This window comes from Myxococcus faecalis, assembly GCF_050039385.1.
Taxonomy (GTDB): domain Bacteria; phylum Myxococcota; class Myxococcia; order Myxococcales; family Myxococcaceae; genus Myxococcus; species Myxococcus fulvus.
On the sequence record NZ_CP144336.1, the window covers coordinates 8,814,307 to 9,044,992 of the forward strand.

At 69.9% G+C, this 230,686-nt stretch carries 140 protein-coding genes, 1 tRNA gene, 2 pseudogenes and 1 riboswitch (1 of these 144 cut by a window edge); of the genes and pseudogenes, 80 read left to right on the top strand and 63 right to left on the bottom strand.

The window, feature by feature from the left end:
* Positions 1-129: 129 nt before the first annotated feature.
* Entirely contained in the window at positions 130-498 is a 369-nt protein-coding gene (locus tag VZQ01_RS35710) for a TIGR02266 family protein (protein ID WP_223751622.1), read from the top strand.
* A gap of 57 nt (positions 499-555) precedes the next feature.
* Here VZQ01_RS35710 and VZQ01_RS35715 read toward each other — a convergent pair whose 3' ends face one another.
* The 4 genes from VZQ01_RS35715 to VZQ01_RS35730 all read right to left on the bottom strand — a co-directional run bounded on the left by VZQ01_RS35715 (position 556) and on the right by VZQ01_RS35730 (position 4,477).
* Positions 556-957 carry a GNAT family N-acetyltransferase gene (locus tag VZQ01_RS35715; RefSeq protein WP_223785344.1) on the bottom strand — a complete coding sequence of 134 codons (402 nt, stop codon included), beginning with the start codon at positions 955-957 and terminating at the stop codon, positions 556-558.
* 200 nt (positions 958-1,157) lie between these two features.
* Positions 1,158-2,216, bottom strand: coding sequence for an alpha-ketoacid dehydrogenase subunit beta (locus VZQ01_RS35720; protein WP_141325735.1), 1,059 nt, complete (start codon positions 2,214-2,216; stop codon positions 1,158-1,160).
* A gap of 3 nt (positions 2,217-2,219) precedes the next feature.
* Positions 2,220-3,227, bottom strand: coding sequence for a thiamine pyrophosphate-dependent dehydrogenase E1 component subunit alpha (locus tag VZQ01_RS35725; protein ID WP_141325736.1), 1,008 nt, complete (start codon positions 3,225-3,227; stop codon positions 2,220-2,222).
* 122 nt (positions 3,228-3,349) lie between these two features.
* A complete protein-coding gene (locus VZQ01_RS35730) occupies positions 3,350-4,477 on the bottom strand; it encodes a metalloprotease (RefSeq protein WP_267700407.1) in 1,128 nt (375 codons plus the stop codon).
* 244 nt (positions 4,478-4,721) lie between these two features.
* Here VZQ01_RS35730 and VZQ01_RS35735 point away from each other — a divergent pair, with 244 nt between their 5' ends.
* The 13 genes from VZQ01_RS35735 (at position 4,722) to VZQ01_RS35795 (ending at position 26,121) form a co-directional block, all read left to right on the top strand.
* The gene (locus VZQ01_RS35735) at positions 4,722-6,512 is read left to right on the top strand and encodes a PP2C family protein-serine/threonine phosphatase (protein WP_223785342.1); all 1,791 of its coding nucleotides are present in this window, start codon (positions 4,722-4,724) and stop codon (positions 6,510-6,512) included.
* Between the two features lie 18 nt (positions 6,513-6,530).
* The gene (locus VZQ01_RS35740) at positions 6,531-9,050 is read left to right on the top strand and encodes a tetratricopeptide repeat protein (RefSeq protein ID WP_426745881.1); all 2,520 of its coding nucleotides are present in this window, start codon (positions 6,531-6,533) and stop codon (positions 9,048-9,050) included.
* Positions 9,047-9,964, top strand: a complete 918-nt coding sequence (locus VZQ01_RS35745) for a PhnD/SsuA/transferrin family substrate-binding protein (RefSeq protein WP_141325740.1) — start codon at positions 9,047-9,049, stop codon at positions 9,962-9,964. Before VZQ01_RS35740 ends, VZQ01_RS35745 begins: the two co-directional genes overlap by 4 nt.
* A gap of 222 nt (positions 9,965-10,186) precedes the next feature.
* Positions 10,187-12,835: a TonB-dependent receptor plug domain-containing protein gene (locus VZQ01_RS35750; protein ID WP_426745882.1), complete on the top strand. Its 2,649-nt coding sequence runs from the start codon at positions 10,187-10,189 to the stop codon at positions 12,833-12,835.
* 9 nt (positions 12,836-12,844) lie between these two features.
* The gene (locus VZQ01_RS35755) at positions 12,845-13,714 is read left to right on the top strand and encodes a hypothetical protein (protein WP_223751629.1); all 870 of its coding nucleotides are present in this window, start codon (positions 12,845-12,847) and stop codon (positions 13,712-13,714) included.
* Positions 13,707-16,913 (top strand): serine/threonine-protein kinase, encoded by a 3,207-nt coding sequence (locus VZQ01_RS35760; protein WP_426745883.1) that lies wholly within the window; start codon positions 13,707-13,709, stop codon positions 16,911-16,913. Before VZQ01_RS35755 ends, VZQ01_RS35760 begins: the two co-directional genes overlap by 8 nt.
* A gap of 72 nt (positions 16,914-16,985) precedes the next feature.
* A complete protein-coding gene (locus tag VZQ01_RS35765) occupies positions 16,986-19,310 on the top strand; it encodes a lantibiotic dehydratase (protein ID WP_426745884.1) in 2,325 nt (774 codons plus the stop codon).
* Complete coding sequence (locus tag VZQ01_RS35770; protein WP_426745885.1) at positions 19,307-20,941, top strand: hypothetical protein; 1,635 nt, start codon at positions 19,307-19,309, stop codon at positions 20,939-20,941. The genes VZQ01_RS35765 and VZQ01_RS35770 overlap by 4 nt, the downstream gene beginning before the upstream one ends.
* On the top strand, positions 20,938-23,238 hold the full coding sequence (locus VZQ01_RS35775; protein WP_426745886.1) for a lantibiotic dehydratase: 2,301 nt from the start codon (positions 20,938-20,940) through the stop codon (positions 23,236-23,238). Before VZQ01_RS35770 ends, VZQ01_RS35775 begins: the two co-directional genes overlap by 4 nt.
* Positions 23,239-23,300: 62 nt before the next feature.
* On the top strand, positions 23,301-23,735 hold the full coding sequence (locus VZQ01_RS35780) for a hypothetical protein (protein WP_223785335.1): 435 nt from the start codon (positions 23,301-23,303) through the stop codon (positions 23,733-23,735).
* Between the two features lie 150 nt (positions 23,736-23,885).
* Positions 23,886-24,287, top strand: a complete 402-nt coding sequence (locus VZQ01_RS35785; RefSeq protein WP_223751635.1) for a hypothetical protein — start codon at positions 23,886-23,888, stop codon at positions 24,285-24,287.
* 115 nt (positions 24,288-24,402) lie between these two features.
* A complete protein-coding gene (locus tag VZQ01_RS35790; RefSeq protein WP_426745887.1) occupies positions 24,403-25,500 on the top strand; it encodes an NAD(P)/FAD-dependent oxidoreductase in 1,098 nt (365 codons plus the stop codon).
* Between the two features lie 57 nt (positions 25,501-25,557).
* Positions 25,558-26,121 (top strand): hypothetical protein, encoded by a 564-nt coding sequence (locus VZQ01_RS35795; protein ID WP_223785333.1) that lies wholly within the window; start codon positions 25,558-25,560, stop codon positions 26,119-26,121.
* A 12-nt stretch (positions 26,122-26,133) separates the two neighbouring features.
* Here the strand turns inward: VZQ01_RS35795 and VZQ01_RS35800 are convergent, their stop codons facing one another.
* The gene (locus VZQ01_RS35800) at positions 26,134-27,930 is read right to left on the bottom strand and encodes a tetratricopeptide repeat protein (RefSeq protein ID WP_223751638.1); all 1,797 of its coding nucleotides are present in this window, start codon (positions 27,928-27,930) and stop codon (positions 26,134-26,136) included.
* Positions 27,931-28,147: 217 nt separating this feature from the next.
* Positions 28,148-29,362, bottom strand: a complete 1,215-nt coding sequence (locus VZQ01_RS35805; RefSeq protein WP_426745888.1) for a benzoate/H(+) symporter BenE family transporter — start codon at positions 29,360-29,362, stop codon at positions 28,148-28,150.
* A gap of 383 nt (positions 29,363-29,745) precedes the next feature.
* On the opposite strand from VZQ01_RS35805, the gene VZQ01_RS35810 reads away from it, so the two are divergent.
* Positions 29,746-30,801 carry a hypothetical protein gene (locus VZQ01_RS35810; protein ID WP_426745889.1) on the top strand — a complete coding sequence of 352 codons (1,056 nt, stop codon included), beginning with the start codon at positions 29,746-29,748 and terminating at the stop codon, positions 30,799-30,801.
* A 9-nt stretch (positions 30,802-30,810) separates the two neighbouring features.
* Here VZQ01_RS35810 and VZQ01_RS35815 read toward each other — a convergent pair whose 3' ends face one another.
* Complete coding sequence (locus VZQ01_RS35815) at positions 30,811-32,388, bottom strand: glycosyltransferase family 2 protein (protein ID WP_426745890.1); 1,578 nt, start codon at positions 32,386-32,388, stop codon at positions 30,811-30,813.
* 223 nt (positions 32,389-32,611) lie between these two features.
* On the opposite strand from VZQ01_RS35815, the gene VZQ01_RS35820 reads away from it, so the two are divergent.
* Positions 32,612-38,299, top strand: coding sequence for an AAA family ATPase (locus tag VZQ01_RS35820; protein ID WP_426745891.1), 5,688 nt, complete (start codon positions 32,612-32,614; stop codon positions 38,297-38,299).
* Positions 38,300-38,304: 5 nt separating this feature from the next.
* Here the strand turns inward: VZQ01_RS35820 and VZQ01_RS35825 are convergent, their stop codons facing one another.
* Entirely contained in the window at positions 38,305-38,610 is a 306-nt protein-coding gene (locus tag VZQ01_RS35825) for a hypothetical protein (RefSeq protein ID WP_141324330.1), read from the bottom strand.
* Between the two features lie 257 nt (positions 38,611-38,867).
* Here VZQ01_RS35825 and VZQ01_RS35830 point away from each other — a divergent pair, with 257 nt between their 5' ends.
* The 3 genes from VZQ01_RS35830 (at position 38,868) to VZQ01_RS35840 (ending at position 44,248) form a co-directional block, all read left to right on the top strand.
* On the top strand, positions 38,868-39,419 hold the full coding sequence (locus tag VZQ01_RS35830) for an SLOG cluster 4 domain-containing protein (protein ID WP_223785327.1): 552 nt from the start codon (positions 38,868-38,870) through the stop codon (positions 39,417-39,419).
* 133 nt (positions 39,420-39,552) lie between these two features.
* The gene (locus VZQ01_RS35835; RefSeq protein WP_046714650.1) at positions 39,553-39,954 is read left to right on the top strand and encodes a hypothetical protein; all 402 of its coding nucleotides are present in this window, start codon (positions 39,553-39,555) and stop codon (positions 39,952-39,954) included.
* A gap of 10 nt (positions 39,955-39,964) precedes the next feature.
* Positions 39,965-44,248 carry an AAA family ATPase gene (locus VZQ01_RS35840; protein ID WP_426745892.1) on the top strand — a complete coding sequence of 1,428 codons (4,284 nt, stop codon included), beginning with the start codon at positions 39,965-39,967 and terminating at the stop codon, positions 44,246-44,248.
* Here the strand turns inward: VZQ01_RS35840 and VZQ01_RS35845 are convergent.
* On the bottom strand, positions 44,233-45,648 hold the full coding sequence (locus VZQ01_RS35845) for a B12-binding domain-containing radical SAM protein (protein WP_223785325.1): 1,416 nt from the start codon (positions 45,646-45,648) through the stop codon (positions 44,233-44,235). The genes VZQ01_RS35840 and VZQ01_RS35845 overlap by 16 nt on opposite strands.
* A gap of 662 nt (positions 45,649-46,310) precedes the next feature.
* On the opposite strand from VZQ01_RS35845, the gene VZQ01_RS35850 reads away from it, so the two are divergent.
* Positions 46,311-46,691, top strand: a complete 381-nt coding sequence (locus VZQ01_RS35850; RefSeq protein ID WP_248546087.1) for a hypothetical protein — start codon at positions 46,311-46,313, stop codon at positions 46,689-46,691.
* 40 nt (positions 46,692-46,731) lie between these two features.
* On the opposite strand, the gene VZQ01_RS35855 is transcribed toward VZQ01_RS35850, so the two are convergent.
* Both VZQ01_RS35855 and VZQ01_RS35860 read right to left on the bottom strand, forming a co-directional pair.
* Positions 46,732-47,487: a DUF5953 family protein gene (locus VZQ01_RS35855; RefSeq protein ID WP_248546086.1), complete on the bottom strand. Its 756-nt coding sequence runs from the start codon at positions 47,485-47,487 to the stop codon at positions 46,732-46,734.
* Entirely contained in the window at positions 47,484-48,395 is a 912-nt protein-coding gene (locus tag VZQ01_RS35860) for a DUF6310 domain-containing protein (RefSeq protein ID WP_426745893.1), read from the bottom strand. The genes VZQ01_RS35855 and VZQ01_RS35860 overlap by 4 nt, the downstream gene beginning before the upstream one ends.
* Before the next feature lie 531 nt (positions 48,396-48,926).
* Here VZQ01_RS35860 and VZQ01_RS35865 point away from each other — a divergent pair.
* Positions 48,927-49,463 (top strand): YceI family protein, encoded by a 537-nt coding sequence (locus VZQ01_RS35865; protein ID WP_426745894.1) that lies wholly within the window; start codon positions 48,927-48,929, stop codon positions 49,461-49,463.
* Positions 49,464-49,466: 3 nt separating this feature from the next.
* On the opposite strand, the gene VZQ01_RS35870 is transcribed toward VZQ01_RS35865, so the two are convergent.
* Positions 49,467-50,480 (bottom strand): endonuclease/exonuclease/phosphatase family protein, encoded by a 1,014-nt coding sequence (locus VZQ01_RS35870; RefSeq protein WP_248546084.1) that lies wholly within the window; start codon positions 50,478-50,480, stop codon positions 49,467-49,469.
* 247 nt (positions 50,481-50,727) lie between these two features.
* On the opposite strand from VZQ01_RS35870, the gene VZQ01_RS35875 reads away from it, so the two are divergent.
* Complete coding sequence (locus tag VZQ01_RS35875; RefSeq protein ID WP_223751647.1) at positions 50,728-50,868, top strand: hypothetical protein; 141 nt, start codon at positions 50,728-50,730, stop codon at positions 50,866-50,868.
* Positions 50,869-50,881: 13 nt separating this feature from the next.
* Here VZQ01_RS35875 and VZQ01_RS35880 read toward each other — a convergent pair whose 3' ends face one another.
* Both VZQ01_RS35880 and VZQ01_RS35885 read right to left on the bottom strand, forming a co-directional pair.
* Complete coding sequence (locus tag VZQ01_RS35880) at positions 50,882-51,775, bottom strand: sulfotransferase domain-containing protein (protein WP_426745895.1); 894 nt, start codon at positions 51,773-51,775, stop codon at positions 50,882-50,884.
* Positions 51,776-51,861: 86 nt separating this feature from the next.
* Complete coding sequence (locus VZQ01_RS35885) at positions 51,862-52,158, bottom strand: hypothetical protein (protein WP_426745896.1); 297 nt, start codon at positions 52,156-52,158, stop codon at positions 51,862-51,864.
* Between the two features lie 197 nt (positions 52,159-52,355).
* Here VZQ01_RS35885 and VZQ01_RS35890 point away from each other — a divergent pair, with 197 nt between their 5' ends.
* The 4 genes from VZQ01_RS35890 to eno are packed head-to-tail and all read left to right on the top strand — an operon-like array spanning position 52,356 to position 59,127.
* Positions 52,356-53,792, top strand: a complete 1,437-nt coding sequence (locus VZQ01_RS35890) for a DUF3375 domain-containing protein (RefSeq protein ID WP_426745897.1) — start codon at positions 52,356-52,358, stop codon at positions 53,790-53,792.
* Positions 53,789-54,403, top strand: a complete 615-nt coding sequence (locus VZQ01_RS35895; RefSeq protein ID WP_223785321.1) for a DUF4194 domain-containing protein — start codon at positions 53,789-53,791, stop codon at positions 54,401-54,403. The genes VZQ01_RS35890 and VZQ01_RS35895 overlap by 4 nt, the downstream gene beginning before the upstream one ends.
* Positions 54,400-57,783, top strand: a complete 3,384-nt coding sequence (locus VZQ01_RS35900) for an ATP-binding protein (protein ID WP_426745898.1) — start codon at positions 54,400-54,402, stop codon at positions 57,781-57,783. The genes VZQ01_RS35895 and VZQ01_RS35900 overlap by 4 nt, the downstream gene beginning before the upstream one ends.
* Positions 57,784-57,843: 60 nt before the next feature.
* The gene (gene eno, locus VZQ01_RS35905) at positions 57,844-59,127 is read left to right on the top strand and encodes a phosphopyruvate hydratase (protein ID WP_426745899.1); all 1,284 of its coding nucleotides are present in this window, start codon (positions 57,844-57,846) and stop codon (positions 59,125-59,127) included.
* Positions 59,128-59,182: 55 nt separating this feature from the next.
* Here eno and VZQ01_RS35910 read toward each other — a convergent pair whose 3' ends face one another.
* Positions 59,183-60,214, bottom strand: a complete 1,032-nt coding sequence (locus tag VZQ01_RS35910) for a hypothetical protein (RefSeq protein WP_223785319.1) — start codon at positions 60,212-60,214, stop codon at positions 59,183-59,185.
* A 185-nt stretch (positions 60,215-60,399) separates the two neighbouring features.
* On the opposite strand from VZQ01_RS35910, the gene VZQ01_RS35915 reads away from it, so the two are divergent.
* From VZQ01_RS35915 to VZQ01_RS35930, 4 genes are all read left to right on the top strand, one after another.
* On the top strand, positions 60,400-61,500 hold the full coding sequence (locus VZQ01_RS35915; protein ID WP_426745900.1) for an ornithine cyclodeaminase family protein: 1,101 nt from the start codon (positions 60,400-60,402) through the stop codon (positions 61,498-61,500).
* Entirely contained in the window at positions 61,500-71,849 is a 10,350-nt protein-coding gene (locus VZQ01_RS35920) for a non-ribosomal peptide synthetase (RefSeq protein WP_426745901.1), read from the top strand. Before VZQ01_RS35915 ends, VZQ01_RS35920 begins: the two co-directional genes overlap by 1 nt.
* 133 nt (positions 71,850-71,982) lie before the next feature.
* Complete coding sequence (gene lysW / locus VZQ01_RS35925; protein ID WP_046714639.1) at positions 71,983-72,180, top strand: lysine biosynthesis protein LysW; 198 nt, start codon at positions 71,983-71,985, stop codon at positions 72,178-72,180.
* Positions 72,181-72,193: 13 nt separating this feature from the next.
* Positions 72,194-73,057, top strand: a complete 864-nt coding sequence (locus VZQ01_RS35930) for a family 3 encapsulin nanocompartment shell protein (RefSeq protein WP_426745902.1) — start codon at positions 72,194-72,196, stop codon at positions 73,055-73,057.
* Positions 73,058-73,107: 50 nt separating this feature from the next.
* On the opposite strand, the gene VZQ01_RS35935 is transcribed toward VZQ01_RS35930, so the two are convergent.
* From VZQ01_RS35935 to VZQ01_RS35945, 3 genes are all read right to left on the bottom strand, one after another.
* A complete protein-coding gene (locus VZQ01_RS35935) occupies positions 73,108-74,076 on the bottom strand; it encodes an SAM-dependent methyltransferase (RefSeq protein ID WP_141328624.1) in 969 nt (322 codons plus the stop codon).
* Between the two features lie 724 nt (positions 74,077-74,800).
* The gene (locus VZQ01_RS35940; RefSeq protein ID WP_426745903.1) at positions 74,801-75,103 is read right to left on the bottom strand and encodes a hypothetical protein; all 303 of its coding nucleotides are present in this window, start codon (positions 75,101-75,103) and stop codon (positions 74,801-74,803) included.
* Between the two features lie 87 nt (positions 75,104-75,190).
* Positions 75,191-76,018 (bottom strand): hypothetical protein, encoded by an 828-nt coding sequence (locus VZQ01_RS35945; RefSeq protein WP_426745904.1) that lies wholly within the window; start codon positions 76,016-76,018, stop codon positions 75,191-75,193.
* A 290-nt stretch (positions 76,019-76,308) separates the two neighbouring features.
* On the opposite strand from VZQ01_RS35945, the gene roxA reads away from it, so the two are divergent.
* Positions 76,309-78,330, top strand: a complete 2,022-nt coding sequence (gene roxA, locus VZQ01_RS35950; protein ID WP_426745905.1) for a rubber dioxygenase RoxA — start codon at positions 76,309-76,311, stop codon at positions 78,328-78,330.
* 102 nt (positions 78,331-78,432) lie between these two features.
* On the opposite strand, the gene VZQ01_RS35955 is transcribed toward roxA, so the two are convergent.
* Genes VZQ01_RS35955 through VZQ01_RS35995 form a run of 9 tightly spaced genes read right to left on the bottom strand, consistent with a single transcriptional unit; the run spans position 78,433 to position 89,918 of the window.
* Positions 78,433-79,839 carry an aldehyde dehydrogenase family protein gene (locus tag VZQ01_RS35955; protein WP_426745906.1) on the bottom strand — a complete coding sequence of 469 codons (1,407 nt, stop codon included), beginning with the start codon at positions 79,837-79,839 and terminating at the stop codon, positions 78,433-78,435.
* 30 nt (positions 79,840-79,869) lie between these two features.
* Complete coding sequence (locus VZQ01_RS35960; protein ID WP_426745907.1) at positions 79,870-82,047, bottom strand: 3-hydroxyacyl-CoA dehydrogenase NAD-binding domain-containing protein; 2,178 nt, start codon at positions 82,045-82,047, stop codon at positions 79,870-79,872.
* 43 nt (positions 82,048-82,090) lie between these two features.
* A complete protein-coding gene (locus VZQ01_RS35965; RefSeq protein WP_141328618.1) occupies positions 82,091-83,302 on the bottom strand; it encodes an acetyl-CoA C-acetyltransferase in 1,212 nt (403 codons plus the stop codon).
* A gap of 34 nt (positions 83,303-83,336) precedes the next feature.
* Positions 83,337-84,485, bottom strand: coding sequence for an acyl-CoA dehydrogenase family protein (locus VZQ01_RS35970; protein ID WP_223752168.1), 1,149 nt, complete (start codon positions 84,483-84,485; stop codon positions 83,337-83,339).
* 30 nt (positions 84,486-84,515) lie between these two features.
* Complete coding sequence (locus tag VZQ01_RS35975) at positions 84,516-85,661, bottom strand: acyl-CoA dehydrogenase family protein (protein WP_426745908.1); 1,146 nt, start codon at positions 85,659-85,661, stop codon at positions 84,516-84,518.
* Between the two features lie 11 nt (positions 85,662-85,672).
* Positions 85,673-87,511, bottom strand: coding sequence for an AMP-dependent synthetase/ligase (locus tag VZQ01_RS35980; RefSeq protein ID WP_426745909.1), 1,839 nt, complete (start codon positions 87,509-87,511; stop codon positions 85,673-85,675).
* A 57-nt stretch (positions 87,512-87,568) separates the two neighbouring features.
* The gene (locus VZQ01_RS35985) at positions 87,569-88,396 is read right to left on the bottom strand and encodes an SDR family oxidoreductase (protein ID WP_426745910.1); all 828 of its coding nucleotides are present in this window, start codon (positions 88,394-88,396) and stop codon (positions 87,569-87,571) included.
* Entirely contained in the window at positions 88,396-89,079 is a 684-nt protein-coding gene (locus VZQ01_RS35990) for a TetR/AcrR family transcriptional regulator (RefSeq protein ID WP_223785590.1), read from the bottom strand. The genes VZQ01_RS35985 and VZQ01_RS35990 overlap by 1 nt, the downstream gene beginning before the upstream one ends.
* Complete coding sequence (locus VZQ01_RS35995) at positions 89,076-89,918, bottom strand: enoyl-CoA hydratase-related protein (protein WP_223752163.1); 843 nt, start codon at positions 89,916-89,918, stop codon at positions 89,076-89,078. Before VZQ01_RS35995 ends, VZQ01_RS35990 begins: the two co-directional genes overlap by 4 nt.
* Before the next feature lie 340 nt (positions 89,919-90,258).
* On the opposite strand from VZQ01_RS35995, the gene VZQ01_RS36000 reads away from it, so the two are divergent.
* Positions 90,259-90,564: a hypothetical protein gene (locus VZQ01_RS36000; protein WP_223785592.1), complete on the top strand. Its 306-nt coding sequence runs from the start codon at positions 90,259-90,261 to the stop codon at positions 90,562-90,564.
* Positions 90,565-90,626: 62 nt separating this feature from the next.
* Positions 90,627-90,941: a hypothetical protein gene (locus VZQ01_RS36005; RefSeq protein WP_223785593.1), complete on the top strand. Its 315-nt coding sequence runs from the start codon at positions 90,627-90,629 to the stop codon at positions 90,939-90,941.
* Between the two features lie 79 nt (positions 90,942-91,020).
* On the opposite strand, the gene VZQ01_RS36010 is transcribed toward VZQ01_RS36005, so the two are convergent.
* Positions 91,021-91,425 carry a peptidase inhibitor family I36 protein gene (locus VZQ01_RS36010; RefSeq protein ID WP_223785594.1) on the bottom strand — a complete coding sequence of 135 codons (405 nt, stop codon included), beginning with the start codon at positions 91,423-91,425 and terminating at the stop codon, positions 91,021-91,023.
* A gap of 195 nt (positions 91,426-91,620) precedes the next feature.
* On the opposite strand from VZQ01_RS36010, the gene VZQ01_RS36015 reads away from it, so the two are divergent.
* Positions 91,621-92,433 (top strand): M57 family metalloprotease, encoded by an 813-nt coding sequence (locus VZQ01_RS36015; protein WP_223785595.1) that lies wholly within the window; start codon positions 91,621-91,623, stop codon positions 92,431-92,433.
* A gap of 72 nt (positions 92,434-92,505) precedes the next feature.
* On the opposite strand, the gene VZQ01_RS36020 is transcribed toward VZQ01_RS36015, so the two are convergent.
* Together VZQ01_RS36020 and VZQ01_RS36025 are read right to left on the bottom strand one after the other, a co-directional pair.
* Positions 92,506-93,096 (bottom strand): hypothetical protein, encoded by a 591-nt coding sequence (locus tag VZQ01_RS36020; RefSeq protein ID WP_426745911.1) that lies wholly within the window; start codon positions 93,094-93,096, stop codon positions 92,506-92,508.
* Positions 93,097-93,238: 142 nt separating this feature from the next.
* Positions 93,239-94,126 carry a bifunctional 5,10-methylenetetrahydrofolate dehydrogenase/5,10-methenyltetrahydrofolate cyclohydrolase gene (locus VZQ01_RS36025; protein ID WP_426745912.1) on the bottom strand — a complete coding sequence of 296 codons (888 nt, stop codon included), beginning with the start codon at positions 94,124-94,126 and terminating at the stop codon, positions 93,239-93,241.
* A gap of 573 nt (positions 94,127-94,699) precedes the next feature.
* On the opposite strand from VZQ01_RS36025, the gene VZQ01_RS36030 reads away from it, so the two are divergent.
* Positions 94,700-95,368: a hypothetical protein gene (locus VZQ01_RS36030; protein ID WP_426745913.1), complete on the top strand. Its 669-nt coding sequence runs from the start codon at positions 94,700-94,702 to the stop codon at positions 95,366-95,368.
* Between the two features lie 52 nt (positions 95,369-95,420).
* Here VZQ01_RS36030 and VZQ01_RS36035 read toward each other — a convergent pair whose 3' ends face one another.
* From VZQ01_RS36035 to VZQ01_RS36065, 7 genes are all read right to left on the bottom strand, one after another.
* Positions 95,421-96,584: an alkaline phosphatase PhoX gene (locus VZQ01_RS36035; RefSeq protein ID WP_426745914.1), complete on the bottom strand. Its 1,164-nt coding sequence runs from the start codon at positions 96,582-96,584 to the stop codon at positions 95,421-95,423.
* 125 nt (positions 96,585-96,709) lie between these two features.
* Positions 96,710-97,549 (bottom strand): methyltransferase domain-containing protein, encoded by an 840-nt coding sequence (locus tag VZQ01_RS36040; RefSeq protein WP_426745915.1) that lies wholly within the window; start codon positions 97,547-97,549, stop codon positions 96,710-96,712.
* A gap of 32 nt (positions 97,550-97,581) precedes the next feature.
* Positions 97,582-99,519 carry an ATP-binding protein gene (locus VZQ01_RS36045; protein WP_223785601.1) on the bottom strand — a complete coding sequence of 646 codons (1,938 nt, stop codon included), beginning with the start codon at positions 99,517-99,519 and terminating at the stop codon, positions 97,582-97,584.
* Between the two features lie 667 nt (positions 99,520-100,186).
* Entirely contained in the window at positions 100,187-101,380 is a 1,194-nt protein-coding gene (locus tag VZQ01_RS36050; RefSeq protein ID WP_426745916.1) for a hypothetical protein, read from the bottom strand.
* Positions 101,381-101,383: 3 nt separating this feature from the next.
* Positions 101,384-102,109: an ImmA/IrrE family metallo-endopeptidase gene (locus VZQ01_RS36055; protein ID WP_267700439.1), complete on the bottom strand. Its 726-nt coding sequence runs from the start codon at positions 102,107-102,109 to the stop codon at positions 101,384-101,386.
* Positions 102,109-102,417, bottom strand: a complete 309-nt coding sequence (locus tag VZQ01_RS36060; protein WP_267700440.1) for a hypothetical protein — start codon at positions 102,415-102,417, stop codon at positions 102,109-102,111. The genes VZQ01_RS36055 and VZQ01_RS36060 overlap by 1 nt, the downstream gene beginning before the upstream one ends.
* A 46-nt stretch (positions 102,418-102,463) precedes the next feature.
* Positions 102,464-103,066 (bottom strand): RNA polymerase sigma factor, encoded by a 603-nt coding sequence (locus tag VZQ01_RS36065; RefSeq protein WP_267700441.1) that lies wholly within the window; start codon positions 103,064-103,066, stop codon positions 102,464-102,466.
* Positions 103,067-103,328: 262 nt separating this feature from the next.
* Here VZQ01_RS36065 and VZQ01_RS36070 point away from each other — a divergent pair, with 262 nt between their 5' ends.
* Together VZQ01_RS36070 and VZQ01_RS36075 are read left to right on the top strand one after the other, a co-directional pair.
* A complete protein-coding gene (locus VZQ01_RS36070) occupies positions 103,329-104,135 on the top strand; it encodes a GNAT family N-acyltransferase (RefSeq protein ID WP_408889973.1) in 807 nt (268 codons plus the stop codon).
* Positions 104,136-104,229: 94 nt separating this feature from the next.
* A complete protein-coding gene (locus tag VZQ01_RS36075) occupies positions 104,230-105,831 on the top strand; it encodes a DUF6119 family protein (RefSeq protein WP_426745917.1) in 1,602 nt (533 codons plus the stop codon).
* 67 nt (positions 105,832-105,898) lie between these two features.
* Here the strand turns inward: VZQ01_RS36075 and VZQ01_RS36080 are convergent, their stop codons facing one another.
* Both VZQ01_RS36080 and VZQ01_RS36085 read right to left on the bottom strand, forming a co-directional pair.
* Positions 105,899-106,240, bottom strand: coding sequence for a hypothetical protein (locus tag VZQ01_RS36080; protein WP_426745918.1), 342 nt, complete (start codon positions 106,238-106,240; stop codon positions 105,899-105,901).
* A gap of 471 nt (positions 106,241-106,711) precedes the next feature.
* Positions 106,712-107,035 (bottom strand): hypothetical protein, encoded by a 324-nt coding sequence (locus VZQ01_RS36085; protein WP_408889976.1) that lies wholly within the window; start codon positions 107,033-107,035, stop codon positions 106,712-106,714.
* 531 nt (positions 107,036-107,566) lie between these two features.
* On the opposite strand from VZQ01_RS36085, the gene VZQ01_RS36090 reads away from it, so the two are divergent.
* The 10 genes from VZQ01_RS36090 (at position 107,567) to VZQ01_RS36135 (ending at position 159,937) form a co-directional block, all read left to right on the top strand.
* Positions 107,567-108,232, top strand: coding sequence for a peptidylprolyl isomerase (locus VZQ01_RS36090; RefSeq protein WP_426745919.1), 666 nt, complete (start codon positions 107,567-107,569; stop codon positions 108,230-108,232).
* Positions 108,233-108,267: 35 nt separating this feature from the next.
* Positions 108,268-140,346: an IPT/TIG domain-containing protein gene (locus VZQ01_RS36095; protein ID WP_426745920.1), complete on the top strand. Its 32,079-nt coding sequence runs from the start codon at positions 108,268-108,270 to the stop codon at positions 140,344-140,346.
* The gene (locus VZQ01_RS36100) at positions 140,343-141,287 is read left to right on the top strand and encodes a peptidylprolyl isomerase (protein WP_426745921.1); all 945 of its coding nucleotides are present in this window, start codon (positions 140,343-140,345) and stop codon (positions 141,285-141,287) included. Before VZQ01_RS36095 ends, VZQ01_RS36100 begins: the two co-directional genes overlap by 4 nt.
* On the top strand, positions 141,284-156,187 hold the full coding sequence (locus VZQ01_RS36105) for an RHS repeat-associated core domain-containing protein (protein WP_426745922.1): 14,904 nt from the start codon (positions 141,284-141,286) through the stop codon (positions 156,185-156,187). The genes VZQ01_RS36100 and VZQ01_RS36105 overlap by 4 nt, the downstream gene beginning before the upstream one ends.
* Positions 156,188-156,206: 19 nt before the next feature.
* Positions 156,207-156,989, top strand: a complete 783-nt coding sequence (locus VZQ01_RS36110; RefSeq protein ID WP_426745923.1) for a NusA N-terminal domain-containing protein — start codon at positions 156,207-156,209, stop codon at positions 156,987-156,989.
* Between the two features lie 231 nt (positions 156,990-157,220).
* A complete protein-coding gene (locus VZQ01_RS36115; protein WP_426745924.1) occupies positions 157,221-157,682 on the top strand; it encodes a hypothetical protein in 462 nt (153 codons plus the stop codon).
* A gap of 37 nt (positions 157,683-157,719) precedes the next feature.
* Positions 157,720-158,106: a hypothetical protein gene (locus VZQ01_RS36120; RefSeq protein ID WP_426745925.1), complete on the top strand. Its 387-nt coding sequence runs from the start codon at positions 157,720-157,722 to the stop codon at positions 158,104-158,106.
* A gap of 275 nt (positions 158,107-158,381) precedes the next feature.
* Complete coding sequence (locus VZQ01_RS36125; protein WP_426745926.1) at positions 158,382-158,873, top strand: hypothetical protein; 492 nt, start codon at positions 158,382-158,384, stop codon at positions 158,871-158,873.
* Positions 158,874-158,876: 3 nt separating this feature from the next.
* Entirely contained in the window at positions 158,877-159,128 is a 252-nt protein-coding gene (locus VZQ01_RS36130; protein WP_426745927.1) for a hypothetical protein, read from the top strand.
* A 311-nt stretch (positions 159,129-159,439) separates the two neighbouring features.
* A complete protein-coding gene (locus VZQ01_RS36135) occupies positions 159,440-159,937 on the top strand; it encodes an SUKH-3 domain-containing protein (RefSeq protein WP_426745928.1) in 498 nt (165 codons plus the stop codon).
* Between the two features lie 18 nt (positions 159,938-159,955).
* Here VZQ01_RS36135 and VZQ01_RS36140 read toward each other — a convergent pair.
* The 4 genes and pseudogenes from VZQ01_RS36140 to VZQ01_RS36155 all read right to left on the bottom strand — a co-directional run.
* A pseudogene (locus VZQ01_RS36140) lies at positions 159,956-160,288 on the bottom strand (transposase); the annotation flags it as partial.
* 263 nt (positions 160,289-160,551) lie between these two features.
* Positions 160,552-161,907, bottom strand: coding sequence for a Kelch repeat-containing protein (locus VZQ01_RS36145; protein ID WP_426745929.1), 1,356 nt, complete (start codon positions 161,905-161,907; stop codon positions 160,552-160,554).
* Between the two features lie 627 nt (positions 161,908-162,534).
* A tRNA-Sec gene (locus VZQ01_RS36150) sits at positions 162,535-162,633 on the bottom strand.
* A gap of 33 nt (positions 162,634-162,666) precedes the next feature.
* Entirely contained in the window at positions 162,667-163,305 is a 639-nt protein-coding gene (locus VZQ01_RS36155; RefSeq protein ID WP_426745930.1) for a TetR/AcrR family transcriptional regulator, read from the bottom strand.
* Between the two features lie 105 nt (positions 163,306-163,410).
* Between VZQ01_RS36155 and VZQ01_RS36160 the strand changes: the two genes are divergently transcribed.
* Complete coding sequence (locus VZQ01_RS36160; protein ID WP_426745931.1) at positions 163,411-164,415, top strand: SDR family oxidoreductase; 1,005 nt, start codon at positions 163,411-163,413, stop codon at positions 164,413-164,415.
* Here VZQ01_RS36160 and VZQ01_RS36165 read toward each other — a convergent pair.
* Positions 164,369-165,442 carry a metallopeptidase family protein gene (locus tag VZQ01_RS36165; protein ID WP_426745932.1) on the bottom strand — a complete coding sequence of 358 codons (1,074 nt, stop codon included), beginning with the start codon at positions 165,440-165,442 and terminating at the stop codon, positions 164,369-164,371. The two genes, VZQ01_RS36160 and VZQ01_RS36165, sit on opposite strands and share 47 nt — an antisense overlap.
* 90 nt (positions 165,443-165,532) lie before the next feature.
* Between VZQ01_RS36165 and VZQ01_RS36170 the strand changes: the two genes are divergently transcribed.
* Positions 165,533-165,889, top strand: a complete 357-nt coding sequence (locus VZQ01_RS36170; protein ID WP_074955215.1) for a response regulator — start codon at positions 165,533-165,535, stop codon at positions 165,887-165,889.
* A gap of 168 nt (positions 165,890-166,057) precedes the next feature.
* A complete protein-coding gene (groL, locus tag VZQ01_RS36175; RefSeq protein WP_223785617.1) occupies positions 166,058-167,701 on the top strand; it encodes a chaperonin GroEL in 1,644 nt (547 codons plus the stop codon).
* 216 nt (positions 167,702-167,917) lie between these two features.
* Here the strand turns inward: groL and sinM are convergent, their stop codons facing one another.
* Together sinM and sinK are read right to left on the bottom strand one after the other, a co-directional pair.
* On the bottom strand, positions 167,918-169,096 hold the full coding sequence (gene sinM, locus VZQ01_RS36180; RefSeq protein WP_426745933.1) for a signal integration modulator SinM: 1,179 nt from the start codon (positions 169,094-169,096) through the stop codon (positions 167,918-167,920).
* Positions 169,093-170,604, bottom strand: coding sequence for a hybrid histidine protein kinase/response regulator SinK (sinK, locus tag VZQ01_RS36185; protein ID WP_426745934.1), 1,512 nt, complete (start codon positions 170,602-170,604; stop codon positions 169,093-169,095). Before sinK ends, sinM begins: the two co-directional genes overlap by 4 nt.
* A 153-nt stretch (positions 170,605-170,757) precedes the next feature.
* Between sinK and VZQ01_RS36190 the strand changes: the two genes are divergently transcribed.
* Positions 170,758-171,153 (top strand): demethoxyubiquinone hydroxylase family protein, encoded by a 396-nt coding sequence (locus VZQ01_RS36190; protein ID WP_046714599.1) that lies wholly within the window; start codon positions 170,758-170,760, stop codon positions 171,151-171,153.
* Between the two features lie 14 nt (positions 171,154-171,167).
* On the opposite strand, the gene VZQ01_RS36195 is transcribed toward VZQ01_RS36190, so the two are convergent.
* Entirely contained in the window at positions 171,168-172,544 is a 1,377-nt protein-coding gene (locus tag VZQ01_RS36195; RefSeq protein WP_426745935.1) for a GGDEF domain-containing response regulator, read from the bottom strand.
* Positions 172,545-172,594: 50 nt separating this feature from the next.
* Here VZQ01_RS36195 and VZQ01_RS36200 point away from each other — a divergent pair, with 50 nt between their 5' ends.
* The 4 genes from VZQ01_RS36200 (at position 172,595) to nadC (ending at position 179,538) form a co-directional block, all read left to right on the top strand.
* Entirely contained in the window at positions 172,595-173,410 is an 816-nt protein-coding gene (locus tag VZQ01_RS36200; protein ID WP_141323844.1) for a chemotaxis protein CheW, read from the top strand.
* Between the two features lie 117 nt (positions 173,411-173,527).
* Positions 173,528-174,811, top strand: coding sequence for a response regulator (locus VZQ01_RS36205; RefSeq protein ID WP_426745936.1), 1,284 nt, complete (start codon positions 173,528-173,530; stop codon positions 174,809-174,811).
* 63 nt (positions 174,812-174,874) lie between these two features.
* The gene (locus VZQ01_RS36210) at positions 174,875-178,645 is read left to right on the top strand and encodes a valine--tRNA ligase (protein ID WP_426745937.1); all 3,771 of its coding nucleotides are present in this window, start codon (positions 174,875-174,877) and stop codon (positions 178,643-178,645) included.
* A gap of 11 nt (positions 178,646-178,656) precedes the next feature.
* Positions 178,657-179,538, top strand: coding sequence for a carboxylating nicotinate-nucleotide diphosphorylase (gene nadC, locus VZQ01_RS36215; protein WP_174816738.1), 882 nt, complete (start codon positions 178,657-178,659; stop codon positions 179,536-179,538).
* A gap of 3 nt (positions 179,539-179,541) precedes the next feature.
* Here the strand turns inward: nadC and VZQ01_RS36220 are convergent, their stop codons facing one another.
* Entirely contained in the window at positions 179,542-180,246 is a 705-nt protein-coding gene (locus tag VZQ01_RS36220) for a helix-turn-helix transcriptional regulator (protein WP_223752027.1), read from the bottom strand.
* A 104-nt stretch (positions 180,247-180,350) separates the two neighbouring features.
* Here VZQ01_RS36220 and VZQ01_RS36225 point away from each other — a divergent pair, with 104 nt between their 5' ends.
* Both VZQ01_RS36225 and VZQ01_RS36230 read left to right on the top strand, forming a co-directional pair.
* A complete protein-coding gene (locus VZQ01_RS36225) occupies positions 180,351-181,112 on the top strand; it encodes an alpha/beta fold hydrolase (RefSeq protein WP_426745938.1) in 762 nt (253 codons plus the stop codon).
* A gap of 151 nt (positions 181,113-181,263) precedes the next feature.
* On the top strand, positions 181,264-181,734 hold the full coding sequence (locus VZQ01_RS36230) for a hypothetical protein (protein WP_141323839.1): 471 nt from the start codon (positions 181,264-181,266) through the stop codon (positions 181,732-181,734).
* On the opposite strand, the gene VZQ01_RS36235 is transcribed toward VZQ01_RS36230, so the two are convergent.
* From VZQ01_RS36235 to VZQ01_RS36245, 3 genes are all read right to left on the bottom strand, one after another.
* Positions 181,731-182,387, bottom strand: coding sequence for an IS630 family transposase (locus VZQ01_RS36235; RefSeq protein ID WP_223786110.1), 657 nt, complete (start codon positions 182,385-182,387; stop codon positions 181,731-181,733). The two genes, VZQ01_RS36230 and VZQ01_RS36235, sit on opposite strands and share 4 nt — an antisense overlap.
* A complete protein-coding gene (locus tag VZQ01_RS36240; RefSeq protein ID WP_426744686.1) occupies positions 182,309-182,713 on the bottom strand; it encodes a helix-turn-helix domain-containing protein in 405 nt (134 codons plus the stop codon). The genes VZQ01_RS36235 and VZQ01_RS36240 overlap by 79 nt, the downstream gene beginning before the upstream one ends.
* Before the next feature lie 188 nt (positions 182,714-182,901).
* Complete coding sequence (locus VZQ01_RS36245) at positions 182,902-184,518, bottom strand: alkaline phosphatase family protein (RefSeq protein WP_223785623.1); 1,617 nt, start codon at positions 184,516-184,518, stop codon at positions 182,902-182,904.
* Between the two features lie 100 nt (positions 184,519-184,618).
* Here VZQ01_RS36245 and VZQ01_RS36250 point away from each other — a divergent pair, with 100 nt between their 5' ends.
* The 4 genes from VZQ01_RS36250 (at position 184,619) to VZQ01_RS36265 (ending at position 187,031) form a co-directional block, all read left to right on the top strand.
* A complete protein-coding gene (locus tag VZQ01_RS36250; RefSeq protein WP_223752019.1) occupies positions 184,619-185,029 on the top strand; it encodes an acyl-CoA thioesterase in 411 nt (136 codons plus the stop codon).
* A 13-nt stretch (positions 185,030-185,042) separates the two neighbouring features.
* Positions 185,043-186,011 (top strand): class II fructose-bisphosphatase, encoded by a 969-nt coding sequence (gene glpX, locus VZQ01_RS36255; RefSeq protein WP_223752018.1) that lies wholly within the window; start codon positions 185,043-185,045, stop codon positions 186,009-186,011.
* A gap of 33 nt (positions 186,012-186,044) precedes the next feature.
* On the top strand, positions 186,045-186,470 hold the full coding sequence (locus VZQ01_RS36260; RefSeq protein ID WP_223752017.1) for a type II toxin-antitoxin system RatA family toxin: 426 nt from the start codon (positions 186,045-186,047) through the stop codon (positions 186,468-186,470).
* A gap of 384 nt (positions 186,471-186,854) precedes the next feature.
* Positions 186,855-187,031: a hypothetical protein gene (locus tag VZQ01_RS36265; RefSeq protein WP_194869062.1), complete on the top strand. Its 177-nt coding sequence runs from the start codon at positions 186,855-186,857 to the stop codon at positions 187,029-187,031.
* A gap of 119 nt (positions 187,032-187,150) precedes the next feature.
* Here VZQ01_RS36265 and VZQ01_RS36270 read toward each other — a convergent pair whose 3' ends face one another.
* Positions 187,151-188,218 carry an ADP-ribosylglycohydrolase family protein gene (locus tag VZQ01_RS36270; RefSeq protein WP_426745939.1) on the bottom strand — a complete coding sequence of 356 codons (1,068 nt, stop codon included), beginning with the start codon at positions 188,216-188,218 and terminating at the stop codon, positions 187,151-187,153.
* Positions 188,219-188,297: 79 nt separating this feature from the next.
* On the opposite strand from VZQ01_RS36270, the gene surE reads away from it, so the two are divergent.
* From surE to VZQ01_RS36290, 4 genes are all read left to right on the top strand, one after another.
* Positions 188,298-189,080 carry a 5'/3'-nucleotidase SurE gene (gene surE, locus VZQ01_RS36275; protein WP_223752015.1) on the top strand — a complete coding sequence of 261 codons (783 nt, stop codon included), beginning with the start codon at positions 188,298-188,300 and terminating at the stop codon, positions 189,078-189,080.
* A 2-nt stretch (positions 189,081-189,082) separates the two neighbouring features.
* Positions 189,083-190,039: a peptidoglycan DD-metalloendopeptidase family protein gene (locus VZQ01_RS36280; RefSeq protein WP_223752014.1), complete on the top strand. Its 957-nt coding sequence runs from the start codon at positions 189,083-189,085 to the stop codon at positions 190,037-190,039.
* Between the two features lie 124 nt (positions 190,040-190,163).
* On the top strand, positions 190,164-191,288 hold the full coding sequence (locus VZQ01_RS36285; RefSeq protein ID WP_223752013.1) for a hypothetical protein: 1,125 nt from the start codon (positions 190,164-190,166) through the stop codon (positions 191,286-191,288).
* A 15-nt stretch (positions 191,289-191,303) separates the two neighbouring features.
* Positions 191,304-192,443, top strand: a complete 1,140-nt coding sequence (locus VZQ01_RS36290) for a tetratricopeptide repeat protein (protein ID WP_426745940.1) — start codon at positions 191,304-191,306, stop codon at positions 192,441-192,443.
* 37 nt (positions 192,444-192,480) lie between these two features.
* Here the strand turns inward: VZQ01_RS36290 and lexA are convergent, their stop codons facing one another.
* Complete coding sequence (gene lexA / locus VZQ01_RS36295; protein WP_046714584.1) at positions 192,481-193,146, bottom strand: transcriptional repressor LexA; 666 nt, start codon at positions 193,144-193,146, stop codon at positions 192,481-192,483.
* Positions 193,147-193,344: 198 nt separating this feature from the next.
* Between lexA and VZQ01_RS36300 the strand changes: the two genes are divergently transcribed.
* From VZQ01_RS36300 to VZQ01_RS36330, 7 genes are all read left to right on the top strand, one after another.
* On the top strand, positions 193,345-196,671 hold the full coding sequence (locus tag VZQ01_RS36300; RefSeq protein ID WP_248546046.1) for a response regulator: 3,327 nt from the start codon (positions 193,345-193,347) through the stop codon (positions 196,669-196,671).
* Positions 196,668-198,515 carry a sensor histidine kinase gene (locus tag VZQ01_RS36305; protein WP_223752010.1) on the top strand — a complete coding sequence of 616 codons (1,848 nt, stop codon included), beginning with the start codon at positions 196,668-196,670 and terminating at the stop codon, positions 198,513-198,515. Before VZQ01_RS36300 ends, VZQ01_RS36305 begins: the two co-directional genes overlap by 4 nt.
* Before the next feature lie 36 nt (positions 198,516-198,551).
* Positions 198,552-199,520 (top strand): FecR domain-containing protein, encoded by a 969-nt coding sequence (locus tag VZQ01_RS36310; protein WP_223752009.1) that lies wholly within the window; start codon positions 198,552-198,554, stop codon positions 199,518-199,520.
* Between the two features lie 75 nt (positions 199,521-199,595).
* A riboswitch (cyclic di-GMP riboswitch) is annotated at positions 199,596-199,676 on the top strand.
* 93 nt (positions 199,677-199,769) lie between these two features.
* Complete coding sequence (locus VZQ01_RS36315; RefSeq protein ID WP_426745941.1) at positions 199,770-201,443, top strand: TolB family protein; 1,674 nt, start codon at positions 199,770-199,772, stop codon at positions 201,441-201,443.
* A gap of 52 nt (positions 201,444-201,495) precedes the next feature.
* A complete protein-coding gene (locus VZQ01_RS36320) occupies positions 201,496-203,394 on the top strand; it encodes a hypothetical protein (protein WP_426745942.1) in 1,899 nt (632 codons plus the stop codon).
* Between the two features lie 68 nt (positions 203,395-203,462).
* Positions 203,463-207,002 (top strand): flagellar motor protein, encoded by a 3,540-nt coding sequence (locus tag VZQ01_RS36325; protein WP_426749014.1) that lies wholly within the window; start codon positions 203,463-203,465, stop codon positions 207,000-207,002.
* 9 nt (positions 207,003-207,011) lie between these two features.
* The gene (locus VZQ01_RS36330) at positions 207,012-210,074 is read left to right on the top strand and encodes a hypothetical protein (RefSeq protein ID WP_426745943.1); all 3,063 of its coding nucleotides are present in this window, start codon (positions 207,012-207,014) and stop codon (positions 210,072-210,074) included.
* Between the two features lie 9 nt (positions 210,075-210,083).
* Here the strand turns inward: VZQ01_RS36330 and VZQ01_RS36335 are convergent, their stop codons facing one another.
* Entirely contained in the window at positions 210,084-211,487 is a 1,404-nt protein-coding gene (locus VZQ01_RS36335) for a DUF4388 domain-containing protein (RefSeq protein WP_426749015.1), read from the bottom strand.
* Positions 211,488-211,500: 13 nt separating this feature from the next.
* Here VZQ01_RS36335 and VZQ01_RS36340 point away from each other — a divergent pair, with 13 nt between their 5' ends.
* The 3 genes from VZQ01_RS36340 (at position 211,501) to VZQ01_RS36350 (ending at position 215,348) form a co-directional block, all read left to right on the top strand.
* Complete coding sequence (locus VZQ01_RS36340; RefSeq protein ID WP_141323825.1) at positions 211,501-211,887, top strand: VOC family protein; 387 nt, start codon at positions 211,501-211,503, stop codon at positions 211,885-211,887.
* 54 nt (positions 211,888-211,941) lie between these two features.
* Positions 211,942-213,342 (top strand): GspE/PulE/PilB domain-containing protein, encoded by a 1,401-nt coding sequence (locus tag VZQ01_RS36345; RefSeq protein WP_426745944.1) that lies wholly within the window; start codon positions 211,942-211,944, stop codon positions 213,340-213,342.
* A 113-nt stretch (positions 213,343-213,455) separates the two neighbouring features.
* Positions 213,456-215,348, top strand: a complete 1,893-nt coding sequence (locus VZQ01_RS36350) for an ATP-binding response regulator (RefSeq protein WP_426745945.1) — start codon at positions 213,456-213,458, stop codon at positions 215,346-215,348.
* Between the two features lie 87 nt (positions 215,349-215,435).
* On the opposite strand, the gene VZQ01_RS36355 is transcribed toward VZQ01_RS36350, so the two are convergent.
* A complete protein-coding gene (locus VZQ01_RS36355) occupies positions 215,436-217,538 on the bottom strand; it encodes a protein kinase domain-containing protein (protein WP_426745946.1) in 2,103 nt (700 codons plus the stop codon).
* Positions 217,539-217,616: 78 nt separating this feature from the next.
* Complete coding sequence (locus VZQ01_RS36360) at positions 217,617-218,969, bottom strand: trypsin-like peptidase domain-containing protein (RefSeq protein ID WP_223752002.1); 1,353 nt, start codon at positions 218,967-218,969, stop codon at positions 217,617-217,619.
* A gap of 243 nt (positions 218,970-219,212) precedes the next feature.
* Here VZQ01_RS36360 and VZQ01_RS36365 point away from each other — a divergent pair, with 243 nt between their 5' ends.
* Complete coding sequence (locus VZQ01_RS36365) at positions 219,213-219,827, top strand: response regulator (RefSeq protein ID WP_223752001.1); 615 nt, start codon at positions 219,213-219,215, stop codon at positions 219,825-219,827.
* Between the two features lie 3 nt (positions 219,828-219,830).
* On the opposite strand, the gene VZQ01_RS36370 is transcribed toward VZQ01_RS36365, so the two are convergent.
* The 5 genes and pseudogenes from VZQ01_RS36370 to VZQ01_RS36390 form a co-directional block, all read right to left on the bottom strand.
* Positions 219,831-220,868, bottom strand: coding sequence for an agmatinase family protein (locus tag VZQ01_RS36370; RefSeq protein ID WP_426745947.1), 1,038 nt, complete (start codon positions 220,866-220,868; stop codon positions 219,831-219,833).
* A 43-nt stretch (positions 220,869-220,911) separates the two neighbouring features.
* Positions 220,912-221,436, bottom strand: coding sequence for a hypothetical protein (locus VZQ01_RS36375; protein WP_426749047.1), 525 nt, complete (start codon positions 221,434-221,436; stop codon positions 220,912-220,914).
* Between the two features lie 75 nt (positions 221,437-221,511).
* Positions 221,512-222,282 (bottom strand): annotated as a pseudogene (locus VZQ01_RS36380) (DUF4215 domain-containing protein); the annotation flags it as partial.
* 141 nt (positions 222,283-222,423) lie between these two features.
* Positions 222,424-223,446, bottom strand: a complete 1,023-nt coding sequence (locus VZQ01_RS36385; RefSeq protein WP_223785635.1) for a tetratricopeptide repeat protein — start codon at positions 223,444-223,446, stop codon at positions 222,424-222,426.
* A gap of 13 nt (positions 223,447-223,459) precedes the next feature.
* Entirely contained in the window at positions 223,460-226,291 is a 2,832-nt protein-coding gene (locus VZQ01_RS36390) for a serine/threonine-protein kinase (RefSeq protein ID WP_426745948.1), read from the bottom strand.
* Positions 226,292-226,743: 452 nt separating this feature from the next.
* On the opposite strand from VZQ01_RS36390, the gene VZQ01_RS36395 reads away from it, so the two are divergent.
* Entirely contained in the window at positions 226,744-227,277 is a 534-nt protein-coding gene (locus tag VZQ01_RS36395; protein ID WP_426745949.1) for a hypothetical protein, read from the top strand.
* Here VZQ01_RS36395 and VZQ01_RS36400 read toward each other — a convergent pair.
* Positions 227,274-228,263, bottom strand: a complete 990-nt coding sequence (locus VZQ01_RS36400; protein WP_426745950.1) for an NAD(P)H-quinone oxidoreductase — start codon at positions 228,261-228,263, stop codon at positions 227,274-227,276. The genes VZQ01_RS36395 and VZQ01_RS36400 overlap by 4 nt on opposite strands.
* A gap of 85 nt (positions 228,264-228,348) precedes the next feature.
* Between VZQ01_RS36400 and VZQ01_RS36405 the strand changes: the two genes are divergently transcribed.
* From VZQ01_RS36405 to VZQ01_RS36415, 3 genes are read left to right on the top strand one after another with little or no spacing between them, the layout of a single operon-like run.
* Entirely contained in the window at positions 228,349-228,558 is a 210-nt protein-coding gene (locus VZQ01_RS36405) for a DNA gyrase inhibitor YacG (protein ID WP_141333120.1), read from the top strand.
* The gene (locus VZQ01_RS36410) at positions 228,555-229,286 is read left to right on the top strand and encodes a tyrosine-protein phosphatase (RefSeq protein WP_223785638.1); all 732 of its coding nucleotides are present in this window, start codon (positions 228,555-228,557) and stop codon (positions 229,284-229,286) included. Before VZQ01_RS36405 ends, VZQ01_RS36410 begins: the two co-directional genes overlap by 4 nt.
* Before the next feature lie 17 nt (positions 229,287-229,303).
* The gene (locus tag VZQ01_RS36415) at positions 229,304-230,368 is read left to right on the top strand and encodes a lysylphosphatidylglycerol synthase transmembrane domain-containing protein (RefSeq protein ID WP_223751995.1); all 1,065 of its coding nucleotides are present in this window, start codon (positions 229,304-229,306) and stop codon (positions 230,366-230,368) included.
* A 7-nt stretch (positions 230,369-230,375) separates the two neighbouring features.
* Here VZQ01_RS36415 and VZQ01_RS36420 read toward each other — a convergent pair whose 3' ends face one another.
* A protein-coding gene (locus tag VZQ01_RS36420) for a hypothetical protein (RefSeq protein WP_267700489.1) crosses the window boundary here: on the bottom strand, positions 230,376-230,686 show its 3' portion. 142 nt of this gene lie beyond the right edge of the window; 311 of the gene's 453 nt are visible here — the last part of the coding sequence; its start codon lies beyond the right edge, outside the window — the gene reads right to left on this strand; it ends in the stop codon at positions 230,376-230,378.

Sequence of the window (230,686 nt, forward strand, 5' to 3'; positions counted from 1 at the left end):
AGCCTGGAAAGCAGCGGACACTTGCTGGATGACCGATGCCCAAGGGGTGGCTCGGCGCGTCAGTATCCCGTCGGTCCTCGGGAAGGCATTAGGTCGCCAGCGGCGGACGGCTGGGGGTAGCGGGTGCACATGACTAGCAAGGCGGCGGAAGCAGAGATGTCATCGGGAGACCCAGCCGCGTACGCGAACCGGCGCACGGACGAGCGCGTCGCCGCCAAGTTCGCGGTTCGCTTCACCCAGGCCGAGGACGCGGCCAGGGCGCTGCGCGTGTTCTCCATCAACGTGTCCGCGGGTGGCCTGTGCCTGCGCACGCGCAAGGCCTACGACGTGGGCGCCCAGGTGCGGCTGTCCATGGACATCGCGGGCGAGCAGTTCGACCTCACCGGCGTCATCGCGTGGGTGCGTGACGAGCAGGAGGCCATCGGCGTGCGCTTCACGGACGTGAGCGACGACGACCGCGTCCGGCTGCACAACGTGGTGGAGCGCATCAAGCGCTGACGTCACCGTGCGCCTCGGCCCCGGAAGAAACCCGGGGCGCGAGGGACGGGCGGCACGTCAGCGGCCCTTCTCCGTCTCCAGGTGGCGGAACACGCCCGCGTCGACCTCGGAGAAGCCGCACGCCGTATAGAAGCTGCGCACCTCCGGCGTGGTCGTTATCGGCGAGACCAGCTGGAGCTGGCGCGCGCTGAGCACCTTGCAGCGCTCCAAAATCTGCTTGATGAGCGCGCGGCCCACGCCCCGGCGGCGCCACGACTCGGTCACCACCAGCTCGTCGATGGTGCCCACGCGCCCGCGCAGCCGCAGCTGCGGCCGGTGGGAGAAGGAGAGCATGCCCACGGGTTTGTCCTGCGGGTCTCCGGCCACGAAGATTTCAATCTCCGGATGGCTCACCACCCAGTGGACTGTCTGCTGGTCCGTTCCCTGGGGGTAGCCCAGCTCGCGAAGCAACAAGGCCATGGCCTCGGCGTCGCCGCGACGGGCTCGGCGGATGCGGAAGGCGGGGGCTTCTGCGCCCGCGGGGCTGACGGTCCGGACGATTGGCTGTGACAAGGCAGTTGGCAGTCTAACGAAAGGGCCGCCGCTCCTCCAAAGAGGAACGGCGGCCCGGGACTTTTCCCGTGGGCGGACAGCCCACACGGGGGCACTGGGTACGATGCCTAGGGCTGCTCGCCGGCGAGCGAGCGCAAGGCGTCGGTGATGTCGTTCTGCTGGGGCACGGAGGCCATCTCCAGCGTGTCGGCCAGGCCGATGCCGGGGATGAACTTGCCCGCCAGCAGCCGGGGCGGCGCGAGCAGGGAGTAGAAGAGCTCCTCCACCGTGCGTCGCACCAGGTGCTCGCCGAAGTTCGTCACCTCGGTGTCCTCGTTGACGAAGAGCACGCGGCCCGTCTTCTGGACGGAGGCCTTGATCATCTCCCAGTCGTAGGGCCACAGCGAGCGCAGGTCGATGACCTCCACGCTGATGCCCTCGTCGGCGAGCAGCGCGGCGGCGCGCGCGCACAGGGGCAGGGTGCGGCCGTAGCTGACCACCGTCACCTGCGAGCCCTCGCGCACCAGCTTCCCCTTGCCGATGGGGATGGCGAACGCCTCCAGCCCCTCGGGCCACGCGGGCTTCCACTGGCTGCGGTCACCCAGGGGCGCGTCGATGGCCTTGGACAGCGCGCGGTCATCGTCCGGCTCGCCGGGGATGCGCTCCTCGCCCTTGACGCGCAAGAGCGCCTTGGGCTCCAGGAACATGACCGGGTTCTGCTCCTTGCACGCGGAGATGAGCAGGCCGTACGCGTCCAGCGGCGTGGAGGGCATCACCACCTTCCACCCGGCGATGTGGGTCATCGTCGCGTCGAAGGAATGCGAGTGGTAGATGGACCCGCGGATGCCGCTGCCCACCGGCGTGCGCACCACCATGGGCAGGTTCCAGTCACCGTTGCTGGACCAGCAGGTGTTGCCCGCCAGCTTCAACAGGTCGATGGTGTTGTAGACGTAGTCGCAGAACTGGATTTCGGCGACGGGGCGGCCGCCGCCCATCGCGATGCCCATGGCCGCGCCGATGATGCCGCGCTCGTCCAGAGGCGAGTTCCACGTCGTCTTCAGGCCCTGCGTGCAGGTGAAGACGCCGCCCAGCGGGGCGCCGACGTCCTCCCCGAAGATGTCCGTCACGCCCAGGTTCTCCTCGGCGTAGTGGAGGGCCATGCGAATGGCCTGTGCCATGTTGGCCATGGGTTACTTGTCCTCCGCGAAGATGTGCTTCCAGATGGTCTCGGGGCCCGGCAGCGGCTCGTCCCGGGCGATGCGGGCGGCGGCGGCCATGTCCTCGGTGTAGCGGTTGCGCAGCTCGTCCATCTGCTGGCGCGTCAGCACGCCGTCCTGCTCCAGGCGCGCCTCGAAGTTCTTCAGGCAGTCCACCTCTTCGGAGACGTAGTTGGCGCCGGACGCGGACGAGTGTCCGTACAGGCGCGACACGTTCGCCTCCAGGAGGAAGGGCTTGCGCTCCTTGCGCACGTACTCCATGGCCTCCTTCAGCTCCTGGTAGGCCTCCACGGGGTCGTTGCCGTTGATGGTCTTCGAGCGGATGCCGAACGCCTTGCCGCGCTCGCTCACGCGGGGCTCGCCGTGCTGGCCTTCCGCCGACGTGGAGATGCCCCACTTGTTGTTGGTGACGATGATGAGGATGGGCAGCGGGTTGGCGGGACGGCTGCTCCACACCAGGCAGGAGGCGAAGTCACCCTCGGCCGTGCCGGCGTCGCCGCCGGTGACGATGGTGATGCCGTCGCCGCCCACGCGCTTCTGCACCATGGCCGTGCCCGGCGCGATGGCGTACTGCACCTCGATGGGCGAGCTGACGGGGGCCACGTTGTACTTGCGCAGCGAGAAGTGGCCCGCGAAGTTGCGGCCGCCGGAGTACGGGTCCGACGCCGTGTTCTTCATCTGCCGGAGGGCGCCGATGGGCTCCTCGCCCAGCGCCAGCAGCGTGCCGGACTGACGGTAGTGGGCGTGGAGGTAGTCGTACTCGGGGCCCTGGCCCTTCTTCATCAGCAGGCCGAGCGGGACGTTGAACGCCTCCTCGCCGGGACCGCCAATCCAGAAGTACCCATGGCCCTGCTTGTACATCTGGATGAGGCGCTCCTCGAGGACGCGCGTTTTGACCATGAGGTCGTGGATGCGGACCAGCAGCTCCTTGTCCAGCTGGAGCGGCGCGGACGATTCTTTGATGAGTCGGGGTCGAGACACGCGCGGGCTTCCTCTATCTGGAGGGGACGCCCCTATAACCCGGATGCGCCCCCATTTCTCAAGCGAGAGATGCCGCGTCGGCTTCCCACCACCCGGCCGGGCCCGGTGGCGCGGCGCGGCAATCAGCCTCGCTCATCCGACTTAGGAGCCCGGCCACGTCGCAGGGCCGTGACGCGGTCCGTTAGCGTGGCGTGGCCCAGGACGTGGGCCCGCGCGTCGACGGCGGCCAGCGTCTCGTCGGAGACCAGCGGCGCTTGGGGGCCTGAGAGCAGCGACTCCAGCTCCGCGGTGCGTCCGGCCTCCAACAGGGCGAGGGCCAGCGCGTGGGCCGCGCGTGGCGAGGGCTCGCGGGTGAAGGACTCCTGGAGGGGCCGCACCGCGAGGTCCGCCAGGCCGCTGTCGAGCAGGAGCTGGCCCACGCTGCCCGCGTCGTGGGGGACGTCCTCGTCGCTGGCCACCGTGCGCGGGGAGGCGCGCGCGTGCTCGGGGCCCGGCTCGGGTGTCTTGGCCGCGGCGGGCTTGCGTCCCAATAGCGCGTCGAGCGGGATGGCGCCCTCGGTCGAGCCTTCGCGCGCCAGGGGACGGCGGGGTGGGGTGATGGGCTTCAGGCGTGCCTCGCGCTGGCGCTGGAGCAGCCTGCGCCCGTTGCTGAACCCCAGCATCAGGGCGAGCACGCCCATCCAGACGGTGCGCGTGACGATGGCGCCCACCACCAGCGCCACCGCGGTGAGGACGCCGAGGACCTGGAGCCCCCGCTCGTGTCGATAGCCGGCGCGGTGGCGCACGAGCGAGGCGACGAAGTCCCCGCCATCCAGGGGGCGCACCGGCAGCAGGTTGAAGAGCCCCCAGCCCGCGTTCGCCCACAGGAGCTGTTGGAGCAGCGCCCCGCCCAGGCCCGGCTGCCCTCCCGGCGAGGCGAGGTCCGAGGCCCACCACGCCAGCCCGCCCACCAGGAGGCTCGCGGCGGGCCCGGCGAGGCTCACCCACGCGGACTGGCGGTGCGTGAGCCGGTCCGAGCCCCGGGTGGTGCCGCCCAGCTCATGGAGCGTGATGTTCGCCGGGGAGCCGAAGCGGCGCAGCGCCCAGGCGTGGGCCAGCTCGTGGAGGAGCACGGACACGAAGACCACCGGCAGCCACATCGCCAGACGGCCGGGCTCCGCGGCGAAGTCCCAGCCCGTCGCCAGCGCGGTGAGGAAGAAGAGCGGCTGGAGATGAACGGGCGTTCGCGCCACGTGGAAGAGCGGCTTCATGCTCCCGCGAGCCTAACCGGGCCCGCGCGTGGACGCCGGGTGAAGGGCCCCGCCCGACACTCACCGGACGTGAAGTGTCCTCGCTGAATAGGATGTGGGCCACACCCGTCAAGGCACGTCGCGCCGCGTGGTGGCGGAGACGTGTCGTGGGGGGCAGGACCTCGCGAAGCAGGAGAAGTGCGCTAGAGTCGCGACTCTTTTTCGCTCCCGCCGCGCCTCGGGCGTGGCCCTTCCGGGTGTGTCCTTGTCCAGCACGAACACGCGTCTGAACCCCGCGCCGGAGTCCGGTACGTCCCCTGGCACGTCTGCGGGAGCCGCCCCACCACCGGCCGAGAGGACAGGCACCCGGGAGCTGACGGGCTCTCGCGAGTCCACCGCCACGCGCCTGACCTCCAACGTGGGCCTGCCCCACGCCGAGCAGACGGGCACGCTCATCGCGCCGCTGGAGGCGGGGGAGCTGCCCAACGTCGCCGCCATCCGCGGGCCCCGGCTGGATCAGATCCTCCTGCTCACCACCACGGCGCTCGTCGTGGTCATCGTGGGCCTGCTGGCGGCGCTGTCGGTGGCCTCCACCCAGTCCCAGTTCGAGGAGACCGCGCGCCGCTCCACCGAGCGCATCCAGGAGCAGGCCCGCGAGCTGGGGCGCACGGTGGGGCAGACGCTGGCGCTCACCTCCGTCACCAACCTGCGCGACAACAACTACGCCTTCCTGGAGGGCGTGGCCGGCTCCATCGTCACCACCAACCCCAACATCCTCCGCGTCCAGATTCTCGACCCGGAGGGCGTGGTGATGGCGGACAGCGAGCCGAAGGCCGCGGGCGCGGCCGAGTCCGATGCGCCCACCGGCCGCGTCGCCGAGCAGCGCCTGGTGCAGGCCTTCTACCGCGACCAGCCGGTGTACGAGATTCAAGAGCCCATCGACTACGGCTCCAGCAGCGGCAAGGGGCTGGTGGTCATCAGCTACTCGCTGCGCGCGCTCCAGGTGCAGTTGGAGGAGCTGGAGCGGGACAAGCGCGAAACGGTGCGCGCGAACACGGTGCGCATGCTGGGCCTGGGCCTGGGGTTCGTGGTGCTCGCGGGCGTGGTGGCCGCGTTCCAGAGCCGTCGCATCACCCGCCCGCTGGGCATGCTCACGAACAAGGTGATGCAGCTGGCCGCCGGTGATTTGGGCGCGCGCACGCAGGCGGCGCGGGGCGCGGGGCGCGAGGTGCGCACGCTGGGCGTGGTGTTCAACCACATGGCCGAGCGCATCAAGGTGCTGCTCGACGACGTGCGCGCCAAGGCGCAGCTGGAGCGCGAGGTGTCGCTGGCGCGCACCGTCCAGGAGACGCTCCTGCCCGGCCGCGACGCGGTGCAGGTGGGCGCGCTGCGCATCGCGGGCCTCGTCGTCACCGCGGACGCGTGCGGCGGCGACTGGTGGTTCCGCGCGGCGCTGGACGAGCAGCGCGTGGTCATCGGCATCGGCGACGTGACGGGCCACGGCCTGTCGACCTCGCTGGTCGCCACCAGCGCCACCAGCGGCTTCGCCTCCGCGATGACGCTGCGCGAGCCCTCGGAGGTCAACGCGCGGATGCTCATCACCGCGCTCAACGTGACGCTGGCCAACGTGGGCCGCGGCGAGCACCAGATGTCCAGCGCCCTGGCCGTCATCGACGTGTCCACCGGCGTCATCGACTACGCGGCCGGCGCGCACCCCAGCCCCCTCGTCTTCAACCGCCACAGCGGTCAGGTGGCCTCGCTGCCCGCGCGCGGTCCGCTGCTGGGCGCGTCCGTGACGTCGCAGTTCACCTCGCGCGACGGCCAGCTCCGCCCCGGCGACATCGTCGTCTGGTACACCGACGGCCTCACCGAGGCGCGCGACGGCGGGGGGCGCATGTACGGCACCCAGCGCCTGGCCGCCGCGGTGCAGGCCAATGCCCACCTGTCCGCGGAGGCGCTGCGTGAAGCGCTGCTCGCGGACGCCCGTGCCCACAGCGCGGGACAGCCGCAGCGCGACGACATCACCGTCGTCGTCGCCGAGTTCAGCCCCGCCTGACCCCTGGACGACTCCCGCATGCGCCGCACACCCCACACCCCCAAGCGACGTCTCGTCCCCGCGCTCGCGCTCCTGGCCTCGCTGGCCAGTCCTCCCGTCCTGGCGCAGTACCGCGCGCCCCCCATGTCCGAGTCGCAGCGGCTGGTGAAGGAGGGCGAGCAGGCCCAGGTCTCCGCCAGCGCCGCGAGCGCCTCCGGTGACAAGAAGGAGGCCGAGGAGAAGTACAGGAAGGCCCTGGGCCTCTTCGAGAAGGCCCTGGCCGCCGAGCCCACCTCCATCACCGCCGCCGCGGGCGTGGGCTCCGCCGCCAACGCGCTGCAGGATTGGGCGCGCACCGTGGAGCGCGTGTCCGCCGTGCACACGGCGAACCCGTCCGAGCTGACGCTCGCGTATCCGCTGGGCGTGGCCCTCTTCAAGCTGCGCCGCTTCCCGGAGGCGGTGCCGATGCTGGAGAAGGTGGCCCAGGCCGACCAGGCCGAGCACCTCATCGTCCACTACTACCTGGCCAGCTACTACCTCTACGCCCAGCAGGGCGACGCGGCGGTGACGCGGCTGCAGCGCTACCTGTCGCTGCGCCCCGCGAAGCTGTCCGGCAACGACTTCCAGATCCACGAGCTGCTCGGCCGCGCGCACGTGCTGCGCAGGGACACCGTGGCCGCTCGCGCGTCCTTCACCCAGGCCCAGGCCGGGCGGCCCGAGTCGCCCACGGTGCAGTTGGGGCTCGCGAGCGTGCTGGAACTGGATGGCAAGGGGGTGGAGGCGCGCACGCTGCTGGAGGGCGTGGCCACGCGCTTCCCGCAGGCCGCCGAGCCGAGGGAGAAGCTCGCGCGGCTGTACCTGTCCGCCGGTGATTTGACGCGCGCGGAGTCGGAGGCGGTGGCGGTGGTGAAGCTGGGCGCGACGCCCGCGGCCTACCTGCTGCTCGGTGACGTGCGGCTCGCGCGCAAGCAGGCCCCGGCCGCCGAGGAGGCCTACCGCAAGGTGCTGGAGCTGCAGCCCGGCCTGGTGCTGGGACAGATGGCGGTGGGCAAGGCGCTGCAGGCGCAGGGTCGTCACGAGGAGGCCATCCAGTTCCTGGAGGCCGCGGTGCGCTCGGGCGCGAGCAGCGTGGACCTGTGGGCCTCGCTCGGCTCCGTCAACCGCCGCGCCGGCCGCTTCCAGCGCGCGGTGGAGGTGCACCGCCGCGTGGTGGAGATGGCGCCCCGGCAGGCCCTGGGATGGATGCTGCTGGGCGCGGACCACTTCGCCACCGGCCAGTGGGACCAGGCCATCGAGGACTACGGCAACGCGCTCCAGGTGGAGCCCCAGCACGCGGGAGCCAAGCAGTGGCTGGCGCGCGCGCTGGCCCATCGCGCGAGAGATCGCAGCGGTGCAGGTCGGGCCGACGACGCGGTGCGGGATTTGCGCCGAGCCTTCGACCTGGACCGCAGCGCGGTCATGGCCCGCCGGCTGACGGCGGCGCTGTTGGAGACGCGCACGTACGCGGATGCGCGCAAGGTGATGGAGCAGGGCGCCACGCTGCCTGGCGCGACGTGGAGGGACCAGCTCCTGTTGGGCTATGCGCGGCTGGGCGCGGGTGACGCGCAGGCGGCGCTGGAGGCGTTCAACCTCGCCGGCAAGCAGACGGAGGAGCCCGACCAGCAGGCCGAGGCGTCCGTGGGCGCCGCGCTGGCGGAGGTCGAGCTGGGGCAGGTGGACGCCGCCGTGCAGCGGCTCACCGAGGTGGGCCCGTCGCGAGATGCCGCGAGCGTGGCCCAGGCCAACCTGCCGCGCGTGCTGGTGCGTCGCGCGCTCGCCCGGCTGGAGGCGGGAGATGCGGAGGGCGCGGACCGCGACCTCGACGCGGTGGACAAGCTGGGCACCGGCAAGCGGGGAGACCTCGCGAAGCTGGCCCTCTTCGCCCGGGGCCTGACGCGCGCGGAGGCCGGTCGTCACGCCGAGGCCGCCGCCGCGCTGAAGAAGGCGCTCACCCCCGCGCAGCCCTGGGCCTGGCCCAACACGCGCGCGCTGGCGGACGCCTTCGTGCTCTACAAGAAGGGGCAGGTGGCCGCCGCCCGCAAGCAGCTCACCGCCGCGGCCAAGAAGCCCATGCCGGGGCAGCCCAAGTGGATTGCGTCCATGACGGGCGCGCTCCACCGGCGCGAGGCCTCGCTGGCCTACGCCTCCGGCAACATGAAGCTCGCCGAGAAGGCCCTCAAGGCCGCGCTCGCCACCGAGCCCGAGGACGCGCTCGTCCAGCACAACCTGGCCTGCGTCGACTGGCGCAAGGGCAAGACGTCCGACGCGCTGAGCACCTGGCGGAGGCTGGAGTCGACCGTGTCCGTGGCCTCGCTCAACCTGGGCATCGACGCCCAGGAGCGTCGCCGTGAGCCGGCCGAGGCCGTGGACGCCTGGCGCCGCTACCTCGCCTCCGGCACCGGGCCTCGCATGGCCCAGGTGCGCGAGTGGAAGGACCGACTGCAGAGCCTGCACGGCCTCGCCGAGCCCGCGGGCAGCGTCCCGTCCAACGGCCCCGCCGTGGTGGAGGAGACCCCATGAAGACGCCGCGTTTCCCGTGGGCCATCCTCGCGCTGGCCTTCCTCGTCGCATCCCCCGCCGTCGCCGCGGCCCCCAAGAAGGCCACCGTGGGCGTCTTCCTCGCCACCACCTTGAGTGATGGTCAGGAGCGCTTCCAGTACGCGGAGGCCCTGGCCGCCAAGCTCACCGAGGTCCTGGACCGCCCCGTCGCCGCCAAGAGCTTCGGCCGCTACGAGGACTTCGCGCGCGCCATGGCGGACGGCCTGGTCGACTTCGCCGTGGTGGAGGGCTGGGCCGCCGTGCAGCTGGGCTCGCGCGCCACGCCCCTGGCCTGGGCCTCGCGCCCGGGGGAGTCCCAGCAGCGCTGGGCCATCGTCTCCACCCACAAGGGCGCGGTGAAGGACCTCGCCGGCAAGCGCCTGGCCCTGGTGAAGGGTGCCGGCCCCGCCGACCCCAAGTTCGTCACCCACGCGGTGCTCGGCGGCGACTTGGACGCACAGCGCCATTTCAAGCTGTCGCCCGTGCCCAACGTGGAGTCCGCGCTGAAGATGCTCGAGGCCAAGGGCGCCGAGGCCGCGCTCGTCCCCGTGTCCCATGTCCCCAAGGACAAGGACCTGCGGGTGCTCTTCCGCAGCGCCCGGCTCCCCGGCGCCGTGCTGGTGGACCTGCGCAACCACAAGGAGGCCCTGGAGCAGGCCCTGCCCACCGTGGGCGCCGTGGCGCCGTTCGAGCCCTTCGCGCGCATCCAGGGCAAGGACTTCGAGGACTTCCGACGTCTCGTCACCCAGGGCCCCCCGCGCCGCCAGCCCGTCTTCGCCGACGTGGCGGACACGCGCGTGGACGCCGAGGTCTTCGTCCGCGCCGAGGCGCTGGGGCCCTCGCTGCCGTCCTTCACCAGCGACCTCGCCGTCTCCGCCGAGCAGCCCGACGACTGATTTCACGCAACCTTGGACGCTACAGCCCGAAACACTCTTGAGTTTCCAGGGAATGAGAATCACCGGCTTGGCCCGGCGGGGTCTCTGGGGTAGCTTGTTTTTCGACGGCGCGAGCGTGCAGGTGAGCGAATTCGTCCAACAGACCGATTGCCCTGGCGCCGCGCCCGCCAACCGGGGCGTACAGGACCGCGGGGGCTCCTCCCATCCGCGGATGAGAGAACGATGCACTCGATTGTGTGTGGTGATCCGCTGCCAGGCGCGGTGCGTGCTCACGTGAAGCGCCGGGGCCTTCGCGCCTTCTTCACGGTGTCGGCCGTCCTCTGCGCGCTGGCCGTGGCCCACCCGACGGTGGCCCAGGCGCAGCAGAGCGACGCGGCCTCCGAGTCGCAGCCCAAGGTGAAGCGCAAGAAGCGCGTGGCGAACGGGACGAAGCCCGCCGCCACGACGACGAAGACGCCCGCCACCAAGCCTCCGCGCGCGACGGCGAAGAAGCCGCCCAAGACGCGCAAGCCTCCTCGTGGCACCGAGGCCGCGCCCGCCGACGCGGAGATCCCCGTGCTGGGCGGTGGCCTGGAGGACGAGCCCACCCCGACGACGGAGTCCGTGACGGCCGAGCCCCCCGTGCCCGTCGCCCCCGCCCCCACGGTGGAGTCGCATCCCCCCGCGCCGCTGCCCACGGCTCCCGTGGCGAGCCCCGGCGCGCAGCCCGGCCCCAGCATCGCGGATCCGCTCCTCTCGACGCCCGCCTCCACGCCGGGCCACGGCGCCGTGCTGCCCGCGACCAAGACCCCGCCTCCCGCGCCCGTCGCCACAGACAACGTCCCCATCAGCGCGCCCTTCGCCGAGCCCACCCTGGACCGGGCCATGCCGCCCCCGTCGGGCCTGGCCGGGCTGGATCCCCTGGGCGGCGCCGACCCGCTCGAGGAGTCCGTCAACCGCGTGCTCAGCGAGGCGGTGGTGACCACGGCCGGCAAGCGCAACCAGCGCATCGCGGACGTGCCGCTGACGGTGTCGTGGATTCCGGCCGAGGAGCTGGAGGGCACCGGCCAGTTCACGCTGTGCGAGGCCATCCAGTACTTCCCCGGCATGGAGTGCCGCCGGGGCTCCATGCGCAAGGCGGCGGTGAGCGCGCGCGGCCTGGGCTCCAACTACCTGTCCAACCGCCTGCTGCTCCTGAAGGACGGCCGCCCGCTGACGGACCCGTGGACGGGCCAGTTCTACGCGGACGAGACGACGCCCCTGGTCAACCTGAAGCAGGTGGAGGTCATCCGGGGCCCGGGCTCCTCGCTGTACGGCTCCAACGCCTTCAGCGGCGTCATCAACATCATCGAGCGGCAGCCCGCGGACCTCATCGCCCCGGGACGCAGCGTGGGCGCGGAGGCGCGCGTGCTCGCCGGCCAGGACCAGACGTGGCGGCTGCACGGCAACGTGGCCGGGCGCGGTGGCCCGGTGGAGGCGCTGCTCGGCTACTACGGCTTCGGCTCGGACGGCCCGCAGCTCTTCAATGATCCGGCCACGGGCCTGGTGGACCGCAACCAGGACTCGATGGTGCACCAGGTCAACGGCAAGGTGCGCGTGGGCCCGCTGGCGCTGGACGCGGACTTCACCGACGCGACCATCGGCCGTCCGGGCGGCTCGCACACCGGGATTTCGACGGTGGGCAACTGCGGCCGCTGCCACTACACGCCGAACGACGAGGAGTCCGTCCAGAACCTCAACGCCTCCGCGCAGGTGGACCAGCAGGTGACGGACAGCCTGCGCCTGTTCGGTCAGGTGTACGGCTTCTTCAAGCGCCGCGACGTGGTGATGGAGAACGCCTTCGGTGGCGACCCCACGCGCGCGCTGGGCAAGCGCCGGCGGCTGGGCGGCGAGGCGCGCGCCTTGTACTCGGCGGGCCCGGTGTCCGTGACGTTCGGCGGCGACGTGAAGTTCGACCAGGTCAACGTGCCCAACGTGCTGCCCGAGCTCACGATGGACGACACGAAGCAGACCATCATCGGCGGCTTCGTGGACGCGGAGTACCGCCCGCTGGAGCGCGTGGTGCTCAGCGCGGGCGCCCGCTATGACCGCTACCAGATTCCCGAGCGCGTCTGGCGCGAGCGCACGGACCAGATCTCGCCGCGCGCCAGCGTCGTCTTCCACGCGGTGCCGGAGCTGCTCACGCTGCGCACCAACTACGGCCGCGCCTTCCGCGCGCCCACGCTGGCGGAGCTCGCCATCAACCAGCAGATGTACGCCTCCACGCTGGTGGGCAACGCGGGCCTGCGGGCGGAGACGCTCGACACCTTCGAGGCCTCGGTGGACTTCTGGCCCTTCGAGCGGCGGGTGCGCCTGACGGGGACGGGCTTCTACAACGTGGCCAAGAACTTCATCAATCAGCAGCTCGTGTTCGGCTCGGTGTCGCAGTTCCGGAACATGGGTGACGCGCGCATCGCCGGCGCGGAGCTGGAGGCGGCCGCGCAGATTCCGTCCATCAACTCGTCCTTCGACGTGGCCTACCAGTTCCTCGACGCCAAGAACGTGCCCTTCGACGGCGGGGCCCGCACGCCGCTGGACTACGCGCCCACCCACCGCATCTACGCGCGCGGCCGCACCAACATCGGCAAGGTGGCCTTCGTGGAGCTCTACGCCCTCTTCGTGGGCTCGCGCTTCGACCCGGGCTTCCAGGTGGACGAGGCCACGGGCCTGCCCAGCTCCCGCGTGGAGCTGCCCAGCTACCTCACCGCCAGCGCGCGGGTGGGCTTCAACGTCTACGACGGCATCTCCGTGTCGTTCCTGGGATCCAACCTCTTCAACGCCGCCTACGAGGAGTCTCACGGCTTCCCCGTCGCGCCCCAGTCCTTCTTCAGTGAAGTCAAGGTACGCTACTAGGCACCTCGTTTGAGTACCGCACCCCACCTGGAGGCCAGTGGCCTCCTGCTGATTGCAGATGCTTCCCTGCCCGCGGCCGCGCTCGAGCAGGTGGTGCCTCTGCTGACGCAGGGTGGGGTGGGGGCCTCCGCGGAGACGTCCCCGTCGACGGGCTCGCGCGGCCTCCTGCTGTTCGACGGGGTGCTCAAGCCCGAGCACGCGCAGTGGCTGCGGCGCGAGCCTCCGGCGTTGCTGCTGGCCACGCGCGAGCGCGACGGCGGCCCGTCCATGTGGGAGGCGCTCCTGGTGGGCGCGGTCCTCAAGCCGTCCGGGACATTGCTGCCCGAGCGCGCGGAGGTGACGCGCCATCCGCTGCGCCGCGTGGCGGACATCCACGAGGCGGCCACGGCGGCCGCGGCGGCGGTGGGCGCGGCCGAGGGCAGCCGGGTGGCCGCGGGGCTGGTGGCGGACGTGGTGCATGAGATCTCCGCCAACGCGCTGCTGGATGCGCCGGTGGACGCCAAGGGCGAGCCCCGCTACGCGCACCGCCGCACCGAGGTGCGCGAGGTGGCGCCGGAGGACGCCTGCGAGCTGGTGTTCGCGGTGGAGGACGGCCGGATGTGGCTGGAGGTGGCGGACCGCTTCGGCGGGCTGCGGCCGGGGCCGTTCGCCCGGGCGCTGGACGGGTGGGGCCAGAAGGTGAAGGTGGATGCGTCCGGGGGCGGAGCGGGCCTCGGGTTGCGCCGCATCCTCGAGCATTGCGACACGGTGGCCGCGCGGGTGTGCGTCGGCCGCGAGTCTCGCGTCGTGTGCGTGGTGGACCTGGGAGACGCGCGCCGCCGCGCGACCCAGCCCAAGTCACTGCTTTTCTGTTCGCATGAGGTCAGGGCCGGTGGATAGCCAGGGTTCCAACGCCATCATCAGCCGGCTCCGTGTGGGTACCATCACCCACGTCCGGATCGCCGGCGTCATCGACGAGACCTTCCCCCTGACGTCGACCAGCCCGGAGCTCAGCGGGCTGCTGGTCGTCGACCTGGGGAGGGTGGAGCGCATCAGCTCCTTCGGCGTGCGTCGGTGGATCGAGTTCGCCGCCAAGCTGCCCCCGGGCGCGCTGGGGCTCTACGTCGTCCACGCTCCGCCCGTCGTGGTGGACCAGCTCAACATGGTGGAGGGCTTCGCGGGGGTCGCCCGCGTGCTCTCCATGCTGGCGCCGTACACGTGCCGCACCTGCAACGAAGACCGGATGCGGGTGGTGAACCTGGTCGACGAGGCGCAGGTCATCGCCGAGGAGCGCGCGCCCGAGCACGCCTGCCCCGTCTGCTCCAACCCGCTGGAGTTCGCGGACCTGCCGGACGAGTTCTTCGACTACGCGCGCCGCCAGCAGTTCGGCACCGTGGACCCGGTGGTGATGCGCTACCTGCGCGCCAGCATGCCGAAGGAGCAGCCGGACCTTCCGCAGCACCTGAAGATCGTCCAGGACGACATCACCTTCATCTCGCTGGCGAGCACGCTCAAGGGCGACCTCAACGTGCGCCGGCTCGCCTCGGGCCTGGAGGGGCGCGTCGCGTTCGACTTCAGCCACGTGAGCAAGGTGGAGCCGGAGGCCTTGCCCAAGCTGGAGCAGGTGCTGGACACCGCCGCGCAGGGCGCGCAGGTTGTGCTCTGCCGGCTGCCTCCGCCGGCGCTGGCCGTGCTGGCGCGCTCGGCCAAGCTGCTGCCCGCGAAGCTCGCCACGCTGTGGCTGCCGTGTGAGTGCCGCAGCTGCGGACAGGTGAGCCACCAGCGCATCCAGGCCAGCGCGTACCTGGCGCAGTTGCGCACGCAGCAGACGGGCCTGTCCAACGAGTGCCCCATCTGCGGCGGCGCCGCGCAGGTGCCGCACATGCCCCAGCTGCAGGGGTTCCTGGCGCGGATGCAGCTGACGGACCGGCCGCTCGAGGACATCGAGGTGCTGGAGCCGCGCGCGCTCAGCCAGTACCTGTTCGGGTCCACCAACATCGACCCGCAGGCGAACAAGGGCTCGCCCACCGACATCTCCAACTCGCTGGGCAGCACCAAGCTGAACGTCATCCGCCGGCTGGGGCAGGGCGGCATGGCGGAGGTCTTCCTCGCCAAGCAGGTCGGCGTGAAGGGCTTCGAGAAGTTCGTGGTGATGAAGAAGATCCTCCCGCAGTTCGCGCAGAACCCCGAGTTCGTGGACATGCTCTTCGCGGAGGCGCGCGCCAACGCGCGGCTGACGCATCCCAACGTCGTGCAGACCTTCGACGTGGGCGTGTCCGACGGGGTGGCGTACATCCTGATGGAGTACGTGCGCGGGCCGGACCTGAAGCGGCTGGTGAACGAGCTGCGCCGCAAGGGGCTGGCGCTGCCCCTGGAGCACGCGCTGCGAATCGTGGCGGAGGTGGCCGCGGGCCTGCACTACGCGCACGCGTACGTGGACCCGGCGGGCATTCCGCACCCGGTGGTGCACCGCGACGTCAGCCCGCACAACGTGCTCATCTCGCTGGACGGCGCCATCAAGCTCAGCGACTTCGGCATCGCCAAGGTGGCGGGCGAGGAGCACACGCAGGCGGGCGTGCTGAAGGGGAAGATTTCGTACATCTCCCCGGAGGCCGCGTCCGGGCGCACGCTGGACGCGCGCAACGACGTGTTCGCGCTGGGCGTGGTGCTCTTCGAACTGCTCACCGGACAGCTGCCGTTCCGCAGGGACCACGACGCGGCCACGCTCAACGCCATCGTGCGCGAGCCGGCGCCGGTGCCCTCGCAGCTGCGGCCCAACATCCCGCAGGACGTCTCCGACCTCATCCTCCGCGCGCTGGTGAAGGACCCGGCGCGTCGCACGGCGTCCGCCGCGGCGATGCGCGAGGAGATTGAAGCGGTGATGGCGCACCACCGCCTGAACTCGTCTCCGGCGGCGGTGGCGCAGTTCTTCAAGGACACGCTCGGGGACCGGCTGGTGGAGTACGCGCCTTCGTCCGCGACGGGGACGGGCAGCCATCCGCGCCCGGTTCCCTCCGGGAGCGGCACGGGCAGCGGCGACATGGCCGCGCCGGTGGACGGCAAGACGCCGAGGCCGGGGACGGGCAGTGGCCCGAAGCCGACGGCCTCCACCAGTGGGAGCATCCCCCGCGTGCCGGGGACGGGCAGCGGCAACGTGTCCGCGCCCCCCGTGCCCGGGACTCCGCCGCGTCCGTCTCCCATGGCCGCGCCGCCTCCGCGTCCCGCGCCGGTCGCCGCGCGTCCCGCGACGCCGCCTCCCGTGGCGCCCGTGCGTCCTCCTCCGCCTCCCGTCGCGCCCGAGCTGCCGATGCTCCCGGACCTGGACGCGGGGGACAGGACGGAGGTGGTGGTGCTCCAGCCGGGGGTAACTCCTCCCGCGGCGCCTCCGCGTCCCGTGGCGCCCGCGCCCAGGCCCTCGCAGCCGGGACACACCGCGGTGCCCACGCCGCAGCGTCCGTCGTCCGTGGGGATTCCCGCGGCGAACGTGGCGCCCAGGCCGGCTCCTTCGCCCCGTCCCTCCACGACGGCGCATCCGGTCCCGGTCGCGCCTCCCCGCGTCGAGCCCGAGGTCGAGGCCGATGGGGAGGAGCCCTCGAATGCCTCCACGTGGAAGTGGGCGGCCATCGGTGGTGGAGCGCTCCTGGTCATCGCGGTGGTGGCGCTGGTGATGCTGCGCGGCTCCGGCTCCGTGTTCGTGAACCTGTCGGAGGGCGAGCACGTGTTCGTCGGCGGTGTGCGGGTGGAGCCCGGCACGAAGACGCTCGCGGTGCCGTCCACCGGCTCGCTGCTCATCTCCACGGCGGTGGATGGCAAGCTGCGCCGGTTCGGCACGACGACGCAGCGCGAGGACATCGACGTGCGCACGCTGGCGGACGCCACGCCGCAGTCCGGGACGCGTGGGGCGCTGAGCGTGGCGACCAGCTCGCCGGGGTGTGAGGTGAAGGTGGATGGCGCGGTGCTGCCCCACCGCACGCCGGTGACGAAGTCCTCCATCGAGGCGGGCAGGGAGCTGGAGGTGGTGGTGAACTGCGCGGGGAGCGAGAGCACGCGGTGGGTGCTCGCGGTGCCTGGGCAGGAGATTGTCGTGACGGCTCGCTAAAGTCGCAGTGGCTGGCCTCGGGACCGGGCGCCTCTTGTGGGGCGTCCCTCGAGGTTGAAGGGCATGTGATCCATGAAGGGCTGGACCCTCTTCCCCCACCTCGTCGTTCGCGCGACAGGCTTCCCGTTCGACTGGCTGGAGCGGCTGGGGTGTCCGGAGTCGGCGCGATGGGCGCGCGCGCTCGAGGCGGAGCGGCGCGCCTTGGACGCGCTGCGTGCCCAGGGCCCGCGCGTGCACCGTCCTCCCCGGGAGCTGCTCTCCGCGCTCAAGGCGGGCCGCCCCGTCGATACAGAGGGGCTGGAGGCCCCCGAGCGCTTCGCGGAGTGGAACACCCGCGCCCGCGCGGCACAGGAGGCGGAGGCCGCCCTCGCGTCGGCGCTGGAGCGTGAGCTGCCGGCGGTGGAGACGCAGATGGAGGCGCTGTGCCAGGAGCCGCGCTTCCTGGAGGCGGTGGCCAGCTCCAGTCCTCCCGTGGCCAGGGACCTGCTCGCCAAGCGCGAGGGCTCGCGGCTGCGCAGGCAGGTGGCGAGCTACCTCCAGCGGCTGTGCGCGAAGAACGAGACGATGGGCTTCTTCGGCCCCATCAACTACGGCCGGGTGGATGCTCAGGCGCCCACGGGCGTGACGCTGCGCTGGTCCGGGCCCGAGACGCTGGTGGGGCGCAACACCTTCGCGGCGTCGTGGCTGGTGCAGGGGCTGGTGCGCGCGATCGCCTTCGACCCGGACATCGCCTCGTGGATGGTGCCGCGACGCAAGGCCTTCGCGGAGATGCCCGCGCGCAAGGCGGGGCCGACGCCGGAGAGCGCGGAGGAGCTGCTGCCGCGAATCGTGGAGCTGGCGGATGGGACGCGCACGCTGGCGGCGCTCGCGTCCTCACTCGGCGTGGCGCCCGGCATGGCGCGCGAGGCGCTGCGGCTCGGCTGTGACAAGGCGCTGCTCACGCATCAGCTCGAGGTCCCGTCCGCCGTGCATCACCCGGTGGACGACCTGGCCCAGCGGGTCGCCGCGCTGCCGGGCGCGGGCGCGCGTCGTCACGTCGAGGGGCTGAGCACGCTGCTGGAGCTGATGGGGCGCTACGGGGCGGCCGACGCGAGCGGGAAGATGGCGCTCCAGGACGCCTTCGCGCGCAAGGCGAAGGAGCTGTGGGGCGTGGCGCCACCGATGGAGCGCGGCCCCGCGTCCGAGTCCCACAACTTCTACCAGGACCGTCTCCCGCTGCGGGAGGAGTGCGGCGGAGACCTGCGGCTGGAGGTCGGCGGTGAGCGCGCGCGGGAGCTGGGCGCGCGCCTGGAGCCGGCGCTGGCGTGGATGGCGGAGGCGGCGTGGCGCACGCGTGACGCGGCCCGTGAGGCGGTGGCTCGCAAGGTGGGCTCGCGCACGGTGCCCTTCTGGAAGGTGGCGGCCGCCGCCGCGGACCTGCCCGTGCCGCTGGACACGACGGTGGCGGAGCTGCTCGCGAAGTCCATTCCCGACGCGGCCGCCCGGTCCGTCGAGCTGGGCGCGGTGGAGCGCCCCTCGTGGGACACTGGGAGGACCCTGCCACTCGTCACCTCCGTGGACCTGCTGGTGGGCGCCACGGACGTGGAGGCGTGGGGCCGGGGCGAGTACACGCTGGTGATGGGAGACATCCACGACACCGCGCTCGTGTGGGGCTGGGCGCTCCAGTTCCATCCGTCGCGCGCGAAGGTGGAGAGCGAGATGGTGCGCGCGCTCGGGGCGCTGTCTCGCTCCGTGCCGTTGGTGACCGTGTTGCCGTCGCGGCGCACGGGGTTGTTGCCCTCCGAGTTCCCGGGGCCGGTGGTGGAGCTGGGCGGCGTGAGCTCCCATGCCTCCGCGTGGCGAATCCCCCTGGATGACCTGTTCGTCGAGAGCGATGGCAAGAGCGCGCGGCTGGTGTCGAAGCGGCTGGGCTCCGAGGTCTGCCTCTACAACGGTGAGCTGGAGAGCGCGGTGCACACGGCGTTCTCGCTGCCTCGCATCCGCCCCTTGAAGGTGTCCCTGGGAGAGCACACGCCCCGAGTGACGCTCGGTGGCGTGGTGGTGCAGCGCGAGCAGTGGAAGCTGGACGCGGCGGCGTGTGAGGCGCTGCTGGCGTGCAAGGACGACCGCGCGAGGCTGCGTGTCGCCGCGGGCCTGTGGGACGCGCGGGGGCTTCCTCCGTGTGTCTTCGCGAAGTTCAAGGGCGAGCGCAAGCCGGTGCTGGTGGATGTGCGCAGTCCGCCGCTGCTGCGCGTCTTCCTCAACCTGCTGGAGCAGAAGGAGGAGGTCCTCCTCTCGGAGATGCTGCCCGGGCCGGAGCAGCTCTGGCTGCGAGGGCCCTCGGGCCGCCACACGGTGGAGCTGCGCTGCACGCTGATGTCGGGGTCTCCCTCCGTCTCGCGGGAGGAGGAGCGATGAAGTGGCTGGTGCTGCCTCCACACCGGGACGTGACGCTCGTGCCCGAGGTCCCGGAGGGGTGGCACCTGTTGGACCTGGCGAGGGACTTCACCCGTCGGGTCTTCTCCGCCGGGTCCGTGGAAGCGGCGTGTCTGACGCGCGAGTCGTCGCCACCGTCGGCCCAGACGATGCGCGAGCTGCTCCTGCTGCGGGCCGCGCAGGGCCTGCGTGAACGAGGCGCTCTGTCGGAGCTGCGCGCGCTGGGCGCGGTGCTGACGGCCATCTCCGGCTCGCCGCACGGTGTGCACCTGCGGCTCGATGACGTGGAGCTGGAGTCCGGGACGACGGAGCGGAGCGCGGACGTGCAGCGCGTGTCGGGGATGCCCTCGCCGTTCTCGGATGACGTGGCGGCGGTGCTCGCTCGGTTCGAGGATGCGCGGTGCGTTCGTCTGTGGCTGGAGCGAGACCTCCAGCTCCCGGCCGCCGTGTCCCTGGCGCAGGCGTGCCCGGCGCACGTGGCCCTGGAGGTCGCGGGGCCCTTTGCCTCGACGCATCGCAAGGTGCTGGCGCGGATGCCTGCCTTCCGGCGGGCCACGTTCCCGGAGCAGGTCCCCGCGTTGCGTTGGCGTGTGCGCCCGCTGTCCGGCGACACGAGCGTCGAGGACCTCGTGTGGATCTCCGATGGGCTCGGGCTGGAGGTCCTGGCTCCGTCTCCGTGGGGTGATGACCAGGACTGGGCGGTGATGGAGCCCGACAGCGCGAGGCCGGAGTCCGGACCCGAGCAGGGTTGGCTCGGTCGGTGCTCGTTGGACGACGTGCGCGCGTACACAGGGGGCGCGCGGTGGGCGGGGCATGTCTCGCTCGGCTCGCTCCTGGCCGCGGACGCGCTCGTGGAGAGCGGCTGTCATACGGTGGTGGTGGGGTTCTGCGGCCTCGCGAGCGGTCGCGTGGTCGACCCCGACCACGGCTTCATCCCGGTGGAGCTCCTGGTCCAGGGCTACCAACGACTGAAGGCCGCGGGCGTGCGCGTCGTCGCGGAGTGGTGGGTCGGCGCGCCGGGTGTGGACGAGGCGGCGCTGGACGCCACGCTGGCCGCGCTGGAGGGCTCACGCTTCTTCGACCACCTCGCCGGCGTGCGCCCGTTCCATGCGTCGGTGGAGCGCATCGCGCGGGTCCGCAACCCGGCGCGCTGGTGGGGACAGCCCGGAGACGCTCCGGCGGACCGCGATCTGTCGCGCAGTCGCCCCGTCGAGAGGCCAGGCACGATTCCCAGTGCGCGTCTGCCCGGGGTCCTCACGTCGCTGGCGAGCCGGCTGATGACTCGGGCTCCGCTCAGCCCAGGCCGTGTCGCGGCGGCCTTCCTGCTCGCACCGCCAGGCCTCGAGGGCGCCACGCACGTCCGTCTGGACGTGGACTGCGCGGTGGTGCACCTGCCCGCCACGCTCGAAGGGGCGCCGAAGCCTTCCTGGTACGCGGCGAACCTGCGCACGGGTGGGGTGGTCGCGATGGATGCGCGCCTCGCGCCGGTGCTGGCCCGATTGACCGCGCCCACCGACGTGGCGACCGCGTTGCCCCAGGTGCCGGAAGCGCAGCGCGCGAAGCTGGTGGAGATGTTGGTGACGAAGTCCATCCTGGAGAGGACGCACGGATGAGCGGACGCTGGACCTTGGGCGAGGTGTTCGTGCTCCGTCATGCCGGCTTCCCCTTCGACTGGCTGGAGTCGCTCGGGTTCTCCACCGCGCTGGTGGACGAAGCGAACCGATGGCTCGCGGATGAGCAGGCACTCCTGCATGCGCTGAGCGCGGAGGGCAGCCCCGTCAAGGCTCCCGTCCTCCGGGCGCTGCTCGAGAACGACACGGCGCCGCGTTGGGCGCCCGCGGGCTCGGAGCGCTTCGCCGCGCTGTCGCGCCTGCGCGCCGCGTACAAGTCCCTCCAGGAGCGCCATGCCCAGGAGCGCTCGGAGCTGCGCTCGAGGCTGCGCGAGCGCGCGGCGGAGCCCTCCATCCAGGAGGCGGTGTTCCTCTCCAGCCCCGCGATGTTCGACAACGTCTGGGCGCGCTACCTGCGCGGCGGTGAGCGCAGGGACACGTCCGACGGGCGCCGGGTGGAGCGACAGGTCTACACGTACCTCCAGCGCTTCTGCGCCAAGAACGAGACCACGAGCTTCTTCGGTCCCATCTCCTACGGCGAGCGCACGGACGAAGACGGGTTCGACGTGCGCACCGTCGGGAGCGGTGACACGAGCCGACGCACGTTCTTCTCCTTCTGGGCGGTGACGGAGCTGGCGCGCGCGGTGGGCCGTGAGCGCACGCTGCGGCCCCATCTCCCGTTGCGCCTCAACCCGCTCTTCACGGTGTCCCCCGGCCGCGCCGCCTGCGAGGTGTTGAAGCTGGAGGTGCCGCTCTCCGAGAGCGCCGAACGCCTGCTGTCCGTGCTCCGCGAGCATCCGACCCCCGCCGCCGCCGCGAAGGTGCTGGGCATCGCGGTGGAGGACGCCGAGCGCGCCGCGCTACCCCTGGTGAAGGGTGCGCTGCTGCTCTGGGGACTGCCATTCCGCCCCAACGACTTCGCGACCTTCGAGAGCGTGCGGGACGCCGTCGCCGCGCTGCCCGAGCTGGAGGCGCGCTCGCGTTGGTTGGAGCGCCTGGACACGCTGTCGCGACTGAAGGCCGAGTTCCAGGTCGCGGACCTGACCCGCCGCAAGGTGCTGCTCCTCGAACTGGAGGCGTGCTTCACGGAGGCCACCGGCAAGCCAGCCCGACGCGGTGACGGTCAGGTGTACGCGGACCGGCTCATCCTCTACGAGGAGGCCAGCTCTCCGTTCCGTCTGCGCTTCGGCCGCCGCTTCACCGAGGAGCTCGAATCCGCGCTGAGCGGCCCGCTCGAGCTCTCGGCCGCCTATGGCGAGCGCGTCCAGCAGGGCTTCCGCGAGCAGGTGCGCGAGGCACTCGGCACGGACGAGCGTCCGGTGGACCTGCTCGACTACGCGGTGCGACTGCGCCCGGACCAGGTGACGGGCAGCCGCTTCTCACCGGTGCCCCCGGTGCTGCTGGACGAGTCACCCGAGCGCGCGCGCACGTTGCCGGTGGACTTCCTCGGCACGTCCACGCCGGGAGGCCGCTACGCGTTGCCGGATGTCTGCCTCGCCGCGAAGGGGGCCGGCGCGGGCTTCGAGGTGATGCTCGCGCGAGTGCATCACCACCTGCTCCTGCGAAGCTGGCTGAGCGCGTTCTTCCCGTCGAAGGAGCGCTACTCGGCGGTGGCTTCGCGCTGGTTGGAGTCGGACCCGTCCGCGCGCGGACTCGTGGGCCTGTCCATCCGCCGTCGCAACAAGGGCTTCTATGTCTTCCCGGGCCGGCGGCTCGTCTACTCGGTGTCGGACGTGCTGGACGTCGAGGACGGCGCGCTCACGCCGGGCGACGTGAAGGTCCTGCCCACGTCCAAGGGCCCCGTGCTCGTGGACGGGAAGGGTGAGCGGCTGCACCTGTACCTGCCGCTGGATGACTTCTCTTCCTACCCGCCCTTCGCCGCGCTGGCGCATCCCCAGGTGCTCCATGCGCCGCTGCGCACGCGGGGACAACACCTGCCTCGGCTGAGCATCGGCGGCGCGGTGTACCAGCGCGAGCGCTGGGAGTTGTCCTCCGAGCACCTCGCGCGTCCCTCGGGCTTCGAGCTGTTCCTCGCCGTGCAGCGTGAGCGCCAGGCGCGCGGCTGGCCTCGCTTCGTGTTCATGCGCAGCACGAAGGAGCGCAAGCCCTACCTCATCGACACCGCGAGCCCGTTCGCGTTGGACCTGCTCTCGCACCTGGCCCGCGAGGCCGAGCGGCTCTCCGTGGAGGAGATGTACCCGGCCCCCGAGCAGCTCTGGCTCCGGGACGAGCGGGGCCGCTACACCTGTGAGCTGCGCATGCAGTTCACCCGCTGGAGCGAAGGCGCCTCGCCGCTTTGACATCCGAGCCGCGTCCGCGAACAGAATGCGCCCGAGGTTCAGCGCACCACCCTGGAGAGGTCATGGCTGGAGAGAACACCGTCGTTCCGGAGCCCCGGAAGCTCAAGCGCCCCGTGGAGGAGATTCGCGCGGAGCTGCTCGCGGACGCTGACGTGAAGGAGCAGGCGCGGATGCTCCAGATTCCGGTGGAGGCCTACGTCGAGAAGATCATCGGCTACAAGCTGCACCCCGAAAAGCCGATGCCGCTGGAGATCACCCTCGACCACGAGCTCAAGGCCAAGGACCCCAAGGCCGCCACCGTCGAGGAGATCCAGGGCCACCTCGACAAGCTCATCAGCGGCGAGGTCATCATCAGCCGCGCCCAGCAGCGCGACGGCTTCAGCTCCGACAAGGGCGATGAGCGCTACAAGGCCGCGCTGGCCTCGGACGCGGTCCTCACCGGCGCCCCCGAGTCCCGGGGCGCCCCGACCCCACCTCGCGACCCGAAGAAGGGCTGAGCCCCGCAACCACTCGGAATCACTGGGCCTGACGGGGCTCTCCCGGATTTGTTCCGGATCCACGGAACTTTGTGGGCGCCCGTCCGATAACTCCACTGTCAGGCTTACTTTCGGCGGACGCTGCGCGACGCCGGCACGCGAGAGGCAATCATGGGGCTCTTCAAGAACGTTCTCGGCAAGGCGCTGGACATCCTCAAGCCGGCGCTCACGGCCATCAACCCGGCCCTGGGCATCGCGGCGGGCTTCGTCAGCGGGCTGATGAAGGGCGAGAACCCGCTCCAGGCGGGCCTGGGCGCGGCCATGGACCTCTTCCCCGGCGCGAGCGTGGCGAAGAACCTGCTCAACAAGTTCCCGGGCAGCAACTTCCTCGAGGGCATGGGAGGCAACAGCCTCGTGAGCGGTCTGCTCGACAAGATGGGCGGCAAGAACCAGATCACCGACCTGCTCTCGGACGTGATGAAGGCGAACGAGAAGGGCGGCCTGTCGGAGCAGAGCCTGCGCAACGCGGCAGAGCTGTTCGCCAAGCGCATGGCCGAGGCGACGCCGTCCTGATTCGGGCTTCCATTCAGTAGCCCTCCCCCCCCGGGCGCCGTCCCCTCGATACAGGGGCGGCGCCCTTCGTGTATTCAGGGAGCGACATCTCGCTGCACACCGGTGGGTCTGACGGATGGGTTTCAGCTCGGAGGTCCTGATTCTCGGCGCGGGCGTGGTGGGGCTGTCGGCCGCGCGGCGGCTGGCCGCGCTCGGCGCGCGCGTGACGGTGTTGGACGCGGTGGACCCGGGAGGCCGGGGCTCTCGCGCGGCGGCGGGTGTGGCGATTCCCTCCGTGCGCCTCCACGACGACGCGGACATGCTGGCCTTCGCGCGCGGCGGCAGGGATGCGCTGGTGGCCGAGCTGGACTCGCTCCCCGAGGGCGCGCTGCTCCGCCGCGGACAGGGCATCCTCCGCATCGCCGCCGATACCAAGGGCCGCGACGCGCTCGCCGAGCGGGCCGGGAAACATCCCGAGGAGCTGGGCACGTGGGTGGACGCCGCGCGCCTGGTGGAGCTGGAGCCCGCGCTGGAGGGAACGCCGCTGTTGGGGGCCTTCGAGTCGTCGCGTGGCCACATGGTGGACACGGAGGGCTACGTCAACGCGCTGCTGAACGCTGCGGCTCGCGCGGGTGTTCGACTGCGGCTCGGTGAGTCGGCGCGCGCGGTGGAGGAGACCTCCGACGCCGTGGTGCTGCGCACGGACCGCGAGACGCTGCGCGCGGACCAGCTCCTCGTGAGCGCGGGGCCGTGGTCCTCGACACTCGCGGGCCTGCCTCCGCTGCCGCTCAAGCCGGTGCGAGGGCAGATGATGGTGGTGCACCAGCCAGGGCTCTGCCTGTCGCGGGTCGTGTCCGGGCCGACGTACCTGGCGCCGTGGCGCGCGGGCGAGCTGGTGGTGGGGGCCACGGAGGAGGACGTCGGCTTCGTGGAGAACGTGACGCCCACGGGCCTCCTTCACCTGAGCGCCACGGTGGCGAAGCTGGCGCCGCGTCTGCGCGAGGCTCGCTTCGTGCGGGCCTGGGCCGGGCTGCGCGCGGTGACGCCGGATGGTCGTCCGTACCTGGGGCGCTACCCGAACACGCGGCGCACGTTCGTGGCCACGGGGTTGGGCGGGCAGGGGATTCTCACCGGCGCCCACGCGGCGGCGCTGGTGGTGGAGCAGGTGGCGTCGGGGCGCGAGGCGCCGTTCCCGCCTGCCCGGGCCCTGGGGCCGGGCGAGGGACGCGGCTGACATCTTTGCTGGGAAACACCGTCTCTGGGCCGGAATGCAGTGGGTGGGGAATCCGACATGCGTGACGAAGTGTCTCGAGGAAAGACGTACCTGCGCGTCCCGTTGCTGTTGGTGACGGCCGTGCTCTCCATGGGCAGCGGCATGGGCAACCCGGGCTGCGACAGCGGGGATGACGACGTCGACGTCATCGCGCCCGAGGAGTGTGAGTCCGGCTGCGCCATCAGCGGCGCCTACGTGTTCCGCTTCCAGGACACCACGCCGTTCAGCGCTGACTGCGGTCAGGTGGGCGTGTCGTTGCCGGAGGGTGAGCGGGTCGTCGTCGTCCAGAACGGACGCGAGGTGGACATCAAGGGCACGCTGGGAGAGGTCTCGCTCACGGGCTCGCACTACGAGACGAGCGAAGGCAAACACCTCGTGCTGAGGGCGGTGGTGGAGCTGCGTCGCCGCGAGGGCCCTCCCACCGAGCTGCTCTATCTCATCGAAGGCGTGTTCGCCGAACCCCCCGAGCGCCTCGATGCACCGGCCTCCTTCTCCGGGACGTTCAATGCCAGCCACGTGAAGACGATGGATGGCGACCCGGAGTGCCGCGTGGTGCGCCGCTTCACGGCGACGCGCCAGTGACGCGTCGGTGTCTCAGTAGAGGCTGACCGAGTCGAAAGGCCGGTTCAGCTTCGTGCGAGGGCGGGGCAGCAGCGCGTGCACCGCCTTCGCGTCCGACCTCGTGAGGGCGTCCACCAGGGCCTGGGTCTCCTTGGGCCAGGTGGTGCTGGCCCGGGCGCAGCGCAGGGCCTCGGACCAATCCTCGCGTCCCGCCGCGAGCGACAGCCCCGCCAGGCTCTCCGCCGCCTTCAGGGGCTCGCCAATCTCGCGGGCGTGCTGCTCGGCGCGGGCGAACCACTCCACCGCCTGCTCCATGCGTCCGTCGTCCAGGAACAGGCGGCCCAGCTCCGCCGCGATGACCTGACGGTGGAACGAGTCGCGCAGGGCCTCCGCGCTGGCATAGGCCTGCTGGAAGTGGTCCACGGCCTCGTCACGCTGGCCCGCCGCGAACTCCAGGCCCGCGAGTCGGTAGCGGTGGTGCTTGGAGAAGTTGACGCCCCAGCGCTCGCTGATGCCCTCGAAGCGCCGCCACGTGCCGATGGCGTCCGCGAACTGCCGCGCGGATTCCTGCAGGTAGCTGGCATTGGAGATGAGGTTGATCTTCAGGTGCGTGGCGCTCGCGTCGTGCAAATCACCCACGCAGCGCATGGCGAGCTTCTCCTCCACCAGCGCCTTGTCGAGCTTGCGCTCCTGGAACCAGGTCAGCGCGCACACGTTGCGCAGCCAGCCCTCCTGGAGCGCGCGGTCCGGCGCGGTGGAGCGGCCGAGCTCCGCGAGCCCCGCCTCCACCTCCGCGCGGGCATTGGGGAGCTGTCCGAAGCGCTTGGTGAGCGTCAACGCGCGGAACATGTGCAGCCGCGCGCGCAGCTCGGGAGGCAGTCGGCACTCGAGCCCGCGGCCGAACGCGGCCATGGCCTCGTCGTGCGAGCCGGTGAAGACATGCACCACGCCCATGCACCGGTGGAGCAGGGCCTTCAGCTCGTCCTCGTCGCCCAGGCTCGCGCGGTCGATTTCGATGGCCGGCGTGGTGAAGCCCGTATCGAGCGCCTCCCAGGCCTGGACCACGCGCCCGGGGAAGTTCGGCTCGGACGTGGACTCGAGCAGCGACAGGCCGTGCTCGGCGGCGAGCAGCGCGCCCTCGTAGTTCGTGGTGAAGAAGCAGCTGCGGATGGCGAGGATGGCCGCGGCGACGCGCGCCTCGCGCGACTCCGACTCGTCCACCACGAGCCGCAGGTAGCGGCCCTCCAGGTCCACCGCGGGCTCCAGCTCGCGCGAGGACACGGGGCCCGGGCCGGAGGCGTGGGGGACGCGCATGCGGTCGCACAGCGAGTCGAGATAGGCCTGCCGGCGGGACTCGAAGGCGGCGGCGCCATGGGGACGTCGCATCCGCCAGCCGGTGAGCAGGAGGGTGCCGTCCAGGCCCTCCAGCCGGGCCCACTCGGCGGCGCGCATGACGGCGCGCAGGCTGACCAGGTCACACTCGCCCGCGCCATGGAGTACGAGCGGGCGGCCGCTGGCGCGCAGCGTCTCCACGAGGGTCCGCGCGGCCACGGTGAGAATCCAGAACGTCTGTTCGGATTCACGGTGGAGCCGTCGCTCGGACGGGGACAGCGCCAGGTCCTCGAGCGCGGGGACGCCCTGCGTCGTGCCCGGGAACAGCCGGTTCCACTCGGAGGGGTGGGCGGCGGCGATGGCGCGGTGGACGTCGGGGGCCGCGTCCTCACAGGCCTTGAGGACCTTGCGCAGGCCGCCGAAGGCGGTGGGCAGCGCCACGCCGACGTCGACTTCGATGGCGCGGGAGGGGAGGGCGGAGGGGACTCCCTGTTCCACGGACACTGCGAAGGCAAGACCAGGTCGGGCGCTCACGCTGGGGGGGGGCCTCGAGAGGGGGACGACTGCGGACGACTCGAGGCGTACTTTCACATTCTCCAAGCAACCGAGCAATCCGGGGTCCCCGTAATTCACCCGGGGCGGAACGACCAGGTGTCTTCAGCGATGTATCACGCGGCGCGCCATGTGTCGGGGAAGGCGGGCGCGCGGGGGATTCCTAGCGTCGCCAGTTGACGACGGTGGAGGTGGCGAGACCCAGGACCAGGGCCCAGAAGGCGGCGCCGACGCCGAACAGGGAGACATTGGACAGGGCGACCAGGAAGGTGACGACAGCACCCTCGCGATGGCGCTCGCTGCTCATGGCCGTGGACAGGCTGTTGGCGATGGTGCCGAACAGGGCCATGCCGGCGATGGCGAGGACGAGCTCGCGGGGGAAGGCGGTGAAGAGGGTGACGAAGGTCGCTCCGGCCAGGCCCGCCAGGAGGTAGAGGACGCCGGAGACGACGCCGCCGGCATAACGCTTGGAAGGGTCCTCGTGGGCTTCCTTGCCGGTGCAGATGGCGGCGGTGATGGCGGCGAGGTTGAGCGCGAAGCCGCCGAAGGGGGCGAGCACCATCGTCGCGAGGCCCGTGGTGGTGATGATGGGCGAGATGGGCGTGGCGTAGCCGGACGCGCGCAGCACCGCGACGCCGGGGACGTTCTGGGACGCCATGGTCACGATGAAGAGCGGCACGCCGACGCCGAGCAGCGCGTGCCAGGAGAACGTCGGAGCGGTGAAGACGGGCGTGGCCCAGGCGAAGTGGAGCTCGGAGAAGCGCATCAATCCCGAGGCCCAGGCCACGCACGAGCCGAGCCCGAGGACGACGAGGATGGCGTAGCGGGGCCACAGGCGCTTGCCGAGCACGTAGGCGCCCAGCATGACGGCGACGAGCAGGAGCCGTGTCTTCATGGACACGAAGACGTCCAGGCCGAAGCGGGCGAGGATTCCGGCGAGCATCGCGGCGGTGAGGGGGAGCGAGATGTGGCCGAGGGCCCGCTCGAACCAGCCGGTGACGCCGAAGAGGGTGATGAGCGCGCCGCAGAAGAGGAACACGCCGATGGCGTCGGACATCGGCAGGCCGACGAGGCTGGTGGCGAGCAGCGCCGCGCCGGGGGTGGACCACCCGGTGAGGACGGGCGCGCGGTAGCGCAGGGACAGGCCGATGGTGGTCGCGGCGATGCCGAGACCGAGGGCGCCCATCCAGGAGCTCATCTGCGCGGGCGTCGCACCCGCGGCCTCCGCGGCCTGGAAGATGAGGGCGCCCGTGCTCGAGAAGGCCACGAGCACCGTGACGAAGCCCGCGGACAGCGTGGAGCCCGTGAAGGCGGGCGCGGTTCCGCCGGTCAGCAGTTGACTGGCTTCAGCGGACGGTGTGACGGCGTGCTGTTTCATCCACTCGCCACCGTATGCCCGCGCGAGCGGTACAGAACAGGGGGCGCCGAAGCCAGTACAGAAGCCACGTCGCTGGACGTGTCTCGGATGTGAGGGTTTGATTGGGTGCCACGGGTTGGAATGTCTGGGTGAGCTGTCCTGCCTGGACCCTTGCTGGTCGCTCGTCCAGAGGAGCACGTTCACGCAATCAACAGTCAGAGGGCCCCTCGCCACCCCCACTGGTTTTTCCCGAGGCCCATTCTTACCTGCACTCACAGTCAAGTTGGATGAAGGGTGGGGCGAACGTGAAGGTGGGTAACAGAGGGCAGGGGTTCTTCGGCGTGGGGCTTCTCGTGGGCTGGATGGGATTTGCTTCCCCAGCATTGGCGGCGGAGGGGTGCGAGGTGGTCCCGGTCATCCAACCGGAAGCGCTCGCGGCCTGGAAGTACGCGACGCAGGCGACAGCGACTTACGGTTCGTGTGATTCCTCGGCGGTGGATGGTGCGGGCAACATCATCATGACCCAGATGCCCGAGAATCTCATGTCGATGGGGTTCAAGGTGTTGCGTCCCGACGGCAGCGATTTGTGGAGCGGCGGCGTCTCGAATGCGAACACCATGCAGTTGCTCGGTCAGTCGCAGGGGTTCCTGGGGCGGAGCTACCACCCGTTCGAGGACCTCTCGTGGCTGATGTTCCTCGACAATGTCAACCGGCAGGTCGCGGTCCGTTCGGAGCCGTCGACGGGGCTTCTGTGGGGCGCGGAGAACCCCGTGGGAGGCCTGCATGAAATGGGGGAGGACAAGACCGTCCGGGCCTACAGCGACGTCGGGCAGCTTCGCTGGAGCACGTCATTGGCCACGGTCCTGAGTGGCGCGCCGCACGTGGTGGGCGTGAACACGGAGGGCCACACGCTGGTGCTGTCCATCACGCAGACGTCCTCGGGGGCGGCGGAGGTGGAGGGTGTCTGGGTGGACAGCGCGGGGCAGCCTGGCGCTTCGTTCTCCGCGCTCACGCTGCCGAATCCACCACAGTACGCGCATTTCACGCTCGTGCCCCTGCTGCAGGGCGGTCTGCTGCTGAGCGCCCAGAGCTATCTCGGCAAGACGTGGGTGGCCTCCTTCGGTTCCCTGCAGACGTCGGCGGGTCCCGTCCCGGGCTGGCTTTCGAATGGGGATACGAGCCCGTTCGCGCTGCTTCCGGGGGGGAGGGGTTACCTCCGGTGGGGGACGGTGAATGAGGACCCCTCGGGTTGCCAGTTCGAGGCCCGGCTCACAGCGCCCTCCGGCGAGTCCTGCGGCACGGTGCGCCTGCCGAGCACGGGGATGGGGGATTCCTGTTTCATGGTCAGCGTGGGCCGGGACGGGACGGTCGTCGAGAGCCTGCCGTCCATCTACGTCAGTGAGAGCCACAGGCCGTATTCCATCTGCCGCGCCCGGTGGTGGCCCGCCTTGTTCCACTGAACCGGGCGGTCACGCTTCCTCGATGGCTCCCGCCCGAAAGAGGTCGAACGCCTCGCCCATCAACATCCGCACGGTGTCGGTGGGGTGGGGGAACCAGTAGGGCTGGTGGACCTGCTTCGGGGCCACATTCGCCTCGTGGATGCGCGCGACATAGAAGCTCGGGTCCTGGAGCACCTGGACCCGAGGCGTCACCGCGCCCCAGAGGAAGCGCGCGTCTTCTCCGACCTGGATGTCCGCGAACGGATTGCGCTGCCAGAACGCCTTCACGTAACACATCGTCCCGCCGGCAACCCAGGGGCGATGACCCCGGGGATAGACATACTGCCAGGACTGTCCCGTGGACGGCTGATGATAATAGACACGCGTCAGTCCATTCACATCCGCGCCTGAGTCGAGCAGGGACGTGACCTGATATCGAAGCCGCCGAGGCGCGAGCCAATCATCGTCATCCCAGTGGACGATGACCTCCGCTCGCGCCGCCTCGCAGGCGAGGTTCCGCTTCGCCCCCACGGAGTGGCGCCCCTCCAATCGCACGTACCGGATGCTCGGCAAGTCCGGTAGCAGGTCCGCGACAGGCTCGCTGCCGTCATCGACCACGATGAGCTCCTTCTCCGCCCAGTCCTGGGAAAGGAACCAGCGCACCGCCAACGGCACGAACCTCCGCCGGTTGAACGTCGGCATGATGCAGGACACCGTCGGACGCGACGTGATGACCGGTGCCCGCTGGGGCTCCTCGACAACCGGCTCCGGGGCCTCCTTCTCGGGCGGACGCTCGTAGCCACCGAACCGCGCCCGCACGTGCGCGCGCAGCGGGTCCTCCAGCCGACGTGGAATCGGGTGCGCCCAATACGCGCGAGGCGCGTCCATCGCGGCGTCGAGCTGCGCGGTCGAGTACTCGACCCGGTACTTCACCCACTCGTAGTCACACGGGCTCGTGAGGACGCGATGACCCAGGAGCGCGGCGAGCGTGGGGAACAGCACCTCCTCCGATGCCCAGATGCGCGAGCGTCGCAGGATGTCCCGGAGCTGCTCATCCCGCTCCCACAGCGCGACGAGGTCCCGAGCGGCGTCCACCGTGAACACCGTCGACGGCCAGAACGTCCAGTGGACGAACTGCGACTCCCCATTCACGAACTTCCGGAGGAACGGCCTCCACAAATCCACCTCGCGCCGAGCCTCGACCGCCGGAGCCGCCCGCGGCCCAGGTCCATGTGGCGCCTGCACATTCCCCAGGAGCCCCGCCCCGGGATTCGCCGCCAGGAAACCCCGCAGGTGCTCCGAGTACCCAGGTCGCAACCCGAGCTGGTCCGAGTCGACGATGGTCATCGCCTCGAACGGATGGCTCTCCAGCGCGAAGCGGAAACAGTCGAGCGCGAAGTCATGCAGCCATCCCCACTTCATCGGCCGCGGAGCCGGATGGACCACCGTGTTGAAGCGCTCGAAACAGAGCCCGTCGAACAGTCCCGGATGCTTCCCGCCGTTGTAGAGCAGGATGAGCGAGTCTGGGTCCAGGTGATGGAGGTTGCGCACCAGGTCCATGACGCAGTCGGGTCGCTCGTGGACCAGGCACGCGAAGATGTTCCGCATCGAGCCCCCTGCCGCGTGACGCGGCGCCGCACCGCCCATCACCTTACCCGCGGTCGCTGACGCCGCTCACTACTCGACGTGTCCACCTCCGGGGCCGTGCGAATCCGGTAGGGCGTGCGTGTGTGCTGTTGACGTCCGAGCGGGAGGAGGCCCGCCCCCCTGGACAGGTCCTCGCCCGCATCGTCCGTTACAGCTTACGAGTAGGGTCGTCGCCGAGGGGGGCATGATGCTCGAGCTGCCCGGCTTGCAAGACGCTCGGAGAATCTACCGGGGCCACCGGTATGACGTGCTCCGTGCCTGGACTCCCGACGGCGGCGCTCGGGTGCTCAAGGTCGTCCGCGAAGGCCCGCTGGCGGAGAGCAGCGCCGGAATGCTGCGCCACGAACATGTGATGCTGCGCGAGCTGTCCGACCTCGACGGGGTGGTCGACGTCATCGGCCTCGAAGAGCTGTCGGGCCACCTGGCCCTCGTCCTCGAGGATGCCGGCCCCACTGACCTCCGGGACCTGCTGCGACGAGGACCGCTCGAGGTGGACCTCTTCCTCGAACTGGCCCTGGACGTGGCGACCACCCTGGGCGCCCTGCATCGGCGGCACGTCATCCACCGTGACCTCAACCCCGCCAACCTCGTCGTGGCGGCCAGCGGTCGCCGACTGGTGATGATCGACTTCGACCTGGCCACCAGCGTGCAGGGCCTCGTGCGCAGCGCCGGTGTTCCGGGCGGCTTCGAGGGCACGCTGCGCTACATCGCCCCCGAGCAGACCGGGAGGATGGGCCGGCGCGTGGACCACCGCGCGGACCTCTATGCGCTGGGCGCGACCTTCTACGAGATGCTCACGGGCGAGGCGCCCTTCCTCTCGGCCGATGCCGCGCAGCTCGTGCATGCGCTCCTGGCACAGCCTCCCATTCCTCCCGCCGACCGGAACCCCTCGCTCCCGAGCCTCCTCTCCGACGTCGTGCTCCGCCTGCTCGCGAAGTCCCCCGAGGAGCGCTACCAGAGCGCCGAGGCCCTCGTCGCAGACCTGCGGGAAATCCAGCGACGCTGGCGCGGTCCCGGGACGCCCATCACCTTCGAGCTGGGCCGCCACGACCTCGCGCGCGAGCTGGGCCTGCCCGACAAGCTCTACGGTCGCGAGCGTGAACTGGCCCTCCTGGATGCCGCCCTGGAGCGCGCCCGCGCGGGCTCTCGCGAGTGGGTGTTGCTCGCCGGAGCCTCCGGGAGCGGCAAGTCGTCCCTGGCCAACGTCCTGCGCGAGCGCGTGGGCGCGGGCCACTTCCTCGCGGGCAGGTCTCCCGAGCTGCGAGGGCAGACGCCCTATGCGTCGCTGATGGAGGCCGTGCGCGGGCTCGTGGTGAGCGTCCTCGAGCTGCCGCCCGAAGGCGTGGAGGCGTGGCGACTGCGCCTGCAGAAGTCCCTCGGAAACCACGGGCGCATGCTCACCGAGCTCGTGCCCGAGCTGGAGCGACTCATCGGCGAACAGCCCCCCGTCGTCGCGCTGGGGCCGCGTGAGGCCGGGAGCCGCTTCCTGCGGATGCTCCAGTCCTTCCTCCGCGACCTGGCCACCGCCGAGCAGCCCCTGGTGCTCTTCCTCGACGACCTCCAGTGGGCGGACGCGGCCACGCTGGAGCTGCTCTCGCGATTGTCGACGGACTCGGAGCTGCACCACCTGCTGGTCCTCGGCGCCTGGCGTCCGGGCGAGTGGGGGCCCACGCATCCCCTGGAGCGCTGGCGGACGGCGCTCTCTGCCGTGGGGTGCTCGCCGCTCCTGCTGGAGCTGGGGCCCTTGGACCTGCCCGCGTTGACGGCGCTGTGCGCGGACGCGCTGAAGTGCGACGCGGCGCACGTCGAGCCACTCGCGAGGCTCGTGCTCGAGAAGACCGCTGGCAATCCCTTCTCCGTGGGCCACTTCCTGCGGCACCTGCATCGCACGGGGCTGCTCACGTACGACCTGGAGTCGGGGACGTGGCACTGGGAGCTGGAGCGGATCGCGCAAGCCGAGGTCACCGACAATGTCGTGGAGCTGATGCTCGACTCCATCCGTCGACTGCCGGCGTCGACGCAGCGACTGTTGACGGTGGCCGCGTGCATGCGAGGGCAGGTGGACCTGTGGTTGCTGGCGCGCGTGGTGGAGGCGCCCCTGGAGGACACGGCGGGAGCGCTCTGGAGCGCCCTGCGCGCGGGGCTCCTCGTCCCGGAGGGGCGTGGCCCTCGCTTCCCGTCCCAACAGTCGGCCAGCCTCATGTCGGTGAATCAAGCCACGTATCGCTTCGCGCATGACCGCGTCAGGCATGCCGCGTACTCACTCCTGTCCGAGGCCGAGCGGGCCGCCGTGCATCGCGCCATCGCCCGCCATCTCTGGGCCGATGCGCGGGGCACGGAGAACGAGTCGCGCGTGTGCGAGGTGGTGGACCACTACCACCTGGGCGGCGACGTGGTGCGTGACACGAACGAGCGCACGTGGCTCGCCGAGCTCAACCTGCGCGCGGGACGCAAGGTGCGCGATGCCTCCGCCTTCGAGGCGGCGCTGGCGTACTTCATGCGTGCTCGCGCCCTGCTGCCCGAGGACGCCTGGTCGACCCGGACCGAGCAGATGCTCCAGCTCCACCGGGACGCGGCCGAGTGCGCGCAGCTCACCGCAGACCGCCTGTTGTCCGAGCGCCTCATCGACGCGGCGATGGCGCACGCGCGCACGCCGCTGGAGAAGGTGGACCTCTACGTCCTGCGGATGAACGCGAGCATCTTCGCCAGGGACCACGAAGCCGCGCTCCGGCACGCGCGCGAGGGGCTCCGCTTGTTCGGCGTGGAGCTGCCGGAGGGTGATGCGACCGAGGCCTTCCGCGCGGAGCTCCCCCAGGTGGAGGCCCTGTGGAAGGACCGCTCCGAGGAGGCGCTCCTGTCCGCGCCGCGCATGGACGCGGAGTTGGAGCGCGGCTGCATGCGGCTGTTGATGAACGCGGGCATCGCGGCCTGGTTCTCGGACCCGCCGATGTTCTCGTTCATCTACACGCGCATGGTGGGCCTCACGCTGCGCCACGGCAACAGCGTGTACTCCGCCTTCGCGTACGTCTGCTTCGGCCTCGTCTTCGGCGAGTCCCGAGGCGACTACGCCGCGGGCCACCCCTTCAGCCACCTGGGCATGGAGCTGAGCCGCCGCTTCGACGAGCCGCGCGAGGAGTGCCGCGTGCTCGCCGCGTTCCTCTTCTACATGCGCCACTGGCGCGAGCCCCTGCGCTCGTCCATCCCGCTTCTGCGCCGGGGCATCTCCGCGGGGCTCGAGAGCGGTGAGCCGCAGTACGTCGCATACTTGCTGGCGAGCCTCAGCTTCACGCGCTTGCGGATGGGCGCCGAACTGGACCGCGCCCACGCGGAGAGCGAGTCGGCGCTCGCGTTCGACCAGAAGAGCGGACAGCGCGCCATGGCGGACCTCCAGCTCGCGCTGCGTCAGGCCGTGCGCTGCCTCCAGGGGCGGACCCGCGAGCGCGCGGGCTACGACGATTCGACGTTCGACACGCGCGCGTTCCTCGAGAAGGCCCAGGGGGACCCCACCATCCTCGGGCAGTTCTTCATCCTCCGGCTCCAGACGTCCTATCTGCTCGGAGACCTGTCGGGCGCGCGGGAGATGCTCCGCGCCGCCGAGCCCCACCTGCGCTTCATGCCGTCGCTCTTCACCGTCACCGAGCACGCCTTCTTCAGCGGGCTGGTGCACGCGGCGGGCAACGGCGCCCTGGCCTCACTCGACGAGCGTCGGTCCCTCGTCGAGCGCGCCTGGAGCCAGTTCCGCCACTGGTCGACGAACAGTCCGGAGAACTTCCTCCACCGCTACCTGCTGCTCTGCGCCGAGCGTGCCCGGCTCGAAGGCCACTTCACCGAGGCCGCCGAGCTCTTCGACGAGGCCATCGACCGAGCACGCGAGGACGGCCATCCCCACGACGAGGCGCTCGCGAACGTGCTCGCGGGGCGGCTGTACGGCGCGCTGGGCCGCAAGCGCGTGGCCTCGCTCTACCTGCGCGCCGCGCGGGAGGGCTTCGCCCGCTGGGGCGCCAAGGCCGTGGTGTCCGCATTGCAGGAGGAGTTCCCCGACCTCCAGGTGCAGGAGTCCGGCCTGTGGGACCAGACCGTCACGCCCACGGGCGACGACTTCCGGGGCGCGTCACTCGACCTGCTCAGCATCCTCAAGGCGGCGCAATCCCTGTCGGGCGAGGTCGCCCTGGAGCGGCTGCTCGAGAAGTTGATGGCGGTATGCCTGGAGGTGGCGGGCGCGCAGCGCGGCGCGCTGGTGTTGGACGAGCAGGGCGCGCTGGTGCTCACGGCGGTGGGCGGAGTGGGGGAGCCCCTCTCGCGGCCCCAGCTTCCCCTCGTGGGTTCGACGCTGGTGCCCGAGTCGCTCCTGGCGCACGCCTTCCGCACCGGGGACGCGGTGGTGCTCGGGGACGCCGTGCACCAGGGGCGCTTCGTGTCGGATGCCTACGTGGCGCGGCAGCGCGTGAAGTCCGCCCTGGTGGTGCCCATCCGCCGCCACGCGCGCACCATGGGCGTCCTCTATTTGGAGAACAACCTGGCCACCCACGCCTTCACCCCGGACCGGGTGCGCGTGCTCCAGTTGTTGTCCTCGCAGATGGCCATCTCGCTGGAGAACAGCCTCCTGTTCGAGGAGCGCCGGCGCGCGGAGGAGGCCGTGCGCTTCCTCGCCGAGAGCAGCGTGGTGCTGGCCGAGGCGCTGGACTTCGAAGCGACGCTGTCCCGGCTGGCGCGCCTGTGCGTGTCCTCGCTCTCCACGCTCTGCGCCATCGACGTGGTGGAGCCCTCGGGCGCCATCCGCCGGCTCTCCACCGCGCACGCCGACCCGGGACACGAGCGCATCGCTCGCGACCTGCAGTCGTTCTACACACCCGACTGGGACTCGTCCCAGCCCGCCATCGCCGTGCTGAAGAGTCGCGAGCCGCTGCTCATCCCCGTCATCACCGACGAAGTCCTGGAGCGGTTGTGCCGCGACGAGGCGCACGTCGCGCTCATCCGCGCGCTGAAGGCCCGCTCCTTCCTCGCGGTGCCGCTCATCGCCCGGGGGCGGATGCTGGGCGTCATCTCGCTCGTGTCCTCGGTGCCGGGCAAACGCTACGGGCCCCCGGACGTGGAGCTCGCGCAGGACCTGGCGCGCCGCGCGGCCATCGCCCTGGACAACGCGCGGCTGTACCACGAGTCCCAGGACGCCATCCGCCTGCGCGACGAGTTCCTCTCCATCGCCGCGCACGAGCTCTACACCCCCATCACCGCGCTCCAGCTCTCCGTGCAGGGACTCGCCCGGAGCGAGGTGCCCACGCGCGACGCCGTCCAGCGCGCCTCCAGGACGACCCAGTCGCAGACCCGGCGACTGGCGCACCTGGTCGACGAACTGCTCGATGTCTCCCGAATCCAGACGGGCCGCCTCCACCTGACGCTGGAGCCGGTGGACCTGGCCTCCGTGGTGCGCGACGTGACCGAAGGCATGCGGGACGCCATCCAGCGCTCCCGGTCGCCCATCTCCTTGAGCCTGTCCCCGGACTGCATCGGCCGATGGGACCGCGTCCGCCTGGAGCAGGTGGTGACGAACCTGTTGTCCAACGCCCTCAAGTTCGGCGCCGGCAGCCCCATCGAGGTGCGACTGGCGCACGCCGAGGGCCGCGTCCACCTGGACGTCATCGACCAGGGCATCGGCATCCCCGCCGAGCGACTGCCTCACATCTTCGGCCGCTTCGAGCGCGCCGTGTCGTCACGCGAATACGGGGGCCTGGGCCTGGGCCTCTTCATCGTCCGCGAAATCGTCGCGGCGCTCGGCGGACAGGTCCACGCACAGAGCATCCAGGGCGAGGGCGCCCGCTTCACCGTCGAGCTGCCGAGCGAGGGCCCCGTGGACCTCCGCGCCAGCAACCCCTGACACCCTCAGTCGTGCGTGCCGATGTGCTGGTCGCCGTGCCGCTCGCAGACCCAATGGAACGCGCACGAGCACGCCACCGCGCGGGCACTGGAGCAGCACCGCCCACCGAAGTGCTCGGGCAGGGGAAGGGCGTCGTCCTCCGGCGGGTCCGGCAACAACCGCGGCGCGCCACGCCCCGACTCCGCGGGGTACTCGTCACAGCACCCTCGCTCCATGCAGCGCGGGCACAGGGACAGCTCACAGTTGGCGCACCAGTCGAAGATTTCACCGGGGCCACCACGTCGCTCACATCCACCACAGGTGTCGAACACGGCCACCTCCAGGCTTGACGTGAAGCAGGTTACGGAGGGGGTCTGACAGGCCAGGGCGCCTGGGGCGCGGAGTACCCCTGGGCGCGCCGCGTCCTGCAAGCGTCATTTCGGGCTCTGTCGGAGGGTGGATCCTTCCATCGGTGAACGGCGGACGCGGACTCTGTGCCGCACTGAACGGTTGCGCCGGATGCGTGGGACGCACATGGAAGAAGCTGGGGGGCGGGCCGGTCACATCCGCGGGAAGGAGCAAACCAGTCATGAGAAAGGAACGGCGGATCATCGGCGTGTTCGGCTCGGGGCGGCAGGAGCACCTGGAGCGCGTCATTCCGTTGGCGCGGTGGATCGCCGAGGCGGGGTTCGACCTGCTCACCGGCGCGGGCAGCGGCGTCATGCGCGCGGCGGCGGACGCGTTCGTCCAGGTGGTGGGCCGGCGGGGCATCTCCATCGGCATCGTCCCCGGCACGGTGAAGGACGGCGAATACGTCCCGCGCCAGGGCTACCCCAACCCGGGCGTGGAGCTGGCCATCTACACCCACCTGCCCTTGAGCGGTGAGCAGGGGACGGATCCACTCAGCCGCAACCACATCAACGTCCTCACCCCCCACGCCCTGGTGGCCCTGCCCGGAGGCGCCGGCACCGCGGCCGAGGCCGTGCTGTGCGTCCGCTACGACAAGCCCATCATCCTCTTCGGCTCGCCCGATGAGTTCCGCCGCTTCCCCTCCGGCCTGGAGCGCACCGACTCCCTGGAGCGCGTCGCCGAGTTCCTCCGCGCCGCCGTCCTCGAGCCCGCCCGCCCTCCTGCTCCCTGAGCTTGGAAACCCAGGAATCCTCGTCTGTTTCGAGGGTGCTCGAAGCCGGGTGAAAACCGACTAGGATGGGGAGCCGGGGGCACTGCCGCTCCACGCTGAAGACCGGTTTCCGCGTCGTTCCTCGTGCGTCGACATGATCAGTGCCGAATACCCGCTGGCAAGTTGGTTCCTGGCCGTCTCGACGACGTTCTTCCTGTTGGTGTTCGCCCTGCCGCTCCTCCTGATGCCGCTGCGTTGGTCTCGCTGGTTGGGCTGGGCGCCCATGCAGGGCAACACGGACCTGACGGTGTACTTCGGCCGGTGCCTGGGCGGGGTGGCGCTGGCCATCATCCTCACGGTGATGCGCTACATCCCGGACCCGCGAAGCCAGCCGGCGCTCTTCGAGCTCATCGGCTGGGTGTGCGCGGCCATGGTGGTGGTGCACGCGTGGGGGGCGTTGAGGAAGGCGCAGCCGTTGTCGGAGACGCTGGAGACGTTCCTCTACGCCGGGGTGGGCGTGGCGGCGATGTGGATTCGCTTCAGGACGTTGGGCTGAGGGCGCCAGCATGTCGTCGGCCGACATCGACCTGGTGCTGTCCTCGCTCCGGCCCTACATCCCTGGCGCCCTGATTCGCAGGCTGGAGGACACGGAGGCGCACGCGCTGCCGCCGGTGGAGTCGGTGCGCGGCGCCATCCTGGTGCTGGACATCGCGGGCTTCACGCCCATCGTCGTGCGCCTGAGCGGTGAAGGGCCTCGCGGCATCGACGCGCTCCAGCGCCTCTTGCGCGGCTACTACACGGAGATGATCGACGTCGTGAAGGCGCACGGCGGCGACATCTACCAGTTCGCCGGTGACTCCATCCTCGCCTGCTTCGAGCCCGCCTCCGACGAGGGCGACGCGGAGGCGGTGGCGCGCGCGGCCCGGTGCGCGCTGGACGTGCAGCGAAGGCTCGCTCCTTTCTCCCGGCTGGAGCTGTTGGGGCAGCGCTTCGGTGTGTCCTCGCGCATCGGCATCGGCGTGGGCGAGTCGCACCGCATCGTCCTGGGGACGACGGGCATGTGGATGCACCCGGCGCTCGTCGGCCGGCCGCTGGAGCAGGCGGTGGCCGCCGAGAAGCGGGCCCGGGTGGGCGAGGTGCTGCTGAGCCCCGAGGCCTGGGCGCTCCTGCCGGACCTGGCGCGCGTGGGCGAGGAGTGCGACGGCGCCTACCGCCTGGAGCCCTCGGTGCCGCTGGAGGCGCGGCCTCCGCCGGTGTTCGACGCGCCGGGCGGCGAGGAGCTGGTGGGCCGCTGCGCGCTCCTGCTCCACCCGGTGCTCTTCACGCGCATCACCACTGCGCACCAGGAGCTGGGCGGTGACTTCCGCGACCTCACCTGCTTCTTCCTGCGCTTCAAGACGGACCACGGGCCGTCCGAGGTGGAGGCCTTCACCCGCGAGCTGAACGCCTTCTACGAGTACGTCCAGCGCGAGAGCGCGCACCACGGCGGCGTGCTCCTGATGACGGACTTCACGGACAAGGGCAACGTGCTCTACGTCCTGTTCGGCGCGCCCACCGCCCAGCAGAACAAGGAGGTGCTGGCCAGCCGGCTCGCGTGCAAGCTGGTGCGCGAGCGCGAGGCCTACCCCTACGTGCGCGAGCTGCAGATCGGCATCGCCACGGGGCACGCGTACTTCGGCGACATGGGCTCGCCCTGGCGCAAGGGCTACTCGGCGCTGGGAGAGGTGGTGAACCTGGCCGCGCGGCTGATGACGTACGCGGACGGGGTGGGCATCCACATCGACGCGCAGACGGAGCGCAAGCTGCAGCAGGGCGGCTTCGCCACGGAGTTCGTCGAGGACGCCACGCTCAAGGGCGTCACCCGCGCGGTGCCCATCTTCCGGCTCAAGGGCGAGGTGCGCCGCAGCCTCTTCGTGAAGGGCCGGGGCGGCATCGTCGGCCGGCGGCGCGAGCTGGGGCAGCTGCAGGCCGCGGTGGAGGAGTCGCTCCAGGGCGCGGGGCGGCTGTGCGTGGTGTCCGGCGAGGCGGGCATCGGCAAGTCGCGTCTGGGCGCCCGGGTGGTGGAGGAGGCCGAGTCGCGCGGCGCGCGCAGCCTGTACGGCATCTGCTACTCGTACGAGATGTTCACGCCCTTCTTCCCCTGGAAGGAGGTGCTCGTGCAGCTGTTCGGCCTGCACGAGGGCGATGACGTGGACGCGCAGCTGCTCCGGGTGCGGCAGGGGCTCGACAGCCTGGAGGACGTGGGGCCGGAGTGGACGCCGGTGATGGCGCACATCCTGGGTTTGAGCGTCGAGGAGGACGCGGCCACCTCGGGGCTGGACGCGCGCCACAAGAACCAGAAGGTCTTCCACATCATCTTCCAGCTCCTGGAGAAGCACGCGCGCAAGACGCCGCTCCTGCTCTTCTTCGAGGACCTGCACTGGGCCGACAACATCTCCGTCGACCTCATCGAGTACGTCGCCGCCCGGCTTGCGCCCCTGCGCGTGACGCTGCTGGTGACGATGCGGCCCGGAGAGCAGCTGCGCGCCGTGGAGCACCTGCCGTACCTGCGCAAGCTCGACGTCTCCAGCCTGGACGACGAGGACACGCGGGCGCTCTTGCGCGTGCACCTGCGCATGGAGCCGCCCGACCTCGCGCTGGAGGACCTGCTGCTCTCCAAGGTGCAGGGCAACCCGTTCTTCGCGGAGTCCATCGTCCAGGGCATGGTGGAGGGCGGCTACCTGGGGCCGGTGTCGCCGGGCGCGGCGCGCCGCGAGCTCAAGCGCGGCCTGCAGACGCTGGTGCTGCCGGACTCCATCCAGGACGTGGTGCTCGGGCGCATCGACCTGCTCAGCGAGACGGAGAAGCTGGTGGTGAAGGTCGCGTCCGTCATCGGCCGCATCTTCACGCTGGACGCCGTGGCGGCGCTGGCCCCCGGCTCGGTGCCTCGCCAGCGCATCCGCGAGGCCATCGACACGCTGACGCACCTGGGGCTCATCCTCCTGGAGGTGGAGGAGCCCTTCACGTGCATCTTCAAGCACATCGTCATCCGCGACGCCGCGTACAACACGCTGATGGTGTCCTCGCGCGAGGACCTGCACCGGCGCCTGGCGCTCTTCCTGGAGGCGCGCGCGGGGGAGAACACCGCGCCGTCCGCGGGCATCCTGGCGTTCCACTTCCTCGCCGGGAACGACGAGGTGAAGGGCCTGGAGTACACGCTGATGGCGGCGCGCGGCGCTCGCTCGCAGTACGCGAACGACGACGCCGTCCACCACTACAACAAGGCCATCGAGATCCTCGCCATCACCCAGGCGTTGGACCCGGACGAGGTGCTGCTCAAGACGCGCCGGGTGATGCAGGAGCTGGCGGAGACGCTCTTGCAGGCGGGCAACTACGCGGGCGCCATCCACATGTTCGAGCAGTGCCTGGCGGACGAGGACCAGGACCCGCGCCGCGCGGAGCTGCACCTGGGCCTGGGCCGCGCCCACCAGGAGAAGGGCGAGTCCAAGCGCGCCATCCAGGAGCTGGAGCGCGCCATGGACTTGATGGGGCGTCCCATGCCGCGCAACCTGTTCTCACTGGCGCTGCGCACGCTCCTGGCCTTCGGGCTGCACCTGCTCTACGGCCTGTTCCCCTTCCTCGCCCGGCCGCTGGGGCCTCGGCTGCCGCTGTACCTCAAGCAGCTGTCCACGCTCGTCTCGCTCATCAAGATCTACTACTTCAAGGACCTGGCGAAGCTCACGTGGGCGACCATGGTGGCCACCATCATGGCGGAGCGCTCGAAGGGGGAGCGGGGGCTGAGCCTGGCGAGCAGCTACTACGGCTCGCTGCTGTTCGGCTCGGGCTTCCTCGGGTTGTCGAAGCGCTGGTGTCAGCGGGCGCTGAGCTACGCGCGGCAGGCGAGGGACCCTTCGGCGGAGGGCATCGCGCTGTCGCGCCTGGCCACGCTGTCCATCTTCAGCAACAAGCAGGCGGAGGCCACGCAGTACGCCGAGCAGTCCATGGCGCTCTTGCGCCAGGTGCGCGACATGTGGGAGGTGCAGACGGGGCTGATGATGCTGGGCTCCAGCCAGTTCCTCGCCTCGCGCTTCGAGGGCGCGGAGGCCGCGTACGTCGAGATGGGGAAGATGGGCGAGGAGCTGCACGCGCTCATGCACCAGGGCTGGGCGCACTCGTGGGTGCCCATGTGCCGCTACCTGCGCGGCGAGGGCGAGGTGGGCGAGCTGTGCGCGGAGCTGGAGCAGGGGCTGCGCATCAGCATCGAGGTGCAGGACCTGGCCAACCAGTGCGCCAGCCTCAACCACCTGGTCAACGTGACGGTGCGCGAGCACCAGGTGGAGGAGGCGGGGCTGATGGCGGTGCGCGCGGACGAGGCGCTGTGGCGCTACCACGTGCTCGTGCCGTTCCTCCAGATTGGCCTCGTGGACGCGGCCGAGGGTGCGCTGTTCGCGCTGGAGCAGGGGGCGCAGGCGGTGCCGCGCCAGACGCTGTGGGCCATCGTCCGCCGGTGTCTGTTCAAGGCGCGGCTGCTCGCGTGGCGCTATCCGTACATGAAGGGCCCGGCCTTGCGCGTGTCGGCCCGCGCGCTGGCGCTGAAGAAGGGCGGCAAGGCGGCCGAGCCGCTGTTCCTGCGCGCCATCAAGACGCTGGAGGACACGCCGAACCGGTGGGAGACGGGCGTGGCGTACCACGACGCGGCGGTGGCGCTGCCGCACCGGCGCGCCGAGTTCCTGGCCCGGGCGCGCGCCATCTTCGAGTCCATTGGCGCGAAGGCGGAGCTGCGCCGGCTGGACCGGCTGGAGGCCGAACTGGGGATGGCGCCCGGGGTGGAGGCGTCACCCCCGGCGGGCGGGCGTCAGGTGAGCTGCTGAGGCTTCAGGCCCAGCGCCGCCATCTGCCGCGTGTCCCAGTCCTCGAGTGCGTCGAGCCCCGCGATGTAGCGCCGGGCGGGGTTCTTCAGCGGGTTGCGGATGCTGAGGATTTCGGGGCCGGAGAAGGTGATGACCTGCTTGTAGCGGGGCAGGTTGCTCAAGGTCAGCTTGGACCAGTAGTGCCTCGCGATGTTGGGCAGGCTGCCCAGCTGGCCGCAGAGCCGGTGGAAGTGCTCGATGACCTCGGAGGGGTGCAGGTTCTTCGGCCGGTGGCAGAGGGTGTAGCCGTCGTAGTCGCGGCTGACGGTGCCCGGCAGCAGGCGGTTCTCGGCCTGGAGCTCGCGGAAGAAGGGCGTCTCCGGATAGGGGCAGACGATGCCGAGGAAGGTGACGGAGAAGTAGCCCAGGTCCGAGAGGTACATGGGCAGCTTCTCCAGGTACTCGTTGGTGTCGCCGTCGGAGCCGACGATGAGGCCGAAGGACAGGAGGATTCCGGAGGAGAAGACGCGGCGGATGACGGCGTCCACTTCGGAGAGCGTGTTCTGGCCCTTGTTCATCGCCTTGATGGACTCGGGGTTGAGGGACTCCAGGCCGGTGTAGACGTAGCGGCAGCCGGCCTTGGCCATCAGCTTGACCAGCGACTCGTCCTTGAGGACGTTGAAGGTGAGGGCGCAGCCCCAGGTCTTCTTCAGGGGGATGAGCGCCTCGCACAGCTCGCGCAGGTACTTGGGGGAGCCGCCCAGGTTGTTGTCGAGGAAGATGAAGGCGTCCTTCATCAATCCCAGGTAGTTGGGGTTCCAGCGCATGCGTGTCTGGATTTCGTCGAGGACCTGGGCGACGGGGCGGTAGCGGTAGCGCTCGTGGCCGGTGAGGACGCAGAAGTTGCAGCGGAACGGGCAGCCGCGGGACGCCTCGATGCCGGGCAGGCGGACCTTGTTGTGCTCGAAGTCGATGAGCTCGTAGCGATACGGGCGGATGGCGGTGGGGCCCGAGGAGGGCAGGGCGTAGCGCTTCTGGAGCCGGCCCTGCTCGAAGTCCGCGATGAGCGCGGGGACGTTGGACTCCGGCTCGCCGGTGATGACGGCGTCGAAGTGCGCCTGTGCGTCGTCGGGGAAGTGGTTGGCGTGCCGGCCTCCCGCGACGGTGGTCATCCCGCGCTGGCGGAAGAGCGTGGAGAGCACCTTGGTGTGCTCGTAGTAGGAGTGCAGGTACGAGAAGAAGACCAGGTCCCAGTGACGGTCCATGGGGAGGTCGACCTCCTTCTCGTTGAAGATCTCCACCTCGGCATGCTCCGGGCACAGGCCGGCGATGAGCTCCGGCACGGCCGACTGCATGATGGAGGGTTCCTTGATGCGCAGACGGGTGGGGTGCGTGTACGTGGAGATGACGGCGATCCGCATGCGGGACTGTGGCTCCTGGAAGAAGCGGACGCGCGTGAGGAGCCGCCAGCCGGCGGTCGGGTCTCCCCCTCACGAGACCGTGTCTCCAGAATCCCTCCGGGAAGGCGGCTTGGCAAAATGCCAGCGGAAGTATCGCCACTCGCCTCTGGGGTCCGTTGTGACAACCCGCCGCGCGTACCGTCACGCCTTGGAATAGGTTCCCAGCGAATGGGAACATGGCTCAACGCGGCCTTCATCCAGTGCGGGGACGTGGACCGGGTGGAGCGAGAGCTCGCTCGTCTCGTGGTGGAGATGGGGCGGCGACTCGTGAGCCCGAGTCAGCGCACGCCTGACGCTCGAGATCCCATGCAGTACGGAAAAGGTGAGGAGGTTCGTCGTTGGGGGATCGCCGGCTTCCGCGGTGCCCCGGGATGGACCGCCATCCGCACGGCTCCCTGATACAGGGGAGCCGGCCGATTCTCGCACGCCTCGCAGAGCAGGTGGGCGCCCCTGCTTTCCAGTACAACATCCACGGCAGCAGCTCGGGTTTGTTGATGGAGGCAGACGCGCGTGGGCGCGTGGAGCTTTCAGGGTACGTCTCGCACGAGCCGAGCGAATTCTGGAACGGAGCTCCCCCCAGGGAGCGCCTTGAGCCGCGCTTTCGCATCATCGACCCCTCGGAGGTGGCTGCCTGGTCCGAGGCCGCCATGCCGGCGGCGCGGGTGAAGGTGATGGATTCCTCCGGAGGGAACCTCCACACGAAGGATTCCGAGCTGGTGCGATGGCTCAGCGATGTTGGCGCCGAGGTGGACTCCTCGGCGGGGTGGCCCGGCCACTATGACGTGTGGACGTTTCATCCCGCGCACGTCATCCGCAAGTTCACGGAGGTGGACGACACGAGCTTGTTCCTGGATGCGGACTGGTGTGCGGAGCCGGCGTTCAAGACGGTCTTCGGTGGTCCGAACGCCGAGCACTGCGACAACCTGTTCATGGTGCAGACGCTCCTCCCCCACGCACCCCTGCCCGTGGACGGGTTCGTGCTCTACGCGGAGTCGAAGGAGTAGGATCGGGTGCTGTATCCACGTCTCAGGAGCCTGATCGAATTCAGGGCGCCGCACGTCCTCCGATTGCCGGAAAGCGCTCGTAGGTCCACTTGAGCGAGTCCAAGTGGTCGGGATTGTCCAGGTCAAGCGGGGTATCAGTCAGTTGCACGACCCATCCGCCGGATGGAGTGCGCCGTGCTCGTGCGAGCAATTCGGAGTCACGAGTGGGGTCTGGGAATCCGATGGCCTGCGCGGCAGCCTCGGACCAGTAATTGATCCAACCGAGGTAGGAGGGAATCTCGGGGGCTCCAAGGTGCTCGAGCGACTTCAGGGCGGGCAGCCCTCGACGTGGGGACGGGGGGCCTTCCGGAGTTGGGGCCATCTGGTACGCAATGTCCACTGCGGCATCATAAGGCGTTGCTCGCCCCCAGTACGCACCCGATCCTTCCGCGATACCCTCGAGCACCGACGCTGCTGACTCCGTCACGGCCTTGTCCAGGGGCAGCTTGGCGTGAACCTCGAACTGGTCCCGACCGCCTGGGCTGAGGAGTCCTGCTCTTTCTCGCCCCCACACTGTCACAGGGGCGCTTGGCTCCCCGTTGCAGAGGAGCGGGAATCCCCCGTCCTCGCTCTGTTCAAGGAGCCATGCATCACGCTGCTCCAGAAGGATGGGCCGCCCACTCTTCGAGAGCCGCCATTCGAGGCGCAAACCGGGGAGCGCCCTCTCCAGTCCACGAACACTGTCGAGCGTGCGTCGGTCCTCGCCCATGAGCGCGGGTGCGTAGACGACGACGGCCAGGGTTTTTCGCGGAGTCATCGTCCACATCCTGTGACCACAATCTTCAGGAAGGGGTCCGCTTCCAACAGCGCGTCTTTATGCGCTTGCGTGCTCACCCCAATGAGGAAGTCATAGCCACACTTCGTCGCGGCTTTTCGTTCTTCATCCAGTTGGCGGATCTCTTTTTCGACTTCTCGCTCCTGAACGAAACTGTTGTACGTGTCGAATCGATGGGTCTTGATTTCCCACAGCTTGCGTGCGCCCACTTGCAGCGCATCGAAGCGCGCACCGCCGACGAGTACATCCATCCCGGGATAGCGGTTGGGTGGGAAGGAGTCGGCGCACTTGTCATGCGCATCATCGTCGCCCGCGTGAGGCACTGGCACAGGCTCGCAACTGGCGCGCCCTGCCGCGCTCATGGGCGGTAGGGGTGGCTGCCCATCCTTCCCTGTTGACTCAGGCTTCAGCTTGGGCCTGTTTCGTGCTGTCGCTCCCTTGGATGAAGCCTCCGTTTGTCGTGAAGGGCCTGCTTCCTCGGGATAGGTGTGGCGGAACTCGTAGGCATCCATCGCCTCTGTGATGGCGGCGGCCACTACCACCGCGCCGAGGACAATCACGGCGCCCACGACGATTTCAGGAGCCGCCAGCACGCAGAGTCCGATGCCCAGGGCCGCGGCGCCAGCGGAGGCGACCGTGCACCTTCCCGTGAGGTCATGAAGCTCGATCCGGTCATGGTCGAGGGCCTGATAGCACCGCTCCATCAAGAGGGGCCAAGGCTGGGATGCTTCGCGGACGACGCAGTGTCCCTTATCCGTCCAAGGGAGTGTCGCGGCTCGCTGGAGGTTGGCGAGCCTCGGGTTTCCCGCTCCCCGCTCATTGGGATGCGGCGTCGAGGATGCGCAGGCTGCAAGGAAGACGAAGAGTGCGATGCCAGCGCGCAGCCGCATGATTCCGACCTTTCCAACGCAGCCAGGGCACCGCCCGGCACAGAGGATGGAGTCGGAGTATGCCTGTACGTGGGCTCGCGACGAGCACCTCCGCTCTCGTTCGGCGCGCCGTGTGGGCCAGTGTGCTCCGCTGGCGTGACGAGAGAGGAGATCGGGCAGCGTCGCACGAGCGCAATTCGCCGGGGTGTCCGAGTGGACGGGCCTTGCTTGGCTTTACGGTCGCTCTTACCGCGGGACTCGCGGCAGTGGGCACGCGGCACGTCTCTCGGAGAGACACGGGCTGCTTCGCGCCTTCGGTTGCCCGGAGGTTGCTACCTTAGGACCGTTAGTAGGGCTTGGTTGCGTGTCGGACCCGTACGGCCAGACACCCCGGCGACGAAGATTCTCACCGCCTGTGCTCGTGGTGACGCGCGGTGGACGACTCCTCGGCGCGGGGCCTGACAGCGGCTGTGATTGGCGTAGGATGGCTGTGTCGGCCGTGACCCGCTCACCCGACACTCCCCCTCGATTCGCACCGACGAGCTCCCCCTCATGCCCGTGACCTCCTGGAACATCGACCCCGCACATTCCACCGTGCTCTTCATCGCCCGCCACATGGTGGTGGCGCGCGTGCACGGCCGCTTCGAGCGCATCTCCGGCTCGCTGCGCGTGGACCCCGAGCAGCCCACGCGGGGCGAGGTCGAAGTCTTCGCGGACACGGCCAGCATCTACACGGGCGCGCCGGAGCGCGACGCGCACCTGCGCTCGCCGGACTTCCTCGACGCGGAGGCCGCGCCGAAGCTCACCTTCCGCAGCACCCACGTGGAGCCCACCGGCGGCGCCAGCTTCCGCCTGTCCGGCGAGCTGTCCATCCGCAACGTCACCCAGCCCGTCGTCTTCGAGGCGCGCCACACCGCCACGTCGAAGGACCCGTGGGGCAGCACGCGCCTCATCTACACGGCGCGCGCCACCATCAACCGCTCCGACTACGGCATCCGCTGGAACAAGACGCTCGACAACGGCGGGTGGCTCGTCGGCGAGAAGGTCGACATCGAGCTCGACATCCAGGCCATCCCCGCCGCGAGCTGAGCGTCAGGGCCCCGGCATGAAGTCGGCCTTCACGGCGGCGTGGTCCGAGCCGCCGTAGCCGCTGCCGTCCCGGACCGCGCGGAACGAGCCCGGCACGTACGTGCCGGCCGCGTTGTTGGCCACGAACAGGTGGTCGATGGCCTGCTTGCGACCGGAGTAGTTGTACGTCCACGTCTGGTCGTCCGGCCGGTCCTTCGCCACGCGCTTGAGCATCCCGTCCTGCTCCAGCGCGTCGATGGGCGCCGAGCCCGGCGTGTCGTTGAGGTCCCCGCCCATCACCACCAGCGAGCGGGGCGCGCGCGCCGCCGCCTGCGTGACGATGTCCCGGGCGGCGCTGGCCTCCGCGTAACGGCGGCCCGGGTCGTCGTTCGACTTCGCCTTGAAGTGCGCCGCGAAGACGATGACCTCCTTGCCGTTCACGTCCAGGTGCACCTCCAGGAACTCGCGAGCGAAGCGTGTGGACGAGCCGTCCGGCCGCGTCAGCGCGCGGTGCCGGTGCGTGACGACCGAGGTGATGGGGAACGCGGAGAGCACCCCCACGTCCACGCTGGCCGGCTCGTGAATCTCACCCAGCACCGCGTGCGGGAACTCCGGCAGCCGCGCCTGGAGCGCGTCCAGCCCCGCCTGCGTCTCCACCTCCGCCAGCAGCACCACGTCCGCGTCCAGCAGCCCGATGGCGCCGGAGAGCCGGGCCACCTGCGCGTCGAACTCGTCGCGCGTGGGCAGCTCCTCGTACTCCGTGCCCCCACACCGACCCGAGTCGCAGACGGTGTCGAACAGGCGATGGACGTTGTACGCCGCGATGCGCACGCTGCCCTCGGGGCGGATGGCCTCCCCGTCGCCGTTGCCGCACGGCCCCGAGGGGCACTCGGCCCCCGGGAGGTCCGGAGGCGGGCGCCCGTCACAACCGAGCAGCCCGACGAACAGTCCCCACACCAGCCGCGCGCGGAGGAAGGAAGGACCCAACGCCCCGACGAACGCCAGGGGCCGTGCACCGCGAGTGGACAGGTGGGGCATGCGGCCGTGCACACTACCACCGCGCGCCCGCGCGGACGTTGTCCGTGCACGATTGCACTCGTGACGCGAGCTGCTAGTTTGCCGCGTCACGCGAGGTGTTCCAGGAAACCGCGTGCCTGCCCGGTCTCCAGGGCAGCGGGCTCACGGGGCGACTCGGCTCACGAAGCGGCGAGGGGTGGAACCGGACCTCCGCCGTGCCGACCCGGGCGCGAGGCGTCAGGTTGTGGAAGTGGAAGGAGGCGAGGACATGATCTGGGAAATCCTCATCGGCGCGGCGGTGATGACGCTCGTCACGGTGCTCTTCACGGGGCCGGGGATGTGGAGCTCCACGTGGGGCTGGAAGAACAACAAGCAGAAGGGCAAGGAGCCGTCCAAGCCGGACGTGTAGGCGACCACCCGCGTCAGGGCCCGGTGCCCCGCATGCCCAGGCGCTGACGGGCCGAATCCACCCGCGCGTCCAGCTCGGCGCGCTGCGCCTCGTCGAGCATCGCGCGTCCCTGGCCCACGCCCCCCTGGTGGATGAACGTGCCCCGCGCCAGCGCCGCGGCCCGGGGGCCCAGGTTGTCGAAGCGCTGGGTGTGCTGCTTCATGTAGGCGATGCCGCAGCGCTCCAGGATGTCGCCCATCCGGGACTCGTCGATGGGCAGCCCGCAGAAGGCGGCCACGCGCCGCACGCCCCCCTCCAGGTCCTGGACCAGGTCCTCGTAGCGCACGTGGAGCACGTTGGGGTCCGCGCGGTGCGGCCACCAGGACTCCAGATGCGTGAGCCACGGGTCATCCAGGTCCATCACCACGCGGAAGAAGCGGTTGAAGTCGAGCGGCGTGTCCTCCACCAGGTAGTGGTGGTGGTAGAGCGACTTGAGCGAGTCGGCCGCGTTGCGCGTCACGTACAGGATGCGGCTGTCCCGGGGCGGCTTGAGCTGCGAGTAGGGCAGGTGCGTCTTGATGATGCGCGGCGACGGCAGCCCGTCCAGCAGCGCCTCCGCCTTCGCGTCGCGGACCAGCTGCTCCAGGAAGGGCGAGATCTGGTTGATGTGCTCGAACTCACCGCGCCCCTGCGTGACGAGCTGGTAGACGATCATCTGCATCCACGTCGTCCCCGCCTTGGGGCTGGTGGCGATGTAGATGTCGCCCGGCCTGGGCTTGAGCCACGTGTGGCGCAGGCGCACCCAGCGCAGCCGCTCGGCGGCGCCGGCGAGCACTCCGGACAATCGGGTCAGCCCGATGATGGTCTGACGCAGCAGGAAGCGAAGCCACGGACGGCGAGGGCGCGCGGAGGGAGCGAGGGCCGACATGCGTCGGTCACTATGCCCAATCGCGCGGAGACAACCAATGCTGGAAACGCGCGGAAATCTGGAGTCTGCCCTGTCCTGGCGAAAGGCTATTCGCAGACGCCCGGACAGTCCGCGCCACCCGCGCCCGGAGTGCAGGAGTCGGTGGCGTCGTCGACGCAGCGCGCATCTTCGCCGGAGGCCACGCAGCCTCCCAGGAAGCCGCCGCAGCACTCGCGATAGCCCGCGGGGATGTCGCAACTGGACGCGTAGGATGTGCAGTCGCCCGTCGGCGAGCGCGCGAAGACGGTGCGCTCAACGCACGGCTCCCGCTTCACGTCGTCCGAACCACACGCGCCCCACAGCAGCGCGCCCAGCAGCCAGCCTGTCGTCGCGAGCTTGTTCATGGTCGCCATCCTGCCAGCCTGGCGCGCCACGTGTCCGGTGAATGCGTGGCGTCTGTCATCGCGCCGACTGCGGCCTGTGCGCGCACGTCGGTGCCCGAGTGGGCAGCCAACCAGGCAGGGCATCCAGGCGCCCTCAATCCAGCCATCCCGTGACGTCACCCGGGCATGTCAGAGGTGGGGTGTATGGATGATGCGTCATGGACTTCACGACGCTCGAGACCTTGCGTCTGAAACACCCCGGCTGGCGGTTGCTCGTCGCGGACCACGCGCCGCTCATCGTCGGCTTCCTGCACCGGGTGTTCGTCGCATCCAACGCACGCGCCATCGCCCAGCGGGAGCTGGTGCTGCGGCTGGAGGACCACCTGCACGCCCTGCGCGAGCAGCGGGGCGCGGCCGCGTTCCCGCGCTCGGCGAGCGCCTATCTCGATGAGTGGGCGGCCGACGGCACCGGCTGGCTGCGCAAGTTCTATCCACCGGAGATGGACGAGCCGCACTTCGATTTGACGCCCGCGGCGGAGCGCGCCATCCGGTGGCTCGTCCAGCTCACCGAGCAGCCCTTCGTGGGGACCGAGTCGCGGCTGCTCACCGTCTTCCACCTGCTCCAGGAGATGACCGAGGGCACCGAGGTGGACCCGAAGGCGCGGCTCGCGGAGCTGGAGAAGCGCAAGGCGGAGCTCGAGGAGGAGATAGCCCGCGTGCGCGAGGGCCATCTGGAGTTGATGGACGAGTCCGCGCTCAAGGACCGCTTCCAGCAGATGTCCGACACGGCGCGCGGCCTGATGTCCGACTTCCGCGCGCTGGAGGACGGCTTCCACGCGCTGGACCGTCGGGTGCGCGAGCGCATCGCCACGTGGGAGGGGACGCGTGGCGAGCTGTTGGAGACGGTGCTGGGGGAGCGCGACGCCATCAACGGCTCGGACCAGGGGCGCAGCTTCCGCGCGTTCTGGGACTTCCTCATGTCGCCCGAGCGCAAGGAGGCGCTCACCCGCAACCTGGAGCGGGTGCTGTCGCATCCGGCGATTCAATCCCTCCAGCCGGACGCGCGCCTGCCGCGCATCCACTTCGACTGGCTGGAGGCCGGCGAGCACACCCAGCGCACCGTGGCGCGACTGTCCGGACAGCTGCGCCGCTTCCTGGATGACCGTGTGTGGTTGGAGAACCGCCGCATCCTCCAGGTGCTGCGCGGCATCGAACGCAACGCGCTGGCGGTGCGCGCGCGGCCTCCGGGCGAGGGCTTCATGTCGTTGGAGGAGCTGGCGCCCACGCTCGAGCTCCCGCTGGAGCGGCCCTTGTATGGCCCGCCCGCCCGCGCGCGGATGGCGGACGAGGAGGTGAAGGAGGCGACCGACGACGTGCCGTCGGAGGCGCTGTTCAACCTCTCGTTCATCGACAAGGCGCGGCTGCGGCTCAACGTGCGTGAGGCGCTGCAGGCGCGCGAGCAGGTCTCGCTCGCGGAGTTGGTGCGCGAGCATCCGCTCCAGCACGGGCTGGCCGAGCTCGTCACGTACCTGAGCCTCGCGTCGGAGGACCGCAAGGCCTCGGTCGACGACGCGCGCACGCAGGACCTCTTCTGGACCGATGCGAGCGGCGCCACCCGCCGCGCCTCCCTTCCCCTGGTGCTCTTCATCCGATGATGACCCCCGCGATTCGTACCGCCGATGCCGCCGACACCCTGTCCGTCGTGCTCGTCTCGCTCCTCAAGGGCGCGGTGTACCGCGACGAGCACGCGGGGGTGTGGCAGGCCCTGCTCCAGCTCCAGCCGAAGGTGCGCGAGCAGCTGGCCGTGCTGGGCTTGAAGCTCGTGCTCGACGAGCCGGAGGGCTACGCGTTCCTGCGCCAGCGCTCGGAGTCGGAGGGCGGCGTGGAGCTGCCCCGGCTCGTGGCGAGAAGGCAGCTGGGCTACGGGCTGAGCCTGTTGCTCGCGCTGTTGCGCAAGAAGCTGGCGGACGTGGACGCGGCGGCGGGGGGCACGCGGCTGGTGCTGCGGCGCCACGAGGTGCACGAGCTGGTGCGGCTGTTCCTCCCGGAGGGCACCAACGAGGTGCGCTGGGCGGAGCGCGTGAACCAGGACCTGGAGCGCGCGGTGGGCATGGGCTTCGTGCGCCGGCTGGGCGAGGAGGAGGACACCTTCGAGGTGCGTCGCATCCTCAAGGCGTTCATCGACGCGCAGTGGTTGGAGGACTTCGAACGGCGGCTGGAGGCGTACCGCGTCCGGCTCGTCGAGGAACAAGGAGGCACGGAATGAGCACGGTGCGAACCCTCACCCAGGCGGACCTGCTGGACATCGGCGCGCCCAACGAGCGCGCGGGGTTCCGGCTCCACCGCTTCGAGGTCTACAACTGGGGCACCTTCCACCAGCACGTCTGGCATCTGGATCTGCATGGGGAGAGCGGGCTGCTCACGGGAGACATCGGCTCGGGCAAGTCGACGCTGGTGGACGGGCTGGTGACGCTCTTCGTCCCGCCGCAGAAGCTGGCCTACAACAAGGCGGCGGGCGCGGAGGCGAAGGAGCGCAACCTGCGCTCGTACGTGCGCGGCCAGTACAAGTCCGAGCGCGGCGACGCGGGGCAGGTCGCGCGGCCCGTCTACCTGCGTGACGCGCCAACGTACTCGGTGCTGCTGGCGCACTTCCACAACGAGGGCTACGGGCAGGACGTCACGCTCGTGCAGGTGATGTGGATGCGGGAGCCGGAGGGCCAGCCGGTGCGGCTCTATGTCGTGGCGGACGGGAAGCTCTCCATCGCCGAGCACTTCTCGCGCATCGGCTCGGACCTGAACGCACTGAAGAAGCGCCTCAAGTCGCTCGCGCGCGAGGTGCATGAGACCTTCCCGCCGTATCAGGCCGCGTTCCGCCGGCGCTTCGGCCTGGAGAACGAGCAGGCGCTGGACCTGTTCCTCCAGACGGTGTCGATGAAGTCGGTGGGCAACCTGACGGACTTCGTGCGCCACCACATGCTGCCGCCCTTCGACGTGGAGACGCGGCTGTCGGCGCTCATCGGCCACTTCGACGATTTGCACCGCGCGCACGAGACCGTGCTCCAGGCGAAGCGGAGGGTGAGCCGGCTGGAGCCGCTGGTGGCGGACCACGAGCGCCACGCGGTCCTGGCGCGGGAGCTCGAAGCGCTCCGGCTGTGTCGGGAGGCGCTCCGACCCTGGTTCTCCGAGCAGAAGGCGCGGCTGTTCGAGGAGCGGCTGGCCAGCGTGCGCGACGAGCGCGAGAAGCTGCGCGCGGAGGCGGAAGCGCTTCGCGAGCAGCGCGAGCGGCAGGGCACGGAGCGCGACGGGCTGCGGCAGGCCATCTCCTCCAACGGGGGAGACCGGCTGGAGACGGAGAAGGCGGAGCTGACCCAGCGGCGCCGCGAGCGGGACGAGCGCGCGCTGAAGTCGGACCGCTACGCGCGGATGGCCCAGTCGGTGGGGTTGCCCGCGGCCACGGACCTGGACCTCTTCCTGTCCAACACCCGCGCCATCCAGCTCCAGCGCGAGGCGGCGGCGCGCGAGCTGGCCGAGGTGCAGGAGTCGCGCACCGAGCTGGGCATGGAGCTGCGCGACTTGAAGAAGTCGCACGAGGCCGTGGCCGTGGAGTTGGAGTCGCTGCGTCGTCAGCGCTCGAACATCCCCGCGCGCTTCCTCCACCTGCGCGCCCGGGTGTGCTCGGACCTGGGGCTGTCCGAGGAGGCGCTCCCGTTCGCCGGTGAGCTGCTGCGCGTGCGTGACGAGGCGCGCGATTGGACGGGCGCCATCGAGCGCGTGCTGTACTCGCTGGGCACCTCGCTGCTGGTGGCGGACGCGGACCATCCCCGCGTGAGCCAGTGGGTGGAGCGCACCCACTTGAACGAGCGGCTGGTCTACTACCGCGTCCGCGAGGACGGGCTCGCGAGGCCCCAGGATCCTCGCCCCGATTCGCTCCCCGGCAAGCTGCTCATCAAGCCCGGCTCGCACATGGGCGGATGGCTCTCGGCGCAGCTCGCGCGGCAGTTCGACTACACGTGCTGCGACACGCCGGAGCAGTTCCAGCGCGCGCGCCAGGCCCTGTCCCGCTCGGGGCAGGTGAAGACGGGCGGCGAGCGACACCTGAAGGATGACCGGCGGCGCATCGATGACCGCTCGCAGTGGGTGCTCGGCTGGACGAACGACTCCAAGCGCCAGTCGCTGGAGTCGGAGGGCAAGGCCCTGGAGACGCGCCTCCAGGCGGCCTCGGCGAAGTGGGAGGCCCAGGAGCAGCGCCACGCGCGGCTGCGTCAGCGGGCCGAGCAGCTGGGGCAGCTCGCGGTGTTCGACAGCTTCCGGGAGCTGGACTGGCGCTCGGTGGCCAGCGACATCCAGCGCCGGGAGGCGCGGCTGGGCGAGCTGGAGGGCGAGTCCGACGTGCTGCGGGGCTTCGAGCGTCAGCTCGCCGCCATCGAGAAGGAGCTGGCGGCGACGGACACCGCGCTGAAGGCGGTGGAGAAGCGCCAGGGACGGCAGGAGGAGAAGGAGGAGGCGGCGCGGCGGACGCTGGCGACGTGTCAGCGCACGGCGAGCGAGACCCCCGAGTCCATCCGGGCCTGCTTCCCGCGCGTGGCCGAGCTGTGCGCGGAGGGGCAGGGCGAGCTCCTGCTGGAAGCGGAGGCGTGCGACGAGCGCGAGCGTCAGGTGCGCGAGCGGCTCCAGTCGCGCATCGACGGCGAGGCGCGCAAGCTGGAGCGGGTGCGCGACGCGCTGTTGTCCGCGATGCAGGCCTACCGCGCGGAGTTCCCGGTGGAGACGCAGGAGCTGGGCGCGAGCCTGGAGGCGGCCGGGGAGTACGTGGCGCTGCTCCACTCGCTGCGCGCGGACGACCTGCCTCGCTTCGAGGAGCGCTTCAAGCGCCTGCTCAACGAGAACACCATCCGTGAGGTGGCCAACTTCCAGGCGCAGCTGCACCGGGAGCGGCACGGCATCCGCGAGCGGGTGGACACCATCAACCGCTCGCTGAGGGCCATCGACTACAACCCGGACCGCTACATCGTCCTGGAGCTGTCGCCCACCCAGGACGCGGACATCCGCGAGTTCCAGCAGGACCTGCGCGCCTGCATCGAGGGCACGCTCGGCGGCGCGGAGGAGGACGCCTACTCCGAGCAGAAGTTCCTGGACGTCAAGCGCATCATCGAGCGCTTCCGGGGCCGTGAAGGCTCCGCGGACGCGGACGCGAAGTGGACCGGGCGCGTCACGGACGTGCGCAACTGGTTCAGCTTCTCCGCCTCCGAGCGCTGGCGCGCGGACGACCAGGAGCACGAGCACTACGCGGACTCGGGCGGCAAGTCGGGCGGACAGAAGGAGAAGCTCGCGTACACGGTGCTGGCCGCGAGCCTCGCCTACCAGTTCGGTCTGCAGTGGGGCGAGACGCGCTCGCGCTCGTTCCGCTTCGTGGTCATCGACGAGGCGTTCGGCCGGGGCTCGGACGAGTCCGCGGCGTACGGCCTGGAGCTGTTCCGCCGGCTGGACCTGCAACTGCTCATCGTGACGCCGCTGCAGAAGCTTCGCGTCATCGAGCCGTACGTGGCCAGCGTGGGCTACGTGCACAACGAGGAGGGACGTCGCTCCCGCGTGCGCAACCTCTCCATCGAGCAGTACCACGCGGAGCGCGAGGCCCGGAGCGCCTGAGGCGGACGCTCGGGGCCCTGTCTCCTTGACGCACTGGGGACCCTTCGCTACGAAGGCGCGATGACTACAATCGTCGGTGTCGTAGGCCGTGAGATAATCGACAGTCGCGGCAATCCCACTGTCGAAGTCGACGTCATCCTGGAGAACGGCATCCGCGGTCGCGCCGCCGTTCCCTCCGGCGCCTCCGTCGGTACGCACGAGGCCGTGGAGCTGCGGGATGGCGACAAGCGCCGCTACCTCGGCAAGGGCGTGCATAAGGCCGTCGCGGCGGTGAACAACGAGCTGTTCAAGGCGGTCCGCGGCCTCAACGCGGAGTCGCAGCTCGAAATCGACGAGACGATGATTGCGCTCGACGGCACGCCCAACAAGGGCAAGCTGGGGGCGAACGCCATCCTCGGCGTGTCGCTGGCCGTGGCCAAGGCCGCCGCCGCCGCGCGCGGGCTGCCGCTCTACCGCTACGTGGGCGGCGTCTCCGCCAGCCTCCTGCCCGTGCCGATGATGAACATCATCAACGGCGGCGCGCACGCGGACAACGCCATCGACTTCCAGGAGTTCATGATCATGCCCGTCGGCGCGAAGTCGCTCGCCGAGGCGGTGCGCATGGGCGCCGAGGTCTTCCACACGCTGAAGAAGGGCCTGTCGGAAGCGGGCTTCGGCACCAACGTCGGTGACGAGGGCGGCTTCGCCCCCAACCTGACGTCCGCCGAGGCCGCGCTGGACTTCATCATGAAGTCCATCGAGAAGGCCGGCTACAAGCCGAACGAGGACATCGCCCTGGCGCTCGACTGCGCCGCCAGCGAGTTCTACAAGGACGGCGTCTACGACTACGAGGGCGAGGGCAAGAAGCGCTCCGTGGAAGAGCACGTGAAGTACCTGGAGAGCCTGGTGGCGAAGTACCCCATCCTCTCCATCGAGGACGGCCTGGCCGAGGACGACATGGCCGGCTGGAAGCTGCTCACGGACCGCATCGGCTCGAAGGTTCAGATTGTCGGCGACGACCTGTTCGTCACCAACGTCAAGCGCCTGTCGGACGGCATCAAGAACGGCATCGCCAACTCGATCCTGGTGAAGGTCAACCAGATTGGCACGCTGTCGGAGGTCATGGCCGCGGTGGAGATGGCGCACAAGGCGGGCTACACGGCCGTCATGTCGCACCGCTCCGGTGAGACGGAGGACGCGACCATCGCGGACCTGGCTGTCGCCACCAACTGCGGGCAGATCAAGACCGGCTCGCTGTCGCGCGCGGACCGCACCGCCAAGTACAACCAGCTCATCCGCATCGAGCAGGAGCTGGGCAAGCAGGCCCGCTACGGCGGCCGCTCCGTGCTGCGCGTTCGCGGCTGAGCCCGACGCCAGGGGCCGCGGGGCGAAAGCCCTCGCGGCCCTCCTGGCCCGGGCCTCACGCGGCGAGCCCCAGGTTTCGCCGCACCGCCGGCTGCCTCACCTTCCAGATGAGGCTGTCGACGATGTAGTGGTGGAAGTTGAGCGTCTGCACGATGAGCAGGCTGGCCGCTGGAATCCACGACAGTCCGCGCAGGATGAACGTGTAGAGCAGCGCGGACAGCGCCACGCACACCACCAGGTACTGGAGCATCCGCCGGCTCTGGCTCAGCGTGGACAGGAAGCGGTGCTCGGGGCTGACCTGCTCCTTGAAGCGCCGGTTGTGGAACAGCCAGACGATGAGGATGTACTGGGCGTTGTGCCACACGTTGAGGCCCAGCCAGCCCGTCTCCAGGCTCGGGATGACGAAGTAGCCCACGGCGAACATGCCCGCGTGTGTGGCCAGGTAGAGCGTCTGGGCGGGGCTGCCCGCGCCCGAGCGCAGCGCCCGCGCCTGGAGCACCGCCCACGCCGCGAAGGCCACCAGCGCGCACGCCGCCGCCGCCCACGCCGCCTCCCAGGGCACCGGCAGCATCCGCACCTCCAGCTTGAGGAAGGTGGTGGAGCCCTGCGCGGAGCGGTAGAGCAGCCCCGCGAGCGGCAGCAGGTAGAGCATCCACGCGGTGGCGGGGTTCTCCGCCGCCGGCCGCTTCGAGGCGCGGTCCAGGATGCGGCTGACGCCGTAGCTCTGCCTGAGGTAGTGCCACCCCTGCCAGTAGAAGTAGATGGACATCAGCGGCCAGACGCCGCCCGCCTGGTACACCGCGAACGTCGCCGCGAAGACGAGCCCCGGCAGCACCCACAGATGGAAGCGGTGCTGACGCCGGCTCTCCGCGTCGAACCCCAGCCGCGTGAAGGTCGACACCACGTGGTGGTAGCCGAGCAGCCACACGTCCACCATCAACAGCACGGGGAACAGCGACGGCCGCGCCAGCGCCGCCAATGAGAACGCGAGCCCCAGGCCCGCCGTTCCGAGGATGAAGAAGAGGTCGAACCTGGGATTGCGAACCCAACCCCAGGACAGCGTCGCGGCGTCCGTTCGTGTGCTCACGGCTCGCGATGATAGGGCTTGTTCGTAGTTCATGTAAAACGTGCAATGTCGGCAGGTGTGGTCATGGGCAATCAGGGATGATTATTCTTCTGGGTGCGTAAAGAGATGTCGGAATGTTTTGATTGTCTTCTCAGGTGACACGGATTGATGCAGAGTGCGCGCATCTCCAGGCTGAGGGAGCGCCCGTGAAGACACTCCTCGTCACCCAGGCGGACCTGCGCAGGCTCGTGCACGAAGTGGGAATCGATGTCCTGATGGACCGGGTCATCGAGTCGGTGGAGACGGCTTTCCGAACGTTCGACCTCGCGCGCACGGAGCTGCGGCAGCGCGAGGGCTTCACGCTGCGCAACGCCCGGACAGGCGTGCTCGAGTGGATGCCGGTGATGCGGCAGGGTGAATCCATCACCATCAAAGTTGTCGGCTACAACCCGATGAATCCCAGACACTATGGGGTTCCCACCATCATCGCGACGAACAGTGTCTATGACTGTGCAACGGGCCACCTGACGGCGCTGGTGGACGGGGTGCTGGCGACGGCGCTGCGCACGGGGGCGGCGTCCGCCATCGCCAGCCGGCACCTGGCACATCCGGAGAGCCGGGTGGTGGGGCTGGTCGGCGCCGGCGCCCAGGCGGTGACCCAGCTGCATGCACTGTCGCGGTTGTTTTCCATTGAGAGGGTGCTTGTCTTTGACGTGGACCCGGTGGCGCAGCGCTCGTTCGCGGGGCGGGCGGCGTTCCTGGGATTGGATGTCCGCGCGGCGCCGTTGGAGACGGTGGAGGCGGAGGCGGACATCGTGTGCACGGTGACGTCGGTGGGCGTGGGAGAGGGGCCGGTGTTGGAGGACGGGTGGCTCAAGCCGTGGGTGCACGTCAACGCGGTGGGCTCGGACCTGCCGGGGAAGCTGGAGCTGCCGCGCTCGCTGCTCGAGCGCAGCCTGGTGTGTCCGGACTTCCTGCCGCAGGCGCTGGTGGAAGGAGAGTGTCAGCAGCTGCGGCCCGAGCAGATTGGCCCGGGCATCATCGAGGTCGTCCAGCATCCCGAGCGCTTCGGGGAGTGGCGGGAGCGGTCCACGGTGTTCGACTCCACGGGGTTCTCGTTGGAGGACGAGGCGGTGACGGGCGTGCTCATCGAGCTGGCGCGACGCCACGGCTTGGGGCTGGACGTGGAGCTGGAGTGCCTGGCCGGTGACGCGATGAATCCGTACGACCTGCTCTTGCCGGAGCCTCAGGGGCAGCCCGGGCAGGGGGCGCCAGAGGGGCCTCGGCCCACGATTCGAGTGGCGTGATGACGCGGAGCGCGCCGTCCATCGCCACGAAGCCGGAGCGGACGAGCCGTCGGCCTCCGCTGACGCACCAGCCGCATGGCGGCGTGGCGGAGCAGTCCTTCGCGCAGCAGCGGCTGTGGTTCCTCTCGCAGCTCGACGCGGGCGGAACGTCCTACAACGCGCCCTTCGCGGTGCGGCTCACGGGCCGGCTGGACGTGGGAGCGCTGGAGGGCGCGCTGCGTGACGTGGTGCGAAGGCACGAGTCACTGAGGACGACCTTCGGCGAGGTGGATGGGAAGCCGGTGCAGCGGATCCACGACGAGGTGGAGCTGTGGCTGGAGGTGGAGGAGGTGGCGGCCGCGGACGTGCTTCCAAGGGTGGAGGAGGAGGCCCGGCGTCCGTTCGACCTGGAGCGAGGGCCGCTGCTGAGGGCGAAGGTGTTGAGGGTGGGGGAAGAGGAGCACGTGCTGGTGTGGGTGGTGCATCACATCGTGTTCGATGGGTGGTCGGTGGGGTTGCTGGAGAAGGAGGTGGGAGAGGGGTACGGGGCGAGGGTGAGGGGTGAGGCGGTGGAGGCCGCGCGACTGGAGGTGCAGTACGCGGACTACGCGAGATGGCAGCGGGAGTGGCTGAAGGGGGAGGTGCTGGAGAAGCAGCTGGGGTGGTGGAAGGAGCAGCTGGCGGGAGCGCCGCTGGTGTTGGAGCTGCCCACCGACAGACCGCGTCCCGCCGTGCAGACCTATCCGGGCGCCCTGAAGTGGATGCCGCCCCTGCCGGCCCTGGAAGAGAGGCTGCGGGAGCTGAGCCGGAAGGAAGGGGTGACGCTGTACATGACGCTGCTGGCGGCGTTCCAGGTGCTGCTGGCGCGTCACAGCGGGCAGCGGGACATCGTCGTGGGCTCGCCCTTCGCGGGGCGCGGGCAGCGTGAGCTGGAGGGCGTGGTCGGGTTCTTCGCCAACATGCTGGCCCTGAGGGCCCAGGTCGAGGACGTCCCGTTCCAGAAGCTGCTGCGTCAGGTCCGCAAGACGTGCCTGGAGGCCTTCGCAAGGCAGGACGTGCCCCTCGAACAGCTGGTCGAGGCGCTGCAGCTGGAGCGGGACCCGAGCCGCTCGCCGCTCTTCCAGGTGGCCTTCGTGCTCCAGGGAGAGCCGTCCGCGGCGCTCAGCCTGCCGGGGCTCGTCGCGACGGACGTCCCGCTGGAGCCGGGCGTCTCCAAGTTCGACCTCACGCTGTTCGCGCGCGAGACGAGCCGCGGGCTGGTGACGTACTGGGAGTACAACACGGACCTCTTCGACGAGGAGACGGTGACGCGACTGGCGGAGCGCTACGTCGCGTTGCTGGAGGCGGTGGTGGAGCGCCCCTCGTCGAGCGTCTTCGAGCTCCCGCTCGTGAGCGCGGCCGAGCGTGGGCTGCTCCTGACGGAGTGGAACGCGACGCGGACGGAGTATCCGCGCGACGCGAGCATCCCCGCGCTGTTCGAGGCACAGGTGTCCCGCACTCCGGACGCCGTCGCGGTGGAGTTCGAGGGCGAGCGCCTGACGTACGCGGAGCTGAACCGGCGCGCCAATCAGCTCGCGCACCACCTGTGTCGACTGGGGATCGAGCCCGGGAGTCGGGTGGGGCTCTTCGCGCGACGCTCGTTGGAGATGGTGGTGGCGACGCTCGGCATCCTCAAGGCCGGGGCCGCGTACGTTCCATTGGACCCGTCGTATCCGGACGAGCGGCTGTCCTTCATGTGTGAGGACTCGGAGCTCGCGGCCTTGCTGGCACCGGACGCGGCCTGTCCGTGGCTCGTCTCGGGTCCGGTGAAGCTCGTTCCCTTGGAGCCCTCGGGGGCGGCGTTCGCTCACGAGCCCGAGGTCGACCTGGCGTTGCCCTTGCCGCCGGAGTCGCTCGCCTACGTCATGTACACCTCCGGCTCGACGGGGCGGCCGAAGGGCGTCTGCGTTCCGCACCGCGCGGTGGTGAGGTTGGTGAAGGGGAGCCGCTTCGCGGAGCTGGGACCGGAGGAGGTCTTCCTCCAGCTCGCGCCCATCTCGTTCGATGCCGCGACGCTGGAGCTGTGGGGGCCGCTGCTCAATGGCGCGAGGCTGGTGGTCTTCGCGCCGAGGACACCCTCGGTGGAGGAGCTGGAGGCGGGGCTGGCGCGAAGTGGCGTCACCACGCTGTGGCTGACCTCCGCGCTGTTCGAGCAGGTGATGGCCACGCGTCCCGAGGCGCTGTCCGGGGTGCGTCAGCTCCTCACGGGCGGCGACGTGGTGTCGCCCTCCGCCGTTCGCGCGCGTCTGGCGCGAGGGGGAGTCGTCATCAACGGGTATGGGCCCACGGAGAACACCACGTTCACCACGTGCCATCCGTTGACGGCGGGCTCGCGGGTGGACGGCGCCGTGCCGATTGGTCGACCCATCTCGAACACCCAGGTCCATGTGGTGGACGCGGCGATGTCGCTCGTCCCCGTGGGTGTCTGGGGCGAGCTGTATACGGGCGGCGATGGGCTGGCGTGGGGATACCTCCGTCGTCCGGAGCTGACCGCCGAGCGGTTCGTCCCGAATCCGTTCAGCGCGGAGCCCGGGGCGCGGCTGTACCGCACGGGAGACCGGGCGCGGTGGCGGCGGGATGGGACGCTCGAGTTCGCGGGGCGGTTGGACGGACAGGTGAAGCTGCGCGGCTTCCGCATCGAGTCGGGCGAGGTGGAGGCCGTGCTCGCGAGCCACCCGGACGTGCGCGAGGTGGCGGTGGTGGCGCGCGAGGATGGCCCCGGAGGACGGTGGCTCGTCGCGTACTGTGTTCCCTCGGAGGGGGCGCTCCCGAAGTCCCAGGAGCTGCGCGCGTGGGTGCGTGCGCGGCTGCCCGAGTACATGGTGCCCTCGGCCATCGTCATGTTGCCGGGCCTGCCGCTCACGCCGAACGGGAAGCTCGACCGGAGGGCGCTGCCTTCCCCCGGGGTCGAGGGCTCGCGGCGTGAGTACGTGGCGCCTCGCACGGCGATGGAGCAGGTGGTGGCGGAGGTCCTGGCCCCGCTGCTGGGCCTGGCGCGGATGGGCGTGGAGGACGACTTCTTCGAGCTGGGCGGACACTCGTTACTGGCCACGAGGGCCATGTCGCGGCTGCGCGAAGTGGTGGGACGTGAGCTGCCCGTGCGCGTCCTGTTCGAGTCTTCGACGGTGTCCCGGCTCGCGGAGCGGTTGGAGGAGGACCACGAAGCCCAGCGCAGTCCCCTCACGCACCAGCCGCACGGTGGCGTGGTGCCGCAGTCCTTCGCGCAGCAGCGACTGTGGCTCACGTCACAGCTCGACACGGGAGGCATCTCCTACAACGTCCCGTTCGCCCGACGACTCACAGGCCGGCTGGATGTGAGGGCGTTGGAGGGGGCGTTCCGTGACGTGGTGCGAAGGCACGAGTCCCTGAGGACGACCTTCGGTGAGGTGGACGGGAAGCCGGTGCAGCGGATCCACGAGGACGTGGAGCTGTCGCTGACGGTGGAGTCGGTGTCCGCGGCGGAGGTGCTGCCGAAGGTGGAGGAGGAGGCTCGGCGACCGTTCGACCTGGAGCGAGGGCCGCTGCTGAGGGCGAAGGTGCTGAGGGTGGGGGATGAAGAGCACGTGCTGGTGTGGGTGGTGCATCACATCGTGTTCGACGGGTGGTCGGTGGGGTTGCTGGAGAAGGAGGTGGGAGAGGGGTACGGGGCGAGGGTGAGAGGGGAGGCGGTGGAGGCCGCGAGACTGGAGGTGCAGTACGCGGACTACGCGAGATGGCAGCGGGAGTGGCTGAAGGGGGAGGTGCTGGAGAAGCAGCTGGGGTGGTGGAAGGAGCAGCTGGCGGGAGCGCCGCCGGTGTTGGAGCTGCCCACCGACAGGCCGCGTCCCGCGGTGCGCACCTATCGCGGTGCACTCAAGCGCGTGACGCTCTCGCACGGTCTGGAAGAGAGGCTGCGGGAGCTGAGCCGGAAGGAAGGGGTGACGCTGTACATGACGCTGCTGGCGGCGTTCCAGGTGCTGCTGGGGCGCTACAGCGGGCAGGGCGACGTGGTGGTGGGGACGCCGATATCGGGGAGGAACTGGAGGCAGGTGGAGGAGCTGGTCGGCTTCTTCGTGAACACGTTGGTGGTGAGGGTGGAGACGGGAGGTGCGAGCTTCAGGGAGCTGCTGGGGAGGGTGAGGGGGGGGTGCCTGGGGGCGTTCGCGCACCAGGACGTGCCCTTCGAGCAGTTGGTGGACGCGCTGCAGCCGAGCCGGGATTTGAGCCGCTCACCGCTCTTCCAGGTCATGTTCGTCATGCCCGGCCAGCTGGCGCCCCTGGCGCTCGAAGGAGTCACGTCGGAGGAGCTCGACTTCGAGCCGGGCGTGTCGAAGTTCGACCTCACGCTGTTCGCGTGGGAGACGCCGCGCGGGCTGGTGACGTTCTGGGAATACAACACGGACCTGTTCGACGAAGAGACGGTGTCGCGGATGGCGGGCCACTACGGACGCTTGCTCGACGCGGTGGTGGCGTCCTCGGAGCAGCCCATCTCCTCGCTCCCGTTGCTCGATGCGACGGAGCGTCGGCACCTGCTGGTGGAGTGGGGCGCGCGTCGCGACGCGACCTATGTGCCGGGCCTGATGCACCAATGGGTGGAGGCCCAGGTGGCGCGGACGCCTCACGCGGAGGCGGTGACGGACGGGACGCGCTCGCTGACGTACGCGGAGCTGGACGCCCGCGCGAACCAGCTCGCGAATCACCTGGTGGCGTTGGGGGTGCCGCCCAACGGCTCGGTGGGGCTGTGCCTGGACCGGAGCAGCCTCGAGATGCCCGTGGCGGTGCTGGCCACCCTCAAGGCCGGAGCGGCCTTCCTGCCCCTGGACCCGACGTGGCCCACCGAGCGACTGCGGCTGATGTTGGAGGACACGGAGGCGCCGGTGGTGGTGGCGCAGGCGCACCTGGCCTCCGCGCTGCCCTCGGGGACGTCGGCGCGCGTGCTGCGCCTGGAGGACGAGGCCGCCGCCATCTCGCGCCGCCCCACGAGTGCGCCTTGCGTGGACCTCTCCGTGGAGACGAACTGCTACTTCGTCTACACGTCCGGGAGCACGGGGCGACCGAAGGGCATCGTCATGTCCCACCGCGCGGTGGGCAACATGCTCTGGTGGTTGCTGAAGCGGACGGTGAAGCCGGACGCGACGACGCTCCAGTTCGCCTCGCTCAACTTCGACGTCTCCTTCCAGGAGATGTTCGGCACCTGGTGTCTGGGTGGCCGCGTCCTGCTCATCACCCCGGCGCTGCGACAGGACCCTGGCGCGATGCTCCGGTACATGGTGCGTCACCAGGTCGAGCGGCTCTACCTCCCCTTCGTCGCGCTCCAGGCGGTCTGCGACGCCGCTGCGTCCGAGGAGGTGCTGCCTCCCTTGACGGAGGTGGTGACGGCGGGAGAGCAGCTCCAGGTGACGCCCGCGCTCGTGGCCTTCTTCGAGCGGCTCCCGGGATGCGTGCTGGAGAACCAGTACGGGCCCTCGGAGGCGCATGTCGTCACCGCGTGGCGGGCCTCGGGACCTCCTTCCTCGTGGCCCGCGCTTCCGCCGGTGGGCGTGCCCATCACCAACGTGCGCCTGTACGTGTTGGACGCGAACGGCGAGCCCTGCCCCATCGGTGTCCCGGGTGAAGTGGGCGTCGCGGGCGCGAGTCTGGCGCACGGCTACCATGGCCGCCCCGATTTGACCGCGGACCGGTTCCTCCCGGACACGCTCGAGGGCACGTCGGGTGAGCGCTACTACCGCACGGGAGACCGGGCGCGGTGGATGGCGGACGGGAACCTGGAGTTCCTCGGGCGCCTGGATGGACAGGTGAAGCTGCGGGGCTTCCGCATCGAGCTGGGCGAGGTGGAGGTGGTGCTGCGAGCCCTGCCCGGTGTGCGGGACGCGGTGGCGGTGGTGCGCGAGGACGTGCCGGGAGACCGGCGCCTGGTGGGCTACGTCGTGTTCCAGGACGGACACACGCTGACCCCGGCGGAGCTGCGCGCGCACCTGCAGGCGAAGGTGCCCGAGTACATGGTGCCCTCTGCCTTCGTCGCGCTCCCCGCGTTGCCGATTGCCCCGACGGGGAAGGTGGACCGCAAGGCGTTGCCGGTGCCGCGCGTGGAGGAGTCACGCGGTGGCGACGTGGCGCCACGCACGGCGATGGAGCGGGTCGTCGCGGAGGTGTTCGGTCCGCTGCTCGGCTTGGAGCGCGTGGGCGTGGAGGCACACTTCTTCGAGCTGGGTGGGCACTCGCTGCTCGCGACCCAGGCGGTGTCCCGCTTGAAGGACGTGGTGGGGCGAGACCTCCCCGTCCGTGTGCTCTTCGAATCGCCCACGGTGGCGCAGCTCGCCGAGCACCTGGAGGATGTCCTCGAGGAAGCGAGGGGTGCACCTCCGCCCGCGCTGACCTGGAGACCGCACAACGGCGTGGTGGAGCAGTCCTTCGCGCAGCAGCGACTGTGGTTCCTCTCGCAGCTCGATGCGGAGGGCTTCTCGTACAACATGCCCTTCGCGGTGCGGCTCTCGGGTCGGCTGGACGTGGGCGCGCTGGAGGGCGCGTTCCGTGACGTGGTGAGAAGGCACGAGTCCTTGCGGACGACCTTCGGTGAGGTGGACGGGAAACCGGTGCAGCGAATCCACGAGGACGTGGAGCTGTCGCTGAAGGTGGAGCCCGTGGCCGCGGCGGAAGTGCTGGAAAGGGTGGAGGAGGAAGCCCAGCGCCCGTTCGACCTGGAGAGAGGGCCGCTGCTGAGGGCGAAGGTGTTGAAGGTGGGGGATGAAGAACACGTGCTGGTGTGGGTGGTGCATCACATCGTGTTCGACGGGTGGTCGGTGGGGCTGCTGGAGAAGGAGCTGGGAGAGGGGTACGGGGCGAGGGTGCGAGGGGAGTCGGTGGAGCGCACACCGTTGGACGTGCGGTACGCGGACTACGCGAGATGGCAGCGGGAGTGGCTGAAGGGGGAGGTGCTGGAGAAGCAGCTGGGGTGGTGGAAGGCGCAGCTGGCGGGAGCGCCGCCGGTGTTGGAGCTGCCCACCGACAAGCCGCGTCCCGCGGTGCAGTCCTTCAACGGAGCGCACCTGTCGCTCCGGATTCCTCCCGAGCTGGCGGGCGCGCTGCGGGAGCTGAGCCGGAAGGAAGGGGTGACGCTGTACATGACGCTGCTGGCGGCGTTCCAGGTGCTGCTGGGGCGCTACAGCGGGCAGGGCGACGTGGTGGTGGGGACGCCGATATCGGGGAGGAACTGGAGGCAGGTGGAGGAGCTGGTCGGCTTCTTCGTGAACACGTTGGTGGTGAGGGTGGAGACGGGAGGTGCGAGCTTCAGGGAGTTGCTGAGGAGGGTGAGGAAGGCGTGTCTGGGGGCGTTCGCGCACCAGGACCTGCCCTTCGAGCAGGTGGTGGACGCGCTGCAGCCGAGCCGGGATTTGAGCCGCTCACCGCTCTTCCAGGTCATGTTCGTCATGCCGGGCCCCACGGTGCCGGTGTCGCTCCAGGGGCTCGGCGTCGAGAGCCTCGCCTTCGAGCCGGGCATGTCGAAGTTCGACCTCACGCTGTTCGTCCAGGAACAGCCCCAGTCGCTGGTGACGTCCTGGGAATACAACACGGACCTGTTCGACGAGGAGACGGTGTCGCGGATGGCGGGGCACTACCTCCGGTTGCTCCAGTCCGCGCTCGCCCAGCCCGCGCAGGACGTGGCGACGCTGCCGCTGCTCGCCGAGTCCGAGCGGCACCGGCTGCTGGTGGAGTGGAACGCCACCGAGGCGCCACTTGCCTCCGTGAGCCGGGTGAACGCGCTCTTCGAGGAGCAGGCCGAGTGCACTCCCGACGCGGTGGCGGTCCGCTTCGGGGAGCACGTGCTCACCTACGGCGAGCTGAACCAGCGCGCGAATCGACTGGCGAGACTCCTTCGCAGGGAAGGCGTGGGCCCCGATGTGCCGGTGGGGCTGTGCGTCCGTCGCTCCCTGGACCTCGCGGTCGGTGTGCTCGCCATCCTCAAGGCGGGTGGCGCCTACGTCCCGTTGGACCCGTCCTATCCGCGCGAGCGACTGGCGTGGATGCTCCGCTTCTCCAGGGCGCCGTGGTTGCTCACGCAGTCCTCCCTCGCCGACCTCGTGCCGGACGGGGCGGCACAGAGGCTGCTGCTCGACACGGAGGCGGCGCGCTTCGAGGACGAGGACCCGGAGGACCTCCCGCCACTGGCGGGGCCGGAGTCGCTCGCCTATGTCATCTACACCTCGGGTTCGACGGGAGACCCGAAGGGCGTGGCCATGCCCCATGGGCCCCTGCTCAACCTGGTGCAGTGGCAGCTCGGCGCCTCGCGCCTGCCACAGGGGCGCACGCTCCAGTTCTCCGCGCTGAGCTTCGACGTCTGCTTCCAGGAGCTGTTCTCCACCTGGGCGGCCGGCGGGGAGCTGGTGCTCATCCCCGAGGAGCTGCGGCTGGACGCACGTGCCCTGCTGGAGCACCTGGAGCAGCACGGCGTCGAGCGGCTGTTCCTCCCCTTCGTCGCGCTCCAGAACCTCGCCGAGGTGGCGGACCGGGACGGGCTGGCGCCGGGTCGACTGCGCGAAATCATCACGGCCGGAGAGCAGCTCCGAGTGACACCCGCGCTGCGGCGCTTCATCGGCCGCCTGCCGGGCTGCGTGTTGCACAACCACTACGGGCCCACGGAGTCCCACGTGGTGACGGCCCACACGTTGGAGGGCGACCCCGCGTCCTGGCCGGACCTGCCGCCCATCGGTCGTCCCATCTCGAATGCGCGTGTGCACGTGCTCGATGCGCGAGGCACTCCGGTTCCTCCGGGTGTCCCCGGCGAGCTGTATCTCGGCGGCGCGGCGCTGGCGCGCGGCTACCTCCACCGTCCGGACCTGACGATGGAGCGCTTCGTCGCGGACCCGGTGGGCCTTGCTCCAGGCTCACGGGTGTACCGGACGGGAGACTTCGCGCGCTACCTCTCCGACGGCACCCTCGAGTTCCTCGGCCGACGCGACGCACAGGTGAAGGTGCGCGGCTACCGCATCGAGCTCGCGGAGGTGGAAGCCGCGCTCGCACACCATCCCTCGGTGAAGGACTGCGTGGTGGAGGCGCGCGCGGATGGCTCGGGGCTGTCGCGGCTGGTGGCCTATGTCGTGGGCACGGACGGCGCGGAGCCCGAGTCGAGAGCCCTGCGCGCCTTCCTCCAGGAGCGGCTGCCGGACCACATGGTTCCAGGCCACTTCGTGATGTTGGACTCGCTGCCCCTGTCTCCCAGCGGCAAGGTGAATCGCCGGGCCTTGCCCACGCCGGACGCGGACGTCACCCGACGGGACACGGCGCCCCGGGTTCCTCCGAGGACCTCACTGGAGCTCCAGCTCGTCCGGGCCTGGGAGGAGACGCTCGGCGTGCACCCGGTGGGCATCCGCGATGACTTCTTCGAGCTGGGTGGCCATTCGTTGCTGGCCATGCGCCTGCTCGCGCGGATTCGTGAGCTCACGGGCCGAGCCCTCCCCGTGGCCGCGCTCTTCCAGGGCGCGACGGTGGAGCGCATCGCGGCCCTGGTATCGAGTCGCGCGCCCGCGGCCAGCTCGCCCCTGGTCCAACTGCGCGGCGGGACGAAGCGCCCCTTCTTCTGCGTCCATCCCGTGGGCGGCACCGTGCTCGCGTACGCGGAGCTCGCGCACCTGCTGGGCGCGGACCAGCCCTTCTTCGGCCTCCAGGCGCCCGGCCTCGATGGGGAGACCGCGCCGCTCGACAGCGTGGAGGCCCTGGCGGAGCGCTACCTGCACGCGATTCGCGCGGTGCAGCCACAGGGCCCCTACCTGCTCGGGGGCTGGTCCCTGGGCGGGACGCTCGCGTTCGAGATGGCCCAGCAGCTCCAGGCGCGCGGAGAGTCGGTGGACCTGCTGGTGCTCATCGACACCTATGCGCGGGCCCACGCGGAAGGAGCGGTGGACCCGTCCTGGCTCGAACCCGCGCGGTTGGGCGCGCTCTTCTTCCGGGACGTGCTGCGCTCGGCGGGAGCCTGGCTGCCGTGCTCGGAAGACGTCCTCGCGAGCCTTGCCCCCGAGGAGTCGCTGGGCGTGCTGGAGGACGCGGCGCGCCGCGCCTCGGCGCTCCCTGAAACAGGGCTCGTCGCCCTGCGCGCCGTGTTCGAGTCCAACCTCCGCGCGGCCTGGCGCTACGTGCCCAGGCCCTACCCGGGAGCGCTGGTCTCCATCGAATCCGCCGAGTCACCTCGTGCGCACGAATGGGAGCTGCTCGCCAGGGGAGGCGCGGTCGTCCACACGCTGCCCGGTGACCACTACGCGTTGCTGCGCGCCCCGGGAGTTCACACCCTCGTCACGCTCCTGCGTGACGCGCTGGAACGTTCCCACGCCCGCACACTCCCTCGGAGTGTGTCCGCGTGAGCACGTCGATACGCCGTGCCGAAATACCTGAGAAATGTGGCCTTGCTGCACTCACTTGTGTTTCAGGGCTTGTCTTGACGACTGGAATGAAGACTCACACACTGCGCCGATTCAGCAAAAGAGGAGCAAGGGCATGCATGCACTGACGAAGCAGTCGGAATCGACCGGGCAGGCCCGCTGTCCCACGTGTTCGGAGCCCATCGAGGCCGAGGGCCGCGTGCAGGGCGAGGTGTTGACGTGCTCGGGCTGTGACGGAGAGCTCGAGGTGGTCGGCCTCAATCCGCTCCGGCTCGAGGAAGCGCCCGAAGTCGAGGAGGACTGGGGCGAGTAGGCCCGGGGGCGCCATGAGCACGAACGAATCCCCGGAGCAGCCGCTCCTCTCACCCGGAAGGGCCTTCGCCCAGGCCGTCGCCACGCAGGGCGCGAAGGCCTCGGTGGAGTTCTCGCACACCATCACGGAGGCCTTCCCGGGCTTCAAGCGGCGCCCGCGCATCGCGGTGCGCGGCCTGTTCAAGGTGGTGAAGGCCGAGGGCGGCAAGGTGAAGTACTGGCACGAGACGCCGCCCCAGTCGCCGCCCACCGTGCAGGTGGAAGACGTGGGCCTGCGCCCCGAGGCCGCGTTCGAGTTCCATACGGACCTCGCGACGCTCAAGCCCACCACGGCGTGGATCCAGGTCCCGCCCGCGCTCCTGGACGACCCGGAGACGCTGGCGACGTTCATCGACTTCCGGCTGCTCGTGCGGCTGTGCACCGCGGAGAACCAGGCGCTCGCCAGAGGGCGGGGAGGGGACCGCGTGCGGGGCCTGCTGGAGACGCCGGGAATCGCTCGGCTGCCGGCGCGCTCGGACCCCGTGTCCTCGCTGCTGGCGGCGTGTGACAGGGTGGAGCAGATGGGCGGCAGCGCGGACGGCATCCTCGTCAACCCGGCGGACTACTACCGCTACTTCGTGGGCAAGGGCGGGCTGTTGTCGGACCTGACGAGCATGGGCGTGCGCATCGCCCGCGCGCGCATGGTGGACCCCGGGCAGGTCATCGTCGGGGACTTCACCGCGGCGGCCACCATCTTCGACAGCGGCCGCTCCTCCATCCGCTTCGCCACGCCGCCTCCCGGCATCTTCCCGCGCGACGGCCTGGCCGTCTGCGGAGAGATTCACGAGGCGCTCGTCGTCCACCTGCCGACGCACTTCTACGTCGCCTCGCTCGCCTGAGCCGGGGTGCCCGCCCGGAAGTCCTCCAGCGACTTCCGGGCGAGTGGGCGTCAGGGCTTCTCGGCGCTGACCACCGCGTACTCGTCGCAGTTGAACAGCGTCAGCCACTGGAGCTGCTCGAACTCCATCTGGCGGGCGCGCCGCACGTCCTCGCGCACCTTCGCCACGGTGACGCTGCCGGGCTGACGCTCCGCGGCCGTCATGCCCCGGAGCGCGGCCAGCGCGGTGTTGACGGCCGGGTAGACGTCCGACGCGATGGACTCCAGCTTCCCCTGGTGGAAGCCGGCCGCGTTCAGCTCCGTGAGATAGCGCTGCGTCGTCCAGACGTTGGCCTCCGGAAACGCAATCCGTCCGCGCCAGTACCGGTGCCGCAGCCGTCGGCGCAGGCCCGCGCCGGACTCGCGGTCCGTCTTCTGACACATGTCCGCCATCACCAGGCGCCCGCCGGGCCTGAGCACCCGGAAGGCCTCACGCAGGAAGTCGCCGCGCGTGCGGAAGTGCATCGCGGACTCCAGCGCGAAGACGACGTCGAACTCGCCGTCACCGAAGGGAATCTGGGTGGCCGAGCCCACCTCCAGCCTCACCCGGTCCTCCAGCCCCGTCAGCTTCACGCGCTCCTTGCCCACGCGGACCTGATTGGGGGTGACATTGATGCCCACGATTCGGGCGGGGCGGTACTCCTCCGCCCAGAGGATGTCCTGGTCGGCGTAGCCGAACCCGCAGTCGAGCACCACGTCCCGCTCGCCCAGTCGCGCCGTGCGCGCGAGCAGGTGGGCCATCTGCGCTTGTGCGGCTTTGAACAAATCCCCGACGCGCTCGCAGTTCGTCTCGTCCACGCGCTCCACGTCACGCCAGTAGCCCAGGTTGATCCAGAAGGGCTCCCGCCCCGTGACGACGCGAATCTCTTGCGGTCTGGGCAGGCCTGCCACCCATGCACCCGTCTCGTTCGAATAGAAACGCTCGGGGTCCGCCAGCACCGCGCTCTTGAGCTGCCTTGCGACCTGCATGACGTCGAACATCGCGAGCCTCCTTCGTGGCGGTCCTCTCATTATGACCTGGAATGCACGAATTGAGGAGCTGTCCTGGGGCGCCACCCCTCAATGTCAGGCGTGGGGACAGGTCCGCGGAGGTGGGAGGCATTGCGTCGGAGGGGGGCTTTGCGGGTCGCCGGGCATGGCACTGTGTGCGCAGGCTGGGCCCAACTCGAAGATGAGGCTGCCGTAGAGCAGGTGGACGGGCCGGAGGAACAGGATGTTGAGGAAGCCCTGTCCATGCACGCTGAGGGCGGGCGCGCCGAAGTTTGCGTCCTATCCGGGGGAGGAGTGCCGCCTCCGCAATCAAGGTCCAGGGGGAGGGGGGAATTCCATAGGAGTGCTAGCATTACCTGCCTCGATGAAGTTGGTGGAGAAGTCGTTCGAGGTCTTGTTAAGAGTCGGCGCTCCTTTGACGGCGGCACAGTCTTCTTGTCATCGGGGCGTTGATTGGCGTGGGAGCAGTCTTCCTGCCCATCGAAGTAGTGGCCCACGACGAGATTGACGAAGGTCATCGCGAAGCGTCTAGGGTGCCCACGTTCGCCAATCCACAGCCTCCACAGGTGCGCGGTCTGGAGCGTTAGCCTGGGCATGAAGGACACAGGCCTGGCAGGACTGGATTCCTTGTCAGGATGGGGTTCCGTGCATAGCGAGGGTATGCACGGAGTTTTGGCGAAGCATCCAGGAATGAAGATGATTAGCGATGCTGGATCTACGCAGCGAACGATTTGTAGTCCGCGCGGTCTCCCCAGACCGCCCAGTCTGAGACGATGCCGCAAAGGATCGATGTCAGGTTGAGACCATTGTTCCTGAACGTGTCCATGACCGCGTCTCTCAGGTCTGCAGCACCCCAGTGGTCAGGGATGAATCCCATGACGGTCGTGTTGGGGAGAAGGATGCCCATGTTGGGCGACACGACTTGGAAATTCGCGTTTCCCAAGATGTCGTAGGCGATCTTATAGTCGTTGCTAGTCTGAGACTTCAGGTCGAACGTAATGACTGCTTTCCGTGGCATGGTGTTCCTCGTTTGTGAGTGGGGCTGCTGAGATTTTGTCTGTGGTGTGATGAACGGAGGACTGGAGTGAATCTGTTGCTATGAGAGCTAGTATCGAGCTGCGTGTTCACCGACGAGAGCGCCCTTCGTCATCTTGACTTGGAGGTACTGGTCCTTGCGGTGTTCGAACGCCCCCTTCAGACTGCGGTGAATCTCCTGGGCGACATCTTGTGGATTGTAGTCACCGTCGGCTCTGCCTTGGATCGTGAGGACGTGGTTCGCGTACTGGAGTGCTCCCTCGGGATATTTCTTCTTGATGAAGTCTCGCGTGATGGCCTCGTCTTTCTGAAAGCTCTCCTGTGAGCGTATGCCGTATTTCAGAGCGAGTTCGTCATCTGGCACGATGGCGCGAGCGAGTTTGTTCTTGATGTCGACTTCGAAGAATAGACCCCATTCGTCATTTTTGGGCCTGGTCCAGGTGAAGCTGACCAGGAATATGTTGCTGGTGACTTCTTTGGCCGTCCATCCCTTGACGTTGATCTCGCCTCGCTGTTCGCTGAGGCGCGCTTGAATCATGCTGTCGAGCCGATCGGCGTCTGAACCATTCAGATAGCGAGTCAGCATGGATGCAAAGTCCTCGACACCGGTTTGTAGACTTTGCTTGGCCAAGGAGATGGCCAACTCCCCGCCAGTCAGCGGCATGGGGCGAACCCTGTGGTAACCGATGCTGATCGCGCCGAGCGCGACAATGGCGATGACTATGGAGTTGATGGAAGTTTTCGCGGCGGAGATACCAACGGATTTGATTCCCTCGGACATAGGCGCCCCTTGCAGGTCTCTGGTGACGACGGCGAATACGGTACAGTCAAGCTCAGGAGAGTTGGATTCCCTCCCGGGGGTATTGCTATTTGCCTTGTCCTCTGGCAGGGCGCGCACGCCTTGCCTCGCCCCCGAGGCAAGCCGCTGAACAGCGCAGTGTCGTAATTGAGACGCGAGCCCCTCCGCGCCTGTTCAGCACGGCGGCGCATGGTGCATTCCCGGCTCTCTGGTGCGTCAACAACACGCGCAATCTCCAATCATCTGGAACTGCGAGGGTGCAGACGGCTCAGGGCCCTTATTGGCAATTGGCAGTCGCGCGGTGACGCGCCGCGTATTGAGACGCTTCACTGACAGCCTTAAAAAGTCCCTTGTTGTCACCCTGCTAATAAGCGGAGGAGGGCCCGCTCATGCGACTGCACCGCAGTGGTTCGTTGGCTTTTTCGAGTGTCTTCGTCGCGGCCCTGGGAGTGACCCAGGCCGCGGCCGCGGAGTTGCCGTTGTTGGACAGCACCCCCTTGCGAGCACCGTTCGCGGCGGCCTGTGAGGGGAAGCCGGACTCCACGCTGCTACCCGTGGACCCGCGCACGCTCGTCGTCCCGGGCGTCAACAAGCCGGGCGCGGCGGTGCAGTTCAATGCCTTCTGGGTGGACCTGCACACTCCGCCGCCGCCGTTCATCTCCAACCTGCCGCCCAACCCCAAGACATGCGGCGAGTTCCGGGCCAGCGTCGCCCGCGGCAAGAAGAACATCGAGACGCGGGCCTACTTCCAGCCGTTCACCACGGCGTCGGCGTACTACTACATGTACACGCTGTGGGGTTACCCGCTGCGCCCGTCGGACTTCGACGAGCAGATCATCAAGCGCTTCGGCCTGGCGAAGGCCCCCTTCCGCAATCCCTATCCGTACCCCTGGGAGAACCCCAACCTCACCAACGGAGGGAGCGGGCAGCTCCCCCTCGGCATGGTCCAGGAGCGCGACGCCAACGGCCGCTGGACGGGCGCCATCGCCTCCTCCTGCTCGGGGTGCCACGACTCGAAGCTGGGGGGCGACTCGGAGTCGTCCTTCCTGTGGGGCCGCTCCAGTGACGCCATCGACGCGGGCCTCATCCAGTCCGACATGTTCCGCTCCACCGTGGTGGGCAACATCTTCCAGATCGTCCCGGTGCCCTGGAGCGTCGGGCGCGGCATGAGCGACGCCATTGGCATCGTGGACCTCTTGCCCGCGCTCTTCGACATGGATGCCATGTCGCTGGCGCCCAGCCTGCTCGAGTACTTCCCCACCCACGCGGGTGGCATGTCGCGCGCCCCCAACTGGTGGTACCGCGCCTTCAAGACGCGCCAGTTCTGGGACGGCGCGCTCACGTCCGACAACGTCCGCTCGGAGATGGCGTTCGGCATCGCCAACATCACCCGCTCCGCCCCCGAGCGTCGCGCCCTCACCGCCGAGTTCGAGGACAACGACAACTTCTTCGTCTCCCTGTCGCCGCCCACCTATCCCAAGGCCATCAACACGGCCCTGGCGGAGCAGGGCGCCATCCTCTTCCACGAGCGCGACCTGTGGGCCAACGGCGCCAACGCCAACATTCCCAAGCAGCCCGGCAACGGCTCCTGCGCGAGCTGCCACGGCGTCTACTCGCCGCGCCACGCCGCCAACCCCGCCTTCCTCCCGGACCCGCGCCTCAAGGGCATCTCCGGCGTCATCACCCCGATTGAGACCATCCGCACGGACCCGGCCCGCAAGGACCTCATGGCGGACGAGCGCAAGCGCCGCGCCTGGAACACGTCCTTCCTGGCCTACAACGACCAGCACCCGGACCACGGACCCTTCTATGACGACCCCATCACCAGCGCCCTGCGCCGCGTGCCGCGCGCCGCGTATGACCGGGGCACCGGGCCCATCTACTCGCCGGAGGGGCCGAACATCTGGATCAAGCCCTTCGGCTACATCGCCACGCCGCTCTACGGCGCCTGGGCCTCCGCGCCGTACTTCCACAACTCCAGCGTGCCCACCCTCTGGGACGTGCTCAAGCCCTCGGACCGCCCCAAGGTCTGGAAGCGTCAGCAGGTCTCCGGCAACGCGCTGGGCTCCAACGCCGGCTACGACATGAGCTTCGCCGCGTACGACTTCAACAAGCTCGGTTGGAAGGTGCAGGCCCTGGCCTGCGGAGACCGCCCGGCCAATGACCCCTTCATCCCCTGCAGCCAGGAGATGGCCACGCTCGACGTCCTGTTCGCGAACATCGCCAACACCGTCGCCAACTACAACTCGCTGGCCTACCAGTCGCCGCCGCCCATCACCCAGAAGCAGATCCGCTCGCGCATGATCTTCAACTCGCACCTGTACGGGCTCGGCAACGAGGGCCACGACTTCACCCAGTCGCTCACCGACAGCGAGCGCTGGGCCATCATCGAGTACATGAAGACGCTGTGACGACGAAGGCCTCGCGCGGGCGGGGCAGGGTGCCCGTCCGCGAGAGGCCTGGAGGAACCCGGGCCGTCGGGAGCAGCGTCCCGGCGGCCTCGTCGTGTCGGGCTACATCAGGCGCTTGAAGAGGCCCAGCTTGCCCACGTACGGCGGGTAGCGCATCGCCAGGTCCAGCAGGAAGGGCCGCTTCACCACGCTCTTCTTGTGGCTGAAGGCATCGAAGCTGGCCTGGCCGTGGTAGCCGCCCACGCCGGACTCGCCCACGCCGCCGAAGGGCAGCCCCTCCGCCGCGAAGTGCACGCACACGTCGTTGACCACCGCGCCGCCGCTGGACGTCTCCGTCAGCACCCGCTCGTTGACGGCCGCGTCCTTGGAGAAGCTGTAGAGCGCGAGCGGCTTGGGGCGCGAGCGCACGAAGCGGATGGCCTCGTCGATGCTCGGGCAGTCCACCAGCGGGAGGAGGGGACCGAAGATCTCATCCTGCATCAGCGGGCTGGACAGGGGCGCGTCGGTGATGACGGTGGGGGCGAAGAAGCGGCTGGCCGCGTCGTGCTCGCCGCCGAAGGTCACCTTGCCGTGCCCGGCCAGCGCGCGGACGCGCTCGAAGTGCCGGGGGCTGATGATGCGGCCGTAGTCGCTGCTCTGGCGCGCGTCCTGGCCGTAGAACTGGGTGACGGCCTTCTTCACCAGCTCCGTGAAGGGCGCCTTCAGCTCGGGGGGAATCAGCACGTAGTCCGGGGCGATGCACGTCTGGCCCGCGTTGAGGTACTTGCCCCAGGCGATGCGGCGCGCGGTGACCTCCAGGTCCGCGCTCCGGTCGACGATGCAGGGGCTCTTGCCGCCCAATTCCAGCACCGTGGGCGTCAGGTGCTTGGCGGCGGCCTCGGCCACCACGCGGCCCACCTGGGTGCCGCCGGTGAAGAAGATGAGGTCCCAGCGCTGCGCCAGCAACTCGCGGCTGGCGTCCGCGTCGCCCTCCACCACGGCGACGACCTCCGGGGAGAAGGCCTCACCCAGGAGCTTCGCCAGCACCGCCGACGTCGCCGGCGCCAGCTCGCTGGGCTTGAGCACCGCGGTGCACCCGGCCGCGAGCGCCCCGATGAGCGGCGCGAGGGACAGCTGATACGGGTAGTTCCACGGCGCGATGATGAGCGTCACGCCCAGCGGGTCCGAATATTGGTACGCCCGCGCCGGCTGGATGACGATGGGCGCGGAGCCCCGGCGCGGCTTCATCCACGACTTCAGGTGCTTGAGCGCACCTTTTATCTCTCCATGGATGCTGCCGACCTCCGTCAGATACGCCTCCTCGGCGCTCTTCGAGAGGTCGGCCTTGAGGGCGGCGAGGATCTCCGCCTCGTACTTGCGCACCACCCGGTCCAGGGCTTCCAGCCGCGCCCGCCGCCACTCGAGCGGGAGCGTCACGCGAGACTCGAAATAGGCGCGCTGCTTTTCGACGAGCGCCCCCGCGTCGAGCGGAGGCGGTACGGCGGCGAGGCGACTGGAGCTCTGGACCATGGACTTCTCCTTGCGAAAGGCGATGCGCGGCTACTTCAGGAGCTCACCTCGCTCCGCTTTCTGGATGAGCGACGCGGGCGGCTCGAAGTGCTTGCCGTAGCGCTTCGCCAGCTCGTTCGCGCGGGCGATGAAGCCCCTCAGGCCCGTGCCCGTGGGCCCCTCGTAGCCGTTGATGAACTGGGCCACGCCGCCCGTCCACGCCGGGAAGCCGATGCCCAGGATGGAGCCGATGTTGGCGTCCGCCGCCGAGCGCAGCACGCCCTCGTCGAAGCAGCGCACCGTGTCGATGGCCTCCGCGAACAGCATCCGGTCCTTCATGTCCTCGAAGGGGATGGTCGTGCCCGGCCTGGTGTAGTGCTTCGCCAGCCCCGACCACAGGCCCGCGCGCTTGCCGTCCACGTAGTCGTAGAAGCCCGCCCCCGTGGAGCGGCCCTTGCGCCCGTGCTGGTCGATGAGCGAGTCGACGACGGCGTAGCTGCCGTGGTCCGCCCACGGCTTGCCCTCGGCCACCGCGGCGGCCTTCGTCTCCTCGCGAATCTTGCGCGGCAGGGTCAGCGTCAGCTCGTCCATCAGCGCCAGGGGCGCCGCGGGGTAGCCCGCCTGCAGGCCCGCCTGCTCGATGGACGCCGGGGAGATGCCCTCGCCCACCATGGCGATGGCCTCGTTGAGGAACGTGCCGATGACGCGGCTGGTGAAGAAGCCGCGGCTGTCGTTGACGACGATGGGCGTCTTGCCGATCTGCACCGCGATGTCGATGGCCTTCGCCAGCGTCGCGTCGCTCGTCTTCTTGCCGGCGATGAGCTCCAACAGCGGCATCTTGTCCACGGGGGAGAAGAAGTGCATGCCCACGAAGTCCTCGGAGCGCTTCACGCCCTCGGCCAGGAGGGTGATGGGCAGCGTGGACGTGTTGGACGCCAGCACCGCGTCGGGCGCCACCACGTCCTGCACCTCCTGGAAGACCTTGTGCTTGAGCTCCACGCCCTCGAACACGGCCTCGATGACCAGGTCGCAACCCTTGAGCGCCGCGGCGTCCTGGGTGGGGGTGATGCGCGCGAGCAGCGCGTCGCCCTTCTCCTTCGTCGTCTTGCCCTTCTCCAGGGCCTTCTCCACGAGCTTCACGGAGTACTGCTTGCCCTTCTCCGCGGCGGCGACGCTCACGTCCTTGAGAACCACCTCGATGCCCGCCTTGGCGCACACGTAGGCGATGCCCGCGCCCATCATGCCGGCGCCCAGGATGCCCACCTTCTTCGCCGTGTGCTGCGGATAGCCCTTGGGCCGGCCGCCACCGGAGTTGATGTGCTGCATGTCGAAGAAGAACGCCTGAATCATGTTCTTCGCGACCTGACCCGTCGCCAGCTCCGTGAAGTAGCGCGACTCGACGGTGAACGCGGTGTCCACGTCCACCTGCGTGCTCTCCACCGCCACCGCCATGATGGCGCGGGGGGCGGGCATGTTCGCGCCCTTGAGCTGCTTGCGCAGGTTGGCGGGGAAGGCCGGCAGGTTCGCCGCGAGCCCGGGGGACGTCGGCGTGCCGCCCGGAATCTTGTAGCCCTTCTGGTCCCACGGCTGCTGCGAGCTCGGGTTCGCCTTCACCCACGCCTTGGCCGCGGGGATGAGCGCCTCCACCGAGTCCACCACCTCGTGCACCAGGCCCACCTCCTTGGCCTCCTGGGGACGGTAGCGCTGGCCCTGCAGGAGCACCTTCATCAGCGCGTCCACGATGCCCAGCATCCGCACCGTGCGCACCACGCCGCCCGCGCCGGGCAGCAGGCCCAGGGTGACCTCCGGCAGGCCAATCTGCGCGCCCTTCACGTCCGCGACGATGCGGCGGTGACAGGCGAGCGCAATCTCCAGGCCGCCGCCCAGCGCAGCGCCGTTGATGGCGGCGACCACGGGCTTGCCCAGGGTCTCCAGCGCGCGCAGCTGCGCCTTGAGCTCCTGGCCCAGCTCGAACGCCTGCTTCGCGTTCTCCTTGCGGATCTTCAACAGGTCGTTCAGGTCGCCGCCGGCGAAGAAGGTCTTCTTCGCGGAGGTGATGACGACGCCCTTGATGTCCGCCTTCTCCTTGACCAGCCGCTCCACCGTCGCGCGCATCGACTGGATGTACGCGGCGTTCATGGTGTTGGCGGACTGGTGGGGGTCATCCAGCGTCAAGGTGACGATGCCGTCGGCATCCTTGTCCCAGCGGATGGTGCTCTGCTCGCTCATGGGGTTTGCTCGAATCTTGGTCGAAAGGGGATGCGCAGAAAGGTCAGACGCGCTCGATGAGGGTGGCCACGCCCATGCCACCGCCGACGCACAGGGTGATGACGGCCCGGCGCGCCTTGCGCCGCTCCAGCTCGTCCACCATGGTGCCCAGGATCATCGCGCCCGTGGCGCCCAGCGGGTGCCCCATGGCGATGGCGCCGCCGTTGACGTTGATCTTCTCGTTCGGGATGCCCAGGTCCTTCTGGTACTTGAGCACCACGGAGGCGAAGGCCTCGTTGAGCTCGAACAGGTCGATGTCCTTCACCGACAGGCCCGTCATGTCGAGCAGCTTGCGCGTGGCGGGGATGGGGCCCGTCAGCATGATGGTCGGGTCCGAGCCGGACGTGGCCACCGCGGCGATGCGCGCGCGCGGCGTCAGCCCCAGCGACTTCCCCACCTTCTCCGAGCCGATGAGCACCAGCGCCGCGCCGTCCACGATGCCCGACGAGTTGCCCGGGGTGTGCACGTGCTCGATGCGCTCCACCATGTGGTACTTCTGCAGCGCCACCGCGTCGAAGCCGCCCATCTCACCCATGGCGGCGAACGACGGGCTCAGCTGCCCCAGCGACGCCACGGTGGTGTCCTTGCGCGGGTGCTCGTCGCGCTCCAGGACGACCAGGCCGTTCTGGTCCACCACGGGGATGACGGAGTTCTTGAAGTAGCCCTCCGCCCAGGCCTTCGCGGCGCGCGCCTGCGACTGCGCGGCGTAGGTGTCCACGTCCTCGCGGGTGAAGCCCTCCATCGTCGCGATGAGGTCCGCGGAGATGCCCTGCGGCACGAAGTACGTGTCGTAGTTGGTGGCCGGGTCCATGGCCCACGCGCCGCCGTCGGAGCCCATGGGCACGCGCGACATGCTCTCCACGCCGCCCGCGATGACCAGGTGCTCCCAGCCCGAGCGCACCTGCTGCGCGGCCATGTTCACCGCCGTCAGGCCGGAGGCACAGAAGCGGTTGAGCTGCACGCCGCCCACCGTCTCCGGCAGGCCCGCCGCCAGCACCAGCGTGCGCGCGATGTCCGCGCCCTGGTCGCCCACCGGCGACACGATGCCCAGCACGATGTCGTCGATCTGCTTTGGGTCCAGGCCGGGGTGGCGCTTCTTGAGGGCGTCCACCAGGCCGACCAGCAGGGAGATGGGCTTGATGCCGTGCAGCGCGCCCTTCTTGCCCTTGCCGCGAGGTGTACGGACGGCGTCGAAGATGAATGCTTCCTGGCTCACCGGGAGCCTCCTTGGGATTCGGTGTGGGAGTGGTCTACAGCGAACGGGCGACGAGTTCCTTCATGACCTCGTTGGCGCCGGCGAAGATGCGCATGACGCGAGTATCCGCGAACAGGTGAGCGATGGGGTATTCCTTCATGTACCCATACCCTCCGAAAAGCTGGAGGCAACGGTCCGCGACGCTGCTCGCCTGGTCCGTCAGCCAGTACTTGGCCATGGCCGCGGACGCCACGTCCAGCTCCCCCGCCAGGTGCTTCTCCACGCACTCGTCGAGGAACGCCCGTCCAACCCGGCCCAGCGTCGCGCATTCCGCCAGCTCGAAGCGCGTGTTCTGCAGAGCGAAAAGCGGCTTGCCGAACACCTGGCGCTGCTTGGTGTAGTCGACCGTGAGCGCCACGGCCCGCTCGATGCTCGCCTGCGCGAGCACCGCCGTGGCCAGCCGCTCCTGGGGCAGCTGCTGCATCAGCTGGATGAAGCCCGAGCCCTCCTCGCCGCCCAGCACGTTGACGGCCGGAATCCGGAGCTCGTCGAAGAACAGCTCCGTGGTGTCCTGCCCGTGGCCGCCCAGCTTCTCCAGGATGCGGCCCCGCTCGAAGCCGGGCGTGGTGTCGGAGACCTCGGCACACAACAGGGAGATGCCCGCATGGCCCTTCACGTCGCTGGTGCGCACCGCGATGATGAGGAAGTCACAGACGCGGCCGTTGGAGATGAAGGTCTTGGACCCGCTCACTTTGTAGAAGTCGCCGTCGCGCACCGCGCGGGTGGAGATGGCCTGCAGATCCGAGCCCGTGCCCGGCTCCGTCATGGCGATGGCGCCCACCCACTCGCCGCTGGCGAGCTTGGGCAGCCACTTGAGCTTCTGGGCCTCGGAGGCGTACGCGAGCACGTAGTGCGCGACGATGGTGGAGTGCACCGCGAAGCCCATCGTCGGGTCCCCGGCGCGCACCTGCTCCTCCAGGAGGATGGCCTCGTGGGCGAACGTGCCGCCGCCGCCGCCGTATGCCTCCGGGATGGACATGCACAGAAGGCCCAGCTCGCCCGCCCGGCGGTAGAGCGCCTTGTCCGGGAAGCCCTGGGCCACGTGCTTGGGCACGTTGGGGAGGACCTCCTTCGTGAAATAGGTGGCCGCGAGGCCGCGCACCTGCTCGAGCTCGTCGGAGCTCCACCGAGGACGTGCCGTCATTGTCTGTCTCCGCGCTGTCGTGACTGCTGTCTAGAGTCCGAACGTCTTGCCGATGATGTCCCGCTGGATTTCGCTCGTGCCACCATAGACGGTGGAAATCACCGTGGCACGCAGATGCGATTCCATATCGAACTCGGTGGCGTAGCCGTAACCCCCCATCATCTGCACGCCCTCCAGCGCCACGCGCTTGGCCGTCTCGGTGGCCTTCAGCTTGGCCATGGAGGCCTCGCGCGGGAGCATCTTCTCCGGGGCCTCGTCCGCCATCTGCGCCACGCGGTACAGGAGCAGCTCGCTGCACTCCAGCTCCAGCGCCAGGTCCGCGATGCGGTGCTTGAGGGCCTGGAACGAGCCCACCGGCTTGCCGAACTGCTTGCGGTCCTTCACGTACGCCACCGCGTCGTCGAACGCGCGCCGCCCCCGGCCCAGCATCGTCGCCGCCAGGATGAGCCGCTCGCTGTTGAGCCCCGACATCAGCTGCGGCCACGCCTGGTCCACCACGCCCACCACGCTGTCCTCGGGCAGGAAGCAGTCGGTGAAGTAGACGTCGTTGACCTCCTTGCCGTTGAGCGTGGGGATGCCGCGAATCTCCACGCCCGGCGTGCTCGTGGGCACGCAGAACATGGTGAGCCCCTCGTGGCGAGAGCCCGGGCCCGCGCCGCGCGTCCTCGCCACCAGCAGCAGGTGGTCGGCGATGTGCGCGTTGGAGCACCACGTCTTCTGGCCGTTGACGACGAAGCCGCCCGAGGCGCGCTCGGCGCGGCAGGTGATGGCCGCCGCGTCCGAGCCCGCGCCGGGCTCCGAGATGGAGATGGCCTCCACCCGCCCTTGCGTGATTCCCGTGAGCACCTTCTGCTTCTGCGCGGGCGTGCCGAACCTCGCGTAGGGCCCGGCCGCGACGGCGGTGGTGACGTAGCCGCCCACCGGCGCGAGCCCGTAGGCGGTGCGCTCCGCGAACAGGCAGATCTCCGACATGCCGCCGCCGGAGCCGCCGTACTCCGCGTCGATGCCCACGCCGAGCCAGCCCAGCTCGGCCATCTGCGCGTACAGCTCGACGTTGTGCGCCTCCACGCCGTGCTGCGTCAAGGCGTCGCGCTGGGCGCGGGTGCCCGTCCTGGCGCGGCAGAAGGCATCGATGGACGCGGCGAACGAGGCTTGCTCGGGGGTTCTGGCGTGCATGGCGGCAGGGCTCAGGCGTTCTCGTAGAAGGTGGCGATGCGCTCGGCGTACTGCTGGAGGATGACGCGGCGCTTGAGCTTGAGCGTGGGGGTGAGCTCGCCCGTCGCCGGCGACCACGTCTCGTGGACGACCTCGAAGCGCTTGACCTGCTCGGCGCGCGACAGCCGCTGGTTGACGGAGGCCACCAGCGCCTCCAGCTCCGAGCGGATGGCGGGGTCCTTCGTCAGCTCCGCCACGGACATGGGCGGCAGGCCCCGGGCCTTGGCCCACACGGGCGCGACCTCCGCGTCCAGGCAGATGAGCGCGGTGACATACGGCCAGCCATCACCAATCGCGAGCGCCTGGCCCACGAGCGGGTGGGCGCGCAGCAAGCCCTCGATGCGGGACGGGGCGATGTTCTTCCCGCTCGAGGTGATGATGAGCTCCTTCTTGCGGTCGGTGATGGTGAGGAAGCCCTCGGCGTCGATGGTGCCGATGTCACCGGTGGCCAGCCACCCGTCCTCGTCCGTGGCGCTGACGATGCGCCCGTCCCCGGCCAGGTAGCCCATGAACAGCACGGGGCCGCGCACGAAGATTTCGCCGTCGGAGGCGAGCTTCAGCTCGAGCCCGGGGACGGGGCGGCCCACCGAGCCCACGCGGAAGTCGGTGGGCAGGTTGATGGTGGCGCAGCCCGTCGTCTCGCTCATGCCCCACACCTCGAGCACGCGGATGCCGAAGCCGCCCAGGTACTCCAGCACCTCCACGGGGATGGGCGCCGAGCCGCTGCTCGCCCACTGCAGCGCGTCCAGGCCCAGCGTGGAGCGCAGGGGCTTGAGCACCTTCTCCTCCGCCACGGCGACCTTGGCGGCCAGCTCCTCGGACACCTTCTGGCCGGAGCCCTCCAGCCGGAACGCCTCCAGCGCGAGCGCGTGCGCGCCCATGATGGCGTCGCGGCGGGGCGCCTCCAGCGTGCCCAGCTTGGCGCGCAGGCCCGCGGCCAGCTTCTCCCAGACGCGGGGCACGCCGAAGAAGGCGGGGGGGCGCACCTTGGCCATCAGCGGCACCACGCCCGCCGGGTCCGAGCAGACGTGCACGTGCAGCGCCTTGAAGAGCATCCGGTACAGGCCCAGCTCGCGCTCGGCGATGTGCGCCAGCGGCAGGTAGGCGATGGACGGCGCGCGCATGGGCGTGGGCACCACCGCGTCCACGCAGATGGCCTCGTAGAAGGCGTTGCGGTGGCTGAGCACCACACCCTTGGGGTCTCCGGTGGTGCCGGAGGTGTACATCATCGCGATGGGGTCCTCGGGACGGATGGGCTTCCAGGTGTCCTCGAAGACCTGCGGCGCCTGGGCGTGCAGCGCGGCGCCGTCCTCCTCCAGCTGCGCGAAGGAGACATAGAGCGGGTCTCCGGCGGGCACGGCCGCTGGGTCGATGACGACGATGCGCTTGAGGGAGAAGAGCGACTTGAGGATGGGGCGCCAGCGGGCGACCTCCTCGGCGCCCTCGAGCACCACCACCGTGGCCGCGCTGTGCTGCGCGACGTAGCCTACTTGCTCCGTGCTCAGCGTTTGATAGGCGGTACAGGGGATGGCGCCCAGGTGGGCCGCGGCGTAGTCGATGAGCCAGTGCTCGGGCCGGCTCGACATCATGATCATCATCCGCTCGCCGCGCTGGAGCCCGAGCGCGCCCAGGCCCCGGCTCAGCGACGCGGTGCGGGCGCGAATCTGGGCCCAGGTGAGCGTGGTGTCACCGGCGGTGAGCGCCGGCTCGTCCGCCAGTTCGTCCGCGTTGCGCTTGAGCAAGAGCGGCAGGGTGAGCTTGTTCGCCAGGGATTGGCACTGCGCCTCCAGGTCTGCGAGCGACGTACCCATGGACTCCTCCTGCGTCTGGTTTCGCGGCGACTGCGGATGCGGCGTGTGGGGTGCTCCTCAGGGGTCGACGTAGAGGTCGAGGATGACGTCGTCGCCGCCCCCGTAGCGGCTGAAGTCGGTGACGCCCTCGGCGCGCAGCACGTCCTCGTCGATGAAGGTGTGGCCGGTGCAGTCGCGCGGCTTGCGCTGGAGGATGGCCACCGCCGCGTCCGCCATGATGTCCGGCGTGCGCGCGCGCTGCATGGAGTCATCCCCGCCGAGCAGGTTCTTCACCGCCGCGGTGGCGATGAGCGTGCGCGGCCACAGCGCGTTGGCGGCGATGCCCGCCTCGGCGAACTCCGCGGCCCAGCCCAGCGTCAGGAGCGTCATCCCATACTTCGCCACCGTGTACGCCGGGTGCTTGCCCAGCCAGTGCGGCGCCAGGTTGACGGGCGGCGACAGCGACAGGATGTGCGCGTGCGGGGAGCGCTTGAGGTGCGGCAGCGCGGCGCGCGTGAGCAGGAAGGTGCCGCGCACCTGGATCTGCTGCATCAGGTCGAACCGCTTGAGGGGCAGCTCGTCTGTCTTCAGCGGCGCCAGCGCGCTGGCGTTGTTCACGCAGAAGTCGATGCCGCCGAAGCGCTTGACGGCCTGGTCCACCGCGCGCTGGACGTCCGCCTCCTCGCGCACGTCGCCCACCACCGCGAGCGCCTGGCCTCCGGCGGCCTCGATGTCCGCGGCCGCCGTGTGGACGGTGCCCGGGAGCCTGGGGTCGGGCGTGTCCGTCTTGGCCAGGAGCACCACGTTGGCGCCCAGCCTCCCCGCGGCGACGCCAATGGCGAGGCCGATTCCGCGGCTTCCTCCGGACATCAACAACGTGCGTCCCGACAGAGGCTTCTGGCTCATCAGGGCTCCTTGTCGCTCGGACCCTCGGACGGAGCGGGCGTGGCTTCCGGCTCCGCGCGGGGCGGCATGTTCTTCAGTTGGGGGATGACGTCGCGAACGAGCGTGATGAGCGATTCGCTCAAGAGCAGGTGCGCCTCCTCGCGCGTGAGCGTCCCGCCGCGAATCCACTCGCGGATGGTGGCCTTCACCATGCCGGAGTAGGAGCGCATCATCGCGCGGTGGCGCGCGTCGCTGCCCACCTCCACCTTGAGCCCCAGGAACTCGAGCGTCTTCGCCGCCGCCACGTCGTCCGCGGCGGAGATGATGCGCTCGACCTCCGGGTCCGCGCCGATGCCGCCCACCGCGGTGACGGCCACGTACGTCTTGCCGTGGGTGGCCACCGTGTCCAGGTACCACCGGACGCTGCGCTCCACGCGCTCGCGCAGCGTGCCCGTGTTGCTGACCTTCTCCTCCAGGCCGGGCATCAGGAGCATGCGCTTGACGACCTTGAGGTACAGGTCGCGCTTCTGCCCGAAGTAGTGGTTGAGCAGGCCGCGGGCGACACCCGCTTCCTTGGCGATGTCCGTGGTGGAGACGTCCGCGTAGGGACGCTCACCGAACAGACGCGTCGCGACCTCGAGGATCTGCTCGCGGCGCTCGTCCGGCTCCAGGCGCTTCCAGCGGGGGGCGGGGGAGGGGCTCATGACTTGTGCTCCCGCCACGGCAGGAAGGCCGGCTGGTCCTGCTCCACGGTGCGCGTGAAGGCGGGGGGCCGCTTCTGCAGGAACGCCATCACGCCCTCCACGGCGTCGGGGTTCTGTCCCAGGCTCGCGATGAGCTGGCTGTCCAGGGAGAAGGCCTGCTCCGGGCTGGGCAGGGCGCTCATTCGGTAGAGGGACTGACGGATGACGGCCACGGACACGGGCGCGGTGGACTCCACCAGCTCGCGCGCCAGCGCCTGCGCGGCGCCGAGGACCTCGTCGGATTCATGGAGCGAGCGCACCAGCCCCGCGCCGAGCGCCTCGTCCGCGGGGATGAGCCGGCCGCTCACCATCCAGTCGAGCGCGCGGCCCATGCCGACCAGTCGGGGCAGGAACCAGCTGGAGCCGCCCTCCGGGTAGATGCCCCGGCGGCTGAAGACGAAGCCGAAGCGGCTGTCCTTGGCCGCCAGCCGGAAGTCCGCGGGCAGGAGCATCGTCGAGCCCACGCCCACCGCGGCGCCCCGCACGGCGGCGATGACGGGCTTGCGCAGGGAGAACAGGCGGCGGGTCACCCGCGTCGCGGGCTCCACCCACCCCGGCTCGGGCAGGCCGCCGTTGGCGACCTCGAAGGACAGGCCGCTCAGGTCCGCGCCCACACAGAAGTCCTTGCCGGCCCCCGTGAGGATGACCACGCGCACGTCCTCGTTGGCGTCCGCCTGGGTCAGCGCGTCCGCCAGCTCGTCCGCCATGGTGATGGTGAAGCCGTTTCGCGCCTCGGGACGGTTCAGCTCGAGAGTGGCAACCCGGTCCGAGACCGAGGTCCGGATGTGTTGGTAGCTCATGGTGGGGGCCTCATCACTTCGATGAAAGGGATATTGGAGGCTTGTTGGCGGAGTGTCAACAGTGTCTGCGCGGCCGGATTCCGAAAGAGTGACGACGTGTTGCGTCATCCCGGAGTGGCTGTTCTGGGTGGGTGGGGTGGGGGAGCTGCCGCGTGGGTGAAGTCTTGTGGCGGGACGGGACCTCCGGGGCCGCGTCTGTCGTTGACCTGTATCAAGCCTGGGGAGTGGTGTCCGACCCGGCGCGACTGTCTTTGATGTTTCCTGGCCTGGGGTGGATAGTCCCGCCGCCGTGTGACGTGACACGGCTTGCTGGGTCCGACATCTCATCCTGGAGAATCCGATGAAGCGCATCTCGAAGGTGTTGTTCGCGGCGTTGGCGCTGGCCCCCCTGTCGGCGTTGGCGCTGCCGCAGGACTGTGATGTCCGCTGCGTGTCCAGCACGCCGTGTCGGATCGTCTGCGCCATTCCGTGGAGCATGCAGGTGGTGACGTGCGGCGTCTGGGTGGCGGACTACGACCCGGGCGCGGCGTGCGCGCCGGGCCTGACGGCGGAGGCCCCCGAGGAGGCGCAGCTGTTCTCGTCCGAGGAGGCCGACGCGGTGGATGCGTCCTGGGAGTGCTCCGAGCAGGACGCCGCCGAGCAGTGAGTCCCGTCCTCCTGGGACGGTTGGTGATGGGTTCAACTCGACGTTTCAGTCTGGAGATTCCAATGAAGCGCATCTCGAAGACGTTGCTCGCGGGTTTCGCGGCGTGCGTGCTGTCCCCCCTGTCCGCGCTGGCGCTGCCGCCGGACTGTGATGTCATCTGCGAGGAGTTCGAGGCGTGTGACACCACGTGCGCCGTTCCCTGGACCACGCGCATCATCAACTGCGGGAGGTGGGCGACCGAGTACCACTCCGGGACGACGTGCACGCCCTATCTGGCGGCCGAGGGCGGCGAGGAGGAGGCGCTGATGTCCTCCGAGTCCTCCGAGGAGGTCGATGCGTCCTGGGTGCGCTCCGAGCAGGGCGGCTCCCAGGAGTAGCGCTGTCGTCCGGGGCCGCGAAGCAGCCCCGTGAGGTGGTGCGCCAGGGCGACTCGGTTCCTGGCGCACAGCCCGCGTGTCAGAAGACGAAGACGCTCTTGGGCGCGAACTCGAGCGGGCTCAGCCACTCGCCTGGCAGGAGCGTCACCGGATAGCCCGAGCAGTCCTCGTTGGGGAACAGGTACGCGTTCTGGGTGCCCCGGTTGATGGCGGACTCGGCGCGGCCCTCCCAGCCGTGCTCGGGCAGGCCCACGCAGGTGGACGTGCCCGGAGGCCAGGCCCGGACGTTCCACACCGCGCCGGTGTAGTCCTCTCCATCGAACAGGCAGAGCACGTCCGAGAAGGGACAGGGATTGGTGTCATCGGCCGAGGCCTCGGCCGGGGACAAGAGCAGCGAGCCCGTCGCGAGCCCCGCCACCGTGAGAAGGGCGCCGAGTCTCCAGGAGCCCGCGCGCGTGAGACGACGGAAATCGAGCCAGTTCATACAGGTGTCTCCTCTGCCCGCCATGGGCGTTTGCCGCGGACGCATGGTGACATGGCGTTGCCTGGGGCAAGGCCCGACCTGCGCGTCTGCGATTGAGTCCATCCGCTGGTGGACTTCCCGTGGCCCGTCGGCTTGGATTGATGCCGTGCCTCTGTAAATGGCACGCCCACCTCGAATGCTGGCCGGGAGAAGTCGATGGCGAAGAAGGCGACCGCTGTTGCATGGCTTTGCTGCGCGTGGATGTCTGGCTGTGGAGGTGTCGGGCCGGTGCTCACGGACGAGACGCGGGAGACCGTGGAGAACCTGGTGGAGGCGGGGTTCCGGACGGAAGACATCCAGGTGGTTGACGGTGTCGTCCAGGTGGGGGGCGACGCGGTCGTGAGCCTCCAGGCCTCGCGGGAGATGCTCGACACGGGAGGCTCGACGGCGGAGCACTACCGGACGACGAACTTGGTCTCCAGCGCGGTGAGGAAGGTCACGGTCCAGCTCCCTTCACCCGTTGCGTCGACGATTGCCGCGGGCCTGGCGGAGGCCGTCGCCAACTACAACGCGCTGGGGCTTCGCCTCACGTTCTACACCGCCAATCCGTGCCTCGCCGACCCCTCGGCGTGTCCGCCCGGCAGCCACGCCACCATCAACGTGGTCGTCAACTCCACGCTCCCCAGTGGTCCGAGCGGGGCGAGCGGCTATCCCTCCGGCGGGTTGCCTTATCCGACCATCTGGATCGGCACGGGCCTGTCCACGTACCCGCTGGATGTCATCGAGCACGTCCTCACGCATGAGCTTGGCCACACGATTGGCTTTCGCCACACGGACTTCTTCAACACCGCCATCAGCTGCGGCGGCACGCCCGTGCGCGAGGGCGCGAACCCGGGAGGCGCCATCCTCATCCCCGGGACACCCTCCAGCGCGACGCCGGGCGGCTCCATCATGAACACCTGCGTGCCCTTGAGCACGAACGGGGAGTTCACCTCGACGGACATCGCGGCGCTGAACTTCATGTACTGAAGCAGGGCTCTCGCGAGAGGTCAGGCACTCCGGCCGCGTGTGTCGCCAGCGGGGCCCGGAGTGCCGTGGGCGTCAGAAGCTGCGACCGAGGCCGAGCACCGCGGCGTCGTTGACCCGACCCACCGTGGGCATGAGTCCCAGCGGGAGCCGGAGCTGCGGGCCGCGCGAGGACGCGAGCTGCGCCTTCCGGGTGGGGCGGGGACCGCCGCGCTGGGCCTGCCGGCAGGACGCCTTGTCGACGCATCCGCCGTAGCCCTCGTCGTCCTCGTACTCATCCAGGTCCGCGAGCAGCTCCAGGTAGCCCAGGCCGAGCGTCGCGCCGACCACGATTCCACCCAGGATGGCCTTGCCGCAGTCCCCGTCGCCCACCGCGCCGGACGCGCAGACCGCGATTCCGGCGACGAGCCCTCCGCCCGTGAGAATCAGCGGGACGAGCCAGACATGCGTGGGGATGAACTCGTCGTCCTCGTACGTGTCGGCCTGCAGGGCCCGCAGGCGGTTGCCCTCCGCCATGACACCCCTCGCGGAAGGCGAAGACATCAGCCGCAGGGCCCTGGACTGGTGGCGCGGCGAGAAGTCGAACGGGCGGGGCGCGGCATGGGCGGTGCCTGGCGTGAACAGCCAGAGGCACAGCCCGGCGAGGGCGAGGACATGCTTCGTCATGGTGGGGAGTCCGGGAATGGCGCTGACCGGCCGCCTGGCCGGCAAACGTGCGGTACTCGACGCAAGCCGCGTCGATGTATTCACACTGCGTCGCGCCCAGGCGCGCACCCCGGGATGGGGCGCGCCGGACTCCCCGGTGTGGCTACGTGCGGCGGGCCTGCGCGGACTGGCGCGCGGCCTGGAGCGTGTTGGCCAGGAGCATGGTGATGGTCATGGGGCCCACGCCGCCGGGGACGGGGGTGATGGCCTCGGCGACCTGGCTGACGCCGTCGAAGTCCACGTCGCCCACCATGCGGAAGCCGCGCGCGGAGCCGGGGTCCTCGACGCGGTTCTGTCCCACGTCGATGACCACGACGCCGGGCTTCACCATGTCGCGGGTGATGAGGTTCTGCTTGCCCACCGCGACGATGAGGATGTCCGCCTGGCGGGTGAAGGAGGCCAGGTCCGGGGTGTGCCGGTGGGTGATGGTGACGGTGGCGTCGGGGCCGGGGGCCATGAGCAGCGAGGCCAGCGGCTTGCTGACGATGAGGCTCCTGCCCACGATGACCACGTGCCGGCCCCGGGTGGGGACGTTCTCCCGGCGCAGCATCTCGAGGATGCCCGCGGGGGTGCACGGGATGAAGGCGCGGGGGTCTCCCACGAAGGCCAGGCCCGCGTTGCGCGGGTGGAAGCCGTCCACGTCCTTGTCCGGGGCGATGTGCTCCAGGACGGCCTTGTAGGGAAGGTGCGCAGGGAGGGGGAGCTGGACGAGGATGCCGTGGACGGCGGGGTCCTGGTTGAGCCGGTCGATGACGGCGAAGAGCTCCTCCCGGGAGACGTCCTCGGGCAGGTTGAGCGTCTGCCCGCGCATGCCGAGCGCTTCGCACGCGCGCGTCTTGCTCGCCACGTAGGCCTGGCTGGCGGGGTTGTTGCCCACCAACACCACGGAGAGCCCCGGAGTGACGCCCTGGGCCTGGAGCTCGGCGACCTGCTGGGCCATCTCCGCCCGCATCACCCGGCTGATCTCGGTTCCATCGATGTTCCGCGCCATGGAGCGCTCCATACGCCAGTTTCCCGCCCGCGCCGCGCCCTTTCTGGGAGGGGCGACGCCTGGTCGACGGCTCGGGGCGACGGTCCGCCGCACCCAGGACACACCCGGAGCGAGAGGACCTGCTGGAACGGACGTCGCCCGTGTGACGTGGAGGACGATTCCGGCGCCGAGTCACGTGCTCATCCATGGCGCCGGGACGGCGGTCGGTGGGCGGTGATGCGGCGTGCCCGCGTCTTTGAACCGTGGACGCGCAATGCCTGCCCGTCGGGCGCGAGATCGGCAGGTGCGTCGGCTGGAGACAGGGCCGGGTGGTGGTGTCTCGGTTGTGGCGAATGGGGTTACAGCTGAAGACTGACAGGGGTGACCTGCCTGTGGCGTGGGACGCTACAGTTTCAATGTGTCACCATGTATCCGGGACGTCGCTGTCAGGAGTGTAGCATCGAGCGCCACAGCTCGGAGTGGCGTGTCGTGAAATGTTGATGTTGTGTCTTGTTTTTGAGCCATCAATCACAGCAGAGTGCGTGCATCACACCTGGAGGTCGTATGCACGCTGCTTCATCGTCTCGTGGGCGCATGGGTCTGTCTCGTCTTGGCTCGTTGGTGGCTGTCGCCGCCGTGGCGCTCGTCCTGGGGGCGCCGGTGCGCGCCGAGGCCCAGTGTACGAGCTGGCCCACCAACACCACGGTCACGCCGGGGACGTCGTACGCGGACACCATCAACGTCTCGGGGCTGGCCTACGGGACGTACATCATCACGGCGTCGTTCTCCGGCAGCGCGGGGCTCATCAACCTGGCCTTCAGCGCGGCGCCGGGCGTGAGCTGGAGCAACGGGCAGAAGGGCTTCATCGGCTCCTCGACGACGCTCTACCTGAGCTTCATCATGGCGGCCGGCGCGCTGCCGGGTCGTTACTCGACGGTGACGATGAACGTCGCCAACACGGCGGGTCAGACGGTGTGCAGCTCGAGCTTCGTCGTGGGCGTGCCCGGGGACGCGTGCCCCGGTGACGTGAGCTGGCTGGGCAACACCATCAAGGCGGGCTTCGACAGCGCCAACTGCTACGTGGCCGCCGTCCCCGCGACGGACGGCTCGCCGTTCATCCACGCCAACAACTATTACATCACGCGCGGCCCGAACAACGTGTGTGAGTACGGCTGGTTCGACGGCGCCAACTGCTACCTGGGCACGCCGCCGCCCGGAAAGTCCGCCTTCATCTGGGGCAACGCGTTCTACTACTCGCCCTGAGGCGCGAGGGCTCCCCGCGCGATGTCGTCCACCGCGCGGGGAGTCGTGTGGGTCAACGGAACGGTCCGCTCACCTCGAAGGTGACGCCGGTGGTGCCGTCCGTCCCGCGCTGCGAGCTGAAGTACAGCCGCCGACCATCGGGGCTGAAGGCGGGACCGGTGAGCTCGGATCCGGCGTGCCCGTCGAGCTGGAGGAAGGGGGCCACGGTGCGCTCGGGCCCCGGGGTGATGAGACACAGCTGCAGGTCTCCGCCGTCCTCGGCGACGAAGAGGTCACCCGAGCGGGACATGGTGATGTTGTCCACGCCCCGGAGGGGCGAGTCCGGGTAGAGGTCGTCGTCGTAGATGACTTCGACCTGGCCGGTGGCGGGGGTGTGGGCCCACACGCGGTTGTCGCCCTTGGTGGTGAAGTAGACGGTGCCGCTGTCGTACCAGCAGCCCTCTCCGCCATTGAAAGCGGTGGTGAGGAAGCGCTCGAGCTGGAGCGAGGCGGAGCGCGACGCGGAGACCTTCACCCAGCTGAAGCTCGCGGTGCCGTCCAGGGCGTTGCCGTTGAGCTTCGCGGCCTCCAGTCTCCCAGTGCCGAGCGAGGGCCACTGTGAGGGCGTGAAGCGGTAGAAGCGGCCCTCGGGGCGGTCCTCGGTGAGGTAGAGGCGCTGTCCCACCGGGTCCACGGCCACGGCCTCGTGGGTGAAGGCGCCGAGGGCCGAGCGACGCTGGCCCTGGGAGGGAGAGCGCGGGTCGCATTCCCAGACATGGCCCAGGTCCCATTCCTCGCACGACAGCCAGGTGCCCCACGGGGTGGGACCTCCGGCGCAGTTGATGCTCGTGTTGGAGAGGATGCGGTAGGCGTCCACCACGTTGCCGCCGCCGTCGAAGCGGATGGAGGACACACCGCCCAGGAGGGGAATCTCGCTGTTGGAGACGTAGACCCAGCCTCCGTCACCGGTGTCGAAGCACGCGCCGCCGTCGGGGGCGAGGTGCCAGGTGTAGTTCGTCCCGGGGACGTTCTGTCCGGTCCGGGCGATGATGCGCGAGGTGAAGCCCGCGGGCAGCCTCAGGCCGTGGGCGTCCGGTGAGCCCGAGATGGCGCCATAGGGGCCGGGTCCCGGACGGGCGGGGGCGGCATAGGCCGCGCGCCAGAAGCCGGGTCCCAGGACCAGGATTCCACTGCTCATCGCGGTGAGTCGAAGGAAGTTCCTGCGCTGCATGGGCATGTCTCCAATCGCCAGGAGGGCGAAGGAGATTGAGTCGCACGGCGCGGTGCGCCCACCGCATCACGAGTCGGTGACCTTGTCGCGTGGACGACAAGGACACGCATTCGTCACCTCAATCGCAGCCTTCAGCGTCGCGGGGCGTGTGCGGTCACCTGCCTCATGCTCCAGTGGCAGGAGATGTTTCCAGCGGAATCCCGCAGGGGCTCCACGGCGGAGAGGAAGGCCTTGCGGACGCCCTCGCGGGTGGAGGGGGAGAGCTGGTCCGCGTCATAGGTCTGGGCGAGCGAGTCCCAGACGTGCTCCGGGGAGCCACCGTCCTGGACGAGGAGGTCGAAGACGTCGACGTGTTGGAAGGCGAGGCCGAAGAGTTGCTGGAGTCCCTCGGTGGAGCGGAAGCGCTTGTCGCCCAGGCTCAGCAGGGGGCGCGGCTGGGATTCGATTGCGGGCTTCATCAGCTCGCGGAACACGGCCAGCGAGCCCGTGGGGGCGAAGCCTCCGCCGACGACGCAGGACAGCTTGCCTTCGGGCTTGAGTGTGCGCCGGACCTCGGAGAGGACCTGTTCGCAGTCGTCCATCAGCATGAGGGCCAGGTGGCTGAGCACGACGTCGAGGCTGTCGTCCTCGAAGGGGAGTGACTGCGCGAGCCCCTGGTGGAGCGTGGCGGCGCCCTGGAGTCGGGCCTGGGCGTGGGCGAGCTCGTCGGCGCTCATGTCGAGGCCGAGGAGTCGGGGGCGGGGAGGCTCGCGGTGGGCGAGCAGCTCCAGCAGGTAGCCATCACCGCAGGCGAGGTCGAGCACGGTGTGTTCGCGCGAGTCCGAGGGGACTTCGGCGGCGAGCAGCGCGTAGGTCGAGTCGAAGCGGTGGTCGCCTCGAGTCACAGGCGTTCGGGAGAACCACCGCGCCGTCACGCCGGCGAGGCGACGGTGGTAGTCGAGGAGGTAGGACTCGGTCTCCGAGGGCGGCATGGGGGTGGGTCATACCATGCCGCCCCTGGGGGTCAGTCGACGAGCAGGCGTTTCACGGGCGCGGGGTCGACGGCCACCATGAGCGGGCGCGCGAAGTTGCTGAAGGAGACCAGCGCCTGTCCTGGCGCGAGTCGCGTCACGCGGTTCCAGAGACTCTCATCGATGCTGCCCACGGTGCGTTGCATGCGGGAGATGACGGTGCTGTCGGTCATCTTGTGGATGATGAAGTTGTTGAGCAGGCCGAGCACCTCGTTGGGGAGGTGTTGGGGGAGCTGGGTGACGAAGACGAGTCCGAGCCAGCGCTTGCGGCCGCGCTTTGCGATGCGAGCCACCTGTTCGAAGAGGACGGGCATCTGGCTGATGCGGCTGGCGGAGAGGAACTCGTGGGCCTCCTCGATGATGATGAGCACGGGAGGGACGGCCTGGTCCTGGGCGTTGGCCTTTTCGTAGCGGACCTCCTGGGCTTCTTGGAGGCCGCGGAGGACATCCGCGATGACCAGGTTGTTGAGCTGCGGCGAGTCCGTGTCCGACAGGTCGATGACGGACACGCGGCCCGGAGCGAGCATCGAGTTGTAGGCGGGGCCGGGCACCGAGCCCATGTCGAAGATGTTGAGCCGGCGCAGGCGGTGGAGCTTTCCGTAGAGCGTCTTCCAGCTCACCGCGTTGCGGCTGCTCTGGGCCATGACGCGTCTCATGACCGTGCCACGGTTAGCCTTGAACTCGCTTTGGAGGAAGGGACCGGTGGGCGTCGCCGTCTCTTCGGCCTCGTCCTCGCTCTCGGTGGTGTCCGTCGCGGCCTCCTTGCGCTTGCTCTTTGAACGGCTCTTTGTTTCGCCGCGATTCTCGTCGCCCAGGCTGTAGATGTACGCGTTCACGACGTCCAGCAGGTGCTGGATGGTCATCTTGGGATAGCCCGTGGACATCTCGTCGACTTCGAGCGCCTGGCGCCTCTCTTCGTCCGTCTGCGGGAAGACCTCGAAGTCCTCCAGCAACTGCTTGGTGACGTCGTAGGCCTTGAGGAAGCGCTCCTGCTGGGCATCCGACAGGCCGAGAATCTCCGCGATGGCGTAGGGCGAGAGGCTGGAGAAGTTGAGGGAGAAGCGGTGGAGGTTGCGGTGTCGGGGGTTGCGGCTGGTGCGCCCGATGAGGTGGTGGATGTGCAGGTCGCGGACGCCCTCGGCCTGCTGGCCCCGGCGCTTGAGGGCCTCGAGCATGGGCTCATGGTCCGTGGGTTCGTCCACGTGGGTGTACTCACCCTCCACGTCGAACACGATGGTGGCGATGCCTTGGGACTGAGCGCGGTGGACGAGCGTGGCCACGGTGGTGGACTTGCCGCCGCCCGTGGTCCCGATGATGCCGGTGTGCCGGGGGAGGACGGACTTGTCGCTAGGACTGATTCGAGCCTCCATCTGCTCGTAGCCGACGACGACACCCAGGCTCATGTCTCCACCGACCCCGAGCACGCGCTCGCTCTCCTCGTCCGTCAGCACGAACACGGGGCTCTGGGGGCGGGGACGGAAGCGGGGTGGCTTGAGGGTGCCTTCCACTTCTTCGCCGAGCAGCTCCACCTCGGCGCGGCCGTGGTAGTCGAACGTGTACGTGAGCTTCTTGCCGTGCGTCACGACACCGACGGCCATCGTCGAGTTGGCGGGGACCGCGTTGGGTTCGGCGAAGGGGCCCTTGACGACGACGCCCAGGTAGGCGCGGCCATCCTCTCGGGACTTCACCCGCACCAGCGTCTGGGACGCGAGCAGGTGCAGGTCCGCGCGAGTGAGCAGCACGGTGAGCAGGTTGTCCTCGCTCGACGCGGTGTCGAAGTGGGTGAAGCCCGCGGCGGACTCGAGCTCCGGGTCGACTCGTGTCGCCGAGGAATCGTTCTTCAGCTCCTCGAGCGCGGCACGGGCCGAGGCGGGCGTCTCGCGGACGACGTTCTCCGACCCGTTGGGGGGCGTCGAGGGGCCCCTCGACAAGAGAGGGATCGGAGCTCCGGTGGGGGCACGCGTCGAAGCAGGGGAGGTGGCTCCCGGGGTGCGAGAGGCGCTTCCTGCGTCGGAGGAGGTTCCCGCGACAGGTGAGGGGCCTCCTGACGCGCGAGACGTGATGCCTGCGCCAGGCGGCGCTCCCATGGAGCGGGAGGCGCCCTCCGCGCTCGAGGTCAGAGGTCCAGAGGCGTTCGAGGGGCCTCCCGAGGTGCGGGACGGGCCCTCCGCCCCCGAGTGGGTTGAAGGACCGCCCGAGGCACGGGAGGCGCCGTTCAGGGCGGACGAGGTGGTTGTCGAAACAGGGGGCGATGAGCCAGGGGAGGGCGCTTTCGTGGGCGGCGGCGCCCCAGGAGGCTCGGCGCGGTCCGATGCCTGCACCGATGACGGGGCACGTCCGACGGACACAGGAGAAGGGTTGGGCCGGTGAGCCGAGCCATTCGGAGGCGGAGGGCGGCCGGCCGCGCCGTTGGGAGCCGGCTCGCGCTGCGCGCTCGGCGGTGGGGTTCTCGTGGCGCCATGAGGCGGTGGCGTGCCGTTGCGTGGAGGCACGGCACGTGCGCCATTCACTATCTGGAGGGAGGGAGACTTCCCGTTGATGTTGCCTGCACCCTGCGGCCTCGGTTCCTTGCCATCATTGGACATCCGTGGTCCCCCCTTAACGGCGCATCCCGCGCTCGGTCATGAACTGCAGATTGGCTCCGGCCTGGGTGTAGGCGTCCTCGACGAGCCCCAGGAAACCATCGACCCCGAAGACACCGCGGCAGGTCACCGCCGCGACATCGAGGAGCATCGGGAATCCGCGCTCGGGGCGCAGGATGCTGTCGGCCATGGCCACCCAGGCGGCCTCGTGGGCGTGGTCCTTGTGCGCGTAGAACAAGCGCGGCGCCGAGTGGTCCGACACGCGGAAGATGCCCTTGACGACGCAGGGGCTCGAGTCTCTCACGAACTTCCAGGCGCGGTGCTTGCTCCGTCCGCCGTACTCCCAGTTGCGGACGATCTGCGTGCCCTCGCGTTTGAGTGTCTCCAGGAGGGCATACTCGCCCGCGTCCAGCGCGAGTCCCATCGTGAGGAAGCCCCGGTCGGTGAGGGAGTCGGAGACGTAGACGAACTTCTTGTGCTCGTGGATGAGCCGCTCGAGCACGGTGAGTGAGCGGTCCAGGAGTGACATGTATCCCGAGCCGGAGAGCAGCTCGTGGGCGCACGGATTGCCGGAGCCCATGCGCCACTCGGCAGTGGCCTTCTCCACGAGCGCGGCGCGCTCGGCATAGGCCTGGATGCCACGGCGGGCCATGCGCGACAGGGTGTCCTGCTTCCCCTGGTAGCGGTTCTGGCGCATGTCGATGAAGTCCATCGCCTCCTGGAGAGGGTTGCTGGTGTTCTGGGACGCCATCTCCTTGCGGAACAGCCGTTTGGTGAAGGCGCCCGAGGTGCCCTGGTAGCTGACGATGCCGACGCCAATCTGGGAGATGCCGATGGGCAGGCTGTCATGGGAGACGTGGGTTCCGGTCACCGCGTCGACCTTGCTGCGAAACAGCAGGCGCTCGTGGACGAGGGACAGGTCTTCTGGAGTGACCTTGTAGACACCGGCGTCCGGGAAGGCGTCGGGGCGCGTGGCCAGCCGGGGGAAGAGCTCGCTGCGGACGATGGCGCGCAGCTCGCCCTCCTTGTGGACGGCGCTGGCGATCTCTCGGCGGAACCGCTCCATGATCTTGTCGAGGTCGAGCCCCGTGGACCACCGGTCGAGGTCCAACGTCGAGGCGAGGTCCTCGCCGAACGCCAAACGGTAGTCCGCATCGCCAAACAGCTCTTCCTTCAGTTCATCCGCCTCGGGTGGCAAGTCATTCGACATGGATTACCCCTCCTCCACTCCCAGGAACTCCGCGATGGAAAAACGGGACACGCGCAGCCGCCGCCGAAGCCCATCGACGTATTCGGTGGCTTTCTCCACGGGCAGGTGGAACTGGAACCGCAAGCTGTTGATGGCATCCTCCCGAGAGAGCTGTTTCACGAGCGGCAGGACACGCTCCACGGGCGCCAGCAGCTCGAGCGCGACCCGGTCCGCGCGGTGCTCGGCCACCACGACGTCCCGGCTGGCGTAGCCCCCCGATGCGTCACGGGCCATGAGGTCCGTGCGCAGATTCAGCGGGACCTGCTCGAAGAACAGGGTCAGGGCCTCCTCGGGAGAGGGGGCCCGCTCTCCATTGAGGACCGGGAGTATCTCAGGGCCGAAGATGCTCAGGGCTCGCCTGCGGGGGAGCCACTCCTCCAGGACGAAGTGCGCGACCTCGTGGACGATGGTGAAGCGCTGCTCCGCTTCCTTTCGCTGATTGTCAAAGAAGAGGATGCCGTGTCCGCGCCACCAGGCCATGAAGCCATGGAGGTCATGATCTTGTGTCGTGAACCACTGCCCCGGGCTCCGGCGAGACAGCCAGTCCTGGGCTGTCTGCGGAGTGAATCTGGGGAGGGCAACGGGCCGGATGTGGAACTGGCCGCAGAAGCAGTCGAGCAGGTCATGGACGGACGCATGACAGTCCTTCAGTGCACAGGCTTCCACCGCTTCCTGCAGCCAGCTTTCCATCACGTGTCCGTTTCTTCATCCGGGAGGTGGTCTTGGGCCGCCATCCGGATGGGGGTCGTCGACCCGGTTCGTGTGCCGTTGGAGAAGACATTGATGACGTCGACGTGGCGAATCACCTGCATCAGCGTCAGCCGGTCGACACCGAACTTCTGGGCGATGGCGGTGCACTGCTCGCTGAAGCTGTCGCCTTCGGGGCGGCGGCACAGGGACATCCAGTGGAGCGTCTCCTGGGTGCACCCCAGCTCCTCCGCCAGCGTGTCCTCGTTGATGCCCTCGATTTGTCTGTACTGCTCGAATGTGTAGGCCATTGACCAGGGCTCGCTCCGGCCGCGTCGGGCCGCTCGCTCGAGCCATTCAGGATTCGTCATCTCGGTCCTCCTTCCCGATGCGCCTCAACGTCTTGATGAGGCGGTCTCGATTCCGCTTCACCTCGCGACGGCGGTCCTGCTCCGGCATGGGGGGAAGTCCCATGGCCTTGGCGAGGATTCGAGTGGAGCCTTCTCCCTGGAGGATCAGCCCGATGGCATCCCGGTCCTGTTCCGACAATCCGGCTTGGTCGATTCGTCTCACGGCGAGCCTGGCTTCCACGGTGACCTCCAGGCTTTCATTCGGTGCCCTCGCGCGAAGTTCGAAAACAGTCCCGAATTCCCGTTCCCGGCGGCTGCGGGCTACCTGGGAGCGGTAGCGATCGAAGAGCTTCTTCTTGGCTGCCTCCCTCAGGTAGGTGGACAGCCGACCCTTCTGCGGGAGGTACCGTTCAGGACGCGCCACATAGGAGTGGATGACGTCGACGACCGCGTCCCAGACCTCTTCCCTGGAGCGATTCAGGCTCCTGCACAGACGCGCAGTGATTGGGTCAACGAAGACCGCGAAGGCCTCCGCGGTGGCCAATGACTCATCCTTCTTCAGGATGCGTTCGTGAAGCTCCTGCTCCTCCGATGGTGTTGGAAGACTCATCCCCACTCCTCGCCGGGAACACGTGCCCGCTCTCGGGTTGACATCGAACTGTGTGTCCTTTCGTTACCGGCTCGGTGAGTTCGACGGCGTGTGTCTCGTTCACGTCCGCAGAAGGTTGGTCGCGGAGCGAAGCAATGTCTGTACCTCCCGGGTGGTATGGCTCAGGGTGGACGAGACATGGGGTGGTGGGCGCAGTCGGGGCGGGGGCGCCGAAGAAGGGGGATGGGGTCGGTATGTCGCCGGCCTGTTTCAGGAGGGACCCATGACGTCCATGCACTGCCGAGTCGCCACCACCCAGCGCGAGTTGGATGACGCGCTGCGGATCCGCTGGGCTGTTTTCGGAGGAGAGCTGCGCTTGCTGGGGGGCAAGCCGTCACCGACGCGGCGCGAGGTGAGCTGCTTCGACACGCTGGAGACGACGGTGCATCTGGTGGTCTACGCGGACCGGACGCCGGTGGCGACGCTGCGGATGTTGTTGACGAATCCGGAGGTGGCGCTGGCGACGGGAGGGCGGCTGGGGGTGGAGATGGAGCAGAAGCTGGACCTGTCGAGCCTGGTGGGGCCGGGGCGGGTCATCGCGGAGACGGCGCGCTTCTGCGTGCTCGAACAGTGGCGGCACACGGAGGCGGTGGCGCACCTGCAGGCGGGCATCTACGCGGAGAGCCGGCGGCGCGGCGTGACGCACTGGGTTGCCGCGGCCAACATGGACACGGACTCACACGAGGACGCGCGGCTGATTGCGTGTGTGGCGGAGCACCGGGGTTGGGTGAGTCCGCGTTGGCGGGTGAGGTCGACGGTGCCTCATGAGTCGCCCGCGATCCCCAGGAGCCCGTTCTATACGCCGGCGGAGCGCGAGCGGGCAGGGCAGGGGTTGTTGGCGGGATTGAGGATGCCCCGGGCGCCGTCGCTGTTCGCCAGGAAGATGGGCGCGCGGTTCGTGGGTCAGCCGCTGTACGACGCGAGCTTCCACCGTTTCACGCTGCCGCTCGTGGCGGCGCTCGATGAGATTCCCGCGAGCACGTTGGAGCGCTTCCGGGCGTTGGATGGTGCGTTTCGCCGCGCCGGCTAGCGCCACCTCGTGCGTACCCCTGGGGTGGTAGAGACATCCCAACCCCTGAGGCCCATCCTCCAGATCGAAACACGACCTTCGATTGGGGGAGTGAATGGCCACGAAGAAGGCTCAGTCGCGGAAGCGCGTCAGACATCTGACCGCTTTGTTGATCAAGAGTGAGTTCAAGAGTCCCAAGGACTGTCTCAAGGACCCTGCCTCGGTGACTCAGATAGGGGTGAAGCGCGGCCTTGGTTTCACGGGGGAGTTCTACGTGCAGTCCAAGCGCGCCAGGTCCGCTGCCTGGATGGGCTTCGTGGCGCCGATGCTGGAGGGGCGCCTTCCGGAGCTGAAGAACGACAACATCAGTGCGGTGCTCTTTGTTCGTGTCCAGAAGCGGTGGCTGGTCTTCACGCAGGGGCACGGGAGGAACTTGCTGAAGGTCGACTGCTTCGAGCGGGACTTCGGCATCAAGGTGGTGCTGAACTCGGTGGACCCGAAGCAGCTCCGGAGCGTCGATGTGCGAAGCGTCGAGAGCCTGACGACGCAGACTCGGAAGCAGCTGAGTCGGAACTCGCCGATGACGGCGTTCGCGCTGAACCTGCATCAGGACATCCCTCGGGTCATCGCCGGGAAGCCCATCGACGAGGCGTTCGCGAAGTTGATCGCGGGCTCGGACTCCTTGTCGTTGAGTGCCAAGCTGGAGGTCGAAGACCTGGGGGCGAAGTGCGAGGAGCTGCTGGCGGCTTACCAGAGCAACGCGTACCGGGAGCATTTCCCCTGGTTCGACCAGCTGCGGGCCGTGCGCGACCCGTCAGTGATAGCGAGTCTCTCCACGATGCTGCTCGAGACGATCCGCTCCAAGAAGCACGATGACCTGCACCTGGCCCCTCCCGACATCATCGATTGGCACGAATCGTCGGGGCTCTCCTTCTCCACGGAGGCTGAGCCGACTCCGCGCCATGAGTTGCGGATGGAGGAGTATCTCCGCACGGTGGACGAGGACGAGCTCTCATTCGAGAAGCTCAAGCGAGATGTGGTGAGGCTTCATGACACGCGCTCGGAGGTCCCGCTCTCGAAGTGGAGCGTGTTCGACACCCTCGTCTTCGAGACGGAGCTGGAGGGGAAGGTCTACGTCCTCTCCGGAGGAGACTGGTTCCAGGTCGACAAGACGTTCGCGGATGGAGTGAAGACGAAGTTGGGACAGATTCCCGCTTCAAAGCTCGTGCTCCCTCCGGCGGGGAGCGAGCAGCACGAGGACGACTACAACAGCCAGGTGGCGAAGACCTCGAAGAACTACGCGCTGATGGATCGGCGAAACGTCTTCGTGGACGGGAGCAAGACCCGAATCGAAGTGTGTGATCTGTTCACGAAGGATTGCCAGTTCGTCCATGTGAAGAGGAAGACGCGCTCCGCGACGCTGAGCCACCTCTTCGCGCAGGGTGTTGTATCCGCCGACTCGTTCTGGATGGACCGGGAGTACCGGAGTCACACCCGGAATCAAGTCGTGAAGGGGCAGCCTGCGCTGGGTACGTTGATTCCCGACGCGAGGCCTGACCCCTCGAAATTCGAGGTGGTATTCGCCATCATCACCAAGCGAAAGTCGAACTGGCCTCACTCATTGCCGTTCTTCAGCCAGCTCAACTTGACCCATGCCCATGACAGGCTGATGCGGATGGGCTACCGGGTCTCGCTCTTGAGAGTCGATGAACGGTGAAGGCCCGGGCGCGCGCTGAATTCTCCAGCACGGCCCAGGCCTTCGTCGCCCGGTCAGCGGACGGGCATCACGGCGCGGTTACGACATTGGCCCCGCCCGGCGTCACGGTCGTGGTGAACTTGAAGTCCACCCCGTTGTCGTCGGTGTCCGTGTTGTTCGCGTCGCGGTACAGCGAGCCTTCGAGCGTGTTGCTGTCGGCCAGCGTCGTTGTGCTCGTGGTTCCCTCCTGCATGTCGAACCGCTTGGAGGAGCCCGCGATGGTGGCCTGGGTGATGGCTCCCTCGTAGGAGAGCGAGTCGATGAGCGCATCCTGGACCCCGTCGTAGAGTGCCACGGCGTCCGCGGGGGGGCTCGTCGCGCTGCCGCCGTTCTGGATGAAGTCCGAGGTCCCCCGCTGGAGGGTCTTCACCCCGGGACGACCTGCCAGAGGGGCCGACAACCGCGGCCGAGCCCACCACCAGGTACTCACCTGCGCCCAGCGTGCCGACCTCCGCGAGGTCGATCTTCTCCGCGGAGTCCTTCCGAGTGGAGCTGCGGCAGGTGTCCGGCGATGTAGCGCAGTTCGCCGCTCAGGTTGGGCAATGCAATGACTTGCGGTGGAGGTCCATGTCGGCCCGCACTCTGCGGAAGGAGCAGTGGAATTCCGTCTTCATCCGCATCTTCCGGCGTCAACACGTCCTTGGCGTAGTGATATGCGAACTGGAGAGGACGGGCCTGGGCAGCGGGCCGGACGCGCCGCCTCCACCGAGGGCACTTCCTGGGCCCAGGACTTGACTCCTCTCTGACTTCGGATGACTCCTCGGGTGCTCCGCGAAGCGCTCTCCACAGCCTTCTCGCGGGGCATTGGTGGGCAGGGGTGTCGCCACACCCCTCTCACCGTCTACTCGCCGCCGGCTCGCACCAGCCGCGGCAGCAACAAATGCTTGCGCAGCTCAGTCTCCGAGGGTGTCCCGGTGGCCTCCTGCTGCTGGCGAAGCAGCTTCTGCACCATCACCTTCGCGGGCGTGGCCAGGATCTCTGGCTCCTTGTCCAGTCCCACCCGCCGCGCTTCCTGCGCCAGCAGCTCGAGACGGCTGAGATTGTCCAGGAATTCAGTTTTCTCGGATATGGCGTATCGGGCGCGGATGAACGCCGGTTGCTCCCTCCGCTTCGCCTCCACCACCACCTCCTCCATCACGGGTTGGCCGTTCACCAGCGCCACCACGGCCCCCTTCTTGCGGGTGGCGGCTTCCGAACCGGAACTCCTGTCACCCGAGCATTCGAGGAGGACGAGCGAGGTCAGGAGGGAGGGACGGCATGTGCATGACAGGGATTCCGAGGGTAAGGCAGACTCGCAGTCCGAGACCCGGTGCGTCGGGACCGGGAAGGCGTGCGGTGAGTTGAAAGAGATTCTTGCATCATTGCCCCGAAGTCGGGGATTGTTCGTCTGCGGACAGTCGCTATCGAGGCGGGCCGACCCGGTGAACAGCCACCCAAGCAGTGAGTGCCCCCTTTGAGCCCGTTCCGTTTCACTACAGGTCTGACTCTTGTCTTTCTTGCCGGGGCCTGTACTCCGCCGGTCCGCGAACCGTCCGCCCAGGAGCAGGCAAACCTGACGGATGGCGGCAGGGTCGTGGGGCGCTACGACGGGGGCGTCGTCACGGAGGAGGAACTGCTCGCTGAGTCCTCCCGGCTCCCCTCGCCCCTGCGCGAGCAGTTCGAAGGGCCCAACGGACGGCACGAGTTCGTCCGGTCGATGATTGACAAACGCTTGCTGGCCCAGGAGTCCCGTGCGCGCGGGCTGAACGAAAACCCGGAAATCCAGAAGCAGGTCCAGGCACTGGAAGAGCGCCTGATGCTCCAGGCTCTGCTGGCCGAGGAGGAGCGCGCGGCGGGGGCACCCTCGGAGGCGGAACTGCGCGCCTGGTATGAGGGGCACCTCACGGAGCTGACACAACCCGAGCGGGTGCGGGTGGCGCGGATCTTCGCGGCCACGCCGGCCGGGGCCTCGGCGGCCCAGCGGACCCAGGCGAAGCAGCGCGCGGAGCGCTTCGCGCAGCAGCTTCGGGCGGGCCAGCCGCGGGAGAAGGTGGCGGCGGGCGGGGATGGACCGGAGAAGGCGCGGGGCGGTGAGCTGGGGGGGCTCGCGCGCGGGGACTGGCGTGGGGATGTGGCGGTGGAGAAGGCGGCCTTTGCCCTCAAGAAGGTGGGCGAGGTGAGTCCCGTGGTGGCTGAGGCGGGAGGCTTCTCGGTGCTCCAACTGCTGGAGCGCCGCGAAGCACGCGTCCCGCCGTTCGAAGAGGTCCGTGCCGAGGTGGAGGCGCGGATGCTCCCGCAGCGCAAGCGGAAGGTATTCGAAGACCTGCTCGAGCGGCTGCGGCGGGCGGGAACGATTGAGATCGACGTGGCGGGGCGTCCCTAGTCACAGCGCGAATGGGACCGTATGGAGGGGGCTTCGTGAATCGGTTCGTTACGAACGGTGGGCGTGCCGTGCTGGTGATGTTCTGCCTGGGCCTTGTCCTGACCGCGAGCGCGCAGCAGCCGCCTGCGGAGCCTGTCGTCACCGCGGCCTACCCGCTGGCCCCGCTGCGCCCGGGAGCCACGAGCGCGGAGATTGGCTTCGACATCGCGGAGCAGGCGTCGCGCCTCCGGGTGTCCGTGACGAGCACCTCCGCGACCAAGGGAAGCTTCGTCACCCTGCGCGACGTGCTCGTGGAGCGGGACTTCGCGGGCGCGGTGCCCTTCCACCTGCTCATCCCCCTGACGGCTCCCTTCCCGGATGACGGTGTGCTCACCGTCACCGCCACGCCGCTGGCCGCGGATGGCACCTCCGGCGACGCGCTTCCGGTGACGTTCAGCGCGAAGTCGAGCCCCCCGGCCTTCGGGGCCACGCCCGTTGCCGTGCGTGCGAACGAGGCCCGGAACCAAATCACCCTGGAGGTGAACTACACGGGAGACGTGTCCTCCGCGGAGGTGTCCGTGCTCGGCGCTTCGGCGATCGCGCTGAACCTGGCGCACGGTGACCTGGGGATGGTGGAGCCCCGGGCCTTCATGGTGGCTCGCGGGCTGGTGGGCCGGCCCCGTGTCAGCGCCCCCGGCCGCATCAGCTTCACCGTTCCCACCCTGGAGGGCGTCTCCATTCCTCCGGACGGCGTGGTCATCGCGGACGTGGCGCTGCGCGATGCGTTCGGCCGCACGGTGCACACCTCGGCCGTCGAGTTCACCAGCTCCACCACCTTTGATCCGCTGGTGGACGTGGTGGTGTCCCCCTCGTCCCTGCTGATGGAGCAGATTGGTCAGCCGGTGCGGCTGCAGGTCACCGGCCGCTTCGCGGTGGCGGGAGACGTGGACCTGTCGGGCGCGCGGCGCGGCGTGACCTATGCGTCCGGGGACCCCGACGTCGTCTCCGTTTCGCCGGACGGCACCGCCGTCGCGCTGTTCCCGGGCGAGACGACGCTCCAGGTGACGTATGCGAACCAGACGGAGGAGGTGCCCGTCCTCGTCACCCAGCAGGCGCAGTTCGAGCGGGTGGAGATCCACCGGGACCAGGACCCCGAGGCGCTCATCGAGCCGCTGGAGTTCGGCATCCCCCGCGTAGGGGGCACGCTGCCGCTCAAGCTCGTGGGTGTCCTGTCGGTGGGAGGAGGGGAGCGGTTCGTCGACCTCACCTCCTTCACGTCGAAGATCGTGTGGTCGTCCTCCGACACCAGCGTGGAGGTGTCTCCCCAGGGCCGGCTGACCGCGAAGCGCCCGGGCTTCGCCTCCATCCAGGCCACCTACCGGGTGAACGACTCCACCGTGCTCGATGCCACGCCGCGTTCGGTGGAGGCAAAGAACGCCCTGCCGGAGATCCGCCTGGCTTCACCCGCCACGGTGACGACCGGCACCTCCTTCTCGGTGAATGCGCTCGCCACGGACGACATGGGCATCAAGGAGGTGCGGTTCTTCCTGGGCAAGGCACGTGTCCCCGTGGCGGTGGACACCCAGGAGCCCTACGTGCTCCAGGTGCAGGCCCCGACCCAGTCGGGCGCGACGCTGGAGGTGGCCGCGGAGGTCGAGGACATCGGTGGAGCGGTGAGCCCTGCCCAGCCGGTGAAGGTGAAGGTCACGCCCGTCCCCGGCCCCAGCGCGAAGCAGGTCATGTACGAGGTGCCCTCGCCGGGTGCCCATCTCATCGAGGGACTGCCGCAGGTCATCCGGGTCACCAGCGGCGAGTGGAGGTCCGGGACGCTGTCCCCCCTGGACTTCCAGTCGGTGCGCTTCTCCGTGGATGGGGCGCCGCTCGGTGTGTCCCAGACGCCGCGCATCGAGATCCGGACGGTGCCGAACTCGAACCCCGAGCAGCACGTGGCCGTGCCTCTCTGGGAGGTCACCTACGTTCCGCCGCCGGGCAGCGCGGGCACCACCGCTTCGCTGCGGGCGGTGGGCGTCGATTCGGGCGGAGCACTCGCCGACGCCGGGGCGATGCTGGTGCGCATCGTGCAGAACGCGCCACCGCTGGTCTCCATCCGTCAACCGGCGGGCCAGGAGGTGGAGGTGCGGGCCGGCCTGCCGCTCACCGTCCGCGGCATCATCGGGGATGATGCGCTGGCGTTCGGCGTGCGGGCCTCGCTGCTGGTGGATGGCAACGCCGTGAGCAGCGTGCAGCTGTCCGCGGAGGGCCTCGCGGGCACCAGCACCCACTCCAGGGATTTCGTCTTCACGTGGACGCCACCCGGCTCGAGCCTGGGCAAGCGGCACCACGTGGAGGTGCAGGCCATCGACAACGCCGGGCTGGAGCGGCGGGTGGGCTTCGAGGCCATCGTCCTGAACGACGAGCCGCCCATCATCTCCATCGCCACGCCCACGAACGGGGCCAATGTGGTGGCCGGCTCCTCGCTGCTCCTCACGGCGAACGTCGTGGACGACAGCGCGGACAGCGTCAGCGTCACCTGGTACGTCAACGGCGCGGGCGTGGGCCAGTCCAGCGCGCCGCCCTATCGGGTGCGCTACGTCACGCCCGGTCAGGGCGGGGACCTCGTGGTGACGGCCGTGGCGCGGGATGGGCGCGGCCAGACGGCCTCACCCGAGCACCCCGTCGTCGTGCACGTCGAGCCGGACACGACGGACCCCAACGTCACCTTCCAGGCGCCCAGGCCTGGCATCAAGGTTCCCGTGTCCCAGCCCCTGCTCGTCACGGTGACGGGCGGGGACAACGTGGACACGGTGGCCGTGCGCATCTACAGCCAGCGGCCGGAAGAGCAGAGCCCCGAGCTGCTCGTGGCAGACCCCTCCCCGCTGGAGGACCAGGGCCGATTGGGCTCGTTCGTCACCCATGCCGTCGTGCCCAAGAACCGGCTCGCTGGCATCGACCAGCTGAAGCTCATCGCGGAGGCCGAGGATGCATCGGGGAGGACCCGGAGGGAGGAGCTCACCGTCGAGCTGGACACGGACGACGCGAAGCCCACCGTGGCGTTCGTCACCCCCAGCGCGGAGGACGCCGTTCCCGTCGGCACGAAGCTCGCGGTGCTGCTGCGCGCCGAGGACGACGTCGCCGTCGCCCGCGTGGAGCTGTACCGGGGCGCGGAGCGCGTCGGTGAGCCGCTGCTGTCGCCGCCGTACCGCTTTCTCGTGGAGCTGCCCGCCACCCCCCAGCCGCTCCAACTGACGGCCCGTGCGTGGGACTCCTCCGCGCAGCAGTCCGACGACGCCATCCTGACCGTCCAGGTCGTGCCGGACGACGAGCAGCCGATGGTGGCTTTCCGTACCCCCATGGAAGGAACGCGCCTCTTCACGGACGACCTCGTTCCCATCGAGGTGCTGTCGGCGGACAACGTGGGCGTCAAGAAGGCCACCCTCGTCGTCAATGGCAACGAGGCGGGCGCGCTGACGTCGACCGGCTTCACGCAGGAGAACCTGTACCAGGTCTTCCAGTTCAGCACCGTCAGGGCCACCCCGGCGGGAACCGACCAGCCCATGTCGCTGCTGGCGCGGGTCGAGGATGCCGCGGGCAATGTCGCCGAGCGGCGCATCGAGCTGCCCGTGGGGGCCAACCTCCCTCCCGAGATTTCCATCTACACCCCGGCGGCGCGCACGCCGGTGAAGGAGGGTGAGGACGTCGACATCACCTTCACCGTGGCCAACGACGACGGCAACGTGGCCTGGGCGGGGCGCTCCGGTGGCGTGCGGGTCGGTGAATTCCCACGCATCCCCACGAACGAGCGGCAGGACCTGTCCAGCCTCCAGCGCCTCGTGGTCCGCGCGCCGCTGGTACAGGACGGTGGCACGCCCTCGGTGGGTGTGGCGGCCGTCGACCTCCACGATGCTGGCTCCTTCACCGACGTGGTGCTGGACGTGGCGGAGGACACGGAGGCTCCCACCGTGGTGCTCGTCACGCCCCAGGCCGCCCGCGAGGGCGTGCTGGAGGTGTCCCAGAACGGCAGCCTGAGCATGCGCATGGAGGTGTCCGACGACGTGCGTGTCACCCGGGTGGGCGTGGTCGTGGACGACAGCTACGAGCTGGCCGAGGAGTCCGGGCAGCCCCGGGTCCGGGAGCTCGAGTGGAAGTTCGAGGAGGAGCGCACGCCCAACCCGCTCGGCCCGGGGGACATCCTCCTCAGCCGGCGCTACGTGGGCACCTGGAGCGGCTCGGTCTCCTTCCCCTCCAGCGACACGAAACTGGGACCCGGCCTCCACACCCTCCGGGCGAAGGTGTACGACGCCGCGGGCAACTTCGAGCTGAGCCCGCCGGTCCGGTTCCAGATTCTCGCGCGCGAGGACAAGCTGCCTCCGGTGGTGCGCATCTCCCTGGGCGGGACGCCCTCGGAGCGCACGTGTGTGGCGGGTTCCACCCCCCTGCTGCGTGTCCAGGCGTCGGATGACGGCAACCTGACGTCGCTCGCGGTGCTCTTCGACGGGGCTCCCGTGGTGCCGGGAGGGGCCATCGTGGAGACGCGCAGCGCGAGCAGCATCACCCTGGCCGGGCCCTTCCCGCTGCCTCCGCTGGATGCGGAAGGCCCCCGCACCGTGGTCTTCGAGGCGCGGGCCGTCGACGCCAGCCACCGGGCGACCGTCACGAGCTTCTCCTGCCAGCTCGTGGCGGACAGCTCGCCCATCGCGCTCTGGGCTTCGCCCGACCCCGCGACCCGGCTCACCGAGGAACAGCTCACGCCCGGCACGCTGGAGCTCCAGGACGACGTGACGCTGCGCTCCGCGTGGCTCGTCGCGCCCTCGGCGCCCTTGTCCGCGGTGGGGGCCAGCTCCTTCCAGGTTCCGTTCGCGTCCACCGTCGTCGCGGGAAATCGCCCGGTGCCCAGCGCGACGCTCTCCTTCGGCCGGGACAAGGCCACGTCCCTGCCGGCCCGGTTCACCGCCACCGTCGGAAGTCAGGCCCTCACCGTGTCGCCCCCCGCGCTGCTCGGCAACGACGAGGCGCCCGGCGCCCTGCGGCTGGAGCTCCCCAGCTGGCAGCCCGCCCACGCTGCCGTCGCGCACGTCACCTACATCTACCGTCCGAAGGCGGGTGCGCCGGACCCGTTCTTCACGGAGCACCCCTCCACCGAGGCGCGTGAAGTCACGCTGGTCCCCCAGGGCGCGCTCCTCACCGCGGACCTCGCCTTCCCGGCGGCCCGCGTGGAGATGGAGGAGGTCGTCGTCACCTTCTCCGCCGGTACCAGCGGCGAGGCGCCGCTCGTCTCGCGCTTGTCCCTGCGCTACCTCGGCCATCCGTCGCCCCAGGCGCGTGTCGTCGCCGAGGGGGCGAAGGTGGCGGTGGAGGCCCTTGACGCGACGGTGACGGCCGGCCGGCCCACCCAGCGTCCGGTGTCGCTGCGCGTTCCCTCTGGCTGGGGCGCGGACGCGGTGCGCTACACGGCCATCGTCGTGGACTCGCGTGGCGCGGCGGCGCGCGCGGAGCGGACCTTCTCGGTCCAGCCGGACCGGCAGTCACCGGCCGTCTCGGTGGTGAGCGCGGGAGACCGTGGCGCGGCGGTGGAGGGCCGGGGCTTCCAGGCGACGGTGCGCGTCACCGACAACGCGAGCATCGCGAGGGTACGGCTCCATGCGGGTGGTACGTTGGTGGGCGAGACGCCGCTGGTGGGCCCGCTCCAGGACGTGGAGTTCACCATCCCCGGCGCGTTGGCGACCGCCGGCACGCTGGAGCTGTCCGCCACGGCGTGGGACCGCGCGGGCAATCCTCCCGTGACGTCGAGCCCCGCCTTCGTGCAGGTCCGTCCGGACGCAATCCCCGTGGTGGAGCTGCTGGAGCTGGCCTCGGCGGGAGAGCGCATCACCCAGAAGGAGCTCCAGAGCGGTTTCGTCCGCCTCATCCAGAACACGTCCGCGGAGCTGCGCTTCCGCGTGCGCGATGACGTGCGCGTCGTCGACTACCAGGTCGACTACGATGGCAGGGACCCGTCGGGAGGGCCGCTCTCCTGGGTGACGGTCAACCAGCCCGACAGGACGCAGAGCCTCTCGTTCACGCCGCCCGTGGGACTGAATGGCGCGCCCTCGGTCCTCGTCATCACCGCTCGCGACGATCGGGGCGCAGTGGGCCAGACGCGGCTCATCATCGAGTCGCGGCAGCCCCGGGCGCCGGACCTGGCCATCCTCGAGCCGTCGGTGGATGGGTACCTGGTGGAGGGCAGCATCCAGCTTCGCCTGAACGCGCTCTCCGGGGACGACCTCGGCATCCAGCGGCTGGAGGTCTACATCAACGGTGGCACCACGCCCGCCATCACGCTGCAGGGGAGCACGGGCATCCCGGTCGAGACCTTCGTCGATGGCGATGGCCTCCGCACGCCCTCGGACCCGCTCGCCCGACAGGCGCTGGCCGCGCTGCGCGTGCCCACCGAGGAGATTGGCCGGTTCAAGACGTACCGCACCACGCTGAGCCTGCCGCCGGGCTTCGTGAAGCTGGACCCGAGCCGCTCCGAGGCCTTCATCCGACTGCGGGTGGATGCCGTGGACAACGAGGACCACCGGTCCTCCGTGGAGCGGCGCGTGCGCGTCGTCCAGGACACGGGGCTGCCGGTGGCCAGCTTCCTGCGGCCCTCGCTCGGCAGCGACATCGTCGAGGGCACGCCGGTGCTCATCCAGGTCCAGGCTCGCGACAACGCGTTCGTGGACCGGGTGGAGCTCTATGCCGGCGCGAGCGCGGAGGAACTGAAGCGGGTCCACACGGCGGGAGACTTCCCGCCGGAGAACGCGCTGCCCGGCTCGGCGTTCGACGTCTACACGCCCGTCATCACCTACCAGCACATGGTCCCGAAGCTGGGGGCGCAAGCCGCGCTGGACGTGGTGCCGTACTTCGTGGCCGCGCGCGCCAGGGACGTGTCCGGCCAGTGGAGCGAGCTGGAGTACCAGCAGATCGACGTGGTGCGGGACAGAGAGCCGGCGCTGGCCATCGTGTCCCCGGCGGACGGCACCCGGGTGGTCCGCGGCAACCCGGTGACGGTGGTGCTCGCGGCCGAGGATGACGTCGCCGTCACCAGCGTGCAGCTCTTGCGCGTCCTGCAGGTCGGCGGAGTGACGACGAAGGTGCCTTATGGGTTGCCGCTGGAGCGGCCTCCCTTCACGTTCGCCTACGTGCCGCCGGCGGACCTGCCGGAGGGCACGACGGTCGTCATCGAAGGCAAGGCGGTGGACAGCTTCGGTCACGTCGTCTTCTCGCAGGCGTTGACGCTGAGCGCGCAGGAGGACCAGCCGCCCACGGTGGCCATCGCCCAGCCGGGCGACGGGGTCCAGGTGGTGGAGGGCCGCGACTTCTCCGTGCTGGTGGCCGCGCAGGACGACGTCCGCGTGGAGTCCGTGGAGGTCACGGTGGAGGGAGGCGTGGACGGGCCGCTGCACTTCGTGGGGACGGCGCGTCCGTATTCCTTCCGCGTGCCGCTGCCGTATGGCTCGGCTGACCGCACGCTGACGGTGCGCGCGAAGGCGCGCGACTCGGCGCGGCAGACGGTGACGGCCCCGGATGTGCGCGTGACGGTCATCGACGACAAGCAGAAGCCCACCGTGGCCTTCGCCTCGCCGGCCCACAACTCCCGGATGGTGGAGGGGCTGCGCCTGGACGTGGAGGTGCGCGCCGAGGACAACGTCGGCGTCGCCGCCGTCACCGTGAGCGCCAAGGTGGGTGATGCCACGCCCAAGGAGGTGGCCCGCTTCGCCGCGCCGCCGTTTCGCTTCTCGTACCTCATCGACAAGAGCCTGGTGTCCGAGGACGGGACGCCGGTGCCCCTGGAGTTCACCGCGAAGGCAGTCGACACGAGCAACAACGACGCCACGGCCCGGGTGCGGGTGGAGGCCATTGGTGATGCGAAGCCCAGCGTGGCGGTGTCCACGTCCCCGCAGGCGGTGGTCGGACTGCCGACCACGTTCTTCGCCAAGGCCAGCGACGATGTCGCGGTGGCCCACGTCACCTTCCTGGTGGGGCCGAGCGAGGACTCGGTCGCGGAGGTGGGCCGGGACTTCCAGCTTCCCTTCGAGCTTCGCTACGTGGCGGACCCCGCCCAGGTGGGAAAGACGCTCTGGCTGCGGGCGAGGGCGGTGGACTCGGCGGGGCAGGAGCGGCTGTCCGACGCGGTGTCCTTCGGGGTGGTGGAGGACCGTCCGCCGCGCGTGAAGCTCGTCAGGCCGATGGCTGGCGCGACCCTGCTGGAGGGCGGCCGGGTGCGGATGGAGGCAGAGGTGGAGGATGCCGAGGGCGAGGTGTCCTCGGTGACGTTCTTCGTGGACGGGCGCAAGGTGGCCACCGCCACCGCGCCTGCGGGCATCCCCGGGCGGCCCAACGCCTACGTGGCCAGCTACGTGGTGCCCGTCGACAACCCCGAGGCCTACCTGGAGTTCCAGGCCGTGGGCGTGGACGTCGCGGGCAACGAGGTGGCCTCGGAAGCCCATGGCGTCCTCATCATCAGGGACACGGTGCCCCCGGAGGTCGAGCTGGTGGACCCTCCGGACCTCGACGTCGTCACCGAGGCGGAGCCGCTGGTGCTGGCCGCGGCCGCGGAGGACAACGGCGTTGTCGACGCCGTCTCGTTCCACGTGGATGGCGTCCGGGTTGGCACGTCGGCGGTGCCCGTGCAGGGCCCGGCGGGCCGTCCGCTGTACCCCTTCACCTGGCTGGTGCCCAACTCCGCGGCCAGCGCCGCGGAGGAGGACCTCCTCGTCGTCGATGCGAGAGCCAAGGACCTGTCCGGCCAGGAAGCCCAGTCGTCGAACGTCCGCGTGGAGGTCGGCATGCGGCCCGAACACCTGCCGACCTATTTCTTCGGCACGGGCGGCCCGAGTGAGTACAAGCTGGGCTCGCTCGCGTTGGACGCGAAGACGGGGCGGGGCGTCGTCGGCGGCTGGAACCTCCCGAAGCACGCCCTCATCCGGCCCCAGGGCGTCCACTTCTTCACCGTCACGGCGGAGGGCGTGGCGACCGCCGGCCCCTTGATGCTGCCGGGCATTCCGGTGGCGGCGACCTTCCACGGCAACCTGGCGCTGGTGGTGGTGCAGGGGACGCTCGACGAGCTGCCCTCGCTGCAGGTCATCGACGTCACCCTCCTGTCGATGCCGAAGCTGCTGGGCTCCATCGACCTGCCCGGTCCGCAGGTGCATGCGGTGACGGCCGAGGGCCACCTGGCCTTCGTTGCCAATGGCGAGGCCGGCGTGGTGGTGGTGGATTTGAAGGCGCAGGGCCTGCCGCAGCGGCTGGATGTCGTCCCCGTCGTGGGGGAGGCGCGGGACGTGGTGGTGATGGGCAACGACCTGCTGGTGGCGGCTGGGTCCGGCGGGCTGCGCGTGCATGACCTGCTGGACCCGGAACTGGGCGAGCGGACCTTCACGCCGATTCCGGGTGGCGCGGAAGAGGTCGAGGTCTCCGGCACCCGCGCGCTCGTGGGCGGCCAGGGCTTCGCCGCGGCGCTCGCGGTGGTGGACCTGACCTCCAGCCCGCCGCTGCTGGAGGCGCTGCTGTCGCACGCGCCCCGGCGCCGGGACCTGGTGGCCACCGGTCAGCGCTCGCTGGCGACGTCCGGTGGGCTCTCCGTGTCCACCGTGCAGTTGGTGGATCAGGAAGCGGTGCCGGTGAAGGGCCTGCTGTCCGCCTCCGTCGTCCCTCCGGACGGGCTCCCGCGCACGTTCGTGCGCGCCAACGTCCCGCTGGCGCAGGACGTGAGCCTCCATGAAGGCAGGCCCTTCACCCTGTTCGGTCACCAGGGCCTGGTGGACTTCAGCCTGCCGCAGTTCCTGGTGACGGACGTGGTGCCGGCGAACGGCGCGGATCAGGTGGCGCTGTCGGGCATGGACCCCCGGGTGACGGTGACGTTCTCGCAGCCCATCGACTCGGAATTCCTCGGCGACAACCCCACCGTCGCCGTGCTTCGCGTGGGCAGCCCCTTCTCCTCGACGGTGGTGCCCGCGACGGCGGCCGTCGAGAACGAGCGCCAACTCGTCTTCACGCTGACGGGCGACGCCCCGAAGCTGCCGCGCAACACGGACATCTACGTCGTCATCATGGGAGGCCCGGATGGGCTGAGGAGCGAAGGCGGAGCGCCGCTGCGCGCCGGGTTCACCTCGCGCTTCCGCACCCGCCCGGCGGATGGCACGCCGCCTTCCGTCGTGAGGGTGGAGCCGCCCGCGGGGCCGGTGGATGGCGGTACGCGTGTGAAGATTCATGGCGTGGGGCTCAAGTCGGGCGCTCGCGTGTTCTTCTCCTCCGAGGAGGCCACGGAGGTGGGCCTCGACACGACGGGCGCGTTCCTCACCGCCGTGACGCCTCCCCAGGTGAAGGGGCCGGTGCGTGTCACCGTCGTCAACCCGGACGGGCTCCAGGGCAGCCTGCTGGGTGGCTTCGTCTACCTGCCCATGCTCGAGCTGGGCTTCGCGTACCCCGCCACGGGCCGCACCCTGGGGGACGAGCCGGTGGAGCTGTCCGGCGCGGGCTTCCAGGTCGGCGCGAAGGTGACCTTCCGGGGTGTCTCCGTGAGCCGCGCGGCGACGGAGGTCGTGGTGCAGTCGCCCGGGCGCATCCGCCTGAAGACGCCCGAGGGAGACTTCGGCCCGGCGGACATCATCGTGGAGAACCCGGACGGCCAACGTGTGGAGGCGCTCGGGGCCTTCCTGTACTCGGACCTGAACACGTCGGCCGTGGTCAGCCGTCACGATGGTCACGGTGACAGGCCCCCGGAGCGGCTCCCTCGCGGCATCCCCGGGCAGCTCGTCCTCACGAACAAGCGCGTGTGGATGTTGTCGGACGGCGCCGTCAGCCAGGGGGCGACGGTGGTGGAGGTGCTGAAGAACAGCCTCCAGGGCGCGCTGTCGCTGGTGGACGTGAGCGACCCGGCGGACGCCAAGGTGATGGGCGGCGTCTCCTTTCCGCCGCCGTACCTGCCGCGCGCCCTGGCGGTGCGGGGCAGCACGGCCTACGTCGTCGCGGACGCGCCGGAGCTCCAGGCCGTTGAGTTGGTGGGCGAGGGTGGCCCGTCGCTGCTGGTGGTGGATGCCACGAGCCCCACGGCTCCCCGGTTCGCCTACGCGATTCCCTTCGAGGGCCAGGCGCATGGCGTGGACGTGGTGGACGACCTGGTGCTGGTGGCCTCCGGCGAGGGTGGCCTCACCCTCTTCTCGTTGAGGGACCCGCTCAAGCCGATGCTCATCGGCTCCGTCCGGTCCTTCCTGCAGGGCGGCGTGCTGGGGACCCCGTCCATCACCCGCGTGCAGGCGCGCGGGCGCTACGCCGTCGTCACGGCCGAACGTGGCTCCAGCAGCGCCTCTACCCTCGTGGTGGACCTGGCGCGTCCGGGCTTCCCGGTGGTGGGGGAGCTGGACCCCGACCTCGGGGACCTGGCGACGTCCGGCTCCGCGGGGCTCGCCGCGTCCGGCGGCGCGAGGACCGTGTCCCTGGCGCTGCCCACCCGGCCCCGCGTGGTGTCCACGGTGAAGTCGCTGGTGCCGGTCGACTTCTCTTCCGCCGGCCTCGGGCCCCACCTGGGCGCCACCGCTGGCCGCTCGCTGGTCCAGCTCAACCTCGTTTCGGACCTGGCGGCGCCGCTCCCGGTCGACGCGGTGGACCTGTACCCAGCCGTCAACCTGGCGGACGTGGCTGTCGAGGGCAACCTCATCGCCGCCACCATCCGCGAGCTGGTCCCCCGCTCGGCGGCGACGGACGCGCTGGCGCTCATCGAGGTGCCGTTCCCCATTGTGGTGGCCAGCACGCCGCGCTCCGGTGAGACCGGCGTGCGCGTCTCCGAGCCCATCACGCTGGAGCTGAGCACGGCCCTGCATGAGGGCAGCGCGGTGCAGTCCCGCTTCTCCGTGCGGCTGGTGAAGCTCAACGGCTCCGCCGAGGGCGTGCCCGTGGCGGCGACCTGGAGCCTGAACGAGTCGCGGACCGCCATCATCCTCCGGCCGGCGCACGACCTGGAGGAGCGGACCTCCTACCGTGTGGTGGCCCAGGGGCTCGTCTCCAAGAGCGAGGCGGTGATGCCCGGCCGCTTCGTCGCCGAGTTCGAGACGTCCACCGCGGGCGACCGCGTCCCGGTGACGCTGCTGTGCCCGGCGGCGACGCCGGACGGGCCCAGGGAATGCGTCGAGCCCCGCCAGGGGCCCGTGCAGGGTGGAACGCTCGTCACGCTGCGTGGCGCGGGCTTCGAGTCCGGCCTGGAGGTCCGCTTCGGCGGGAAGCCCTCGAGAGTCGTCCGGGTCGCCACCGACAAGACCTGGGTGGAGGTGGAGACCCCGGCGGGCTCCGCTGGCGCCGCGACGCTCGAGGTCCGCAACCCCTCGGGGGGCTCGCTCACACGGGTGGGCGCGTACCTCTACACGGAGGTGCTGTCCCTGGCCTCCATCTCCCCGGACCGGGGACCGACCTCGGGGGGCACGCGGGTGGTGCTGGAGGGCGCCGGCTTCGCGACCGACCGTCCCATGGAGGTCTACTTCGGCAACCAGCGCGCGCTGCGCGTCCGGACGCTCGGCATCGGCCGGCTGGAGGCCTATACGCCCAACGGTTTGCGGGGACCGGTGGACGTGAGGGTGATGCTCCCCGAGCCGAACGGGGCCAGCGTCACGCGCGAGGACTTCTTCACCTTCGACCAGCCCACGGACTCGGCGCTGGCCATGACGGAGATCCGCGACCTGCTCGTCATCGGTGACGCTGTCTACACCGTGGGCGCGGGGGGCCTGCAGGTGGTGGACCTGTCCAACCTCTACACCCGCGGGCCGCTCGCCGGCGTTCCCATTCCGCCCGAGCGGCGGACGGAGCTCATCGACGAGGACCGCGACAACGTCGACGACCGCCTCATCGGCCAGTGGAGCAACCTGGAGGGTGAGCTGCTCTCCCTGTCGTACCCCGCGGAGGGAGGCGACCGGCTCTTCGTGGGCGCGGGCCGGCGCAACGACAAGGGCCAGTACGCCCTGGCGACCGTCATCGAGCTGGACATCTCCAACCCGGCCCAGCCCCGGATGATCTCCGCGACGCGGGCGGGCGCGGGAGCGGTGTTCGGGCTCGACACACGGGGCGACCGGCTGCTCGCCGCGGCGGGCGCGCGCGGCCTGCTCGGCTTCGACATCTCCCACGCGCCGTTCCTGCTGAACGAGCGGGCGACCCCCATTTCGCCGGACACGCTGTCCACGCAGGCGACCGCGCTGGCGGTGGGGGATGGCCGCGCGGTGCTCGGCACCGGCGTGTGGATGGACGGGCACCGCTTCACCCAAGGGCGGCTGCACCTCATCGACGTGGAGCGCCTCGCGGATGACGAGGACGCGCCTCCTCGGGTGCTCGGCTCCGTGGACGTCGACGTCCAGCGCGTGCGGATGTACCGCGACTGGGCGGTGGTGGCGGCCGGTGACGAGGGGCTGGTGCTGGTGCGATTGACGGGCGAGGACGCGCCCGCCGTGTCCGAGCACAAGGTGGGCAGGGACGTGCTCGGAGGCTTCGCGTCCGACGTCCGGCTGGTGGGCAATCTCGCGTACGTGGCCGCGGGCGAGGCGGGCGTCGCGGTGGTGGACCTGAGCAACCTCGGACAGGGGGCCCCGAAGCTGCTGTACCACGTGACGGGAGCCCGGGGCGGCGCGGCACGCCTGGTGGCGGTGGCGGGTGGCCGCATCATCAACGTGCGGCAGCGTGCCTCCTCCGGCTGGTCGCTGGAGTTCGGTCCGGCGGCCGAGCTGGTGCTGGTGTCCTCGAGTGTGAACTGGGCAGAGCGCGTGCCGCGCGAGCTGCCCTCGCTGCTGCTCACCTTCTCCACCACCATCACCCCGGAGAGCGCGCGCCAAGCGTTGTCGTTCCAGGTGAATGGCACCGAGTGGCTGAAGACGGCGACTCCGCAGGTGGACTTGGAGGCCGGGAGCGCGGAGTTGCCGGTGAGCACGGCGGTGCTCCGGTTCCGGCCGGGCACGCCGCTGCCCGAGGCCGCGGGGCTGCGCCTCGCCGTCTCCACCGGGCTGAGCACGCCGGATGGCAAGCACCTGATGACGCCCTTCGAGGTGGAGTTCGAGTCCGCCTCCGGCTTCTTCCCGCGTCCGCGCATCGCCCAGGTGGTGCCGCGTGTCGGCCCCATCGCTGGTGGCTCCATCCTCCAGATTCTCGGCGCGGACTTCGAGCCGCACGCGAAGGTGCGCATCGGCGGCGTCGAGGCCGACGTCCTCCCGTCCGCCGTGCATGACTCCACGCGCCTGACGGTGAAGACCCCCAAGGGGGTGCCGGGCCTGGCGGACGTGGAGGTCATCAACTGCGAGTTGGGCTGCCTGGCGGGGCTTTCCGACCGGCGGCCGGGCGGCTTCCTCTACAAGTCGCCCCTCTGGCTCAGCAAGGCGACCCCGCGCTTCCTCAATCCGCGCGGCGGCAGCCTGATGGAAATCGCCGGCGACGGGTTCCTGCCCGCGTGGGCCTATGGCGCCATGGGCGCTCCGCTGGTGAAGGTCGGCGGTGTGGATGCCCCCGCGGTGTCGGTGGTGTCCACGAGCCTGCTGAGGGTCGAGGCTCCGCCGGGCTCGTTCGGCGCCGACGGCTTCGCGACGGTGAGCGTCAGCACGACGTTGCCCGACAACCAGGGCGCCGACTCGACGGACAGCCTGCCCGAGTCGACCCACCTCGCGGAGCAGGTGGGCTATGGCCTGGAGCGCAGCCTCCCCCTGGGCACGAATCTCCCGGGCCCGGTGGACGCGGGAGAGGAGCGCGTCGTCGGGCTCTACCCGAAGGCGCTCGCCGCGGACCCGTCGGAGCCGCTGTTGGTCTACGCGTCCGCGGGCGCGTCCGGGAGCGGCAACCGCACGCTATCCCCGTACCTGGGGCCGCTGACGGGCGGTGGCGTGTACTACGACGCCATGCGCCTGGCCCGCTACGACGTGAAGTCGCAGGGGAATCCGGAAGGGAGCGCGGGGAGCGCCGCGGAGCCGGAGCATGCTCAGGTGGACCGGCTGTTCGCGGTGCTGAATCGCTACCTGCCGGAAGGCTCGCCGCTGCCGGACATCGCGCTCACTCCGGACTCGATGGACGTGGTGCCCCGGCAGGGCCAGGTGCTCGTGGCCAACGGCGAGGCGGGCCTGGTGGTGGTGGACCCCAGCGGACTGGGGGAACTGGGCGCCGCGAAGTTCGGCGTCTTCGGCCTGGCGGAGTACGCGACGCGCCTGCTGCCCACGCCCATCGGTAGCTGGGTGGCGTTCAACGGCATGGCGCCCAACCCGCCGCCAGAATCGCCGAAGTGCGAGGGGTCTCAGCCCGCGGCGGGCACCCCGGGGCGGGTGCGCCTGCTCGACACGCGCTTCCCGGCGGACCCGCTGCTGGTCCGCACGGTGAGCGTGCCCGGAGAGCCGTATGGCATGACCCTCCACGGTGGGCTGCTCTTCGTGGCGGCCGGTCACCACGAGGGCATCTACTACTGCCCGTCGAACCCGTTGGCGCCGCCTCCGCCCGAGTACTCGCTGACGGGCGGTGAGCGTGGTGGCCAGCGCACGACGTACCACAAGCGCGAAGGCGCGACGCAGAAGCCGGAGGGGTATCTCTCCATCCACGACCCGTCGAGCAGTGACATGCCGGACCTCGGCTCGCTGCGGTTCGACGCCAACCTCACGGACGTGGTGGTGGTGCGCGACGTGGCCATCGTCGCGGCGGCCGAGCTGGGCCTGCTCTTCATCGACGTCTCCAACCCCGAGGCGCCTGTCGAACTCGAGGACAAGCGGATCCTCTTCGACGAGACGCTGTCGAACGTGCCCGGCCAGCCTCAGCGACTGCGGCTGGTGGGAGACATGCTCTTCGTGTCCGCCAACGAGGGCGGCGTGGTGCTGGTGGACGTGGCCGACCCGCGTGAGCCCCGCCTGGTGAGCGGTGGCAACACCGAGGCGGCCATGGACTCGGCGGCGGTGGGAGACCGGCTGCTCGTCGCGGGCAAGGACCGCGTCACCGAGCTGCGGGTGCCCTTCACGTTCGTCACCGGCATGACGCCGGAGCGCGACTCCGTGGTGCCGCCGGAGTCCCCGGTCTTCACGGTGCTCGTCAGTCGGCCCATCAACCCCGCCAGTGTCCGGACGTCGGCGGGCTCCGGCGGAGCGCCCATCACGCTCGAGCTGCTCGACGGCAGCCATCAGCCGGTCATGCAGGGCAACGCGCGCATGCCGCTGTCGTGGACTCAGATCTCCAACCACGGCGAGCTGCGGTACGGCCTGCGGGTGACGGTGGGCGGCACGCTGGAGGCGGACAAGCCCTACACGCTGCGGATCTCCGGCATCACGGACGACCGAGGGGGCCGCCTGCTCATCCCGTTCGAAGGTCGATTCAAGACGGGGGCGGCCAGCAGCAAGCACCCCCAACTGGTCTCGGTGACGCCTCGGTCCGTGCCGCTCCAGGGCGGGAGAATCACCCTGGTGGGCAGCGGCTTCGCGCCGAACGCGCGGGTGCGCATCGGCGGAGTGGAGGTGGACTGCCTCGTCGCGGCCAATGACTGCGACGCGGCTTCGGATGGCTCGGCGCTGACACTGAACGCGCCGCCGTCGGATCTGCCGGGGCCCGTGGACGTGGTGGCGCGAGACCCGGGCGGTCCCAGCTCGGCGCTCTCCTCGGCCCTGTTCTACATGGACGAGCTGGTGGGCGCCCGCGCGACGCTGTCTCCGGACCACGGGCCCGTGGGTGGCAACACGCGGGTGACCCTGACGCTGGACCGCGCCGCGCTGTCCCCGGGGATGCGGGTGCGCGTGGGCACGCGCCTCGCGGGTGAGGTGGACGTCGTCGACCTGCGGCAGGTGAAGTTCACCCTGCCCGAGGGCACGGCGGGCCTGGTCCCCGTGGCGCTGGAGCGCGACGCGGAAGACCCCGAGGACCCGCCAGAGTCCATCGTGGTGGGCTCCTTCTCGTATGACCTGCCGTTCGGCTCGTACCTGTCGCTGCCGGGCTTCCCGCCGCTCGAGGCCTCGGAGCTCAAGCTGGATGGCAACACCCTGTACGTGGGTGTGTCGGCCCATGCCCCCGGGTTGCAGATCTTCGACGTGCTGCTGGAAGAGCGGCCCATCCGCAAGGGGAGCCTGAAGACGGCGGCTCCGGTGCTGGGCCTGGATGTCAGCGACCCGTTGGCGCTGCTGGCCGAAGGGCCGGGCATCACCGCGGTGGACGTCTCGGACGCGGCGCGTCCCTTCGTCGTGGGGCGGGTGGCCACTTCGGGAACGGCCACGGGCGTGCGCATCGAGGGCACGCGTGCCTACGTCAGCGTCACCGAGCCGAGCGCCGGCAGCGGGCAGATCCAGGTGCTCGACCTGACGTCGCCCACGCTGAATGTCCTGACGAGCGAGGCCCGCCTGCTCTATCCCGAGGACGGCCTGGCGCTGGACCTGGGGCCGGACCGTTTCTACGTGCTGACGTCGGCCATCAACGGCGGCTCAGGAGACGGACTGCGGCTGCGCATCTACGACCGCGCGGGCACGCCCAAGGGCTGGGTGACGGTGGATGCGGCCATCACCCAGACCTCCATGCTGATGCGCAGCCGCGTGGCGGTGCGCGCCGGCCGCGCCTACGTCACCGTGGGGCGGCGCGTGTACGTGTTCGACGTGAGCCCCCAGCACGAGCAGGCGCCCGTCGCGCTCCAGTCCGCGCAGCTGGCGGACGACGGCCGGGGCCTCACCTGGGCGGGTGGCAGCCTGTGGGTCGCCACGGGTGACGCCACGCAGACGGTGGTGGAGGTGCCGCCGGCGGAGCTGCTGAGCGTGGGCTCCTCGCCGGTGAACGGCGCGCTCGCGCCGGTGGATGTGCAGGTGAGCCTGGACTTCAACCTCGCCGTCGCGCCGGCGTCCGTGGTGGGGGCCGTGCAGATCAAGGCGGTGGGCGCGGGCGGGAGCGAGCGCACCGTTCCGGGCACCTGGACGGTCATCCCTCGCGTGCGCGGGTCGTCGCTCCTCTTCACGCCGGACTCGATGACGCAGGAGCTGCCCGTGCCGCCGTTCAACGGCGGCGAGACGGTGCACGTCACCATTCCCAAGGGGAGCCTGCGGACGGTGGGCGGCTCCTTCGTCACGCTGGCCACGGCGGTGGAGCTGACCTTCACCGTGGCGGGGGAGGGGGCGGTGCAGCCCATCCTCTCGAGCATCTCGCCGACCAGCGGCCTGGTCTCGGAGAGCACGCCGGTGGTCATCACGGGCAGCAACTTCCGTCCGCGTGTCGACGGCACGGGGACGACGGTCCTCGTGGGCACGCAGGAGGTGCGCCCCAAGGCGGGCAGTGACAGCTCGACGCTCCTCATCGACGTGCCCCCCGGCGCGACCGCCGGCCCGGTGTCCGTGCGGGTGGTGGACCCGAGCGGGCTGTCGGCGCTGCGGCTGGGTGGATTCACCTACCGGGCCCCGCTCTCCATCGAGATGCTCACCCCGGACCGCGCGGAGCAGCGCGGCGGGGTGGACGTCGTGCTGACGGGGACGGGCTTCCGGCCCGGCCTGCAGGTGGTGTTCGGCGGGACGGAGTCCATGGACGTGCGCGTGCTGTCGTCCCAGACCGCCGTGGCGAACGCGCCGACCCACGAGCCCGGCCTGGTGGACGTGGTGGCGCGGCTGAGGGTGTCGGACTCGGACGACCACTCGTTCCCCAAGCTCCAGTCCTTCCTCTACGGGACGGGCGCGGTGGCGCGGCTCGGGACTCCGCCGCTGCGGCACCTGCTCCTCGAGCGCGGTGTGGTGTTCGCGGCCATGGGCGGCGAGGTGGAGGTCACCGGCCCGGGCGGTGAGCCGGTGTCGGGAGGTGGCCTGCGCTCCTGGTCGCCCGGTGGGCTGCTGGTGGCGGACCCCGCCGAGCCCACCGCCATCCGGGAGATCACCCGGTTGACGTTCCCGGACAGCACGCAGGGAGGCGCCTGGCGGCTGGCGCGCATGGGAGACCGGCTCTACGTGGCGGCGGGGACCGGTGGCCTGAAGGTCGTCGACATCACCCGTCCGGCGGCACCCTCGTTGGAGTCCTCGCTGTCCGGCCAGGGCCCCACCGTGGACGTCGTCGCGGGAGGCGAGCTCCTCTTCACTGCTGACAGCGGCGGTGTGAGGGCATGGCGGACCACCGAGGACGTGCGGCCGCGACTGACGGGCCAGCGCGTCATCGAAGGCGGTGTCTCGGCGCTCGCGCTCCATGGCGGCTACCTCCTCGCGGCGGGCGGTGGCGCGGGCAGCGCGGTGCTCTACGTGCTGGATGCGCGCCGCGGTGACCTGGCGGTGGTGGGGCAGCTCCCGCTCGCCGGCCGTGCGCGCCACATCACCACCGAAGGGCACCGTGCGTTCGTCTCGCTGGGCAAGCGCAAGGAAGTGGCCCTCATCGACTTGAGCGATCCGGCGAACCCCCAGGTCAACGGGGTGCTGCCGCTGCAGGACCCGCTCGGGGGCGGCCATGTCTCCGCGGAGCAGACGCACGTGGCCGCGGGCATCGCCTGGGTCGCGGCGGGCGGCGGCAAGGTGCAGCGCTTCCGGGTGCCAGCGGCAGGCAGTCCCGCGTGGCTGGAGCGGGTGAGCGTCACGGGCGATGCAACCACCCTGGCGTTCCGTGGCAGCCACCTGCTGGTGGGCACACTGGTGCTCGACGCGGGCGGGCGGGCCGTGGAGTTGCCCGTGCATCACCCGCACGAAGCGAGCTCGCCACTGGCGGGAATGCTCGCCACGGCGCCGCTGCCGCACATCGAGGTGCTGGGCACCCGGCCGGGCGAGGGAGAGCGGGTGTCCATCCACACCGCGCCCGAGGTGCTCCTCAGCGAGCTGCCGCGCTCGACGACGTTGCACGAGGTGCGACTGGAGGTCGCGGACGGAGGCAGCACCGTGCCAGTGGAGTGGCTGGCCACCAGCGCAGACGGGGGCCCGCGCATCGTGGCGGTGGACCCGGAGCTGAGCGTGTCCACGGACTACGTCCTGCGGATTGGCGCGGGCCTGACGGACCTGCGCGATGGCGGCCTGGGGACGGACACGGAGGTCCGGTTCCAGACGGCCTCGCTGGACACGCCGGCGGCCCCGGTGCTGGGTGAGGTGCTTCCCGCCTACGGCCTCCCGGACGGTGGCGAGGTGGTGGCGCTGCGCGGCGAGGGCTTCATGCAGGGCTGCGCGGTGTCCATCGGCGGAGCGGCGGCCCTGGGCTGCCGCCTGGAGAACGATGCCGGCACGCTGGTGACGACGCAGGCGCCCCGGGGTGTTCCGGGCGCGGCCGCGGTGCAGGTCACCAACCCGGACGGCCTGTCCGCCATGCGACTGGGGGCGTACCGGTACCTGTTGCCGCCACGTATCACGAAGGTGGAGCCGGCCTCCGCTCCGGTGAACAGCCGGGCGGTCATCACCCTCTCCGGCGAGGGGCTCTTCGGGGGCTCTCGCGTCCTCTTCGCTACGGAAGGCGCGATCGAGCGTGTGCCGGCGCGCAGCGTGGTCGTGAACTCCTCCGGCGCGCTCGAGGTGACGGTGCCGGATGGCATCGTCGGGCCGGTGGCCATCACCCTGGAGACGCCGGGGGCAGTGAGGCCCGTTTCGCATACCCTGCCCAGGGCCTTCACCTTCACTCTGCCGTTGCGTGACGAACTCGCCGCCGATGGCCATGTGGCGGCCACGGTGGGGTATGCGCTGCTCACGGCGAAGGGTGACAAGCTGCTGGCGCTGGACCTGTCCGTGCCGGGCAGCACGTTGACGTCGGCGCAGGTGGCCGGCGTGGTGGGGCCGAGCGCCCTCGCCGTGGCGGGCAGCCGCGCGGTGCTCGTGGGCACCGGCGTGGTGGCCCGCTATGACCTGGGGACCTGTGGAAGCGGTCCAGGCGCCCCGTGCATCCCGCAGGAGCGGGACCGCGTGCTCCTGGCGCCGGGAACGCTGATGACGGCCGCTGCTGCGAACGCGGATGCCACCACCATCGCGCTGGGCGGCGGCGGTGACCTGGTGCTGTTGAGCGAGCTGCGCGGAGCTGGCGGCACGGCCGGGGAGCTCGAGGTCGTGGCGCAGCTCTCCGTGGCGCCGGGCAACATCCGCGGGCTGGGCATGGTGGAGGGCGGCACGCTCGCCGTGTTGATCGAGGAGGGTGGGGTGTCGCGGCTGGAGCTGCGTGGCACCGAGGATGGTGCGCTCCGGACGCTCAGCGTCATCACCGGACTGCCGGCCGGGGCTCGCGCCCTGGCGGTGGATGGGAGCCGGGTGGCCGTGGCCGTTGGCACATCGGTCTCGGTCTACGAGGCCTTCCAGCCGGGAGCCCCGCAGCTCCTGGGCACATGGACGCCGGCCGACGCCGCGCACGCGCCGCTGTCGGTGGCCCTCTCCGGGCCCTGGGTGCTTGCCGCCGGCCTGAATCGCGCCGCGTGGGTGGACATCACGGGCAGCTCGGGACTCGTCGAACGCACCTTCATCACCTACCCGAACACCTCGACTCCGAAGGCGTTGCTGGGCAACGGGATGGCGATGATTGGCGGCACGCCGAAGACGTACCTCTTCGACACACTGTCCTACCCGACGGTGGCCCGAGCCATGCCGTCGCCGGGAGGCTCGCTCTCGCCGGGGCAGTCGGTGTTCCTGTCGCTGGCCAGCGAGCTGTCGCTGTCCGTGGCGGCGCAGACCTCGTTCGGTCTGATGGACGACCAGGGCGTGGTCGTCCCGCCAGCTCCGGCCTCGCCCGTCGCGGGCACCGTGCAGTACACGCCGGCCTCGCCGCTCACGGTGGGCCGTCCGTACACGGCCCGGGTGACCTTCGCTTCCACCGGGGTCCAGGGTGGAACCGTCCTCCGCCCGTGGTCCTTCTGGCTGAAGGCAGGCGCCGAGGCTCCGGCCTTCAGCGTCAGCGCCATCGTTCCGGGCTTTGGCCCGATGGAGGGGGGCTACCCCGTCGCCATTCTTGGCACCGGCCTGCCCGCGGACGCGAAGGTGTTCTTCGGCGGCCTGCAGGCGAGTGATGATCCGGCTCATACCGCGACGTCCACGGCGCTCCAGGTCCTGGCGCCCAAGATGGCCTCCGCGGGCCCGGTCCGTGTCCGCGTCCAGCCCGAGGTCGGCACGCCGTTCGACGTGCCGGGCGGGTTCGTCTACCTGTCGCAGCTCCGGTTCACGGGAGTCTCGCCCGACCGCGCGGACGTGGGGGGCGAGAAGGTGACCGTCATGGGCAGCGGCTTCACGCGCGGCCTGCAGGTGTTCCTCGACGGGGTTCTGGCCCAGACCTCGAACCTGACGCCGACGAGTGTGGACGTGCTCGTCCCCGCGGGGCCGGCCGGGCCGGTGACGCTGCTCATCAAGCAGCAGGGTGAGGCGCTCTCCGTCCCCGGGGCCGTCACGCGGGGAGACCGGCGCGCGCCGAAGGTGCTCCGCTGGAACGTGAGCAACAGGGTCCAGGTGGAGCGCCTGCAGAAGGTCTTCACCGCCACGTTCGACGAGCCCCTGTACGCAGACGGCGGTCCTCGCAGGACCATCGGCTTGTATGACTCCAGTGGGGCGCCGGTGCTCGGAGGCTCCGTGGTGGTGGACCGCGTCGCGAGGACGGTGTCGTACGTGCTGCCGCAGAACGCGGAGCCGCTGACGGGCATGGCCCGGTACACGGTCCGCGTGGACAAGGTCGCGGACGTGGAGGGGAACGAGTCCGCCCCGGCTTCAGAGACCTTCGTGGTGAAGGATGACGTCCCGCCGGACGTGTTCATTTCCCTGGTGGGCAGCTCCCAGCCGCTCGGCACCCTGCCGCTGCCGGTGGGGGTGGAGCACGTCTTCTCCGTGACGGGCAGCGACAACAGTGGTGTGCAGCCGGTGAACCCGCGTCTCACCATCGGAGGCCAGGCCCTCACGGCGAGTGGCGGCAACTTCCGCTATCGCTGGCCGTTGGAGGCGGCGCACACGCAGCCCCAGCTCGTCGCCACCCTGGTGGACGCGGCGGGCAACGAGGGGACGAAGACGGTGACCCTCACGCTGACGGATGACCCGCCGCCGACGCTCGTCTTCAAGACGCCCGTGGAGCGGGTCCTCACGAAGGAGGAGGGCGAGTCCATCAGCCTGTCGGCGGAAGCCCGGGACAACAGCTGGGTGAGCGCCATCGAGCTGAGCCTGAACGGTCTGCGCTTCAAGCGTGACACCTTCACGTCGTCACAGTCGCAGCCCGTGGTGTCGGTGGCCACGCTCCGCATGGAGTCGGTGGCCAGCGGGCCCGAGGTTCGCGACATCGTCGGGCGCTCCGTGGATGCCAATGGCCGCTACTCCGAGCCCCAGGTCATCCAGGTGACGGTGAATCCGGATGTCACTCCGCCCACCCTGGCGTGGGTGGCGCCGACCGACGGTAGCGAGGTGGCTTCTGGTACGGCGCTGGAGCTGCGGCTGACCGTCACGGACAACAACCCCGTCACCTCCGTCTCCGTCACCCAGGCGATGGGTGTCGAGAGCGCCGTGCCGCTGGCGTCCTTCCAGCGTCCCCCCGCGGGGATTCGCTGGGTGGCGCCTTCCGTGACGGAGCGGACGCTGGTTCGCCTGCGGGTGACCGCGAAGGATGTCCGTGGCAACGAGGCGACGAAGGACACCGTGGTCACCGTGACGCCGCCTCTCGCGTCCGGGCGGCCCATCGTGGCCATCCGCTCACCGGCGGCGGGGCAGGCGGTCTCCGAATCCTCCAACCTGAACACGCAGGTGGATGCGACCTCGCCCGCGGGCATCGCCTCCGTGCGCCTGTCGTTCGACGGCCAGGAGGTCACGCTCACGCGGCCGCCCTGGACGCACGTGTTCCCGGTGCCGATGACCCACGGGGCTGCACGCCGCGCCGAGCTGCGCGCGGTGGCGGTCGACGTCAACGGCCAGGAGAGCGAGCCCGCGCTCCAGGACGTCGTCATCCAGGAGACCCTCGGCTCGACGCCGTCCTTCACCGTGGCCACGCGCCCGTCGGGGCCGGTGTGGCTCGGTGGCTCCACGCTGCAGGTGAATGGCGAGGGGACCGACGGAGGCGTGGCGCTGTCGGCCTTCGTCCAGGCGGCTGATGCCTCCGTGCCCTCCGTGGGGGGTGCTGCCTTCGAGCTGCCCGTGGCCCGCGAGCACGACGCTGTCGTCGCCTCGGTGCAGGCGGATGAGTTCGGTACGGGCAACCTCGTGCGGACGCGCGAAGGCCGCCTGGCGGTGTTCGCCCGAGAGGGCGCCACGGTGCGCCCGGTGTCGGGCGCCGACGTGAAGGCAGTGGTGGTGCGCGGCGACACGTGGGCGGTGCTGCGCGACGACGGGGCCGGCCAGAGCCTCGTGGAGCTGCGCGCGCGCGCCACGCTGGACGTCATCGGCTCGCGGACGCTCGTGGGCCGCGCGGTGGGACTGGCCTTCGTGGAGGACCGTCTCGCGGTGGCCGTGAGCCGCCTGGGGACGGGCGCCATCGAGTTGCTGTCGCTGCCGGACTTGTCCATGTCGGCGACGGTGGAGCTGCGTGGGCCGCCCTCGGCGGTCGCCTCGGTGCGTGGCGGCCTGCTCGTCGGCACGAACGAGGGTGTGGAGGCCCGGAACGCGCGCGGCGAGCTCCTCTCGCTCGTGCCACTGGACCGTGTCGTCGCGCTCGCGGCGAACGGAACGGACGCGGTGGCGCTGCGCGAGGGTGGCCATGTGGGCCTGCTGGACATGACGGCGCTTCATGCGCCGCGGGTCGTGCGGACACACTCGGACGCGACGGGGGCCACGGCGGTGGCGCTCGTCGGGCAGATGCCTTGCGCGGTGGGCACCTCGGTGCAGTGCTTCAGCGCGGCGGGCTCCCTGGGCACGCTGCCGCTGGACTCGTCCGCGGTGTCGGCCACGGCCTTCGGGCCATGGCTGGTGGTGGGAACAGCTCGGGGTGCACGCATCTTCGACGCGGCCTCGACGCCGGTTCCGGATGCGGGTTACCCCCTGGGCTCGGGTGATTTCCCAGCGGTCGTGGGCCATGTGGCCATCGCGGGAGGGGACCTCTTCGCGGCGGATGCGCGGGCGATCTCCCGCCTGGCGCTGGCGCGTGGCCCGGCCCAGCCCATGGTGACGCTCGGGGCGCCGGATGGCGGCGTGGCCGGCACGCGGCTCCTGCTGTCGCCGACGATGCAGGACGACGAGGGCCTTGCGCTCAACGCCTACACCGCGGAGCTGCGGCTGGACGGGCGGAGCGTCGAGGTGCTCGACAGCCGGCTGCCGGGCGCGGTGGACATGCCGCGCGATGGCGGGTCGGCGGCCCTGACGCTGCACGTGCGCGACCACGCTGGCAACCGGGTGAGTGCCTCGGCCACGGTGGCGCTGGGGACGCCGGATGGCGGGCCCGCGCTGGTGGCCCTCCGGGCGCCCGCCTCGGGCTACGAGGACACCCACCTGTCGGTGGTGCCCGTCCCGGCCGAGCCGGCCCGCGTGGACCGGGTGGTCGTCGAGCTGGCGACGCCGGGGGCTGGCGGAGCCGTCGTCGCGAGCGCCGAGGGTATCGCGCCGACGTTCGCCGTGGACCTGGCTGTGCCGCTGCTGGGGGCCGAGCGCCGCCCGGCAGGGGACTACGTCCTGAGGGCCATCGCCTACGACCGGAGCATGCAGGGAGCGGTCTGGGAGCAGCCCATCCTGATTCTCGGGGCGCAGGCCGGCCCCACCTTCTCCCTGGCCCGGTTCGAGAACGAGGGGACCCTGGTGCCGGAGGGCACCTCCCTGTCGGTGAAGGCGGTCTTCCTCGCGGGCGAGTCGGATGTGGCGCAGGTGCGCTTCTCCGTCGATGGCAAGGAGCAGCAGCTCGCCAGCAGCGCGCCCTTTGTCGTGGTGCTGCGCATGCCGCGGCCGAACGAGCTGAACGAGGGCCCGTGCCCCGGGGCCGTCAAGCTGACAGCGGTTGCCATCACGAAGGACGGGCGTGTCTCGAGCAGCGGCGCGCCACTGTGCGTGCAGGTGGTGGAGGACGACGTGCCGCCAGTCATCGGCGCGTCGCAGTTCGTCGTCGAGCCCGCTGGGGAGACGGTCGTCGCCGGAACCACCGTGCTGGCGCGTCTGTCGGCCAGTGACGAGGTCGGCGTGGAGTCGCTGTCGCTTCAGGCGTTCCTGGCAGGCGACCTGGTGGCCTCGGGTGGGACGACCCTGTCCTTCAAGGTGCCCGGGAACACGCGGGTGGACACCTCCTTCCAGGTGGTGGCGAAGGCGAAGGACCGCAACGGCATCGAGGCAACCCAGATCCGCACGCTCCGGGTGGTGGCGCCCGTGCTGCCTGATGCGGGAAGCGTCTCCGGTGGGGCGTTCGCGCGCGCCGGGAAGCTGACGCTGCGTGGAGACCTCGTCGCCGTCACGACCCCCACGGGCGTGGTGCTCGGACGACTGTCGCACCGGCCCGTTCCGTCCGTCACGCCGCTGGCCACGCTGCCCTATGCCAGCGAGCCCACGGGCGTCGCCTTCTCCGACAACCTCCTCGTCGTCTCACGCGGAGCGGCGGGCGTGGATGTCATGGACATCACCACGCCGGAGCAGCCCCGCTTCCAGGGCAACGCGGCGGTGTCGTCGCCGGCCCTGGCGGTGGCGAGCGCTGGCGTCGTCGTCATGTCCGAGCAGAACTCCGTCAAGGGCGTCGACCTGTCGGACCCGCGGCGTCCCGGAATTGGGAGCAGCTTCCTGGACGACGGAGTGCTCCTGGCGCTGAACCCGGATGCACTCGTCACCGGCCGCACCGGCTCGGTCCGCGTCCTGCCCCTGAACGGGGAGGTGATGGGGAACACCTGGGCGGTGCAGGGGACTCCACGCGCGGCGCGCCTCACCGGCGACGTCTTGATGGTGGGGACCAGCGAGGCGCTGGAGTTGTTGCCGCTGGACATGTGGCTGCCCCGGCAGAAGCTGGGCCTGGGCACCGGCGTCCGGGCCCTGGCCGTGGCGGGCGGAATGGCCTACCTGTCCTGCGAGGACGGGCTGCTGCGCATCGTGGACGTGCGTGAGCCCCGGGCTCTCCGGGTGGTCGCCGTGGAGCCGCTGGTGGCCACGTCGCTCACGGTGTCCGGGGGCCTGTTGGTGGCGACCACCGCGTCGGGGCTCGACCTGCGGGCGCTGCACGTGCCCCAGGTGGCCCTGTCGCCTGAGGCCCTGGGCTCCTTCGACACCAACGCCACGGCGCTGGTGGCCTCCCGGCGCGGCGCGCTGGTGGCCTCGGGCAATGGCGTGCGCCTGCTGGACCTGGTGGACCCCGCGGCGCCCGTGGTGGCGCAGACGTTCCACGAGGGCGCGTCCGCGCGCCAGGTGGAGCAGGTGGGGCACGACGTCTTCGTGCTCGGCCAGGACCGGCTCGCGGTCTGGGTCGAGCAGGGTGATGGCTCCTTCCTCCAGCCCACGAGCGATGTCGATCGGCGCACACGCCTGGACGACCTGGGCCCCGTGGGGCGGTTCCATGCGGCCCAGCGGCGGCTGTGGGCCATCGGCGCGAGCCGGCTGTCCTCGATGACGCTTCCGCAGGCGCAGGATGCACGGCAGCTGGAGCTGCCGGCGGCGCCGGTGGACGTGTCGGGTGACGAGCGCCGCGCGGTGGTGGCGCTGGGTTCGGTGGGCTTCGCGCTGGTCGAGCTGGACCCGACGGGAGGCCTGGCGCTGCGCACGATGGTGCCGGGCGCGGCCGTGGACGCGGTCGCCCTGGATGGGGACCTCGCCGTGACGGGAGACGTGACGGGCTTCCAGGTCCATGACCTGAGCGGTGCCGTGCCCGTGCTCCGTGGCGTGGGCAGGACGGACGCCCCGGTGCTCCGCATCCGGCTGGCCGGACGGCTGGCCCTGGTCGTCACCGGAGCCGGAGTGGAGGCCTGGGACCTGACGAGCGAGACGACTCCGGCACGGGTGGCGTGGCTGGCGGTGGACGACGCCAGGGACGCGCGCCTCGTGGGCGGACTCGTGGTCGTGGCGGCCGGTGCGGGCGGCGTGAAGATCTTCCCCGCGCCGGACGAACGGGTCGCGCCCTCCGCGCGGCTGGTGCCCGCGACGCCGGTGCTCGACGTCAATCCGGGTCAACTCATCACGCTCGAGGCGCTCGTGTCGGGCCTGCGCGTCGACGACGCGGAGCTGCTCGTGAACGGACAGCCCTGGCTGCGACTGGACACCGAGGAGCCTCGGGCGTACTGGCAGGTGCCGGCATCGGCCACCCCCGCGACCCGGTTCATGCTTCAGGTGCGTGCGCGGGGCGCGGGCGGCGTCGAGTCGCTGTCGCCGGCGCTCAGCCTCCGGGTGCTCGGGTCGACCTCGACCGGGGCTCCGGTCGTGAGCTTCAACGGCCTTCCCCCAGACGTGCCTTACAAGCCAGGGCAGCCGCTGAACCTGAGCGTGAGCGTGACGGGCGGACTGCCTCCGTACACGGTGACGGCCCACCTGGATGGAACGGTCCTCGGTTCACTGTGGCCTTCGTTGCCGCACTCGCAGCAGTTCGCGGGGACGCTGCGCCTGCCAGCCTTCGGCTCACCGCTGCCTGACGGCGTGCTCAGTGTCACCGCCGTCGACAGCATGGGGAGGCAGGCGACCATCACCCACGCCCTGTATCTGAGCGTGGACCTGGGGGCGCCCACCACGCTGAGCGAGCTGCCGACGCAGCCTCTGCGCATCCTGCCCTTCGTCAACACGTTCAACCTCTACGCGAGGGACGATGGCCCTTCGACGCTGCGCCTGTACGTGGATGGGACGCTCGTGGCGTCCGCGTCCAACCTGGTGGCGAACGGGAATCAGTACTGGCTCCCCGTCACCCTCCGGCTCTCTCCGGACCTGTTGGGGAAGACCGTGCGCCTCAAGGCCGTGGTCGAGGACTTCGCCGGCAATGCGCCGACCGAGAGGACCCGGGACTATGTCGTGGAGCCGGATGGCTATGCGCCAGAGATCTACGAGTACTCGAGTCTCCCGAACGACGCCCAGGAGGGCGGCACCTACGCGTACGACTTCCGCGCGTCAGACGTGGAGAACGACCTCGACAAGCTGGAGGTCTTCTCCGTCGTGGGTGGCCGGTGGATCGAGGAGGGTCAGGTCGAGGGAGGCACCCGCCAGTTCCTCAAGTCCGGGGGCTCCCCTCTGACTGGCTCGTACACGGTTCCCCGGCTTTCATCGATGGGAGGCCGGAACTTCGTGTGCCTGCTCGTCGTCGCGACCGACCGGGCGGGCCACAAGAGCGAACGGTCCTTCTGTCAGTTCGTGCACGCGAACCCTGGCCCCGCCATTTATGCGGAGGTCGAGAACCGAGGTTCGGTCCTGGAGGGGATTCCCGCGGGCTACCCGGTGAACATCCGCGTGACGGCGACCGATGGTGTGCATCTGGTGGCCGATCTGCAGGTGAACGTCATCAGCCCACGGGGCTCGTTCCCTGGCTCCGCGATGTCGTGCTTCCCCAGCCGCGAGGAGTGCACCAGCCGCGTGGAAGACGTCATCCTGATGGAGGGCGAGTCGCTGCGCCTGGTGGTCACGGCGCGCGACGATCAGGATGCTGTGACGGCCTCCGATCAAATCGTCATGGCCAGCCCCAACGAGCCACCCGAGCTTGAGCTGTCCGCGTCGGCGAGCTACGCCCTGGTGGGCTCGACCGTGAATGTGCATGCCAGCGCTTACGACGAACTACGCCTGTCGGCGGCGGAGCTGGCCGTGGAGCAGTCCGACGGTGGCGTCGTCACCCTGGCCTCGTGGTCCGAGAATGGGACCGAGACGAAGTTCGTCGAGTTCACGCAACCCCATACGGCCACCGCGCCCGGGACGCTCCGCTTCGTCGCGAGCGCAACGGACTACCCGGGGCTGGACGGTGGAACGGAGCTCCGCCTCCAGGTGTTCCCCGAGGAAGCCGGGAGGACGTGTGAGACCGCGGTGCCCATCTTCGCCGGTCAGCACTTCAAGCCCATGATGCAATCCCTGAGTCCGGCGTTCGAGGCTTGTGGCCTGACGCTCACAGAGGGCGCATGGTTCGAGCTTCCGTTCGATGGGCCCGTGGAGCGGGCCACCTTCTATGCCTCCACCACGGGCCCCTGGCACGAGCCCTACAAACTGCCGTTCGTGGTCGTCCAGGAGATGGAGGCGGGGACCTGCAACGCGGTGGGGGCGCCGAAGTGCTCGCTCAACTGGCAGGGCACCACCCCCGAGACCTACTCGTACACCGTCACCAACGTGTCGAAGAATGCCCGCGTCTTCCTGGGGGCGCTGCCCGACTTCCGGGGCGTGTCCATCGGCTCCGCGGAGCTGGGGAAGGACGCGCGGTGCGTGCCCGGCGTGTCCAGCTTCACCTGTGCGCGCGGGCGCTGCCTGCCGACGGGCGCGTCACTGCCCGACGGAATACCGGAGCACCGCTGCCACGTGCCTCAGTGTGACGACGGCGTGGACAACGAGACGGGCGCGGCCGTCGACGGCCTGGTGGACTACCCGCATGACCCGGGCTGCGCTTCGGCCGATGACGACAGCGAGGATGATCCAACTCCGGCGCCCGAGTGCGCTCCGGGCAGCACGGGTGATCCGGACGGGGACGGCCACGGAACCTGGCCGGCGGATCCCGGCTGTGGAAGCGCGAGCGGGAATTCGGAGTCTGGCAACGGCGAGAGCTGCGCGGCGCCCATCGATTTCAATGAGCTCTCAGCGAATGGCGCGACCCGCGTTCAGCTCGATTTCACCACCGCGGCGGATGACGAGCAGCTCCGCTGTGGGACTCCCGGTGCCGTCGACCGGGTGGTTGGCATCCGGGTGCCTGAGGGAGGCCATCTGAACGTCCGTGGAGACAACCACATCACCGCGCTCTCGCTGCGGACGGCCTGCGGCCGCGACCTCCGGGACATGGGGTGCGAGCTGCCAGACGATGGCTCCTCCTGGGACGCCGGCACCGGCTCGGCGCCCATCGAGGCCGACGTGTACCTGGACTCGGCGGAGACGGTCTATGTGGTGGCCGAGGGCGCGGGGGTCGCGACACTCGAGATCGCTCACGAGCTGGCGTCGGGTGCCCCGTGCGACCCCTCGCACCCCTGGGCAATCTGTCACTCCTCCGAGCGGTGTCTACCCAACGCGGATGCGCCCGGGTACTCCTGCGGCACACCGCAGTGCAACGACGGCGAGAACAACGACGGGGACGAGGACGCCCTCCGGGACTACCCGAACGATCCGGGCTGCACGGACCCGTTCGACAACAGCGAGTCAGACCCGGTGCCTGTCCCGGAGTGCGCCGATGCAACGGACAACGATGGCGACGGGTTCAACGACTACCGCGATGACCCCGAGTGCCGGAGTGCTTCGGACGACAGCGAGCGCTACTGCGGCGAGAACATCGCGACCGGGGCCTTCCCCATCGTGGTCAGCGGGTCGCTTGGGGGCTCGAGGGATCTCAGGTGGAGCTGCACGGAATCGAGCAGTCCCAACAAGGTCTACGACTTTGTCGCGCCCATGCGAGGGCACTACCAGGTGACGCTGCAGACCGACTCAGAGGCCTTCCTCAGCATCAGGAGTGGCGGCTGCAGCGGCGACGTCATCGGCGACGCGTGTGGTTTGACCGATGGGGCGGGACTGCTGACCCGGGGGCTGCAACTGGAGCAGGGTCAGCACATCGTCTTCGTGGTCGAGACCGACCGAAGGGTGGGGCCGTTCACCCTCACCATCCAGGCACCCACGCAGTGCAGCAACGGCATCAGCGATGATGACGATGGCCTCGTCGACTACCCCGCGGACCCGGGGTGCGAGTCGCCGCTGGACAACGACGAGACGGAGCCTCCCAGCCTGCCGTGTCGCAACGACAGGGATGACGACGGCGACGGGAAGATCGACAGCGACGACCCGGCCTGCTTCGGGCCCGGGGTTCAGAGCGAGACAGCCCTGTGTCAGGGATTGGAGGCCACGGAGCTGCCCTCCGGGCTCCTGCCGCTCTACGTCGACGACGTCACCTCGGGCTCGGGGGCAATCTCCTCGCAGTGCAGCTCCCCCGAGGACTCCGCGCCGGAGAAGGTGTTCCTCTGGGTGGCGCCCGCTGCGGGCCGCTACGAGCTCAACACCAACAACTCCAGCTTCAACACGATTCTGGCGGCCTACCCGCCTTCCTGTCAGCCAGCGGAGCTGTTGGGCTGTACCGACTACGGCGGCGTCACTCCGGGCGCCAGCCGCTTGGTGCTCGACCTCGAGGAGCGCCAGCCCATCCTCATCGTCGTCGACGGCGCGACTTCGCAGGACCAGGGGCCGTTCTCGCTCGGCATCCGCGAGGTGCCCGCCCCATGAGCCCGCTGGTCCCACCGCTGCTTCCCGAGTCCTTCACCCCCATGAGTCACAGCCCGCGCCCCATGTCCTCGCCCTCCGCCCTGGTGATTGCCGTGCCCCGGCTCGTGCTCACGCTGGCCGTGCTGATGCTGGTCGGCTGCAACGACCCGAAGGTCGTTGCTGAGGTCGGCAAGCGCAAGGTGACGAAGGCGGATGTGGCCGCGTGGCTCGGCTCCGTGAGCGTGCGTGAGCAGGCCTCGCCCTCCGATGCGCTGGACGCGCTGGTGACGCGCTCGCTGCTCGCGGAGGAGGCGCGCCGCTCGGGACTGCTGGAGGACGACGCGGTGAAGGCCCGCCTGGCGGCCGCCGAGCGTGAGGTGCTGGCGCAGGAACTGATGGAACGCCGTCAGGCGGTCGTCACCACGGAAGCGGCGCTGCGCAAGCGCTACGAGGACACAAGGAACTCGCTGGCCCGACGTCAGGTGTGGGTGCGGCAGATCTTCGTGAACGTCCCGTCTGGTGATTTGGAGGCGAAGGCCCGGGCGCAGTCGCGGATGAACGCCATCTACGCGCGACTGGTGGGCGGCGAGGACTTCGAGAAGGTGGCGCGCGAGGCCTCCGAAGATCCGGTGAGCGCCGCGCGGGGCGGTGACCTGGGGCCGGTGATGGAGGGGCAGGTGGACGGCAGCTTCTTCGACGAGGCCACGAAGCTCGGGCGAGGGGAGCGCTCCAAGCCGTTCGCCTCCATCTACGGGCTCCACCTCGTGGAAGCGGTGGAGGATGTGAAGACGGTGGTGCCTTCCTTCGAGGAGAGCCGGGGGAAGCTGGAGGCGGAGGCGCGCCGCGAGGTCCAGGCGAGGCTGCTGGTCGAGCTCCGGGAGCGCATCGACGTGAAGACCTACCCGGAGCGGTTGGGGACCTCTCCGGTCGCCGGCCAGACGGACGGGGGCGTTCGTCGATGATTCGCCATGTCGTGGTCGTGGGGATGCTGTTCATGGCGCTCGCCGGGTGCGGGCGTTCGCCGGAGCCTGAAAGCGCCGGGGACTCGGCGACTGGCCAGACGCGCGCCGCCGTGGTGACGACGGACGTGACGCCGCCGGTCATCACCTTCGGCACAGCCCAGGACGCGGCCGTGACGCCGCCCGCCGTCCTCACCTGGTCCATCTCGGACGAGAACGCCACCACCTATGATGCGTGGCTGGACGGCGTACCCGCGCGGAGCGGGGTTCAGGTCTCGCAGGAAGGCCGGCACGTCCTCGTCGTCGAGGCGACGGATGCCGTCGGTCTGACCTCCACGGCGGTGCTGCGCTTCTTCGTCGATGCGGCGCCCCCCTCCATCCAGGTGAGCGGCGTGAGCGATGGCCAGGTGGCGAACGCCGCCTCGTTCACCCCCGTCGTCACCGCGTCGGATTCCAACGGCGTCATCCTGGCCCTGACGCTGAACGGGCAGCCCTACACCAGTGGCACGCAGGTGACGCAGGAGGGCTGGCATTTCTTGTTCATCCAGGCCACGGACGGCGCGGGCCGGATGACCACCCGGACGGTGAGCTTCGCCATCGACCGGTCTCCGCCGGACTTCAACCTCTACGGCAAGCCCTGGGACCACGCGACGAATGTCCCGTTCTTCGCGAGCTGGTCCACCGTGGACCTGACCTCGACCCATACGGAGGCCTGGCTGGATGGCGTGCCGGTGGGGTCGGGCCCCTTCATACAGGACGAGGGCTGGCACACGTTGACGCTCCAGGCGACGGATGCCGTTGGCCTCACCACCACGCGGGTATGGCGCATCTTCATCGACACCCAGCCGCCGGACATCACGGTGTCGGGCGTCCAGGACGGCGACATCCTCGACGTGGCGAGCGTGACGCCGGCCTTCACCGCCACGGACAACGACCTGTCCAGCTATCCGCCCGTGGTGACCGCGACGCTCGATGGCGACACCTTCGCAGGTGGCACGGCGCTGGTGGACGAGCAGGACTACGTGCTCCGCGTCACCGCGAGGGACCGCGCTGGCAACGTCGCGACGCATCCGGATGTGCGCTTCGCCATCGACCGGACCGCGCCGCGGTTGGAGGTGACGGGCTTGGAGGTGCTCCGGAGCCGTACGCCCTTCACCATCGTGTTCTCCATCGTGGAACCCCACCTGGACACCTGGACGGCCAAGGTGGATGGCGTGGACTACGTGAGCGGCACGGCGGTGAGCGCTCCGGGAACACACCTGTTCTCCCTTCAGGCCCGGGACGACGCGGGCCACGTCGCGGTCTTCGAGCGTACCTTCACCCTCGACCAGACGGCTCCGTCGCTGGTGGTGACGGGCATCCCCGCCCTCACCCGGGCGGAGACCCTCACTCCGGTGTTCAGCGCCACGGATGACGGGCCGGGGCCCATCACCTACGTCGGACGTCTGGATGGCAGCACGGAGGTTCGCAGCGGCGAGCCGATGGCGGTGGGCGTGGGCAACCACGAGCTCGTCGTCACCGCGACGGACGACGTCGGGAACGAGGAGCGCAGGACCCTTGCGTTCACGGTCGACCGCACGCCCCCGGAGATCTCCATTTCGGGGGCTTCGCCGGGCCAGGTCCGAGGAGGCCCCTTCACCCTCACCTACACCGTGCAGGACGACCACCCGGGGCCCCCGGCCATTGCGAAGCTGGGGACGCAGGACTTCGTGAGCGGGTCCACCGTCTCGGACGAGGGCGCTTACACGCTCGTGGTCACTGCGAAGGATGGCGCGGGCAACGAGGCGCAGGCCTCCCTGTCGTTCACGGTGGACCTCACGGACCCCGTCGTGGAGCGAGTGAGCCCGGAGGACGACCTCCACGTCAAGGCCGAGTCGGTCGAGGTGGTGCTGAAGGCGACCGACAACCTGAGCCAGGTCACCGTGCGCTCGGGCGCCACGACCTTCGCGCGCGGGGCGGATGGGAACCACCGCGCCACGTTCGCCCTGGTCGAGGGGGCGAACGTCATCGACGTGGAGGTGTTGGACCAGGGCGACAACGTCACGAACCACCGCGTGACCGTCTTCAGGGACATGACGGCTCCGGAGCTCGTCGTGGTGGAGCCCGAGGAGGGCGGGCGCATCCGCGAGGCGCAAGTCACGGTGTCTGGCACGGCGACGGACCTGTCTCCGCCGGTGACGGTGACGGTGGGGACCTCCTCCGTCCAGGCGGACAGCCTGGGCAACTTCTCGCTCACCGTCCCGCTCGTGCCCGGTTCCAACACCCTCACCGTGACGGCCCGGGATGACCTGGGGAACTCGGTGTCGATGAACCGCGTGGTGCGCTCCAACGTCATCCTCCCGACGCTGGTCGTGACCACGCCGAGCGATGGCGCCACGCTCACCACCGAAGAGGTGACGGTCAGTGGTACCGCGGCGCCCGGTGGGAGCGGCGACCCAGCGAACGCCGTCATCGTGTCCATCGGCGAGACGGAGGTGCCCCTGGATGGCCAGGGAGCCTTCACGGCGAACATTCCGCTCGGGCTGGGCTCGAACACCCTGACCATCACCGCGACGGACCGCTATGGCCTGGTCCGCACGGAGGTGCGGACCGTCACCCGCGCCGAGCCGCCTTCGGATGGAGGGACTTGGGACGCGGGCACTCCGGACGCGGGGACCCGGGACGCGGGTACTTCGGATGCCGGCGCTGCTCGCGATGCGGGTACGGGGAGCGGCACGTCCGACGCAGGCCCCGTGGCCAGCGTGGACGCGGGCCCGGGCACGCCCGAGCCGTCGCCCGTGCTGGTGGTCGAGTCGCCGGAGGAGCAGGGCGTCTTCGGTGGGAACCACGTCGTGGTGTCCGGCCGGGTGGAGGGAGGCAAGCTCCCGCTTCGCGTCACCGTCGCGGGCGTGAACGTGCCCATCATCGGTCGTGACTTCACCAGCTCGCTGGTCTTGAACGGGGATGGCGAGCACCGGCTCCACCTCCAGGTGACGGACGCGCTGGGCCGCACGGCCACCGCGCAGCGCACGGTGGTGATGGACCGCACGGCGCCCGTCCTCACCATCACCGACCCCAGCATCAGCCCCGCGATCGTCTTCGCGTCGCCCTATCGGGTCCGGGGCACCGTGGGTGAGCCGCACCTGGTCTCGCTGACCATCAACGGCGCGCCGGTGCAGCTTCTGGCGGGCCAGTTCAGCCACGCCGTCGAGCTGGCGATGGGGGAGGGGGCGCAGACCTCCGTCCGCATCGTCGCCCGGGACGTCGTGGGCCATGTCACGGAGCGGAACCTGGTCCTCCAGGCGCAGGCCTCGTGGCCGGTCGTCCGCATCCTCTCGCCAGTCGAGGGCAGCGAGGCTCCGGGCGGGGATATTCCTGTCGTCGTGGAAGTCGACAGCCTGCGGCCGGTGACGGTCCGTGTCGGCACCGGACAGGCCATTCGCATCGGGGAGACGAACCGGTACGAGGTCCCCCACTACGCCCTCGACCTCGGAGAGAACACCATCACCGTGGTCGCGACGGATGACGCGGGCATGAGCCGCTCGGCGAGCGTGCGGGTGCGCTACCGCGACGCGCTGAAGGAGCCGCTCGCGGTGACGGGCGTGGTGCCCCGTCCGGGTGCGCAGGACGTGGAGCCGGACTCGCTCATCAGCCTCGCGTTCAACAAGCCCATCAGCGTCGAGGGTCTCGACGAGCGGATCACCGTGAAGGTGGAGGGGCAGTCCGAGCGACTCGCCGGCGGCTTCTCCGTGGCCCCGGGGGCGCAGACAGTCACTTTCATCGCCAGGGCACCACTGCCCGAGGGGGCACGACTGCGCGTGGAGGCTTCCGGATTGGCCGCCGAGAGGCCGCCGGATGCCGGAAGCGTGGGGATGACAGCGTCCTTCGCCAGCGAGTTCTCCGTGCGCCGGCCCCTCACGCGCGTGCGTGGCATCGTGACGGACACGGACTTCCGCCCGCTGGCTGGCGTGTCCGTGACGCTGGAGGCCCTGGGGCTTTCCACCGTCACCGGCCCGGACGGCAACTGGGCCCTGTTCGCCCCTCGTGGGGGAACGATGGTGGTGCGCTATGAGGGCGGCGTCACGTCGGACGGGCGCACCTTGCCCAGGGTGCGCCGCCGGCTCGTTGTCACCGAGGGAGGCGACACCCAGGACCTGCCGCTGCCGCTCACTCCCGTGGACCTGACGTCCGCGCAGATGGTGGATGCGCCGAGCACCCTGACGCTCGACTTCGCGGGGCGGCACCCGGGCCTCTCGGTGGAGATGACGGAGGCGGGGGGGCTGTCCTTCCCGGACGGTCGGACGCACGGGGTGGTCACGGCCACGGAGGTTCCCTCCTACGCGCTGCCCGTCCCCATGGAGGGCCGGGCGGCGCTCGCGTCGCTGTGGCAGGTCGGCCCCGCGGGCCTGCGGCTGGACAAGCCCGCCACGCTGCGGATGCCCAACCTCACGGGACTGCCGGAGGGGCGGTATGCACTGCTGCTCGCATATGACCCCCAGGACCATGTCCTGGAGCGCGTGGGCTTCGGGCGGGTGGTCCCCGGCGGACCGGGCCAGACGCTCGTCGTCTCCACCCAGCCGCTGCGGGTGCCTTCGGTGGAGTTCCTGGGCTACATGCCGCTGACGGACGCGCAGAGCGCGGCGGTCGCGGCGGCGCTCGGGGCGGGTGGAAGCTCGCCCGCGGACGGTGGGCTGGGCCTGCGCCTGCCCTCGGGTAGCCGGGGCCCGGCCATGCCGGCCTGGAAGCACCTGCTGTCGGCCTTCACCATCGGCGAGGCGCACGCGCAGCTCGGCGGGGTGTTCTACGGCGGGTACTCGGCGCTGGACACGATCCTCAACAACTCCGTGCCGGCCGCGTTGACGGGCTTCGTGCGCGCTCCGCTGGAGCGGCAGCTGGCGCTCCAACTGCGCCAGCCGACCGAAGCGGACTTCGGCGCGGCGGCGTCGAAGCTCGTGTCGATGCCATACACGTTGGCGCTCGACTTCTCCGCCCGCTTCGAGTCCTCGGACCCGTACGACTCGCAGAACCCGGAGACGGTGCGGCTGGTGATGGAGGCGAAGGGGCCGGGCGGCGAGGTTCTCACTCCGCCCGAGGGCGAGTCCTGGACGACGGAGGAGTACGAGGGAGAGGCCGCGCTTGCGCCGAACGTGCAACTGCCGCTGGGCACGTCGGAGATCACCCTGACGGCCTTCTCGCGCTCCAGCCACCGTGTGCTCAAGCTGGAGGCGGAGCTGAAGGTGGACGCGGATGCCGGCCCCGCTGTGCGGCTGACGCTGCGCAAGACGGTGGACACCTTCAACGAAGCGGATGACGAGGCGGTGCACAGCCCCGTTCGCTTCCAAGGTCTGCGGGTATCGGTGACGGGACCGGGCACTGGCTATGTCTCGGTGACCGGGGACAGGGGCGGGTACGGGACGCCCATCGTGTCGCTGGGTGGCGAGTCCATGGGCATTGCCTGCACGGAGGTGCCCACCGGCCCGCGCCTGGTGGAGCGCGTGGGCGCCGACGGGGTGGTGCATTACGAGCCCGTCCTCTACCAGTTCCCGGTGTGCTCGCAGACGTTCTGGGTGTCCCCGGGCCGCTCCACGCGCGCGGACATCCTGGTGGACGTGCGGATGCTGCACGGCTCGCTGACGTTCATGGGCCGTGACGGCATGGCGCTTGAGGGCACCTGTGTCGGCTCGGCAGAGACGGCCGAGGTGGACCCGGAGACAGGCGACTACGTCCGTATCGCCGCGGAGGACGTGAAGAAGACGGAGGTGCACTTCTTCCGCGAGGACGACCTGGCGAACCCCATCGCCACGTTCACCACCGGCAAGCCCAACGAGCCGGCGTGCGCGCAGGAAGGGGCGTTCGAGAAGGGGCAGCCGCATGGGTACTACGCCCGCGTGCGGACGGGGCCGGCCGCGAACATCCGACGCATGGCTCGCGAGCGCTGCCGTGAGCTGGAGCGGACGTTGGCCACGGACGCGGGCCTGGGGGACGGCGGCTCGGACGACCCGGACTGGGCCTATTACCAGGCCAACTGCCAGGACAACCGGACGAACTACCTCCGCCTCAACCCCGGTGAGCGCCTGGTGGTCTTCGCGGTGAACCATGCCACGGGTTACGCGGGCATGCGGACCATCACCGTGCCGAGCATCAACCGGGTGCTGCGCCGGGAGGACGGGACGTGCCCGCTGGACGAGTCGTCGGGCCCGCTGGAGGTGGACGAGTACGGTGAGACGCTGACGTTGTCGCGGTGCACGCAGGCCGAGCTGGGGATTCCGGCGGACCTGCGGTTGTACCCGCCGGAGCTGGAGGTCCGCGTCGCGCGGCGTACGACGCCGGAGGGTGTGCAGGTGGCGCCCAGGCCGAGCCTCATCCGCCACGGCGGAGCGGCCACGACGCGCGACGACTTCCTGCAGGTGTCCACGCACTGGCGCGTGCGCCAGACGTTGGAGTCCGACCTGGATGGCGGCGTGGACGGGGGCCATGACGCCGGTCCGCCGCCGCTGGACGCGGGCCTGCCGGATGGTGGCTTCGACGCGGACTCCTGGTGCCAGGACGCAGGGCGCCTGCCCGACGGCGGGGTGTGCGAGCCGGGCGTGATTCGCGACTGGGGGACGCCAGGCCATGCGCTGGAGGTCTTCTGCTCGGAGCTGCCGGAGGGCTCGGCGCAGCGGGTGCTGGGCCAGTGCGCGGCGGGGTCGGCGAGGGTGGTGGACGTGCCGGCGGGCGTGCCACCCCTGGCGGGCCGCATCGTGCGGGTGACCCAGACGTCGGTGGAAGAGCCGGCGGTGGTGGCGTTCCCGGTGAGGCCGGGCCGCCACACGTCCATGGTGCAGGCGTCGCTGACCTACGAGAACGATGCGGGCCAGCCGGTGGTGGTGGGGGCGCTGCCTCGGGCCAACTACTACCTGCACGTCGTGGGGCACCCGGTGCTGGACCGTGACGAGAATGACGACGGCTTCCTGCAGCCGAGCGAGCAGAGCTCGAAGCCGCCGGACTTCGCGGACGGCGTGCTGCGCCCAGAAGACCCCCCGGTGCTCGGCCTGCCGAAGTTCGCGGTGGGGCTGAAGAACGTCTACCGGCACCGCGAGGCGGACGGCACGGCGCTGGAGCGTTACGACCTGGCGCGAGAGCACGAGTTCCGCGTGCTGCAGATGGGGGGCTCTGCGGTCATCACCGCGAACACGGGCGTGGACCTCGCGGACGCGGGCACGCCGGGGCGCGTGTTGACGAACGAGGACCGGCCGAGCGCGTCCGAGGATGACCTCGCGTACGACTTCCTCCTGGAGCAGTTCCAGGAGCCGGATCAGCCGGGCCGCGCGGGAACCCTGAGCGGCGAGTACACGCTGCGGCTGGGCTCGGACGACTTCGGCATCGACTGCCCTGTGAAGGTTGACAAGGAGAACCAGAAGCTCAGCGGCTCCTGTGTGGGCGAATACCTGCCCGAGGTCCTGTCCGCCACGGACATCGTGTACTTCGAGCTGTTCCTGAGCGGGAACGCGGACAACGTCCTCTATCGCTTCAACTTCCACGGAATCTCTCCGCGCACGGACTACGTCACGGCCGGAGGCGAGGACACCGTCGAGAAGTCCCTGTCTCCCCTGCCGGAGCCCTCGGGAACGTCCCGGGCCTCCCCGGTCACCACCGCGGATGGGAAGCCGATCTCCGACAGGGCGGTCGTCTACTTCGCGCTCGAGCCGGAGCAGTTCTCCCGGGGCACGATTGATATCTGCGAGGCCGAGCCCTGCACCGGGGACGCGCTGCTGAAGCACGCGCGGCTCGAGGTGGAGAGGGTCCCCGTGGATCCGGCGAAGCCGGAAGGGGCCAAGCGTCCCTCCTACAAGATTCTCGATGAGACAGGTCGAGGCGGGCCGCTGGTTCAACTCGAGAAGTCCGGTGCGAACAACGCCCGACGCTTCTCGATGAGCGTCCCGACCGACGTGGGCACGATGATGGGGGCTCAGCGGCGCGGCAACGTGCTCGTGCTGAAGACCCAACAGGACCCGCTGTTCGCATGGATGACTCCGCCGCCGGTCCAACGGACCGAGCTCGGCGAGCCCGTGGGCCGCTACACGTTCGTCAATGCCCGCGCGCCGGGCCAGAGCAAGGTCGAGGGCATCAACCTGGCCGGTGGAAACCTCGCGCTGTCGTACGAGGACTTCTCCATTCCCCAGTTCGGAGAGTCGGTCCGGTTCGTTCGTACCTACAACAACCAGAACAACGTCACCGGGCCCACCGGCACGGGCTGGATGCACAACTACGAGGGCTTCGTCTTCGAGGAGTCGCTCGGCCGCTACACCGTCGTGCTGGGTGGGCAGTCCTATGACTTCCCGGACTGCGAGACCATCGACCCCGTCGAGAGGACGGCGGAGGGGTGCCGCACGGACACGGCGCACGGAGGAAGGCTGCGGGTCGGCGTGACGGCGCAGGGGACGCCGGACGTCGAGTTCATGTCCCAGGATGGGGTGCGCTACCAGTTCAACCGCCGCTCGAAGCTCACCACGGACCAGGGGAGCCGGCGCTGGGTGCTGACGCGGTTCGCGAGTGGCCAGGAGGTGCCGGAGGAGCCGCAGCAGCCGGACAAGGGGTGGACGCTCATCACCTATGTCGGGGACACGGACCGGGTCGAGCGCGTCACGCGGGAGCCGGGGCAGCTCAGTCTGGTCTTCACCTATGAGCCCATCCTCCCGGAGCGGGACATCTTCGGGGGCTCGCTGCCTGACAAGTACGTGGAGCGGCTCAAGGTGCGGGCCCGCATCGAGGGGCTGGAGCTGTTGTCGGAAGTCGGCATCTACTACCGGCAGGATGTGCCGGCGGACCTGGAGGACCTCGACACCGACGTCGCCCTTCATCGGGTGCGGCTCAGCCATGATCGTCATGGCAACCTGGTGCGCGCCGAGCGTCCCACGGGCCTGCCGCGGCAGGCGTGGGTGTACGAGTACGCGCCGCTGCCCGAGGGGACGTCAGGATATGCGCGGTGGCGGCTCGCCAACGAGCTGAGGACCGCGCGGTTCAAGCTGACCGCGCATCCGGATTCGGAGCCCGACCCGGATGATGCGCTGGACTTCTTCGACCAGTCGGTGACGACCTACGCCAGCTCCGGCACGTCGGAGACGTATGACCATGTGCCGAAAGAAGAGGTCATCGACTCGGCGGTGCTGTCGGGCCAGGGGCCGGACCCGCTGCGGGTGGCCTACGACGCCTCGGCTAGCAAGCGCACGGTGACGCGGCCGGATGCTGTGGCCGTCGTGTACGAGCTGAATCACTACGGCAGCGTGACGAGCCGGAAGGTGGGCTCGGCGCCTGCCCAGACAACGGTCTGGAAGGACGCGCAGATCTCCCCGGAGACCATCACCCTGCCGAACGAGCTCAAGCTCGAGTACGCCATCAATGCCTCGCACCGCCTGGAGAAGGTGACGGTGAAGTCCATCCCGGCAAACCTGCCGGACGGTGGAGTCTCGGGCGTCGCCGTGGATACGGCGCTGGTCGACAGGCGCTACACGGACGACGTCAGCCAGCGGTTCGGTGTCGCGAACATCAGCACCTTCCCGGAGCAGTCGGGCGTCAATACCGTCACGACCCAGCTCAATCCCCAGGGGACGCTGGCGAACGTCACGGTGCGAGACGCGACCAATACGCAGGTCTACGACTCCGGTACTCGCAACTACGATACGGGGGGCAAGGGCACCCTCCTGAACGCGGTCGATGCGCTCCAGCAGACCGTGGAGTACCTGGAGCCGAGTGCGCTCGGGCTGCCGCAGGTGGTGAAGATCACCCATCCGACGGCAACCAGTACAGCGCTGCGGACGCTGACCCACAGGCTCGTCTACGACCGGTATGGCCGCGTCACCCGCTCCACGGTCGAGGAGACTGGCGCAGCCCAGGAGTGGAGCTACGACAGTGTGGGGCGCCTCTTGCGCCACAAGGTCAAGGGTGAGCCGGACCAGGAGTGGTTCTATCGCTACGAGCCGGCGAATCGGGCCGTGACGCTCACGGAGACGATGCCCGCCGTGCAGCACTCCCGGACCATCGAGACGAAGGAGGAGCTTGCTGGGGAGCACGCGGGTGTCACCGTGCTGGAGAAGGTTCGCTACGGGAAGATGCAGGCGGATGCGTCCTGGCCCGAGTCCCTTCGCGTGACCTACCTGCGGAACGGGCGTCCGGTGAGCTCCGTCGATGCGCTCGATGTGAGGCGCGAGTACGAGTACGACGACAGCGGTCGGCTGACGGGTGTGAAGCTCACCCACGCGGGGGACACCACGGGCCCGGTCGCTGGCACCTACGAGGTCAAGTACGAGGACCTGGATGCGGACGGCAACCCGCGCCGTGTCATCGACTCGAATGGACTGGTCACGAAGGTGGGGTACGACGTCTTCGGGCGGCCCGTGCACTGGGATTACACGGGTGCGGATGCGATGACCGCCCGGGAGTCCGAGGAGATCCGCCGCGACTTCAGTGGCAGGGCGATCTCCCATGCCTTTGGTGGGCTGGCGCTGAAGCATGTGTTGGCGATGCAGCCAGACCCATTCGGTCGCACCACCTCGACCCAGAGCGTGGGCTTGCCGGGGGGCGTCTCCACTTCCGTCACATACGACGCGATGGGGCGCGTCACGAGCCGGAGCGACACCGTCATGGGGAGCTCCGAGACGTTCGAGTACAAGGACGCGCTTGGACGACTGACCTCCTACTCGCGCACGACGCAGTCAGGCGCCACGCCCCTCAGGCTGGAGGAGACACGCGAGTACCAGGATGCTCGTGACACGAATGGCCGCCGGAAGGTCATCATCGTCCGGAGGATTCCAGCCGCGGGTGCCTCGGTTCGTTTCGAGCGAATCGAGCAGGAGATCGATGCGGCGGACCGCATCATGAAGGAGGTCACCCGGGTGCATGGGGCCCAGGCCAGCACCCGGTACACCTACGATGCGCGCGGCAATGTGACGTCGATCACCACGCCGACGGACGAAACGACGCTCTTGCACTACGACCCTGTGGGCAATCTCCTGAAGAGGGAGGAGCCGGGCAACGCCGACGCGCCGGCAGCCATCACGGAGTTCGTCGTGGACCCCGGCTGGCGGGTGAGCCACACGCAGGGGCCTCGTACGGATGACGTGTGGGAGTTCCAGTACGACGCCTTCGGGCGGCTGACTTCCCGGAAGTTGCTGACCACCAGCACGAACACCCTGGGGGCGACCTGGACGTATGCGTATGGCGTCAAGGGCGCGAAGGGGGCCGACGGGACGGTCCCGGACAGCGCCGAGGTCGAGACGGATCCACTCAGCCGCAAGACCATCCGCTTCTTCAACGCGCGTCACCAGCTCCTCAAGGAGGTGCGTGAGGACAAGGGTGTGGCTCCCGAGAGCCAGAACACGCTCACCACGGTGCTTGCGTACGACGGGCCGTGGCTGCGCAAGCGCGTGGTGACGGAGTCGACGGCGGGCGCTCCGGGGAGCGCGTGGGTGTCCACCCTGGAGCGGGAGGACATCGACGACCGGGGCCGCTCGCGCAAGGTACGTGAGCACTGGACGGGGAGCGTCGAGTCCTCGGCGCACGCCTACGCGTACGTGACCGAGAGCCCCTGGAATGGACGGACCGTCAACGTGGTGCAGCGGGGTACGACCTCCGTGTCCGTGCGGCAGCAGGACTTCACGCTTGAGGTGGACAGTCTCGGCAATCTGATTCGCCGGACGCAGGGCGGTCTGACGGATGAATGGAGCTACGACGCCGATGGCCGGCTCGTGATGGCCGCGCCCGCGGGCACGACCGAGACATCCTTCACCTATGACGAAGGATTGCTCGTCCGCCAGGTGTTCGGCACGGAGCCCACGGCGTTCGAGTACCGGCTGGACGGCGAGCTTCGGAAGGTGACGGAGCCCTCGGGTCGCGAGCGTGAGCTGTTCTACGCGCCCCGTGGGTTGGTGGAGCGCGAGACTTATGGACTGGGCAGCGAGAAGGTGGAGACGAAGTACACCTACAACAGCGGCGGGTTCCTGAAGTCGGTGGCGAAGGGGTATGGGACTGCCGACAGGAAGGACTGGACCTTCGACTACGGGCCGCTGGGCGAGCTGCGCGGCACGACACTGCCGGGGCAGGGGACCTTCGCGTATGGGTACGACGCGCTTCGCCAATTGGTGAGCATCCGGCCGCCTGGAAGCGTAGGGGCGCTGGAGGAGTTCAAGTACGACTACCTGGGACGCAAGCTCTACCGGAAGCGTGGCGAGTCGGTATGGAGCACGAAGTGGATCCAGGGGGCTGCGGAGCGCACCAATCCGGACGATGACATCGTCGTGGCGCTCCCGGATGGCCGTGGTCGGGTCGCGTTGGAGAAGTTCCAGCCAGGGGCCTCGACGCAGGCCTACAAGGATTTGTCCGAGGTGGCCTACGCGTACGATGGCCAGGATGGCCTGCTGCGCGCGCGAGAGAGCCGGGATGGCCAGGCTGACGTCCTCAACACCTATGCCTATGACGGGCGCCACCGTCTGGAGGAGGTCGACCGCGCTGGCGACCTCGTGAAGTACGAGTACGTGTCGGGGAGTGACCGACTCCACCGACGGATGTCGCGGCGCGGAACGGAGACGGGGCGGGTCGTGGAGTACGGCTACGACACGCTGTCTCGTGTGAATTCGCTGAAGACGTTCGACGGCTTGCTGCTCCAGTCCTCACGGAGTGTCGCTTTCGAGGCGGGTGGTGAGCGCCTGGCCCGGATTGCGGATGAGGGGCCGCAGGGGCAGGTGGTGGAGAACCACTGCTACGACGGCCAGGGACGGCTGACGTCGGTTCGTGCCACGACGTTGACGAACGAGGTGGGCTGCGCGCAGTCGCCTTCCACGGCGGTGACGTGGTTCCAGTACGAGTACGACGGGCGGGGTAACCGCAAGAGTGAGCGCTTCCGCGGCACCGCTACGGCGATGGCGGAGCAGTTGACCGAGTACGGCTACGACGCAGCGGATCGACTCACGGGCGTGCGCTACCCGGCGGACAGCCAGAGTCAGCGGGAAGGCGTGCTGTACCAGCTCTCAGCCGAGGGGCTGCGCCTGGGTGAAAAGCGCGCGGCGAACCTGCCGTCGACGGTCAACCTGGACGAGCGCGGCTTCTCCGAAGTGGTGATGCCGGAGGTGGACTGGGCCTACGGCTACAACGCAGTCGGAGTGCTCCAGCGCATCGAGCAGCACGGCGCTCTGGTCACGTCGTTCACCACGGATGGTTCGGGGCGCACGAGGGGGAGGGTGGTCGCGAACGGGCCTGAGACGAAGTATGGCTGGGACGCGGCGGGGCGGCTGACACAGGTGGAACAGCCGACGGAGGGGGCCGGAGGTGGAACGGGCGTTACCCAGGTGAAGTACCGGTACGGCTTCGATGGATTGCGCCGCTCCAAGCAGGTCGGAAGCAGTCCCGCCACGGAGTATCTGTGGGACAGCTCGGGGCTGGTGGAGGAGCGCACGGGGGCCAGCCGGCTGCTCTACGAGAACCTGGGGAGCCACGTCGTGTCCGCCGGTGGTGAGCGCGTGCTACATGACGGGCTCGGCAGTGCGGTGGGGCGAGTCAAGACAGACGGAAGCCTCTCGGCTCAGTACCAATTCGACGCCTGGGGCGGGTACCGTGGCGGAACGGGCCCTGTCGCCGGTGAAGCCAGCATCGGGTACACGGGCCACGCCTGGGATGCGGAGAGTGGGCTCACCTACGCCCAGCAGCGTTGGTACGACTCGGTGACAGGGCGGTTCCTGTCCGAAGACCCGGTTGGCCCCGATGGACGGCAGCAGACACCAGGGGCGCTGAATCCTTGGCTGTATGCCGTTGCAAACCCCCTTCGGTACACGGACCCAGATGGCCGTCGGGAACTTGGCTATGGCGACGAAGGGCCGCTTCTTACAGATGAGCAGCTTGAGATGTGGCTTCGCTCAAATGAGTCAATGGACCGCAAGTGCGCCCAGGGAGATCAACACTGGTGCCGGGTCCGCACACTGGAGAAAGCTACATTCGGAACCCTGGGGGTAGGGACAGCGCTGGGAGGAGGCTCTCTTGTGGGGCCTCCTGCCCTTTCGTTTGCAAAAAGCAGCGCACTTGCGGTCTACGGCGGCACAATCGGTCCGCTGGTGGCCGGAGCGGTGGGAACCTTCCAGAGCAGAGGTCTTGGCTGGTGGAATGCTGTCCAAGTCAATGCTGGCCACTGGATGGGAGCAGCCCAGAACTTCGTCGACTTGGCTGACGATGCTGGAGTGCTTGCTGGCGAGTCACGTTTGGTGGGCGAAGTCGCTGATGTGACTTTGAGGGGGGCTAGGCGCGTTTGGTCAGATGTCTGGGATGGGACGCGTGAGTGGATTGGGCGTCAGTGGGACCGTATCCCGGTAGTTTTCCCTGAGCGAGGCTTGGTTCCGTCTCCCGCTGGGGGCCGGGCGGTGGAGCTACCTGACCTCGACGGGCCGTTCCAGATGTCCAGTGGCGCCATCCCTCCGCGCAGGAAGCTGCGTGACGGCACCTACGGTTCTGCGGTGCGGGTATCGGGGCCCTCGGTCGCGGGGCAGGTTGAGTATGGCTCTACGGACCTGGCCATGGAAGCGACTCGATTCCGACGCGACAATGGGATCGAGGGGGGGAACGTGGCTGTGTTCGAATTCGAAGATGCTGATGGAACACTGCGGACGTTTGCATTTCCTTCGATTGCACCCAATACCTATTCAGATGCGAAGGAAGGGATCCACTCGGAGTCGGTTGGGCGTTTGTGGATGGAAGCCGCTGGGGTAAAGAAGGTAACGCGCATCTACACCGAGAGAGAGCCTTGTACATTGGGGTTTGCCAATTGTAAGCGGATGTTGGATGAGCGCTTCAAACATGTTCCCGTGACCTGGAGTTTCGAGTATGGGAATTCAAAAGAGTCGCGTCAGAGAGGAAATGATGCACTGGATGCGGCTCTTAGGTCCCTTGGACTCAGAAAGTGAGGGGTAGATGTTTCACGGCGTGACGTTCGATGCGAGCCAAGATGCGTGGACCGCACGTATCGAAGTGGATGGGCGGATTGTTTATGAGGAGGATTATGCGTTTGATGTTGATGCCGCCCTGGGACGTGAGGTCGCTCTTCTGAAAAACGGGTGGGGGGCTGAGAGAAATTTTCCTGAGCTCGACCTCGCTGGGGTATGTAGGCGAGTCGCCGAGCGACTGGGCATACTCCTTCGAACTGATAGTTGGCATCAGTGGGCGGCAAGTGTTGGTCTTTCCTCAGACGAGTTCTTGAGGCTGGTGGGAGCGAAGAGGGCAGGGGGGGCAGTGCCTAGCGCAGGGACGCAGGTGAGTCAGGCTCAGGTACTGGAGCAACTAATTCAGGAGAAAGGCATCAGCAGGGGCGCCGCCATCGCTGCTCTGGAGGAATTCATCTGCACTACAGCCCGGAAGCACTATGGCGAGGAGCGGCGGCTGGAGGCCCGGTATGAGCCGGAAAAGGGAGTTGTGGAGCTCTTTCAGCCTATGGTGATCGTGCGCCAGATCGCCGATGAGGCGGAGGCGCTGCATCAAATTCCCATCGATGAAGCGCGCAAGCACGGGCTGGAGGTGGACGTCGGAGAGGAGATCGTCTTCCAGGTGTTCTACCGTGAGGAGGATAGGGCCACAGCCCGTGCACAGGATTTGAGTTGGGGGCGGTTGCTGAATCTACGTACGGATGGGAACTTCATTGAGCCGCTGACTCCGGACGGCCTGCGGGAGGGTATCCTCAAGCATCTCGGTGATGCGCAAGGGAAGCGTTGACGCGGGTCGACCGGTTTGCCTACTTCTGCTGCCATATGCTTTCGCGAGGCGGAGCTTGCTTGCTGCGGGGGAGTGATGCCTCGGGCGAGTCTGGCTCCGATCCTGAGAGCAGATGAACTCTTGAAAATGTCGCGACCGGTTCTCATGTCTGCAGATGAGTCTGGCATGTCAAGCGGAGACAAGGAGTCCCCGTCGCGCCGCTTGACGTCGGCTGATCAACGGATAGCAGGCATGGATACATCCGGCTTCCCATCGCGCGAGGCGCTCAATGCCGCTGTGTCGGAAACAGCCGTATTGAGTCGGGGAGAATATCTCAATAGTTTCGCATATGGTCGTGGCATCCCCTGGCAGCTCTGGACCGGAAGTCTGACACGAAGAAGTACAGGCGAGTGGGCGTTCGGACGCGCTTTGACGAATGCTCTGGAGAATGCAAAGGCAATTTATTTCAATATCACCGGAATGGATTCTGCTTGTCCTCCCTCTGAGGCATATCGCCGGGGGAAAGCTGGTGTTATTTATGCTTTTACGCGGGACCGATTTGCTGGAAACATTGGCGAATGTGACAAATGCCGAACTCGCGACAATTATTCAGAATCCCGCTTCCTGGGGAAGACAATTTTCTATGAGAGCGGAAAGGCACTTCCAACAAAAGACGTGGTGCGTCGTGCTCTCGGTATTGAGATGTGTCCATAGTGAATAGTGGCTATGTGTCGCCGTCGCGGAGGGGCTGATGTGGCTGCTGCTGAGTGACAAAGAGCTGGTTTCGATGTATGTGCGAGAATTTATCGGTCGTGAGGCGCCAATGGGGATTGCTGGCCTGTTACGAAAGCTTCAGTTGCTATGTGTGGGGGTTGGTATCTATGTTAAGACCTCTCTCAATGATCTGTGCCTTACCCTGGCGTCGTCCGATGCTACTGGAGATGAGTCGGATAATGTTGTTGTGCTGGTTCGGGGTGGGCGACTCTCTGTTTCGTATTTTGAGGCCGGAAATCGAAATGCCGTGACAAGTCGCTCGTGTTCCGTCGGTGAGTTGAATGATATTGTGGAGGCTTATTTGCTGCGTTTGATTTTGACGAACGCCAGTTCGAATTCGGCCGGTGTGTTCGAAGGCGTCTGACCTTTTGTAGTGGAGTTGCTCGCCTGAAAGCGAGGGAGGAAAGGCCAGAGGTGGTTGGGGGGCGTTCCACATTCACGGCAGACCCTGCTCGGCGAGATACTTCCGCCTGAGCCTGGGGGCTGGCCCCTCCTGCCGTCCGGGTTGCATGCTCGTCGTCCGTCGGAAGAAATCCTCGACTTCGTGCAGACAGCGCCCGGAGTCCGGGGCCAGCTCCGATTCGTCCGCTCCTCGCCTCCGGGCAGTCGCCGCGGCTCGAATTGCCAGCGGGTGCCCCGGTGCGGACCGAACCGCTGATTACTCCTCCCCCCGTTGCACCCCACGCCTATCTACCCGCTGTCACTCCTGAACCTGCGGCAGCAAAGGAGCTAGATATTGCGCTCGGGAAAGGTGCCTACGACCTGCTCAACTTCGCGGAACTAACTGGCTCTCATAGCTACCATACGTGGCACGAGGTTGGCTTGGTCAAGCTGTCGGTAGGGGAAGCTCACTTTGGAGCACCGTTCTACGAGGCCGCCACGTCAGCACGGAGCATTCGCTTCAATCTTGAGGGCGTGAACATTGAGAGAGCATTGTCGTTTGAGTCCAAGCTTGCAGCCTCGAAGAATCCGGTTCTCAACAAGCCTATCGGGGGTGAGAGCCTGATAACCGAGTGGGAGTTGCGACAGGTGCTTGATAATTGCGGGTTGTTTGAGGAGGCGATCTTCTATTGGGGTGACAACGTTGTATTTCTGGCGCGGCACCAATGGGATTGGTGCCGAAATAGGTGAGTCATGGATATTGAGGATGAGCGCAGGTTTGCTTCTGAGAGAGTGGAGTTGTATCGCGCGCGGTATCGCCAGTTTGGTGATGTGTGTTTCCCTGTGCAGATTGCGCTGCGCTGGGAGCGGGCTCTTCGTGTAGAACCGGTTGATAAGATTGCCCTGAGGGAGATTTCTGGTGAGGCCAAGGGGCGGCAGAGGGAGTTTGATGTTGCTTTTTTTACATTCTGTAACCACATGAAGGCTGTGGTTGAGGGTGTTTAGCGTGATTCGCCCTATAGATAGTCGTTGATGGGCGTTCTCGATACGAACCACACGACGCGGAACTGCTTTGGCTGTTGTGCTGACCGCAAAAGTTCGGCGAGAACTGCCCTCTTCTTTAAGTCAATGTGCGCGAATTTCACTGCGGTATATGGTCTGAATTCGACACGGTGCCCCACCACGACTCTTCCACCTGGAGTTCCCGATACACTCGGGCCAAACGAGTTCATGAATAATTACGCCGTCCCCAATCATTGGGAAGCCAGGCTGGAAGCAGCTTTTCAAGCAACGCAAGGGGCTGGAAAGGCGAAGCAATGACAGGAGTGATCGAAAACCCTAGTGAAGATGTGATGGTGATCCTGCGAGCGGCGGGCTGGACACCGGAACGCGACGTCCCGGTTGATGACGCACGAACGGCTCTGTCGCGTGTGGGTATCACCATCCACCCTGCAGCCGAACGCGTTCTCAGGTCCCTCAGCGGGTTGACCCTATACTCCAAGGATAAGAGGCGGCTCCGGTTTGATGCGGAGTTCGCTCTTGATCAAATGGAGGTGGAGTTTCTGCCGTATGTCAGGCGGTTCTTCACGGAGTCAGTCTGTCCAATTGCGTTTGGAATCGACATGATTTACTTCGTGTCAGAGGATGGTAAGTGGATGGCACTGCATGACCAGTGGACTGTGTATTGCTTGCTTCCTGGATTGGACTCGGTGCTGAGGTTCTCTTTGTTCCTTGAGGATGGGCCAGGACAGATGATTGGGATCGTGGGCGACATGGTTCCGCCCGGGTATGGACCTATCCTCAGAGATGAGTGAGACACTCCGTGCGGGTGTGGAGCTGGCACGGTCCGGGAAGGCGCCGACGCCTCGGATGCGGCGCTTCACCTCACCGTGGAGACGTTCGAGGCTGTTGGTGCTGCGCAGGCGCTTCCAGTGAGCCTTGGGGAAGGCGAAGAAGCAGGTGGCGGCGGCGAAGCCCTGGCGCAGGCACTCCATGGCCTCCGGCACCTGCCGCCCCAATCCCTCCTGGAGGGTCTCAAGCCGCTTCCTGGCGTCTTGAAGAGAGGCGGCCTCGAAGACGGCCGACGTCTCTTTGCCCAGCCGTCCACGAAGCCTCCAAGGGGCCTTGGCGAGGACGTTGCGCGTCAGGTGCACCGTGCAGCGCTGCGGCGCTCACCGCCCCCGGGCCCACCATCCGCTTCACCATCTGCGCCTTGAATGCATCCGTGTACGGCACCGCGTCCTGCCTGCTCTCGCCCCCGGGGCGTGGTCAGCTCGGCACGTCAGCCGAGGCGACAACTTCCCTGACACAGGAGGCATCCCTCGAGCAAATCACGCCGGAGGATTGACTCAACCAAGCCTGCTGTCAGAAAGGGCTGCGCAGGCCCGCTGCGGCGAAGGTTGACGCGGCGAGGCTGCTCACCCGGCTCTCAGCACACCGAGTTGCACTGCGAATCGTCGTAGCACCCGCCACAGCACTCGACCTTGCCCGGCGGGCAGTTCAGAGTGCAAGGGCCACAGTCGACCGTCGTCGTGCCGCATGTATCCGCGGGCTGGATGCCACAGCGGCTTTGTAGCCAGCACAGATCGATCGGGGTGCACTCCGGCTTGCACTGATTTGTCATCCAGTCGCAGCTTTGCCCAATGGGACAGTTTGTCCCGCAATCGATGCTGCCGCCGCAGTTGTCGGAGATGAGATTGCACTGGCCTGCGCCACACGCCGTCTTGGCCACGCAGCCCGAGTAGAGTTCGGGCGCGAGTCGTGCCGGCGTTCCCCCATCGGTTGGCGCCGTCCATCCGCCGTTGACGAGCATGGGGTCCGAGGTTCCCACCAGGGTCGCCTGGACATCCCGGCGACCCTGGCCGAGCAGCGGCTCCGTGTACCAGTTGGCATTCGTGTTGTACCGCTCCACCGTCGTAATCGGCGTGCCCAGGGTGGGATGCACGCCGCCCACGATGCGCACGGCGCCATTGCCCAGCTTCACGGCCTGGTGCCCCTTTCGAGGCACGGTCGGGGCGGATACGTTGTTCCATACGTTGGTGTTTGGCAGATACTGGTAGCCAATGGGTGTTGCTCCCGCATTGTTCCAGGTGGCGCCCACCACCACCACGTCGACGTAGGATCTGGTACGCACGGTCGCAGTGTGGCCGGCCGAGATCGTCGACGGGCTGTCGGCTGTGCGCGCCCAGGTGTTGGTGCTGGGGTTGTACAGTTCATGCTCCTTGCGGTTGCCCAGCACCAGCACCCGCCCGTCCGGCAGCGGCGTGGCCGAGTGGCTGGAGTAGGCAAAGGACGGCGCCGCGGTCGCCGTCCACGTCCCGGTCGCTGGGTCGAAGATCTCGGCAGAAGCGAGCCCCTGTGTCGTGGTGGGGTTGACTCCTCCGACGACCAGTACCTTTCCATTGCCCAGCAGTGTCTGCGTATGCCGCGCCCGGGCCGTGCTCATCGCCGCGACGGTGGTCCACTGCCCGGAGGTGGGGTTGTAGAGTTCCGCGCTCGTCCAGTCGCCATTCGTGGTGATGCCGCCCGATACCAGTACGCGCCCATCCTGCAGGCGCGTGGCGGCGTGGTCGTAGCGGCCCACATTCAGCTGGCCCGTGGCCTGCCATGTCGTGTTCGGCGACGCATAGGTGAACACCTCCGCGTGTCGGGTGCCGCCCGTACTGCCATTCGTGGTGCCGCCCGCGAGCAGGACTCGGCCATCCGTGAGCGCCGTCTGGGTTGCACTCGTCCGCACCAGCACAGGAGTCTGCGGCGTGCTGAGCGAGGCCTGCTGTGTTGCCACCGCACGCTCGTCCGGAGGCGGGGTAGGGGCGGCCTTGGGAACTCCCTCCTTCGGCCCCTGGGTACACGCCACCGCCACGGCCGCGAGCAACGTCGCGACCACGGTCCCCCTAAAACTCTGCTGAAGCACGCAACCTCCCCATGCCCTGGCGAGCGCTACTGCCCCCGGGTGGCATCGCACAGGTGGTTGAAGCCTAGCAGAACATCCGATGGGCGAGCGTGATTGTTCCGGGACCTGCGCGGGCCCACTTTCCGCCTGTGCTTGGGTCGCTCGCACTAGGAGAGGACGGATGACGGAGTTGTCCCCGTCTCGGCTCGTGGTGGTGCGCAGGTGCGCGAGGTCCGAGCCCGCGCACGGATCGCTCAGCTCAAGCGAAGCGCTCCTCTCTCCGGCGAGCGCTGGATGGAGCAACTCGTGCTTCTGCTCCTCAGTGCCAACGTCGTTGAATGCAGAGCGTGGCGCGACGCTGGCCGGCTTGAAGGTTTTTAAGAGCGCGGCTGCGCGGGAGATGATGGGCGCGGTGCACGTGCGAGCACAGGAACGCGGGCGGCTTCCTTTGGCCCCAATCGAGCCCGGCGAAAGGGCGGGCTCCTGCTCGTGCGGTGGGGTTCCAAGTCTTCCGGGTGGTGGCGGTAGGACAGAGGAATCGAACCTCCCAGGGACATGTCTCCATGCCCCTCACCGGTTTTGAAGACCGGGCCGGCCACCAGGTCCGGAGGCCCTACCGCCTCCGATTAGTGCCGGCCACCCCCTCACCCGTCAACGCGCCCGTGCACCTCGCGCCGGCTTCAGCCCCGGCAGCCCGTGCACCAGCGTCTCCAGCAGCGTGTCCCGCAGCATCTCCGCCGTCGTCTCCTTGAACGCGGCGCACGTGAGCTTGAGGCTCACAATCCCGTGCAGCCCGGCCCACAGCATCTCCGCGAGCCTCGCGGGCTGGGCCTCCGGCGCCAGCCTCCCCGCGGTCTGTAGATCCACGAACACGCTCGCCAACAACCCGAATGAGCGCGGCCCCGCTCCATCCTGCGTGCCCTGGAAGAGCTCCGCCGACAGCTTGGGGTCTTCCATGAAGATGAGCCGGTAGGTCTCCGGATGCTCCAATCCGAACGCCACATAGGCCGCCGCCATCACCTTCAGCCGCGCCAACGGCTCGGGCTCCACCGCCGCGGGCTCCAACCTAGCCAGGAACTCCTCGAACCCCCGGATGCACAGTTCCCGGGCAATCGCCTCCCGGTTCTCGAAGTGCAGGTACAGCGTCGCCGGCGCGTACTCCACGGCGTCCGCCAGCTTGCGCATCGACAGCGCCGCGAACCCCTCCTTCACCACCATCTCTCGCGCCACCCGCAGGATGTGCTCCCGCAACTCCGCCCGCTGGCGCTCCTTCCGCTCCGAAATCCCCATACCCATCACCCTAGGACTTGACCTCCCGAACGACCACCATTAAATGAACGGCGTTCAGTGAACGGTGTTCACAAAATCTTCGCTGTTCGCGCAAGGGAGTCCGACATGGCAGGCAAGGTGGCGTTGTTCGGAGCGTCCGGAGTCATCGGCCAGAGCGTGGCCAACGCGTTGAAGGCCGAGGGACGGGCCTACCGGGTGGTCGGCCGCTCCAGGAGCTCACTCGAGTCCGAGTTCGGCGCGGACCCGCTCGCCGAAGTCGTCACTTGGAACCCGGATGACCCGGCCTCCGTCAGGGACGCCGCCCGGGGCGTGGACACCCTCATCTACATGGTGGGCGTCAATTACTGGCAGTTCCACCTGCATCCGCAGGTCATGCGAAAGACGCTCGACGGCGCCATCGCGGAGGGCGTCAAGCACGTGGTCCTCATCGGCACCGTCTATCCCTACGGCCTGCCTCGCACCGCGCCCGTGCGCGACGACCACCCGCGCGAGCCCAACTCCTTCAAGGGCCGCATGCGCAAGGAACAGGAGGACCTCCTCCTCGCCGAGCACGCCGCAGGCCGCATCCAGGCCACCATCCTCCGCCTGCCTGACTTCTACGGCCCCCACGTCGAGCGCAGCTTCCTCCACCGCGCCTTCGTCGCCGCCCTCGCCGGCAAGCGCGCCCAGCTCATCGGCCCCATCGACCGGCCCCACGAGTTCATCTTCGTCCCCGACGTGGGCCCCATCGTCCTCAAGCTCATGGACGAGCCCCGCGCCTACGGCCGCTCCTGGAACCTCGCCGGCGCCGGCGCCACCACCCAGCGACAGATGATCGAAGAGACGTACCGACAGCTCGGCCGCCCCGCCAAGGTCCTCACGATGGGGAAGGGGATGCTGCGCTTCATCGGCCTGTTCGACCCGTTCATGCGCGAGCTGGTGGAGATGCACTACCTGCTCACCACCCCCGTGCTCATGGACGACTCGGAGCTGCGCCACCTGCTCGGGGACCTCCCCAAGACGCCCTACGCCGAGGGCATCCGCCAGACGCTCGCCGCCATGAAGGCGCCGCGCTCGGCCACCGTCAGTCCAGCCCCCGTTGCCACAGGTCGTCCTCGTCCAACCCCATGAGGTGACCAACCTCGTGCATCACCGTGATTCCAATCTGCTCGATGAGCTCCTCGCGCGTCTTCGCGAAGCGCTCCAGGTTCTTCTGGTAGAGCACGATGGACGCGGTGAGGTGGTCGTACGCGCTCGTCACGCTGCGCTCGCCCACGGGCGTCCCACGGAACACGCCGAGGATGCTCGGTGACAGGGGAGGGTCCTGCCCCAACAGGTCCTCGTCCGACGGGATGTCCTCCACCGCGATGGTGACGTTGTCCAGGTACTGCTTGGCGTGCTGGGGCAGCGCCTTCACCGCGTCCTCCACCGCGCGGTCGAACTCCGCCTCGCCCAGCGCCACCGGGGGAGGGAACTCCTCGGGCACCAACGCCTGCGCCCGCGCGAAGCGCTTCTTCGCCTCCTTCTCGTCCCCGCGCCGCTCCGCCATCAGCCCCAGGTAGTGGTGCGCCCACGGCTCGTCCGGCATGTCCTTGAGCACCGCCTCGAAAGCGCCGCGCGCGTCGTCGAAGCGGCACAGCTCGAACAGGGCGATGCCCCGCTCCAGCCTCGCGTCCACCGAGCGCGGCATGTGCCCGAGCGCCGCGTCCAGGCTCACCAGGGCCTGCTCGCACTCGCCCATCTGGTTGAGCCCCATGCCCTCCAAGAGCAGGAACTCGTAGAGCATCTCCACGTCCTGCTCGCGCTGCGCCAGGCGCTTGCCCCGGGCGCACAGCTCCAGGCCCTCCTCCACCGCCTCGCGGTCCTCGCCCGCCCGGCACACCAGGCAGTCCGCGGCGCCCAGCAGGATTTCCAGGTCCTCGGGGGCGGCCTTCAGCGCCAGGCCGAAGGCGCGGCCGGCGTCCTCCAGGCGCCCCAGCTCCGTGAGGGCCGCGGCCCGGTAGTGCAGGGCCTCCGGCAGCTCCGGCGCGTCCGAAAGCAGACCCTCCACCTGTCCCAGGGCGCCCTCGAAATCGCCCGCCTCGAAGGCGTCCGCCACCGCCTCCAACCGCACCCTCGGGTCCCCCGACCCCGATGCCTTCCCGGTCCGCTTCTCCATGGCCCGGCTCATAAGAAGGCCCGCTGTGCGTTGTCAACGACAGGGGCGGCTGTTACGGTTCAGCGCCCTGTTGGTGCGGCATTCCGTCCTGTGAACATCCTTGTCGTCGACGACGATCTCGAGCTGTGCACCTTGCTCTCTCGCTTCCTGGAGATGCATGGGTACACCGTGTACTCGGCGTCCGACGCCCTCCAGGCGCTCGACATCATGGAGCGCAACGAGGTGGGCATGGTCATCACGGACTACATCATGCCCCACCTGGACGGCATCGCCTTCACGGAGATGCTCAAGGCCGACCCCCGGTTCCAGGCCATCCCGGTGCTCCTGATGACGGCCAGCACCGACGGCAACGTCACCGAGAAGGGGCTGCGCAAGGGCGTGGCCCTCACCCTCAACAAGCCCCTGGACATGGGTCAGCTCCTGACCCTGGTGCGCTTCGCCGAGTAGTCCCGGCCGCCCCTGTCCCCAGGACGCGGCGGGCCGTCCGCTCGCCCACACGTCCGCCCTTCTCGGTTGACATCGTTGCCCCGCCCCTTATGTTGGCGCTCGCCAGGGCCGAGTGCTAACGGCCTGCGTTGTACCCACAAAAATTCCAAGTAACTTCAGGAGGTTGCGATGGCAGCGAAGGAGATTTTCTTCCACCAGTCCGCCCGTGAGGCCATCCTGCGCGGCGTTCGTACGCTGGCGGATGCGGTCGCGGTGACGCTGGGTCCCAAGGGCCGCAACGTGGTCATCGAGAAGAGCTTCGGCTCGCCCACGGTCACCAAGGACGGCGTCACCGTCGCCAAGGAGATCGATCTCGAGAACAAGTTCGAGAACATGGGCGCGCAGATGGTGAAGGAGGTCGCGTCGAAGACCTCCGACAAGGCGGGCGACGGCACGACGACGGCGACGGTGCTCGCGCGCGCCATCTACGAGGAGGGCCTGAAGCTGGTGGCCGCGGGCCACAGCCCGATGGACCTCAAGCGCGGCATCGACAAGGCCGTCGAGGTGGTGGTGGAGGAGCTCAAGAAGATCTCCAAGCCCACGTCCGACAAGAAGGCCATTGCCCAGGTGGGCACCATCTCCGCGAACGGGGATGAGACCATCGGCACCATCATCGCGGACGCGATGGAGAAGGTGGGCAAGGAGGGCGTCATCACCGTCGAGGAGGCCAAGGGCCTCGAGACGACGCTCGACGTCGTGGAGGGCATGCAGTTCGACCGCGGCTACGTCTCGCCGTACTTCGTGACGAACCGCGAGCGCATGGAGGTCGTGGTCGACGACCCCTACATCCTCATCAGCGAGAAGAAGATCTCCTCGATGCAGGACATGATTCCCATCCTCGAGCAGGTCGCGCGCTCCGGCAAGCCCCTGCTCATCATCGCGGACGACATCGAGGGCGAGGCGCTGGCCACGCTCGTGGTGAACAAGATCCGCGGCGTGCTGAACGTGGCGGCGGTGAAGGCGCCGGGCTTCGGTGACCGTCGCAAGGAGATGCTCAAGGACATCGCCACGCTGACGGGCGGCATGGTGGTGAGCGAGGAGCTGGGTCACAAGTACGAGAACCTGGAGCTCAAGGACCTGGGCCGCGCCAAGCGCATCACGGTGGACAAGGACAACACCACCATCGTCGACGGCAACGGCAAGAAGGAGGAGATCGAGGGTCGCATCAAGCTCATCCGCGGGCAGATCGAGGCCGTGACGAGCGACTACGACCGCGAGAAGCTCCAGGAGCGCCTGGCGAAGCTGGTGGGCGGCGTGGCCGTCATCAACGTCGGCGCGGCGACCGAAGTGGAGATGAAGGAGAAGAAGGCCCGCGTCGAGGACGCGCTGCACGCGACCCGGGCGGCCGTCGAGGAGGGCATCGTCCCGGGCGGCGGCGTGGCGTACCTGCGCACGCTGGCGGCGCTGGAGGCGCTCAAGCCGGGCGGTGAGCAGAACTTCGGCGTGGAGATCATCCGCCGCGCGCTCCAGGAGCCGCTGCGGAAGATCGCCAGCAACGCGGGCGTCGAGGGCGCCGTGGTCATCAACAAGGTGCGCGAGGGCAAGGGCGCGTTCGGCTACAACGCCCGCACGGACACCTACGAGGACCTGGAGAAGGCCGGCGTCATCGACCCGACGAAGGTGGAGCGCACCGCGCTGCAGAACGCCGCCTCCGTCGCCTCGCTGCTCTTGACCACCGAGGCCATGGTGGCCGAGCGTCCGAAGGGCAAGTCCAAGGCCGGCGGCGCCGGCGGCGGCATGCCGGACTACGGCGGCGACGACATGGAGTACTGAGCCACGCTCCGCGCCCCGGGCTCCACGCTCGGGGGCGCGGTGGGTGAGCCGACCTCGGCCCCGGTTGCCTCGTGTGAGGCACCGGGGCCGTTGTCTTTGGGTGGGGCAGGGGGCGTGCGTCCAGGTGCCCACGGGCTCACGATGAGGGCGGGGCCGACGCGCGTCAGTGCACGAGGCCCGCCGCGCCTCGGCGGCGGATGGGAGCGCCTGTACGTGTCAGGGCACTCGGCCGACCGCGCCCCCGGTGCTGCTCTCCTGCGAGGTGAAGAGCAGCGTGTCTCCGTCCACGATGAGTCCACCGGGGCCCGTGCCCACGGGGCCCACGGAATCCGTGGTGTTCGCCGGGCATCCGCGCACCCGGCGCAGGAAGCCCACGTCACCGGCCACGGACTCCTTGAAGTACACGGCGCCGTGCAGCTCGACGGGGAAGAGGGGACCCTGCAGTCCGTCCGCGAGCACGCGTGCCTCGCCACCAACTCTCGGCAGCGCGAGGACACGACCCGTGCCGCCGCCTCCCTCGGTGATGAGGAAGCGCGTGGGCGTCAGCTCCAGCGAAGTGCCCGAGGTGATGCTCGCATTCACGCGCTCTGCTGGAGTCTCCAGGTCCAACGGGACGCGGTAGAGACCCGGCTCCGTGTTCCCCGTCACGAGGAACCACACGTCCGTGCCGTCGATGCGCGCACCACGGACCTGGGTGCCGGCGGGGCCCTCGTAGAGCACCAGTGACGAGGAGGCGCTCCCCGTCGCATCCACCCGCACGAGCCGCCGTGCTCCGGTCGCCACCACGACGTAGTCACGCCCGGCCAACCGTCCGAGGTGGACGTCCGTCCCGCTGGAGATGACATCCGGCACCGAGGCCTCGATGGGCACCGTGCCGCGCGCGCCCGTGGCCTTGTCCACGCGCCACAGTCCCGTCTGGTCCAACACGAAGAGGAACTGCGCGTTCACGGCGATGGCGTTGGGGGCAATGAAGCCCTTCGCCACCGTCGCCACATCGCCTCCCGACCTGGGGACCCGGAGGATCTGCCCGTTGCCCTCTGTCTGGCTCGGACGCAGCGAGTGCGACTCGGAGATGTAGATGTCGGTCGCGTCCACCGCGAGCCTGCGCGGATTGTTCAGCCCGGGGACGAGCAGGGATTCACGCACCGAGGCAGGGGGCTCGCAGCTCCCCGCGTCCTCCTCGCCAGAGCCCGCATCCGGCGAGCCGGTGCCGCCGTCTCCCGTCGAGCCGCCGTCATCGGCGCCCGTTCCACCATCGTCGTCGGAACCCGCATCGCTTCCCGCATCCGAGCCCGAGTCCACGGGCCCGCTCGCGTCCGGTTCGCCCTGCACCGGGGGCTTGTCCGAGGAACACGCCACACCCAGCAACAGGACGGACAGGAGCGCGAGTCTCATGGGTCGCCTTTCTTGAACGCGCGGCTCAGCTCACGGCTGAGCGCCGTGGTGTCGGACAACAGCTTCGGCAGGCACGCCGCCGCCCCCGCGCGCAGCGACTCCAGCGCCGTCTCCATCGTCAGGTGCTCGGCGAGGACCACGAAGGGCGCGCCCTGCGCCAGCGCCTTGCCCAGCTCCAGCGCCTTGCGCCCATACGCCGGCGAGAAGTCCCAGCTCACCACCACGCCCGCGGGCTGCTCCAACGCGATGAGCTCCGACGTGGGAAGGATGCGCGCCTCCAGCCCCACCAACTCCAGCGCCTCGGCGATCTGCGCCGCCGTGGCGGGGTTGTCCTCGAGCACGTCCACCCGCTTCACCTGCGTCGCCGCGCCAGGCTGGGCCGGGGGCGCCGCGAGCGTCGCGCGAAGCAGGTTGCGCACCTCGCGGATGTCGTCGAAGGGCTTGAGCAGGTAGTCCACCACGCCCAGCTCCAGCGCCTGCTGCGTCGTCACGAGCGACGGATAGCCCGTCATCAGAATCACCCGCGACGTCGCGGACAGCCGCCGCGCCTGCTGCGCCAGCTCCAGTCCGGACAGGCCCGGCAGGTTCTTGTCCGTGACGATGAGGTCCACCGGCGCCTCGCGCAGCAGGTCCAGCGCCTCCTCGCCGCTCGCGGCCTCGATGACCTCGCACTCCTTGCTCATCAAGTCCCGGAACACCATGCGGATGATGGTCTCGTCATCCACCACCAACAGCCGCTTGCGCCGCCCGGGCGCCGACTCCGTCGCGGGGAAGAGCACCCGGAACACCGTCGCCGGCGGCGGCACGTCCCGAATCGCCCCCTGCGGCGCCAGGTCGATGCGCGCGTGGTGCTCCTGCGCGATGCGCCGACACACCGACAACCCCAGCCCCGTGCCCCGCTTGCTGGCGGTGACGTACGGCTCGAAGATGCGCTCCTTGAGCTCGTCGGGGATGCCCGGGCCCCAGTCCGCCACGTACAGCACCGGCGCCGAGCCCTCGCGCGTGAGCACCACCTTCACCCGCCCGCGCCCCGACATTGCGTCGCGCGCGTTGTTGAGCAGGTTCAGCGTGAGCTGCTCGATGAGCCGCGCGTTGCCCTGCGCGAAGATGTCCTCGGGCGCCTCGACCTCCAGCGAGATTCGCGCCGAGTCCGGGTTGACGCTGAAGAGCCTCGCGGCTGCCCAGATGGGCGCGGCCAGCGACAGACGCTGCTGCGGCGCGGGCCGCTCGCTCGCCAGGCGGATGTAGTCGGAGACGATCTGCTCCATCCGCTCCACCTGCGACATGAGCAGCCGCAAGGGGCCCGTGGGGCCACGGTCCTCGGCGAGCAGCTGGGCATACGCCTTCACGCCGAGCAGTGGCTGCCGCAACTCGTGCAGCACCTCGGCGGCGAGCTGGGTGGAGTGGAGTCCCGAGCGCTGGAAGGCCGCCGCGGCCGCGCGCGCGGCTGGCAGGTCCCCCGCATCCAGGGCCTGGAGCAGTTGGGCGAGCGGCGCGGGTATCTCCATGTGAGGAGCATGACGGAGGCGGGCGGCTCCACGCAACGCACCAGGAGGGATTCCGTTGACCGACTCCCCGGGGACGCGGATGCTCCGAGCGTTCGCCTCGCGGCCCCAGCCTCCCCTGGACTGGACGCCGCCGCCAGGCCTCGGAGGGCCTCAATGCCGCAGACCGACCCGTTCCATTCGCTCGTGCCCCGGAAGATGACCGACTCCGAGCTGGCGCGCTCCATCCGGCTCAACATCGAGGCGGAGCTGGACGCCATCAACCTCTACGCCGCCCACATCGACGCCACCGACAACGAGGAGGCCAAGGCCGTCCTCCGTCACGTCATGGACGAGGAGCGCGAGCACGCCGCCCTCTTCTGGCAGCTCATCGCCCGGCTGGATCCGGAGCAGGCCCAGCACGCCCAGGAGGCCGTGGAGAAGTTCAAGCTCATCATCTCCGGTGCCCCGCATGAGTCCGTGGAGGCGGTGGGCAAGGAAGGCAAGGGCGGCGCCGAGGCCCCCGAGCCCAGCATCGTCAAGCGCCTCACCGTGGGGAACATGCGGCCCTGAAGCTCTGGTGCCGCTCAGGTGCCGTTGCTCCCCTGGCGCCGCTCGGCAGGGGGGGCCTCCAGGTCCTGCGCGGCCATGTAGACCACGTTCCGGGTGCCGCGCTTGCCGCGGTACATCGCCCGGTCCGACAAATCCAGCAGCGTGGCCTTGTCCCGTGCGTGCTCCGGGAAGCTCGCGACACCGATACACGTGGACAGCTTGAGCGACAGCCCCTCGCGCGCGAGGAACTGGTGCGTCTCCATGGTGCGCCGGATGCGCTCGGCCACCTTGAGCGCGCCGCCCGAGTCGGTGTTTCGCAGGAGCACCACGTACTCGTCGCCGCCGTAGCGCGCCACCACGTCGTGGTCTCTCACGCAGCCCTTCACCACGCGCGCGGTCTCCACCAGGAGCTTGGAGCCGACCAGGTGGCCGTGGTTGTCGTTGATGGACTTGAAGTGGTCCAGGTCCAGGAACAGCAGGCTGAAGGGGCGCTGCGTCTGGATGGACGCCTGGACCTCGCGGTCCAGCATCAGGTGCAGGTAGCGCGTGTTGAACAGGCGCGTCAGGTCGTCGACGTACGCCAGGTCCTCCACCGCCGCGAAGCGGTCCAGGTTGCGCAGGGCCAGCGCCCAGTTGCGCACCAGGTAGCCGGCGGCCTCGGCGCCGCCGTCCGTGGCGCGCGCGTCCGAGTAGAAGAGCACCGCGTGCCCCAGCACCGTGTTCGACTCGATGGCCGGGAAGGAGCTCACGCGCTGGAAGGGGACATCCAACATCTCCGAGTCGCTGGGCGCCTTGCCGTGGAGGAGCTGCTCGCGCAGCCACGCCACCAGCGCCTCCTCGGTGCCCTCGGGGAGCCCCCGCGTGCCCTGGGCGCGCAGGCCCAGGTTGGCGTCGCGCTCCAAGAGGACGATGCCGTTGGCGTGCGCCATGGTCTCCAGCGCGCTGGTGGTGGCGACCGCGAGCTTCTCGCGGTCCAGCGTGGTGGCCAGGCGCTGACCGGCCTCGAGCAGCGCGACGTGCCGGCGCAGCGAGGCGTTCTCCTGCATCAGCTCGCGGGTGGTGAGCGCGCGGCGCACCGCGTGCTGGAGGGCTTCGGGCGCGACGGGCTTGACCAGGTACTCCGCCGCGCCGCTCTTGATGGCGCGCACGGCGGGGTCCACCTTGTCCAGACCGGTGATGACCACCACCTCCACGCCCGGATGCCGCTCCCGCACGTGCCGGAGGACCTCCATGCCGTCGCCACCGGGGAGGATGAGGTCCGTCACCACCGCGTCGAACCGGTCCGCGGCGAGCGCCTGTCGGGCCTCCAGGAACGTGGCTACCGCCGTGACGGTGTGGCCCACGGCCGTGAGGTAGTCGCCGTAGAGGGTGCGGGCGATCTTTTCGTCGTCGACGAGGAGAATGCGCGCCATCTCCCGCATGGCTTAGCACCCCCCATGGAACGCTGCTAGGGTCGCGCCCCGTGTCGCCCTTCGAAAGCGGTCGCCGTCTCTGCTTGCTCGTCGAAGCCGGGGAGACCCGCTATGCCGTGGAAGCCACATCCGTCATGGAAGTGGCGATGCCCGGTGGCAATGGCAGCAACCTGCGAGGCGTGCTGGAAGTGAAGGACCTGGCGGCGCTGCTTGGCGGCGCGCCGGAGCCGGACGCGGGCATGGTGGTGGTGCTGGATGTGAGCCCCACGCTCGCGGTGCGAGTGCGCTCCGTGGTGGAGGTGGCGGACGTGGCGCGCGCGCCGTTCTTCCTGTTGCCGCCGGGGCTGGCGGACTCACTGGCGCCGTTGAGCCGGGGGGCGGTGCTGCACAAGGACCGGCTGTACCTGGAGCTCATCGCGGAGGCGCTGCCGCACCGGGTGGGCCCCCGCGCGACGCCTGCTCCCCCGCGCCCCGTGCACTGGGCCGAGTCCGTGCCCGAGCGGGCGCTGGTCTTCGAGTCACAGGGGCGGCTGTTCGGCGTCCCCCTGGCCTTCGTGTCCCAGGTGGTGGAGCGGGGCGAGGCTTTCAGCGTCCTGCCCGTGCAGAGCGGGCCGGTCGCCGGTATCTTCCCGCATGCCCAGGTCCTGTGGCCCATCTGTTCGGTTCCGGCACTGCTCGGCACGCCCCCCGCGCCGGAGCCGTTCTTCCTCCTGGCGGAGCTGGCGGGACGTCACGTGGGGCTGACGGCCACGCGGGTGCTCGGAGTGCTGCAGCGCTTCGAGCCGGACGAGACGGCGGGGACCTTCCGGGTGCCCGGGTTGGCGGAGCCGGTGCTGTTCCTCGACCTGCAGCGCATGTTTTCTTGATCGTCCCGGAGCGCGAACCGTAAGCTGCCAGGCTTGATACCGTGCCGTGAAGCAGGTTTTCACGGCCGGATTCCTCAACGAATTCAGGGGGTCCGACGCCCCCGAGGCCCGATACCGATGCCCAAGAATCTGCTGGTCGCCGATGACTCGCTCACCATCCGCAAGGTGATCGGCATGATCTTCGCGACCGAGGACTTTCAGGTGACCGCGGTCGACAACGGGCTGGACGCCATCTCGCGCAGCCGCGAGCTGCGTCCGGACGTCGTCCTGGCCGACGTGATGATGCCGGGCAAGAGCGGCTACGAGGTCTGCGAGGCGCTGAAGAACGACCCGGCCACGCAGGGCATCCCGGTCATGCTGCTGGCGGGCACCTTCGAGGCCTTCGACGAGAACCGCGCCCGCGCGGCCCGCGCCGACGACCACATCACCAAGCCCTTCGAGAGCCAGGTGCTGCTCGACAAGGTGAAGGCGCTGGTCGGCCAGAAGTCCAACACCCTGCCGGCTTCCGTCGCCACGCAGGTGATTCGTCCCTCCTCCACGCCCGTCGCGCCGCAGCCGGCCCCCGCCGCCGCGCCTCCCGTGGCCGCCCGTCCGGGCGTGCCGCCGGCGCCGGGTGCGCGTCCTCCTGGCCCCGGGATGCCGCCGGGCCCTGGCGCTCCGCGTCCTCCGGGTCCGGGCATGCCGCCGGGCATGGCGCGTCCTCCTGGCCCTGGCATGCCGCCGGGTCCTGGCGCTCCGCGTCCTCCGGGTCCGGGCATGCCGCCGGGGCCGGGCATGGCGCGTCCTCCTGGCCCCGGGATGCCGCCGGGCCCTGGCGCTCCGCGTCCTCCGGGGCCGGGCATGCCGCCGGGCGCCGTGGGTCGTCCGGGTGTCCCGCCTCCGCCGGGGGCTCCCGCGCCGGGCATGCCGCCGCGTCCGGGGATGCCTCCGGGGCCTGGTGCTCCGGGCATGGCCGGTCGTCCGGGCGCTCCCGGGCCGGGCATGCCGGGTGGGCTGCCCCGTCCGCCGGGTGCCACGCCGCTGCCTCCCATCGCGGGTGGTGGGGCGACGCAGCCGGCGGCTCGCAACCGGGATCCATTCGGCCTGGGGGCCCCGGCGGCGCCGGTGGCCGCCCAGCCGGCCATCAGCATCGAGGACTCGCTGCCGGACACCAGCGGCGCCGAGGAGATCTCCCTCGACATCGGTGGCCCGCCGACGGCGCCCGCTCCGGCGGCCCGTCCGGCCGCCACGGCGCGCCCGACGTCGTCGGATGGGGGCGAGGCCCTGCTTCGCGAGGCGCTGTCCAAGGCGTCGCGCGAGGTCATCGAGAAGATTGCCTGGGAGGTCGTACCGCAGCTGGCGGAGACCATCATCCGTGAGGAGCTCGAGCGGCTCATCAAGGACCGAGAGACCCAGCACTGAGGCGCCCCGCGCCGTAACCCCTTGACCTTCGCCGGCCCCCCTCAGGGGGGCTGGCCGTCTTCAATGACCGACACGACCGAACTGTCCAAGGCCTACGAGCCCACCGAGGTCGAGGCTCGCCTCTATGCCTTCTGGCTCGAGCGCGACTACTTCCGCGCCGCGGCGACCTCCGACAAGCCCGCCTTCTCCATCGTCCTGCCGCCGCCCAACGTCACGGGCAGCCTGCACATCGGCCACGCGCTCACCGCGACCATCCAGGACATCCTCACCCGCTGGAAGCGGATGAGCGGCTTCAACGCGCTCTGGCTGCCGGGCACGGACCACGCCGGCATCGCCACGCAGATGGTGGTGGAGAAGGAGCTCAAGAAGACCGAGGGCAAGAGCCGCCACGACCTGGGCCGCGAGAAGTTCCTGGAGCGCGTCTGGACGTGGAAGGGCAAGTACGGCGCCCGCATCGGCGAGCAGCACCGCTTCCTGGGCGCGTCGCTGGACTGGAGCCGCGAGCGCTTCACCATGGACGACCAGTCGTCGGCCGCGGTGCGCGAGGTCTTCGTCCGCCTGTACGAAGAGGGCCTGATGTACCGGGCCCAGAAGCTCATCAACTGGTGTCCCTCGTGCCGCACGGCGCTGAGCGACCTGGAGGTCGAGCACGAGGAGAAGAACGGCTCCATCTGGCACATCCGCTATCCCATCAAGGACAGCGAGCGCACGCTCACCGTGGCGACGACGCGCCCGGAGACGATGCTGGGCGACACCGCCGTCGCCATCCACCCCGAGGACGAGCGCTACCTGGGGCTCGCCGGCCAGCAGGTGGTGCTGCCGCTGACGGGCCGCGAGATTCCCATCGTCGCGGACGCGGAGCTGGTGGACCCGAAGTTCGGCACCGGCGTGGTGAAGGTCACGCCCGCGCACGACTTCAACGACTACCAGACGGGCCTGCGGCACAAGCTGCCGATGCTGTCCATCCTGGACGAGTCGGCGCGGATGACGAAGGACACCGGCAAGTACGCTGGCATGGACCGCTTCGAGGCGCGCAAGGCGGTGCTCGCGGACCTGCAGGAGCAGGGGCTCCTGGAGAAGGAGGAGCCGCACAAGCTGAACGTCGGCACCTGTCAGCGCTGCACCACCGTGGTGGAGCCGCGCCTGTCGCCGCAGTGGTTCGTGAAGATCGAGCCGCTGGCGCGCCCGGCCATCGAGGCGGTGGAGCAGGGCCGCACGAAGTTCGTCCCCGAGTCGTGGACGAACACGTACTTCCACTGGATGCGCAACATCCACGACTGGTGCGTCAGCCGCCAGCTGTGGTGGGGCCACCAGATTCCCGCGTACTACTGCACGTCGTGCAGCCCTCGTCAGGGTGACGACACCGACCTCCCGCTGGATGCGCCGACGGTGAAGGTGGGCGGCGTGGACTTCGCTCGCGCGGAGCCCATCGTCGCGCGCACCGCGCCCGAGGCTTGCCCCAAGTGCGGCGGCAAGAGCTTCATCCAGGACCCGGACGTGCTGGACACCTGGTTCTCGTCCGCGCTCTGGCCCTTCTCCACGCTGGGCTGGCCGCGCGACACGGCGGAGCTGAAGACCTTCTACCCGACGTCCGTCATGGAGACGGGCCACGACATCATCTTCTTCTGGGTCGCCCGGATGATGATGATGGGCCTGCACTTCATGGGCGATGTGCCCTTCCGCACCGTGTACCTGCACGCGATGGTGCGCGACGAGAAGGGCGAGAAGATGTCCAAGACGAAGGGGAACGTCATCGATCCCCTGGACGTCATCCTCGGCGCCAAGCCCGAGCAGCTCAACGCGACGCTGAAGAACAAGTTCCCGCAGGGCATGCCCGCGTTCGGCGCGGACGCGCTGCGCTTCACGCTCGCCTCGCTCACCCAGCAGGGCCGCGACATCAAGCTGTCGATGGACCGGCTCGCCGGCTACAAGGCGTTCTGCAACAAGCTGTGGAACGCCAGCCGCTTCGCCCTGATGAACATGGGCGGCGGGTACCAGTACGACGGCCGCTCGCCGAAGGAGCTGCCGCTGACGCTGGCGGACCGGTGGATCCTCTCGCGCCTGCAGCGGGCGACGACGGAGGCCCGCGCGTCGCTGGAGGTCTACGGCTTCGCGGAGGCCGCCTCCACGCTCTACCAGTTCCTCTGGGCGGAGCTGTGCGACTGGTACATCGAGCTGTCGAAGCCGTCGCTGTACGGCGACGACGCGACGGCGAAGGACACCACGCGCGCGGTGCTGGTGTACGCGTTGGACCGCGTGCTGCGGCTGATGCACCCGTTCATGCCCTTCATCACCGAGGAGATCTGGCAGAAGCTGCCGATGTCCCGGCCGACGGAGAGCATCATGATTGCCTCCTACCCGGAGCCGGACGCGGCGCTGGTGGACGAGGCGGCCGAGTCGGAGATGGCGCCGGTCATCGCGGCCATCGAGGGGCTTCGCACCATCCGCGGTGAGAGCAACCTGCCGCCGGCCACCAAGCTGAAGGCCGTGGTGCAGAGCCCGGACGCGCGCACGCGCGAGCTGCTCGAGCGGTGGCGGGGCTACCTGCTGCCGCTGGCTGGCCTGTCCGACGTCCAGGTGGGCCCGCCGGGCGCCAAGCCTCCCCAGGCCGCGGCCTTCGTGGCGACGAACCTGGAGATCTACGTTCCGCTGGCCGGGCTCATCGACCTGGACGCGGAGCGGGACCGGCTGCGCAAGGAGATCGCCCGCGCCGAGCAGGAAGCGGCCAGCGTCCTGCGCAAGCTCGACAACCCCAACTTCGTGGCCAAGGCGCCTCCGGACGTGGTGGAGAAAGATCGCGCCCGCGTGGAGGAGTTGAAGGAGCGCAAGGCCAAGCTCGAAGATCACCTGCAGCGGATTGCCCCGGAGCCCTCCATGCCCGAGAACCTGCCGTCCGAGAGCACCACGAGTCCTGACGAGGAGAGTGCCTCCCCCTCCGAGCCGGCCCAGGTGAAGGTCGCCCCGTCGAAGCAAGAGACGGGCGGCGTCGACCTGGGCCAGGAGCTGAAGGGTGAGATGGGAGGGGACGAGGGCCAGGTGCCCCAGACGGACCCCCAGGTCCAGGACGCGCTCGCCAAGCTGCGCGAGGGGACGAAGGAGGGGCTGTCTCCCTCTGACCACCACGACCTGGGCGTCGCGTACATGAGCATGGGGCTCGTGGACGACGCGATGCGCGAGTTCGGCAAGGCGAAGGAGGGCGGCGATGGCCGCGAGGCTCCCGCCGATGCTCCCAAGGCCGAGAAGAAGCCCAAGAAGGCCAAGGCGCAGGCCGACGACGGGGCTCCCAGCGCGACGACGTTCCCGCCCCCGACGGAGGCTCCGGCCCCTGTCGCCAAGGCGGCTCCGGCGAAGAAGCCCGCCGCGCCCAAGCCCACGCCTCCGGGTGGGGTGGCCGCGAAGAAGGCCGGCGCGGACGTGGCGCCTCCGGGCGCGGAGTTCGTGGTGACGGCCCCGACGAAGAAGGCTCCCGCGAAGCCCGCGGACTCGGCTCCGGCGAAGAAGGCCGGCGCGAAGTCGGCGGGCAAGGCCCCGGCCAAGAAGGCTGGCGCGAAGTCCACGGGCAAGGCCGCTGCGAAGAAGGGCGCCACGAAGAAGGCCGCGGGCAAGGCCGCCGCGAAGAAGGGCGCCACGAAGAAGGCCGCGGGCAAGGCCGCCGCGAAGAAGGGCGCCACGAAGAAGGCCGCGGGCAAGGCCGCCGCGAAGAAGGCTTCCGCGAAGTCGGCGGGCAAGAAGACGGGTGGCAAGGCCACCGCGAAGAAGGCCTCCGCCCGGAAGGCGGCGGCCAAGAAGGTCACCCGGGCGAAGCCCTCGGCACGGGCGAAGGCCCGGCGGTAGCAGGAGGAGACGTGCAGCAGGATTACCTGGATCGGCTCATCGACCTCGCCCTCGACGAAGACCTGGGGGCGGCGGGAGACGTCACCTCGCAAGCGCTCATCCCTCCCGACGCGGAGGGAAGCGCTGAGCTGGTCGCCAAGGAGCAGTTGGTCCTCGCGGGGCTGGAGGCCTTCACGCGCGTCTTTCACAAGGTCGACCCGGACGTCGAGGTGGAGCTGGTCCGCCAGGACGGCCAGGAGATCAAACCCAAGGTCGTGGCCGCCCGGTGTCACGGGCGGCTGCGCTCCCTGCTCGCCGCCGAGCGCACCGCGCTCAACCTCGTGCAGCGCGCCGCCGGCATCGCCACCCTGGCTCAGCAGGCGATGACGTCGGTGCGTGGCTCGAAGATGCAGGTGCTGGACACGCGCAAGACGCCGCCGGGCATGCGCGTGCTGGCCAAGGACGCCGTCCGCATGGGCGGCGCCACCAACCACCGCTTCGGCCTCTTCGATGGCGTCCTCATCAAGGACAACCACATCGCGGCGGTGGGCGGCTCCATCTCCGAGGCGCTCAAGCGCGCCAAGGCCAATGGCCCGCGCCTGTGCAAGATTGAAATCGAGGTCACCAACCTCAAGCAGCTCGCGGAGGCCCTGGAGGGTGGGGCGGACGTGGTGATGCTCGACAACATGGACGACGCGCAGATTCGCGAGGCCGTGAAGCTCGCGGGGGGGCGCGTGCCTCTCGAGGTCTCCGGCGGCGTCACGCTGGACCGGCTGCCCCGGCTGGCGAAGATGGGCGTGGACTTCGTCTCCATGGGCGCGCTGACGCACTCGGCGCGGGCCATGGACCTGTCGCTGGAGATCACCAGCACCAAGAAGCCGCGTCGTCCGCGCGCGACGCCCACGCAGGGCTGAGCGTCACTGCTCCGGGCCCTTGCCTTTCTGGGCGAGGGCCTGGGCCTGCAGCCCCTCCATGTCTGGCGTGAAGTGGCGCCCGGGCACGCGGCGGGGCCGCTGGATGCGGTCCATCCGGAACATCCGCGCCGCGGACTTCTCCACGTCGCGCGCGAGCACGTACCAGACGGGCGCCTCGACGAGCAGCCCGTGCGGCTCGACGCACCGGCGACTCTTCTTCCCATGCCGGTCCACGTAGTCGAAGGACAGGCACACCTGCTCACGGAAGGCCTGCTCGAACACGGCGAGCAGCTCCCGGGGCGGAGTCCCCAGCTCCGCCAGCACCCGCTCCGTCGCGGGCTTCCCCACCACCACGCGTCGGCAGAGCTCGCGCATGCCGCGTGCGCGCTCCTTCGGCACGCTGGCGAAGAGCTTGTCGAGCCCCGAGCGCGCCGCGTCCCCCCACGGCAGCGCGCTCCCCGTCGAGGACAGGCTCGCCATCAGCCACAGCGAGACGACCTCCTCCACGGACAGGTGGACGGCGGTGACGCCCCTGTCCCTTTCCAGGCGCACGCCACCTCCCGGGCCCGTGTCGCTGGCGATGGGCAGGCCCTGCTCACGCAGCGTGGCGAGGTCCCGGTGGACGGTGCGCTCGCTCACCTCCAGCGCGGAGGCAATCTCCCCCACGGTGGTGGCCTCGCGCCCCCGCAGGAAGTCCACCAGACGCATCACTCGGCTGACTCGTGTCATTTGGTGACAGATTCTGACAGGGATGGGGCGTACTCAAGGATTCATGGCGCGGCTGGACGCGCTCTCGATTCCTGGAGGTCGTCATGAAGGGCACGGCAGGTGAGCTGTACGTGGATGATGGTGGCGTGGGTGGGCTTCCGGTGGTGTTCGTCCACTCGAGCGCCGGGAGCACGAAGCACTGGCGCTCGCAGCTGGAGCACCTGCGCACGTCGCGTCGCGCGCTCGCGTTGGACCTGCGCGGCCACGGCCAGTCCGAGCTCACGCAGGCCGCGGATGCCACCGTCGAGGACTTCGCCTCGGATGTGGCCGCGGTGGTGGATGGGTTGAAGCTGGAGCGGTTCGTGCTCGTGGGACACAGCCTGGGCGGCGCGGTGTGCGCGGCGTACGCGGCGGCGAACCCCTCGCGCGTGGCGGGCTTGCTGCTGCTGGACCCCGCCTCCGACGGTCGCCAGATTCCCGCCGAGCAGGCCCAGGGGTTGATGGCGGTGCTGGGCTCGGACGCGTGGCTGTCCGTCGTGGAGGAGTACTGGGCGCCGATGCTCGCGCCGTCCAGCGAGGAGGTCCGGGCGCAGGTGCTCGCGGGCCTGCGCGCAACCCCGCAGCGCGCGGTGCGCTCCGGACTGGGCGCGCTGCTGAAGTTCGACCCGGTGACGGCGCTGCGGGCCTACCCCGGGCCCAAGCTGTCCGTGGTGACGGCGCACAACCAGGGCCCGGACGCGTACCAGCACGTGGTGTCCGAGCTGCCGTGCCTGAAGGTGGAACCCGTCACCGGACACTGGCTCCAGCTCGATGCGCCTGTGTGGGTGAATGGCGTCCTGGACCGGTTCCTCGCGACCACAAGTTGATCCACGGACGCGTCGGCCTCATCCTCGTTCCGAAGGGCGGCGAGGGTGTCGCGTGGTGGGCATTCGTGGTGTGCGGGCGTTGCCGGGAAATGTCGTGATGTGAAGATTCGAAGCGTAGGGCCAGCGTCGCGCCGTCATCCCCCAGCCGACCATGATCAAGTTTCCCAAGAAGCCCGGGGCCCGAGGGCTGCCGGACATTCCGCCGAAGGCGTCCGTCCCCGCACGTCCGCCTGACCCGAAGCCCCTGGCGCCGACACCGGCGAGGGCCAGCGCGTCTCCCAAGGACGCGTTCCAGCCCACGGCCAGCGTGCCCCGCACCGGCTTCGCGGCCTCGCAGGCGCGACTGTCGGTGCTGACCACGAAGAAGTCCGAGCTGGAGCTCCAGGCCCAGCACATCCTCCAGTCGCGCAACCAGCTCAGCCACCTGATTGGCGTTTTGTCCAACCTGGCGGCGAAGCACCCACCTGGCTCGCGCGAGGGACGGACGCTGGAGTCGCGCATCGCGAACATCCAGCAGGTGGACAAGGCGTTCGAGCTCCAGTTGCAGCAGCTCTCCACCCAGCGTCAGTCGGTGGAGGCGGAGCTCGACGCCGTCCAGAAGCTCATCGCGAAGACCCCCTAAGTAGGTCGCCAGAAGTTCTCTAACAAATCGCGTAGCCAGAAGCCCTCGGCGAGGCAGCCGGCCTTGCGGAGGGCGTCCCGTGCAGAAAGGCCCAGCACCCATCGGATGGCGGCGCCGACGTGCTGCTCGACCGTGGGGTACTGACGGTTGGCGGAAACGCGTTGCTTCAGGGAGCGCCACAAGTGGTCCATGCAGTTGAGTTCTGAGCGCTGCTTGGGCAACAGCAGCAGGTGGATTCCGAGGCGAGCGGCGAGCTGCTGGGACTTCTGGGCCGTGTGACAGCTGGCGCGGTCCAACACCAGCAGCAGAGGGCGACCGGGGTAGGCGGCACGCAGGGCGCGCAGAAAATCCATGAAGTCTTCGCGTCTGGCGCGCTGGGTTGCCAGCAGCACGCGCTTGCCGGTGCGAGGGTTGATGGCGCCCCACAGTGTGCGCTTGGCGTTCTCGCCTGTAATCGGCACCACGGCCTGCTCTCCCCTGGGGGCCCAGGCGGCGCGCAGCGGCGGAAACCACCGCAGCACCGTGCTGTCCATGACGAGCAGCACGGCCCGGGGGAACAGGCGTTTGAGCCGTTTCAGACGGCGGACAAGGCCCCCTTTTTCTGCCCTGGATGGGGCGCCGCCGTGGCGTACACGTACCGTGGCCGCTTCCACGCCAGGCCCGCCTCGTGCAGCCGGCGGCGCAGTGTACGGGGCGACACCTCGATGCCCTGTCGCTTCAGGTGCGTGCACAGCAGCGGCACCGTCCAGCCGTGGCTCGCCCAGGACTGCTTCTCTGGGCTGCCTCGGACGACTTCGCGCAGGCGCTCGGCCGTCAGGCGCGGCGCATTCCTCGGCCGCCCCTGCCGCGGGGCATCTCGCAGCGCTTCGGGGTCACGCTGCGCCAGATAGCGCTCCAGCCAGAAGTAGACGGCTGGCCGGCTCAGGGCTGCCAGATGCGCAGCCTCGCCCGGGCCTTTGCCCTCTGCGAGGAGTCTCACTGCCAGTAGTCGACGGAAGTGGCGGGCGTCGCGCACGCTTCGCAGCGCATGCTCCAGCTTCCGCCTGTCCTCTGCTGTCAGCCCCAGTTCGGCAGGGCTCCTTGCCGGTCGCATGGTCCAGAAAATGCGCATGCGACCGGCATTTGTCTCGGAACTTCCGGCGACCTACTTAGGACCGGGGACTCGCGTCACTTGCCGGTGAGGATCTCCGCTCGGGGCTTGCCCTCTGTCGACGCGGGCATGCCCATCTCCATCAGCGCCGCGAGCGTGGGCGCCACGTCCACCGGGTCCAGCTCCGTCATGTACGTGCCCGGCTTGACGCCCTTGCCCGCGAACACCACGGGCACCTGCGAGTCGTACGAGTACGGCGAGCCGTGCGTGCTGCCCTGCGCGTCGTAATAGACGACCTGGAAGGGGGCCAGCATGTAGAGCACGTCGCCGCTGCGCTCCGGGTAGTAGCCCTTGCGCAGCGTGGCCAGGTGGCCCGCCGGGTCCGGCGCGGAGAACAGCTCCTCGCGCGTCACCGCCGCCACCACGATGGGCTGCTTCTTCAGCCAGTCCACCACCGCGCGCCGCACCTGGGCCCCATCCACCTTGCCCGACGTCAGCGCGGGGCCCCCCAGGTACACGTCCAGCTCCTCCATCGCCACGGTGACGTCCGGCCCGAAGCGCTCCTTCACCATCGCCGTGATTCCCTCGCTGATGGCCTTCGGGTGCATCCGCTGAGCGGGCAGTCCCGCCGCGGCCCACTCCTCGGGCGCCGCCGCTCCGCCGTGGTCCGCCACCAGTGCGATGCTCAGGTTGGCGCGACCGCCCGCCGCGCGCTCGGCCGCGGAGATGAGCTCCCCCAGGGCCTTGTCCAACCGCAGCACCGTGTCCTGCATCTCCCACGAGTACGGGCCGTACTCATGGAACACGTTGTCCGTGCCGCTGAAGCTCACCATGAGCAGGTCTGGCACCGCGTCCTTGCCCAGGCCCTCACCGGCGATGGCCGCCTTGGCCGCCTCCACGAGGAACTCGTGCGAGTCCGGGGACACGCCGAACGCCTTGTAGAAGTCCGTCCCCGGTGCCTTCAACCCGCCCGTGAGCGGGTGGGGGAACACGCGGCCCAGGCCGTACGAGTCCGCCTCGTGGGGCAGGTCATCCTCGCCCACGTACTCGGCGCGCGGACGCGACAGCTCCCACGTCTTGCCGAAGGACCGGTCCGGAAGCTTGCGCGCGTTGAACTGCTGGAGCCACTGCGGGAACTCCTTCGCGTACCAGGTGCCGGTGACGAACTTGCCGCTGTCCTCGTCGAACCACCACGCCTGACCCAGCCGGCCCGCCATGGCGATGGCCGAGCGGGACTTGAGCGACATCGACACCGCCTTGCCGCGCTGCTGCGTGGCCATGCGCAGCCGGTCCGCCAGCGTCTCCGCCATCAGGTTGACGGGGCTCGCGTCCTGGCCCGGCTTGGACGCGGCCTCCAGCACCGGGTGCGCCGGGTCCACGAACGAATAGACCCGTTTGCCCGAGGCCCGGTCCCACCAGCGGTTGTCGACGATGCCGTGGCGCCACGGGTTGGCGCCGGTGGCCAGCGTGGTGTGGCCCGGCGCCGTGCGGCACTTCGCGTAGCCATAGCGCGCGTACGGGAAGTAGGCGCCACTGTCGAGCAGTTGACCCAAGCCGCCCTGGAGCCGGGGCCGGTTGCGCAAGAGGACGTCGCTGCCGAGCGCGTCCACGGTGATGAGCAGGGTGAGTCGGGGAGGACGCGCGGCGGCGGGGAGCGACGCCAGCACCGCGGTCAGGACGAGGGCGCGAATCATACGTCCGAGAAGCTGCACTGCCCGGCCGCGTGGATGCAATCCAGAAGGTACGTCGCGGCTTGGACGCAGGCGCCCACCCCCTGCTACGGTCCGCGCCCTCATGGTCGAGGCCCGACTTCGCGTCATCTACGGCGACACCGATCAGATGGGTGTCGTGTACTACGCGAACTACTTCCGCTACTTCGAGTTCGCCCGGAGCGAGTTCTTCCGCGCGCGCGGTGGCAGCTACCGGGAGCTGGAGGGCTCCGGGTTGATGCTGCCCGTGGCGGAGGCGAGCTGCGCGTACAAGGCGCCCGCGCGCTATGACGACATGCTCGTCATCCGCGCGAGCGTGAGCGAGTTGCGGCGGGCCTCGGTCGTGTTCACCTACGAGCTTTTTCGCGAGGGCGAGCCGCGCACGTTGCTGTGCACCGGTCGTACCCTCCACGCGTGCGTGGGGCGCGACGGCAAGCCCACGCGGTTGCCGGAGTCCGTGGCCCGGCTGCTGGAAAATCCGAACGCAGGACCTTGAAGGAGCACAGAAGATGGATCGCAACCTGGCAATGGAGGTGGTGCGCGTCACCGAGATGGCGGCCATCGCCTCCGCCCGCCTGATGGGCCGTGGGGACAAGAACGAGTCGGACCAGGCCGCCGTGGACGCGATGCGCCGCGCCTTCGACGCGCTGCACATCGACGGCACCATCGTCATCGGCGAGGGCGAGCGCGACGAGGCGCCCATGCTCTACATCGGCGAGAAGGTGGGCCGCCGCGCCGACGGTGACCCCGCGGTGGACATCGCGTTGGACCCGCTCGAGGGCACCAACCTGTGCGCCTACGGCCGTCCGGGCTCCATCACCGTGGTGGCCATGGCCAGCAAGGGCGGGCTGCTCAACGCGCCGGACACGTACATGGAGAAGCTGGCGGTGGGCCCCAAGGCCCGGGGCGCCATCGACCTGCGCAAGAGCCCCACGGAGAACCTGCGTACCATCGCGGAGAAGATGAAGGTCTACGTGTCGGACCTCACCGTGGTGGTGCTGGACCGCGAGCGGCACCAGGACCTCATCAAGGAGATCCGCGCCGCGGGCGCGCGCATCCGGCTCATCGAGGACGGTGACGTGGCGGGCGCCATCGCCACGTGCTTCGAGGGCACGGGCGTGGACGTGCTGATGGGCACCGGCGGCGCCCCCGAGGGCGTCATCGCGGCGGCGGCCATCCGCGCAACCGGCGGCGACATGCAGGGCCGGCTGGTGCCCCGCAACGCGGGCGAAGTCGAGCGCGCGAAGAAGATGGGCATCACCGACATGGCGAAGATCTACGCGGCGGAGGAGCTGGCCCGGGGCGAGGTGATGTTCGCGGCCACGGGTGTCACCAGCGGCGACTTCCTCAAGGGCGTGCGCTTCTTCGGCGGCGGCTGCGAGACGCACTCGGTGGTGATGCGCAGCAAGACGAGCACCGTGCGCTTCATCCAGTCCCTGCACAAGTTCGACAAGAAGCCGGGATACGCTTCCATCTAGGCCGTCCCCTCGACGCTTCCGGAGACCAACACCATGCCTGGCGCCACGCGGACCATCGTCATCAACGCCCCCATCGAGAAGGTGTTCGACGTCATCACGCAGTACGAGCGCTACCCGGAGTTCCTCCCGGAGGTGAAGGAGATCCGCACCGCCAACCGCAAGGGCGACACCGTCGACGTCCACTACAAGGTCGACGTGATGAAGACCGTCCGCTACTCCATCCGCGTGGTGGAGGAGCGCCCGCGCCGCATGGCCTGGACCTTCATCGAGGGCGAGGTCATGAAGGACAACAAGGGCAGCTGGCTGCTGGAGGCCGAGGGCGAGGGCAAGACGCGCGCGACCTACAACGTGGAGATGGCCCTGGGGCTGCTCGTGCCCAAGGCCGTCGTCAACGCCCTGGTGGACACCTCGCTGCCCAAGATGCTGGACGCCTTCAAGAAGCGCGCGGAGTCGCCCTGAGTCAGGGGTCCACCCGGACCCCTTGCCGGACGTTGACCCCGCCTGTCACGCGGCAGGCAGGCGGGCGAGCCCTTCCAGCAGGGAGGCTGACCTCCCTGAAGGGCGACGTGTGCCCGAGAAGGGTCTGCTTGCGGGCCGTCGTGAGGGCATTAGAATCAACACCATCCCGACCGGAAGTTTCGGATGTCCATGACATCTATGCCACGGTTCCCCTGGCCCTGATGTCGGATGGCGGACGAGCAACCGTGCGAGATGGCGGCAGCGTACCCAGTGCGGAACCGGGGTTCTTAATTTGCATCTGAGTGTCGTGGAAGTCGAAGCGCTTTTCGGGCGGGACGGCGGGCGTACATCGGGGTACGTAGGCTGAGGGGAGACGGAAGACCCATGCTCGACGCCTTCATCATCGAGGAAATCAAGCGCCGCGAGCGCCGCCGCGAGGACCACGACAGGCCCGTGGTGGAGCTGCCGCTGCCCATGCCGGACGACCGCCCTCGGCGACGGACGGAGACCGAGGAAGAGAAGCCCCAGCGGGGCGTGGTGGTCATCGACATGCTCTCGTGAAGAGACAACCTCACGCGGCCCCATGGCCGCGTCGTGTGGCCAGGAGCCCGCGGCGGACGTCCCGATGAGGACGGTCCACCGCGGGCTTCGTGCATCCTGAGCCCGGGCGGGGACGGCCCTCAGGTGGCCGCGAGCCCCAGCAGGTGGCGGGGGTGGTAGACGTCCCACAGGGGGCCCTTCTGGGTGGAGAGGGCCTCCAGCACGTGCTTCCGCCACTCGGCGGGCAGGGCCTCCTCGCCGTGGAAGGCGCCCACCAGCGCGCCGGTGACGGCGCCGTGGACCTCGGTGTCGCCGCCCCGGTGGATGACGTCGATGAGGGCGGCCTGGGCGGTGGGCGCGTGCAGGAGCTCCCAGAAGGCCAGCCGGAAGGCGACGTGGATGGCGTGCTGGGCGCGGTGCACGTGCAGCTCCGGGCCGTACAGGCGCGGGTCGTCGTCCCGGGCGCGCGCCAGGTCCTCGCGCAGCAGCTGCTGGGCGAAGGCCACCTCCTGGACGTAGTCGGGCGCGGAGCGGCCGAGCGCCGCGCCGGCGAGCAGCAGGCCGGACTCCGCCGCGGTGAGCACATCCTCGAGCTTGAGCTCCGCGCCGCTGGTGACGGCCTTGGCGATGGCGGCGGTGAGGCTCGCGCAGGCGAGCTGGCAGCGTGGGTCGTAGTGGGTGAGGGCGGAGTCCTCGAGCGAGGCCTGGGTGCGGGCCTTCGGGTCGCTCGCCAGGTAGACGCCCACGGGGGCGACGCGCGCGAGGCTGCCGGCGCCCACGGCCTTGCGGTGGCCCCGGAGCCACACGCGGCGGCCCGCGCCGAGCGGTGGCAGGCCGGACTGGCACTCCTCGAACACTTCCTTGAGGGGCTCGCTGACGTCGAAGGCGTGGGGCTGCCAGGCGCGGTAGCGGCGCAGGGCATCCGCCGCGTCGTAGCGCTTGAAGTCCCGCAGGCTGTGGCCCAGGGCGCAGGCCAGGTGGACCTCCTCCGTCACCTGGCCCTTGCGCAGCTGCTGGGGTCCTCCACCGGACATCGCCGTGTAGATGCCGTCCGCCAGGGTGGGGAAGGCGGGCGCGTGGAGGGGCCGGTGCGCGGTGGGCACCGCGAGGGCGTTGCCCACGGCGAGTCCCAGCAGGGCGCCCCTGCGTCGCTGGGCGAGGAGCGGATCAGGCCCCTGAGGGGCATTGCGGCGACGGGGCGGCGGCATTCGGCGGGTGGACACTGTAGCAGCGCGGTCCCCGAGTGTGCTTGCCCACTCCGGAGGGCTCCTCTACAACCGCGCGGCCATGCGGAAACCGCGGATTCTCGTATCCAACGACGACGGCTATTTCTCCGAGGGACTCCAGGCGCTGGTGGAGGCAGTGACGCCGCTGGGAGAGGTCTGGGTGGTGGCGCCGGACCGCGAGCAGAGCGCCGCGTCCCACGCCATCTCCCTGCACCGCCCCCTGCGCATCAAGGAGGTCCGGGAGCGGTGGTTCGCCATCGACGGGACGCCGACCGACTGCGCTTATCTGGCCATCGTCCATCTCCTGAAGGATGATCGCCCCACGCTCATGGTGTCCGGCATCAACCACGGTTCGAATCTGGCCGAAGACGTCACCTACTCGGGGACGGTCGCGGCGGCGATGGAAGGGGCCCTCCTGGGGGTGCCCGCCATCGCGTTCAGCCTCGTGGCGCGGGGCACGTTCGACTTCGCGCCCGCGGCCCGGTTCGCCCGCGCGCTGGTGACGGAGGCGCTGTCGCGTCCGTTGCCCAAGCGGATGCTGCTCAACGTGAACATCCCGGGTGGGGTGGAGCCGGAGGGCTACAGCGTCACGCGGCTGGGGCGCCACTCGTACGGCTATGGCGTGGTGGAGAAGGAGGACCCTCGCGGCCGGAAGTACTACTGGATTGGCGGCAGCGACTATCAGCACGAGGACATCCCGGGCAGCGACTGCAACGCCGTGCACCTGGCGAAGCGGGTGTCGGTGACGCCGCTGCACCTGGACCTGACGGACCATGGTCGCCTCGAGGACCTGGGAGGGTGGAACCTCCAGGGCTTCGCCCGACACGAGCCGGATGGTGCCTAGCGTTGAGGCCCGGCATCTGCATCCGAGCGGCCAGGGCGCTCCTGTTCCTCCTGTCGACCGTCGTCGTGACGGGCTGCGTGGGCCCCCGGGCGTCTTCCTCCGGGACGGAGCTCTCGCTGGTGCAGGAGACCAGGTCGCAGGCCGTCTCGGGTGACGGAGCCGGTGCGTCCGCCGCGTCGGGCGAAGCGCCACCGCCGAAGTCGGGGGCGTTCCCGTTCGCGCTGCGGTCCTCGCACGACGAGCCGGAGCTGGTGGCCGTGCGCCACCGCGTGGCCGCGGGCGAGACGGTGTACCGCATCGCCAAGACGTACGGGCTCACGGTGGACGAGCTCAAGTCCGCCAACGGCATCAAGGACGTGCGCTCGCTGGCCGTGGGCCAGGAGCTGACGATTCCGGGCGTGGAGCGGCGCGTGCCGGTGGATGCGCCGGAAACGATCGCGGCGGAGGCGGACCCGGAGCCGGTGCGTACCTCGGTGGAGACCCCGCCCCGTCGCGGAGGCCCCGTGGTGGCGCGGCGCGAGGAGCCGCCGCGTCGACCCGTGTCGCGTCCGGGCGCGCGGCCCCGGCTGGCCACGCAGGGGATGATCGACTGGCCCCTCAAGGGCGTCCTGTACGGGAGATTCGGGAAGAAGGGGCGCGAGCCGCACGACGGCATCGACCTGGCGGCGCCCTCGGGGACGCCGGTGAAGACGGCGCAGGAGGGCACGGTGCTCTACGCCGGCGAGCAGCGCGGCTACGGCAACATCGTCATCGTCGAGCACGAGAACCGGCTCATCACGCTGTACGCGCACAACCGCGACTTGCGCGTGCGCACGGGGCAGAAGGTCCGCCGCTCGCAGGTCATCGCGACGGTGGGGGAGTCGGGCAAGACGTCCGGTCCGCACCTGCACTTCGAGCTGCGGCTGGATGGGAAGCCCGTGGACCCGCTCGACTACCTGGGGCCGATGCCCAGCCTGTGAGCGCCTGGCCGGGGAGGGCGGGGCTCGCCTCGTCGCCTGCTGGGGGCGGGTTCCCGTGAGAATGTTCCATCGAGACCGGGCAGGCCCTCCGGGTGGGGGCCGGGGAAGGGTAGAGTCCCGCGCCGTGTCGCGCGTCTTCGCCCAGCTCGTGGTCCTCCTCGTCCTTGCTCCCTCCGCGTGGGCACAGTCCCCCGTGGCGTCGGTGCCGCCCCCCGAGGCTCCGCAGGTGGGCTCGGCCCCAACGCCTCCGGCCTCCGAAGCTCCCGCCGTCACCGCGCCGTCCGCTCCCGCTCCAGACGAAGCGCCGATGAGCGTCGCGGTGCTCGCGTTCGACTCCAATCCTTCCGCGCGGGACTCGGTGACGGGCGTCACCTCGCTCATCACCGCGCGCCTCGCCGAGTCACCCCGCCTCTGGGTCATCTCCCAGCGCGACATCGAGGCGTCCCTCGACGCCGAGCGCCGCCGCCAGCTCGCCGAGCTCGAGACATGCGACGTCGGCCCGTGCCTCCAGCAGCTCGCCACCCTCACCGGCGCGCGCTACGTCGTGTCCGGCCGCGTGGACCGCTTCGGCGACTCGTACCTGCTCACCGCCCGGCTGGTGGACACGGAGGCGGGGCTGACGCTCGCGAAGCCGCGCGCCGAGTCCCCCGAGGCCGACACGCTGTTCCCCACCGTCTACGCCATCGCCGACGCGCTGGTCGCCGAGCTCGTCAACCCCGGCGAGAACCACGGTGCCCGACCGCTGATTGGCGGCGCGCCCCGCACGGGCGGCGGCGGCCTGTCCCTGGGCCTGCGCATCAACAACAACTTCGTCGACAAGCTCGCCACCCTGAACCCGGGCGCCGACGTGGAGGTGGGCTACTGGTTCCACCCCGAGTGGCTCGGCTTCATCCAGGTGGGCTTCTCCTACGTGCAGTCCACCACCGAGGGCGCCAAGGGCGGCCTCAACGTCCTGCCCAGCGTCGTGGGCGCGCGCCACTACCACAACGTGGAGAAGTCCCTGCGCCCGTACTGGGGCTTCGGCCTGGGCGTGCAGCTGTCCTTCGGCGACTTCGGCATCTTCCAGTCCACCGGCCCCCTGCCCACCGTCGTGGGCTTCATCGGCCTGGAGTACCTCATCGCCGGCCACGTCGGCGTCCAGCTGGAGGCGGGCACCAACGTCGCCCAGGCGGTGCTCGGCCTGGCGGAATCCCAGCTCGGCGATGGCCTCAATCTGGACCTCAACCTGGGCATCGCGTACCACTTCTAGGATTCGGAGCCCCTCATGTTCCAGCGCCTGCGCGCCTTCCCGCTGATTGCCCTGCTCGCCGCCGCCGCGTGCGACGAGCGCCCCACGGTGACGCCCAAGGACCACGCGGAGGGCCTCTACATTAAGGGCACCGCCGAGTACCTCCAGGGCCAGTTCACCGCCGCGCTCGCGTCCTTCGACGAGATGCAGAAGCTGGCCCCCAATGACCCCCGGTTGCCCGCCGCCCGAGGCGAGGTCTACCTCTCCATGGGGAAGATCTCCGAGGCCGCCACCGAGTTCGAGGCCGCCCTCAAGCTGGAGCCCAAGCGCTCCACCAACTGGAGCCGCCTGGGCTTCGTCCAGGCCCAGCTGGGCCGCACCGACGAGGCCATGAGCTCGCTGCGCAAGGCCATCGGCCTGTACCCCAACGACGCCAACGCGCTGGAGCAGCTGGGCGAAATCCACTTCAAGAAGGGCGAGCACGAGGAGGCCGTCCGCCACTTCATCCTCGCCGCCAACGTCGCCTCCCACCTCGAGGCGAAGTCCGAGCTCATCCTGCGCGCCGTCGACGTGCTGACGAAGCAGGGGCGCGAGCCGGAAATCCTGGCGCTGGCGCAGAAGTCCGTCAACGAGGGGGTGCGCACCGTGGGCGTGCTCACCACCCTGGGGGACTCACTCGTGCGCGCCAAGAAGCTGCCCGAGGCCGCCGCCGCCTACCAGGAGGCCGCCAGCAAGTCCCCGAGAGACCCGACGCTGTGGGAGCTGGTCGGCACCATCCACCTGCAGCTCGACAAGCCGGGCGATGCCATCGCCGCGTACAAGGAATCCCTGCGCGTGAAGGACCGCGCCATCGTCCACGTGGCGCTGGCGCGCATCCAGCTCGCGATGAAGAGCAAGGAGGGCGCGGAGCAGGAACTCGCCGCCGCGCTCGAGACCGTGCAGGGCAACGACGTGCGCGAGCTGCGGGAGCTGGCGGACCTGCTCGTCACCATGGAGCGCAAGTCGGATGCGCTGCGCATCCTCGGCAACCTGAGCGCCGAGAAGGACATGGCGAAGGACGCGGAGCTCCACCTCACCACGGCGCGCCTCGCGCGAGACTTGAAGGACGTCGCGCTCCAGCAGACCGCGTGTGCCCGCGTGCTGGCCGCGGACCCCACCCAGAAGAAGTGCCCCTGAGCTCCCTGCGGGAGCCCAGGAGCTCACGGGGCCACGGTTACGCGCGTCCGCCCTGCATCTTCCGGTACACGCCGACGACCAGTCCCAGGATCATCGTCGAGCGGAACTCCGTGCGGCTCACGTAGATGGGCTGCATGGTTGCGTTCGCAGGCTGGAAGCGGATGCGGTCGCCCTCCGGGTAGTAGCGCTTCACCGTGGCCTCGTCCTCGATGAGCGCCACCACGATGTCGCCCGGCTGGGCGGCCGGCGTCTTCTTCACGAAGAGGTAGTCGCCGTCGTGGATGCCGTCGTCAATCATGGACTGGCCCTTCACCCGCAGGGCGAAGACCTCCCGGCCGTTGACGCCTCCCAAAAGGAAGCTGTCGATCTTGACCGAGTCCTCCATGTGCTCCTGCGCGAGCAGCGGCGCGCCGGCGGCCACCTTGCCCAGCAGGGGGACCTCCACCATGCCCGCGTCGCGCTTGGCGCCCAGGCCCAAGAGCAGCCGGGCCCGCTTGGTGGGCACCAGCGAGCGGCTCTGCTGCTCGCCCCGGTTCAGGTAGCCCTTTCGCTCCAGCGCCTTGAGGTGGTCGTTCACCCCGTTGGTGGAGCGGATGTCCATGTGCTCGCCAATCTCCCGGATGGTGGGCGGGAATCCGCGAGTCTCCGTCTCCTTCACGATGAAGCTGAGAATCTCGCGCTGGCGGTCCGTCAGCTCTTCCATGCGCTCCCTCGCTCGGCGGGCCTGATTGCTACAGGGCGGTTGCCCAGGCAACAGGCTTTCAGTGTCCACTCTCCCTGAACAGACGTGTAGAGTCAATTCGTTCAGTGTCCCACCGCGCACCTGGAGTGCGTGCCCATCTTTTCGGCATTCTCAGTTCTTGAGGGGAGTGGACGAACTCGACGTACAATTCCGCCCGCTTTGTCCGAACTCCGCCACACGCTGCTCTTCGTCGACGATGAGGCCGACGTCCTGGACATCCTCACCCGGATGTTCCAGCGCCGGTATCGCGTGCTCACGGCCCTGAGCGGGCAGGCCGCGCTGGAAGTGCTTCGCCGGGAGACGGTGGACGTGCTCGTCACGGACCAGCGGATGCCGGAGATGACGGGCATCGAGCTGGCGGCGACGGCACGCGCCGAGGGCTTCGACGTCACCACGCTCCTGCTCACGGGCTTCACGGACCCCGATGACCTCATCGCGGCCATCAACCAGGGGCAGGTGTACCGCTACATCACCAAGCCCTGGGACGTGAACGACCTGCTCATCACCGTGAAGAACGCGGTGGAGTACACGCAGCTGCGGCGCGACAAGGAGCGGCTCATCCGCCAGCTCCACCAGCGCGTGGAGGCCCTGTTCGTCCTCTACGAGGTCAGCCGCGCGAGCGCGAATGATCCGGCCAGCTACGACAACATCATCGACCGCGTGCTCATCGCCGTGGCCAGGGTGCTGCCGTACGACTGCGGCGCGGCGCTCATCGCCCCGGACGAGTCGCGCAGCGCGACCTTGCGGCTGCGCTGTCACGGCACGGTGGGGGAGCAGGCGCTGCTGGGCGTGAAGGAGTCGATGCTCGGCGCGTACCGCAAGAGCTCCGGCCTGCTGCTTCCGGAGGACCGCGTCATCACCCGCGTGGCGGGCACGACGACGCAGGACGCGGCGGCGCCGGCGGTCTACCCCAGCCAGCTCACGGTGAACCTGGTGGCCGGCGGGCGTCCGGTGGGCATGCTGTCGCTGTTCAGCCAGCGCTCGGACGCGTTCACCGAGGACGACGGCGTGCTGCTGGACGTGCTCGCCAACCAGACGGCGGACGCCATCCAGTCCTTGCGCTCGGCCGAGGAGGAGGCCCGCCACCGCATGGAGCGGATGGTGGAGTCCATGGCCGACGGCGTGGTGCTCACCGACGAGAAGAACGACATCGTGGTGATGAACCCGGCGGCGCGAAGGCTGTTGCACGTGGGGGACGACCCCGCGGAGCACACCAGCCGGATGATGGAGGAGCGCCTGGGCTTCCAGCCGTTCCACCTGGTGCGCGGCTGGGAGTACAGCGGCACGCAGGTGCTGCGCGAGGAGGTGAAGCTCTTCGACCGGCACGTGCAGACGACGACCACGCCGGTGGGCGACGCGCGCGGCACGCTGCGCGGGGTGTGCGTGGTGCTGCGCGACATCACCGACCAGAAGCGCCTGGAGGAGCGCAAGGACGAGTTCGTCTCCATGGTGAGCCACGAGCTGCGCACGCCGCTCACGTCCATCTCCGGCGCGCTGGACCTGGTGCTCAACTTCATGGCCGGCGACATCAACGAGCGGCAGCGCCGCTACCTGTCGCTGGCGCGCGACTCCACCGAGAAGCTCAACACCATCGTCGACGACCTGCTGGACCTGTCGAAGTTCGCCAAGGGTCGGCTGCGGATGAACTTCGAGGTCGCGTACCTGGACGAGCTGGTCCAGCGCGTGGTGGAGAAGTACGGCCCGGCCTTCGACGAGAAGCGCGTGAAGGTGACGCCGGGGCTGCCGCGCCACCCGCTGCGCGTCATCGCGGACCCGAACCGGCTCAACCAGGTCCTCAACAACCTGCTCAACAACGCGGTGAAGTTCACGCCCGAGGGCGGCGAGGTGCGCGTGGAGCTGCATGCCACGTCCAGCCTGCCCGGCTACGTGGTGCTCTCCTGCTGGAACAGCGGAGACCCCATCGCCGAGGACAGCCTGGAGCGCATCTTCGACCGCTTCGAGCAGGCGCGCACCAAGGCCAACCGCACCGTGCGCGGCACGGGCCTGGGCCTGGCCATCTGCCGCAACATCGTGGAGGCCCACGGCGGGCGCATCTGGTGCGAGCCGTGCGTGGACGGCGTGCGCTTCATGGCGGTGCTGCCCACCGAGCCTCCCGCGGAGCTGCGGCAGTCGGACGACGCCGCCGAGGCCCAGTCCCCCAAGCGGCGCGAGAGCCGGGGGCGGGTGCTGGTCATCGAGGGCGAGCACGAGGTGGGCTACATCGCCAAGGCGCTGATGTCCGCGCGCGGCTACGAGGTGCGGCTCGCGTTCAATGCCGAGGAGGGCCTGTCCAGCGCGCGCAAGCACCACCCGGACATGGTGCTGGTGTCCGTGCGCCTGCCGGACGTGGACGGCCTGCGGCTGGCGGAGATCCTCCGGCACGACCCGGAGACGCGGCGCGCGCCCTTGCTGCTCACGTCCGCGTTCGACGAGCGCCAGCGCGCCTTCCGCGCCGGCGCCGACGCGTTCCTGGTGCGCCCGCTGACGCCGGACAAGCTGCTGGCCACGGTGGACTCGCTGGTGCGCGGCCGCGCGGGCCCGGCGCACGGGCGCGTGCTGGTGGTGGACGACGACTCGAAGATCTCCGCCATCTGTCGCGAGGTGCTGGAAAACATCGGCTTCGACGTGGCGGTCGCGGGCTCGCTGGAGGAGGGCCGGCGCGCCCTGCGCGAGCGCAGGCCGGACGTCATCCTGCTGGACGTCACGCTGCCGGATGGCGACGGGTTCCTCTTCCTCGAGGAGATAAAAGCCGAGCGCGCCAGCGGTCACATCTCCGTCATCTTCATCTCCGCGCGCGCGGAGACGTCCTCGAAGGTGCGCGCGCTGAAGCTGGGCGGCGACGACTACCTCACCAAGCCCTTCGACGCGCTGGAGCTGGGCGCGCGGGTGGAGAGCGTGCTGCGCCGCAAGGAGCAGGAGCTGTCGGCCTCGCCGACGACGCAGCTGCCGGGCTCCACCGCGATTGAACGCGAGGTGCAGCGGCGGCTCATCGCCCGTCGCCCCTTCGCCTTCTGCTACCTGGACCTGGACAACCTCAAGGCCTACAACGACTACTACGGCTTCGCGAAGGCGGACGGCGTCGTGCGTCAGACGGGCGACCTGATGCGTGAGATTTTCGCGCAGGAGGGCGTGCCCGGGGACTTCCTGGGCCACGTGGCCGGGGACGACTTCGTCTTCATCGCCTCGCCGGAGTCGGTGGACCGGGTGTGCCAGACGGCCATCGAGACCTTCGACCGCATCATCCCGCTCTATTACGACAGGCAGGACCGGGAGCGGGGGCACATCGAGGCGGAGGACCGCTTCGGGGAGCGCCGGCGCTTCCCCATCATGAGCGTGTCCATCGTCGCGGTGATGACCGACGGCACCCAGGACCACGCGGAGCTGGCCCGGCGGGCGGCTGACATGAAGAAGCGCGCCAAGGCCATCCAGGGCTCCGTCTACCTGCGCAGTGACCGCGAGCAGGTGGTACGCTCCGTCGCCGGGTGAGGCTCTACCAGCAGCTGGTCCTGTTCATGCTCGCGGCGACGGTGTTGCCGCTGGCCGCCGTCGGCTTCCTGTTGCTGTCGCGCGCGGAGGCGGAGCTCGTCGCCCGCATCGACGCGGAGCAGCGCACGCAGGCCGCCGCGGCGGCGGAGGCCGTGGGCTCCACCCTCATGGAGGTGGTGGACGCGCTGGCGCGCTCCGCGGAGCTCATCGACTGGCAGGCCGCCACGGAGGCGGAGACGGTGGGCGGTCTGCGGCTGCTCTACGGCCAGTCCCAGGCCGTGAGCGCCGTGCTCAAGCTGGACGCGCGGGGCCAGCCGGTGGGCGCGCCCGTGTTCCGACCCCGGGATACGGAGGGGCACCCCGGTTTCCGTGAAACGGGGCTCGAGCGGATGGTGGGCTCGGTGCCCGTGCAGCAGCTGCGGGGCGGCGGCAAGGGGCAGGCGGCGCTCGGCGGCGCGTACGTGCACGCGGAGAGCGGCCGCGCGGCGGTGGCCGTGGCCGTGAAGCTGGCCGAGGGCGAGGACGCGCCGTTCGCACTGGCGGAGGTCGTCTTCGGTCCGCTGGAGGCCGCGCTGCGCCGCCGTCCTCCAGGCGCGCTGGGGCGGGTGGACCTGGTGGACGAGGAGCGCCGGGTGCTCGCCAGCTCCGAGCCCGAGCGGCGGATGGTGACGCTCTCGCCGGAGGTCGCCGCGCACCTGCTCGCGCCCACGGCGCCGGAGCCGGACGTGGTGCGCAGCTTCCGGCTGGAAGACCCGCCGCGCCGGGTGAGCGTGGCGCGCGTGTCGCGAGGCCTGCGCTTCGACGTGGTGGTGGAGGTGGACGAGGCCGCGGCGCTGGCGCCCGTGCGGGCCATGCGGCGCACGGTGCTCTTCTCCATCGGCGGCGCGCTCTTCGTCCTGTTGGGCCTGGGCGCGCTCTTCACGCGGCGGCTCAACCGGCGGCTGGAGGACGTGGTCCAGGGCGCGGAGGCCTTCGGCCGGGGGGAGCTGGACAAGCGCGTGAAGGTGGAGGGGCAGGACGAGCTGAGCGAGCTGGCCAACACCTTCAACCGCATGGGCGCGGAGCTGGAGGCGGCGCGCGCGCGGATGCTGCGATGGAACGACGAGCTGCGCGTGCGCGTGGAGGAGGCCACGGGTGAGCTCAAGAGCGCCCAGGCCCAGCTGCTCGAGGCGCAGAAGCTGGCGGCGGTGGGACAGCTGGGCGCGGGCGTGGCGCACGAAATCAACAACCCGCTGGCCGGCATCCTCGGCAACGTGCAGCTGCTCATGCTGGACCGCGGCTCCGCGGACCCCGACCTGGATACGCTGCGCAAAATCGAGCAGAGCGCCAAGCGCTGCAAGGAGATCACCCAGAACCTGCTGCGCTTCTCCCAGCAGCGCGAGCGTCCGGACCTGCGCCCCGTGGACCTCAATGCCGTGGTGCGCGATGCGCTCAGCCTCACCGAGCACCAGATCCTCAGCGACGGCGTGACGCTCGAGACGAAGCTCGCGCCCGGGATGGGCCGCGTGCGCGCGGATCCCGGCCACCTGTCGCAGGTGGTGCTGGCCCTGTTGTCCAACGCGCGCACCGCGATGATGAAGTCCCCCACGCGCAGGCTCACGCTGCGCACCGGTGAGCGCGACGGGCGCACGTTCCTGGAGGTGGAGGACACGGGGAAGGGCATCCCCGCGGACATCCGCCCGCGCATCTTCGAGCCCTTCTTCACCACGAAGGATGTGTGGTCCAACGTGGGGTTGGGCCTGAGCGTGTCGTGGCGCGTCGTGACGGAGGCGGGAGGAACACTCAGCGTCCGCTCGGAAGTGGGGCAGGGGGCCTGCTTCACCGTGGAGCTGCCGAGGGCCTGAGCATCCCACGCGGCCTGTGATAGCTAGGAGGACTCCATGGCCGAGCCCCGCACTCATCGGCGCCAGACGCCCTTCTACGTCGGCCTCGTGCTGATCCTCGCGGCCCTGCCCCTGGGCTGGTTCCTCTTCCTGCGCCAGCCTCCCGCGCCGCCGACGCCGCCGCCCCCGCCCGTCGTCCCCGTGGTGGCGCCGGTGGTGGAGAAGGCGATGGAGCTGGAGCTCACCGAGGTCACCGGCACGGTGGAGGTGAAGGAGGGCAGCGGCGCGTGGCGCAAGGCGTCCGTGGGCATGGCGCTGAGGCGCCACGACAAGGTGCGCACGGAGGACGGCTCGTACGCCGTGCTCATCGGCGGCGAGGCGGTGGAGTTCCGCATGGACCCGGGCACCGAGGTGTCCGTGGAGGACCTGACGAAGTCCGCGTCGCGCCTGTTGCTCGCCAGCGGCATGGCCACCGCCGTGGTGCGCCCCGGCAAGCGCCACACCTTCGAGGTGAAGGCCGCGCAGAGCGACGCGGTGGCCACCCTGCACGAGTCCGGTGCCTTCACGATGAGCAACAACGGCCAGGGCACCGTGGCCGTGGGCACGCGCGAGGGCGAGGTGACGCTGCTGGGGCAGGGCAAGGTCGTCATCGTCCGTGCGGGCCAGCAGTCCGTGGTGCGCCCCGGCCAGGCGCCGTCCGAGCCCGCGGCCGTCCCCACCAGCCTGCTGCTCAAGGTGGACTGGCCCTCCGAGCGCACGCGCCGGGAGAAGGAGCTGCTCGTGCGGGGGCAGACGACGCCGGGCAGCCGCGTGCAGGTCAACGACGTGCGCGTGCTCGCCGACGCGGAGGGCCGCTTCGAGCGCAAGGTGAAGCTGCGCGAGGGCGCCAACACCGTGGACGTGCGCGCGGTGGGCGTCGGTCGTGTCGAGCAACGCGAGCAGGCCGAGGTCATCGTCGACACGCGCCCGCCGCCGTTGAAGACGGACTCGGACATCTGGAATCAGGCGAACGATTCAAGCCCCTGAAACCCCGAGCGTCCTGGCAGGCGGTCGGCTTGACCCCTGGCAGGGGGTCTCCCTAGACTTCGTCGCGAAGTCATTCCTGTTCAAGGGCAATCCAGGGCGAAAGCCTTGGTGCGCAAAGCCGCGGGGCCCGAAGCAAGGCCGGCCGTGGTTGCCGTGGGGAACCAGCTCCGGGGAGGACTCCGGGCCCACTGCTGCCTTGTGCGGGCATGGGTCTGTGGTTCCAGCGTCCTTCCGGGAAGGTGGTTTCCGATGCTGCGCGCTCTGTCCCTCGTGACGTGCCTGCTCCCTGCCTTGGCCTCCGCGGACACCCCCGAAGTGGGAACGCTGTCCGGCTTCGCCAAGGTGGTGAACGACAGCCCCGGAGACCAGACGGACCCGCACGTGAGCGGCGCGCTGGTCGCGTACACGAACGAGTCCGGAGGCCGCAGCGAGATCCGCTACCACGACCTGGTGTCCGGCGAGGACGCGGCCATCCCCAACGAGGGCGCGTTCGACTTCGTCTCGGACATCAGCGGGGACACGGTGGTCTTCACCCGCGTCAGCGCCTCCAGCGCCATCTACACGTACCAGGTGGGCGCGGGGCTGCCGGCGCGGGAGCTGGCGCCCCAGCCGGGCAGCAGCCGCAGGGCGGCGGTCATCGGCGGGCGCACCGTGGCGTGGCAGGACTTCGGCTTCACGGGCAGCACGCTCGAGCCGGAGATCGCCCTCTACGACCTGGACCAGGGCACGCTCACGCGGCTCACCGAGGACCGGATGTTGGACCGCACGCCGGCGGTGGCGCCGGACGGCCAGACGGTGGTCTGGGCCAAGTGCAACGCGGAGGGCCTGCAGTGCGACATCTGGCGCGCGCGGCGGGAGGGCGCCGCGTTCTACTCGCAGGCGCTCACCGGCAGCGAGGGCGAGGAGTCCCAGCCGGACACCAACGGAGAGCTCGTCGTCTACGCGAGCACGCGCACCGTCGACGGGGTCTCGGACCGGGACATCTACTGGAAGCCGGTGAACGGTGGCACCGAGCAGCGGCTCGCGCTGCCGGGACTGGATGCGAACCCCAGCATCAGCGGCTCGTTGATCGCCTTCGAGCGGAGGGACCCGACCAAGGGCGACTTCGACATCGCGCTGTACAACCTCGACACGCAGACGCTGTACCTGCTCACCGACTCGCCGGACAACGAGAACCTCAACGACCTGAGCGTGTCCGACGACGGCACCGTGCGCGTCGTGTGGACGGTGTCGAAGAACGGTGACTTCGACGTGCACAGCTTCACCTTCCAGCTCCCCCGGGATGGACCGTGCGACGTCGCGCCCACGGCCACGCCCACGCCGCCCCGGAGCGCGGAGGAGGTGTGCAAGCAGCCCGGCAAGACGCCGCTGCTCGCCGCGCTGGAGGTGGCGCGCACCACGGGACAGCCCAACGCCGTCTCGCTGGGCTTCCACGGCAAGGGCGCCGGGGTGATGTGTGTCGACAATGGCTACAGCGGCGAGCGCGCCACGTCCGGGTGGGTGTGGCTGGATGGGCGTGAAATCGTCGACCCGTCCCGTTTCAAGCCCACCGTGGCGCTCGTGGCGCGTGACGTCACCCTGGGCGGAAACACGTGGCTCGCCGCGCTGATCTCCGGAAATCCAGGAAGCTCGTTCCGCATCCGCGTGTACGGCACCGCGTCCGAGTGTGGCGCGACGGTGTCGCCCGCGGGCTCGCAGCAGGTGCTCGGGCAGGCCATCACACCGATTTCCCTCGGGACGAGTGGGGTGTCATCCCTGACCTTCGAGCCGGGTGAAGATGGGCGGGGCCTCGGGTGCAGTACGAGCGGAACCACGTCCGGGGCGGTGGGGCTGGTGATGTTGGCGTTGTGGCTGGCGCGGCCTCGGCGCGAGCCGGTGTTGGTTTCGCGGAAGGAACTTCGGAGAAGGGGAAGCAGCCTGTAGACTTCCGTGCGTCCTGAACCGTTTTCATCCCCCAGTTCTCCTGCTGCTATGCGTGTGCGCTGCCTCGGCCTGGGCCGACACGCTCGAGCTGCTTGGACCGTCATCGGCGGTGACGCCCGATGGTTTCCCGCTGGCGCTGGTGCGCAGGGATGCCTCGGGTACGCCCGTGCCGTGGGTGGGCAAGCCGGTGGTGACGGTGGAGGGCGCGGAGCTTCGGCCAGGTGACGCACGGCCGCCGCTGGGCACGTACGTCGTCGTGCCTCGGCCGGGGGCTCGGGACGTGGTGGTGCGCGCGAAGGTGGATGGGCTGGAGGCGCAGGCGCGCTTCGTGTTGGGGCCGCCGGCCACCGAGGTGCAACTGGCGCTGGAGCCCGCCGCGCCGGTGAAGGGGCGCGACAAGGAGGCTCGGCTCACGGTGAAGCTGCTGCGGCCGGACGGCACGGCCGATGACAGCGGCGCGCCGCCCGTGGTGCGCGTGAGCACCGGACGGGTGGCGGACCTGGAGCGGGTGGAGCCGGGCACGTATCGCGCGCGCTACATCCTGCCGGACACGCGCTACCCGGAGGTGGCCATCCTCGTCGCGTTCTCCGCGTGGCCCAGTCCGCAGTCCGTGCACGGTGCCTATGGGCGCGTGCTGGTGCCGCTGGCCGCGTCGGTGAACCTGCCGGGCACGACGGAGAAGGACGCGCGCATCTCCATCGAGATCGCGGGTGAGAGCTTCGGCCCGGTGACGGCGGGGCCGGACGGGCGCTTCCGTCTGCCCATCGTCGTGCCGCCGGGACATCGCTTCGGCAAGGGGAGCGTGGTGGACCGGGCGGGCAACGTGCGTCGGGAGAGCATCGACCTGAACCTGCCGCCCACGGATGGTCTGGCGTGTGTGCTCCAGCCGCAGCGGCTGCCGGCGGATGGGGTGTCGCGAGCGCGTCTGGTGTGCGCGACGAGCGACCCCTTGGGCAAGCCGGTGGAGGACGCGAAGGTGACGGCGCAGGCGCGGCGGGGAACCCTGTCGAATGGCACGCGCGCGGCGGGCGGCATGCTGGAGTGGCTCTACACCGCGCCCAGGACGCTGGCGGATGACGAGCGCATCGAGGCGGCGTGGCCTCAGCGTGGCGCGGGCTCGAAGGAGAGCCTCGCGCTCCAGCTCGCGCAGGGGCCCGCGTCGGAGCTGACGATGTCCGTGGCCGACCCGCTCGTGCACCGTGGCTCCCACGTGGACGTGACGGTGGGAGCGCGGGATGCGCTCGGCAGGCCGCGTCCCGGGGTGATGCTGGCGCTGGAGGCGCCCGAGGGGGAGTTCTCCGTGGCGCGGGAGACCTCGCCGGGGCAGTTCTTGAGCACATGGTCTCCGCCGGCCTCGGGTGGCGAGGAGTCGGTGGCGCTGCGTGCGCGGGCCTGGGGGCCGTTGGGCAGTGAGCCCGCGCGCATCGCGGTGTGGTCTCGCGGCGGCGAGCTGTTCGCGGGCGTGTCCGACCTGGCGGACCAGCCGGTGCCCTCACAGCCGCTGCGCGTGGACGGGCATCCGCTGACGACAGGCCCGGATGGCACCGTGTCCCTGGGCGTGTTGGCGCCGGGCGCGCACGTGGTGGCGCACGGCGTTTGGACGGGGCTGGTGCGCACGCTCCATGTCCTGACGAAGGACGGACAGGTGTATCCGTTGGATCCGCCGCTGGTGCCCGAGCCGCTGACGCAGACGGTGCGCGTGGCGCCCGAGGTCCCCGTCAACGTGCGGCTCCGCGTGGAGGGCACTCGCGTGACGTACTGGCTGGAGGACGCGAAGGGACACACGCTCGAGGGGCGGCGGGTGCATGTCTCGCTGTCGGAGGGCGCGCGGGAAGCCGAGCAGGTCCGCGAGGGCCGCACGTCCTTCACGGTTCGCGCGGCCACGCCGGTGAGTGTCTCCGTGGCGGACGTGGAGACCGGCGTCACGGCGCTGGCCGAGGTACGACCGTGAGACGCTCGGGCCTGGGCCTCCTGCTGGTGGTGTTCTGGGCGGGCCTTGCCCGGGCGCAGGGCGCGTCGATGGACGTGCCGTCGCTGGCGTCGACCATCGCCGGGCGCGTGTGCCAGGACACGGATGGTGACGGACGCTGTGGCGCGGACGAGCCTGGCATCGCGCAGGTGCGCCTGGTGCTGGCGACGGGACGCGAGGTGCTCACCGATTCGCACGGGCGCTTCCACCTCACCGGCGTGGACGCGCGCGTGCCGGAGGTCACCCGAGGGCTGCACCTGCGGCCGGGGCGTCATCGGCTCAAGGTGGACGCGCGCTCATTGCCCGCGACGAGTCAGGTGACGCCGGAGGCCGCCACGGTGGAGGTGCCCTGGGGCGCCGTCGTCCTCCAGGACTTCGCGGTGCGCACGAGGCCCGCGTCGGCGTCGTCGCTGGGGCTGTCCTTCGAGCGCGCGCCGCCGGTGGCGAGCGTCGCGTCCGGCGAGGGCGCGGTGTTGTTCCGGGTGGCGGGGCAGGCGTCCGTGGGGGACCGCGTGCGCGTGGGGGCCGCGGAGGCGGAGGTGGATGCGCGCGGCGGTTGGAGCGCGCGGGTGCCGCTCATCGCGGGCGCCAACGAGCTGGCCATCACGGCGACGGCGCCGGATGGCTCGGTGCGCCTGTATCGCCAGCGCATCGACGTCGTGCAGCGCGCCGAGGGCTGGCTGGTGGTGCCCAGGCCCTTGGAGCTCCTGGGCTCGGTGCGCCTCCCGGCGGCGCGTGACGAGCGCGCGGCCACCGGCGTCGCGCGAATGAAGGTCGAGGCCCGCGAGGGCACGCTGGTTCGCGGCGTGGGGCGAGAGCCCTTGTTCGTGGGGCCGGAGGGCTGGGTGGAGGTCCCCGTGACGCTGTCCCCGGGCCTCAACCGCGTGCCCCTGGTGCTGGCCCCGCCGGGCGCGAGCGAGCGCGAGCTGCTGCTGGACATCCAGGCGGAGGCGCGGCCCTTCGCGGTGGCCCTGCTCGATGTCGAGGTGTCGTTCGCGCCGGGAGACAGCGACTGGCAGCTGCGAGGGCGAGGCTCCGCGCACGCCGAGCTGCGCCTGGGGCCCGTGGACGTGGTGGGCGAGGTGGACCTGCGCGACACGGACGCGCGCACGCTGCGCGGCAAGGAGCTCCCGGATTGGCTGCGTCCCCGGGTGCCCGAGCGCTTCGAGCGCGTGGCGGACCCGGACTTCTCTCCGGCGGAGTGGGGCGATGACTCGGTGTCGCTGACGCCGAACGCCTCCGAGGCCCGCCTGCGCGTCGAGGCCCGGCACGCGGAGCATGGCCGCGCGGGCCTGGGCACCTATCGCGCGCTGGTGCAGGACCGCGAGGTGGGCCGCTATCACCGTCCGCTCTTCGGTCCCTACGCGGAGCTGGCGACGTCGGCCGACGCGCGCGACGGAGCGCTCCGGGCCGGCGTGGACGCGTTCGGCGGAAGCCTCACCGACCCGACGCGAGGGCTCGCCGCGGTCCCCGCGCACGAGGAGCTCCGCGCCACGGGCGGCAGCCTCTACTACCTGGGCGCGGTGTCGGTGGCGGAGGGCTCGGAGCTGCTGCGCGTGGAGGTGCGCGACGGTGTCACGGGCCTGCCGCTGGCGGAGCGGCACCTGGTGCGAGGTCGCGACTACGACATCGACTACTTCGCGGGCCGCATCCTGCTGTCCCGGCCGCTGTCGTTCCTCGCGAGCGACACCTTCTTCCGGACGGACATGGTGACGCAGGCGCCGGAGCCGGTGCTCGTCGCGGACTACGCGGCGCTGCGCTCCATGGACACCGAGGACTCCGGCGGCGGTGAGCTGTGGGCCGAGTGGAAGGGCGCCCGCGTGGGGCTCGCTGCGGTGCGGGAGGGGCGCGGCGAGGGCCGACCCTACACGCTCTACTCCGGCCGGGCCTCGGCGCGTGTCGGTGGCTACGCGCTGGAGGCGGAGGGGGCTTCCAGTCGCGGCTCCGCGGTGGACGCGGGGCTCTTCGGCGTCTCGGATGACGGAGGTCTGAGCTATCTGCGTCCGACGGGCGCCGTCGCGACGGGCGGCGAGGCGCTGGGCCTGCGGCTGCGCGGTCCGGGGTTGTCCGGCGATGGCTCCGTGGATGCGTCCTACCGCTGGCGCGCGCGGGGCTTCTCGGATGGCGCGCACCTGGACGCGGCGCGCTTCCAGCAACTGGCGCTGCGGGTGCGTCAGCCCCTGGGCCGACTGCGCCTGTCGCTGCTCGCGGATGGACGTCAGTCGGCGGACCCGCGCGAGCCCTTCGTCGACCATCCCTTCTCCGCGAGCACCGTCGGCGCGAGCGTGGGGTGGGAGGAGGCCGACTGGGGCGTGAGCGTGGAGGCGCGCGACGCGCGCTTGAAGGCGGCCGAGGTCGTGGGGCAGGGCGAGGCGCTGACGGGAGGCCGCACCTCCGTGGGCGTCGCGGGCCGCTACCGGTTGCTCGAGGGACTGTGGCTCCAGGCGTCGCACCGGCAGAAGCTGGCGCTGCATGGCGCGGGGCCCGGTCGGGTGGATGACACGTTCAGCGCGGCGGGCGTGGACGTGGCGCTGGGCCGCGACACGCGCGTGGACGTGCGCGGCGGCTGGGGGCCGGACCTGGGGCCCCGGGCCTGGGCCAACGTGGAGTCGCGTCGTGGCGCGGACGTGTACTACGGCGGCTACTCGGTGGACGTCGACGGGCCGGACTTCGGCGCGGGCCGGACGCTCACGGGCGCGCGCACGGAGCTGCCCGACAGCGGCACGGCGCTCTTCGTCGAGGAGGTGGGCCTGCATGATGCCTCCACCCTCCGCATGTCTCGCGCGGTGGGCTTCCAGAAGACGGTGCTCGACGGCTTGAGCGTGGGCGCGCGCTATGAGCGCGGCGTGCGCAGCCTGCTGGACCTGGACCCGCCGCTGCGGCGCGACGCGGGAGGCGTCTTCGGCCAGCTGCTCCTGAGCCGGCTGCGACTGGAGGGCCGCTTCGAGCTGCGTCGCGAGAAGGGCACGCCGGAGCGGGGCGCGACCGAGGCCGTGGACCGGCTGCAGACGGTGGTGGCGCTGGCGGCGGAGGCGGAGCTGCCGCGCGACGTGACGGCCTCCGGCCGTGTGGACTTCGCGCGCACCGTCAACGACGACGCGCTGGAGGCCCGGCTGCTGGAGGGCTACGCGGCGCTGGCCTGGAGGCCCGGTCCGTGGCTGGTGGTGGCGCGCTACGGTGTCACCCGAGAGCTGTTGCCGGGGACTCGGGCCGCGTTCGGAGACAGGGCGCTGCAGATCCTCTCGCTGATGCCCGCGGTGCGCCTGGGCGACCGGTTCTCCGTCGCGGCCGGGCTGCACGCGGGGCGCAGTGAGCTGCGGGGCTCGTCGCGGTGGGTGTGGACCGGCACGGTGCGTCCGGCGGTCCGGGTGGTGGGGGCCGTGGAGGTGGCGGCGGAGGCGGCGCGCAGGACGGCCTCCCTGGACGGAGAGCGGCTGACGGCGGTGCGGGCGGAAGTGGCCTATCGGATGGATGAGCGACTCCGGATGGCCGTGGGGTACACACTGCTGGGCTTCAGCGGCTTGGGTCTGGCCACCGAGTCGTCGGAGAATCAGGACCGGCTCTACCTGCGGGCGGAGCTCGCCTACTAGGAGTCTCGCGTGCGCGCCGGCATCCTCATCTGTCTCTGCGTGGGAGTGTCCGCGGTCGCCTCCGCGGAATGGAAGGTGGGGCCCGGCGTGCCGGGAGAGCCCCGGGACGTGCGGGCCTGGGGCCATGAGCGTGTGGCCCTGGCGCACTCCACGGGCGCCGAGCTCTTCGAGAACGAGGAGCAGGTGGCCTTCCGCTTCCTGTCTCCCGCGGTGGGCACCTTGCTGACGTCCACGGGCTGCTTCGCCGGCGTGCACGCGAATGGAACCCTCTACGCGTACGACAGCTGCCTGCCTGACTCCAAGTTCATCCCCGAGATTCCCACCTCCACCGTGTTCGATGTGCGCCGGGTGATGCAGACGCAGTCGGGGAGCAGCTACGCGGCCATCACCGTGGACACGAACGAAATCCTGGTGCTGGGCGCGACGCCGTCCGGCACCGGTGTGCTTCCCTGGAACACGCGCATCCTGCAGACGAGCCAGTTCAGGGCGACCTCGGTGATGGGGGTGACGGACACGGCGGGCGCGGTGCCGCACGCGCTCCTCCAGGTCGTCGGGCCGCCCAACCTCATCTACGTGCGCGGCGACCAGCGCCTGGCGGAGTTCAGCGTGCCCACCGCGCTGACGACGCTCCCGTTCCTGACGCTGGACCTCTTCGCCACGAGCGGTCCCCATCCCGTCGCGCTGCTGGGCAACCAGGACGGGCTCTTCCGGGGGCAGCTCACGTCGGGCGTGCCACCGAACGACACGTTCCAGCGCGTCACCCTGCATGGCTCGGGGCCGGTGAGCATCACGTCCGTGGACCTCACCACCGAGCAGGGCAGCGCCCGGGGGACGGGCTTCGGTCTGGCGGTGGGCGTCGACAGCAATGGGGAGCCGGTGGTCCTGGGCGCGGTGCCCACCGCGAGCGCGGCGGACTCGGGCACGACGTGGCGCATCCATCCCGCCTTCGCGGGCGCGTCGCTGCCCGTGTCGGCCCCGTTCAACCAGGTGTCCTGCGTGGACCCGACCTTCTGCGTGCTCACGCTGAGCAACATCGAGCCGAACGTCATCTACTACTCCAACGCCGCGGCGCCGGTGTTCGGCTCGTTCCCGGACCCGGTCCTCATCGACGAGCGCACCACGCGGACGCTGGACATCACCGCCACGGACCCCGACGGCGACGCGGTGCGCGTCTCCGTGGACGCGGCGCAGTCGACGCTGAACGTCAGCGCCACGCCTCGTCCGGACGCGGTGACGCTGACGCTCACCGCGCCCGAGGTCTGCGAGCCGACCACCACGCAGCTCACCGTCTTCGCCGCCGACGGCCTGGGCACGCATGACCGGCAGACCACGGTGAACGTGCGTGTCGAGAACACGGCGGGGCCCGCCACGCCGCGCGTGCAGCCCGCCCAGGCCTCGACGAGCGCGGGAGGCCCCTCGCGCGTCTTCACCGCGTCCCCCGGCGCGGGCTTGTGCGAGTCGGTGGACTACGTGTGGAGCTCGCCTCCGGGACAGCCCGTCCTGGTGACCGAGGGCAACGGTGGCAGCGCCACCTTCGTGCCGCCGGAGTTTTTGTGCGCGGCCTCCGGCGCGCGCTACACGTACGAGGTCCGCGCGAGGGACCGGGGCCAGACGCCTTCGCCGCCCACGACGTTCAGCGTGGACGTGCAGCCCTGGGGCCGTCCTTCGGCGCCCTTCGCGCCGGACGCGGTCCGCCGGTTCACCTCGGGCGAGAGCGTGGAGGTGCGTCCGGACTTCCTGCATCCGTGCGCCGGCGCGCAGGCGCTGCCCGGGGTCCAGACGGTGTGGCGGCTGGCGGACGGGAGCACCACCGTGCCTGCGGGGCTGACGGTGCGGGATGACGCTGGCGCCGCCGTCGACCTGTCCGCGCCCGTGACGGCGCGCGCGCTCCAGGTGTCGGCCGAGGGCTGCGCGAGCGCCTCGCTGACGTTCTCGGTGCGCAACCGCCTGTCGCTGCAGGACGGGACGGTGCTGGAGGGGCCGGAGGCGTGGGTGAAGGTGGAGGCGGCGCCTGCGCCCGAGGACGTCTCCGCCGCGAGCCTGGACCTGTCGATGCAGCTGTCGGGTGGCCAGGACGCGGAGGCGCGGCTGGGCACGTCGCTGCGCTGCCCGGGCGTCCACGCGCTCAAGGCGCGCATGTTCCTGGAGTCCGCGTCCGGCGAGCCCATCGCCTCGGACGTCGTCCCCGTGCCCGGGGTGTGGCGCTTCACGCTCCCGGCGGTCTGCTCGCAGACGCCCTTCACGGTGCGCGGCGAGCTGTACTCGGACGGGCCCACGCCCGTCGAGGCGGGGCGCGCGCGAGAGACCTTCACGGCGCAGGCGCGCCCGGTCGCGCTGGGGGAGCTGGACGGTGAGGCGCTGGTGGCCCGATGTGGCGAGGGCGCGACGGCGCGGCTCACCCAGGAGATTCCCGCCGACGCCTGCAGCGAGGTCAGCCTGTCGTGGTCGCGCGAGTCCGGCCCGGCCCTCACGCAGGACTCCCTGTCGGGCCCGAGCGTCACGCTGAGCACGCGGGAGACGGGGCTGCAGGACCTGGTGGGCGAGTCCCTCAGCCTGCGCGTCACCGCCAGCGCGAGCGGCGGCGGTCAGGCGGACCGGGTGCACTCGGTGCCGATTGTCGCGGACCCCTTCGTCGACGTGCGCCATGAGACGGAGGCCGCCGCGGGACAGGAGACGGGCCTGGTGGGCGTGGTGGTGGCGCTGCGCAACACCACCGCGTGTGACGTGACGGGCCTGCGCTACGTCGAGCACGTCGAGGGCATGGACGTGGTGCCCGGCAGCGTGCGCGTGGAGGGACAGTCGCTCGCGGAGCAGGCGACGGAGGGCGGCTTCTCGGTGGAGGGCGTGTCGCTCCCGGCCCACGCGCAGCGCACGCTGACGTACGTGGCCCGGCCCCGGCTGTTGGGCTCGTCGCACTTCAGCGGCGAGGTGTTCCTCAAGGGCGTCCCGGTGTCGGGGACCCTGGACCGTGAGCCGCCGTCGTCCTGTGGTTGCTCGCAGGGCGGCTCGGGCGCGGCGCTGTTCGGCCTGCTCGCGGTGGCTCGGCTGCTGCGCCGTCGCCGCGAGGGCTGACGGGGCGGTTCAGAGCCCGAAGGAGATGCGATGACGGCGGCTGGGCGTCTCCGGCCGCTCCTCCAGCACCCCGAGCAGCTCCAGGCCCCGCAGCGTGGCGAGGGCCTGTCGCTCCGACACGTCCACCAGCGCGAGCAGATCCTCCACCGTCTTGCTCCCGTCGGCGTACGCGAGCAGCAGGGCCTGTGGACCCTGCAGCTTCAGCTCGTGCAGGCCGTACGGCGGGTCGGCGGTGGGGAAGAGGCGACGTCCGGCGGACATGCGCTGGCGCAGCGCGACCAGCGTCTCCGTCTTCTCCACGCCCTCCAGGATCAAGTCCCCCGGGAAGACGGACAGCTTCACCAGGTCGGCGCGCTGGGGGCGCATCGCGCTGAACCCGTACGCGCCCTCCGTCCAGGGGAAGGTGGACCAGAGCAGCTCGCGCACCTGCTCCTCGAGCAGCTGCTTGCGCCGGCCCGCGTCCAACAGGCCCAGGCGAATCATCGCCTCGCCCGTGCGCAGCCCCTGCTCCTTCGCGACGGTGGCGACCTCCGCGAGCCTCGCCTCGTCGAGCACACCCCGGCGCACGCAGAAGCGGCCGAAGCGCTCATGGGCCAGGTTGGAGGCGGCGTACACGATGCGGCCGGACTCGAAGTAGACGACCTTGAGCACGGAGCCCTGGCGCAGCTTCAGCTCGCCGTGGTGGCGCGACTCGTAATAGGCGTTGAGCAGCCGCGCGACGGACGTGTCCTTGAGGTCCCCCGCCAGCGACCACTCGGGCAGGGCGCGCCGGGCCTTCGCGGGCGCGGGCGCGGGGGACGCCTGCTCGCCGGACCACACCTTGCCCCGGTGGGCGAAGGGCAGGGGGAGCGCGGGCTCCTCGCTCTCCAGGCCGGGCAGCGGCGCGGAGTCGGGGATGGCCTGCATGGGCGAGCCGGTCTCCCCCGCGTCCTCCGGGGTGGGCATCAGCTCCTCCAGCACGATGAGGTCCGCGTCGTCGAGCAGCACGTCCTGCGCGGCCGCCTCGTCCACGGGGGGCGGGGCGCGCGGCACGGGCTCGAAGCCGCCGGCCTTCTCCAGCGCCTCCAGGACCTGGATGAGCTCGAAGGGCTTCTCGAAGAAGCCGCGGGCGCCGTGAATCTGCACGGCCTCCTGCGCGAACCGGTCCCCCTTGTAGACGCCGCTCACCGCGATGGCGGGGATGCCATGGGCGCGCAGGGCGCCGAGCACCTCGCTGCCCCGGATGTCGGGCAAGAGCAGGTCCACCAGCGCCGCGTCCCAGCGCGTGCCCGGGCTGAGCGCCTCCAGGGCGGCCTCGCCCGTGTGCACGGCGCGCGCGTCATGGCCCCGGCCCTGGGCCGAGGAGACGATGAGGGAGGCCAGCTCGTGGTTGTCCTCGACGATGAGCAGTCGCGCCATGGGCGGGCGGACCATACCATCGGGCCCCATGAACGTTCAGGGCTTCCACCACGTGGCAATCCAGGCGAGGGACGTCGAGCGGGTGACGGCGTTCTACAGGGACTTGCTGGGCTTTCCCGAGCTCGCCCGGCATCCGAGGCCGGACGGCACCTTGAGGAGCATCTGGGTGGGCGTGCCCGGGGGCGGCTTCCTGGCCATCGAGGCGTCGAGCGGCGAGCCCGAGGGTCGCCCCTTCCGCCACGAGCACCCGGGCCTGCTCCTGCTGGCGTTCCGCATCGCCCGCTCGGAGCGGGAGGGTGTGGTGTCCGAGCTTACTCAGGCGGGCGTGACGCTGGAGCACCAGACGAAGTGGACGGTGTACGTGCGAGACCCGGAGGGCAATCGCGTCGCGCTCAGTCATCATCCAGAGGACTAGGCGAGGGCGGCGGCGTGCTTGCGGAGGGGGATGGGGCACGGCTACAAGCCCGGCATGCGCCTGGGTGAACAGCTCCTGAAGGAAGGCCTCGTCACCGCCGAGGGACTGGAGGAGGCGCTCGAGGCCCAGGTGGTGCACGGCGGCCGGCTCGGGACGAACCTGGTGGAGCTGGGCTTGTTGTCCGAGCAGGACCTGGCGAAGACGCTGGGCGCGCTGCACAACGCCGCGTTCGCCTCCGGGGAGATGGTGCCGGACCCGAAGGCGCTGGAGCTGGTGCCGCCCAACCAGGCGGACGACAAGGAGCTGCTGCCCATGCGGGTGGACGCGACGCGGCTGAGCGTCGCGGTCGTCAACCCGCACGACTTCACGACGCTGGACGCGATTGCGTTCAAGACGGGCAAGCGCGTGGTGCCGGTGGTCATCCCCGAGTTCCGGATGAACCAGCTGCTGCGCCGCTACAGCAAGGCGTTCCGGCCCCTCCGGGCCATCGACATGAACGCGGTGCGGCCGCGCCCCAAGCCCGGCTCGCGGGAGGAGGTCGAGCTCGCGAAGTCGCGTGAGAAGCCGCCCGACCTGATGAGCGAGGAGGAGTTCCAGTCCCTCTACGCCCAGGCCCTGCGCGGCGGCGCGGACGGCGACGTCGACATCGAGGTGGGCGAGGAGGAGGTCATCACCGGCGTCGAGGTGCTCGAGGCGCCGCCGATGCCCGTGGCGCCGCCTCAGCCGCAGCGCCCCGTGGCGCCGCCTCCCGTGCAGATGGTGCAGCCTCCCGTGGCGCGGCCCCCGATGCAGGTGGCGCAGCCTCCGGCGCAGGTGGGCGTGCCGGTAGCGCAGCCTCCGATTCAGGTGGGCGTGCCGGTGGCGCAGCCTCCGATGCAGGTGGCGCAGATGTCTCCCAGGCCGCCGGTGGCGCAGCCGCCCGTGGCCGCGGCGCCGCCGACGCCGCCCCCTCCCGCGCCGCCGCCGACGCCGCTGTCCTTCGCGGAGGCGCAGGCGGAGCTGTCGCGCAGCCTGGACCGCGAGGACGTGGCGCGCACGGTGCTGCGCTTCGCGATGGGCAAGTGGCGGCGCAACCTGCTGCTGTCGGTGCAGGGCAGCCTGGTGACGGGCTGGCACGGGATGGGCTCCGGCGTGCGCGAGTCGGCGGTGCGGCGCATCGGCGTGGCGCTGCGGGAGCAGAGCACGTTCCGGCTGGTGCGCGACACGCGCTCGCACTACGTGGGCCCGGTGCGCCGGGACGCGGCGATGGCCGTGTTCTACAAGCTGCTGGGCGGGGGCTTCCCGACGACGGCGGTCATCCTCCCGCTGCTGGTGCGGGGCAAGGTCGTGCACCTGCTCTACGTGGACAACGGCCCGGACCAGCTCACGCCGCCGGACGTGGGCGAGTTGATGATCCTCTCGCAGAGCGTGGGCCGCTCGTACGAGGCGATGATGCGTCGTCGCAAGAGCGCGTAGCGTCGCTCGGGATGAGCGAGACCGCGACGCGTGTTCGTGGTGGCCGCGAGATGGCGTCGTGAGAGGGCGCGCGCCGTGTCGGCATGACGGGTGCGGCGTCTCGGGAGCAAGGCTTGGAAGACGATGGCAACCACAAGACGGGGAGCGACCAGGCGCAGCTGCGCGCGCTCCTGGCCGCGATGGAGGCCGCCCACCAGGGTGACTTCTCGCGGCGCGTGCCCGTGTCGGGGACGCATCCGTTGCTGGACCGCATCGCGGAGACGTTCAACGCCGGGGCCGAGCGCTTCGTCCTGCTCACGCGCGAGGTGACCCGCGTCTCCCGAGAGGTGGGCGTGGAGGGTCGGCTGGGGAGCCTGGTCGACGTGCCGGATGCGTCGGGGGCGTGGCGGCAGCTGGTGGACGGCGTGAATGTGCTCGCCAGCAGCTTCACCGTGCAGGTGCGCGACCTCATCCGCGTCAGCGGCGCCGTGGCGCGGGGCGATTTGACGCAGACGCTGGAGGTGGATGTCCGGGGCGAGTCGCTGGAGCTGAAGACCCTCGTCAACACGATGGTGGAGCGGCTCACGGACTTCGCGCGAGAGGTGAACCGGGTGGCCCGGCAGGTGGGCGTGGAGGGGGCGAGCACGGACACGGGCGTCTCCGGCGTGTGGAAGGACCTGACGGACAACATGAGCTTCACGGAGAAGCTCGCGGTGGCGTCACGGCACAAGAGCGAGTTCCTGGCGAACATCAGCCACGAGCTGCGCACGCCGCTCAACAGCCTGCTCATCCTGGCGAAGGTCCTCTCGGAGGACTCGGACCATCGGCTGGGGCCTCGCGAGGCGGAGTACGCCCGGACCATTCACGCCTCGGGCGTGGACCTGCTGGACCTCATCAACGACCTGCTGGACCTGTCGAAGGTGGAGGCGGGGAAGCTGGAGGTCGTCGCGGAGGAGGTCGCGCTGGCGGAGGTGAAGTCGCTCGTCGAGCGGGACTTCGAGCACGTCGCGGACCAGAAGCGGTTGGGGTTCGGCGTGGTGTTGTCGGGTGGGCTGCCGCGCTCCCTGCGGACCGACTCGATGCGGCTGCGGCAGGTGCTGAGGAACCTGCTGTCGAACGCGTTCAAGTTCACGGACGTGGGGCGGGTGGAGCTTCGCGTCGCGCCCGTGGCGAAGGGGCTGTTCCACTTCGAGAGCGATGTGCTCAACCGCGCCGAGGCGGTGCTGGCGTTCAGCGTGGCGGACACGGGAATCGGCATCCCGCAGGACAAGCTGCAGCGCATCTTCGAGGCCTTCCAGCAGGCGGAGGCGGACACGAGCCGCAAGTACGGCGGCACGGGGCTGGGCCTGTCCATCAGCCGGGAGCTGGCGCGCCTGTTGGGCGGAGAGCTGCAGGTCGCGAGTGAGTTGGGGCGCGGCAGCACGTTCACGCTCTATCTGCCGGACGTCTACGTGGGCGCGGAGGTCGGGGGGCGCGACGCGGTGGTCGAGGCGGGCGTCGGCTCGCCGCTTCATCTGGAGGCGATGGAGTTGTCGGCGACCGACTTCGCCGGGGGCTCCCGGGAGGATGCGGAGTCGGAGGTGGCTGGGTGGGCGCCCGTGGACTCGCGTGAGGCGCTGATGCGTCAGGAGGCCTTGCTCGAGCGGCCCACGCGGCACCGGGTCCTCGTCGTGGACGACAACATCCGGGAGGTGTTCTCGCTCATCAGCGTCCTCGAGTCGCGAGGGCTGGAGAGCTTCCACGCCGAGAGCATGGGGGAGGCCCTGCGCGTCCTGTGGGACTCGCCCGAGGTGGATGGGGTGGTGCTGCTCGTGCCCATGACGGACGCGGGCTACGACGTCCTGCGGACGATGCGGAAGGACGCGCGCTTCGGAGCGCTGCCCATCGTCGTCGTCGCGTCGCAGCTGACCGACGAGGAGCGGGGACGGTGCCTCGCCGCCGGCGCGAGCGACTACGTGGCCCGCCCCGTGGATGCCCACCGCATCATGGAGTTGCTGAGGCTGGAGCCGCGTCTCGGCAGGTCGTGAGCGGCGTGGCCTGCGTCGCGATGCCCCCACCGGTTCGCCGCGCGCCCGCGCTGTCGGCGCGCGGCTTCGGTGGGGACCTCGGGTGAATCACTCCTCGGGCGGCGCCTCGAAGTCGACGTCGAACGAGATGCGCTGGCCGGGCTCGACCTTGAAGGTCTTCTGCCAGCGCGCGCCGTTCGCGATGACGAGGAGCTGGTGGGTGCCCTCGTAGACGTCCTGCTCCTCGACCGGCGCGGCGCCGATGAGCCGTCCATCCAGGGTGACGATGGCGTCCTTCGGCGCGCGCACGTTGAGGAAGGCCTTGTTCAGGTAGAGCTGCTGCGCGTTGCGCCCGTTCGCGGGGATGGTGAACGTGCGAGACAGCTGGATGCCGAGCACCGCGTTGGTCAGCGTGAACACGTGCCGTCCCGCCGGAAGCGACACGCTCAGCGGCGTGCGCCCGAGGAAGCCGCCCGGATAGGACACGTCCACGCGCGGGTCGACGGTGAGGTCCAGGTAGCCCATCGCGATGGCCTGGGCGCCCGCGTCCGTTCCCGCATCCGTCCCCGCGTCGCCGTCCACTGCCGCCTGCGCCACGGTGGCGGGGCCGGCGTCCTCCAGCGAGGCCTCCACCTGCGTGGGCAGCCGCTGGACGATGACCGCCGCGCCCGCGAGCGCCAGCGCGGAGCCGACACCCACGATGGCGAGCCAGCCGCGCGAGGACTTCCTCGGCGCCGCCGCGCCCGGAGGCACGGGGCCCGCCGCGGTGGCGGTCGCGGGCTGGGTCGACGAACCCTGCGCGCTCGTCGCCACCGGCTGCGGCGAAGGTGCGCCGACGACGGGAGCGCTGCCCGTGCTCTCGGAGGACTTCGTCACCACGGCCGTGGGATCGGGGGACTTCGCGGCCACGGCCGTGCTGCCCGTGGGCTCGCCCGCCTTCGCGGCCACGGCCGTGCTGCCCGTGGCTTCGGCGGCCGTGCCGACCGTGGGCGCGCTTCCCGTGGCCTCGGCGGCGGCGGGGGACGCGCTGCTCGCGGGAGCCGAGGCCGGGCCCTCCGTGCTCACGGCCTGGGCCGCGCTCGTCGCAGCCGTGCTCGCGGGCTCCTTCGCCCCCTGCGCGGAGGAGGGCTCGGCGATCTGCACCTCGCTGCTTCCCCCTGACACGGCGGCCAGGATGGACAGCTGGCCCTGCATCGCCGGCCAGACCTTCGGGATGATGGAGGCGGGCAGGGCGCCGGTGGCGAGGAACTCCGCCACGGCCGGGGGCGGTACGCCCGTCTTCTGCAGCACGTCCGCGATGCCCGCGTCGATGACCCGGCGCCGCGCCGCGCGGGCCTCGTTCTCCGGCGGGAAGAGCTTGGCCAGGTAGTCGGCGAGCAGCGTATGCGCGGGCAGCGTGCCCACGGCCTCGACGATGGCCTCGCGGAAGGCGTGCGCGGAGGCGTACCGGTCATACGCGCGCTTCGCCGTCGCCTTGCGCACCACCGCGTCCAGCTTCAGCGGCACGTCCTGCGACATCGTCGGCAGCGTGCGCGTGAGCGTGGCCTTGTCCGGGTCCGCGTTGTCCTTGAAGGGCATCTTCCCGGAGAGGCACTCGTGCAGCACGAGCCCCAACAGGAACACGTCCGACTGGACGTTCACCGCCTCGCGTCCGCCGAGCAGCTGCTCGGGAGCGCTGTACGCGCGGCGGTTCTTCACGCGCTTTCCGTCGCGCTCGCGCGGGGCCACGCTCAGCGCGCCGTAGCCCGTCACCTTCGTCAGGCCGCTGAAGGAGACCATCAGCGTCTCCGGCCGCACGTCGCCGTGCACCAGCGGCGTGCCGTCGTCGTTGCCGGCCATGTGCGCGTAGTGCAGGCCCGTGGCCGCGTCGGCCGCCACCAGCGCGGCCAGGGGCGGAGGCAGGCGCGGGCTCGCCTCCAGCACGCGACGCAGGGGCTCGCCGTCGGCGAACTCGGTGACGCGGGCCAGTCCCCCGTCCTGGGCCGCGAGGCTGTGGACGCGGAGGATGTTCGGGTGCTCGAAGACGAGCGCGCGGCTCGTCTCTCGCGTCAGCTTCGCCGTCAGCTCGGGGCTCTGGACCACCTCCTGGGGCGCCCAGATGAGGACGACAGGACGAGGAGGCAATCCATCTTCCAGGGCGAGCCCCAGGAAGGCTCGGGAGCCCGCCCCGGCGAGCAAGGGTCCAAGGGACAGGTAGCGCACGGTGCTCATGGGGCACGCATGCTAGTGCGAGATGCGCGCCCTTCGAAATCCGAGGAACCCGAACCCCAGCTCGGTCGGAGGGCAGCCCTACAGGCTCTGCCCCGTGTCCTGCTCGAAGGGCAGGGTGATGTGATAGCCGTAGCGGCCCCGTCTCACGAGCAACAGGACGCTACGTCCGCGACGCGCGGTGAGCAGGGCCTCCTTGAAGGCGTCCGCCGTCGTCACCGGCTGGTTGTTCACCCGGAGGATGGTGTCCCCGGGCTCCAGCCCCACCTCCGCGGCCGCCGAACCCCCTCTCACGCCCGACAACGTCAGCACGCCCCGGTTCTCCTTCACCCGCAGTCCCAGCCTGTCCCAGGCGAGCGCCTCCACCATGCGCGCGGGGAACTCGGAGGGGGTGACCTGGACGGTGCGCGAGGCGCCTTCACGGAACAGCACCAGCGCGAAGGCGGAGCGGGCGGGGTAGCCGCGCACGCGGGTGTCGAAGTCCTCGGCGTCCTGGATGCGCGAGCCGCCCAGCTCCGCGACGATGTCCCCGCGCCGCACGCCGGCCTGGGCCGCGGGGCTGCCGTCCTCCACGGCCGTCACCAGCGCGCCGTAGGAGCGGTCCCACCCGAGCTGTCGGGCCGCGCGCGGCGTCAGGTCCACGGCATCCATTCCCACCCACGCCGGGCGCAGCTTCCCGAAGCGGGTGAGCTCATCGACGATGCGGCGGACCTTGTCGGCGGGGATGGCGAAGCCGATGCCCTGCGCTCCGCCGCCGAAGATGGCGGTGTTGATGCCGATGATTTCGCCGTCCACGTTGAGCAGCGGTCCGCCCGAGTTGCCGGGGTTGATGGCCGCGTCCGTCTGGACGAAGTCGTTGTACACGCGGTTGTCGGCGCGGAAGGTGCGCCCCGTCGCGGACACCACGCCCGCCGTCACCGTCTTGCTCAGGCCGAACGGGCTGCCGATGGCGACCACCGTCTCGCCAATCATGAGGTCGGAGCTGATGCCCAGCTTCGCGATGGGCAGCGGCTCCTTCGTCGTCACCTTGAGCACGGCCAGGTCGTTGTTGGCGTCGCTGCCGATGACCTCCGCGTCGAGCGAGCGCCCATCCGCGAGCACCACGTGGATGGTGGACGCGCCCCGGATGACGTGGTCGTTGGTGACGATGATGCCCGTCGGGTCGATGATGACGCCGCTGCCCAGGCCCTGGATCTTCTGTCGCCCGCGCTCGCCGCGCTCACCCCCGAAGCCGCCGAAGAACTCCTCCAGCGGGGAGCGGCGGCGGAAGCGCGCCTCCACCTCCTGCTCGGTGCCGATGTAGACGACGGCCGGCGAGACCTTCTGGACGACCTCCACGACGGCGTCACGCCGCCGGGCCAGGTCCGCGCTCGCGCTCCCCGTGGCGATGAGCGCCGCCAGCAGGGTTGCCCACCTCATGACTCCACCCTTCATGTCACCCTCCGTGGGCCTCCAGCGGATTGTCCGGCGAAGGACAGGTGGACTGTCGGGAAGCCGGCGTCATTCCCACGATTCGCTGGAGGCGGTGCTGCGCCTTTCATAAACCACTCCGCACGTCCGTGAACGATTGCATCTCCGGGTGGTGGTCGTTCCCCGAGGATTCTCGCTTCATCCAAGGGGCAGGCCGAGTCCTGGCGGCGTGGCTTGGGGGCCACGCTGGTGCGGAGGAGCGGAAGCATGAGTCTGGTCCTGGTCGCGGATGATGAGCCCGCGGTGCTGGAGGTCCTCAGTCAGGTGGTCGAGGACCTGGGTCATGATGTGGTGAAGGCTCGCGATGGCGAGGAGGCCCTGGCCCTGGCCCGGACGCGTCGCCCACATCTGGTGGTGACGGACCACATGATGCCGCGCCTGAGCGGGGTGGAGCTCTGCCGCCGGCTCAAGCGCGACCCGGACCTGCACGGTGTGCCCGTCATCCTGCTGAGCGCGGTGTTGCCGCAGGGGGCGCCGGAGGCGGACGCGTTCCTCCACAAGCCGTTCGAAATCACCGACTTCGAGGCGCTCATCCACAAGTCGCTGGTGGACGCGCCGAAGGGGGCGGCGGTGGGCGGGGGGCTGCCGTTGGGGGCGTGGGCGGCCCGGGCGCTGCAGGGGCCGCTGGACGAGGCGCGGCGGCAGCTGCGGCGGCTGGAGGCGGGGGCGTCGGTGGACGCCGCGGCGCTGGAGGTGCTGCACGCGCAGCTCGAGTCGATGGCCTCGGTGGCGACGGAGCTGGCGCGCCAGCAGGGTGTGGAGCCCTCGGTGGTGCGGAGCGTGCCCTTCGGCGTGCGATTGCCGAAGGGCGGGGTGAGCTGACGCTCAGGCCTTCTGGGACTTCAGCATCCAGCCAATCATCTTGTAGAGCAGGCGGGCGCCGACGTTGCCGTCCCACTCGCTGCCCTCGGGGTCGGGGGCCACCTCGGTCAGGTCGAAGCCGACGATGGTGCGTCCGGAGCGGACGACGCCGGCGATGAGGGCCACGGCCTCCGGGAAGGACAGGCCGCCGGGGACGGGGGTGCCGGTGTGGGGGCAGAGGACGGGGTCCAGGCCGTCGATGTCGAAGGACAGGTAGACCTGCTGGGGGAGCAGGGCGACCATCTCATCGACCTGGCGGTTCCAGGGCACGCCGTCGAAGCGCTTGTTCTGGAGGGCGGCGTCGAAGAAGCCGTGGACGCGGCCGTTGGAGTCCTCGATGTAGCGGTGCTCCTCCTGGCTCATGTCGCGCAGGCCGACCTGGACGAGCGTCTTCACGCCGGGGATGCGCTCGGCGACGTTGTACATGATGGAGGCGTGGGACCAGGTGAAGCCCTCGTAGGCGACGCGCAGGTCGGCGTGGGCGTCCAGGTGGAGCACCCCGAGGCCGGGGTACTTCTCGGCGTGGGCGCGGATGATGCCGTAGGAGATGGAGTGGTCTCCGCCGACGGCGGCGACGCGCTTGCCCTGGTCGAGCCAGTGCTGGGTGGTGCGGTAGACCCACTCGTTCATCTGGTCGCAGAGGGCGTTGACGTCCTTGGCGGCGGCGAGGAGCTCGGCTTCACCGGAGTGGATGCCGCCGGCCTCGATGACGACCTGGGCGCGCTCCTTGGCGCGGGTGTTCCAGTCGCGCAGCTGCTGGGGATCGGGGAGCATGGCGATGCCGCGCTCGTAGGGGCGGCCGGTCTCCACGTCGAAGAGGTCCACCTGGCGGCTGGCGTCGAGGACGGCGGCGGGGCCCTCGGAGGTGCCGCCGCCGTAGCTGGTGGTGGCCTCGAAGGGCACGGGGATGAGGACGACGTGCGCCTCGTCGGGAGAGTGGGGGAGTCCGAAGACGCCGGAGCCCGGCTGCGCCGCGGCGCTGGGGTCGAAGTGGGTGGCCATGGCGGCGGAGGATACGGACCCCGGGACGGGGCGCAACTGTCCGTTACGGACTGCGTCGGACGCAACACCGGCCGACGGGTTGGTCGTCGTCCTTCAGGCACTCATGGCGGCCATCGACCGGGTCACAGTCGCGGTCATCGGTGCACCCCGTGCCGGCCGGGCAGTCCATGCCAGTTCCTCCGCCCAGGGACGTCACGGTGAAGCCGGGGTTCACCACCGACTCGATGATGGGCTGATTGCCCTGGGGCCCTGGATGACGATGCTCCAACTCCAGACGTGTCCCTCCATCGGGTCGGCGGACGTTCAGTCGGAGGGCAGGAGGAGGCGCGAAGCTGCCTGCGTCCGGAGTGTCGCAGCCCTGCTTGGTCTCGTGGGTCGTAGCGTCACCGAGCGCGGAGAAGAGGTGGTCGGCCACGTCCATCCCGCTGCCCGGGGCAGAGGGTCTCACCTGGGCATGCGTGTCGAGGACCTCGCCATCGGTGTCGAACTCGAAGATGCAGCGGCCGACACCGTCGCTGACGATGAGGATTTCGCCATCCCGGACTCCCCCGTCCACCAGGTCGAGCATGATGACGCCTCGGGCGTGGGCAGGCTCCTGCTGATGGGTACAGGTCGCACTGCATGAGCCACATGCGCTTGTATTGCCGTCATCGCATTCCTCGCGAAGTTCATTCGTGTCGAGGACGAAGCCGTCTCCGCACGTTGCGTTCTTGCAGGTGCGAGGGCACGCATCGGTGTCGATGTCATTGCCGTCGTCGCATTCCTCGCCTGGGTCCACCAGGGCATTTCCACACTTCTTGAGCGAGCGGCAATCGGAGCGACAGGGACCGTCGAGAAGGGGACCGTCATCACAGGCTTCGTGGTCAGTTCCCAGGACGTTGGTGAACCCGTCACCGCAGCGGGCGCTCACGCACGTGGTGAGGCAGTCATCGCTGTTGGACTCGTTTCCGTCGTCACATTCCTCGTCGATGTCTCGAATCCCGTTCCCGCACGCCTCCATGGACCTGCAGTCACTGCTGCACTTGTCTCCGTTCGCCCTGTTCCCGTCATCACAGAGTTCGCCAGGGTCGAGGAATCCGTTCCCGCAGCTCTCGGTGGAGGTGCAGGTCGCATTGCATCCATCACTCGAGGCTTCGTTGCCATCGTCGCAAGCCTCTCCGGGGTCGAGGAGTCCATCGCCGCAGCGCCTCTGCGCGCAGTATTGATTGCATCCGACGCCGCCGTCGGCGTTGTAATCACATTCTTCATGCAGGTCCACCAGCCCGTTTCCACAGCGTTCGAACATGCAGTCGGGGCTGCATCCATCTCCAGCCACGGAGTTGCCGTCGTCGCATTGTTCTCCTTCGTCTTTCTGGGTGGTCGCATCGCCACAGAGACCCTGGATGCAGCGGTCTTCCTCGGCGGCGCAGACCATCCCAGCAGGACATACGAGCCCGTTCTTGCAGGTCACGCTCTTGGACTCGATGCATGCGGCGGTCGTGAGGACTGCGAGGCATGTCACGACGATGCTTGGGATTGAGCTCGGGGAAGCATTGGGGAACACGAAGCGCCTCCTTCAGAAGCGAATGGTTGCCACGACGCTCTGTGATTCGGATTCGACGACGGGGACGATGACCACGGGGGGCGCGAGGTCCTCCGCCGTCAGCCGATAGGACCGCTGCCGGTTCAGGTAGAGCAGCACGGTTCCCGTGATGGCGGTGGCTCCTCCCAGTGCATAGCCGCTGTAGGCAGCCGCCCTGAAGCTCGCGCCCTTCTTGTGAAGGCTCTTCAACTCGGGCGTGAGCGTGCTTCCCTGGGGACGCTCGATGCGTGCATCGAACTTCCCGAAGGACTCATTCGCCTTCCAGTGCATCCAGCCACCTCCGCCCGCCGCCGCCAGTCCCGCGCCCAGCACGGTCCACGGCACCCACGCGGACCACCGTCGTCGGTACCGGATGACCTCCTCCTCCGTATACAAATCCAGCGCGAGCTTCGTCCGCTCCCCGGGCATCAAGGCCTGACGCTTCTCCGTCGGCAGATACCCGTCCTTGAAGGCAATCACGCTGTGCATCCCGGGCCGGATGAGCCCCTGGTATCTCCCCGGCCCCGTGAACAGCGGCTGTCCATTCAGCGTGACGATGGCCCCCCGCTCGTCACACCGGACGTCCACCCACGCCAACTGCTTCTCGAGCAACGCCTTGTACGAGCGCGCATGCTCGTACCGGTTCGAATCCAGCGGGTCCGCCCCATGACTCAGCGCCGATTCCAGGTGCTTGTGCACCTCGATGGGCTGGTCCAGGTTCATCAACGCCAGCGCCAGGTTGTAATGAATCGCCGGATGGTTCCAGTGCCGCAGCGCCCGCCGATAGCTCCGGCTGGCCTCCACGAAGACCGACTCCCGCAGCCGCTCGTTCCCCTCCAGGAAGAGCGCCTGTGCCGCCTGCTGCTCGTCCCGAGGCACCCCCTGCGCCCACGGGCGATTCCCGCCGACCTCCAGCGGCGAATCCAGCCGCTGCGCCTGCGCCAGCATCCCCCACAACGACACCACCACCACGGCCAGCCCGCGCCCACGCGAGCCCCAGCTTCGCATCACCGACATGGCGTGCCTCACGTCACTTCAACGTTTCGATGAAAGGACTTCCGAGCGTCGACTGGATCCGCAGCGTCCGCTCCTGCTCGCGCTGCAACAGCCGCTCCGCCTCGGCGCGCGCCTGCCGCGCATTCAACGCGCTCTGCTCGGCCCGCCGCATCGCCACGTTCGCATGGAAGCGCGCCCACTTCGCCCGCCTCAGCGCCGTGACGAGCTCGGCGTTGCGCAGCACCAGCGTCTCGTTGGTCGCCTCGACCCGCTCATTGGCCTCCTCCGCGCGAGACTGCGCCGCCCGTCGGTCCTCCTCCTTGGCGCGCACCTCCGCGAGCCGCTCCTGCGCCTCCGCCTCCGAGCGCTTCGCCAGGAACTCCGCGTTGCGCGCCGTCGCCTCCGCGCGCAGCGCGATGATGGCCTGGTGCTCGGCCTCCTGCTGCGCCTCCCGGATGAACACCAGCGCCACCGCCGCCGCCGCGAACAGCATCGACACCAGCGCCACCGCCCCCACGATGAACGCCCGCTTCACCCGCGCCAGCCGCTTCGCCTGCGCCCCCACCGCGTCCAGGAACGCCCGCTGCGACTGCGGCAGCTCCCCCCGGTAACGACGCTGGAAGCGCCGCGCCTCGTCCGCCATCTCCCCCCGCCACAACAACCCGCCGTCCCGCCCCTTCGCCTGCCACTGCCGCGCCGCCGCGCGCAACTGCTCCAGGAACGCCGCATCCTCCTGCCCCTCGTCCAACCACCGCTTCAGCGTGGGCCAGCTCCCGATGAGCGACTCGTGCACCAGCTCCACCGACGAGCCCGAGCTCCCGCCCGTCTGGATGACCAGCAGCCGCGCCTGCACCCACCCATCGATGAGCCGCTGGAGCGCGTCGGTGTCCCGCGTCAGCTCCCGCAGCTCCTCCATCGACACGAGCGCCCGCGTGCGCTCCGCGGTGACCAGCCTCAGGCACACCGCGCGCGCCAGCGCCCGCTCCTGGGACGACAACCCCGCCAGCACGCTGTCCGCATGCGTCGCCAGCGCACCCGAGATTCCCCCCATCCGCTGGTACGCGCCCTCCGTCAGCAGCCGCCGGCCCGGGTCTCTCGCCTCCCACAGCCGCGTGGCCGCGAACTGGAGCAACGGCAGCGCGCCCGGCGTCGTCTCCAGGTGCTGGAGCATCTGGTCCACCATCTCCGGGGACTCGAACCGATAGCCCGCCAGCTCCGCGGGCTGCACGAGCGCATCCCTCAGCCCGTCCTGCTGCGGCGCCGTGAGGAAGAACAGCCCCGGCGACAGCTCCGCCATGAACCGCTCGTCCTCCGACACCCGGTCCAGGAAGTCCGAGCGCAAGGAGAGCACCACCCGGATGGGCGACGTCGCGTCGTCCGCGATGCCCGACAGGCAGGCGGTGAAGGCGCGGCGCTCGGCCGCGTCCGGCACCAGCGTGTACAGCTCCTCGAACTGGTCGATGAAGAGCACGATGCGCCGGCGCTCCCGCCGCGCGCGGGCCCGCAGCACGGCGCCCACGTAGCCGGGCTCCCGGCGCAGATGGGCGGAGATCTGCTGCTGCTTGCGCAGGTCCTCCTCCAGCGTGGGGGACGACGTGACGAGCGGCGCCACCATGCTGGCCAGCGCGGCCAGCGGGTCCCTCCCCGGGCGGATGATGAGCGACTCCCAGGGGATGCCCGAGCGCTTGAGCACCGGCACCAGTCCGGCGCGCACGAAGGACGACTTGCCCGCGCCCGAGGGCCCGACGACGGCGAGCAGCGGCCGGTCCTGCAGCCGGTTGACCAGCGCCGCCGTCTCCCGCGCCCGCCCGAAGAACCGCGGCGAGTCCTCCTCCTGGAACGAGCCGAGCCCCGCATAGGGGCTCTCGTCCACGCCGACGTCGGGGATGAACCGGCCGGGCAGGAACGGCTCCAGCGCGCGCAGCACCGCGAGCGCATCCGGGAAGCGCTGCTCCTTGGGCTTGAGCAGGCAGCGGTCCACCACCGAGGCCAGCTCCCCCGGGATGTCCGGCAGCACCGCGCGCAGCTGCGGCATCGGCTCGTCCATCATCGCCGTCACCATCAACTGCGGACCCCGCAGCGGCTCCAGCGGATGTCTGCCCGAGAGCATCCGGAACAACATGATGCCCACCGCCCAGATGTCCGTGCGGTGGTCCACGCCCACGCCGTTGCCCCACTGCTCCGGGGACATGTACGCCAGCGTCCCCAAGAGCGCTCCCTGGCGCGTCAGGTGGACCGACTGGTCCATCCGGCCCGGCGGGGGGAGCAGCCGCAGGCCCTCCAGCAGGACGCGCGGGTCCGTCTCCGCGCCGTGCTCGTCCCCCTGCAGCACCTTCGCGATGCCGAAGTCGAGCACCTTGATGGTGCCCGCGTCCGTCACGATGATGTTCTCCGGCTTCAAGTCGCGGTGGACGATTTTGTGCGCGTGCGCGCACGACAGCGCCCGCAGCACCGGGGACATCAGCTCCACGGCGCGCGACGGCGGCAGGCGCGGACTGCTCTTGAGCAGCCGGTCCATCGGCTGCCCCTGCAGGTACTCCAGCACCATGTATGGGCTGCCATGGGCCTCGCCCACCTCGTAGATGATGACGATGTTCTCGTGGCTGCACCGCGCCGTGGTGCGGGCCTCCAGGATGAAGCGCTGGCTGAACTGCGCGTCCTTCGAGTGCAGCAGCTTGATGGCCACCCGGCGGCCCAGGCGCGTGTCCCGCGCCAGGAAGACGGTGCCCATGCCTCCGCTGCCGAGCTGCCGGATGAGCTCGTAATGCTGGATGCGGGCTCCGGGGCCGAAGGCTCCAAGACCCATCGGAAGCGGAGCGCTGGGGTGGGGCGCACTGCGGGCGGACAGCGAGGGTTCTGGCTTCATGGTCTGCACTCGACGAGGCGAGGGGACACCTCTGGAAAGCACGCGCGGCCCGCGCCACCGCGAAGGGTGCGGGCCGTTCATCGGGGACGCGGAAATGAGCGCTGGCGCGCCAGGGATGGGGCCTCGGGCCCGTCCCTGGTCGCGGGGGTGACTGACGCCAGCCTGGGCGAGAGCGTGGGGGGACTCGGGAGTCGGACTTTCCGGAGAAAGCTCTCGTTGCCAATCTTGAGCGGACGCGTCTGCTTGCCTATGTGAACGCGAGGGCAGGCGTCTGTCATTTGATGGGCGCCGGGCCGGAACCACGCAGACACTTGCGCGTGCGGTCCTGGACCACCCCGGCGCTGCTCAGCGCGTGCGAAGTCGGCAATCCGTCAGCGCGCCCCGCGTCAGGAGTCCAGGGGCTCTGTCGGTTCGAGGACGCTCGGGGGCCATCCGTCTGCTATCGTCACGACATGGCGAAATGGCTCGTGCCCCTGCTGACGCTGCTGGGAGCGGCGTTGATGACAGGATTGGGATATCTGTCGTTCACGGCGGCGCTGGCGGTGCCGCTCCTGATGCTGGCGGGGGCCGGGTTGGTGCTCGTCGCGCTGGTGCTGGCGGTGCTCCCGGTGCGCAGGAGGGTGAACTTCCTGTCCCTGGCCTGGATGCTCGCGGGCCTCGTGCTGTCCTACCTGGGGCTGACGCGCGGCACCTCCTGGCGCTTCGACCAGCTGGAGGTCCGCTTCGCTCCGCTCATCGCGGCGCTGGAGTCCTATCACGCGAGCAAGGGCGCCTATCCCGAGTCCGCGAAGGAGCTGGTGCCCGAGTGGATCGCCCAGGTGCCCACGTGTGATGGGGTCGAGCCCGAGGGCCCGGCCGCCACGCTCGCCATGGACATCGGCTATCAGCGTCGGGAGGACGGCTCGTTCGGCATCACCTGCTACACCATCGTCTTCTGGAAGTACTCGTACGACTCACGCCAGAAGCTCTGGTATGGCTGGGATTAGTCCCAGCGCACCACCAGCTTTCCCACCGAGTCGTTGCGCGCCATGCGCTCCAGGCCCTGGGCGAGCTCGGCCCGGGGCAGCACCGCGTCCACCACGGGGCGCAGCGCGCCCGAGCGGAACAGCGGCAGCAGGTGTCGCTCCGCGCTCTGGACCAGGGCCATCTTCTCCTCGAGCGGCCGGCTGCGCAGCACGGTGCCGGTGATGCTCAGGCGCCGGGTGAGCCACAGCCCCAGGTTGACCTCCGTGCTCGCGCCGGCCACCAGGCCCACGAGCAGGATCCGGCCCCTGGGCGCCAGGGCCTGCATGGACTCGGGCACGTAGTCCCCGCCCACCAGGTCCAGGCACAGGTCCGCGCCCCGACCTTGTGTGAGCTCACGGACCGGGTCCGCGAAGCGCGGCGGCGAGGACTCGCACACGAGCGTGTGCTTCACGCCCCACTCGGAGGCGCGGGACAGCTTCGCCGCGCTGCGCCCGGTGCCCACCACGCGCGCGCCCGTGGCCTGACACAAGAGCGCCGCCGCCGAGCCCACGCCGCTGGCCACCGCGTGCACGAGCACCGTCTCGCCCGGCTTCAGGCCTCCCTGGAGCACCAGCGCGTCGTACGCGGTGAGGTACGCCTCCGGCAGCGCCGCGGCGTCCGTGAAGTCCAGGCCCTCCGGCATCGGCAGCGTCTCCCGCTCGTGGGCCAGCAGCTGGTCGGACCACGCGCCGCCGCCCACCAGCCCCATCACGCGGTCTCCCACCTTGAAGCGGTGCGTGCGCGGGCCCACCGCCACCACCTCGCCCGCGTACTCCAGGCCGGGGACGTCCGGCGCCACGTCCGGCGGGGCGGGGTAGAGCCCGCGAATCTGGAGCAGGTCCGCGCGATTGAGGGCGGTGGCGCGCACGCGCACGCGCAGCTCTCCAGGGCCGGGGATGGGCTCGGGGCGCTCGTCCTCGGCGAGGACCTCGGGGCCTCCGGGCGTGGTGATGCGGATGACCTTCATGGCGGGCCTCCTCCTGCTGGCGGGCGGGCACGAAACGTCCTGGCCCACGAGAGCGTCAAGGCTTATCTAAGAAGGCAGGTCCCACATGAGCACGCCCTCCTGTCCCATCTGCAAGAAGCCGGTTCCTCCCCGTCCCGAGAACACCTCGTTCCCGTTCTGCTCGCGCCGCTGCCGCGCGGTGGACCTGGGCAAGTGGTTGGGGGAGGAGTACCGCATGCCCGACCGCCAGTCCGATGAGACGGAGGACGAGCTGCCGCCCGGAAGCCATCCCGACCGCCAGCGCGAGGATGCGTGAAGGGCTACGTCGACCTGCACTGCCACCTGCTGCCCGGAGTGGATGACGGCGCGCGCTCGCTGGAGGACGCGCTGGAGATGGCGCGGGCGCTGGTCGACCTGGGCTTCTCCACCGTCGCCCCCAGCCCCCACGCCCGGCCCGAGTACGCCCCCGTGGACGTGGTGGAGGCCCGCCTCGCCGAGCTGACGGCCGCCCTGGCGCGCGAGCGCATCCCGCTGACGCTCGGCCGCAACGCGGAGAATGTGCTGGACGACGCCTTCCTGCGCGCCCTGGGCACACCCGCCGCGCGCATGCTGGGGGCGGGGAAGGTGACGCTGGTGGAGCTGCCCTACACCGCGCCCGTGCCCGCGCTGCCGGACATCCTGTTCCGCATCCGCACCAAGGGCGTGGTGCCGCTCATCGCCCATCCGGAGCGCTGCGTGGAGTTCGAGCGCAAGGGGCGCGCCGCGGAGGCGGTGCGCACCGGCGCCCGGCTTCAGCTCGACGTGGGGGCGCTCATCGGCCGCTACGGCCCCACGCCGAAGAAGCTCGCGCGCGCCTTCCTGGAAGAGGGCCTCTACGCCGTCGCCGCCACGGACCTGCATGGGCCGGTGGGGGCGCGGGACTGGCTGGGGCGCTCCCTGGCGGAGCTCGTCGGCCGGGTGGGGGAACAGACGGCCGTCCGGCTCCTGCGGGACAACCCCTCCCGACTGCTGGCCGGAGAGTCGCTGGAGTCCGACCAGGACTGACGGTATACCCGGCCGCCGTGAAACGCGCCGTCAAGCTCGCAGCCAGCCTGCTCGTCACCCTCGTCTTCCTCTGGTGGGCCTTCCGGGACACGGACTGGGGGACGCAGCTCAACAGCCTCAAGTCGGCCAACTACATCTGGTTGCTGCCGTACTTCGGTTGCCTGCTGGGCATCCACGTCTTCCGCACGCTGCGCTGGGGCAGCCTGTTGTCGGGCCTGGAGCGGGTGCCCTTCCGCAAGCTCAACGAGGCCTCTGCCATCGGCTTCATGATGCTGCTGGTGCTGCCCTTCCGCCTGGGCGAGTTCGCCCGGCCCTTCCTCATCGCCCAGCGCAGCTCCATCCGCCGCAGCGCCGCCATGACGTCCGTGGTGCTCGAGCGCATCGTCGACGGCCTCTTCGTCGCCGCGTCCATGCGGGTGCTGCTCTTCTTCGTGCCCACCGAGACGCCCGAGGTGCGCTACGTCAAGCTGGGCTCGTGGCTGATGTTCGCGGTGTTCGGCGGCGGGCTGCTCTTCCTGCTCTTCGGCCTGTGGCAGCAGGAGCGCACCGTGCGCCTGGTGCGCGCGACGGTGGGCCGCTTCGCGCCGGGGCTCGCCGACAAGGTGGCCGACATCGTCGACACCTTCGTGGGCGCCATGCGGCAGCTGCCGGACGCCAGGCAGGTGGTGCTCTTCTTCCTCTTCACCGTGGGCTACTGGGGCCTCAACGGCTTCGGGATGATGCTGCTCGCCAACGCCTTCGACTGCTCGGGCGTGGCGGCCGGCGCCGCGTGCCAGCCCATGGAGCTGTCGCTCTTCCAGGCGTACGTGGTGCTGTGCGTGCTCGTGGTGGGCGTGATGATTCCGGCGGCGCCGGGCATGGTCGGCACCTTCCAGGCGGCGTGCAAGGTGGGCCTGAGCCTCTTCCTGCCGGCCACCGTGGTGAACGCCGGCGGGCTCGCGTACGCCAACGTGCTGTGGATGGCGCAGACGGCGCAGACGGTGGGCCTGGGCCTCATCCTCATGTCGCTGGGCCACATGTCCTTCAAGGACATCGCGGGCAAGCTGGAGAAGGAGGGCGAGGCTACGGCCCCCAGCGCGTGACGCGGGCTCAGTACGGGGCGTCGTCGGGCTGCGTGTCGGCGCCCGGCGCGCTGTCGGCCGGAGGCGTCGACTTCCTCGGCGCCTTCGTCGAGCCGAGCGAGCCCTTGAAGCTGCCGAAGGGAGTGTCGATGCGCTGCTCGCCGCGTGTCTCGATGGCGTAGCCCTCCGGCGCGCACACGGCCTTCGCGGTGTCACGGATGGAGACGATGGGCGTGTCGACGGCGGTGCGCTCTCGCGTGGTCGACTTGGCGACGAGCTTGTCCTCGCGCATCAGCACGCACTGATCGTCGCCGTAGTACCAGGCGGAGGACCGGTCGG

Excerpts from the sequence above, each read along its gene's own strand:
- VZQ01_RS35710 (WP_223751622.1), top strand. The coding sequence starts at position 130 with ATGACTAGCAAGGCGGCGGAAGCAGAGATGTCATCGGGAGACCCAGCC.
- VZQ01_RS35715 (WP_223785344.1), bottom strand. The coding sequence starts at position 957 with ATGGCCTTGTTGCTTCGCGAGCTGGGCTACCCCCAGGGAACGGACCAG.
- VZQ01_RS35720 (WP_141325735.1), bottom strand. The coding sequence starts at position 2,216 with ATGGCCAACATGGCACAGGCCATTCGCATGGCCCTCCACTACGCCGAG.
- VZQ01_RS35730 (WP_267700407.1), bottom strand. The coding sequence starts at position 4,477 with ATGAAGCCGCTCTTCCACGTGGCGCGAACGCCCGTTCATCTCCAGCCG.
- VZQ01_RS35740 (WP_426745881.1), top strand. The coding sequence starts at position 6,531 with ATGCGCCGCACACCCCACACCCCCAAGCGACGTCTCGTCCCCGCGCTC.
- VZQ01_RS35745 (WP_141325740.1), top strand. The coding sequence starts at position 9,047 with ATGAAGACGCCGCGTTTCCCGTGGGCCATCCTCGCGCTGGCCTTCCTC.
- VZQ01_RS35750 (WP_426745882.1), top strand. The coding sequence starts at position 10,187 with ATGCACTCGATTGTGTGTGGTGATCCGCTGCCAGGCGCGGTGCGTGCT.
- VZQ01_RS35765 (WP_426745884.1), top strand. The coding sequence starts at position 16,986 with ATGAAGGGCTGGACCCTCTTCCCCCACCTCGTCGTTCGCGCGACAGGC.
- VZQ01_RS35770 (WP_426745885.1), top strand. The coding sequence starts at position 19,307 with ATGAAGTGGCTGGTGCTGCCTCCACACCGGGACGTGACGCTCGTGCCC.
- VZQ01_RS35775 (WP_426745886.1), top strand. The coding sequence starts at position 20,938 with ATGAGCGGACGCTGGACCTTGGGCGAGGTGTTCGTGCTCCGTCATGCC.
- VZQ01_RS35780 (WP_223785335.1), top strand. The coding sequence starts at position 23,301 with ATGGCTGGAGAGAACACCGTCGTTCCGGAGCCCCGGAAGCTCAAGCGC.
- VZQ01_RS35785 (WP_223751635.1), top strand. The coding sequence starts at position 23,886 with ATGGGGCTCTTCAAGAACGTTCTCGGCAAGGCGCTGGACATCCTCAAG.
- VZQ01_RS35790 (WP_426745887.1), top strand. The coding sequence starts at position 24,403 with ATGGGTTTCAGCTCGGAGGTCCTGATTCTCGGCGCGGGCGTGGTGGGG.
- VZQ01_RS35795 (WP_223785333.1), top strand. The coding sequence starts at position 25,558 with ATGCGTGACGAAGTGTCTCGAGGAAAGACGTACCTGCGCGTCCCGTTG.
- VZQ01_RS35805 (WP_426745888.1), bottom strand. The coding sequence starts at position 29,362 with ATGAAACAGCACGCCGTCACACCGTCCGCTGAAGCCAGTCAACTGCTG.
- VZQ01_RS35815 (WP_426745890.1), bottom strand. The coding sequence starts at position 32,388 with ATGCGGAACATCTTCGCGTGCCTGGTCCACGAGCGACCCGACTGCGTC.
- VZQ01_RS35820 (WP_426745891.1), top strand. The coding sequence starts at position 32,612 with ATGATGCTCGAGCTGCCCGGCTTGCAAGACGCTCGGAGAATCTACCGG.
- VZQ01_RS35830 (WP_223785327.1), top strand. The coding sequence starts at position 38,868 with ATGAGAAAGGAACGGCGGATCATCGGCGTGTTCGGCTCGGGGCGGCAG.
- VZQ01_RS35835 (WP_046714650.1), top strand. The coding sequence starts at position 39,553 with ATGATCAGTGCCGAATACCCGCTGGCAAGTTGGTTCCTGGCCGTCTCG.
- VZQ01_RS35840 (WP_426745892.1), top strand. The coding sequence starts at position 39,965 with ATGTCGTCGGCCGACATCGACCTGGTGCTGTCCTCGCTCCGGCCCTAC.
- VZQ01_RS35845 (WP_223785325.1), bottom strand. The coding sequence starts at position 45,648 with ATGCGGATCGCCGTCATCTCCACGTACACGCACCCCACCCGTCTGCGC.
- VZQ01_RS35855 (WP_248546086.1), bottom strand. The coding sequence starts at position 47,487 with ATGACTCCGCGAAAAACCCTGGCCGTCGTCGTCTACGCACCCGCGCTC.
- VZQ01_RS35860 (WP_426745893.1), bottom strand. The coding sequence starts at position 48,395 with ATGCGGCTGCGCGCTGGCATCGCACTCTTCGTCTTCCTTGCAGCCTGC.
- VZQ01_RS35865 (WP_426745894.1), top strand. The coding sequence starts at position 48,927 with ATGCCCGTGACCTCCTGGAACATCGACCCCGCACATTCCACCGTGCTC.
- VZQ01_RS35870 (WP_248546084.1), bottom strand. The coding sequence starts at position 50,480 with ATGCCCCACCTGTCCACTCGCGGTGCACGGCCCCTGGCGTTCGTCGGG.
- VZQ01_RS35875 (WP_223751647.1), top strand. The coding sequence starts at position 50,728 with ATGATCTGGGAAATCCTCATCGGCGCGGCGGTGATGACGCTCGTCACG.
- VZQ01_RS35880 (WP_426745895.1), bottom strand. The coding sequence starts at position 51,775 with ATGTCGGCCCTCGCTCCCTCCGCGCGCCCTCGCCGTCCGTGGCTTCGC.
- VZQ01_RS35885 (WP_426745896.1), bottom strand. The coding sequence starts at position 52,158 with ATGAACAAGCTCGCGACGACAGGCTGGCTGCTGGGCGCGCTGCTGTGG.
- VZQ01_RS35890 (WP_426745897.1), top strand. The coding sequence starts at position 52,356 with ATGGACTTCACGACGCTCGAGACCTTGCGTCTGAAACACCCCGGCTGG.
- VZQ01_RS35895 (WP_223785321.1), top strand. The coding sequence starts at position 53,789 with ATGATGACCCCCGCGATTCGTACCGCCGATGCCGCCGACACCCTGTCC.
- VZQ01_RS35900 (WP_426745898.1), top strand. The coding sequence starts at position 54,400 with ATGAGCACGGTGCGAACCCTCACCCAGGCGGACCTGCTGGACATCGGC.
- eno (WP_426745899.1), top strand. The coding sequence starts at position 57,844 with ATGACTACAATCGTCGGTGTCGTAGGCCGTGAGATAATCGACAGTCGC.
- VZQ01_RS35920 (WP_426745901.1), top strand. The coding sequence starts at position 61,500 with ATGACGCGGAGCGCGCCGTCCATCGCCACGAAGCCGGAGCGGACGAGC.
- lysW (WP_046714639.1), top strand. The coding sequence starts at position 71,983 with ATGCATGCACTGACGAAGCAGTCGGAATCGACCGGGCAGGCCCGCTGT.
- VZQ01_RS35930 (WP_426745902.1), top strand. The coding sequence starts at position 72,194 with ATGAGCACGAACGAATCCCCGGAGCAGCCGCTCCTCTCACCCGGAAGG.
- VZQ01_RS35935 (WP_141328624.1), bottom strand. The coding sequence starts at position 74,076 with ATGTTCGACGTCATGCAGGTCGCAAGGCAGCTCAAGAGCGCGGTGCTG.
- VZQ01_RS35940 (WP_426745903.1), bottom strand. The coding sequence starts at position 75,103 with ATGCCACGGAAAGCAGTCATTACGTTCGACCTGAAGTCTCAGACTAGC.
- roxA (WP_426745905.1), top strand. The coding sequence starts at position 76,309 with ATGCGACTGCACCGCAGTGGTTCGTTGGCTTTTTCGAGTGTCTTCGTC.
- VZQ01_RS35955 (WP_426745906.1), bottom strand. The coding sequence starts at position 79,839 with ATGGTCCAGAGCTCCAGTCGCCTCGCCGCCGTACCGCCTCCGCTCGAC.
- VZQ01_RS35960 (WP_426745907.1), bottom strand. The coding sequence starts at position 82,047 with ATGAGCGAGCAGAGCACCATCCGCTGGGACAAGGATGCCGACGGCATC.
- VZQ01_RS35970 (WP_223752168.1), bottom strand. The coding sequence starts at position 84,485 with ATGACGGCACGTCCTCGGTGGAGCTCCGACGAGCTCGAGCAGGTGCGC.
- VZQ01_RS35975 (WP_426745908.1), bottom strand. The coding sequence starts at position 85,661 with ATGCACGCCAGAACCCCCGAGCAAGCCTCGTTCGCCGCGTCCATCGAT.
- VZQ01_RS35980 (WP_426745909.1), bottom strand. The coding sequence starts at position 87,511 with ATGGGTACGTCGCTCGCAGACCTGGAGGCGCAGTGCCAATCCCTGGCG.
- VZQ01_RS35985 (WP_426745910.1), bottom strand. The coding sequence starts at position 88,396 with ATGAGCCAGAAGCCTCTGTCGGGACGCACGTTGTTGATGTCCGGAGGA.
- VZQ01_RS35990 (WP_223785590.1), bottom strand. The coding sequence starts at position 89,079 with ATGAGCCCCTCCCCCGCCCCCCGCTGGAAGCGCCTGGAGCCGGACGAG.
- VZQ01_RS35995 (WP_223752163.1), bottom strand. The coding sequence starts at position 89,918 with ATGAGCTACCAACACATCCGGACCTCGGTCTCGGACCGGGTTGCCACT.
- VZQ01_RS36000 (WP_223785592.1), top strand. The coding sequence starts at position 90,259 with ATGAAGCGCATCTCGAAGGTGTTGTTCGCGGCGTTGGCGCTGGCCCCC.
- VZQ01_RS36005 (WP_223785593.1), top strand. The coding sequence starts at position 90,627 with ATGAAGCGCATCTCGAAGACGTTGCTCGCGGGTTTCGCGGCGTGCGTG.
- VZQ01_RS36010 (WP_223785594.1), bottom strand. The coding sequence starts at position 91,425 with ATGAACTGGCTCGATTTCCGTCGTCTCACGCGCGCGGGCTCCTGGAGA.
- VZQ01_RS36015 (WP_223785595.1), top strand. The coding sequence starts at position 91,621 with ATGGCGAAGAAGGCGACCGCTGTTGCATGGCTTTGCTGCGCGTGGATG.
- VZQ01_RS36020 (WP_426745911.1), bottom strand. The coding sequence starts at position 93,096 with ATGACGAAGCATGTCCTCGCCCTCGCCGGGCTGTGCCTCTGGCTGTTC.
- VZQ01_RS36025 (WP_426745912.1), bottom strand. The coding sequence starts at position 94,126 with ATGGCGCGGAACATCGATGGAACCGAGATCAGCCGGGTGATGCGGGCG.
- VZQ01_RS36030 (WP_426745913.1), top strand. The coding sequence starts at position 94,700 with ATGGGTCTGTCTCGTCTTGGCTCGTTGGTGGCTGTCGCCGCCGTGGCG.
- VZQ01_RS36035 (WP_426745914.1), bottom strand. The coding sequence starts at position 96,584 with ATGCCCATGCAGCGCAGGAACTTCCTTCGACTCACCGCGATGAGCAGT.
- VZQ01_RS36040 (WP_426745915.1), bottom strand. The coding sequence starts at position 97,549 with ATGCCGCCCTCGGAGACCGAGTCCTACCTCCTCGACTACCACCGTCGC.
- VZQ01_RS36050 (WP_426745916.1), bottom strand. The coding sequence starts at position 101,380 with ATGTCGAATGACTTGCCACCCGAGGCGGATGAACTGAAGGAAGAGCTG.
- VZQ01_RS36055 (WP_267700439.1), bottom strand. The coding sequence starts at position 102,109 with ATGGAAAGCTGGCTGCAGGAAGCGGTGGAAGCCTGTGCACTGAAGGAC.
- VZQ01_RS36060 (WP_267700440.1), bottom strand. The coding sequence starts at position 102,417 with ATGGCCTACACATTCGAGCAGTACAGACAAATCGAGGGCATCAACGAG.
- VZQ01_RS36065 (WP_267700441.1), bottom strand. The coding sequence starts at position 103,066 with ATGAGTCTTCCAACACCATCGGAGGAGCAGGAGCTTCACGAACGCATC.
- VZQ01_RS36070 (WP_408889973.1), top strand. The coding sequence starts at position 103,329 with ATGACGTCCATGCACTGCCGAGTCGCCACCACCCAGCGCGAGTTGGAT.
- VZQ01_RS36075 (WP_426745917.1), top strand. The coding sequence starts at position 104,230 with ATGGCCACGAAGAAGGCTCAGTCGCGGAAGCGCGTCAGACATCTGACC.
- VZQ01_RS36090 (WP_426745919.1), top strand. The coding sequence starts at position 107,567 with ATGATTGACAAACGCTTGCTGGCCCAGGAGTCCCGTGCGCGCGGGCTG.
- VZQ01_RS36100 (WP_426745921.1), top strand. The coding sequence starts at position 140,343 with ATGAGCCCGCTGGTCCCACCGCTGCTTCCCGAGTCCTTCACCCCCATG.
- VZQ01_RS36105 (WP_426745922.1), top strand. The coding sequence starts at position 141,284 with ATGATTCGCCATGTCGTGGTCGTGGGGATGCTGTTCATGGCGCTCGCC.
- VZQ01_RS36115 (WP_426745924.1), top strand. The coding sequence starts at position 157,221 with ATGGATACATCCGGCTTCCCATCGCGCGAGGCGCTCAATGCCGCTGTG.
- VZQ01_RS36120 (WP_426745925.1), top strand. The coding sequence starts at position 157,720 with ATGTGGCTGCTGCTGAGTGACAAAGAGCTGGTTTCGATGTATGTGCGA.
- VZQ01_RS36130 (WP_426745927.1), top strand. The coding sequence starts at position 158,877 with ATGGATATTGAGGATGAGCGCAGGTTTGCTTCTGAGAGAGTGGAGTTG.
- VZQ01_RS36135 (WP_426745928.1), top strand. The coding sequence starts at position 159,440 with ATGACAGGAGTGATCGAAAACCCTAGTGAAGATGTGATGGTGATCCTG.
- VZQ01_RS36155 (WP_426745930.1), bottom strand. The coding sequence starts at position 163,305 with ATGGGGATTTCGGAGCGGAAGGAGCGCCAGCGGGCGGAGTTGCGGGAG.
- VZQ01_RS36160 (WP_426745931.1), top strand. The coding sequence starts at position 163,411 with ATGGCAGGCAAGGTGGCGTTGTTCGGAGCGTCCGGAGTCATCGGCCAG.
- VZQ01_RS36165 (WP_426745932.1), bottom strand. The coding sequence starts at position 165,442 with ATGGAGAAGCGGACCGGGAAGGCATCGGGGTCGGGGGACCCGAGGGTG.
- groL (WP_223785617.1), top strand. The coding sequence starts at position 166,058 with ATGGCAGCGAAGGAGATTTTCTTCCACCAGTCCGCCCGTGAGGCCATC.
- sinM (WP_426745933.1), bottom strand. The coding sequence starts at position 169,096 with ATGAGACTCGCGCTCCTGTCCGTCCTGTTGCTGGGTGTGGCGTGTTCC.
- sinK (WP_426745934.1), bottom strand. The coding sequence starts at position 170,604 with ATGGAGATACCCGCGCCGCTCGCCCAACTGCTCCAGGCCCTGGATGCG.
- VZQ01_RS36190 (WP_046714599.1), top strand. The coding sequence starts at position 170,758 with ATGCCGCAGACCGACCCGTTCCATTCGCTCGTGCCCCGGAAGATGACC.
- VZQ01_RS36195 (WP_426745935.1), bottom strand. The coding sequence starts at position 172,544 with ATGGCGCGCATTCTCCTCGTCGACGACGAAAAGATCGCCCGCACCCTC.
- VZQ01_RS36205 (WP_426745936.1), top strand. The coding sequence starts at position 173,528 with ATGCCCAAGAATCTGCTGGTCGCCGATGACTCGCTCACCATCCGCAAG.
- VZQ01_RS36210 (WP_426745937.1), top strand. The coding sequence starts at position 174,875 with ATGACCGACACGACCGAACTGTCCAAGGCCTACGAGCCCACCGAGGTC.
- VZQ01_RS36220 (WP_223752027.1), bottom strand. The coding sequence starts at position 180,246 with ATGCGTCTGGTGGACTTCCTGCGGGGGCGCGAGGCCACCACCGTGGGG.
- VZQ01_RS36225 (WP_426745938.1), top strand. The coding sequence starts at position 180,351 with ATGAAGGGCACGGCAGGTGAGCTGTACGTGGATGATGGTGGCGTGGGT.
- VZQ01_RS36230 (WP_141323839.1), top strand. The coding sequence starts at position 181,264 with ATGATCAAGTTTCCCAAGAAGCCCGGGGCCCGAGGGCTGCCGGACATT.
- VZQ01_RS36245 (WP_223785623.1), bottom strand. The coding sequence starts at position 184,518 with ATGATTCGCGCCCTCGTCCTGACCGCGGTGCTGGCGTCGCTCCCCGCC.
- VZQ01_RS36250 (WP_223752019.1), top strand. The coding sequence starts at position 184,619 with ATGGTCGAGGCCCGACTTCGCGTCATCTACGGCGACACCGATCAGATG.
- glpX (WP_223752018.1), top strand. The coding sequence starts at position 185,043 with ATGGATCGCAACCTGGCAATGGAGGTGGTGCGCGTCACCGAGATGGCG.
- VZQ01_RS36260 (WP_223752017.1), top strand. The coding sequence starts at position 186,045 with ATGCCTGGCGCCACGCGGACCATCGTCATCAACGCCCCCATCGAGAAG.
- VZQ01_RS36265 (WP_194869062.1), top strand. The coding sequence starts at position 186,855 with ATGCTCGACGCCTTCATCATCGAGGAAATCAAGCGCCGCGAGCGCCGC.
- VZQ01_RS36270 (WP_426745939.1), bottom strand. The coding sequence starts at position 188,218 with ATGCCGCCGCCCCGTCGCCGCAATGCCCCTCAGGGGCCTGATCCGCTC.
- surE (WP_223752015.1), top strand. The coding sequence starts at position 188,298 with ATGCGGAAACCGCGGATTCTCGTATCCAACGACGACGGCTATTTCTCC.
- VZQ01_RS36290 (WP_426745940.1), top strand. The coding sequence starts at position 191,304 with ATGTTCCAGCGCCTGCGCGCCTTCCCGCTGATTGCCCTGCTCGCCGCC.
- lexA (WP_046714584.1), bottom strand. The coding sequence starts at position 193,146 with ATGGAAGAGCTGACGGACCGCCAGCGCGAGATTCTCAGCTTCATCGTG.
- VZQ01_RS36310 (WP_223752009.1), top strand. The coding sequence starts at position 198,552 with ATGGCCGAGCCCCGCACTCATCGGCGCCAGACGCCCTTCTACGTCGGC.
- VZQ01_RS36315 (WP_426745941.1), top strand. The coding sequence starts at position 199,770 with ATGCTGCGCGCTCTGTCCCTCGTGACGTGCCTGCTCCCTGCCTTGGCC.
- VZQ01_RS36325 (WP_426749014.1), top strand. The coding sequence starts at position 203,463 with ATGGACGTGCCGTCGCTGGCGTCGACCATCGCCGGGCGCGTGTGCCAG.
- VZQ01_RS36335 (WP_426749015.1), bottom strand. The coding sequence starts at position 211,487 with ATGGTCCGCCCGCCCATGGCGCGACTGCTCATCGTCGAGGACAACCAC.
- VZQ01_RS36340 (WP_141323825.1), top strand. The coding sequence starts at position 211,501 with ATGAACGTTCAGGGCTTCCACCACGTGGCAATCCAGGCGAGGGACGTC.
- VZQ01_RS36345 (WP_426745944.1), top strand. The coding sequence starts at position 211,942 with ATGCGCCTGGGTGAACAGCTCCTGAAGGAAGGCCTCGTCACCGCCGAG.
- VZQ01_RS36355 (WP_426745946.1), bottom strand. The coding sequence starts at position 217,538 with ATGAGCACCGTGCGCTACCTGTCCCTTGGACCCTTGCTCGCCGGGGCG.
- VZQ01_RS36360 (WP_223752002.1), bottom strand. The coding sequence starts at position 218,969 with ATGAAGGGTGGAGTCATGAGGTGGGCAACCCTGCTGGCGGCGCTCATC.
- VZQ01_RS36365 (WP_223752001.1), top strand. The coding sequence starts at position 219,213 with ATGAGTCTGGTCCTGGTCGCGGATGATGAGCCCGCGGTGCTGGAGGTC.
- VZQ01_RS36370 (WP_426745947.1), bottom strand. The coding sequence starts at position 220,868 with ATGGCCACCCACTTCGACCCCAGCGCCGCGGCGCAGCCGGGCTCCGGC.
- VZQ01_RS36375 (WP_426749047.1), bottom strand. The coding sequence starts at position 221,436 with ATGCTCGACCTGGTGGACGGGGGAGTCCGGGATGGCGAAATCCTCATC.
- VZQ01_RS36385 (WP_223785635.1), bottom strand. The coding sequence starts at position 223,446 with ATGTCGGTGATGCGAAGCTGGGGCTCGCGTGGGCGCGGGCTGGCCGTG.
- VZQ01_RS36390 (WP_426745948.1), bottom strand. The coding sequence starts at position 226,291 with ATGAAGCCAGAACCCTCGCTGTCCGCCCGCAGTGCGCCCCACCCCAGC.
- VZQ01_RS36395 (WP_426745949.1), top strand. The coding sequence starts at position 226,744 with ATGGCGAAATGGCTCGTGCCCCTGCTGACGCTGCTGGGAGCGGCGTTG.
- VZQ01_RS36400 (WP_426745950.1), bottom strand. The coding sequence starts at position 228,263 with ATGAAGGTCATCCGCATCACCACGCCCGGAGGCCCCGAGGTCCTCGCC.
- VZQ01_RS36405 (WP_141333120.1), top strand. The coding sequence starts at position 228,349 with ATGAGCACGCCCTCCTGTCCCATCTGCAAGAAGCCGGTTCCTCCCCGT.